This is a genomic window from Gordonia asplenii (assembly GCF_012933505.1).
In the GTDB taxonomy this organism is placed as follows: Bacteria; Actinomycetota; Actinomycetes; order Mycobacteriales; family Mycobacteriaceae; genus Gordonia; species Gordonia asplenii.
Window position 1 is genome coordinate 1 of sequence record NZ_JABBNB010000009.1, and the last position, 193,209, is coordinate 193,209.

General features: G+C 65.5%; 162 protein-coding genes, 1 tRNA gene and 2 pseudogenes. 81 read left to right on the forward strand and 84 right to left on the reverse strand.

The features are described from left to right. Window positions 1–82: 82 nt before the first annotated feature. The 3 genes from HH308_RS10365 to HH308_RS10375 all read right to left on the reverse strand — a co-directional run bounded on the left by HH308_RS10365 (window position 83) and on the right by HH308_RS10375 (window position 4,148). Window positions 83–409, reverse strand: a complete 327-nt coding sequence (locus HH308_RS10365; RefSeq protein ID WP_170194130.1) for a GIY-YIG nuclease family protein — start codon at window positions 407–409, stop codon at window positions 83–85. A gap of 417 nt (window positions 410–826) precedes the next feature. Continuing rightward, complete coding sequence (locus HH308_RS10370; protein ID WP_170194131.1) at window positions 827–3,205, reverse strand: heavy metal translocating P-type ATPase; 2,379 nt, start codon at window positions 3,203–3,205, stop codon at window positions 827–829. Between the two features lies 1 nt (window position 3,206). Continuing rightward, window positions 3,207–4,148: a DUF8832 domain-containing protein gene (locus tag HH308_RS10375; RefSeq protein WP_170194132.1), complete on the reverse strand. Its 942-nt coding sequence runs from the start codon at window positions 4,146–4,148 to the stop codon at window positions 3,207–3,209. A gap of 151 nt (window positions 4,149–4,299) precedes the next feature. Here HH308_RS10375 and HH308_RS10380 point away from each other — a divergent pair, with 151 nt between their 5' ends. The 3 genes from HH308_RS10380 to HH308_RS10390 all read left to right on the forward strand — a co-directional run bounded on the left by HH308_RS10380 (window position 4,300) and on the right by HH308_RS10390 (window position 10,617). Further along, on the forward strand, window positions 4,300–5,073 hold the full coding sequence (locus HH308_RS10380) for a thioesterase family protein (RefSeq protein ID WP_170194133.1): 774 nt from the start codon (window positions 4,300–4,302) through the stop codon (window positions 5,071–5,073). 96 nt (window positions 5,074–5,169) lie between these two features. After that, on the forward strand, window positions 5,170–7,179 hold the full coding sequence (locus HH308_RS10385; RefSeq protein WP_170194134.1) for an OPT family oligopeptide transporter: 2,010 nt from the start codon (window positions 5,170–5,172) through the stop codon (window positions 7,177–7,179). Between the two features lie 42 nt (window positions 7,180–7,221). Continuing rightward, a complete protein-coding gene (locus tag HH308_RS10390) occupies window positions 7,222–10,617 on the forward strand; it encodes a serine/threonine-protein kinase (protein ID WP_170194135.1) in 3,396 nt (1,131 codons plus the stop codon). Window positions 10,618–10,667: 50 nt separating this feature from the next. On the opposite strand, the gene HH308_RS10395 is transcribed toward HH308_RS10390, so the two are convergent. The 6 genes from HH308_RS10395 to HH308_RS10420 all read right to left on the reverse strand — a co-directional run bounded on the left by HH308_RS10395 (window position 10,668) and on the right by HH308_RS10420 (window position 16,931). Next, window positions 10,668–11,123: a MaoC family dehydratase gene (locus tag HH308_RS10395; protein ID WP_170194136.1), complete on the reverse strand. Its 456-nt coding sequence runs from the start codon at window positions 11,121–11,123 to the stop codon at window positions 10,668–10,670. A gap of 528 nt (window positions 11,124–11,651) precedes the next feature. Further along, window positions 11,652–12,365 carry an alpha/beta fold hydrolase gene (locus tag HH308_RS10400; protein WP_281362956.1) on the reverse strand — a complete coding sequence of 238 codons (714 nt, stop codon included), beginning with the start codon at window positions 12,363–12,365 and terminating at the stop codon, window positions 11,652–11,654. A gap of 122 nt (window positions 12,366–12,487) precedes the next feature. Beyond that, window positions 12,488–14,038 carry a class I adenylate-forming enzyme family protein gene (locus HH308_RS10405; protein ID WP_170194138.1) on the reverse strand — a complete coding sequence of 517 codons (1,551 nt, stop codon included), beginning with the start codon at window positions 14,036–14,038 and terminating at the stop codon, window positions 12,488–12,490. Between the two features lie 52 nt (window positions 14,039–14,090). Then, window positions 14,091–14,435, reverse strand: a complete 345-nt coding sequence (locus tag HH308_RS10410; RefSeq protein WP_170194139.1) for a DUF4286 family protein — start codon at window positions 14,433–14,435, stop codon at window positions 14,091–14,093. A gap of 84 nt (window positions 14,436–14,519) precedes the next feature. Then, window positions 14,520–15,290: an SDR family NAD(P)-dependent oxidoreductase gene (locus HH308_RS10415; RefSeq protein WP_170194140.1), complete on the reverse strand. Its 771-nt coding sequence runs from the start codon at window positions 15,288–15,290 to the stop codon at window positions 14,520–14,522. Window positions 15,291–15,374: 84 nt separating this feature from the next. Continuing rightward, entirely contained in the window at window positions 15,375–16,931 is a 1,557-nt protein-coding gene (locus tag HH308_RS10420) for an aldehyde dehydrogenase family protein (RefSeq protein WP_211188383.1), read from the reverse strand. Between the two features lie 133 nt (window positions 16,932–17,064). Between HH308_RS10420 and HH308_RS10425 the strand changes: the two genes are divergently transcribed. Together HH308_RS10425 and HH308_RS10430 are read left to right on the forward strand one after the other, a co-directional pair. After that, entirely contained in the window at window positions 17,065–20,052 is a 2,988-nt protein-coding gene (locus HH308_RS10425; RefSeq protein WP_170194141.1) for an AMP-binding protein, read from the forward strand. Next, window positions 20,039–20,947, forward strand: coding sequence for a helix-turn-helix transcriptional regulator (locus HH308_RS10430; protein ID WP_170194142.1), 909 nt, complete (start codon window positions 20,039–20,041; stop codon window positions 20,945–20,947). The genes HH308_RS10425 and HH308_RS10430 overlap by 14 nt, the downstream gene beginning before the upstream one ends. Window positions 20,948–22,155: 1,208 nt before the next feature. On the opposite strand, the gene HH308_RS10435 is transcribed toward HH308_RS10430, so the two are convergent. From HH308_RS10435 to HH308_RS10450, 4 genes are all read right to left on the reverse strand, one after another. Next, entirely contained in the window at window positions 22,156–23,250 is a 1,095-nt protein-coding gene (locus HH308_RS10435; protein ID WP_170194143.1) for a Zn-dependent alcohol dehydrogenase, read from the reverse strand. A gap of 61 nt (window positions 23,251–23,311) precedes the next feature. Next, window positions 23,312–24,502, reverse strand: a complete 1,191-nt coding sequence (locus HH308_RS10440; protein WP_170194144.1) for a CaiB/BaiF CoA transferase family protein — start codon at window positions 24,500–24,502, stop codon at window positions 23,312–23,314. Then, window positions 24,492–25,337, reverse strand: a complete 846-nt coding sequence (locus tag HH308_RS10445) for an alpha/beta fold hydrolase (protein ID WP_170194145.1) — start codon at window positions 25,335–25,337, stop codon at window positions 24,492–24,494. The genes HH308_RS10440 and HH308_RS10445 overlap by 11 nt, the downstream gene beginning before the upstream one ends. Beyond that, window positions 25,334–26,782 carry an aldehyde dehydrogenase family protein gene (locus HH308_RS10450; protein ID WP_170194146.1) on the reverse strand — a complete coding sequence of 483 codons (1,449 nt, stop codon included), beginning with the start codon at window positions 26,780–26,782 and terminating at the stop codon, window positions 25,334–25,336. The genes HH308_RS10445 and HH308_RS10450 overlap by 4 nt, the downstream gene beginning before the upstream one ends. Before the next feature lie 211 nt (window positions 26,783–26,993). On the opposite strand from HH308_RS10450, the gene HH308_RS10455 reads away from it, so the two are divergent. Next, a complete protein-coding gene (locus tag HH308_RS10455) occupies window positions 26,994–27,779 on the forward strand; it encodes an N-acyl homoserine lactonase family protein (RefSeq protein WP_170194147.1) in 786 nt (261 codons plus the stop codon). 16 nt (window positions 27,780–27,795) lie between these two features. Here the strand turns inward: HH308_RS10455 and HH308_RS10460 are convergent, their stop codons facing one another. After that, window positions 27,796–28,653 (reverse strand): helix-turn-helix transcriptional regulator, encoded by an 858-nt coding sequence (locus HH308_RS10460; protein WP_170194148.1) that lies wholly within the window; start codon window positions 28,651–28,653, stop codon window positions 27,796–27,798. A gap of 646 nt (window positions 28,654–29,299) precedes the next feature. Then, entirely contained in the window at window positions 29,300–30,514 is a 1,215-nt protein-coding gene (locus HH308_RS10465) for a PucR family transcriptional regulator (protein WP_211188384.1), read from the reverse strand. Between the two features lie 145 nt (window positions 30,515–30,659). Here HH308_RS10465 and HH308_RS10470 point away from each other — a divergent pair, with 145 nt between their 5' ends. Both HH308_RS10470 and HH308_RS10475 read left to right on the forward strand, forming a co-directional pair. Beyond that, window positions 30,660–32,144, forward strand: coding sequence for a flavin-containing monooxygenase (locus HH308_RS10470; protein WP_170194149.1), 1,485 nt, complete (start codon window positions 30,660–30,662; stop codon window positions 32,142–32,144). A gap of 7 nt (window positions 32,145–32,151) precedes the next feature. Further along, window positions 32,152–33,057: an alpha/beta hydrolase gene (locus tag HH308_RS10475; RefSeq protein ID WP_246284510.1), complete on the forward strand. Its 906-nt coding sequence runs from the start codon at window positions 32,152–32,154 to the stop codon at window positions 33,055–33,057. 4 nt (window positions 33,058–33,061) lie between these two features. Here HH308_RS10475 and HH308_RS10480 read toward each other — a convergent pair whose 3' ends face one another. Together HH308_RS10480 and ald are read right to left on the reverse strand one after the other, a co-directional pair. Continuing rightward, window positions 33,062–34,444 carry an FAD-binding oxidoreductase gene (locus HH308_RS10480; RefSeq protein WP_170194151.1) on the reverse strand — a complete coding sequence of 461 codons (1,383 nt, stop codon included), beginning with the start codon at window positions 34,442–34,444 and terminating at the stop codon, window positions 33,062–33,064. Window positions 34,445–34,467: 23 nt separating this feature from the next. Next, window positions 34,468–35,607 (reverse strand): alanine dehydrogenase, encoded by a 1,140-nt coding sequence (gene ald, locus HH308_RS10485; protein ID WP_170194152.1) that lies wholly within the window; start codon window positions 35,605–35,607, stop codon window positions 34,468–34,470. 160 nt (window positions 35,608–35,767) lie between these two features. Here ald and HH308_RS10490 point away from each other — a divergent pair, with 160 nt between their 5' ends. Both HH308_RS10490 and HH308_RS10495 read left to right on the forward strand, forming a co-directional pair. After that, window positions 35,768–36,247, forward strand: coding sequence for an Lrp/AsnC family transcriptional regulator (locus HH308_RS10490; RefSeq protein ID WP_170194153.1), 480 nt, complete (start codon window positions 35,768–35,770; stop codon window positions 36,245–36,247). Window positions 36,248–36,273: 26 nt separating this feature from the next. Continuing rightward, on the forward strand, window positions 36,274–36,618 hold the full coding sequence (locus tag HH308_RS10495; protein ID WP_170194154.1) for a UBP-type zinc finger domain-containing protein: 345 nt from the start codon (window positions 36,274–36,276) through the stop codon (window positions 36,616–36,618). Window positions 36,619–37,329: 711 nt separating this feature from the next. Here HH308_RS10495 and HH308_RS10500 read toward each other — a convergent pair. From HH308_RS10500 to HH308_RS10515, 4 genes are all read right to left on the reverse strand, one after another. Then, window positions 37,330–38,109, reverse strand: a complete 780-nt coding sequence (locus tag HH308_RS10500) for an SDR family oxidoreductase (protein WP_170194155.1) — start codon at window positions 38,107–38,109, stop codon at window positions 37,330–37,332. 47 nt (window positions 38,110–38,156) lie between these two features. Next, entirely contained in the window at window positions 38,157–39,053 is an 897-nt protein-coding gene (locus HH308_RS10505) for a hypothetical protein (RefSeq protein ID WP_170194156.1), read from the reverse strand. Between the two features lie 61 nt (window positions 39,054–39,114). After that, complete coding sequence (locus tag HH308_RS10510; RefSeq protein ID WP_170194157.1) at window positions 39,115–40,896, reverse strand: alpha/beta hydrolase; 1,782 nt, start codon at window positions 40,894–40,896, stop codon at window positions 39,115–39,117. Between the two features lie 10 nt (window positions 40,897–40,906). After that, window positions 40,907–41,203 (reverse strand): hypothetical protein, encoded by a 297-nt coding sequence (locus HH308_RS10515; protein WP_170194158.1) that lies wholly within the window; start codon window positions 41,201–41,203, stop codon window positions 40,907–40,909. A 152-nt stretch (window positions 41,204–41,355) separates the two neighbouring features. On the opposite strand from HH308_RS10515, the gene HH308_RS10520 reads away from it, so the two are divergent. Both HH308_RS10520 and HH308_RS10525 read left to right on the forward strand, forming a co-directional pair. Continuing rightward, complete coding sequence (locus HH308_RS10520) at window positions 41,356–41,784, forward strand: CoA-binding protein (RefSeq protein WP_211188385.1); 429 nt, start codon at window positions 41,356–41,358, stop codon at window positions 41,782–41,784. Then, window positions 41,781–42,368, forward strand: coding sequence for a hypothetical protein (locus HH308_RS10525; RefSeq protein ID WP_170194159.1), 588 nt, complete (start codon window positions 41,781–41,783; stop codon window positions 42,366–42,368). The genes HH308_RS10520 and HH308_RS10525 overlap by 4 nt, the downstream gene beginning before the upstream one ends. Window positions 42,369–42,457: 89 nt before the next feature. On the opposite strand, the gene HH308_RS10530 is transcribed toward HH308_RS10525, so the two are convergent. The 4 genes from HH308_RS10530 to HH308_RS10545 form a co-directional block, all read right to left on the reverse strand. Beyond that, on the reverse strand, window positions 42,458–42,985 hold the full coding sequence (locus tag HH308_RS10530; protein ID WP_170194160.1) for a DUF1697 domain-containing protein: 528 nt from the start codon (window positions 42,983–42,985) through the stop codon (window positions 42,458–42,460). 751 nt (window positions 42,986–43,736) lie between these two features. Further along, the gene (locus HH308_RS10535; RefSeq protein WP_170194161.1) at window positions 43,737–44,225 is read right to left on the reverse strand and encodes a nuclear transport factor 2 family protein; all 489 of its coding nucleotides are present in this window, start codon (window positions 44,223–44,225) and stop codon (window positions 43,737–43,739) included. A 7-nt stretch (window positions 44,226–44,232) separates the two neighbouring features. Next, complete coding sequence (locus tag HH308_RS10540) at window positions 44,233–44,829, reverse strand: dihydrofolate reductase family protein (protein WP_170194162.1); 597 nt, start codon at window positions 44,827–44,829, stop codon at window positions 44,233–44,235. Between the two features lie 49 nt (window positions 44,830–44,878). Then, window positions 44,879–46,150 carry a glycoside hydrolase family 183 protein gene (locus tag HH308_RS10545; RefSeq protein ID WP_170194163.1) on the reverse strand — a complete coding sequence of 424 codons (1,272 nt, stop codon included), beginning with the start codon at window positions 46,148–46,150 and terminating at the stop codon, window positions 44,879–44,881. A gap of 241 nt (window positions 46,151–46,391) precedes the next feature. Between HH308_RS10545 and HH308_RS10550 the strand changes: the two genes are divergently transcribed. Then, entirely contained in the window at window positions 46,392–46,970 is a 579-nt protein-coding gene (locus HH308_RS10550) for a PadR family transcriptional regulator (protein WP_170194275.1), read from the forward strand. Window positions 46,971–47,460: 490 nt separating this feature from the next. Here the strand turns inward: HH308_RS10550 and HH308_RS10555 are convergent, their stop codons facing one another. Next, entirely contained in the window at window positions 47,461–48,261 is an 801-nt protein-coding gene (locus HH308_RS10555; RefSeq protein WP_170194164.1) for an IclR family transcriptional regulator, read from the reverse strand. A gap of 134 nt (window positions 48,262–48,395) precedes the next feature. On the opposite strand from HH308_RS10555, the gene rnhA reads away from it, so the two are divergent. After that, window positions 48,396–48,890: a ribonuclease HI gene (gene rnhA / locus HH308_RS10560; protein ID WP_170194276.1), complete on the forward strand. Its 495-nt coding sequence runs from the start codon at window positions 48,396–48,398 to the stop codon at window positions 48,888–48,890. A 5-nt stretch (window positions 48,891–48,895) separates the two neighbouring features. Continuing rightward, a complete protein-coding gene (locus HH308_RS10565) occupies window positions 48,896–49,801 on the forward strand; it encodes an NAD(P)-dependent oxidoreductase (protein ID WP_211188386.1) in 906 nt (301 codons plus the stop codon). Window positions 49,802–49,808: 7 nt separating this feature from the next. On the opposite strand, the gene HH308_RS10570 is transcribed toward HH308_RS10565, so the two are convergent. From HH308_RS10570 to HH308_RS30140, 3 genes are all read right to left on the reverse strand, one after another. Further along, entirely contained in the window at window positions 49,809–50,087 is a 279-nt protein-coding gene (locus HH308_RS10570) for a WhiB family transcriptional regulator (protein ID WP_170194166.1), read from the reverse strand. A gap of 111 nt (window positions 50,088–50,198) precedes the next feature. After that, window positions 50,199–50,678: an HNH endonuclease gene (locus HH308_RS10575; RefSeq protein WP_170194167.1), complete on the reverse strand. Its 480-nt coding sequence runs from the start codon at window positions 50,676–50,678 to the stop codon at window positions 50,199–50,201. Between the two features lie 55 nt (window positions 50,679–50,733). Further along, the gene (locus tag HH308_RS30140; RefSeq protein WP_281362955.1) at window positions 50,734–50,865 is read right to left on the reverse strand and encodes a hypothetical protein; all 132 of its coding nucleotides are present in this window, start codon (window positions 50,863–50,865) and stop codon (window positions 50,734–50,736) included. 200 nt (window positions 50,866–51,065) lie between these two features. Here HH308_RS30140 and HH308_RS10580 point away from each other — a divergent pair, with 200 nt between their 5' ends. The 3 genes and pseudogenes from HH308_RS10580 (at window position 51,066) to HH308_RS30415 (ending at window position 52,092) form a co-directional block, all read left to right on the forward strand. Further along, a complete protein-coding gene (locus HH308_RS10580; protein WP_170194168.1) occupies window positions 51,066–51,428 on the forward strand; it encodes a nuclear transport factor 2 family protein in 363 nt (120 codons plus the stop codon). A gap of 220 nt (window positions 51,429–51,648) precedes the next feature. After that, a pseudogene (locus HH308_RS30410) lies at window positions 51,649–51,729 on the forward strand (DUF3887 domain-containing protein); the annotation flags it as partial. A 30-nt stretch (window positions 51,730–51,759) separates the two neighbouring features. Then, window positions 51,760–52,092, forward strand: a complete 333-nt coding sequence (locus HH308_RS30415; protein WP_312870537.1) for a DUF3887 domain-containing protein — start codon at window positions 51,760–51,762, stop codon at window positions 52,090–52,092. Window positions 52,093–52,096: 4 nt separating this feature from the next. Here the strand turns inward: HH308_RS30415 and HH308_RS10590 are convergent, their stop codons facing one another. Next, a complete protein-coding gene (locus HH308_RS10590; protein WP_170194170.1) occupies window positions 52,097–52,663 on the reverse strand; it encodes a YdeI/OmpD-associated family protein in 567 nt (188 codons plus the stop codon). Window positions 52,664–52,709: 46 nt separating this feature from the next. On the opposite strand from HH308_RS10590, the gene HH308_RS10595 reads away from it, so the two are divergent. Then, entirely contained in the window at window positions 52,710–53,378 is a 669-nt protein-coding gene (locus tag HH308_RS10595; protein ID WP_312870525.1) for a hypothetical protein, read from the forward strand. A gap of 23 nt (window positions 53,379–53,401) precedes the next feature. Here HH308_RS10595 and HH308_RS10600 read toward each other — a convergent pair whose 3' ends face one another. Further along, window positions 53,402–55,336 (reverse strand): ABC transporter ATP-binding protein, encoded by a 1,935-nt coding sequence (locus HH308_RS10600; RefSeq protein WP_170194172.1) that lies wholly within the window; start codon window positions 55,334–55,336, stop codon window positions 53,402–53,404. After that, complete coding sequence (locus HH308_RS10605) at window positions 55,333–57,060, reverse strand: ABC transporter ATP-binding protein (RefSeq protein ID WP_170194173.1); 1,728 nt, start codon at window positions 57,058–57,060, stop codon at window positions 55,333–55,335. The genes HH308_RS10600 and HH308_RS10605 overlap by 4 nt, the downstream gene beginning before the upstream one ends. A 136-nt stretch (window positions 57,061–57,196) precedes the next feature. On the opposite strand from HH308_RS10605, the gene HH308_RS10610 reads away from it, so the two are divergent. Next, a complete protein-coding gene (locus tag HH308_RS10610) occupies window positions 57,197–57,988 on the forward strand; it encodes an SDR family oxidoreductase (RefSeq protein WP_170194174.1) in 792 nt (263 codons plus the stop codon). 385 nt (window positions 57,989–58,373) lie between these two features. On the opposite strand, the gene HH308_RS10615 is transcribed toward HH308_RS10610, so the two are convergent. The 4 genes from HH308_RS10615 to HH308_RS10630 are packed head-to-tail and all read right to left on the reverse strand — an operon-like array spanning window position 58,374 to window position 63,363. Then, complete coding sequence (locus HH308_RS10615; RefSeq protein ID WP_170194175.1) at window positions 58,374–59,168, reverse strand: family 1 encapsulin nanocompartment shell protein; 795 nt, start codon at window positions 59,166–59,168, stop codon at window positions 58,374–58,376. Between the two features lie 28 nt (window positions 59,169–59,196). Then, window positions 59,197–60,213 carry a Dyp-type peroxidase gene (locus HH308_RS10620; protein WP_170194176.1) on the reverse strand — a complete coding sequence of 339 codons (1,017 nt, stop codon included), beginning with the start codon at window positions 60,211–60,213 and terminating at the stop codon, window positions 59,197–59,199. A 9-nt stretch (window positions 60,214–60,222) separates the two neighbouring features. Further along, window positions 60,223–61,875: an FAD-binding dehydrogenase gene (locus HH308_RS10625; protein ID WP_170194177.1), complete on the reverse strand. Its 1,653-nt coding sequence runs from the start codon at window positions 61,873–61,875 to the stop codon at window positions 60,223–60,225. Between the two features lie 3 nt (window positions 61,876–61,878). Continuing rightward, the gene (locus HH308_RS10630) at window positions 61,879–63,363 is read right to left on the reverse strand and encodes an amidase (protein WP_170194178.1); all 1,485 of its coding nucleotides are present in this window, start codon (window positions 63,361–63,363) and stop codon (window positions 61,879–61,881) included. Window positions 63,364–63,890: 527 nt separating this feature from the next. On the opposite strand from HH308_RS10630, the gene HH308_RS10635 reads away from it, so the two are divergent. The 3 genes from HH308_RS10635 to HH308_RS10645 all read left to right on the forward strand — a co-directional run bounded on the left by HH308_RS10635 (window position 63,891) and on the right by HH308_RS10645 (window position 66,463). After that, entirely contained in the window at window positions 63,891–64,853 is a 963-nt protein-coding gene (locus HH308_RS10635) for an alpha/beta hydrolase (protein WP_170194179.1), read from the forward strand. 96 nt (window positions 64,854–64,949) lie between these two features. Beyond that, a complete protein-coding gene (locus HH308_RS10640) occupies window positions 64,950–65,342 on the forward strand; it encodes an ArsR/SmtB family transcription factor (RefSeq protein WP_170194180.1) in 393 nt (130 codons plus the stop codon). A 68-nt stretch (window positions 65,343–65,410) separates the two neighbouring features. Further along, window positions 65,411–66,463: a cation diffusion facilitator family transporter gene (locus tag HH308_RS10645; RefSeq protein WP_211188394.1), complete on the forward strand. Its 1,053-nt coding sequence runs from the start codon at window positions 65,411–65,413 to the stop codon at window positions 66,461–66,463. A gap of 926 nt (window positions 66,464–67,389) precedes the next feature. Here the strand turns inward: HH308_RS10645 and pgfA are convergent. Beyond that, window positions 67,390–69,216 carry a cell envelope lipid trafficking protein PgfA gene (gene pgfA, locus HH308_RS10650; RefSeq protein WP_170194181.1) on the reverse strand — a complete coding sequence of 609 codons (1,827 nt, stop codon included), beginning with the start codon at window positions 69,214–69,216 and terminating at the stop codon, window positions 67,390–67,392. Window positions 69,217–69,338: 122 nt separating this feature from the next. Then, complete coding sequence (locus HH308_RS10655) at window positions 69,339–70,700, reverse strand: ABC1 kinase family protein (RefSeq protein ID WP_170194182.1); 1,362 nt, start codon at window positions 70,698–70,700, stop codon at window positions 69,339–69,341. Window positions 70,701–70,849: 149 nt separating this feature from the next. Here HH308_RS10655 and HH308_RS10660 point away from each other — a divergent pair, with 149 nt between their 5' ends. From HH308_RS10660 to HH308_RS10720, 13 genes are all read left to right on the forward strand, one after another. Further along, entirely contained in the window at window positions 70,850–71,941 is a 1,092-nt protein-coding gene (locus tag HH308_RS10660) for an NAD(P)-dependent alcohol dehydrogenase (RefSeq protein WP_170194183.1), read from the forward strand. A gap of 189 nt (window positions 71,942–72,130) precedes the next feature. Further along, window positions 72,131–74,176 carry a heavy metal translocating P-type ATPase gene (locus tag HH308_RS10665; RefSeq protein ID WP_376767212.1) on the forward strand — a complete coding sequence of 682 codons (2,046 nt, stop codon included), beginning with the start codon at window positions 72,131–72,133 and terminating at the stop codon, window positions 74,174–74,176. Between the two features lie 83 nt (window positions 74,177–74,259). Then, window positions 74,260–75,882: an L-aspartate oxidase gene (gene nadB, locus HH308_RS10670; RefSeq protein WP_170194185.1), complete on the forward strand. Its 1,623-nt coding sequence runs from the start codon at window positions 74,260–74,262 to the stop codon at window positions 75,880–75,882. Window positions 75,883–75,998: 116 nt separating this feature from the next. Further along, the gene (locus tag HH308_RS10675; protein ID WP_170194278.1) at window positions 75,999–76,268 is read left to right on the forward strand and encodes a metal-sensitive transcriptional regulator; all 270 of its coding nucleotides are present in this window, start codon (window positions 75,999–76,001) and stop codon (window positions 76,266–76,268) included. 27 nt (window positions 76,269–76,295) lie between these two features. After that, window positions 76,296–76,502: a heavy-metal-associated domain-containing protein gene (locus HH308_RS10680; protein ID WP_170194186.1), complete on the forward strand. Its 207-nt coding sequence runs from the start codon at window positions 76,296–76,298 to the stop codon at window positions 76,500–76,502. Window positions 76,503–76,762: 260 nt separating this feature from the next. Beyond that, the gene (locus tag HH308_RS10685; protein WP_170194187.1) at window positions 76,763–76,975 is read left to right on the forward strand and encodes a hypothetical protein; all 213 of its coding nucleotides are present in this window, start codon (window positions 76,763–76,765) and stop codon (window positions 76,973–76,975) included. A gap of 52 nt (window positions 76,976–77,027) precedes the next feature. Beyond that, window positions 77,028–78,527, forward strand: coding sequence for an FAD-binding protein (locus tag HH308_RS10690; protein WP_170194188.1), 1,500 nt, complete (start codon window positions 77,028–77,030; stop codon window positions 78,525–78,527). Between the two features lie 140 nt (window positions 78,528–78,667). Then, window positions 78,668–79,771 (forward strand): PE-PPE domain-containing protein, encoded by a 1,104-nt coding sequence (locus HH308_RS10695; protein ID WP_170194189.1) that lies wholly within the window; start codon window positions 78,668–78,670, stop codon window positions 79,769–79,771. Between the two features lie 214 nt (window positions 79,772–79,985). Beyond that, entirely contained in the window at window positions 79,986–81,068 is a 1,083-nt protein-coding gene (locus HH308_RS10700; protein WP_170194190.1) for a Re/Si-specific NAD(P)(+) transhydrogenase subunit alpha, read from the forward strand. Continuing rightward, window positions 81,068–81,373: an NAD(P) transhydrogenase subunit alpha part 2 gene (locus tag HH308_RS10705; protein WP_170194191.1), complete on the forward strand. Its 306-nt coding sequence runs from the start codon at window positions 81,068–81,070 to the stop codon at window positions 81,371–81,373. Before HH308_RS10700 ends, HH308_RS10705 begins: the two co-directional genes overlap by 1 nt. Further along, complete coding sequence (locus tag HH308_RS10710; protein ID WP_170194192.1) at window positions 81,370–82,872, forward strand: NAD(P)(+) transhydrogenase (Re/Si-specific) subunit beta; 1,503 nt, start codon at window positions 81,370–81,372, stop codon at window positions 82,870–82,872. Before HH308_RS10705 ends, HH308_RS10710 begins: the two co-directional genes overlap by 4 nt. A 762-nt stretch (window positions 82,873–83,634) precedes the next feature. Next, the gene (locus HH308_RS10715; protein ID WP_170194193.1) at window positions 83,635–84,072 is read left to right on the forward strand and encodes a DoxX family protein; all 438 of its coding nucleotides are present in this window, start codon (window positions 83,635–83,637) and stop codon (window positions 84,070–84,072) included. 818 nt (window positions 84,073–84,890) lie between these two features. Then, the gene (locus tag HH308_RS10720; RefSeq protein ID WP_312870527.1) at window positions 84,891–85,907 is read left to right on the forward strand and encodes a YdcF family protein; all 1,017 of its coding nucleotides are present in this window, start codon (window positions 84,891–84,893) and stop codon (window positions 85,905–85,907) included. On the opposite strand, the gene HH308_RS10725 is transcribed toward HH308_RS10720, so the two are convergent. From HH308_RS10725 to HH308_RS10735, 3 genes are all read right to left on the reverse strand, one after another. Then, entirely contained in the window at window positions 85,888–86,286 is a 399-nt protein-coding gene (locus tag HH308_RS10725) for a hypothetical protein (RefSeq protein WP_170194194.1), read from the reverse strand. The genes HH308_RS10720 and HH308_RS10725 overlap by 20 nt on opposite strands. A gap of 37 nt (window positions 86,287–86,323) precedes the next feature. After that, window positions 86,324–87,070 (reverse strand): metallophosphoesterase family protein, encoded by a 747-nt coding sequence (locus tag HH308_RS10730; protein ID WP_170194195.1) that lies wholly within the window; start codon window positions 87,068–87,070, stop codon window positions 86,324–86,326. Window positions 87,071–87,143: 73 nt separating this feature from the next. After that, window positions 87,144–89,501, reverse strand: coding sequence for an ATP-dependent DNA ligase (locus HH308_RS10735; RefSeq protein WP_170194196.1), 2,358 nt, complete (start codon window positions 89,499–89,501; stop codon window positions 87,144–87,146). Window positions 89,502–89,596: 95 nt separating this feature from the next. Between HH308_RS10735 and ku the strand changes: the two genes are divergently transcribed. The 4 genes from ku (at window position 89,597) to HH308_RS10755 (ending at window position 96,818) form a co-directional block, all read left to right on the forward strand. Next, entirely contained in the window at window positions 89,597–90,523 is a 927-nt protein-coding gene (ku, locus tag HH308_RS10740) for a non-homologous end joining protein Ku (RefSeq protein ID WP_446684914.1), read from the forward strand. A gap of 115 nt (window positions 90,524–90,638) precedes the next feature. After that, a complete protein-coding gene (locus HH308_RS10745; protein WP_170194197.1) occupies window positions 90,639–92,132 on the forward strand; it encodes a flavin-containing monooxygenase in 1,494 nt (497 codons plus the stop codon). Between the two features lie 903 nt (window positions 92,133–93,035). Next, window positions 93,036–94,295, forward strand: coding sequence for an MFS transporter (locus HH308_RS10750; RefSeq protein WP_170194281.1), 1,260 nt, complete (start codon window positions 93,036–93,038; stop codon window positions 94,293–94,295). 804 nt (window positions 94,296–95,099) lie between these two features. Further along, a complete protein-coding gene (locus HH308_RS10755; RefSeq protein WP_170194198.1) occupies window positions 95,100–96,818 on the forward strand; it encodes a DUF3556 domain-containing protein in 1,719 nt (572 codons plus the stop codon). A gap of 95 nt (window positions 96,819–96,913) precedes the next feature. On the opposite strand, the gene HH308_RS10760 is transcribed toward HH308_RS10755, so the two are convergent. Then, window positions 96,914–99,157 (reverse strand): MMPL family transporter, encoded by a 2,244-nt coding sequence (locus HH308_RS10760; RefSeq protein ID WP_170194199.1) that lies wholly within the window; start codon window positions 99,155–99,157, stop codon window positions 96,914–96,916. A gap of 239 nt (window positions 99,158–99,396) precedes the next feature. Here HH308_RS10760 and HH308_RS10765 point away from each other — a divergent pair, with 239 nt between their 5' ends. Further along, window positions 99,397–100,695, forward strand: a complete 1,299-nt coding sequence (locus HH308_RS10765; RefSeq protein ID WP_170194200.1) for an alpha-hydroxy-acid oxidizing protein — start codon at window positions 99,397–99,399, stop codon at window positions 100,693–100,695. Window positions 100,696–100,833: 138 nt separating this feature from the next. On the opposite strand, the gene HH308_RS10770 is transcribed toward HH308_RS10765, so the two are convergent. Then, window positions 100,834–101,721, reverse strand: a complete 888-nt coding sequence (locus HH308_RS10770) for an oxygenase MpaB family protein (RefSeq protein WP_170194201.1) — start codon at window positions 101,719–101,721, stop codon at window positions 100,834–100,836. A gap of 74 nt (window positions 101,722–101,795) precedes the next feature. Here HH308_RS10770 and HH308_RS10775 point away from each other — a divergent pair, with 74 nt between their 5' ends. Together HH308_RS10775 and HH308_RS10780 are read left to right on the forward strand one after the other, a co-directional pair. Further along, the gene (locus tag HH308_RS10775) at window positions 101,796–102,458 is read left to right on the forward strand and encodes a TetR/AcrR family transcriptional regulator (RefSeq protein WP_170194202.1); all 663 of its coding nucleotides are present in this window, start codon (window positions 101,796–101,798) and stop codon (window positions 102,456–102,458) included. Between the two features lie 30 nt (window positions 102,459–102,488). Then, window positions 102,489–103,127 carry a TetR/AcrR family transcriptional regulator gene (locus HH308_RS10780; RefSeq protein ID WP_170194203.1) on the forward strand — a complete coding sequence of 213 codons (639 nt, stop codon included), beginning with the start codon at window positions 102,489–102,491 and terminating at the stop codon, window positions 103,125–103,127. Between the two features lie 22 nt (window positions 103,128–103,149). On the opposite strand, the gene HH308_RS10785 is transcribed toward HH308_RS10780, so the two are convergent. Next, a complete protein-coding gene (locus tag HH308_RS10785) occupies window positions 103,150–103,746 on the reverse strand; it encodes a TetR/AcrR family transcriptional regulator (protein ID WP_170194204.1) in 597 nt (198 codons plus the stop codon). Between the two features lie 176 nt (window positions 103,747–103,922). Next, complete coding sequence (locus HH308_RS10790; protein WP_170194205.1) at window positions 103,923–104,456, reverse strand: cupin domain-containing protein; 534 nt, start codon at window positions 104,454–104,456, stop codon at window positions 103,923–103,925. A 238-nt stretch (window positions 104,457–104,694) separates the two neighbouring features. Here HH308_RS10790 and HH308_RS10795 point away from each other — a divergent pair, with 238 nt between their 5' ends. From HH308_RS10795 to HH308_RS10820, 6 genes are read left to right on the forward strand one after another with little or no spacing between them, the layout of a single operon-like run. Then, window positions 104,695–105,705, forward strand: coding sequence for a fumarylacetoacetate hydrolase family protein (locus HH308_RS10795; RefSeq protein WP_170194206.1), 1,011 nt, complete (start codon window positions 104,695–104,697; stop codon window positions 105,703–105,705). Between the two features lie 28 nt (window positions 105,706–105,733). Further along, a complete protein-coding gene (locus HH308_RS10800) occupies window positions 105,734–107,299 on the forward strand; it encodes a class I adenylate-forming enzyme family protein (RefSeq protein ID WP_211188388.1) in 1,566 nt (521 codons plus the stop codon). Continuing rightward, window positions 107,296–108,681, forward strand: coding sequence for a styrene monooxygenase/indole monooxygenase family protein (locus tag HH308_RS10805; RefSeq protein WP_170194208.1), 1,386 nt, complete (start codon window positions 107,296–107,298; stop codon window positions 108,679–108,681). Before HH308_RS10800 ends, HH308_RS10805 begins: the two co-directional genes overlap by 4 nt. Continuing rightward, window positions 108,678–110,099: an amidohydrolase family protein gene (locus HH308_RS10810; protein ID WP_170194209.1), complete on the forward strand. Its 1,422-nt coding sequence runs from the start codon at window positions 108,678–108,680 to the stop codon at window positions 110,097–110,099. Before HH308_RS10805 ends, HH308_RS10810 begins: the two co-directional genes overlap by 4 nt. Window positions 110,100–110,104: 5 nt before the next feature. Further along, window positions 110,105–110,650 (forward strand): flavin reductase family protein, encoded by a 546-nt coding sequence (locus HH308_RS10815; protein WP_170194210.1) that lies wholly within the window; start codon window positions 110,105–110,107, stop codon window positions 110,648–110,650. 58 nt (window positions 110,651–110,708) lie between these two features. Beyond that, window positions 110,709–111,278 carry an OsmC family protein gene (locus HH308_RS10820; protein ID WP_246284512.1) on the forward strand — a complete coding sequence of 190 codons (570 nt, stop codon included), beginning with the start codon at window positions 110,709–110,711 and terminating at the stop codon, window positions 111,276–111,278. 11 nt (window positions 111,279–111,289) lie between these two features. On the opposite strand, the gene HH308_RS10825 is transcribed toward HH308_RS10820, so the two are convergent. Beyond that, window positions 111,290–111,880: a TetR/AcrR family transcriptional regulator gene (locus HH308_RS10825; RefSeq protein WP_170194212.1), complete on the reverse strand. Its 591-nt coding sequence runs from the start codon at window positions 111,878–111,880 to the stop codon at window positions 111,290–111,292. A gap of 744 nt (window positions 111,881–112,624) precedes the next feature. Here HH308_RS10825 and HH308_RS10830 point away from each other — a divergent pair. From HH308_RS10830 to HH308_RS10840, 3 genes are all read left to right on the forward strand, one after another. Beyond that, entirely contained in the window at window positions 112,625–113,380 is a 756-nt protein-coding gene (locus HH308_RS10830; RefSeq protein WP_170194213.1) for an SDR family oxidoreductase, read from the forward strand. A 123-nt stretch (window positions 113,381–113,503) separates the two neighbouring features. Further along, a complete protein-coding gene (locus tag HH308_RS10835; RefSeq protein ID WP_170194214.1) occupies window positions 113,504–114,736 on the forward strand; it encodes an acyl-CoA dehydrogenase family protein in 1,233 nt (410 codons plus the stop codon). Further along, window positions 114,733–115,743, forward strand: a complete 1,011-nt coding sequence (locus tag HH308_RS10840) for a phosphotransferase family protein (protein WP_170194215.1) — start codon at window positions 114,733–114,735, stop codon at window positions 115,741–115,743. The genes HH308_RS10835 and HH308_RS10840 overlap by 4 nt, the downstream gene beginning before the upstream one ends. A gap of 1,171 nt (window positions 115,744–116,914) precedes the next feature. Here the strand turns inward: HH308_RS10840 and HH308_RS10845 are convergent. Beyond that, a complete protein-coding gene (locus HH308_RS10845) occupies window positions 116,915–117,604 on the reverse strand; it encodes a histidine phosphatase family protein (RefSeq protein WP_170194216.1) in 690 nt (229 codons plus the stop codon). A gap of 79 nt (window positions 117,605–117,683) precedes the next feature. On the opposite strand from HH308_RS10845, the gene HH308_RS10850 reads away from it, so the two are divergent. Then, window positions 117,684–118,076: a VOC family protein gene (locus HH308_RS10850; RefSeq protein WP_170194217.1), complete on the forward strand. Its 393-nt coding sequence runs from the start codon at window positions 117,684–117,686 to the stop codon at window positions 118,074–118,076. Window positions 118,077–118,103: 27 nt separating this feature from the next. Here HH308_RS10850 and HH308_RS10855 read toward each other — a convergent pair whose 3' ends face one another. The 11 genes from HH308_RS10855 to HH308_RS10905 form a co-directional block, all read right to left on the reverse strand. Next, window positions 118,104–118,592: a hypothetical protein gene (locus HH308_RS10855; RefSeq protein WP_170194218.1), complete on the reverse strand. Its 489-nt coding sequence runs from the start codon at window positions 118,590–118,592 to the stop codon at window positions 118,104–118,106. A gap of 121 nt (window positions 118,593–118,713) precedes the next feature. Continuing rightward, the gene (locus HH308_RS10860) at window positions 118,714–119,751 is read right to left on the reverse strand and encodes a sigma-70 family RNA polymerase sigma factor (protein WP_170194219.1); all 1,038 of its coding nucleotides are present in this window, start codon (window positions 119,749–119,751) and stop codon (window positions 118,714–118,716) included. Window positions 119,752–120,173: 422 nt separating this feature from the next. Continuing rightward, entirely contained in the window at window positions 120,174–121,577 is a 1,404-nt protein-coding gene (locus tag HH308_RS10865; RefSeq protein WP_170194220.1) for an L-serine ammonia-lyase, read from the reverse strand. 7 nt (window positions 121,578–121,584) lie between these two features. Further along, window positions 121,585–122,175 carry a sarcosine oxidase subunit gamma gene (locus tag HH308_RS10870; protein ID WP_170194221.1) on the reverse strand — a complete coding sequence of 197 codons (591 nt, stop codon included), beginning with the start codon at window positions 122,173–122,175 and terminating at the stop codon, window positions 121,585–121,587. After that, window positions 122,168–125,011, reverse strand: a complete 2,844-nt coding sequence (locus HH308_RS10875; RefSeq protein WP_170194222.1) for a 2Fe-2S iron-sulfur cluster-binding protein — start codon at window positions 125,009–125,011, stop codon at window positions 122,168–122,170. Before HH308_RS10875 ends, HH308_RS10870 begins: the two co-directional genes overlap by 8 nt. Next, window positions 125,008–125,265: a sarcosine oxidase subunit delta gene (locus HH308_RS10880; RefSeq protein WP_170194223.1), complete on the reverse strand. Its 258-nt coding sequence runs from the start codon at window positions 125,263–125,265 to the stop codon at window positions 125,008–125,010. The genes HH308_RS10875 and HH308_RS10880 overlap by 4 nt, the downstream gene beginning before the upstream one ends. A 20-nt stretch (window positions 125,266–125,285) precedes the next feature. Next, window positions 125,286–126,515 carry a sarcosine oxidase subunit beta family protein gene (locus HH308_RS10885; protein WP_170194224.1) on the reverse strand — a complete coding sequence of 410 codons (1,230 nt, stop codon included), beginning with the start codon at window positions 126,513–126,515 and terminating at the stop codon, window positions 125,286–125,288. Then, entirely contained in the window at window positions 126,512–127,831 is a 1,320-nt protein-coding gene (gene glyA, locus HH308_RS10890) for a serine hydroxymethyltransferase (RefSeq protein ID WP_170194225.1), read from the reverse strand. The genes HH308_RS10885 and glyA overlap by 4 nt, the downstream gene beginning before the upstream one ends. Window positions 127,832–127,953: 122 nt before the next feature. Next, a complete protein-coding gene (locus HH308_RS10895; RefSeq protein WP_170194226.1) occupies window positions 127,954–129,450 on the reverse strand; it encodes an aminobutyraldehyde dehydrogenase in 1,497 nt (498 codons plus the stop codon). A gap of 26 nt (window positions 129,451–129,476) precedes the next feature. Continuing rightward, window positions 129,477–130,358: a 4-hydroxy-tetrahydrodipicolinate synthase gene (gene dapA, locus HH308_RS10900; RefSeq protein WP_170194227.1), complete on the reverse strand. Its 882-nt coding sequence runs from the start codon at window positions 130,356–130,358 to the stop codon at window positions 129,477–129,479. A gap of 38 nt (window positions 130,359–130,396) precedes the next feature. Further along, window positions 130,397–131,782, reverse strand: coding sequence for a flavin monoamine oxidase family protein (locus HH308_RS10905; RefSeq protein WP_170194228.1), 1,386 nt, complete (start codon window positions 131,780–131,782; stop codon window positions 130,397–130,399). A gap of 127 nt (window positions 131,783–131,909) precedes the next feature. Here HH308_RS10905 and HH308_RS10910 point away from each other — a divergent pair, with 127 nt between their 5' ends. From HH308_RS10910 to HH308_RS10935, 6 genes are all read left to right on the forward strand, one after another. Next, window positions 131,910–132,599 carry a GntR family transcriptional regulator gene (locus HH308_RS10910; protein ID WP_376767211.1) on the forward strand — a complete coding sequence of 230 codons (690 nt, stop codon included), beginning with the start codon at window positions 131,910–131,912 and terminating at the stop codon, window positions 132,597–132,599. A 237-nt stretch (window positions 132,600–132,836) separates the two neighbouring features. Next, complete coding sequence (locus HH308_RS10915) at window positions 132,837–134,192, forward strand: MFS transporter (RefSeq protein WP_170194229.1); 1,356 nt, start codon at window positions 132,837–132,839, stop codon at window positions 134,190–134,192. 99 nt (window positions 134,193–134,291) lie between these two features. Then, entirely contained in the window at window positions 134,292–135,092 is an 801-nt protein-coding gene (locus HH308_RS10920; protein WP_170194230.1) for a metallophosphoesterase, read from the forward strand. 53 nt (window positions 135,093–135,145) lie between these two features. Then, window positions 135,146–137,137 carry a putative nucleotidyltransferase substrate binding domain-containing protein gene (locus tag HH308_RS10925; RefSeq protein WP_312870531.1) on the forward strand — a complete coding sequence of 664 codons (1,992 nt, stop codon included), beginning with the start codon at window positions 135,146–135,148 and terminating at the stop codon, window positions 137,135–137,137. Window positions 137,138–137,338: 201 nt separating this feature from the next. Beyond that, entirely contained in the window at window positions 137,339–138,604 is a 1,266-nt protein-coding gene (locus tag HH308_RS10930; RefSeq protein ID WP_170194231.1) for an aromatic ring-hydroxylating oxygenase subunit alpha, read from the forward strand. Next, complete coding sequence (locus HH308_RS10935) at window positions 138,604–139,710, forward strand: FAD-binding oxidoreductase (RefSeq protein WP_211188389.1); 1,107 nt, start codon at window positions 138,604–138,606, stop codon at window positions 139,708–139,710. The genes HH308_RS10930 and HH308_RS10935 overlap by 1 nt, the downstream gene beginning before the upstream one ends. 45 nt (window positions 139,711–139,755) lie before the next feature. On the opposite strand, the gene HH308_RS30420 is transcribed toward HH308_RS10935, so the two are convergent. Then, on the reverse strand, window positions 139,756–140,526 hold the full coding sequence (locus tag HH308_RS30420; protein WP_170194232.1) for an IclR family transcriptional regulator: 771 nt from the start codon (window positions 140,524–140,526) through the stop codon (window positions 139,756–139,758). Window positions 140,527–141,653: 1,127 nt separating this feature from the next. Further along, a complete protein-coding gene (locus HH308_RS10945; protein ID WP_312870532.1) occupies window positions 141,654–143,228 on the reverse strand; it encodes a helix-turn-helix domain-containing protein in 1,575 nt (524 codons plus the stop codon). Window positions 143,229–143,371: 143 nt separating this feature from the next. Here HH308_RS10945 and HH308_RS10950 point away from each other — a divergent pair, with 143 nt between their 5' ends. From HH308_RS10950 to HH308_RS10970, 5 genes are all read left to right on the forward strand, one after another. Next, window positions 143,372–144,457 carry an S-(hydroxymethyl)mycothiol dehydrogenase gene (locus HH308_RS10950; RefSeq protein ID WP_170194233.1) on the forward strand — a complete coding sequence of 362 codons (1,086 nt, stop codon included), beginning with the start codon at window positions 143,372–143,374 and terminating at the stop codon, window positions 144,455–144,457. A 19-nt stretch (window positions 144,458–144,476) separates the two neighbouring features. Beyond that, the gene (locus HH308_RS10955) at window positions 144,477–146,510 is read left to right on the forward strand and encodes an NADH:flavin oxidoreductase (RefSeq protein ID WP_170194234.1); all 2,034 of its coding nucleotides are present in this window, start codon (window positions 144,477–144,479) and stop codon (window positions 146,508–146,510) included. Between the two features lie 62 nt (window positions 146,511–146,572). Beyond that, a complete protein-coding gene (locus tag HH308_RS10960; RefSeq protein ID WP_170194235.1) occupies window positions 146,573–147,628 on the forward strand; it encodes a proline racemase family protein in 1,056 nt (351 codons plus the stop codon). Further along, the gene (locus tag HH308_RS10965; RefSeq protein ID WP_170194236.1) at window positions 147,625–148,611 is read left to right on the forward strand and encodes an Ldh family oxidoreductase; all 987 of its coding nucleotides are present in this window, start codon (window positions 147,625–147,627) and stop codon (window positions 148,609–148,611) included. Before HH308_RS10960 ends, HH308_RS10965 begins: the two co-directional genes overlap by 4 nt. A gap of 134 nt (window positions 148,612–148,745) precedes the next feature. After that, window positions 148,746–149,396 carry a GntR family transcriptional regulator gene (locus HH308_RS10970; protein ID WP_170194286.1) on the forward strand — a complete coding sequence of 217 codons (651 nt, stop codon included), beginning with the start codon at window positions 148,746–148,748 and terminating at the stop codon, window positions 149,394–149,396. Between the two features lie 847 nt (window positions 149,397–150,243). On the opposite strand, the gene purU is transcribed toward HH308_RS10970, so the two are convergent. From purU to HH308_RS11015, 9 genes are all read right to left on the reverse strand, one after another. Further along, window positions 150,244–151,095 carry a formyltetrahydrofolate deformylase gene (gene purU, locus HH308_RS10975; RefSeq protein ID WP_170194237.1) on the reverse strand — a complete coding sequence of 284 codons (852 nt, stop codon included), beginning with the start codon at window positions 151,093–151,095 and terminating at the stop codon, window positions 150,244–150,246. Window positions 151,096–151,128: 33 nt separating this feature from the next. After that, the gene (locus HH308_RS10980) at window positions 151,129–153,588 is read right to left on the reverse strand and encodes a GcvT family protein (protein WP_170194238.1); all 2,460 of its coding nucleotides are present in this window, start codon (window positions 153,586–153,588) and stop codon (window positions 151,129–151,131) included. A gap of 223 nt (window positions 153,589–153,811) precedes the next feature. After that, the gene (locus tag HH308_RS10985) at window positions 153,812–154,600 is read right to left on the reverse strand and encodes an IclR family transcriptional regulator (RefSeq protein WP_170194239.1); all 789 of its coding nucleotides are present in this window, start codon (window positions 154,598–154,600) and stop codon (window positions 153,812–153,814) included. Window positions 154,601–154,604: 4 nt separating this feature from the next. Then, window positions 154,605–156,473, reverse strand: coding sequence for a putative nucleotidyltransferase substrate binding domain-containing protein (locus HH308_RS10990; protein WP_170194287.1), 1,869 nt, complete (start codon window positions 156,471–156,473; stop codon window positions 154,605–154,607). Beyond that, on the reverse strand, window positions 156,470–158,035 hold the full coding sequence (locus HH308_RS10995) for a GMC family oxidoreductase (RefSeq protein ID WP_170194240.1): 1,566 nt from the start codon (window positions 158,033–158,035) through the stop codon (window positions 156,470–156,472). Before HH308_RS10995 ends, HH308_RS10990 begins: the two co-directional genes overlap by 4 nt. 6 nt (window positions 158,036–158,041) lie before the next feature. After that, window positions 158,042–159,604 carry an APC family permease gene (locus tag HH308_RS11000; RefSeq protein WP_170194241.1) on the reverse strand — a complete coding sequence of 521 codons (1,563 nt, stop codon included), beginning with the start codon at window positions 159,602–159,604 and terminating at the stop codon, window positions 158,042–158,044. A 100-nt stretch (window positions 159,605–159,704) separates the two neighbouring features. Beyond that, entirely contained in the window at window positions 159,705–161,192 is a 1,488-nt protein-coding gene (locus tag HH308_RS11005) for an aldehyde dehydrogenase family protein (RefSeq protein WP_170194242.1), read from the reverse strand. A gap of 15 nt (window positions 161,193–161,207) precedes the next feature. Continuing rightward, window positions 161,208–162,374, reverse strand: a complete 1,167-nt coding sequence (locus HH308_RS11010) for an aromatic ring-hydroxylating oxygenase subunit alpha (protein WP_170194243.1) — start codon at window positions 162,372–162,374, stop codon at window positions 161,208–161,210. A 197-nt stretch (window positions 162,375–162,571) separates the two neighbouring features. After that, a complete protein-coding gene (locus HH308_RS11015) occupies window positions 162,572–163,027 on the reverse strand; it encodes a GNAT family N-acetyltransferase (protein ID WP_170194244.1) in 456 nt (151 codons plus the stop codon). Between the two features lie 104 nt (window positions 163,028–163,131). Between HH308_RS11015 and HH308_RS29760 the strand changes: the two genes are divergently transcribed. The 4 genes from HH308_RS29760 to HH308_RS11030 all read left to right on the forward strand — a co-directional run bounded on the left by HH308_RS29760 (window position 163,132) and on the right by HH308_RS11030 (window position 167,477). Further along, window positions 163,132–164,046, forward strand: a complete 915-nt coding sequence (locus HH308_RS29760) for a hypothetical protein (RefSeq protein WP_246284515.1) — start codon at window positions 163,132–163,134, stop codon at window positions 164,044–164,046. Beyond that, window positions 164,043–164,447, forward strand: a complete 405-nt coding sequence (locus HH308_RS30155) for a GntR family transcriptional regulator (protein WP_312870533.1) — start codon at window positions 164,043–164,045, stop codon at window positions 164,445–164,447. The genes HH308_RS29760 and HH308_RS30155 overlap by 4 nt, the downstream gene beginning before the upstream one ends. A 113-nt stretch (window positions 164,448–164,560) precedes the next feature. Next, complete coding sequence (locus HH308_RS11025; RefSeq protein WP_170194246.1) at window positions 164,561–166,546, forward strand: SDR family oxidoreductase; 1,986 nt, start codon at window positions 164,561–164,563, stop codon at window positions 166,544–166,546. A gap of 100 nt (window positions 166,547–166,646) precedes the next feature. Then, window positions 166,647–167,477, forward strand: a complete 831-nt coding sequence (locus HH308_RS11030) for an aldo/keto reductase (RefSeq protein ID WP_170194247.1) — start codon at window positions 166,647–166,649, stop codon at window positions 167,475–167,477. Between the two features lie 62 nt (window positions 167,478–167,539). On the opposite strand, the gene HH308_RS11035 is transcribed toward HH308_RS11030, so the two are convergent. Then, window positions 167,540–167,956: a hypothetical protein gene (locus HH308_RS11035; protein WP_170194248.1), complete on the reverse strand. Its 417-nt coding sequence runs from the start codon at window positions 167,954–167,956 to the stop codon at window positions 167,540–167,542. A 113-nt stretch (window positions 167,957–168,069) separates the two neighbouring features. Here HH308_RS11035 and HH308_RS11040 point away from each other — a divergent pair, with 113 nt between their 5' ends. Beyond that, window positions 168,070–168,876 (forward strand): helix-turn-helix domain-containing protein, encoded by an 807-nt coding sequence (locus HH308_RS11040; RefSeq protein WP_170194249.1) that lies wholly within the window; start codon window positions 168,070–168,072, stop codon window positions 168,874–168,876. Window positions 168,877–168,953: 77 nt separating this feature from the next. Continuing rightward, a complete protein-coding gene (locus tag HH308_RS11045; RefSeq protein WP_312870534.1) occupies window positions 168,954–169,433 on the forward strand; it encodes a GtrA family protein in 480 nt (159 codons plus the stop codon). 208 nt (window positions 169,434–169,641) lie between these two features. Here the strand turns inward: HH308_RS11045 and HH308_RS11050 are convergent, their stop codons facing one another. Further along, complete coding sequence (locus HH308_RS11050) at window positions 169,642–170,520, reverse strand: TIGR03619 family F420-dependent LLM class oxidoreductase (RefSeq protein ID WP_170194250.1); 879 nt, start codon at window positions 170,518–170,520, stop codon at window positions 169,642–169,644. Window positions 170,521–170,618: 98 nt separating this feature from the next. Beyond that, on the reverse strand, window positions 170,619–171,023 hold the full coding sequence (locus tag HH308_RS11055) for a PaaI family thioesterase (RefSeq protein ID WP_170194251.1): 405 nt from the start codon (window positions 171,021–171,023) through the stop codon (window positions 170,619–170,621). Window positions 171,024–171,082: 59 nt separating this feature from the next. Here HH308_RS11055 and HH308_RS11060 point away from each other — a divergent pair, with 59 nt between their 5' ends. Next, window positions 171,083–171,670 (forward strand): TetR/AcrR family transcriptional regulator, encoded by a 588-nt coding sequence (locus tag HH308_RS11060; RefSeq protein ID WP_170194252.1) that lies wholly within the window; start codon window positions 171,083–171,085, stop codon window positions 171,668–171,670. 258 nt (window positions 171,671–171,928) lie between these two features. Here the strand turns inward: HH308_RS11060 and HH308_RS11065 are convergent, their stop codons facing one another. Further along, window positions 171,929–172,501, reverse strand: a complete 573-nt coding sequence (locus tag HH308_RS11065) for a TetR/AcrR family transcriptional regulator (RefSeq protein WP_170194253.1) — start codon at window positions 172,499–172,501, stop codon at window positions 171,929–171,931. Window positions 172,502–172,591: 90 nt separating this feature from the next. Here HH308_RS11065 and HH308_RS11070 point away from each other — a divergent pair, with 90 nt between their 5' ends. Genes HH308_RS11070 through HH308_RS11085 form a run of 4 tightly spaced genes read left to right on the forward strand, consistent with a single transcriptional unit; the run spans window position 172,592 to window position 175,930 of the window. Then, a complete protein-coding gene (locus tag HH308_RS11070) occupies window positions 172,592–173,659 on the forward strand; it encodes a beta-ketoacyl-ACP synthase 3 (RefSeq protein WP_170194254.1) in 1,068 nt (355 codons plus the stop codon). After that, on the forward strand, window positions 173,659–174,636 hold the full coding sequence (locus HH308_RS11075) for an AvrD family protein (RefSeq protein WP_170194255.1): 978 nt from the start codon (window positions 173,659–173,661) through the stop codon (window positions 174,634–174,636). Before HH308_RS11070 ends, HH308_RS11075 begins: the two co-directional genes overlap by 1 nt. Then, the gene (locus HH308_RS11080; protein WP_170194256.1) at window positions 174,633–175,169 is read left to right on the forward strand and encodes a hypothetical protein; all 537 of its coding nucleotides are present in this window, start codon (window positions 174,633–174,635) and stop codon (window positions 175,167–175,169) included. Before HH308_RS11075 ends, HH308_RS11080 begins: the two co-directional genes overlap by 4 nt. Continuing rightward, window positions 175,166–175,930 carry an AAA family ATPase gene (locus HH308_RS11085; RefSeq protein ID WP_170194257.1) on the forward strand — a complete coding sequence of 255 codons (765 nt, stop codon included), beginning with the start codon at window positions 175,166–175,168 and terminating at the stop codon, window positions 175,928–175,930. Before HH308_RS11080 ends, HH308_RS11085 begins: the two co-directional genes overlap by 4 nt. 1,016 nt (window positions 175,931–176,946) lie before the next feature. Here the strand turns inward: HH308_RS11085 and HH308_RS11090 are convergent. From HH308_RS11090 to HH308_RS11110, 5 genes and pseudogenes are all read right to left on the reverse strand, one after another. After that, window positions 176,947–177,585: a TetR/AcrR family transcriptional regulator gene (locus HH308_RS11090; protein ID WP_170194258.1), complete on the reverse strand. Its 639-nt coding sequence runs from the start codon at window positions 177,583–177,585 to the stop codon at window positions 176,947–176,949. A gap of 122 nt (window positions 177,586–177,707) precedes the next feature. Continuing rightward, a complete protein-coding gene (glfT1, locus tag HH308_RS11095) occupies window positions 177,708–178,652 on the reverse strand; it encodes a galactofuranosyltransferase GlfT1 (protein ID WP_170194259.1) in 945 nt (314 codons plus the stop codon). Window positions 178,653–179,067: 415 nt separating this feature from the next. Continuing rightward, a pseudogene (gene wzt, locus HH308_RS11100) lies at window positions 179,068–179,892 on the reverse strand (galactan export ABC transporter ATP-binding subunit Wzt/RfbE); the annotation flags it as partial. A gap of 7 nt (window positions 179,893–179,899) precedes the next feature. Further along, on the reverse strand, window positions 179,900–180,757 hold the full coding sequence (gene wzm, locus HH308_RS11105) for a galactan export ABC transporter permease subunit Wzm/RfbD (protein WP_170194260.1): 858 nt from the start codon (window positions 180,755–180,757) through the stop codon (window positions 179,900–179,902). 38 nt (window positions 180,758–180,795) lie between these two features. After that, window positions 180,796–181,332: a bacterial proteasome activator family protein gene (locus tag HH308_RS11110; RefSeq protein WP_170194289.1), complete on the reverse strand. Its 537-nt coding sequence runs from the start codon at window positions 181,330–181,332 to the stop codon at window positions 180,796–180,798. 109 nt (window positions 181,333–181,441) lie between these two features. On the opposite strand from HH308_RS11110, the gene HH308_RS11115 reads away from it, so the two are divergent. The 3 genes from HH308_RS11115 (at window position 181,442) to HH308_RS11125 (ending at window position 183,351) form a co-directional block, all read left to right on the forward strand. Further along, complete coding sequence (locus HH308_RS11115) at window positions 181,442–182,638, forward strand: cysteine desulfurase-like protein (protein WP_170194261.1); 1,197 nt, start codon at window positions 181,442–181,444, stop codon at window positions 182,636–182,638. Between the two features lie 38 nt (window positions 182,639–182,676). Further along, complete coding sequence (locus tag HH308_RS11120) at window positions 182,677–183,189, forward strand: MarR family winged helix-turn-helix transcriptional regulator (RefSeq protein ID WP_170194262.1); 513 nt, start codon at window positions 182,677–182,679, stop codon at window positions 183,187–183,189. A 77-nt stretch (window positions 183,190–183,266) separates the two neighbouring features. Next, window positions 183,267–183,351, forward strand: a tRNA-Ser gene (locus HH308_RS11125). Between the two features lie 864 nt (window positions 183,352–184,215). On the opposite strand, the gene HH308_RS11130 is transcribed toward HH308_RS11125, so the two are convergent. Continuing rightward, window positions 184,216–185,046: a hypothetical protein gene (locus tag HH308_RS11130; protein ID WP_170194263.1), complete on the reverse strand. Its 831-nt coding sequence runs from the start codon at window positions 185,044–185,046 to the stop codon at window positions 184,216–184,218. Between the two features lie 203 nt (window positions 185,047–185,249). Between HH308_RS11130 and HH308_RS11135 the strand changes: the two genes are divergently transcribed. Further along, window positions 185,250–186,065: a TIGR04255 family protein gene (locus HH308_RS11135; RefSeq protein WP_170194264.1), complete on the forward strand. Its 816-nt coding sequence runs from the start codon at window positions 185,250–185,252 to the stop codon at window positions 186,063–186,065. A gap of 761 nt (window positions 186,066–186,826) precedes the next feature. Then, complete coding sequence (locus HH308_RS11140) at window positions 186,827–187,633, forward strand: hypothetical protein (protein ID WP_170194265.1); 807 nt, start codon at window positions 186,827–186,829, stop codon at window positions 187,631–187,633. A 17-nt stretch (window positions 187,634–187,650) separates the two neighbouring features. On the opposite strand, the gene HH308_RS30685 is transcribed toward HH308_RS11140, so the two are convergent. The 5 genes from HH308_RS30685 to HH308_RS11165 all read right to left on the reverse strand — a co-directional run bounded on the left by HH308_RS30685 (window position 187,651) and on the right by HH308_RS11165 (window position 192,388). Beyond that, window positions 187,651–188,145 (reverse strand): TetR/AcrR family transcriptional regulator, encoded by a 495-nt coding sequence (locus tag HH308_RS30685; RefSeq protein ID WP_170194266.1) that lies wholly within the window; start codon window positions 188,143–188,145, stop codon window positions 187,651–187,653. After that, window positions 188,135–189,127: a CdaR family protein gene (locus HH308_RS11150; protein ID WP_170194267.1), complete on the reverse strand. Its 993-nt coding sequence runs from the start codon at window positions 189,125–189,127 to the stop codon at window positions 188,135–188,137. Before HH308_RS11150 ends, HH308_RS30685 begins: the two co-directional genes overlap by 11 nt. A 183-nt stretch (window positions 189,128–189,310) precedes the next feature. Beyond that, window positions 189,311–190,330, reverse strand: coding sequence for an alpha/beta hydrolase (locus HH308_RS11155; protein ID WP_246284517.1), 1,020 nt, complete (start codon window positions 190,328–190,330; stop codon window positions 189,311–189,313). A gap of 752 nt (window positions 190,331–191,082) precedes the next feature. After that, window positions 191,083–191,427, reverse strand: a complete 345-nt coding sequence (locus tag HH308_RS11160) for a hypothetical protein (protein WP_170194269.1) — start codon at window positions 191,425–191,427, stop codon at window positions 191,083–191,085. A 616-nt stretch (window positions 191,428–192,043) separates the two neighbouring features. Continuing rightward, entirely contained in the window at window positions 192,044–192,388 is a 345-nt protein-coding gene (locus HH308_RS11165) for a hypothetical protein (RefSeq protein ID WP_170194270.1), read from the reverse strand. A gap of 499 nt (window positions 192,389–192,887) precedes the next feature. On the opposite strand from HH308_RS11165, the gene HH308_RS11170 reads away from it, so the two are divergent. Continuing rightward, on the forward strand, window positions 192,888–193,196 hold the full coding sequence (locus tag HH308_RS11170; protein ID WP_170194271.1) for a hypothetical protein: 309 nt from the start codon (window positions 192,888–192,890) through the stop codon (window positions 193,194–193,196). The last annotated feature ends 13 nt before the right edge of the window (window positions 193,197–193,209 follow it).

The window sequence follows — 193,209 nt, forward strand, 5'->3', positions numbered from 1 at the left end:
CGCCGTGCTGAGTGACCGCGAGGAACGAGCGGTTGTATCGAAGTAGAGGGGCAGGCGACCCGAAAGACCAACCCGACCACCGTCAGATGTCGTCTCGACGGCCGTTCCTGTTCGTCGACTGGAACCTCTTCTTACGTGATCGCTCAGACAGAAGTTCGATGTTGCCGTCGATCAGTGCCTGCTTCTTTCCGCGAGACCAATTGTGGATACGACCTTCGAGCGCGTAGGCCTCGGCAATCGCCTCATGCTCGACGTACCACTCGAGCGTGACCGGTTTGCGTCGTCGGGTGTAGGCGGCACCGCCCGGAATGCTGTTGTGCTGTGCGACGCGCTGTTCCATGGTGTTTGCGGTGCTTCCCGTGTAGAACGAGTCATCGGAGCAGCGAAGGATATAGGTGTAGGCGGTCATGTGGGAGATTGTCGACGACGCCGATCGAGGTGTTCGCTATCGACGTGGCCGTATGGCTCTGGTCTGTGGAGAACTGATCAATAGGGTCTTGCTGTGGACGACTGGAAGTGACGTGCTTCTGTGAAAATCGTTGGGCGTAAGCCGGTTTCAAAGGGATGCGGTGGTCGGGTTGGTCCCTTTGTCTCGCCAGACCCCGCTACTTCGATACAACCGCTCGTTCCTCGCGGTCACTCAGCACGGCGGTTACACCGAAGCTCGTTCCTCGCTTCGGCACTCGGGGAGCGGGGCGTTGCGAATGTTCCTCGTTTCGGCACTCGGGGAGCGGGGGCGTTGCGAATGTTTCTCGCTTCGGCACTCGGGGAGCGGGGGATGGGTCGCGGAGCACCTCGCTTCGGCGCTCGGGGACGCGGCTTCGGTCTAGCGGCCAAACCTCTTCAGTCGCAGGCTGTTTCCCACCACGAACACACTCGAGAGTGCCATCGCCGCACCGGCTAGCATCGGGTTGAGCAGACCCAGCGCCGCCAGCGGGAGCGCCGCCACGTTGTAGGCGAAGGCCCAGAACAGATTGGTCTTGATAGTGCGTAAGGTTCGGCGCGACAGGGCGATTGCGTCGGCCGCACCGCGTAGATCGCCGCGGACCAGAGTGATGTCGGCTGCCTCGATCGCGACGTCGGTGCCGGTGCCCATCGCCAAGCCGAGATCGGCCTGGGCAAGTGCCGCAGCATCATTCACGCCGTCGCCGACCATCGCGACAACCTTGCCCTGGGCCTGCAGCCGCGTGATCACGTCGACCTTGCCGGCAGGCAACACTTCGGCGATCACCTCGTCGATACCCACCTCGCGACCGATCTGGACGGCCGTCGCGGTGTTGTCGCCGGTCAGCAGGATCGGAGTGAGCCCCTGCGCTTTGAACCGTGAAATCGCTTCCGCACTAGTGGGTTTCACGGTGTCGGCGACCACGAGCACCGCGCGCGCCGCACCGTCCCAGCCAACTGCAACCGCAGTCTTTCCTTCGCTCTCTGCGCGGGCCTTCTCAGCGACCAGCTCGGCGGAGAGCGGCTGCGACCAATCGGCCAGCAGCGCCTCGCGGCCGACGGTCACCGCATGTCCGTCGACGACGCCCTGCACACCTAATCCTTCGATATTCGCGAAATCCGAAGCGGCAGGCAATGTCCCGACCTCCACACGTGCGGCACGCGCGACGGCCGCGGCGATCGGGTGCTCCGAGGAATCCTCCAGCGCACCGGCCAATCGCAACGCGTCAGCGCGCGACACACCCGGAGCCGTCGTCACACCCACGAGTGACATAGCGCCGGTGGTTACCGTGCCGGTCTTGTCCAACACGATCGTGTCGACCGCGTGCGTCGACTCCAACACCTCGGGCCCTTTGATCAGCACGCCCATCTGCGCGCCCCGCCCGGTCCCCACCAAAAGTGCTGTGGGGGTGGCTAGTCCGAGGGCACATGGGCACGCGATGATCAGTACGGCCACCGCCGCGGTGAATGCGGCGGTCACACCGAGGCCAGCGCCCAGCCAAGCACCCAGAGTCGCGACCGCGATCGCGATGACGATCGGCACGAACACTCCCGACACACGATCAGCCAGACGCTGGACTTCGGCCTTGCCCGACTGCGCATCTTCGACGAGCTTGGCCATCTGCGCGAGCTGGGTGTCCGCGCCGACGCGAGTCGCCCGAACTACAAGGCGCCCACCGGCATTCACCGTGGCACCAGTCACCGAGTCGCCCGGCCCGACCTCGACCGGAGCGGATTCACCGGTCAGCAGCGCCAGATCGATCGCCGAGGTCCCCGTCACGACGACGCCGTCGGTTGCGATCTTCTCGCCGGGCCGCACCACGAATTCATCGCCGACCCGCAACTCGTCGATCGGGATCCGGATCTCGTTCACCTGTCCCGTCGCGTCGCTCGCCGCGGCGGTATTTCCCGTCGCTTCGCTCGCCCCGGTGTCGTCTCCCGTCACTGCGCTCGCCCCGGTGGCATTTCCCGTCGCTTCGCTCGCCGTGGCGCGAAGCACCGCAACATCTTTCGCACCGAGCTCCAGCAGGGCACGCAATGCGGACCCGGCATTTCGCTTGGCCCGCTTCTCGAAATAGCGTCCGGCGAGGATGAAGGTGGTGACGCCCGCCGCGACCTCGAGATAGATGTTCCCGGCACCGTCGGTCGGTGACACGGTGAAGCTGAATCCGTGCGTCATCCCGGGCTCGCCGGCCGTGCCGAAGAACAGCGCGTACAGCGACCACCCGAACGCCGACAGCGTGCCCAGCGAGATCAGTGTGTCCATCGTCGCAGCACCGTGCCGCAGATTGGTCCAGGCGGCACGATGGAACGACCACGCCGCCCACAGGACGACCGGCGCGGCTAATGTCAACGACGCCCACTGCCAATAGGTGAACTGCCATGCGGGCACCATCGCGAGCACGATGACCGGAATCGACAGCACCGCTGCGCCGATCAGCCGCTGCCGCAGCGAGATCAGCTCGCGTTCGGCCGCGTCGGGTCCGGCCTCCGCGTCGACGACGGGAGTGGGCACGCTGGCGGAGTACCCGGCCTTGCGCACCTCACTGACGAGCAGCGCGGCGTCGTAGCCGACGGGGGCGTCGACGTGCGCCTTCTCCGTCGCGTAGTTGACGGTCGCGGTCACGCCGTCGAGCTTGTTGAGCTTGCGTTCGATGCGGTTGGCGCACGAGGCGCAGGTCATGCCGCCGATCTCGAGTTCGATCGGGACTGTCGCGGCGTCGGTGGGAGCCATGGGTGTGTTCCTCGTCGATGTGGTCATTTCAGTGTCCGCCATGCGTGTCGTGATCGGGGGCGGTCGCGGTCGGCGGCGTGGACGTCGTGCCTGCGTCGAGCACGAACGTCGCGGTGCGGACCGCGCCGTCGACCTGGAAGTCGAGGTAGAGCAGGTAGCGTCCGACGCTGGGGACACTCGCCATGAAGTCGATCGTCGGACCCGACCTGTCGTCGGGCTTCGGCTCGCCGCCCATGGCATGTACGTGCAGGTAGGCGAGGTCGCCCTGGCGTAGTGCGACGAGGTGCCCGAAGGCGCCCAGGTACGGCTCCAGGGCGGTCACGGCTGCGCCGTCGTGAGTGATGGTCACGCGCAAATCACTCGACGTCCCCGCGTTCAGTGTCCCGGACAGCGTCGCCGTGTAGCCGTCGACGGTCGACGTGGTGATCGGGCCGGCGGGCGCTTGTGGGCGCAGCTCGCCCACGACGTCGACCGTGCGGCTCAGCGTGACCGACGTCGCGGCCGACGACGGGGTGAAGTCGGCGAACACCCGATAGGTTCCGGCGGCGGGCCAGGTCCACGGAATCGACCAGGTGCCGGTCGCGGCGTCGAGTCGCGGGTGAACGTGGCGATAGCCGCTGCCGTCGGAACGAACGACGATCAAATGCAACTGCTTGTCGTGTGCGGTCGCATAGCTGGTCAGTGGTTTGTGAGAGGCGTCGTCGATCCGGAACGAGAGGGTCCCCGCGGTTGCGATCGTCGTCGGTGCGCTCACCGGACTCAGGACGTATCCGCCGGCTGCCGTCGACAGTCCCATCAGGTCGGTCGCGGCAATCGGCGCGGGCGCGTCGTGGCCGGTGTGACGATCGTCGGACGCCGTCCACCGCGCGACGACGTCGGCAGGGACGAGTGGCTTGGCGAGCGCGAACGATATCCCGAAGATCGCGAGCAGTCCCGCACTGTACAGACCCAGTCGGCTTGCGGTATTCACCTGAACCTCATTCCTCTGACTTCATTCTTCAGCGGATACCCCTAGAGGGTATTCCTTCCGTGGATTCGTTTATACCCCTATGGGGTATTGATGGCAACCTGTCGGCCACGCCGTTCGACCCGCGCCGAACCCCGCGTGCTACCAAAGATCAATGACCACCGACGTCTATTTCCATCGCACCGGCCCGGCGTCGTATCGGCCCACCGAACACGTCAGCGGCGGATGGAACACCGCGGAACAGCACGTCGCACCCGGTTTCGGGCTGCTGACCCACCTGGTCGAGGTCGATCGCGACGCGCGCGGTTCCGACCTCGTGATCGGCCGGGTGTCCTTCGACATCCTGGGCACCATCACGATGGACGTCGTCGACTGCGCCGTCGAAGTGATCCGCCCGGGCCGGACCATCGAGTTGGTGGAAGCCACGATGTCGCAGGGCGGGCGCGACGTCGTACGGCTGCGTGCCTGGCTGATGAGCGCCTCGGACACCGCATCGATCGCCGGGTCCGCACTGCCGCTGATTCCCGGTCCCGACGACCTCGACGAATGGTCGGCGAGCAGTGTCTGGCCCGGCGGATTCATCGCGTCGGCGCAGGTTCGACGCCGTGAACTCGACCTCGGTCACGCGGTGTATTGGGTCCGCACCGACGTCGCGCTCCTCGACGAACCGGTCAGCTCCACCGCCCGCGCGGTCGGGCTGCTCGACATCGCCAACGGCATAGCCACCCGCATCCACCCCGATGAACTCGCCTATCCGAACCTCGACCTGACCGCGCACCTGTTCGAGGCGCCGAACGGCGGCTGGCTGGGATTCGACACGTCGGTCTCGTTCGGCCGCGCGGGGATCGGCCTGACGTCGTCGCGGATCTACGACGAGACCGGGCCGATCGGAACGGTCGCCCAAACGCTGACCCTGCGTCGAAAGTGACGGGCTGCTAACGCATCGGCGACTTTCCGCCAAACGGGGTGAGCGGCGGACTTAAGGTTGGAGCGTCTGTGCGACGTACCGACCAAGGGAGTCACCGTGTCTACAACTGCGCCGAGTGCGCCGACCCTGCGTGAACTGACCCTGCGGGGTGTTCTGCTCGGCGGTGCCATCACCCTGATCTTCACCGCCGCCAACGTCTATCTCGGCTTGAAGGTGGGCCTCACATTCGCCACCGCGATCCCGGCTGCGGTCATCTCGATGAGCATCCTGCGGTACTTCGCGAATCACTCGGTGATCGAGAACAACATCGTGCAGACCATCGCCTCGGCGGCGGGCACGCTCTCGGCGATCATCTTCGTGCTGCCCGGCCTGATCATGATCGGCTGGTGGGCGGGCTTCCCGTACTGGACGACGCTCGCGGTCTGTGCGGTCGGCGGCATTCTGGGCGTCATGTACTCGATCCCGCTGCGTCGAGCACTGGTCACCGGCTCCGACCTGCCCTACCCCGAAGGCGTCGCGGCCGCAGAGGTGCTCAGCGTCGGCGACACGTCGCACGGCGTCGAAGAGAACAAACTCGGGCTGCGCATCATCGTCGTGGGAAGTCTTGTGGCAGCGGGCTTTTCGCTCCTATCCGCGCTTAAGGTGGTGAGCAGCTCACTGGCCGCGACGTTCCGCGTCGGTGCGGGTGGCTCGATGTTCGGGGCGAGCCTGTCACTGGCGCTGATCGGTGTCGGACACCTCGTCGGCCTGGCCGTCGGTATCGCAATGCTCGTGGGACTCGTCATCTCGTTCCTCGTGATGCTGCCGATCCGGACGTCGCACAATCTTCCGCTCACCGGTGACATCGCCGACGCGGTCGGCAGTATCTTCTCCCACGAAGTCCGATTCATCGGCGCGGGCGCCATCGCGGTGGCCGCGGTGTGGACGCTGCTCAAGATCATCGGCCCCATCGCCCGCGGCATCAAAGCAGCGCTGGCGTCGTCACGTGCGCGGCGCCAGGGTGCGATCGTCGACATCACCGAGCAAGATCTCCCCATCCAGTACGTCGTGGGTGTGGTGCTGGTGTCGATGATTCCCATCGCACTTCTGTTGTGGGGCTTCGTATCCAGCGGCCCGCTCGCCGGCAACGCAGGCGGGATCATCGCCGTCAGTGTGGTGTTCGTGTTGCTGATCGGCTTGCTGGTCGCCTCGGTCTGCGGCTACATGGCCGGACTGATCGGGTCGTCGAACAGCCCGATCTCCGGGGTCGGCATCCTGGTGGTCCTCATCGCGGCGATTCTCATCAAATTCACCTACGGGACCTCGGAAGGCAAGGAGACGACGGCGCTCATCGCGTTCACATTGTTCACCGCCGCAATCGTTTTCGGCGTCGCGACGATCTCCAACGACAATCTGCAGGACCTCAAGACCGGCCAGCTGGTCGGTGCGACGCCGTGGAAACAGCAGGTCGCGCTGATCATCGGGGTGGTGTTCGGGTCGGCGATCATTCCGCCGATCCTGGGGTTGATGCAAACCGCGTTCGGCTTCGAAGGCGCCCCCGGTGCGGGCAGTGATGCACTGGCCGCACCGCAGGCGGCGCTGATCTCCTCGCTCGCCAAGGGCGTGTTCGGCGGTGATCTCGACTGGGGGCTCATCGGGCTCGGCGGCGCGATCGGCGTGGTGGTCATCATCGTCGACGAAGTGCTGGGGCACACCACCAAGAAGTTCCGGTTGCCGCCCCTGGCGGTGGGGATGGGCATGTATCTGCCGATGTCGTTGACGCTGATCATTCCGATCGGCGCCATCCTCGGCCGGTTCTACGACACCTGGGCCGAACGCACCGGCACGAGCGTCGAGCGCAAGAAGCGGTTCGGCGTGCTGTTGGCGACCGGTCTGATCGTCGGCGAGAGCCTGTTCGGTGTGGTGTTCGCCGGGATCGTCGCGGCGTCGGGCAAGGAAGACCCGCTGGCTCTACCGTTCATCGGCGACGGATTCACACACTGGGCCGAAGCGCTCGGCGTGGTGGTGTTCATCCTGTTCGTCGGCGGGCTGTACAAGATCACCCAGAAGTGGGCGGCGAAAGAGCCGAGCACTGATGAGCCCAGTACCGCGAATTTAGCGAAATAACGGTTTACGCTGGACTTATCCGGTGCTCGAAAAGGCGATGACATGGCCGAAGACGACCTCAATGCGACGCAGCAGGCCGCTGCCGTAGACGTCGTGGCCGAGTTGGCCGACGCCGGCTTCGCCGCTGCCGAAGCCATCGGCCATGGCGGGTTCGGCGTGGTCTACCGCTGCGAGCAGCCGTCGCTGGACCGGACCGTCGCGGTGAAGGTGATGACCGATCACCTCGAAGACACCAGCGTCGAACGATTCCTCCGCGAGCAGCGGGCGATGGGGCGCTTGTCCGGACATCCGAATATCGTCAACATCCTCGAGGTCGGGACCACGCCGTCGGGGATGCCGTTCATCGTGATGCCCTACCATCGCAACGACTCGCTCGACGCCGCGATCCGTACCCAGGGGCCGCTCGACGCCGCCGAGGTGCTGCGCATCGGAGTGAAGATCGCCGGCGCCATCGAGGCGGCGCATCGGTCGGGCACCCTGCACCGTGACCTGAAGCCGGCCAACATCCTGCTGTCCGAATACGGTGAGCCAGAGCTGTGCGACTTCGGAATCGCCCGCGTCACCGGAGGTTTCGAGACCGGGTCGGACATCGTGACCGGCTCGCCGGCGTTCCTGGCCCCGGAATTGATGACCGGAGCCGAGCCGTCGGTCGCCTCCGACGTCTACGGCCTCGGCGCGACACTGTTCTGCGCGTTGACCGGCCATGCCGCATTCGAACGGCGCAGCGGGGAAAAGGTGATCGCGCACTTCGTGCGAGTCGCGGGCCAAGCACTTCCGAACCTGCGAGACAAGGGAATCGCACCCGAAGTGTCGGCCGCCATCGAAGCGGCGATGGCCCGCGAACCAGAGGAGCGCCCGGCGTCGGCCTATGCCTTCGGCGAATTGTTGCAGCACGCGCAGCGAGCACTGGGACTACCGGTCGACGAAATGGCGGTGCCCAATACCGCGGAATCGACGATCGGGGGCACGTCGTCGGGCGCGACGGGCCGCGGCTCTGCGTCGAAATCGCTTGCCACACAGCCGAGTATGCTCACCCAGCCGGCGACGTCGTCGGGGCCGATCACCGCGCCACCGGTGCCCGCCACGAAGTTTCATCCGCCGGTGCGTCCGCGTGTGCAGGTACGGCGGGATCGATTGATGAACCTGCTGCGTGCGGGGGAACGGCGTCGGCTGGTAGTCATTCACGCACCGGCCGGGTACGGCAAGACGACGGTCGCGGCGCAGTGGGCCGAGGCGCTGATGGACGACGGCGTGACCGTCGCCTGGCTGACCGTCGACGACGACGACAACAACCAGGTGTGGTTTCTCGCGCACATCATTCAGTCGCTGACGCGCTCGGACCCCAGGTTGACCGATGGGCTGGCCGACCTGCTCGAGGAACACGGCGAGAACGCGCAGAAGTACGTGCTCACCTCGCTGATCAACACGATCCACACGCGCAAGCAGCAGGTGGCGGTGGTGATCGACGACTGGCACCGGGTGACCGACCCGGGCGCGCAGTCGGCGTTCGACTTCCTCCTCGAACACGGCTGCCATCACCTGCAGATCATCATCACCAGCCGCTGGGGGGTGGGACTGCCGCTGAGCAAGATGCGGGTCCGCGACGAGCTGGTAGAGATCGACATCTCCGGCCTGTGCTTCGACGCGACCGAGACCCACGACTTCCTGGTCGACGCCGCCGGATTGGATTTGGCCACAACGGATATACATGATCTGTGTACCGCGACCGACGGATGGGTGGCGGCTCTACAGCTCGCCAGCGTGTCGCTGCGCGGTAGCGGGTCGCCGTCGGATCTGATCGGCCACATCTCCGGCAGGCATCAGGCGATCGGAGACTTCCTCGCCGAGAACGTGCTGAGCTCCCTCGACGAGCAGATGCTGAAATTCCTGCTCGCGACGTCGGTCACCGAGCAGGTGTGCGCCTCTCTGGCGACGGCGCTGTCGGGGCGCTCGCGCGGGCAGGCGTTGTTGGAGGAGATCGAAGCGCGCGATCTGTTCCTGCGGCGGGTCGACCCGGGCGGCGAGTGGTTTGCCTACTATCCGCTGTTCGCCGAGTTTCTGCGCAGACGGCTGGAACGGGACTATGAAGAGCTCTTGATTCCGTTGCACCGCAAGGCATCCGCCTGGTTCGCCGAGCATGACATGCTCAGTCAGGCAGTGCAGCACGCGCTTGCGGCCGGTGACGCGGAGACCGCCGCCGACCTCATCGAGCGGCGCGGGCAGGATCTGATCGAGCAGTCGGCGATGCATGTCCTGCACGGGTTGATCGACAAGTTGCCTGCCGACGTCGTCGACACCCGCCCTCGGCTGCTGCTGCTCGTCGCGTGGTGTTACGGGCTGATCGGTCGTGCCGATGCCGCGCTGGCCGTGCTCGACCGGGTCGCCGCGGTCGCCGACCTCGCCGACGACATCCGCTGCTCCGCCGACGTGATTCGCGCGGTCGTCGATGCGCTCGCCGATCGCACCGATCGTATCGACGAACTGATCGACGAAATCATGTCTCGCCCAGAGGGATTCTCGCCGTTCTACGCGTCGGCGGCCGGCAACCTGGCCGCGATCAGCGCGCTCGCCCGATTCGACTTCGAGGAGTCGCATCGCTGGCTGGAATGGGCGGAGCCGTTTCACGAGCGCAACACCGGCTCCTACGCGTCGATGTACGGCCACGCGATGGATGGACTGGCGTGGTTCGAACAGCTCGATCTCGACGCCGCCGAAGAACAGTTCCGGGCAGCACTCACCGCGGCGTCGACGACGGGGCAAGCACATGCGCAGTCCGGCCGGCTCGCGAGTGCGATGCTGGCCCAAATCCTTTATGAGCGAGGCAAACTCGGCGAAGCGTCGCAGTTGCTCGACGAGAGTTTCCGGCTGACTCCCGAAGAAGGGGCAGTCGACACGATCATCGCCCGCTATGTGATCGGCGCGCGCCTGGCGACGCTGCGCGGTGACACCGAGGAGGCGGCGAGTTGCCTCGACGACGCGGTTGCCATCGGCGAACGCTCGGGTGCGCGACGCCTGGTGGCGGCGGTGGAATGCGAACAGGTGATTCAGGGGGTGCCGACACGACGTCGGGTGCGTCCACGGATCACCTTCGCCGAACGTCGCAAACCGGAGTCGGGGTTCGCCGAAGTCGCACGGCAGTACGAACACGAGACCGCGATTCGCTTGTTGCTCAACGACTCTGAGTCGTTCGACACCGCATGTCAGTGGGCCGCCGACTGGGTGGACTACCTCAGCGACACCGGACGCGAGCGGGCGCTGCTGCGTGCGCAGCGGCTGTTGGCGGTGTGCCTGTTGACGGCCGGTCGGGTCGACGAGGGGCGCGCAGTGGCGGCCGCCGTCGTCGTACGCTGTGCCGAGGTGGGCATGATGCGCTTCGCGGTAGACGGGGGAAAAGTGTTGCGGGAGAGTCTCAACACGTTTTCTCACGCTCAACACTGAAAAATCGGTGTTGAACGTGAGAAAACCGGGTGAGGTTTCTGCCGACCCGACTACGGGGTGACGACCACCAAGGTTTCGGCGACGCAGGCCGGCTTCGCCGCACCTTCGGCGGTGATCACGTACTTGACGGTGAGGACGGCACCCGCCGGGCTCTCGCTGACGTCGGCGACGGTCGCGGTCGCCGTCAGCACGCTGTTGACCGGGACCGGGGTGGGGAAGCGAACCTTGTTGGCGCCGTAGTTGATTCGAGCGCCACCGAAGTCCATGTTGATCAGGCCGCCGCCGAGCAGCGGGATCAGGGACAGCGTCAGATAGCCGTGGGCGATGGTGGCGCCGAACGGGCCGGCGGCGGCGCGCTCGGCGTCGATGTGGATCCACTGGTGGTCGCCGGTTGCGTCGGCGAACGCGTTGATGCGGTCCTGCGTGATGGTCAGCGGCGCGCCGGGGCCGATCTCTTCGCCGATGGCGGCGCGAACTTCGTCGAGCGAGGTGAATGTGCGGGTCATAGTCGGGCTCCTTAGTGATGGCGGTCGTTGCATCTATCTGTACCCGCGCCGAGCCCGAGACCGTGTCGCGGGGTCGGTTGCCCGGCGGTTGCCCTGCGCTGCGACGCGTTCGACTGTCGGGGAGCGGGGTGGCTTGGGTGCTTCGGGTCGCCGCCCCTCGATACACCGAAGCTCGTTCCTCGATTCGGCACTCGGGGAGCCGGGGGTTTGCGCCATTCGGGGGGGCTGGGCGTGGATGACCGAAGCTCGCCCTCTCCGCTCATCGAGTGCCGACGCGAGCGCAGCGAGCGTCGGTGTAACGAGATGCGGCGAGCCGACGTCAGAGACAGAACCGAAAGCTCGCTCTCGCACGATGTTCCATAGCGGCCTGAGTACGTCATCTCACCAAACCCCTCGTTACACCGAAGCTCGTTCCTCGCTTCGGCACTCGGGGAGCGGGGTGGGCTTCGAGGCTCGTTGCTTTGACTCGCTTCTTGCTCAGCCCGCGCCTCGATCCGACTCAACCCGCGTGGGACGACCGCCCGACCGTCAGTCGCCGAGGAATTCGGCGATCAGCGGGCCGACTCGGTCCGGTTCGTCGAAGAGCATCATGTGGCCGGCGCCGCCGACTATCTCCAAGCGTGCGTTGCGGATTCGCGCGGCCAGCAGCCGCCCGTTGGCGACGCGCACCACGGGGTCGTCGTCGCCCTGCAGCACGAGTGTTCGACACTGGATGCGGTGCAGCCACGGATGACTGCTCCACGGCATCACCGCGATCTGCAGGTACCGGTATCCGGTCTTGCTGGGCGGGTGGGCCTGACGGTCGGCCAGAATCGCGTCGAGCACCTCGGCGTCGCGTGCGGTGCGTCCGCCCGCCAGGATCGGAATATCCCGTGCCGCAACGGCTTTGCTGTGGTAGCGCCGGGTCGACAGCAGGGCTCGCTGCGCGGTGAACCGCGGCGGCAGCCAGGGCACGCCGGCGACCGTCGCCACTAGAACCATCCTGCGCAGTCGGCCGGGATGACGGTGTGCGAACTCCTGCGCGACCGTTCCGCCGTGCGAGTATCCCAGGACGTCGACTCGGTCGACGTCGAGTTCCGACAGTGCCGCGGCGAAGGTGTCTGCGATCGCACCGATCGACATCGGGCGGCGGGGCACCTCGGAGCGACCCATGCCCGGTGTGTCGATCATGATGACGTCCCGGTCGCCGATGGCGTCGAGCAGCGGACCCCACGAATCCATGGATCCGCCTAGCCCGTGCATGAGCACGAGTGGCACATCCCCCGCCCCTGGTCGCCGTCGGGAGAACAGGTGCAGTCCCCCTGCGACGATCTCCCGGTCGATGTAGCGGCTCGTAGTGTGTGTTTCCTCGTGATCCGTGTTCGTCACGACTGTGCCACCCGTTCTGCTCCGAGGTCACGGAGCTTTGTCTTGAGGACCTTGCCGCCGGCATTGCGCGGCAGTGCGTCGACTACGTGATAGTGCTTGGGCACCTTGTATTTCGCGAGTCGTTCGGTCAGCCAACCGCGTACCGACTCGACATCCACCGTTGCGCCTTCGGCGGCGACGATGAAGGCGGCACCGACTTCGACGAACCTGTCGTCGGGTACCCCGACGACCGCCGCGTCGGCGATGTCGTCGTGGCCGGTGATGACCATCTCGACCTCGGCCGGGTACACGTTCTCACCGCCGCTGCGGTACATGTCCTTGGCCCGTCCGGCGATCGAGAGATATCCGTCCTTGTCGATCCGGCCGAGATCGCCGGAGTGACACCAACCGTCCTGGAAAGTCTGTGCGTCGGCCTCCGGGCGATTCCAGTAGCCGATGGAGACACCGCCCGACCGGACGCAGATCTCGCCGACCTCGTCGACGTCGGTGAGGGTGCCGTCCGGCCTGATGACTTTGACCTCGGTCATGGCCTGAGGTCGGCCGATGCTGCTCTCGTGTCCGCGAGCGACGTCGAATTCCAGACTCGTCGAGACCGCTCCACCTTCGGTGAGGCTGTAGGACTGCACCAACTCGATGCTCGGCAGCTTCTGTTCCAGCACGTCGTACACCCAGGGCATCACGATGTCGCCGCCGGTCACGATGCGCTTTAACGATGTGGGCAGCTGGGCGATCAACGCGTCGTCGCGCAGCAGGTCGAACAGCATGAACGGATAGAGCAGCATTGTCGTCGTCGACCGATCCCGGCCGACGGACAGGAAGTTCTCCAACGTGAAGCCGCCCGACGGGAAGGTGACCGCCGTTCCGTGTGCGAGCAGTGTCGGCAGCAGCAGCACCTCGAATCCGCCGGCGTGAAACAGCGGCCCACTGGTCTGCGAAACCGAGGTGTGGTCGAGGTGCCAGCGCTGCGCCTGAATCGATCCGATCCACAGGGCGTTCCCGTGCGAGAACAGGGCGCCCTTCGGGCGGCCCGTTGTTCCCGACGAGTACATCAGCGAGGCCGGGTCGTCGAAGCTCATCTCAGGAAAGCCACTCGCGTCGGACTCGGCCGCGGCGAAAATGTCCAGCGGCGTGGCCCAGTCGATCGTTCCGCCGCGCGAGACGTAGACCGTGACGTCGATCTGGTCGCGGATGGGTTCGATGTTCGGCGCGAACTCGGCGTCGAACACCAAAACGGTTGCGCCGGAATCGCTTAGCGCGAATTGCAGCTCGGGTGCGGTCAGTCGCCAGTTGAGTCGGACCGAGATCCCACCCGCCCGAGCCACCGCCAGGTAGAACGCGACGTACTCGACCGAGTTCCGCAACAGAACTCCGACGCGGTCGCCCTTCTTCACGCCCGCATTCTGTAACGCCCGGGCGTACCGAAGTTCGAGGGCGCGCAGTGCTGCCCACGAAACCAACTGCTCGTCACCCAATGCGAGTGCGGGCCGTTCGGGATCAACGACTGGAATCTGGGCGGCGATCGAGTCGGTGACGAAATTGAGACTCATCCCCATGAGAATTGCTCCTTGTATCTATGTTGGGCCGGCCCGACGACCGGTATCAATCCTTGGACTCGACCCGGGGGCCACGCTTGGCGAAGATGAGCCCGATGCGCTCGGGGTGCAGCGCTTCGCTGATCACCATGTCCGGTGTGTTGTAGCGGCGCTGCAGCTGGGCTATCGTGCCGGCGAGATCGTCGGTCTCGATCTCGTACATCGCGCCGTACTTGTACGGGAAGGGGGCCTCGCCACGCTGGTGCTCGGCGAGCTCGAACCGCTGCGCGGACTGAAAGCCGGGTACGGCAGCCGCGTCATGGACGTGGACGTTGTCGTACCACTCGTTGTACTCATCTTCCTGTTCTGGAGTGGTCGGGTTGGTCAGGACCCAATACTGGTATTCAGCCATTTGGTTGCTCCTTCAGTGTGGTTTCGAACCATGTGGTTTGTTTTGTCGGACGTGATGTGATTTGTTTTGTCGGACGTGATGGGACTAACGGCAGACGACGCCGCCGTCGACCGGCAGTGGTACACCGGTGATGAATGACGCCTCGTCAGACAGCAAGAACAACACCGCATAGGCAACCTCGATCGGCTGCGCGACGCGGCCCATCGGTACCAGACCCATGACCCGCTTGAGGTTGTCCTCTGCCTTCGCTTCGTCGCCGGGACGGGAGAAGAACGAGGGCATCATCGGGGTCTCGATGGGGCCTGGGCAAACAGCGTTCACCCGAATCTTCTCAAGTGCGTAGCGCTGCGCGAGCGACATCGTGAGGCCGACGATGCCGAACTTCGTCACCGAGTACGTCGGGCTCATCGTCGATCCGACAAGGCCGCCCATCGACGAGGTGAACACTATCGAGCCGCCACCGCGCCGTCGCATATGCTGAATCGACTCGCTGGCGCATACCACCGACGACCGCACGTTGAGGTCCATTGCGAACTCGTAGTCCTTCATCGGCAGATCCTCGAATGCCGACGGACCGGTGGTCCCCGCGTGCGACCACAGCAGATCGAGTCCGCCGAGCCAGTCCGTCGACTCCGCGATGACGCGCTTGGTGTCATCAACGTCTGCGAGATTGGCCTTGAAGCCCTTGGCCTTGCCGCCGTCGGAAGTGATCGCATCGACCGTCGCCGCGATGTTCTCCTCGTTGATATCGACGACCGCGACGGTGGCACCTTCTTTCGCGAAGAGCTCGCAGCCTGCCCGGCCCATGCCTGACCCGCCGGCGGTCACGATCGCCAGCTTCTCGTTCAGTCTCATTGCTGTGTTCTTCTCCCGTTGTTGTCCTGCTTGACGCTTTTCCCGATTGGTGTGACGCGATGACTTGCCCGTGACTACAGCCGACTACTCCTGACCCAGCGGCGTACTGAGGACGAGGCCGTAGAACTTCTTGTTCAGATCGTTCGTCAGGTCGATCGTGATGGCCTTGTCCTGGGTGAACTCGTCGAGTGCATCCGGGCCGAGCTCACGGCCGAAGCCGCTCTGCTTGTAGCCGCCGAACGGGAGGTCGTTGTTGATGTTGTGCCAGTCGTTGATCCAGACCGACCCCGCCTTGAGCTGCTGTGCGATCTCCAGACCCTTGGTGGCGTCGGTGGTCCAGATGCCTGCCGACAGGCCGTACTCGGTGTCGTTCGCGATCTGGATCGCCTCGTCGACCGTGTCGTACTTGATGACGCTGACGACCGGGCCGAAGATCTCCTCGCAGCTGATCTTCATGTCGTTCGACGCGTTGGTGAACACTGTCGGGTTGACCCAGAAGCCCTTCTCGTATCCGGGGCCCTGCGGGCTGTCGCCGCCGAGTGCGACGGTGGCACCCTGAGCTTTGCCGGACTCGATATAGCCGAGGATCCGCTCGCGTTGCTGCGCGGACATGACCGGGCCGATGTCGGTGGCGGGGTCGAGTGGGTTGCCGACCTTGAGGGTCTTCATCCGCGCGACCAGCCGCTCGACGAATTCGTCGTGGATCGACGCCGGGAGCAGCAGTCGGGTACCGGATTCGCAGGCCTGGCCTGCATGCATGCAGAACGCCCAGATCGAGCCGTCGACGGCGATGTCGAGGTCCGCGTCTTCCAGAACGATGTTCGGGCCCTTGCCGCCGAGTTCCAGCAGCACGCGTTTGAGATGCTTCGCCGACGCCTCCATCACGTGCCGTCCGACCGCCGTCGAACCGGTGAAGGAGATCAGCGCGACGTCGGGGTGCTGCACGAGTGCCTCGCCGACGACCGGGCCATCGCCGACGATGACGTTGAGAACTCCGTCCGGCAGCCCCTCCTCCTTGAAGATGGCGGCGAGTTCGAGGGCGAAAGTCGGAGTCTTCTCGTCGACCTTGATCACGACGCTGTTGCCGACGGCCATGGACGGCAGGGTCTTCCACATGGCGAAGTTCGCCGGGAAGTTCCACGGACAGATGCCCGCGGTGACGCCCAGCGGCTCTTTGGCGATGTAGCCGGTCTGCAGTGCGGCACCGCCGATCGGCGCGGGGCGCACCCACTCGTGCTTGCGGATCAGCTCTGCGTAGTGGAAGACGTGTCCCACCGGGAAGCCGACGCCGAGCGCACCTGAGAGTCGCAGCGGCATCCCCGTGCCCTTGGTGCCCTCGACGGTGAATTCCTCGGCGCGGGCCATCACTCGCTGACCGACGCGGTCGAACAGGGCGGCCCGTTCGGCGGGCGGGGTATTGCGCCACTCGCCTGACTCGAAGGCCGCCTTGCCCGCGGCGACGGCGGCGTCGACGTGCGCGGGTGTCGCCTTGGCGCAGGTTACGTTGACTTCTTCGGTAGCGGGGTTGATGACGTCGTAGTGATCGTCGGTGTCGACCCACTCACCGCCGATGAACATCCGATAGTGCGGGGTTCCGTCACGGTCGACGGAGGGTGTTTCGGCGGGTGCTGCGGTTGTCATGGTGATGGTCTCCTCGTGCGGGGCTCTGATCAAGACGTGGTCCAGATCACACCAAGTTCAGCGAATCAACCAGGTGCCATCAGCCCCCCTCATCGCGATGGTTTCCGCCGCCGCACCTGCCCTAACGTTTGAAATGTCTTCCATCACTACCGTTCAATGCGAGAAGAGGTTGCCGGTGAACCCGCTGTCACTGGTGTCGGCCGTTGCCGACCGGGTCGGGTCAGGAGCCGCCGATGCGGTCGACATGGTTCGGCGTGCGGACACGACCGCCCGCAATGTCGGGGAGTACCTGCGCTACGGCGGCCTCCAGATCGACGCCGAGTCGTCGCCGTACGACGTCGTGGCAACCGAACCGATTTACAAACTGCGACACTATTTCGCTCAGGACGCTGCTACGGATCTGCCGGCTCTGGTGTTGGTGCCGCCGCTGATGATGGCCACCGAGGTCTACGACGTCGCGCCGCAGTCGAGTTCGGTGAAGGCCGTTCACGAATGCGGCATCGACGTGTGGGTGGTCGACTTCGGCAGGCCCGAAGACGAAGAGGGCGGCCTGGAACGGAACATGGGCGACCATGTGCTGGCGGTCAGTGACGCCGTCGAGAAGGTCCGAGCCGCGACTGGGCGCGACGTGATCCTCAGCGGCTACTCGCAGGGCGGCCTCTTCAGCTACCAGGCGGCGGCCTATCGGCGCTGCGAGGGAATCGACTCGCTCGTGACGTTCGGTTCGCCGGTTGACTTCCAGGCTGCGCCGCTACCCATCCCGCTCTCGATGGAATCGTATGCGCAGATCGCCGAGGGACTGCTGGAAAGTCGGGTACTCGACTACATCTCGCTGCCCAGCTGGTTCAACAAGGCGTGGACCCGGATGCTCGATCCGATGGCCACCGTCAAGTTCAAGTTCAACTACTACCGCGCGCTGAGTGATCGCGAACAACTGCTCCCGGGTGAGCAGCAGCGCAAATTCTTGGACGACGAGGGCTGGACGGCCTGGTCGGGGCCCGCGATTCGGGAATTCCTGCAGCAGACGATGGTGATGAATCGGATGCTGTCCGGCGGTTTGGTCGTCGGTGACCGGACGGTGACGCTCGCCGACATCGACTGCCCGATCATGATCGCCGTCGGTGAAGGCGACAAGGAAGGACACCCGGCGTCGGTCCGCGGCATCAAACGTGCCGCTCCGCGCGCCGACGTCTACGAATTGACTTTGCGCGCAGGACATTTCGGCATCGTCGCCGGGGCAGGAGCGCGCAAGCGCACGTGGCCGCGGGTCGCCGAGTGGATCCGCTGGCGAGCAGGGCAGGGCGACCTGCCCGAGACCATCGTGCCCTCCGATGAGGTGGTCTCCGACGTCGCGTGGACGCCCAGTGACCTGTCGAACCGCGTGCAGACGGTGCTCGACCTCGGGATCGGCGCATCGTCGTCGGCCGTCCGCGCGGCCAACGGTGCGCTCGGCGCCGTGCAGGCGGTGGTCCGCGAACGCGGTTCGCAAGTCCCGCTGGTCAACCGGCTGGACGGATTGCGTTCGGCGACCGAGATCTCGATCGGCCTGTTGATGGCCGAGTCGGCGAACCGGGATCCGGACGGGATCGCGTTGATGTTCGGGGATCGCGTCGTGCGCAATCGAGCGCTCGGCGACCGGATCGACGCCGTCGTCAAGGGCATGATCAGTCTCGGTATCCGGCAGGGCGATCCGGTCGGCGTCCTCATGCGGGCGCGGCCGTCGGAGCTGACCGTCATCGCAGCCATCAGCCGACTCGGTGCGACCGCGGTGCTGATCCGGCCCGATTGGGACTCCACACCGCAAGCGCGGGTGGGCGGTTGCCGCTGGATCATCTCCGACCCCGAGCGAGTAGCTGAAGCTTCGCTGCCCGGTGTCCAGTGGTGCGTGCTCGGCGGAGGTGCCGGTGAACGGACCCTTCCCAAGCATGTGATCGACATGGAACAGATCGATCCCGACCGGGTCACGGTGCCGAAGTGGTACCAGCCGAACCCCAACCGTGCCTCCGACGTCGCGTTCATCCTCTTCACCGGCGACGAGTCGACTCCGCGGACCCGGGTCATCACCAATCGGCGCTGGGCGCTGTCCGCGCTGGGCACCGCGAGCGCGGCGTCGCTGAAATCCAGCGACACCGTCTACTCGCGCACCCCGCTGCACCACCCGTCAGGGTTGATGATGGCGGTGGGTGCTGCGATCGCCGCGGGCTCGCGACTCGCATTTGCCAGCGCCCCCGACCGGGACACGTTCTGGGACGAGGTCCGGCGTTACGGCGCGACCCACGTCTCCTATACCTGGACATCCCTGCGTGAGATCGCCGATGGCCCGCGGCATCCGATGGAACAGGACAACCCCATCCGGCTCTTCGTCGGATCCGGGATGCCGCGCAATCTGTGGCGCCGGGTCAACGAACGCTTCGCGCCCGCCCGAGTTCTGGAGTTCTACGCCTCGCCGGACGGGGAGGCGATCCTGGCCAACGTCGCAACGACGAAGGTCGGGTCCGTCGGGCGACCGCTGCCGGGGACGGCCCGGGTGAAGGTCGCGGCATTCGACCCGGAGAAGAAACAGTTGGCTTACGGCGCCGACGGGCTGGGCCGGCAATGCGCACCCGGTGAGCCGGGTGTTCTGCTCGCTCGCGGTGACGACGCGGTGAATTCGCGGACACTGGTGCGCGGGGTCTTCACCAGCCACGACGTCTGGCAGTCGACCGGCGACATCGTCGTTGCCGACGCCGATGACGATGTGTGGCTGATCGACCCTATCGCCAACCTGATCGACACGCCCGGCGGGGTGGTGGCACCGTCACGGATACAGAATGCACTCGGCCGAATCACCGGCGTCGACCTCGCGGTCGCCTACGCCGCCGAGGCAGACGACGACACAGTCGTGGTGGCGGCGATCACGCTCTTCCCCGGCGTCGAGCTGACGAAATGGGATCTGCAGTCGGCGCTGGTACGGCTCGAGCGCAATCATCGCCCGCACACCGTGATGAGCGTCCCCGAGATTCCGGTGAGCACCTGGTCGAGGCCGCTGCGGACGGGGTTGCCCGACGTCGTGGGCGAGCAGGGCACGGCGACTCGCCGATGGCAGCTGGCCGAGGACGGGGAGTCCTATGAGCTCGCGTGATGCGAGGCAGGAAGCGAATGACCTCACCTCGCTCCCCCGGGAGATCAGGGAATTCCTGATCAGCCGTCGGGGTCGTATCACCCCGGACCAGGTTGGACTGCGGGCGGTCGGCAACCGACGCGTCCCCGGTCTGCGGCGAGAAGAGGTCGCTCAGTTGGCAGGCGTATCGACCGACTACTACACCCAGATCGAACGCGGCGCGGTCGGTGGCGTTTCGGACGAGATCGTCGGGGCCATCGCGCGGGCGTTGCGACTCGACGACACCGAATCGGCCCACCTGTTCACCCTGGTACGGGCGGCGAGAGCGCGGCCCGGGAGTCGGCGACCGTCGGGTCACGGACGCCGCAAAGTGCCTGCCATGGTGAGCGAACTGATGAATGCGATGTCGGGTGTGCCCGCAGTCGTGCAGACCGGCACACTCGACCTGGTCGGCGCGAATGCGCTCGGTCGCGCCCTCTACGACGACGTGTTCACCCGGACCCAGCAATCAGCGCCCAACCTGGCGCGGTTCATCTTCCTCGACCCGCACGCCGATGAGGTGTTTCCCGCCTGGGGTCGCACCGCCGACGACGCCGTCGCGATGCTGCACGTCGAAGCCGCACGATCACCGTATGCCTCGGCGGTGACCACGCTCATCGGCGAATTGGCAACGCGCAGTATCGAATTCCGCACTCGTTGGGCCACCCACAATGTGGTGGCGCACAAGCAGGGCGTCAAGCTGTTCGCGCATCCCGTCGTCGGGGAGCTGTCGCTGCACTACGAGGTGCTCGACGTCGCGAGTGCGCCCGGACTCTCGCTGGTCGCCTTCAGCGCCGAATCCGGATCGCCGTCGGCGGACGCTCTGCAGTTGCTGGCGAACTGGACCGGGTCGACCGTGGGTCTGCCAGCCGACTAGCTAGTGGATTGTCGCACTTAAAAAGTTGTATGATGTTGCGTTGCTCTGCCGGTTGAGCGAGCGGAGCGAGTCGAAACCCCCACCGGCCGGACAATGGCGAAAACCGCAGCGTCGCAGTGGTTTCGACTCGGCTTCGCCTCGCTCAACCCGCAGGATGCGGCGAAGCGGGGTGAGCGCAGGATATCAATACCATTAGGCGCGACAAACGACAAGTGGGTTGTCGCGGCGGGACGGCGTGATGTTGCGGCCCTCTGGGTCCGAGCGGCCGATTGCACTCTGTTCCGTCACCGACGCCGGGGGAACATTCACCCCGCCACCGCTGAACAGGCAATTTCCAATCACGGCCAGTGCACTCTGCCGACGGGTCACACTCTCCACTACCCCAACGTCAGGCGTGCGCAGCGCCCGAGGAGGATTTGGCATCGATTCGTTGTTACCGGTGGGGCAGGTGATGGTTGTGTCGGGTGCCCGGCCGCTGTGCCGCGGGAGAGTGGAGACGCTCGCAAACGGTTCACCTCGTTTACTCGCAGTCACCTCGCCGCTGACGGCGGGTGTGTGCGAGGAAACGAGGTGGACGTGACGGCCATAGACTCGCGTCGCTTGCCCAGCGTGGGTATCACCGAATCGCTCTACGCCCGGCTACCGGGGGCGTCGATTCGCGTCTGGACCGCGCCACGGCCACGTTCGCACTGCGGTAACGCGTTCACGCGACGGTAGTTGAACAGCTACTGCGGTACCCCGTTCCCGCGGACGTAGCCACCGCCGCGGGAAGAGGCTACGGTGGTGCGAATCCGGTTACCGCAGTGCAACATTGGCTACCGCAGCGCGATCGGCTCGGTCACGAAAAATTCTTCGCAGCCGCAGCAAGCATCGCGGCGGCAGTGCCCGACGCACGCCGAGCCATCCAGGCACCCATCACATCCCCGCGGTTCCAGGGTCTTTGCGACTGACGCCACGATCGACACCACGATCGACACCGAATACCCACCCGACAACCCCCGACCTCAACAACCACACAACCCTCACTCGCCCCAGCAGTGACAACGAACCGATCCACCCGCAATTGCCATTCGGCCCGGATGGTCAGCCGGGCGCGGATACCGCTTGCTGTCGTTGGAGGAACCTGGCGGCGCAGCTGATTGATCGAGTGCCGGCGGGCTCGCTACGCTCGCACGACGGCAACTCGATCACCCAAGGGCTTCGCCCACCTACGACAACACCACCGCGCGTGCGCCCTGTTCGTCCGCGCAATAGTCGACGGCGCGGCCGATGTCGGCGAAGTCGAATGTCTCGGTGACGAGTTGGTCGAGCAGTAGGGCGCCGCTGCGGTACAGATCGACCAGCCGCGGGATGTCGCGCTGCACATACGCCGACCCGTACAGACACCCTTTGACGGTCTTGCCCGCCATCACGACGTTGTTGAACACTTCTTCGACCGCGACACCGGGACCGGCCCCGACCAACACCGTCGTGCCGCCGCGCCGCGTCATCGCGACCGCCTGATTGACCGTCTCGGGGCGGCCGGCGACCTCGATCACGACATCGGCGCCCCGTCGGCCCGTGAGTCGCTGAACCGACCGCACGACGTCGTCGCCCGCGGTCAGCGTATGCGTGGCACCCAGTCGGGTTGCGAGTGCAAGACGTTCGGGGTGCACGTCGACGGCGATGATCGTGGTGGCGCCGGCGATTCGGGCGCCCTGCACGGCGTTGAGTCCGACGCCGCCGCAGCCGATGACCGCGACCGCATCGCCCACACGCACGCCGCCGGTATTGACTGCCGCGCCGAACCCGGTGAGCACGCCGCAACCCAGCAGTGCGGCCGAGGCGATCGGCACTTCGTCGCTGATCGCGATCGCCGCGCCGGACGGCACGACCGTGCGCTGCGAGAAGCTGCCCAGTCCGCAGAACTGCCGAATCGCGGTGCCGTCCAGGCTCATTCGGGTAGAGCCGTCCGGCATCGTGTGCGCGCCGAGCATCGTTCGCGGGCGTCCGCACAGGTGCTGCTCAGCACGTTGGCAGTAGTAGCAGGTGCCGCAGCTGGCGAGCCACGACAGCACGACGTGGTCGCCGACGGCGACGTTATCGACTCCCTCTCCGACTGCCGCGACGACGCCCGCGCCTTCGTGGCCGAGCACCAGTGGGAGCGGGGCGGGCAGTTTGCCGGAGAAGACGCCGACGTCGGAGTGACAGATTCCGGTCGCGGTGACGTCGACGACGACTTCGCCGGGCCCGGGGTCGGCGACGGTGATCTCGGCGATGCGCAGCGGCGCACCGGCTTCTTCGAACAATGCTGCGGTGGTCATGAATGTCCTAACTTCTCGGGGAGGTGCGATGCGAATTTCACGTGGGGCATTGATCAGCCTCCTAACGGATTGCTTCGGCCCGCTGCAGTGCGGCGATGGTGTCGGCGTCGAATCCCCAATCGCGCAGCGCGGCGCTGGTGTCGGTGCCGGGTGGAACCGACGCAGCGGGGATCGGGGCGGGCGTCCGGCTGAATCGCGGCGCGGGAGCGGGTTGCAGGACGTCGTCGACGGGCAGGAACGTCGAGCGTGCGGTGAGGTGGTCGTTCTTGAGGGCCTCGTCGAGGTCGAGTACCGGCGTCGTGCATGCCTCGCGGCCGTCGAAGCGACGTTCCCAATCGGCGCGTGTCGCACCGCGGAAGACCGTGCCGAATACCTCGCGCGTACTCGGCCAGTCATCTCTATTCCATTGCGTTGCAGCAAGATTCGCGGGAAGACCGAGGACGTCGAGCAGTTCGGTGTAGAACTTCGCCTCGATCGCGCCGACCGCCATGAATCCGCCGTCCGACGTTTCGTACACGTGGTAGAACGGTGCTCCGCCGTCGAGTGCGTTGGTGCCGCGGTCCAGACTGAACATGCCGGCCTGGCGCTGGCCGTAGAACACGCCGCCGAGCAGTGCGATGCCGTCGACCATGGCGGCGTCGACCACCTGGCCGCGCCCGCTGATCCGGGACTCGAATAGCGCAGACATCACACCCATGGCGAGCAGGAGTCCGCCGCCCGCGTAGTCACCCAGCAGATTCAACGGAATGACCGGTTCTCCGCCGGTGGTCCCGATCGCGGCCAGCAGACCCGTGAGGGCGAGATAGTTGAGGTCGTGGCCGGCGGTCTGCGCAAGTGGGCCCTCCTGCCCCCATCCGGTGGCCCGACCATAGACGAGTCGCGGATTGCGGCCGAGGCACTCGTCGGGTCCCACGCCGAGTCGTTCGACCACGCCCGGGCGATTGCCTTCGAGCAGAACGTCGGCGCGCTCCACCAGTGCGAGCACGGCGGCGACGCCGTCGGGATGTTTGAGATCGATTGCGGCGGAACGCTGCCCGCGGTTGTTGACGAATGCGGGTTCACGTCCGTTCGCCGCGCCGAGGTCGGTCCGCAGTCGCCCGACGTCGGCGGGGCGATCTATCCGCAGAACCTCCGCGCCCAGATCGGACAGCATCATGGCGCACCACGGCCCGGGTCCGAGGCCGGCCAGCTCGACGACTCGTAGTCCGGCCAGCGGTCCCGCCGCCGGGCGCAACGATTGCTCAACGGTCATGGGTGATCTCCTCGATCAACGACGATGTGGCCTCGTAGGGCACCAAGTGCCCGACGCCGGGCAGGGCGGTCAGTCGGGCCCCGGGGATGAGCCGGGCCAGCGTGCGCGCGTTCGACACCGGGACCACCGGGTCGTCAGTGCCGTGCAAAATCGTCGTCGGGGCCGTGATGCGCGAGAGGCGTCCCGGATCACGCCACGTCGTCGCAGCGGCCGATTGGAGCATCGGCCCCCACCACGAGAGTCCGGCGGCGGCGAGTTGGACCGCGAACTCTCGCATGGCCTCCGGGTGTTCATGTGCCGCACCCGGGCCGCCCAGGGCCCAGACCCCGCGTTGCCACCGCGCCGACGTCGACGGAATCGCCAACCGGGCCATCAACACCGGCGTGCGTGTCATCGGGAGTCGCATCTCGGGCACCGGCGGAACCGAGCCGACCAGAATCAGTTTCGACACGCCTTCGGGATATCGGAGGGCGAGTTCCTGCGCGACCATGCCACCGAGCGACCAGCCGACGACGACGGCCGACGAGATGCCGTGGTCGAGCATGGCCGACCGCGCGTCGTCGGCGAGGGTGGCGATCGTGTAGGCCGTCGAGAGATCTCGTGAACGCCCGGTGCCGCGGGCGTCGACGCGGAGCACTGTGTGACCGGCCAGTTCGATCACTTGGTGCGGCCACACCGTGCCGGCCGCGCCGAAACCGTTGAGCAGCAACACCGCCGGACCGCTCCCCGACACGGTTGCGGCGACCCGGGGACTTCCCAGGACGGGACTGTAGAGCGTGTGGTTGAGATGTACCGCGGCTGCCGTCGCCGCGGACAACACGGCCGGGATTCTCACGCGCCCACCAGGATCTGCTTGGTCTCGGTGAATCCCAGAATGCCGAGCGCCCCCGACTCACGGCCCCACCCCGATGCCTTCATACCGCCGAACGGTGCCGCCATCGACGGCCCCAGTGAGTTCACCGCCACTGCGCCGGAACGGATTCGAGTGGCGACGTCGACGCCCAGCGCGGTGTCGGCGGTGAACACCGCGCCGGACAGGCCGAAGCGTGTCGCATTGGCCAGGCGCACGGCGTCGTCGATGTCGCGGTAGGTCTGCACCGCGGTCACCGGACCGAAGACCTCGTCCTGAACCAGCGAGGATTGCTCCGCGACGTCGGTGAACAGCGTCGGCTCGTGGTACCAGCCGGCGTCGAAGCCAGCGGGACGTCCGCCGCCGGCGACCAGCCGTGCGCCGTCGGCCAGCGCTTTGGCCACGGCGTCTTCGGTGCGGGTGCGGGCGCGTTCGTTGATGAGCGGACCGATATGGGTTGCCGGATCGCGGGGATCGCCGATGACCAGCCGTCCCCACGCGGCTTTCAGTGCGTCGACGATCTCGTCATGTCGGTTGTGCGACACCAGGATCCGCGACAGGGCCGCACACACCTGGCCGGCGCCGTTCGTCGCACCGGGAACGACGATGCGCAGGACCGCGGACAGATCCGCGTCGTCGAGGACGATCGCGGGCGACTTGCCGCCGAGTTCCAACTGTGTGCGCGCGTAGCGGTCGCGCGTCGCGTCGAGAACGTCCTGAGCCGCCACATGGCCGCCGGTCAAGGAGACGAGATCGACACGGGCGTCGCGCGTGAGTGTCTTGGCGACCTCGACGTCGCCGGTGACGATGCTCAGCACTCCGTCGGGAAACCCGGCCTGACGTGCGCAGTCGGCGACGACGGCCATCGTCAGATGTGATTCGGGGGCTGCCTTGACCACGACCGGACAACCCGCCAGCAGGGCGGGAATCACCTTCGACGCCACGGTCAGGACCGGTCCGTTGTAGGGGAGTATGGCGACCACGGCGCCGACCGCCTCGAGTCGCACGGTCACCGTGCCGCCCGCGACGTCGGTGTGCCGATCGGCAAGGACATCTGCGGCGCCGTCGAGGGCCGCACGCCAGGCCGGCACCGTCGCATAGCGGTGTATCGCTTTGCTATGGCGCACCGGCATGCCTGCCTCGACCGCCCAGATGCCGTCGAGTTCGGCCGCGCGGGCGTCGACGAGTTCGAGCCAGCGGCCGCAGGCCGCGACACGGTCGGCCAGCGGCGTGCGGGCCCATGTGTCGCGTGCCGAATGGGCCGCGTCGATCGCCGACGTCGCATCCGCGATGGACGGTGTGGTGACCGACGCGAGCAACGAGCCGTCCGTTGGCGATCCGACGTCGCGGGTCGAGCCGGTCGCCGCACGCCACGCGCCGCCGATGAACACTGCGTCGAGATGATCGATCGACGGATGTACGCGCTGCATGATTGGGCGTCCTCGCTGTCAGATGTGGTCGCCGGCCTTCCGCGGCCGAGCGCATTCTCGTCGTCGAGCCTAAGCGGCGAAATCCGGTGCGGGCAGCGCTCAACCAGGTGCTGTCAACCCCTCTTAGGGGAAAATCGTGGACTGGTCGACGGCCCGCTGGTGAGACTTGGTCGCGAGCCGCTGGGATAGCGGTGAGACAAGGAGAAGCGTCATGACCACCATTTCCCGCCTCTGGGCGCTCGACGCCCCGACCGTCACGATGGACGACAGCATCATGATGTTCGGCAAGGGCGGCACCGAGATCACCATGCCGCTGCCGTCCTTCCTGATTGAACATCCGGTGCACGGCCTGCTCATCTTCGACACCGGCATCGGCGGAGCAGGCGATCCGGCGTCGGTGTACGGTCCCGCCGCGCAGGTCTACAAGATGAACTTCCCCGCCGAGTACGCACTGGACAGGCAATTGGAGAGCCTCGGGTTCACCACTTCCGACGTGAAGCGGGTCGTGATCTCGCATCTGCATTTCGATCACACCGGCGGACTACACCACTTCCCGGGCGCTACCGGGTACATCGGATCGGGTGAAATGCGCTACGCGAAGACACCGGATCATCATGTGGCAGTGCATTTCATGCCACCGGATCTGGAAGCGGCGGCGCAGATCGACTGGTTGGAGTTACCGGTCGGCTACGACCACGACGTATTCGGCGACGGCAGTGTCGTCATTCTGACGCTTCCCGGGCATACGCCCGGATCATTGGCGCTGCAGTTGCGCTTGCCCGACGCTTCGACGCTTATTCTGTCCGGCGACGTCGCGCACGATCACGATAACGTCAGCTGCTGTGCGGGCATGCAGGCCGACTCGGATACGGCTGCCGCCGTCGAATCACTCAAGCGACTGAAACTGCTGCGCAGCCGCCCCGACACCACCGTGTGGGTCAATCACGACATCGCCGATTGGGAGCGCATGCGTGCGAACGGCAGACAGGTGATCTGACGCCGCCCGGCTCCGCTCAGTCCGCGTTCGTTGTGCACCACGTCGACAACAACTGCAGCGGGTCGGTATCCGCGACGTCGGCCGGAGTCGAATATCCGACGAGGTAGATCCCTGGAGCACTGGCGATACGCAGGGTTTCGTAGTCGAGGTCGAACCTGCCGACCGCGGGATGGTCGAAGGCCATGGAACCGTGAATTCGCCCGACCACGTCGTGCCGCGACCAGCGGGCGCGGAACGCCTCGCTGTGCGCCGACAATCGATCGATCACCGCGGCCGTGCGCCTCGAGTGCGGAGCCCGGGCCGCTGCCAGCCGCAGCATGCCCACGGCATCGTCGGCCGACTCCTCCCAGTCGACGAAGAAGTGAGCTGCGCGTGGATCGAGGAAGATGAACTCGGCGAGATTCGACCGAGTCGACGAGTCCGACGCGAAGAGATCGGTGTAAAGGGCCCGCCCCAGGGCGTTGGCGTCGACGACGTCGAGGCACGTCGTCTGGATGAGGGCGGGCAGGCCGGACATCGCGGCGAGCATCGCCCGCACGGTGGGCGGCACCGTCGGGGGCGTGGCGGGACTGCGGCCCTTGGCCGTAGATCGTCGCTGCACCGATCGGACGAGGCTGAACAGGTGGCGCGTCTCGTCGTCGTCGAGCCGCAGGCCCCGACCGATCGCGCGCAAGATCTCGTCGGAGACGCCGGTGACCTGGCCGCGTTCGATCTGCGTGTAGTAGTCGGCGCTGACGCCGGCGAGCTGAGCGACCTCTTCACGGCGAAGTCCGGGAACTCGTCGGGCGCCACGCCAGGTGATCCCGGCGGAGTCCGGCGATATCCGTGCGCGGCGTGTGGTCAGGAAGTCTTTGATCTCCTGCCGGTTGTCCATGAGTCAACGGTAAGCCGTTCCGGTCAGAGACGACCACTCCGCTCCGCGAGTGCCGAAGCGAGGTGTCGAAGTAGAGGGTTGGCGAGAGCCCCACCTGTAGCCGGAAATCCGTCGATTGAGCGAGCTTGCGAGTCGAAATCATGGTGAATTCTCGACTATTGCAAGGTTTTTGGTGCGTTGTCATCGTCGACGTGCGTGGTTTCGACACGGGCCTTCGCTAGCGCTTCGGCCCGGCTCAACCGGCGGTTGGGGCGTGCCGTCATCGCTCCGACCCGGCTCGACCGGCGGCCGGGGCGTGTCGTCATCGCTTCGGCCCGGCTCAGCCTGGTTTCACCGGTCGGGGCACTGCATCTGCTGGTTGAGCCGCGAGGAGCGCAAGCGCGCCGTACTGAGCGAGGCGCTAGCCGAGTCGAAGTGACGAGCGTGTCGAAACCCCTGTACCACAATGTATTTGATGGTAGCGCACGTGTCGAACTGTGATGAAATCGAACATCGAGGCGTGTGCACCCGTCGGGTGCACACGCGACACTCGCCGGGTCACATCGCCGATATTGGAGCGGACCGTCGAAAGTCGTTGTGGCTGAGAGGTTTCGACACGGGCCTGCGCTAGCGCTTCGGCCCGGCTCAACCGGTGGTTGGACCGCGCTCAATCGTCGTCGGGATCGTCGGCGACGAGGACCGCTGGGCCCAGGTAGTGCGCCAGATCGAGGGCCAGGGTCACTGCCAGCCGTCGACTGCTCGGCGGGTAACCCAACAGATCTGTAGCGCGGGCTACGCGCTGGAGAACCGTGTTGCGATGTGTGTGCAGCCGCTGCGCTGTCCGCGGGGCGTTCTCGGCCTCGTCGAGGTACGCGCGCAATGTCGCGCGGAGGCGCTCCTCACGGTCGCCCCGCGAGGCGAGCGGCCCGAGTGTGCTCGCGACGAATCGTGCCGCTGCGCCGCCCCGGCTGGCCAGCAGCACCGGCTCGACGTCGCTTGCATAGACCACCTGCTCGCCGGCGGTATGTCCGCCGACCATCTCGCTGACCTCGAGCGCAGCCAGATGTGACGCGCGGAACCCGGCCAGACCTCGCAGTGTCGGCCCGACGGCGACGCGCACTTCGCCGAAGCTCCGCGAGAGGACGGAGCGAGCGAGGTTCGGGGCCGGAATCTGCTCGCCGGGAAGCCAGGCCCAGAGCGTGCGGGCGCCCGCCGCGATGGTGAGCGCGGGCCGTGAGCCGAACGCATGAGTCAGTCTGGTGACGGCGTCTTCGAGAACGCCGTCACCGCCGAGGCTGTCGAGCCACAGCACCATGGCCGCATGGCGGTTGGCCAGCTGGTATCCGAGTCGCGCCGACGCGATCTGTTCCTCGATCGGCGCACCGTCGATGATCAGCCGAACGGTCTCGGCCCGCCGTGCCGGAGCACCCCCGAGCATCTCTTCCCGGACGCGTTGGGCCTCGTCGAGCAACGCGGCGAGGACCGTGTCGACGTAATTGAACAGAATGTCGGCGAACTCATCGAACAGCACGATGAGATCCCCACCGTCGGGCGCGAGTTCATACGCGATCTTCATGAACCGCTGCCAGACGACGTTCTGTCCCCGACGGTAGGCGTGGAAGATGACATCGATCTCGATGCCGCGCCGTACCACCGTGCGGATGACGTCGAAAGCCTCCGGCGGCGGAGTCGACAGCGCCGATCGGTCCCCAGACAGCACGGCCGACAACACGCGTTCGACGTTGGCACGGTTGCTCGCCATCATTTCGCGCGCGATGGCGCGGTCCGCGCTGAGGCCCGGCGCGATCTGCACTTCTGAGGAGTTCATCGCTTCGACGAGACCCCCGGCGTCGGCGAGCATGCGTTCGGCAACTCGATCCATGAGACTCCTGCGCACGTCCACTCGACGAGTATGTGCCACTGCCCACTCGATTACTGAAGATTCGTGCGATCGACCATAGGACGGCGGCAATCACGAACCTATCGTGATTGGCATCACTTCAGTTCAGGCAGCGAAGGAGCCTCCCATGACCAGCACCGCCACCACCGACTTCGACGTCCTCGTCATCGGTGCCGGGATCTCCGGCATCGCTGCGGCGTACCACCTCAAGAAGCATCGTCCCTCGGCGACGTTCGCGATTCTCGACGGTCGTACCGAGATCGGCGGCACCTGGAGCCTGTTCAACTACCCGGGCATCCGCTCCGACTCCGACATGCCCTCATTCGGCTTCGGATTCAAACCGTGGACCGACAAGAAGTCCATCGCCGACGCACACATCATCCTCGACTACCTCAACGAGACGGTCGACGAGAACGGCATCGGCGCACACGTGCGATTCGGCCAGAAGGTCCTCGCCGCCGACTTCGACTCTGCTGCCGCCCGCTGGACCGTCACCGCACGCGACGTCGAAACCGGCGATCTCACCGAGTACACCGCGAACTTCGTCTACTCCGGCACCGGCTATTACAACTACGAGGCCGGATACACCCCGGAGTTCGACGGCATCGAGTCGTTCGGCGGTAGGGTCGTCCACCCGCAGCACTGGCCGGCCGATCTCGACTACACGGGCAAGCGAGTCGTCGTGATCGGCAGTGGCGCCACCGCGGTGACCGTCGTGCCGAACATGGCCAAGACCGCCGGACACGTCACCATGCTGCAGCGCTCGCCGAGCTACGTGTTCTCGTTGCCCGCTGAAGACGCCATCGCGAACACCCTCAACAAACTCGTCGGCCCCGACCGCGCGTACCCGATCATCCGGCGCAAGAACATCGCTCTCAACCGGGGAGTCTTCAAGGCCGCCATGCGATTTCCCGCTGCGGTCCGCAAACTGCTCATCGCCGACGTCAAACGGCGGCTGCCGAAGGGCTACGACGTCGACACCCATTTCAGCCCGGCCTACAACCCCTGGGAACAGCGACTGTGCATGGTGCCCAACGGTGATCTGTTCACAGCGATCTCGGCGGGCACGGCGTCGGTCGTGACCGACCACATCGACCACTTCACCGAGACCGGCATCGCATTGAAGTCGGGCCGGCACCTCGACGCCGACATCGTGGTCACCGCGACCGGGCTCGACCTGCTGCCGTTCGGCGGGATCACCCTGTCGGTCGACGGCACCGACGTCGATGTGGCCGACACCGTCGTCTACAAGGCGATGATGCTCAGCGGTGTGCCCAATTTCGTCTTCGCCATCGGCTACACCAACATCGCCTGGACTCTCAAGGTCGACCTCATCTGTGAGCACATGATCCGCATCCTCGACCACATGGACCAGCACGGGCATCACACGGTGACGCCGACGCCGGCCGACCCGATCATCGAACGCGGGCCGCTGCTCGACATGTCGTCGGGGTACGTCCAGCGCAAGATCGCGACGTTCCCGAAGGTGGGTACCAGCGGACCGTGGGGCCTGACCATGGCCTACGAGGATGACGTCGTCCGGCTTCGCCACGGCGCGGTCACCGACGACGCGCTCGTCTTCTCCGCCGACGTCCCCGCGTTGGCCGGGTGAGCACACGATGATGACTATCACCGACGTCGGTTTCTCCAGCGGCGGCGTGCGGTGCGCTGCCTGGCATTACCAATCCGATTCGAATGACCTGTCCCGCAACGGCTTACGGCCGTGCGTCGTGATGGCGCACGGCTTCGGCGGCACCCGCGACACCGGCCTGCGGGAGTTCGCCGACGGGTTTGCCGCTGTCGGTGTCGATGCCTTCGTATTCGACTACCGCACCTTCGGAGCGTCGGAGGGCAGCCCCCGACAGGTGGTGTCCTACCGGATGCAGCGCGCCGATTACCGCGCCGCGGTCGACGCCGCGCGTCGTCTCCGCGGGGTGGATCCCGAGCGAATCGCGTTGTGGGGTACGTCGTATTCGGGTGGACATGTCATCGACGTCGCGGCCCGGGACCCGCGGATCGCGGCCGTCATCGGATTGGTTCCGGCGCCCGACGGGTTGGCCGCGGTGGCGCAGATCGCCCGGTACGCCGGCCCGCTGGCGCTGCTGCGGCTGGTCGGACACGGGCTGCTCGACGCCGCGACGATCGCCACTCGCCGTGCGCCGCACCGCATTCCGCTCGCCGCGGCGCCGGGCGACACCGCGATCATCTCGACGCCGGGTGCGCTGGACGGCTACGTCGCCATCGCCGGCGATACGTGGCGCAACGAGGTGTGCGCGCGGACCGCGCTGGAGGTCGCGATGAACCGGCCGATCATGTCGGCTCGCCGGGTCCGATGCCCCATGCTCGTCCAGGTCGGCACCGTCGATCGCGTCGCCCCACCCGCCGCCGCGCGCGCGACGGCCCGCCGCGCCGGTGGGCCGGCGACCGTCGTCGAGTATCCGGTCGACCACTTCGACGTGTACTCCGGGGAATGGCAGGTCAAGGCGACCGACGACGCCGTACAGTTCCTCCGGCGGGTGCTGTGAGCGGCTACGGCCAGTCGATGACCTTGCCCGGATTGAGGATTCCCTGCGGATCGAGGGCCTGCTTGACCGCCCGCTGCATCGCGAGGACGACGTCGGACTGCTCTCGACGCAATCCGCCCTTCTTCAGCAGCCCGACGCCGTGCTCGCCGGTGACCGTTCCGCCGAACGAGATCGCGGCGTCGAGGATCTGTTCGAAGACAGCCTGGGCCCGACGTCGGGCGTCGTCGTCGCCGATGGGCGTGATGATCAGCGGATGCAGGTTCCCGTCACCGGCGTGGGCGATGTTGGCGATGGTGACGTCGTGCGCGACGGCGAGTTCTTCGATGCGGGCGAGCATGTCGGGGACGAATTGTCTTGGTACCACGACATCCTCGGTCAATACCGGCCCGAGACGCTCCAGCGCGGGATAGGCGAGCCGGCGCGCGGCGAATAGCGCGTCGGCCTCGGTTTCGTCGGTGGAGCGCTCGGCCCACGAGGCGCCGTTGTCGCGGAAGATCTGCGCGATCCGGCCGGCGACCTCGTCGGCCATCGGCTCGGGGTCGTCGACGCGGGCGAGCAGCAACACATTGCCGTTGACGGTCAGGTCCATGTGCTTCCAGTCGTCGACGGCGGCGAGGCAGTGCCGGTCGACGAGTTCGAGCGCCGACGGCGTGATCCCCGCGGCGCCGACGGCTCGCACCGCGGACCCGGCGTCGACGATGGAGTCGAAGAATCCGGCCGCGGTGATCGCGGGCGGCGGGAGTGGGCGCAGCCGGACGGTGATCTCGGTGACGATGCCCAGCGTCCCCTCGGAACCGACGATCAGTGCGGCAAGGTCGTAGCCGGCAACACCTTTCGCGGTCCGTCGACCGACCCGGACCACCTCCCCGTTCGAGGTCACGACTTCGAGTGCGAGAACGTAGTCGCCGGTGACGCCGTACTTGACGCAACACACGCCGCCCGCGTTGGTCGAGACATTGCCGCCGATCGTCGACCACGGAGAACTCGCTGGATCCGGCGGATACCAAAGTCCTTGTTGCGCAACGACTTCCCGTAGACGATCATTCACGACGCCGGGCTGCACCACCGCGTACCGCTCGACGTCGTTGATCTCGACGACGTCGGTCATCTGCTCAAGCGACAACAGGATGCACCCGTCGATCGCGTTGGCGCCGCCGGACAGCCCGGTGCCCGCGCCGCGAGCGACGACCGGAATACCATGCCGTGCAGCGGTTTTCACCACTGCGACGACATCGTCGGTGCTGTGGGCCCGAACTGCCGCCAGCGCGGCGCCCGCCGGTGCCCAGGCGGCCTGATCGGTACTGACACTCCGTACGATGTCGGGGTCGGTGACCAGGCGGCCGGCGGGCAGGGCGGCGGACAGCTCGTCGAGCGGCGTCGAACTCATGACCTCCAGTGTGCGCCGGGAGGTCAGACGAGCGGGGAGGAACCCAGCTCGATGTCCAGAGCCTCGGAGACGTGCGGGCACAGCAGCTCGCCGTCGTGCGTGCTCAGACCCTTGGCCAGCGAGGCGTCGGACTGCAGAGCGGACTTCCAGCCCTTGTCGGCGAGCTTGAGCACGAACGGCAGCGTGGCGTTGGTGAGCGCCATCGTCGACGTGCGGGCGACCGAGCCGGGCATGTTCGCGACGCAGTAGAAGACCGAGTCGTGGACGGTGAAGGTCGGATCGTCGTGCGTGGTGGGCCGCGAGTCCTCGAAGCAGCCGCCCTGGTCGATGGCGATGTCGACCAGCACCGATCCCGGCTTCATCTGTGCGACAAGCGAATTGGGGACCAGCATGGGAGCCTTTGCACCCGGGATCAGCACCGCGCCGATGACGAGGTCGGCGTTCTTGATGGCCTCGTGCAGGTCCAGGGTGGTGCTGTAGCGGGTCGCGACGCGGCCGCCGAAGCGAGCGTCGATGGCGCGCAGCTTGTTGATGTCGAGGTCGAAGACGGTGACGTGGGCGCCCATGCCGACGGCGATCGTCGCGGCGTTGACACCGCTGACACCGCCGCCGATGACGACGACCTCAGCCGGAGCGGTGCCGGGGACGCCGCCCATGAGCACTCCGCGTCCGCCCGCGCTCTTCATCAGCGCGACTGCGCCGACCTGCGGGGCGAGTCGTCCGGCGACCTCGCTCATCGGAGCGAGCAGCGGCAGCGAGCCGTCGGCGGCCTGGACGGTCTCGTAGGCGATGGAGGTGGTGCCTGCGCTGAGCAGGGCGTCGGTGCAGGCGCGGCTGGCTGCGAGGTGCAGGAAGGTGAACAGTACCTGGCCCTTCTTGTCGCCGTTGCTGCCCTTGGCGCCGAGCTTCATCAGCTCGTACTCCTGCTCGATCGGCTCCTTGACCTTGAGGATCATGTCGGCCTGGTCCCAGACCTCGGCGGCACTGCCGAAGATCTGAGCGCCAGCGGCCTTGAAGTCGTTGTCGTCGAAGGAGGAGCCGGCGCCGGCCTGATGCTCGATGATCACTTCGTGGCCACGGTGGACCAGCTCGGCGACGCCCGCCGGGGTGATGGCGACGCGGTATTCGTTGTTCTTCACTTCCTTGGGAACGCCGATGATCATGGAGATCTCCTTCTTGTTTTGCCCGGACCTTGCTGGCTCGGAACTTTGTTCTGGACTGATACGTAAATGGTGAAGTATCTTCGGAGTGACGGCAATAGCTGTGAAGATGATTCTGTCATGATGTTGAGATTGGATGGAATCTTCACCGGAGAGGGATGTAATGGCAGTCACACCGAAGGATGTTCGGCCGATGCTCGACGACACCGATCGCCGCATCCTGGAACTGCTTCAGAGCGACGCGCGCATCCCGAACAACGCGCTGGCGTCGGCGGTGGGAATCGCGCCGTCGACCTGCCATTCGCGAGTACGCAGACTGATTGATCTGGGCGTGATCCGCGGGTTCAAGACCGACATCGATCCCGCCGCCGTCGGCTATCCATTGCGGGCGTTGATAGCCGTGCGTCTGCAGTCCGAGGCGCGCGGCAAGATCCGGTCGTTCGTCGGTGAGATCAGGTCGGTGCTGGGAGTGTCGGACGTGTTCTTCCTCGCCGGCGACGACGACTTCCTGATGCACGTCGCATCGCAAGACACCGAGGGGCTGCGTCAACTGGTGGAGACGATCAACTCGCGGCCCGAAGTCGCAGGCACCACGACGTCGTTGGTGTTCGAACACCAGTGGGGCGCTTCGCCGATCTTCTAGGTTGCGATGGGCCTAGGGTGGCAAGCATGGCGAACCAGTTTCCCGGTCCTTCCGGCGACGGATGCGTTGAGTGCGAGGCGAGCGGGTCGTGGTGGTTTCATCTGCGACGCTGCGTCGAGTGCGGTCACGTCGGTTGCTGCGACGACTCACTGAACCGCCATGCCACGGCACATTTCGCGACGACGGGGCACCGTTACATCCGCAGCTACGAACCGGGCGAAGTGTGGTTCTGGGACTTCGAGAACGAGACCGGATTCGAGGGACCCGATCTGCCGCCGCCATTGCATCATCCGCTCGACCAAACCGTTCCGGGACCAGCAGACCGAGTACCTGCCGACTGGGATCGGCAGCTCACGGAGCGACGGCGGTAGTCGGCGCTTGCTGTCGTACCGGGCGGTGGGCCTTCTGCTCGTGGTGGCGGGACGGGTGGATGAGTCGCCCTTCCGCTCGTGGTGGCGGGGCGGGTGGATGAGTCGCCCTTCCGCTCGTCGAGTGCCGGAGCGAGGAACGAGCTTCGGTGTATCGAGACGTCTGTCGGCCGAAGTCGTCAACGTGACCACTGGGTTTGACGCCTGAAAGTCATACGAATTCACCAGGATTGGACTGTGTTGCGACGCCGTCTCGCCACCCTTCTGCTTCGATACAACCGCTTCTTGCTCCGCCTGGTTCCTCGCTCAGCACAGCGCCTCGAGGTCACTCAGATCGGTGTCGTCTCGTTGTAACGATTCGTTGTCACGGGTGGGGTTGGTGGGATTCGGGTCGCGGAATTGGATGCGTCAGTACCGAAGCTCGCGGGCTCGCTTCAGCACTCGGGGGGTGCGTCCCGAAATCCTGTTCCCCAGTTGGGTTTTCGGGTCACCGGCCCCTCGTTACACCGAAGCTCGTTCCTCGCTTCGGCACTCGGGGAGCGGGTGGGTTGCGTCCCGAAATCCTGTTCCCCAGTTGGGTTTTCGGGTCACCGGCCCCTCGTTACACCGAAGCTCGTTCCTCGCTTCGGCACTCGGGGAGCGGGTGGGTTGCGTTTCCCAGTCGGTCTTTCGGCTCACCGGCCTCGGGGAGCGGGTGTTCGCAGCTCAACGGGGCTACCCACTCGCCATTCCCAACGTCGCGCCGCCGTCGATCACGATGAGTTGACCGGTGATCCATGCGGCGTCGTCGGAGAGGAGGAACGCGACAGCGCTGCTGATGTCTTCGGGTACGCCCAGGCGCTTGAGCGGGTAGGCGGCTGCGACCTGTTCTTCGTTGTTCTCATACAGTGCGCGCGCGAATTTCGTCTTCACGACGGCAGGCGCGACTGCGTTCACCCGGATCGACGGCCCGAGTTCCAGCGCCAGTTCTTCGGTGAGATGAATGAGCATCGCTTTGCTGGCGCCGTACATCGCGATGCCGGGCGCCGGACGGATTCCGGCGAGCGACGACACGTTGACCACGGCTCCTCCGCCGTCGCCCAAGCCGTGTCGGTGCGCCTCCTGGGTCCAGGCCAGCGCGGCAAAGACGTTCACCTCCACTATCTTTCGGGCCGCATCTAGGTCGATGTCGATGAGCGGGCCGAAGACCGGATTGATGCCGGTGTTGTTGACCAGCAAGTCGACCGACCCGAACGTCTCGATCGCACGGCCGACGGTTTCGCGCTGATGGGCGGAGTCGTCGGCATGGCCGGCGACTCCCAGCGCGACGTCGGGTCCGCCCAGTTCGGCGACTGCGGCGTCGAGCGCGTCGGCCTTACGGCCGGTGATCACGACGCGCGCGCCGTCGTCGATGAGACGCTGGGCGACTGCCAGCCCGATGCCGCGGCTTGCGCCGGTGACGATCGCGGTCTTGCCCGAGAAGCGAGTGGACGATGGTTCGGTTTCGGTTGCCATTCGTCGTTCTTATCGCGCCGGCGCCCATCGACGCAGCGGTTTCGGTGTCAACTACTCGTGGGTACGTCGGTCGCACGACTCTCCGACGGTTGCGCCAGTTCGGATAGTTGCTGCAACAGAGTCGCTTTCGCCCGTTGGCGACGCTCGGACTCGGAGCCGGGTGTGATGGCGTGCGCGATCACCGCGACGGTCACCACGATGTAGAAGTACACGAACAACCAACTGATCGCGGCGAAGACGATACCGAGCGTGCCCAATTCGTCGGCGGCCGTTCGCAGGATCCGAGGCATGACGACGACGCTTCCAGTCAACAGCACGGTGACTCCGAAGCCGGTCAGTAATCCGGTCAGCACGAGCTGTCGCGCGGGGATCAACCGTTTGACGCTCAGTCTGGCGACAGTCCACCAGCAGCCGGCCCACAACGCGAATGTCGAGCAGACCGCAAGAAGCCGGCCGATGGTCGGCACGCCGCTGAGAATCACGGCGTAGCCTTGCACGACCACGGTCAACGCAATCAGCACAATGACGGCGAGCCACCGCCACCAGTCGCCGAGACCGAGTTTCGGAACCTGCCAGATGGCCGCATACATCCGATTGATCGCCCGCGAGAACGACGTCGCGCTGGCAAGCACCATCAGCGCGCCGACGACACCGAACACGGTGAACGACACGTCGGCGTCGGTGGCGACGGGCAGCCGGAGGTCGGCCGCGGTGAGATGCAGATGAGTGAGCCCGGCGTCGAAGTAGGTTGCGCCGGGTACCGTCGAGAGCAGGATGATCACCGGCAGCAGTGACGTGAACAGCTGCGCGGCGAGAGTCATCGAACGGTCGGCGATATCGGCGCGTGCCAGGTCGACGATGATCCGGATGAGTAACGCGCCCAACGGATTACCGGCCAGGCCGGAAAATCGCGGGAGGACGCGCTCGACGAGAGTGGACTTCACTCAGCGATCGTAGAAGATCGCGCGGGCGCGGCGATGGTCGTCGAGCTCCGTCGCCGCACATTCAGTCACTCGATAGCCAGCGTCGGAGCATCTCAAGCGGGATGGTGGCGGGAGATCCGGCGATCATGGCTCTCGCCGGTGCGCCGTCGAGCACGGCTTGCTGCGGCTCGGGCGTGTCGGGCAGACGTCGCACATATTCGGTCGGGGTGTCCCCGGTGATGACCGACACCATGTTCGTGAAGGCCGTCGAATCGGGGTCGTCCCAGTAGCCGCCGTGGCTGTGGATGCCGGCGACGAGTTGGCAATCCGCGGTCGACGATCCGTACGAGCCGGTGTCGAGCCGAGTCACTCCGGCCGCGGTGTCCGGATCGCCGCCGAATCGCCCGGACGCCTGCACGCTCTGAATCGGATCGCCGGGAGCCGTGATCGAGTACCGCTCGACATTCGGGTTCGCGTTGTGCCAGCCCGTCGACAGCGCGCCGGTCCCAGCCGACGATGCGTAGACGACGCGGTCGGCCCGCAGGCCCAACTGCTCCGCGGTACCGACGACGACGCCGCCATACGAGTGCCCGATGAAGGTCGTCTTCGCGGTGGGAGCGACGTGGGCGAGTTCGGTGTCGAGTTCACGTCCGAACGAAACCAGGCCCGGTGCAATGTCTTTGGCGGGGCCGGCGTCGGCGGCCGAGTCCTTCAAACCGAGCGCGAGGTGCATGACCGCGGCTCCGGTATTCACCGGGAGCAGGGCCTTGGCGCCGTCGATGTTCTTCTCGCCCAACGTCTGCGGCAGCCGTTCGTCGAGATACAAGAACACGGGTCCGCCGGTACGTTTCGAAAGATTGCGTGCCGCTTCGTAATTCGACTTGCTGCCGTTGAGGTTTGTGCCGGTGCCGGGAACGTACACCGTAGCGTTGGGCGTGGCGGTGTCGAGGTTGCCGACCATTTCGATGGTGTTCCCGACGTCGGTGTTGGAGAACGCGATGAACTTCCGCGGCACCGACGCCGGAGTGCCCGCGCGGCCGTTCGTGTCGGCGACGGGAGTCAGCATCTCGGCGAGCTTCGCGGCGCGCTGGCCGCCGCCCCGTCCGGCGGCGATTTCGGCGGCCAGCGCGGTCCGGATGTTCACGTCGTTCGCGGCGATCCGTGTCGCGAAGGGCACGCCGTCCAGATTGCCCATGACCTGGGGGTTCGCGATGACCAGCTGCCGTAGGTCGTCGGCGGACAGGGTAGCGAGGAACGCGCGCCGAGCGGCCGGGGACATTGCGGCCAGTCGGGTGACCACCGCGTCGGGATCTACCCGGGTGCCGTCGGGGAGTGTGATGGGTGCCTGCCCGTCTTCCATCGTCGCCAGATCCTTTGCGTGCACCGCGAACGCGCGGCCATAGGTGTCGTCGAGGGTCGCGACCGCGGTGAGCGCGAGGTCGATCCGGTTCTCCCAGATCTGTGCCGAACTGTTCCGATCGGCCATCTCGTCCTCGTCGGCGTCGGGATCGTCGGGGACGGTCACTTGGCCGGTGTCGGCGACGGTGAAGCCGTCGTCGGTGGCCCGCTGGACCTCGGCCAGCACCTGCGCACGAGCCGGTTGGAGCTCGCGGTGGGCGTTCGCGGCGGTCGACGCCAAGCTCAGCAACACCGCGCACACCTCGGCCGCGTGGTCGGAATCGGTGGTGATGGCACGTTTCGCCGCGCGCTGAGTGCTGCCTTTCCAACCACTCGTCGCCAGCAGACCGCGGTCGACCGCAGTCGTCGCCTCGGCGATGGTCTTCGCGTGAGCCGACGCCAGGGTCTGTGCGTTCGTCAGATCACTCAATTGCCAGGACTTCAGTTCCGAAATACTCGGCCGCATCGTCGGAGTCCTAGAAGGAAGCGCGCATCCGCGCGGCGCCATAGATGTCGGCATTGCGCAGCCCGACGGCGGTGATCGCGACAGCCCGTGCCGAGCGCCCCAAGCGCGACGACAACCTGTCGGTGGTCGTCGTGGCCGGAGTGACGCACGACGCCAACGCCGAGAACGTGTCACCGGTCTTCGTCGCCGGTTGCAACGCCCAGTACGCCAGCGCGCCGACCGTCTGAGCGCTCGACGACATCGTCGTGCCCAACTGCTCGACCCGCTCGACCGTGAGCACCACCGCTGCTTGCCTCGGTGTGGTCATGACTTCCCCTCTCCGACGCACCACGCGGTTCGTCGTCTAAATACAGACGCAGCGGACACCGACGCGGTTCCATCGAATTTTCGACGACGCCCCAGCGTCGCGACGTCGTGGAGAACGGGCCGGTCGATCGGGCGGGGCGACAAGTAGACTCGATGACTGTGAGCGCCGACGACGTCATCGAATCGATCTTGCGCGACTACGACACGATCACCGTGGTCGGGGCGAGCGCCAACCCAGCTAAGGCGGCCAATGAAGTGCCCGCCTACATGAAGCGGCGCGGTTGGCGCATCATCCCGGTGAACCCGCACGCCGACGAGATCGTCGGCGAGCGCGTCTACCGCCAACTCGCCGACATCCCCGAACAGGTTGGGCTCGTCGACGTGTTCCGACCGGCCGACGACGCTGTCGAGGTGGCGCGTCAAGCGGTCGCCGCCGGCGCGACAGCGCTATGGCTGCAGCTCGGAATCCGATCCGCAGAAGCCCGCGACATCGCCGAATCCGCCGGACTGCGCTACGTCGAAGATCGCTGCCTCATCATCGAGCAACGCCGAACCGGAATCGTCGCGGGGGGCACCCGATGAGCGCGGTCATCATCGCGGTTGTCGCGCTGGTCATCGCGGTCGTCGTGCTTGGCGGCGTCATCTGGTTCGTACTGGACTCGCGCAAACGCGTCCGCAGATTCGCCCTGTCCACCGACCTCATTCCCGGCCGCCCCGGCCGCGCGCCGCACGAGTGGACCACCTCGACGGCGGCGGAAGCTCAACTGCACCAACGGCTTCGCTATGCCATCGCCGACGTGCATCAAGCACCCGGAGCCAACTCCACCCCCGAGGTGATCGCCGCTCGCGACGACCTCGACGAAGCCGTCTTCGACTTCGACGACCGCCTCATCGCCGTCGGCGAACTGCCCGACGAAGGGGCGATCGGCTCCATCGATTCGCGCGTCGTCGAGAAGGACGATGATGACGACGAAGCCGAACCCGAGCGGGATGAATTGGCAGACAAGGCCGTTGAGGCCATCGACAGCGAAAAGGCAATCGCACTTCGTGCCCTCGAACAACGCTTGCTGGTGCTCGAGGGATTGCCGAAGAAGATCTGGGACGCCTCGCCCGACGACGCAGTCGCTGATCTAGCGGCGGTGGCAAAGGTGTTGCGGGCGAGCTGATTTCGTCCGGTCTGTCTGGCGTGGGTTGGTTGTTGTTGCGCTGCGGGTGGGGCCGGCGTCGACGTTTGGCAACCCCGGCGGCGGGGTGGCTATACTCGCGCGAGTTCGATCAGTTTGCGCACGGTGTTCAGGTTGCGGCCGGTGCCTTGGACGCCGAGTGCGCGAGCGATGAGAGGGGGTGTCAGCTTCGACGTCGCCACTCCGATGGTGTAGCGGATGTGTAAGTCGTCGCCGATCACTTTCACTGATTCGGTGGGGAAGTCGCGCGACTCGAAGTCGTTGACCGCCTTGGGAGTTGGAGTTCCCGTCAGAGCATAGACGTAGGAATACTTGGGGTTGATCACTTCGAAAGGGTGTACCCGCAGTGCGGCTTCCAGCTGATCTGCGGTGCGGCTGATGACCTCGCGGAAATAGCCGAAGCGTGATTCGATCGCCTGCTCCAGCGCGCGGTCGAAGTCGGCGAACGCATCCGGCGGCGTGTAGAGCAGATTGCCCGACGCGATGTAGGTCGACACGTCAGTGGCGCCGAGTTCTGTTGCGATTTCCCGTAACTGCGCCATCGGCAGTTTTGCTCCGCCGACGTTGACGGCGCGGATCAAAGCGATACGGTCGGACATGGCTGCCCCTTCGGATGCTCGGTCGGTGAGCGGGATCGTTTCACCCGTGCGACGCCGATCATAGCGTGACAGCTGAACCGGAGAGGATCGTCGACACGAGTGAGCCGCCCTGCTGAGCGAGGACCGAGTCGAAGTAGACGAGCTTCGGTGTAACGGGGGCCTTCGAGACGAAGAACCCAGGCCGACCCGAAAAACCCTGCAGGCGTGTGGCTTCCACACAATTGTGCCGTGGTCACAGCGTCGTATCTCGGAGTTTCGTCGACGGCTCGCCGGCGCTGCTCCAATTGCTACTGCCGTAGCTCCCAAACTGCGGTAGCCACTTGACCTGAAAGGTCGTCGTCTGCTGGGGAGCCGCGAGGAGCGCCAGCACGGCGCTCACCCGGCTCAACCTGGTTTCATCGGTCGGGGCACTGCATCTGCTGGTCGAGCGTGTCGAAACCTCTGTACCACAATGTATTTGATGGTAGCGCACGCGTCGAACTGTGATGGTATCGAACATCGAGGCGTGTGCACCCGTCGGGTGCGCACGCGACACTTGCCGGGTGTCATCGCCGATATTTGGCGTGGACCATCGAAAGTCGTTGTGGCTGAGAGGTTTCGACACGGACTCGGCTAGCGCTACTTCGACTCGGCTAGCGCCTCGCTCAGCACTGCGACTCGCGGTCATGCAGTACAGCGCCTCGCTTCGGCACGTGGCGTGGATCCAGGCTCGGGTATCGCGGTCGTTGCGTCGAGAAGTCGTTCGGCGGGCTCACTCCCCGAACATCGACTCGATCGTCGACGCTGGGTCGAGTGGCCTCGTCACCGACCAGATCTGGGTGTTCGTGCATGCCGACATCTTCCATTCACCGTCTTCGATCACGTACTCGTCGTCGTATTCGCTGGTGGAGAGCAACTCGGTGTTGGTCAGCAGGTTGATCTGGCGAAACTGCAGCGTCCAGCGGCCGGTCGCGGTGGTATCGCCGGTCAGGGTGATGTCCGGGTGCATCCCGTGATGCATGTCAAAGATCACGTGTCGGCCGTCGACCTTGTACAACGCAATCTTGGTGAAGATCGCGACCATCGGCTCGACGTCGTCGAAACTGCCGAGCTTGCCGTAGTCGATACGGGCGCCAGACCTGATGAACGAGGCACGAAATCCCTCGGGGTCCTTGGCGTCGCAGGCACGCCAGTACCGATACTTCAGCTTCTTGATCGCCTCGATCTTCTCGAGTGCGTCGATCCGTTGTCCGAGATCCATGTTTCTCCTAGGGCCGCCGGTAGACCGTGTGAGTGACCAGCGGCGTCGACCGGGACGATACGGGTACCAGGCCGAAATCGGGGACGTCGTCGAAAAGTCTTTCACCCGAACCAATTACGAACGGGGCGATATGCAGTCGCAGTTCGTCGACGACGACGCGGCGCAAGTAGCCGTTCAATGTGTGCGCTCCACCTGCGATGGCGATAGAGCGGCCGGCCGCGGCTTCGACGGCGCGGGTCAGTGCGGCGTCGGGTCCGTCGGTGACGAAGTGGAAGGTCGTCCCGCCGGCCATTTCGATGGGATCGCGGGCATGATGAGTCAGGACGAAGACCGGCGCGTGATAGGGCGGGTCGTCGCCCCACCAGCCGCGCCAGGCGTCGTCGGGCCACGGCCCGCGAATCGGCCCGAACATGTTGCGGCCCATGATGAATGCGCCATGCGAGGTGATCGCCGCGAGTTCGTCGGAATGGTCGTCGGGGGCGTCGAACATCCAGCGGTGCGCGGCGTCGAATCCGACGCCCAGCGGAGCCTCGATCGACTGGGCGGGTCCAGCGGCGAACCCGTCGACGGAGATGCTGATGTCTGCGGTGACGATGACGGTCATGAGGACTCCTCTGCAGCGGCAGTAGACAGACCGGATCGACCGACCGAAGTCATCGCACCTTCGACAAATCCGTCCGCAGCAGCATCACGTTGTAGTCCTCCCAGCGCGACGCGACGAAGTACAGCATCTGCCCGTGCGAACGCGGATGGATGTACGGCGCGTACAGGCCGCCGGTCTGTGCGCCAGAGACGATGACGCGAGGGTTGCTCCACGGGCCGGTGGGGGCAGGTGACGTCCGCAGGACGACATCGAGACCGATCGCGGAGAGCATCACGTACTTCTTCAGGTAGTCGTTGTAGGCGACCGACATCTCACTGACCGGTTCGCGCACCACCCGACCGGCCGTCGATGAATCCCGCGACCAACCGCCGTTGACGCCGCCGCTGTAGTACTCGTAGGCGTCGATGTCGGCGATCTGCGACGCCGGGACGCGCGACAGGAACGTCGCGCCGAAGCGTCCGTTCGGCGTTCCGTACTGGTAGACCCATCCGCCGACGCGAAGGAATGCGCTGACCTGGAACCGTCCCTGACCGGTGCGGAAATGCGAGTTGCCGGGGATGTTGAGTTCGTAGTTGGAGCGTGCGGTGTTCCAGTCGACCGCCCAGTGCTGTCCGTTGTCTCTCGACGCGGCGAGAACCGAGTAGTTGGTCACCCAACGGCCGGGGGGACCCCAGTTGTGGATCGACATGAAGCTCACGTACTGCACGCCGTTGACGGCGATGCCCGCGGTCGGAATCATGCCCACTTCGATGTTTCGCACGCCGACGGCGTTGACCATCGGCTGTGCGAAGGTCGGATGCGCCGGCGTCACCGACGCCCCGGAGAAGATGTTGCCCACCTGCGGATCGCGGAACGTGATCCCCTTCGACAGGTCGCTGTCACCGTTGGATCGCAGCATCGTGTTGTGCCGCCAGACCATCGCGCCCTGGCACCGTCCCCACGTGTCGCCGAACGCCATCAACACCTGTCCGCTGCCGTTGTCCCACGGCACTCCGACGTCGGTCGAGGTGATGGAGAACCGCGCGTCGGTCTTGGCCGGGCTACGCGGACCGGTGACCCAGGAAACCGTCTGCGACGGCCCAGACGTCAACTTGACCAGCGGCATCTGCGGCTTCTTGCCGCCGGCGTGGTAACTGCCGAAGTCGAGGCTGCCGAGTCCGATGTCGCTGGAACCGGAGCTGCCGGTGCTCCCGAAGTCGCCACCGACCAGTCCGGTCGCGTTGCACGGCGATGCCTGCGCCGATGGTGCGACGACGGTGACGGTGGTCAGCGCTAGGCCTATCGTGACTAGGCCTGCGACTGCGGTACGCGTGAGGCGCATAGGTGTCCCCTCAGATGGCTGCGCTTTTCTTCGTGTGAGACTGCCACGGACCAGGCGCGATGACAATCCGTCGTCGCAATTGTCGGCTACGGGAAGCGGCGCGGGCTCGGCGGCGACGAGTGTCCCGGTCAGTGGACGTCGGTCAGGGTCGTCGGAGCCTGTTGATTGCTACGCTGTGCCGGTGTCGTCGTCCGATCACTCCTTGCCTGATCTGCCGGCCACCAGCTGGGCGGTCTTGGGGATGCTCGCCTACAACGAGGAGCTCTCCGGCTACGACATCAAGAAATGGGCGGATTGGAGTATCGGGCGCTTCTATTGGAGCCCATCGTTCAGTCAGGTGTATTCCGAGCTCAAACGGTTGGAGAAGCTCGGATACGCGACGTCGCGGATGGACCGCGACGAGGGCACGCGCAGCAGACGGATGTATCAGATAACCGAGGACGGACAGGTGGCTGTGCGACGCTGGACGCGCGACGCCCCGGTCGATCGGCCGATCCTTAAACACGGTGTGATGTTGCGGGTGTGGCTGGGCCACCTGAACGAGCCGGCGCGGCTGAAGGAAATCCTCGCCGAGCATATGTCCTATATGGAGGCGATGCGTCTGGAGGCCGCTCGGGATGCTGATCTGGCCCGTGGCGAACCGTCCTGGGTGTATGCCCGGACGGCGATGTTGTGGTCGGAGCGCTATTACGCGGCCGAACGTGACCTCGCCGCACAACTGATCGCCGACCTCGACGACACCGCGGCCGAGTTCGCGACATCCATCGGCCGCGACGGCAAGCCCCATCAGGTGCACGGTCGGTGGAAGCGAAGGAACTAGGATTGCCGCGCAGTGAGCGCTGGACAGCGTTGCCGCTCGCACCCAGAGACGGGCGAGCGTCGAACTGCCCCGTTCCCCGTTGGCCTTTCGGGTCACCAGCCCCCTCGTTACACCGGAGCTCGTTCCTCGCTTCGGCACTCGGGGAGCGGGGTGCATACCGACCCGAGCTGCCCTGTTCCCCGTTGGCCTTTCGGCTCACCAGCCCCCTCGTTACACCGAAGCTCGTTCCTCGCTTCGGCACTCGGGGAGCGGGGGTGCATACCGACCCGAGCTGCCCTGTTCCCCGTTGGCCTTTCGGGTCACCAGCCCCCTCGTTACACCGGAGCTCGTTCCTCGCTTCGGCACTCGGGGAGCGGGGGTGCGATGGAACCGACGTCGAGCGGCACTCGGGGAGTGGGGGTGCGATGCGACCGACATCGACGGCACCTAATCAGCCGGACAAGCCGGCGGCACGACAGCTACTCGATCATTCAACTGAGTGGCCCTGCAATCACCGTCCGGAGCGGCGAGGGCGGGCGCGCTGCTGCAATGTCGGCGTGACGGCCGACCCGCCGGACAGTTCTCGCCAGATGCCCAACGCGGCCATCCGCACCGGAGCGGCCATCCGATGATCGAAAGACATCTTGTCGACCGGCCCGCAGATCGAGACAGCGGCGATGACGGATCCGGGGTCGCCGATGGGTGCCGCGACGCATCCGAAACGCGGCAGCGACTCCTCCCGCTCGAATGCGACGCCGGAGCCGCGGACCTTCGCCAGCTCGCTCGATAGCGCGGTGGCGGTGCCGATGGACCGGGTGGTCTTGCGACGCAACGGAGTGCGTGTGTCGGTCACATGTGAATCACTGTGTGCCAGAAGTGCTTTGCCGATCGCGGTGCAATGTGCGGGCTGACGGCCGCCGACGCGCGACGGTACCGCCTGACTGAGGCGGTCACCGATCTTCTCCAGATAGACGACATCGGCGTCGTCGAGGATCGCCAGATGCGCGACGAATCCCGTCATTCGGCTGAGCTCGTGCAGATACGGCGTGGCGACGGTGTGCAAGCTGTCTTGGTGGATGGCGAGTGAGCCGAGTTCCACCAACCTAATGCCCAGCGCGTAGTCGCGGCCGGTGCGGCGAAGCCACCGCAGCGCAACGAGTCGCTCGAGTATCCGGTGAGCCGAGGACCTGGGCAGTCCGGTGCGTCGCACGATCTCGGCGAGCGTGAGATGGGCGTGCCCGTCGAAGGCGTCGAGTACCAGCGACGCGCGGTCGAGGACGGCGCTCGGGGTGGAGTCGAGTGCGGCGGTCATGAGGACACTCCTGGCGGTGGTAGCGCGGCGTCGAAATACGTGATCTGTAGTCACAGGAAACTCTCTGACCTTTGTATTTCGTTTAGTAATATTCTCATTAGTAGCATCCGGGCGTGTGCCGTGTCACGTCGGCGATGTGGCCGTCTGCGTCGTCGTGTCGGCGAGTAGCGTTGTCTGCCGTGAGCGACGACATTGTGGAGATCTCGACCGACGGTGCCTGTCTGGGCAATCCCGGGCCCGGGGGATGGGGCGCGGTTCTGCGCTATCGCGGCCACGAGAAGCAGATCTCCGGGTCGGAGGCCGACAGCACCAACAACAAGATGGAGCTGACCGCGGCCATCGAAGGGCTCGCCGCGCTGACCAAGCCGTCGAAGGTCGTGCTGTACACCGACTCGACGTATGTCCGGAACGGAATCACCAAGTGGGTCTCGGGATGGCAGTCCAACGGCTGGAAGACCGCGGCAAAGCAGCCCGTCAAGAATGCCGACCTGTGGCGGCGTCTCGTCGAGGAGGAGAAGCGGCACGACGTCACGTGGCAATGGGTGAAAGGCCATGCGGGAGACCACTACAACGAGATCGCGGACACGCTGGCGACGTCGGCGGCCCGCGCGCTACGAGACGGAGAGTGACGATCATGGTGAAAGTGGCATTGGCACCCGTTCACGACGAACATCTGGTTTCGGCCATCAACGACGCTGGCGCGCAACTGGTTTCGATCGACGACGCTCAGGCGCTGGTGTGGATCGGCGGTGCGGACGGATTCCCCGAGCTGCCTGACGGCATCGAGTGGGTCGCGCTCAAGACCGCAGGCATCGAAGAATTCATGAATGCGGGCGTCATCGACGATCGGCGTCAGTGGACTAACGCCTCCGGCTTCTACGCGGCGGGCTGTGCCGAACACGCGTTGGCCTTGCTGCTCGCCGGACTGCGCCAGATCAACACCGCTGTCCGCAACGGCTGGGACAAGGACGGCATCGACACGAAAGTCCGCACCCTGCGTGGCGCGACCGTCGGGATCATCGGGGCAGGCGGCATCGGACGCGAACTCACACCGCGGCTGAAGGCCTGCGGCGCAAGGGTTCTCGCTGTAAACCATTCCGGACGGCCGGTGGACGGAGCCGATGAGACAGTCCCGACGTCGGAGCTCGACGCGGTGTGGGGCCGCGTCGACCACGTGGTGCTGTCAGCCCCGTCGACGGCGGCGACGCACCACATGATCAACGACGACTCGCTGGCCGCCCTGCCGGCGCATGCTTGGGTGGTAAACGTGGCGCGCGGGCCGCTCGTCGACGAAGCGGCCCTGCACCGTGCGCTGGTTGCCGGCGAAATCGCCGGTGCCGCATTGGATGTCACCGATCCCGAGCCGCCCGCCGCCGACAATCCGCTGTTTGCTCTGCCCAACGTGATCATCTCTCCGCACGTCGCCAACCCGGCGTCGGCGCTGACTCGGGAGATGGCGCCGTTCCTCGCCGAGAACATCCGCCGATTCGCCGCCGGCGACGAACTGATCTCGAAAGTGGTTGTGGGACGCGACTATTGAGTCGTAGCTAGGCGGTGTGTGCGACGGTACGACCGTACATCAGGTCGACGCCGCCCCACACGCCATCGAGGTGGTTGTCGATGCCGAACTCGTAACACGCCTGCCGCAAGGGGCACGCCGCGCACAGTCGGGCGGCGACGTCGAACGACTCGCTCGGAAACGGAAACCACAGCTCCGGCTCCGGATGCCCGCTGCATTGTGCGTCCGCCCAATCGATTTCAGACGACGGAACCAACAGCTGCGTGAGCGCACGGAGCAAGTGGGTGTCGCGAGGCGGGCGGCCCATGATCTGTCCTTTCTGGGTGGAGGTGATGTGGGTGAGAGGCGCAATCGCCACCCAGTGGGGGAGCGGTCTCTCGGCGCGCGGCCTGACCAGTGGCGCCTTCATCAGCACAGGTCACGTCACGAGCTCGTAGACCTGGCGCTGGTAGGTCAGCCATGGGTTGTAGACCAGCGGCGTCACCCTCAGCGTCATCCCGGCTTCACGAGGCGTCCGAGCGGCCTTGTGCGCGTTGCACTTTGCGCAACAGGCGACGAGGTTCTGCCACGTCGAGCCGCCGCCGCGGCTCGCGGGCTGGACGTGGTCGACCGTCGCAGCGGGTGAACCGCAGTAGGCGCAGAGGCGCGCGTCGCGGGCCAGGATCGCCGCATTGGGCGCGTACGAATCCGGCGCCGCGTCGTTCCACGGGCGAAACGCATTGCACTGCACCGCAATCACCTGCCGAATGGTGAGCGTGGTGCTGGGCGAGTGCACGACCTTCGCGACGGGCGCGCTCGGCAGGTTCACGGCGTCGCCGGTGACCAGGAGCGTCGCGGCGCGCTGCCACGTGGCGGTCGCGAGTATCTGCAATCCGGGGTTGGTGACGAAGATGAGCATGGTCGTGAGCTTTCTGTCTCGATCGGTGCGGGCGGATGCGCACCTCGAGTCAGGCTCAGACGGTGCGGCGGGGTGAATCCGAGTCGCCGAAGATGTTGTGGCGCAACGGATAGACCGACATCGAGTCGGTCGTGCTCTGTTCCTGCCGCATCATCAGCCATGGTCCGCACGGGCATTGGGCGGGCATGTCGGTCACCTCCTCAGATGTCTGAATATTGGTCGTAAGGGTCGGAACACATGGTCACACGACGAGACGCACTGTGTCACCTGATTTTTCGCCGGCGGATGATTACCTGGCAGGTAATCGACTGCGGCCCGCTGCTCGCACGAAGATGGATCCACGCACTTCGAACGACGAAGTGTCAAGTATCCGAAGGGATTTCAGTCATGAGCGCAACGACCGTCACCAATTACCTCGCCACCTGGAACGCCGTCGACGCCGCGGTCCGCGACGACCTGCTGGCGCAACACTGGACCGCCTCGGCCGGCTATACCGACCCGCTCTGCACGGCGTCGGGGCGCGAAGCGATCTCGACGACGATTGCCGGAGTCCACGGACAGTTTCCCGGATTCGTATTCACGCTCGTCGGCGAGCCCGACGCGCACCACAGCCAGACCCGGTTTCAGTGGGGCCTTGGACCCGAAGGGGCCGAACCGCTGGTGGTCGGCTTCGACGTGGTCGTCGAAGATGCCGACGGGCGGATTGCGACGGTACTCGGCTTCCTGGACAAGGTTCCGGCCGCTGCGTGATCGGCCCATGTAAAGAAGATCTTGACAGCGGTCGGGGTGTAAACCTAGCCTTTACGGCATGAATGAGATGCACTCCTTGGCACGTGAAGTATCGCGGTACGCGGATGGAATCGGATCAGGCGACGGTCACGACACACAGGACGCGGCACTGGCGCGGGTCCACGATGCATTGCAGTTGACTCGCGCCGCCGGTGACCTGCTCGGCGCTGTGGCGCGTAGCGCCCGAGGCGCGGGATGCACCTGGCAGGAGATCGGCGATGCCGCGGGCGTCACACGTCAGGCGGCGTTTCAACGGTTCGGCAAACCAGCCGATCCACGCACTGGCGAGCCGATGGTGCGCAGCGAGATACCGCACGCCGACGTGATCGCCGTCGACATTCTGGACAAGATCCGCGCGGGTCAGTGGGATGCGGTCGCCGGTCGTTTCACCGAGACCATGGCAGCCGCGTTCGACGCCACCGCGCTCGCGGACGGTTGGGCACACATCGTTGCGAGCGCGGGCGAGGTGGAGACGGTCGGCTCCGCGTTCAGCCGCATGCACGGGCTGTACACGGTCGTCGACCTTCCGATCCAGCAGGAGGCCGGAAGCCACGTCATGCGGGTGAGCCTCGACGAGACCGGGCGTATCGCGGGATTGCGATTCATGGGTCCGGCACGACTGTAGATCGTCAGCTCGGCCGGATGTTCGCAGCCGCCTGCTCGACGATCTTCGCGATGCGGCGTGTCTTGGTCTCCGGCCGCTTCGCGAACGCGATCTGGGTCAGCCCGAACTTCCGCGCCGACGGCGGGAACGTATCCCAATGACGTCGGGCATCGGGGACGGCGTCGAGGGCAGCTCGCAATTCGTCGGATTCGACGAGGGCTTCGGCGTCGTCGAGCAGGGTCCAGGCACCCGATGCCTTGGCGTCGTCGATGAGTTTCTGCCCCGCGGACCGCATCCGTCCAGCGGCGACGAGGTCGTCGACGCGGCGCTTGTTGGTTGCGGCCCAGGCGCTGTCGGGACGTCGCGGCGTGAAGCGCAGCATGGTCAGTTGATCGTCGAGCGGGTTCGCGAGTCCGTCGATCCATCCCCAACACAGCGCCTCGCAGACGAGGTCCTCATAGGACACCGGTTCAGTTCGATTGCGAGCCAACACAACCCACGCTCCGGTGGACGTGCTGTGGTGGGCTTCGAGCCAACCGTGCCACTCGTCGAGACTCTGCGGGGCGATTCGAGGCAATTCGGTCGAGGCCATCAAGTGATCATAAGTCGACGGTGCAGCGGTCGTTACGATGATTGATGTGGGTCCCGTATTGGAAGTCCTAGGCAACTACTGGTGGGTGATCTTTCCCGTCAGCGGCGTCCTCGGGGGCGGCCTCAAGAAAGTTGCCACGTACAACGAGCAGCGGCGGCGCGACAAGATCGAACTGGCGCGCATCAAGGCGACGGCCAAGACCGAGCAACTGCGCATCACCCATGCGACGCAGGGGCAGGTCGCGAAAGTGCTTGCGACACATGACGAATTGAACCGGCGCTGGTTCGACTACGAGATCGATCTGGCCACCATCATCAACTACCCGATGATGGTCGACATGCGCGAACCGCTGACCCTGGCCTTTCACCGAGCGAAGATACATGCCGATTCGTTGCGCCCCGACGACCCGATGGAACTGCGCGACTCGATGTGGTTCGCCGAGTACCGCGAGTCGGTCTCGGAGTACTCGGTGGCGTTCGACGCGGCCGAGCGAGAAGCGCGCCGCCGCAAGCAATCCGGCTTCTCGCCGATCGAGCGCGACGCCCTCGATCGCGCCCGCAAGCTGGTCATGGTCGCCGTCGACGAGGCCGCGACGCACGCCGAACGCCAGGCGGCCTACCGCAAGGCGCGCGCCGAGCTAGACGGGCTGATCGACGTGCCGCAGCCGGCGATGGAACGGATCGAGCGGGCGATCGCCGGAGAGCTCGAACGGTAGGAGAAACTTCCCACTGCAAGCTGTCAGTCGGTGGCCGCCGCGGCGAACTGGCTGTTGTACAGGCGGTAGTAGGCGCCGCGCTGTGCGAGCAGCTGTTCGTGATCACCCTGTTCGACGATGCGCCCGTCCTCCATCACCAGGATCGTGTCGGCATCGCGGATCGTCGACAGCCGGTGCGCGATGACGAAACTCGTCCGATTGAATTCCCCGTCGCTTCGCTCGCCCCGACGCAGGCTCGCCATCGCCTTCTGGATCAGGAGCTCGGTGCGGGTGTCGACCGAACTGGTGGCCTCATCGAGGATGAGGATCGTCGGCTTGGCCAGGAAGGCGCGGGCGATGGTGATGAGCTGCTTTTCGCCCGCGCTCACACCGCCACCCTCCTCGTCGATGATGGTGTCGTAACCGTCGGGCAGGATCCGTACGAAGTGGTCGACGTGACTGACCTTGGCTGCCTCGATGACTTCCTCATACGACGCCGATGGGTCGCCGTAGGCGATGTTGTCGAAGATGCTGCCGCCGAACAGCCAGGAGTCCTGTAACACCATGCCGGTGCGTTCGCGCAGGTCGTCGCGCGTCATCAGTCGCGACTCGGTGCCGTCGACGGTGATGGTGCCCGAGTCGACGTCATAGAACCGCATGATGAGGTTGACCAGCGTCGTCTTTCCGGCGCCGGTCGGGCCGACGATGGCGACCATGTGCCCTGGCTCTGCCACCAGGGACAACTCCTCGATCAGCGGTTTGTCGGGGATGTAGCGGAACGACACGTCGTCGAAGGCGATCAGTCCACGGTCGTGTTCGGGCGTCGACGGATGTGCGGGATCGGGGCTTTCCTCATCGGCGTCGAGAATGTCGAAGATCCGCTCGGCCGATGCGACGCCGCTCTGCATCAGGTTGAACATCGACCCGATCTGCGTGAGGGGCTGGGTGAATGAGCGTGAGTACTGGATGAACGCCTGCACGTCGCCCAGACTCAACGATCCCGATGCCACTCGCAGACCGCCCACGACCGCGACGACCACATAGTTGACGTTGCCGAGGAACATGATCGTCGGCATGATGATTCCGGAGATGAACTGCGCGCGCCAGCTGGACTGGTACAGCTTCTCATTGCGCTCGTCGAAGGTCGACTCCACTTCTGCCTGGCGCCCAAAGGCTTTCACCAACTCATGACCGCTGAACGCCTCTTCGACCTGCGCGTTGAGCTTGCCGGTCGACGCCCACTGCGCCATGAAATGCGGCTTGGAGCGCTTTGCGATCTGCGTGGTAGCGACGAAAGCCAACGGCACCGTCAGCACCGCGATCACCGACAGCAACGGTGAGATCCACAGCATCATCACCAGGATCGCGATCACGGTGAGTACCGAGTTGAGGAATTGGCTGATCGTCTGTTGCAGGGTCTGCGACAGGTTGTCGAGGTCGTTGGTGACCCGGGAGAGGAGGTCGCCGCGGGCCGAGGCGTCGTAGTAGCTCAGCGGAAGCCGGTGCACCTTGGTCTCGACGGCGGCGCGCAGCTCCTTGATCGAGTGTGCGACAACAATATTCAACAGATACGAGGCCAGCCACGACAGCAGCGCCGACGCCACGTAGAGCGCCAGCACCCAGGTGAGCACCCGGCCGACCGCGGCGAAGTCGACGCCGACGCCGGGGGTCAGGTTCATCGCCGAGATCATGTCGGCGAAGGTGCCCTGCCCACGCGCGCGGAGCCCTTCCACCGCTTGCTCTTTGGTGATTCCCGCGGGCAGTTGCTTGCCGATGACCCCGTTGAAGATCAGGTCGGTCGCGTGGCCGAGGACCTTGGGTGCGTACGACGCGAGGATCACCGAGGCGATGATCGCCGCCACCACCGTGCCGACGGCCGCGCGGCGTTTGCCGAGTAGCTTGAGGAGTCGTCGAATCGACGGCCCGAAGGAACGTGCCTTCTCGGTCGGCGGACCCATCATCGCGCCGGCCCGGGTCATGACGTCACCGCCAGTTGAGACTCGGCGATCTCCGCGTAGGTGGTGCAGCTGCTCAGGAGCTCCTCATGAGTGCCGATGCCGGTGATCCTGCCCTTGGTGAGGACGACGATCTGATCGGCGTCGACGATGGTGGAGATGCGTTGTGCGACGACGACGACCGCCGCCTCTCGAGTCACCGGCTTCAGCGCGGCGCGCAGGTTGGCGTCGGTGGTGAGGTCGAGCGCGGAGAACGAGTCGTCGAACAGATAGATCGACGGGTTGCGGACCACTGCCCGCGCGATGGCGAGCCGTTGGCGTTGCCCACCCGACACCGTCGTACCGCCCTGTGCCACAGGGGTATTCAGACCGTCGGGCATCGCGGACACGAAATCCTCGGCCTGCGCCACCCGCAGTGCCGCCCAGATCTCGTCGTCGGTGGCGTCGGGTTTGCCGTGCCGGATGTTCGAGGCGATGGTGCCGGAGAACAGATACGGCTTCTGCGGCACCAGCCCGATGGCCGCGCGCAGCGCAACCGGGTCGAGGAGGGTGACGTCGGTTCCGCCGACGCTGACCGAGCCCGACGTCGCGTCGATCAGGCGCGGAATCTGATTGAGCAGCGTCGTCTTTCCGGAGCCGGTGGACCCGACGACGGCAGTGGTCGTACCCGGGCGGACGGTGAACGAAATACCTTGCAGCACAGGTTCGTCGGCGCCGGGGTAGCGGAACTCGGCGTCGTCGAAGGTGATGGTGGAGGGCGCGGTGGCGAAGCCGACCGGGTTCTGCGGGGCCGCGACGGAGGTCTCGGTCGCCAAGACGTCGGTGATGCGTTCGGCGCAGACCGCCGCGCGCGGAGCCATCATCGCGAGGAACGATGCCATCATCACCGACATCATGATCTGCATGACGTAACTCATCATGGCGGTCAGTGCGCCGATCTCGACCGAGCCGTCGGAGACCTGATGGCCACCGATCCAGATGATGCCCACGATGGTCACGTTGGTGATCAACATGACCGCGGGGAACATGAGTGCCATCAGCCTGCCGACCCGCAGCGTTGCACTGGTCAACGCATCGTTGGCGACGCCGAAGCGGGCTTCCTCGTGGCGTTCGCGGACGAATGCGCGGACCACGCGGATGCCGGTGATCTGTTCGCGCAGAACACGATTGATGTTGTCGATGCGCTGTTGCATGGCGCGGAAGCCAGGAATCATCCGGGCGATGATGAACGCCATCGTCAGCGCGAGAACGGGTACCGCGACCGCCATGACCCAGGCCATTCCCGGGGCCACGTGAATACCCATGACGATTCCGCCGACGCACATGATGGGTGCCATCACCAGAATGGTCATCGACATGCTCGCCAGCATCTGGACCTGCTGAACGTCGTTGGTGGTACGGGTGATCAACGACGGTGCGCCGAAGCGACCGACTTCGCGCGCGGAGAAGTCGTTGATGCGGTGCAGGAGGTCGTGGCGGATGTCGCGGCCGGCGCCGAGGGCGGCGCGCGAGCCGAAGTAGAGCGACGTCACCGAGCAGGTCACCTGCACGAGCGTCACGACGAGCATCAGCGCGCCGGTGCGCAGGATGTAGTCGGTGTCGCCGCGGGCGACGCCGTTGTCGATGATGTCGGCGTTGAGGGTGGGTAGGTAGAGCATCGCCGCGGTGGCGACGAGCTGTAGCCCGACGACGACGGCGATCTCGCGCCGGTAGTTGTCGAGATAGGAGCGGAGTAGGCGGCTCAGCATGGGGCACTCACTTAATCGACGGTAGCAAGGACCACTGACATGTGCCTTCGGAATTTCTCCGGGTCACCGGCGGAGACTGGCTAGTCAGTGGGACAGTGTCTAGAACCTGTTCTATTTTCGTGGCACAGTGATCCTCATGCTTCTTGATAAGTTCCGCATTGATGACACCGTCGCGATCGTCACCGGCGCTGGTCGCGGCCTGGGCGCCGCGATCGCCGTCGGGTTCGCCGAGGCAGGCGCCGACGTCGTGATCGCCGCTCGCACGCAGTCCGACCTCGACGCCGTCGCCGCTCAGGTCAGCGCGTTGGGGCGCAAGGCCTACGTCGTCGCAGCAGATCTGGCTGATCCCGACGCTGTTGCCGCGTTGGCCGATGTCGCCGTCGAACAGTTCGGGCGGCTCGACACGGTGGTGAACAACGTCGGGGGCGCGCTGCCCCGCCCACTGATGGACACCAAACCCAAGCACTTGACCGATGCGTTCGACTTCAACGTCGCGACGGCGCACGCGCTCGTGCGGGCGGCGGTTCCGAAGATGATCGCGACTGCCGGGGGTGGGTCGATCATCAACATCACCTCGGCCGTCGGCCGGATGCCCGGTCGTGCCTACGCGGCGTACGGAACTGCGAAGGCTGCGCTCGCGCACTACACGCGGTTGGCCGCGGTGGATCTGAATCCGAAGGTCCGGGTCAACGCGATCGCGCCGGGCGCCATCCTGACGTCGTCGTTGCAGGTGGTCGCCGAGAACGACGAGATGCGCGGCGCCATCGAATCGGCGACACCGTTGCGCCGACTCGGCGACCCCGACGACATCGCGGCCGCCGCGCTGTATCTGGCGTCGCCCGCGGGGTCGTATCTGACCGGCAAGATCCTGGAAGTCGACGGCGGGTTGCTGACCCCGAACCTCGATCTGCCGATTCCCGATCTGTAGGTGTCTCGAGACGTCCGTGGGCCGAAGCCCCTTGAGCGGATGGGTTTCGGCACGGAACGCGAAAACTGATCTACACCAACATTTTTCGGGATGGTTGGGCTCTTCGTCTCACCAGACCCCTCTACTTCGATACAACCGCTCGTGCCTCGCGGTCACTCAGCACGGCGGTTACACCGAAGCTCGTTTACTTCGACTCGTTCCTCGCTCAGCACGGCGCCTCGCTTCGGCACTCGGGGAGCGGGGTGGCGTCGCGTCTCGGTGCTCGGCCTGGATCCACCGATGGCACCCGCTCCGCTGGTTTCGACACGCTCGTCGCTAACGCTCCTCACGGCTCAACCAGCGGATAGGGCCTGCCGTCGGTGGATCCGGGCTCGGGGAGCGGGGGCTACTTCGTCAGCTGGATTGCGGCGTTTCCGGTGTAGGTCAAGAACGTGAAGGACTCGCGGAAGTAGAGGTTCACCACGTCGCCGTCGTGGGAGTCGTAGCCGATCGAAACGTCTTCGCCGATGGCCAGCTCGAAGTCGCCGCCGCGCGTACTGATCGCGATCGCACCGGTTAGTGCCGGCGCCCACACCAGGTCACCCTCGATGAGCCGCCGCAGATGCTCGCGGATCGGGTACCCGTGGTTCGACGTTTCGCTGACCTGTGAGTAGACGTCGGCCGACAGGGCGAGCGAGTACGGTCCGTCGATGGACGCGAGACGCAGTTGTGCGAGTGCCCTGCTGAGTGCGTCGGGGTAGTCGAGTACGTTGTCCGGCAAGGGGATCGTTGGGGCGCCTGCGTTGGCGATGCCGGTGATTCCGGCGGCTTCGTATCCCGCGAAGATCGCGCGATCCTCGGCCAATGCGAGTTCCTGCGCGGCGTCGATGACCGGATCCCAGTTGCTGTCCTGAGCACCGCGGTCGACGTCGTCGATCGCTTCGCGAGTCACCGTGAAAGGCACCTTGAGCTCGACGAGCTGCTGTACCCCGCGCAGTGTGGCCTCGATGCCGTCGACGGGGGAATCGATCTTCGTGCGGTGACCGGTGGTGACGGCGGCCTTGTCGTCGCCGAACGGTCCGGTGACGTCGACGAGGCGCCGACCTGCGACGTTTCGTTTGAACGAGCGTGACGCCTCGGCTTCGATGCCGGCCCAGGCGGCCGCCGAGATCGGTGCGAGTTCACGATGCAGATTGTTCATGTGCTTGTCTCCTCCGGTTGGGTCGTGGTCAGCGCAGGGAGCCGATGCCGAGCGAGCCGTCGGCGGGCCTGTCGGGTGGTGCGGGAACTGCGGAATCCTCGACCGCCGCCACCGACGGTGCCGGCGGGTTGTCGAGGAAATCGGCGCTCGGCGCGAAGAAGCTCGTGCCGGTGACCGCGGTGGTGAAGTCGAGGAGCCGGTCATAGTTGCCGACCGGATCGCCGACGAACATCTTGACCAGCATCTGTTCGGTCACGTCGGGATCGCCGCAATAGGCGATGTAGTAGGTTCCACGCTCACCCGATGGCGAACCCCACGCCATGTTGTCGCGAAGGATCTGCAGCTGATTGCCGTCGGCGTCGTTGACCTGGTTCACCGCGATGTGCGCGTTCGGGGCTTTGTCTTCGTCGGGGAATTCGATGTTGTCGGCCTTGGTCCGACCGAACACGATTTCCTGCTCGGTGGTCGACAGCGAGTTCCACTTGCCGAAGTCGGTGACGTAGCGCTGGACGGTCACATAGCTGCCGCCGTCGAAGTCGGGATCGTCGTCGACGGTGATCGTGTCGAGCGCCTGGCTGCCGGCGGGATTCTCGGTGCCGTCGACGAACCCGGTGAGGTCGCGCATCTCGAAGTACCGAAAGCCGTGCACGTCGTCGGCGACGCTCACCGCATCGCCGAATTCACGGACCGCCTGCGCGGCCAACTCGAAACACACGGCGTCGTCGTCGGCCTTGATGTGCAACAGGATGTCGCCGGGCGTCGCCGGAGCGGTGTGCGACGACCCGACGAGTTCACGGAACGGCTTGAGGTCTTTCGGTCGCGGCCCACCGAAGAGTCGGTCCCAGGCGTCGGAGGCGATCGCGGCGACGCCGGTGAGCGACTCGTCGGGGGCGCGCGAGGACACCGACCGGACGAGTCCGGTGAATCCGCTCAACACGTCGCGCACCTTGGCTTCGCCGCCGTTGTTGACGGTGAGGACGAGGAACACGGCGTTTCTGGTCTTGCGGGTGATAATTGTCTGCCCGGTGGCTGATCCGGAGGTCACTGGTCCACCCTAGCGTGCCGCATGTCGTCCGGCGTTGCGGCCGGAGAAGATGCAGCCGCCGAGGAACGTTCCCTCCAGCGCGTTGTACCCGTGCACGCCGCCGCCGCCGAAACCGGCCACCTCGCCGGCCGCATAGAGTCCGGGGAATACCGAACCGTCCTCGCGCATGACCTGCGAATCGAGGTTGGTCTCCAGACCGCCGAGTGTCTTGCGCGTCAGGATGTTCAGACGTACGGCGATGAGCGGACCGTGCGTAGGATCGAGCAGTCGGTGTGGTTTGGCTACCCGAACAACCTTGTCGCCCAAGTACTGCCGCGCGTTGGTCATCGCCATCAACTGAGCGTCCTTGCTGAACTTGTTGTCCAACTGGGCGTCTCGCGCGTTGACGACCTGTTCGATGTGCGCGAGGTCGAGTTTGGGACCCCGCGCGATCGCGTTCATCTTGGGAACCAACTCGGCGAGCGTGTTGCCGACGACGAAGTCGACGCCGTTGTCGACGAAGGCCTGCACCGGGCCGGGAACCCCTTTGGCCAGACGGCTTTTCGCGGCGAACTTCAGGTCCTTGTTCGTGATGTCGGGATTTTGCTCCGACCCCGACAACGCGAACTCCTTCTCGATGATCGACTGGGTCAGGATGAACCAGGAATAGTCGTAGCCGGTCTTGAGGATCTCGCGCATCGTCGAGTTGGTGTCGAAGCCCGGAAAATTGGGCGGCGCAAGGCGATTTCCCTCGGCGTCGAGCCACAGCGACGACGGTCCGGGAATGATGCGGATGGCATGGTTGGGCCAGATGGGATCCCAGTTGTGGATGCCTTCGGTGTAGTGCCACATGCGATCCCGGTTGATCAGATGCGCTCCGGCGTCTTCGGCGATACCGAGCATCCGCCCGTCGACGTAGGCGGGGACGCCGGCGATCATCGTCTCGGGGATCGGGCCGAGCCGCTCCACCGGCCAGTTCTTGCGGACGAGTTCGTGGTTGTGGCCGATCCCGCCCGTTGTGACGATCACCTTGGGCGCGCGAAACTCGAAGTCGGATACGACATTTCGCGACGATGCGACGCCGCGCTCAGTCTCGGATTCCTCGAGAACCGAGCCCCGCACTCCGACGACGGCTCCGTCGTCGACGATCAACTCGTCGACCCGGTGCCGAAAAGCGAACTGTACGAGCCCTTTTCGTTCGGCTTCCAAGACTGGTTCTTCGAATACCCGGACCACCTCGGGGCCGGTACCCCAGGTCAGATGGAATCGCGGCACCGAATTGCCGTGGCCGTCGGCGAATCCGCCGCCGCGCTCGGCCCAGCCGACGACCGGCGTGATGCGCAGCCCGAGATCGTGTAGATATTGGCGCTTCTCGGTCGACGCGAACCTTACGTACGCGCGCGCCCATTGACGCGGCCAGTTGTCCTCGACGTCGCGGTCGAACCCGGCCGAGCCCATCCAGTCCTGCAGGGCCAATTCTTCGGAGTCGTGGATACCGAGTCGACGCTGCTCGGGAGTGTCCACCAGGAACAAGCCGCCGAGCGACCAAAATGCCTGCCCACCAAGGTTTTTCCGGTTCTCCTGATCGACGACGAGGACGCGGCGTCCGGCCTTGGTCAGCTCATAGGTGGCGACGAGGCCGGACAGGCCGGATCCGACGACGATGACTTCGGGGTTCTGCACGGGTCAGACCTTAACTTCCGAGTAGCGGTGGAACCAGGGTTGGGCTGCTTCGAGTTGGGCGGCCAGAGCGAGGAGATCACCGTCGGCGCCGAGCCGTCCGACGAATTGCACCCCCAACGGAAGCCCGGTGGCCGTCCAATGAAGGGGAACGCTGATAGCAGGTCGGCCGGTCAGGTTCGCGAGCTGGGTGTAGGGCACCCAACCCAGGCTCTGCGTGATGAGGTCGTCGAGAATGCCGCTGAGCGACAACAGCTTTCCCGCGTGAACTCGCGAGATGATCCGCGACGCGCGCTGCAGCAACGGGGACGAGGTGGTTTCGCCGACGCGCAGTGGTGGAGTCGCCAGAGTCGGGGTGAGCAGCAGGTCGTGCTGCGAGTGGAAGGAGTCCAGGGACAGCACGTACTCGTTGACGTTGTTCAGCGCGGTGAATGCCGCGACGACGCCGTTGGACCGCCCGATCTCGGCGATCGCCAGGGTGTCGGCTTCGAAGTCGGAATCCGTTGCGCCAGTGGCTTCGCGAGCTTCGGCCACCTGGGTCGCCAGAGCTGCGAACCAGATGGTGAGGAAGTCCCGGGCGAGCGCCTCGTCGTCGTAGGGCGGCTCGACCTCCTCGACGTGATGACCGAGGTCGGTGAGGAGTTTGGCGGCGTTCTCCACGGCGGCGATCGCCTCGGGATGTGGGTTCGCATTGATCGCCGACGTCGCGGAGAACCCGATGCGGAGTCCCTTCGGCGCGGTCGCGATCTGTTCGACGTAGCCGACGCTCGGTATTGCGGTGGGGTACACCGAACCGGCGGTCGGGCCGACCACGGCGTCGTAGATGGCCGCGGCGTCGCGGACGGTGCGAGTCACGGTGCCTTGGACCGCCATGCCGAACATCGCTTCGCCGGTGGCGGGTCCGAACGGTGCGATGCCGCGACTCGGTTTGAGCCCGACGAGTCCGTTGCATGCCGCCGGGATGCGGATCGATCCGCCGCCGTCGTTCGCGCCGGCCGCGGGCACGATCCCGGCCGCGACCGCCGCTCCCGACCCGCCGGACGATCCACCCGGCGTGTGGTCGGTGTTCCACGGGTTGCGCGCCGGGCCCCACAGTTCCGGTTCGGTGATGCCCTTGGCGCCGAACTCGGGGGTGTTGGTCTTGCCGAAGATGACGAACCCGGCGTCGAGGAAACGCTGGGTGATGTTCGCGTGTTCTGCGGCCGGGAGCTTCGACAGTGACTTCGACCCGCACGACGTCGGGTAACCGCGATACTCCTGGGCGAGGTCCTTGATGAGGAAGGGGACTCCGCCGAACGGACCGCCGAGGTCGGGGTTGCCCGCGCGAGCGTCGGCTTCGTCGATGCGCACCACGATCGCATTGATCTTCGGGTTCGCGGCATCGGCACGCCGGCGTGCCAGCTCCAGTAGTTCAGTGGCCGTCACTTCGCGTTTGGCGACGAGTTCGGCGAGTCCGGTGGCGTCGTACGACTGATATTCGGAGAGGTCCACGTCACAAAGACTAGGCGAACCGCGCAGCGTGCGGGCCGCAGTGCACGGGGTCGGGGCGACGCGGGCCGTTCCGTTCGTCGAGGCGTCGTCGACCGTCGGGATGCCGGCCGGAGTCAGTAGACTACCGACTCCGACGAACCCGACAATTTCGATGCGGGCCGCGGTTCGAATCGAGTGCGGTCTGAGGTCGCGCGGCACTGCATCAGAGCGTCGGATTCGTCCGGTAGGCGGTCGACGGAGCGTGCCCGGTCGCACTCAGACGCACAGATAACGCAAAGCTCACAAGTAGGGTGGACGTACTAACTTGTGACCAACCCGATCGAGAATTGTTCTTCGCCCATGTTTACGCTGCTAGTAGCGTTGCGGGCGTGACTGCTGTGGGCGTGGGTGCGTTCTTGCCTTTGCTCGTGTGTTATCGAGCCGTTACACTCCCATGCGATGGGGGAACCCCGACCGACGTTCGTCATCGGATCCCACAAATGCCCATATGGACGAAGCCCTCTGGTCGGATCGTAAGGACTAACTACATGTTGAAGAGCGCGCGCAAGCGCATTATGGCTGGCGCCCTGGCGTTGGCGTCAGCCGCAGGTGTTGCGGTTGCCGTCGCACCGCAGGCGCAGGCGGCCGGCACCACCGAGTACGTGTACTCGAACGCGATGCACCGGAACATTCCGGTCCGCATCGTCGACGGTGGCGGTGGCGGCCCCAAGCCCACGCTGTATGTCCTGGACGGTCTGCGTGCTCCGAACAACACCACCGGCTGGTTGCAGAACAACACCGGTATCGACCGCTTCATGGTCGGCAAGGGTGTCAACCTCGTCCTGCCGTTCGGTGGCGGCGGCACGTTCTACAGCGACTGGCTGCAGAGCGACCCGGTCCTCGGTCACCCGATGTGGGAGACCTTCCTGACCCGTGAGCTGCCCGCGTACATGGCGCGCAAGCACAACAGCGACAACCGTCGCAACGGCATCGCCGGTCTGTCGATGTCGGGCACCGCGGCGCTGAACCTGGCTTCGCGTCACCCGAACTTCTACCGCGCGGTCGCGTCGTACAGCGGCTACCCGACCGTCACCATGCCCGGCTTCACCCAGGGCATCCAGGTCTCGGTCGCGCAGATGGGCGGCAACGCCAACAACATGTGGGGCTTCTACCCCGCGGGTACCTGGTTCCAGAACGATCCGTTCTTGAGCGCGGGCAACCTGGTCGGCCATCGCGTGTACGTGTCCGCGGGCACCGGCATCACCAGCAAGTTCGACTCGTCGCTCACCCCGACGTCGGCGAACTTCAACCCCGTCAAGTTCGCTCAGATGGTTCCGCTGGAGACCGCGGCGTCGATCAGCAGCGACCTGTACATCGCTCGCCTGCGCACCCTGGGCGTCAACCTCACCACCAACATCACCCCGGACGGTGTGCACTGGTGGGACTACTGGAACGAGCGCTTCCGTCAGTCGTACTACACGACCTTCCGCCCGGCCTTCTTCGGCGGCTGATCGGATAGATCCGTAACGGCAGAGGCCGGTGACCTTTCGGGGTCACCGGCCTTTTCTGTGTCGCGACCCGACGTCGGACTACGCTATTATCTGCGTATGAATGCAGGTAATGATTCTTGCCGACGTCGGCTCGACGACGATCAGATCGGCCTCGTCGTCGAAGTGTTCCGTATGCTCGCCGACGGCACGCGTGTGCGCCTGCTGTGGGCGCTACGCGACCGCGAGCTGTCGGTGAGTGAGCTCGCCGACGAGGTGGGTAAGGCGGCGCCATCGGTGTCCCAGCACCTCGCGAAGCTGCGCATGGCACGACTGGTCCGCACCCGGCGTGAGGGAACCACGATCTACTACACCGTCGAGAACGAGCACGTCCGGCAGCTCGTCGTCGACGCCGTACACAACGCCGAACACGCAAGCCCCGGAGTGCCCGCGCATCACGCATCCGACGCCGGGCTGCGCGCGCTGCACGAGGGTCTTGCAGGAGGCGCGTGATGAGTGAGAACCTGCACGACGCCGGGCACGTTCACGATGACGGACACGCGCACTCGCACGATTCGCATATGCATTCAGGCCACGGGCACGACCACGACGAGCACGGCCGTGATCACTTGCACGGCGATGATCATTCACGCGGCCACTCGCACGGCCATGGGCATGACGACGGCCACGATCATCGGCACAGTGGTGTGATCGGCACTGTGCGGCATCTGCTGCTGCCGCACAGCCATGACTCGGCCGACCGTATCGACGACGCGATGACCAACGACCGGGTCGGCATCCGTGCGGTGCAGATCAGTCTGGTGGTCCTGGGTGTGACCGCCGTCTTGCAGCTGTTGATCGTTCTGGTGTCCGGCTCGATCGCGCTGGCCGCAGATACCGTCCACAATTTCTCCGACGCGCTCACCGCCATCCCGCTGTGGATCGCGTTCGCGCTCGGAAGTCGGAGTGCGACAAAACGATTCACCTACGGCTTCGGTCGCGTCGAAGACCTCGCCGGTCTGTTCGTGCTCGCGATGATCACGATCTCAGCGGTCGTCGCATTCGTCGAAGCCGTGCGGCGTCTCATCAACCCGGTGGAACTTCACCATCTCGGGTGGGTGGCGCTCGCGGGTGTCGTCGGCTTCATCGGTAACGAGGTGGTGGCGATCTACCGGATCCGAGTAGGGCGTCGGATCGGATCGGCGGCATTGATCGCCGACGGACTGCACGCGCGCACCGACGGTCTGACTTCGTTGGCCGTGGTCGTCGGTGCGCTCGGCGTGTGGATGGGCTTTCCGCTGGCGGATCCCATTGTCGGACTGGTGATTTCAGTTGCGATCTTCGGAGTGCTGTGGACCGCGGCGCGTGAGGTGTTCCGCCGACTGCTCGACGGCGTCGATCCGTCGATCGTCGACGACGCCGAGCGAGTGCTCGACGGAGCCGGTCTCGGGCGGGTGCATTCGCTCAAGATGCGATGGGTGGGGCATCGGCTGTACGCCGACGTCGAGCTCGACGTCGACGCGAAATTAACTCTCGCACAAGCGCATTCGATCGCCCATGACGCGCAGGCAGTGCTCGTGGAGAAGGTGCCGCACCTGACGTCGGCGTTGGTACACGCCTATCCGGCGCATTAGAAGCGGCCAGCGGTGAAAGCCGTACGCACGGTGGGTGTTTCGGGTCGGGTGCGGGTGGGTGCGTGCCCCTCGTTACACCGAAGCTCGTGCCTCGCTTCGGCACTCGGGGAGCGAGGTGGTCGACTCGCTTTCGGCACTCGGCGAGCGGGTGCGTGCGTGCCCCTCGTTACACCGAAGCTCGTGCCTCGCTTCGGCACTCGGGGAGCGAGGTGGTCGCCTCGTTTCGGCACTCGGGGAGCGAGGTGGTCGCGTCGCTTCGGCACTCGGCCTGGATCCACCGACAGTGGGTCCCGTCCGCTGGTTGAGCCGTGAGGAGCGTTAGCGACGAGCGTGTCGAAACCATGGTGAGGCAACGGATTTCGGTGAGTCTTGGCTTAACAGGACTGCAGCATCAGCGCAACCGTCGAATGCACCTGCTGGGTGCGCGCCTGGAGATCTTCACCACTGTCTGTCGGATTGCGTGCGTGCCCCTCGTTACACCGAAGCTCGTGCCTCGCTTCGGCACTCGGGGAGCGAGGTAGTTGCCTCGTTTCGGTACTCGGGGAGCGAGGTGGGTGCGTGCCCCTCGTTACACCGAAGCTCGTGCCTCGCTTCGGCACTCGGGGAGCGAGGTGGTCGTCTCGTTTCGGCCACTGGGGGAGCGAGGTGGGTGCGTGCCCCTGTAAGGAAGATGCCACGTCTGTAAGGAAGATGCCACGTCTCCGCAGTTCAGGGGTTTGACTGGACATGGCATCTTGCATTATCGCGTCCACCAGCGAAGCGGTGTCGAGGCTCGTTACACCGAAGCTCGTGCCTCGCTTCGGCACTCGGGGAGCGAGGTGGTCGCCTCATTTCGGTACTCGGGGAGCGAGGTGGTCGCCTCGTTTCGGCACTCGGGGAGCGAGGTGGTCGCCTCGCTTCGGCACTCGACCAGCGGATGCGAGCCGTCAGCGAGGTTCGCCGGGCTCCACGTGGCGTCGGACCGCCGGGCCCGCGTCGTCGCCGGGTGGCGAATAGTAGGCCGCGGCGGTGGTGTTGTAGGCGCCGGAGTGGCGGCCTTCGCGGCTTGCCTCTTCGGTCGGAATGATGGCGGTGTCGTCATCGGAGCGCTGGTCGCGGTTCGCCGTCGACCGAGCCACGTTGGACGTCTGCTCGGTGGGCTGGTCGTTCGAGTAGGCCGGTTGCGTGTAGTCGTAGGCGGCGCTCTGGGAGTCGTTCGAGCTGTAGGCCTCGGTGGTCCCGTAGTCGCCGGCGTATTCGTCGCCGAACGGGCGCTGAACTGGCGCCGGTTCACGAGCCCACGGCTCACTGCCGTAGCTCTGCGTTCCGGCGAAGCGATCGCCGCCGTAGGGATCGGTCCGATAGGGGCCGGATGCCGAGGGCTGCTGATCGGCGAAGGGTGCCCAGCCGGCGTCGTCGATGCGCTGGTGGCGACCGCTCTCGGTCAGCGACGACGTATACGGGGTGTTGGAGTAGTCGGTGGGCAGGACCGTCGTCGGCTGATCGTCGTGTTTGTCGAGGGAGACGACGCCGGGCGCGTAGCCGCCGGCTGGTCCGGGACCGTCCTGAGGATCGACTCCGGGGCCTCCGTCGCCACCGCTGGGGTCGTCGTTGTGGCCCGGGCCGACGGCGGAGTTGTCACGCTTGCGGCCGCGCAGGAACAGTGCGACCCACAGCCCGAGCAGAGCGACGCCGATCACAGCGAGCGCGATGGGCAGGTAGACGCCACCCCACTGGAGCTGCCGAACGTAGCCCGCCGCTTTGTCGGTCTGGCGGGTCACGGTTGCGGAGTCCCACTGGAAGGTGCCTTTGAGCGCGTCGAGGCGATAGTTGCGCACGGCTTCCGGGGTGTCTTCGCTCTGGTCGGGAGACATGAAGTACTGATGCTGGTCTTCGCGGCCGTCGACGATGGTGCCGGTCTTCGGCTCGACGAAGACGTGACGGGTCGCCTTGGCGTAGCGGTGCAGGGTGATCATGTCGGCGGGCTTGACGTCTTTGCCGGTGATGCCCCACCAACTCGCCGGCATGGTGAGCATGGTCCCCAGTGCCGCTTCGCCCTGAGCGTTGGGCAGATTCGACAGGTCCGTCTCGGGGACTTCACTGACGAACTCGTAGGTCGTCACGCCGTTGATGACCTTCTCGCCGGAGAACTTGGCCGCGTTGTCGGTGCGCGTGTTCAGGTCGTAGTAGAGATAATCGCGCTTCTTGACGTCGAACCCGAACTTGTACTGAAAGCCCTGCCGGGGTGCGTCGACCGAGACGTCTTTCACCGACGCGCCCTCGGGCACGGATTCGAGCTGGATGGAGGCGATGGTGCCGTTAGGCACCGACGTCTTTCGGTTCACCGAGACACGGTCGATGGTCGCGGTCAGCAGGCCGTCGCTGCAGGTGCGTTCGGCATTGGCGGCGCCGACAGTCGGGGTGGACTCCTTGCCGTCCGCGCCTCGGGTGCGGTCGATGATGACCGACTGGGCCGACTGGACGGTGGCCTGTCGGCTGTCGGAGGGATCGACGATGACGGATCGGCGCTGTTGGGTCAGCGCGGCGTCGAACTGGCGCACCTTCTTCTCGGTGAGCGAGCACCGGTCGAAGATCACGGCCGGAAAGCGGTCGTTCGTCGTGCCGTCAGCGGAGACGGTCTGCGCGTTGGACGTGATGTCGAGATCCAGGGGCACCACGCGCATCTGCGGGACCAGATAGAACGCGGTCGCGATTGCCGCCATGATGCACGCGACGCCGAAGAAGGCGGGCAGTGCGGACCACAGTCGTTTCATCGTTCTCCTTGTATTCGGGTGCGTGGTGCGCGTGCCGGAATCAACCCCGATGAGCACAACTCCGTCAAGCCTATAGGCACCTGGGTGACATTTGTGACTCCTGAGGCCACTGTTGCCAATTGTTAATTCGGGCCTCGACGACGATCTCGCTCGGCTTCCTTCATGATTCCAGCCATGTAACCGAAGATCTCCTTGTCGCCGACGGCCTTCCAGCGCGGTGCCAACAGCTTCATGTACTTCTCGACGTACAGCAACTGTTTGCCCACCAACACCAGCTCGCGGGGCAGGCGAGCGTCGTGCGCCTTGGCTACCGCGGCCATCTGGCGGCCCAGGTCGGTGTAGGACATGTCGTTGAGCGCCGTCGTCGACAGCGGCGCGGTGACCTTCTTCAAGTCGTCGCCGCCCTTCGCCGTCGATCCCGGTTTGTGCACGGCGCCGAGCAGGAAGATCGCCCGACCCGCGGAGTCGTAGTCCTTCTTGACGATCAGATCGACGACGAGCTGGCGCAGAATTCGCCTGGTCCGCGGAGTGAACCGTCCGACGATGCCGAAGTCGAGGAGCACGAGTTTGCCGTCGTCGTCGACCAGGACGTTGCCCGCATGCAGATCACCGTGGAACAGACCGCCGTGAAATGCGGAGTCCAACAGGGAAAGCAGCAGGTTGCGGCAGAGTTCGGTACCGTCGTGTCCCGCGGCACGCACCGCGTCGACGTCGTCGATCCGGGTAGCGTAGATCCGTTCCATGGTGAGCACGCGCGGCGTCGAATAGTCCCGGTAGACGGCGGGCACGCGGACGCGGTCACCGAAAGGGCCGGGTTGCAGGCAGTCGAACCACTCCTGCATCGTCGACGCCTCGTTGAGGAAATCGAGTTCGGCGTCGAGGCCGTCGGCGAAGTCTTCGACGACGTGGCGCGCGCTGAGCATCTTCCCGTAGTCGGACAGTTCGACGATGCCTGCGACGCGTTCGAGTAATGCGACGTCGGGGGCGAGGCGTTTGGCGATCCCCGGCCGCTGGATCTTGACGACCACCTCTTCGCCGGTCGGCAGCGTCGCGGTGTGCACCTGGGCGATCGACGCCGAGGCGATCGGAACGGGGTCGAATGTTGCGAACACCTCGTCGGGCGTTTTGCCGAACTCGCGGCGGAAGACCTCGGCGACGTCGTCGGAGTCGGCGGGAGTGACCTGGTCGAGTAGTGTTTCGAATTCACCGGCCAGGGTGTCGCTGAAGACGCCGGGGCTCGACGCGATCAGCTGACCGAGTTTCACGTAGGTCGGGCCGAGGTGCTCGAACGTCTCGACCACCTCGTGCGCGGCCCGCTGCGCCGATGGAAGTTTGCCGTGCAGCGCATCGTCTGCGGTGTGCAGGGCGAACCGCCCGACGCCGGCGGCCGTATGCGTCAACGCCGACGCGAGCCGTGCCACCTCGGATACCGGGGACACCGCGGGCAGCGTCGAACGCTCACGGGACTTAGACTGTGTACTCACCGTGGGAGATTCTAATGCCGCTGACCGGCCGCGATGTCAATCCGAGCAGGTTGAGCTGTGGAGTCTGCCACCTCGTCGGGTGGAAGTGAGCCAAGACATAGGCGCATTCGGTGACACGCGTCTCGATGGGGCGTGGGAGTGTGGAACGCATGTCGAATACCTCCTCCGATACCGCTGCCCGCACCGTCGCCGCCTACGCCGCCACCTCGGCCGATCGGCCCCTGGCCGCGACGACGATCGAACGTCGCGCGCTCGGTCCCCACGACGTCCGGATCGACATCGCCTACTGCGGTATCTGTCACTCCGACATCCACACCGCCCGCAGCGAATGGGGGCCGGCGCCCTATCCGGTGGTTCCCGGACACGAGATCGCCGGAATCGTCGCCGCAGTCGGAGCCGAGGTGACCAGGTTCAAGGTCGCCGAACGTGTCGGTGTCGGGTGCCTCGTCGACTCGTGCCGCGAGTGCGCCTCCTGCCTGGCCGGTGAGGAACAGTACTGCGAGCGTGGCTCGGTGGGTACCTATGCGGCGCGCGGCCGCGACGGTGAACTGACGCAGGGCGGGTACTCGACCGAGATCGTCGTCGATGAGAACTTCGTCTGCTCGATCCCCGAGGGCATCGGGCTCGACGTCGCGGCGCCGCTGCTGTGCGCGGGGATCACGCTGTTCTCCCCGCTGCGCCATTGGAACGCGGGCCCGGGTAAGCGCGTCGCGGTCATCGGGCTGGGCGGGCTGGGCCATATGGGAGTCAAGCTGGCGCACGCGATGGGCGCCGAGGTGACCGTGCTGTCACAGTCGCTGAAGAAGATGGAAGACGGTCTGCGGCTCGGAGCCGACCACTATTACGCCACCGGCGACCCGGAAACCATTCGCGCACTGCGCAATTCGTTCGATCTGATCCTCAATACGGTGTCGGCGAATATCGACATCTCCAAATACCTCGGGCTGCTTGCGATCGACGGCACGCTCGTCGAACTCGGACTTCCGGAGAATCCGATCGACGTGAAAGCCGGTGCGCTGCTCCGTAATCGGCGGAGTTTCGCCGGCTCGATGATCGGCGGGCTCGCGCAGACGCAGGAGATGCTCGACTTCTGCGCGGAGCACGGCGTCGGCTCCGAAGTCGAGGTGATCTCGGCCGAACAGATCAACGACGCCTATGACCGGGTGGTCGCGAGCGACGTGCGCTACCGATTCGTCATCGACATGGCGACTTTGGGCGGGGAGTCGGAGGGGCGGTCTTGATTTCTGGCTGACCGAGCGGCGGCGTGGGGGTGACCATGCCGCGGGCCTTTGTGGGTGATCGAGTGGCGGCGTGCGAGCACAGCGAGCCCGCCGGCACATCGAGATCTCGCAACTCGACCGCTCGAACAACAGCGGGGCGAACCACGCCTTGACCAATACCCCCTAGGGGTATACAACGGTGGCATGGACATGACGACCCATGATCACCCTCAGCACCAGATGCCCGGGCCACATACTGAGCACAACCACCACGCCGCGCACGCCGGTGCTCATACCGGACATGCGGGCGGTCACGCCGACCACGCCGCGCAGTTCGGCCGGCTCTTCGCGATCATGTCGGTGCTCGCCGTCCCGACTGTGTTCGCGAGCATGATGTTCGCGTCGATAGTCGGCTACGACCTTCCCGAATGGCCTTGGTTGCAATGGGTTTCGCCGATCTTGGGCACGGTCATGTTCGGCTGGGGCGGCAAACCGTTCCTCGTCGGCGCGGTCGGGGAGCTGCGCGGCCGCAAGCCCGGCATGATGACTCTGATCGCGTTGGCGATCAGTGTGGCGTTTGTCGCGTCGTGGCTCGCGGCGCTCGGCGTCGTCGCGCACGACCTCGACTTCTGGTGGGAGCTCGCCCTGCTGATCGTCATCATGCTCGCCGGGCACTGGATCGAGATGCGCTCACTCGCGATGACCACGTCGGCACTCGACTCGCTGGCGGCGCTACTGCCCGACGAAGCCGAGCGCCTCGACGGCGACGTCGTCGAGACGGTTGCGCCGACGGACTTGCGGATCGGCGACGTCGTGATCGTGCGGCCGGGCGGTCGAGTGCCCGCCGACGGTGAAATCATCGACGGTGCAGCAGATTTCGACGAATCGATGATCACCGGCGAGTCGACGCTGGTGCGTCGGGCGCCAGGTGACGTCGTGGTCGCGGGCACCGTCGCGGCAGACACCGCGGTCCGCGTCCGTATCGCCGCGGTCGGCGACGACACCGCGCTCTCCGGCATCGCACGCCTCGTCGAGCAGGCGCAGAATTCGACGTCGCGCGCACAACGTCTCGCCGATCGGGCGGCGGGCTGGCTGTTCTGGTTCGCGCTGGCGTCGGCGGCTATCACCGCCGTCGTGTGGACCGCGCTCGGGCAGCCCGACAATGCGATCATCCGGACGATCACCGTGCTCGTCATCGCCTGCCCGCACGCGCTCGGTTTGGCCATTCCACTCGTCGTCGCCATCGCGACCGAACGGGCGGCCAAGATGGGTGTGCTCGTGAAAGACCGTGTGGCCCTTGAGACTTTGCGGAACGCCACAGTCGTGCTGTTCGACAAGACCGGCACCCTGACGCGCGGCGAACCGGCCGTCGTCGACGTTCGCGCGGCGTCGGGGTGGAATGTCGACGACGTGATCGAATTGGCCGCCGCAGCGGAGCGCGACAGCGAGCATCCGCTGGCGCGGGCCGTCGTCGACGCTGCCGAGCTGCGAAAGCTGCGGCAGCACAAAGCCTCTGGCTTCGTTGCGAACGCGGCCGTCGGGGTGCAGGCCACTGTCGACGGCCGCGACGTCGCCGTCGGTGGACCGAATCTTCTTGCGCAGGAATCGCTTTCCGCACTCGATGAAGCCCAGGAGTGGATCGACGGAGGCACTACCGTGCTGCATGTCGTGGTCGACGGTGAGATCGCCGGTGCCCTGGCGTTGGCGGATGAGATCAGGCCGGAGTCCGCCGAAGCGATAACGGCGTTGCGTGCCAAGGGAATCGAGCCGGTCATGATCACCGGCGACGCGCCCTCGGTCGCTCATCGGGTCGCGGCGCAGCTGGGCATCGACCGCGTCTACGCCGGGGTCCGGCCGGAGGACAAGGAGTCGAAGGTCGCGCAACTCCAGTCGACGGGAGCGACGGTGGTGATGGTCGGCGACGGCGTGAACGATGCCCCGGCACTCGCCCGCGCCGACGTCGGGGTGGCCATCGGCGCCGGAACCGACGTCGCCATCGGATCGGCGGGCGTGATTCTGGCCGGCGACGATCCGCGTGCGGTGGTGTCGGCCATCAGCCTGTCCGCGGCGTCGTATCGGAAGATGAAGCAGAATCTCTGGTGGGCAGCGGGTTACAACCTGGTGGCGGTTCCGCTGGCGGCGGGCGTGCTCGCGCCGATCGGCTTCGTGATGCCGATGGCGGTCGGGGCGATCCTGATGTCGGCCTCGACGGTGATCGTCGCGCTGAACGCCCAGCTCCTGCGGCGTTCGCGGTAGTCGATCACCGCCAGGGGCTTGAACTGTCCGCACCCCTCGGATAAGTTTTCGATTGACAGTCGAAAACTCTGGAGGTGGTTGGCATGGGCAAGCGCGCAGACGCCGACCTGGTGGTCATCGGTGCGGGAATCGCCGGACTCACCGCGGCACTGTCCGCGGCGTCGGCGGGCCTGCGGGTCGTCGTGCTCAACAAGGGGCCGCACTGGAAACCAGACCGCCACGAGCAGTCGACGTCGACCTTCTACGCGCAGGGCGGCATCGCAGTCGTCGAGCCGGACAACCCGGAAGACTCTATTGACCTGCATGTTTCCGACACCCTCGCGGCCGGTGCCGGGCTGACCGACGCGGATGCGACACGACCGATCGTCGCCGACGCCTGGCCTGCCATCGTAGAGTTGGTTGCCCGCGGCGCGGACTTCGACCGTGATGCAGACGGCGCCTTCCGCCGCACCCGTGAGGGCGGGCACAGTGTGCGCCGCATCATTCACGCAGGCGGCGACGCCACCGGAGCGCAGGTGCAGCGTGCACTCGGGCAGGCGGTGAGCGCGGCGTCGAACATGGCGCTGACCTGTATCGACGATGCTGTGGTCACCGATCTACTGCTGGCGGACGGAACCGTTGTGGGGGCGACGTACCGCGTCGCCGACGCCCCTGACGTCCACGCCGTCTACGCCCCGACCGTCTTGCTCGCCACCGGTGGGGCGGGGCACCTCTACGCGGCCACCACCAATCCGGCGGGTGCCACCGCCGACGGCATCGCGCTGGCGCTGCGGGCGGGCGCGCTTGTCGCCGACCTCGAATTCATCCAGTTCCATCCGACGATGCTCTACGTCCCCGGAGCTCGCGGCCGGCGCACCCTCATCAGCGAGGCGGTGCGCGGCGAGGGCGGACGGCTCGTCGATGCGGGCGGCGAATCGGTCACGGCCGGTGTGCATCCGATGGGTGATCTCGCTCCGCGCGACGTCGTGTCGCGGGCCGTCGAGGCGTCGTTGGATCGCAGCGGCGACGACTGCGTCTTCCTCGACATCTCCGACGTCGACGACTTCGAGCGGCGCTTCCCGACGGTGACCGCCGGAATCCGAGCCGCGGGGCTCGCCGACGATGGTGACATCCGGTCCGCTCCCGGCGCCGGTGCTGTGCCGCAACGGATTCCGGTGGTCCCCGGCGCGCACTACCTGTGTGGCGGAGTGGTGGCGACGCCGTCGGGGCAGACGTCGGTGCCGGGTCTGCTGGTGGCAGGCGAGGTGGCCCGAACCGGATTGCACGGGGCCAATCGCCTGGCGTCGAACAGCCTGCTGGAGGGGCTGGTGATGGGGCGCAAGGCCGCAGCGCAAGCCGTCCGACGCCGGGGGATGCCGGTCGTCGAAGTGGCGGTACCCAGCGTCGGGCAGCGGGCGGCGCTGGACCGGAAGTCATTGCAGGACTTGATGTCTGGTTCGGTCGCTCTTCGACGCTGCGCGGACGGCCTGGCCGAGGTCGCGGCCGTCCTCGATGCTGCGCCGCGACGTGCGATGGGGTCGGTACACGACCTGGAAGACGCCGCGCTCACGCTGACCGCTCGGGCGGTGGTCGCGGCTGCGCTCGCGCGTCGAGAGTCGCGCGGGTGTCATTCGCGGACCGACTATCCCGATACCGATGCGACCGGGGTGTCGCGCACATTCGGGTATGACGGCTCGGTGGTCGCCGAGGCGTGCGCTGTCGTCTGACGTGATGGTTGCTGATACCCCCTAGGGGTAGCAATTCCGTCTTGTCGCGTGTATACCTGTAGGGGGTATATCGGAGGCAAGGAGGCGACGTGACCGAGCATTCACATCACGGCTACATGGGCGAGAAGGACGCATACCTGCGCAGGCTGCGCAGGATCGAAGGGCAAGCCCGTGGGCTGCAGCGCATGGTCGAAGAAGAGGCCTACTGCATCGATATCCTCACGCAGGTCAGCGCGATGACCAAGGCGTTGCAGGCGGTCAGCCTGGGCCTACTCGAAGACCACATGAATCACTGCGTCATCGACGCCGCACGAGAAGGCGGCGACGCCGGGCGCGACAAGATCGACGAAGCCATGGAAGCCATTGCGCGCCTGGTGAAGTCGTGATTTCCCACAGTCGGAAAGGAATCTGACATGACCATCTCCAATTACACCGTGACCGGCATGACCTGCGGGCACTGCGCTGCGTCGGTTCGCGAGGAGATCTCCGAGATCGACGGTGTCACCGACGTCCAGGTCGACGTGAAGACCGGCGCAGTCGCGGTGTCCAGCGAGTCCGAGCTCGACGCCGACGCCGTCGCCACCGCGGTCTCCGAAGCGGGCTATCAACTCGTGCGCTAACCTCATCGATTCGGATGCCGAGACGAGCGATTCCTGCGATGAGTGCCAGGCGGCGTTCGAGCTTATCGAGCGTGGCTACGGGTCGTGCTCCGTCGGGAAAATCGGGAAAATAGCTGGTCACCGGGGGCGAATTGCCCTCGGCGACCCGGTATTCGGACGGTTTTCTCCCAGCCCAGCGCAACCGCCCTGATCCCGAAGCGAACTGCGCCGTCGCGACTCGACCGGTGCGGCCATAGGTCGACAGTGTCAACGATCGCGGCTTGTCAGTCGCGCGGGCGTCGATATGCGACGGCCTGACCTCCTGGCAGGTGACGCGACGCATCGGCGGTGTCGCGGATATTGGAAAGTGCTCTCCTGCAACGGGTCTGGTCTTGCATCTGCCGACGGTGACCTATTGCGAGATCAACTATCCCGACCGGTCGAATCCGCTGATGAAATATGCGGGGCAGCTCCCGGCACCGCCGGCCGGCTGATCGCTTCACCGAAGAACTAGAACATGTTCTACTACTGAGCTAGGCTGTCGGCATGAGTGACGCGCAGCCCGTAGGCAGCACAAAGACCGAGCTACCGCCGTTGATCGGCGCCGCCGACGTCGACGAGTACACCGACGAGGTGGACGTGCTTGTTGTCGGGTCGGGTATCTCCGGCGGTTGTGCCGCCGTGGAGGCAGCGCGCGCTGGCGCGAGAGTGCTGCTGATCGAACGGGCTGCGGAGACCGGTGGAACCACCCGGCTCGCCGGTGGTCACTTCTATCTCGGCGGCGGTACCGCCGTCCAAGAGGCGACCGGCCAGCCGGACTCCGCCGAGGAGATGGAGAAATACCTCACCGCGGTATCGCTGGAGCCCGAGCCGGAGAAGATTCACGCCTACTGCGTCGACAGCGTCGAACATTTCAACTGGCTCGAAGCCCTCGGGCTGAAGTTCGAGCGCAGCTTCTATCCGGAGAAGGCGGTCATCCAGCCGGGCACACAGGGGCTGATGTTCACGGGCAACGAGAAGGTCTGGCCGTTCAAGAACATCGCGGTTCCCGCGCCGCGTGGCCACAAGGTGCCGGTTCCCGGTGACACCGGCGGTGCGTCGATGGTCATCGATCTGTTGATCGCCGAACTCGACCGCCTCGGAGTCGAGGTGCGCGTCGACACCGGTGCGCGCAATCTCATCGTCGACGCTTCTGGACGGGTCGTCGGGGTGAAGTGGCGTCGACCGGGAGCCGAGGGCTACATCAAAGCCGGGGCGGTGGTGATCGCCGCTGGCGGCTACGTCCTCAACGAAGACATGGTCAACGAGCACGTGCCGCAGCTGGCGAACCAGTCCTACACGCTCGGCACCACCTACGACGACGGATTGGGCATCCGGCTGGGGCAGTCGGCTGGTGCGGCCGTCAAACACATGGACCAGGCCTTCATCACCGCGCCGGTCTACCCGCCGTCGATCCTGCTCACCGGCATAATCGTGAACAAGAACGGAAAGCGGTTCGTCGCCGAAGACAGCTACCATTCGCGCACCGCGGGATTCGTGATGGACCAGCCCGACAAGAAGGCGTATCTCATCGTCGACGAAGAGCACCTCGAGCGGCCCGCGTTCCCGCTGGCGCCGTTCATCGACGGTTGGGAGACCGTCGAGGAGATGGAGACCGACCTCGGGATTCCGGCCGGCAACCTGGTCGCGACGCTCGACGCCTATAACACCGACGCTGCGCGGGGCGACGATCCGGACTTCCACAAGAGTGCGGAATTCCTTGCGCCGCAAGCGAATGGGCCGTGGGCGGCATTCGACATGAGCCTCGGAAAGGCCATGTACTCCGGATTCACCGTCGGCGGGCTGGCGACGACCGTCGACAGCGAGGTGCTCGACGCCGCCGGAGCGCCCATCGTCGGGTTGTACGCTGCCGGAGCGTGCGCGGCGAATCTCGCTCAGGACGGCAAGGGTTACTCGAGTGGAACGCAACTGGGCGAGGGGTCGTATTTCGGTCGTCGGGCGGGGCGGCACGCTGCGGCGCTGGCGGTCGCACCGGCGGTAGCCTGACTACTCGCGGGTAGCTTGACCAGCGGTTATTTCGTTTCGCAAACATTTGTACTTCATTTGGATGAACCTGGCCGGTCGACCTAAAACTGATGCTGTGAATGTGCTGACAACTCCTTAGTCTCAGAGGTGTGAAACGTCTGATGGTGGTTGTAGTCACGCTGGCGGTGTCCGTCTCGAGTGTTTTGGCGGGTACCGCGAACGCTGCGAGCGGGCGCCCGCCGGTGAAGGCGCCGCTTCCGGCGTTCGTCGCAGACATCGGATCCCCCGACGCCCAGGTACTTCTGATTCCCGGGACCGGTGATCCCACCGGCATCGACCAGGTTGCCCGAACCTACCGCTGGTGGGGCAATCGACCGGTGCAGATCATCGACTATCCGGCGTCGTTCGGAGTGATCGTCGGGACCAAGATCCTCAACATCATCGGCGTCGGAACCTACAACAGTTCGGAACTGACCGGTGAGCACAAGGCGGCGCTGGCGGCTCGCGCGGCGTTGCGAGCCGGGCGGCCGGTGATCATCAACGGGTTCTCGCAAGGGGCGAATGTTGCGATGAACGCCGCATACACGCTGACTCACGAGGGGGCGATCGCGCCCGGCAAACTCACCGTCGTGCTCGGCGCCGACCCGCGATTCCCCAATACCGGACTCGATACGGTCGCACCCAGCCTCCTCCCGGGCGTCGCCACCGACGGGCCGCGCGACCCCGCGGACCTCAAGGGCACCAAAGTGATCTCCTACTGCATCAGGGGCGATTCGGTGTGCGGACTCGCGAACCCGATTGCCGATCCGGCCGCGGCGGCGCTGTACTTCGTGCCGGGCTATTACGTCCACGCGTTCATCTATCCGCAGGTCGGGAAGTTCAAGCAGGTCAAGAATTGGCGCGACGGCGACACCCGCTACTACGTCTACGACGGCGGCAACCCACTCGGCATCATGCTCCGCGATCTGGGCGTACCGGTCGGGAAGAACTTCGACGACGCCGTATCCAAAGCGGTTCCGGTCCCCATGCCCGGCGACGTCGCGACGAACAACGGCAAACCGGTGCCGACGCCGCGGATGCTGCAGGAGCAGCTGTATCGACGACTCGGACTCCAGCTACCACTGACCGACCCCGACAGCATCGCCCGTTCGCGACGCCAAGTGCGCCCGGTGCGAATGGCTCCACCGACCAGAACTCCTGGCAAGCGCGCTGCCGTCGAACGTCTTCGGGTGACCACGCCGTCGATGCGTGTGGGGGTGCGATAGCCTACTCGCGGGTAGGTGTGTGACGGTCCCCACAGGAACCTTATTACTTGATAAGTCCCGTGCTATGTTCATGCCACATTTTCGATCAAGGTGGCAGCCAACTGGTTGCACTACCGCGTGTCGCAGTCGTTTGAGGGCTGCACCGCAGTACTGCGAGCCAGTACTTCGGCCGTAGCAAGATCTTCGCGACGCGCAGCCAATCAAAGGTGAGGTTATGAGCGTCGGTGTCGTGCGCGAGACTGCCTCGGGAGAACGCCGTGTGGCGTTGGTCCCGAAGGTCGTCGAAACGCTTGTTAAGAAGGGTGTCCCGGTCGTCGTCGAATCGGGTGCCGGGCTGGGGGCGCTGATCCCCGATGAGCTGTTTACCGCCGCCGGTGCGACGATCGGTGACCCGTATGGCGCCGACGTCGTGGTGCGGGTTGCGCCACCGGCCGACGACGAGATCGCCAAGCTGCGCGGCGGGCAGAAACTGATCGGCTTCTTGGCGCCCCGCAATGCGGACAACAAGATCGGTGCGCTGTCGGCTGCCGACGTGGAAGCCTATGCGGTAGAGGCGATTCCGCGTATTTCGCGCGCACAGGTGATGGACGCGCTGAGCTCGCAGGGCAACGTCTCCGGGTACAAGTCGGTCATCGTCGCCGCTGATCTGTCGACGCGATTCTTCCCGATGCTGACCACCGCAGCGGGCACCGTCAAACCGGCGACCGTGCTGGTTCTGGGCGTCGGCGTTGCCGGACTGCAGGCGTTGGCCACCGCCAAGCGCTTGGGAGCGCGGACCACCGGCTACGACGTTCGGCCCGAGGTGGCCGAGCAGGTGCGCTCGGTCGGCGCGCAGTGGCTCGATCTCGGCATCGACGCCGCCGGTGAGGGCGGGTACGCCCGTGAGCTGACCGCGGAAGAGCGGGAGAAGCAACAACAGGCGCTCGAAGATGCGATCAAGGGTTTCGACGTCGTGATCACCACCGCGTTGGTGCCTGGACGTCCCGCGCCGCGACTGGTGACGGCTGCGGCGGTCGAAGGCATGAAGCCGGGCAGCGTCGTCATCGACCTCGCCGGTGAGACCGGCGGCAACTGCGAGCTGACCGAGCCGGGCGAGGTCGTCGTCAAACACGACGTGACCATCGCATCGCCGCTGAATCTCCCCGCGACGATGCCCGAGCATTCCAGTGAGCTGTATTCGAAGAACCTGTTGGCGCTCATCGAGTTGATGCTCGACGACAACGGCGTGATCGCACCCGACTTCGATGACGAGGTCATCGCAGCGGCCTGTGTGACCCGCGAGGAGGCGAAGGCCTGATGTACACCGACCTGTTAGCGAATATCGCGATCCTGGTGCTTGCCGGGTTCGTGGGTTTCGCAGTCATCTCGAAAGTCCCCAACACCCTGCACACCCCGCTGATGTCGGGAACCAACGCCATCCACGGCATCGTCGTGCTGGGCGCATTGGTAGTGCTGGGCAAACTGCCGGCCGACGCCAACTGGGGCGTGCGCATCATCGCTTTCGTCGCGCTGGTCTTCGGAACGCTCAACGTCGTCGGTGGCTTCGCCGTGACCGACCGCATGCTGGGCATGTTCAAGGGTAAGAAGGAGGCCGCCAAGTGAGCGCGACCCTGCTGAGCGAGGGCGCTGTGGTTTCCGAAGCCCTCGGATATGGCGTGACGGTGCTGTACATCGTCGCTTTCTCCCTGTTCATCTACGGTCTGATGGGGCTGACCGGCCCGAAGACCGCGGTACGCGGCAACTGGATCGCAGCCGTCGGCATGGGGATCGCGATCGTCGCGACCCTGCTGGGCGTGTACAACTCGGCGGGCGACGCCGGGGTGCCTGCGATCAACTGGGTCCTGATCGTCATCGGTCTGGCCGTCGGCGTGGCGCTCGGTATCCCGCCCGCGCTCAAGACGAAGATGACCGCGATGCCGCAGCTGGTCGCGCTGTTCAACGGCGTGGGCGGCGGAACCGTCGCATTGATCGCCTGGGCCGAGTACATCGAATACCACGGATTCACCACCGTGCCCGACGTACCCAGCGTGCACGTCATCGTCGGATCGCTGTTCGCGGCGATCATCGGTTCGGTGTCGTTCTGGGGATCGCTGGTCGCCTTCGCCAAACTGCAGGAACTGCTGAATAAGAACCTCGAACGCAAGCTCGTCGCGGCCGCCAAGGGATTCCAGCTGGCCAACATCGTGCTGGCGATCGTCGCGATCGGCATCGCCGTCTACATCGGCGTCAAGGCAGGCGCCGGAGACGGGCCGACTCCGTGGTTCTGGATCGTCGGACTGCTCATCGCCGCAGGTGTGATGGGTCTGTTCGTGGTGTTCCCGATCGGTGGCGCCGACATGCCCGTCGTGATCTCGCTGCTCAACGCGATGACCGGTCTGTCGGCCGCGGCCGCGGGTCTTGCGCTGAACAACCAGGCGATGATCGTCGCCGGCATGATCGTCGGCGCATCGGGCTCCATCCTGACCAACCTGATGGCCAAGGCGATGAACCGGTCCATCCCGGCGATCATCTTCGGCTCCTTCGGCGGTGGCGACGACGCCGCGGCCGGCGGTCCGGGCGCAGCAGGTGGAACCGTCAAGGCCACCTCGGCCGCCGACGCCGCGATCCAGATGGCCTACGCCAACCAGGTCATCGTCGTGCCCGGCTACGGCCTGGCCGTCGCACAGGCTCAGCACGCCGTCAAGGAGATGGCGTCGCTGCTCGAATCCAAGGGCGTCGAAGTCAAGTACGCGATCCACCCCGTCGCCGGACGTATGCCCGGCCACATGAACGTGCTGCTCGCCGAGGCCGACGTGCCGTATGACTCGATGAAGGAAATGGACGACATCAACGGTGAATTCCAGCGCACCGACGTCGCCATCGTCATCGGCGCCAACGACGTCACCAACCCGGCCGCCCGCAACGATCCGTCGTCGCCCATCCACGGCATGCCGATCCTCAACGTCGACCAGGCACGCTCCACAATCGTGCTCAAGCGCTCGATGAGCTCCGGCTACGCGGGCATCGAGAACCCGCTGTTCTTCGCCGACGGAACGTCGATGCTGTTCGGCGACGCGAAGAAGTCGGTCGACTCGGTTATCGAGGAGTTGAAGGCCTTGTAGTTTCGGCTCTTCAGTGTTGTTCGACGACGGGTCCGGGCGTTTGTCCGGGCCCGTCGTTGTTTGTTTCCGCGGCAGTAATTCAGTTCGACGGCGGTGGTTGCCGCCATAGTTGTTCGACGAACGTGGCGCGGGGGATTGCTGCAGCCGAGAAGCGGTGACGTGGGGAGCAAATCCTCACGTAAACAATGCCTTTCACGGCAACGATCCACGGAAGTCGAGTTCCGAATGGGCGCAGATGAGCAGGTTGGGGGGCTCTGCCGAGGAAGACCAGGTCACGCATCCGACGATGCCCGCGTCGTCATCGCTCGTCCTCCCGACGACGGTGATGAGCTCCCGCCGCTGTCACTCCCACGGCGGTCCTTCCCACTGCTGTCACTCCTACTGCGGTAGCTGCGTGCCACTGCAGTAACCGAACTCCGACGGCAGCAGCTCACTCTCACGGCAGCAGTTCACTCCCACGGCGGTGGTTCGCTCCCACTGCGGTAGTCACCGCCGTATTTTCGGGTTACCGCCGTAGTTGTTCGACGAACGTAGCGCGAAGGGATTACCGCAGCGAGCAGCCGAGATGTGCGGAGCAAATCCTCACGTACCGGTTGCGTGGGGCGTTGTCGGCATCGCTGTGCGAATTCGTTGGTGTGCGTTTCGCTTGTCGCTGCGACTCGTTTGAGGATGTTGGGTTCCGGGGCGATGAGTTTTTCTCGCGTGCCTTGTCTATCCCTGTGAAGCCGCTTCCAAAGCCCGCTACTCATCCAGGAGCACATCATGACCACCTTCTCGCCCGCCGAAATCGCCGCCGCCGTTCCCGTTGACGAGGCACCTCGCCGAAGCCGGGCAAACATCGCCGGCATCGTGATCAGCGTCCTCGTCGGCGCGTTCCTCATCTTCGACGTCGTCGGGAAACTCACCCGACCGCAGGCCGTGATCGAGGGTATGGCCAAGCTCGGATTCCCCATCGAGCAGGCGACTGTCATGGGCGTTGTCCTGCTGACTTGTGTTGTCGTATATGCCATTCCGCGCACCGCGGTGCTTGGCGCGCTGGGCATCACCGCCTACCTCGGTGGCGCGGTCACGGCGAATATGCGCATCGACGCGCCGCTCGGCAGCACGATCCTCTTCGCCGTCTACCTCGGGGTGTTCATGTGGATCGGGCTGGTCCTGCGCCGCCCCGAACTGCTGAAGGTCGTCGGCCTTCGACGCTGATTGCCGATCTCGGCTTCGGCCAGAGCAAATGGGGTCGCCGTCGGCGACCCCATTGCTGTGTTGAGCGGGCTGGGAGTCGTCGGCGGCGGACCTGTGCTGCTGTCGCGTGAGTGTGAGACTCGATGCACAGGTTCGGCGCGGCGTGCACTGCGGTGCTCGAATTGCCGCTGCGGTAACTCTCAACGCTGCGGTAACCAGCGCAGTGGGAAGGGTTACCGCAGTTGCGAATTGACTGCCGCCGCTCGACGTGGATACCGCCGTCGGGGCGTCGGGTCGCCAGACCCGTCTACTTCGGATACAACCACTCGCTACTTCGACTCGTTTCTCGCTCAGCACGGCGTCTCGCTTCGGCACCCGGCCTGGATCCACCGGTGGTGAACTCATTTCGCTGGTTGAGTCGGTCCGAGCGCCGTGCTGAGCGAGGCGCTAGCCGAGTCGAAGCGACCAGCGTGTCGAAACCACGTTGGCACAACGACTTTCGATGATGCGCGCCAATATCGTCGATGTCACCCGGCAAGTGACGCGTGTGCACCCTACGGGTGCACACGCCTCGATGTTCGATTCCATCACAGTTCGACACTTGCGTCACCGTCAAATGCATTGTGGTACAGGGGTTTCGACACGCTCGTCGCTAGCGCTCCTCGCGGCTCAACCAGCGGATGGAGTGTCCGGACCGGTGAAACCAGGCTCAACCAGCGGAGGGAGTCAGGTCGCCTCCGGTAGTCGCGGCAATTCGCCGGCCGAACCGCGTTGCTGCGTTATCGAAGTGTCATACGGATGGTCTCTGGTCGTTGCCAACCACCCATAGTGTTACGCAAGTGACTCAAGTGAACCGCGGTAGGCGCTTCAAAGTGGTGGCCGTCGGCACGGTCGTCGCCGCAGCGGTCGGCGGTGCGGCCGTCGGAGCCCTCCCTGTCGCGCAGTCGACGTCGATCACGCACACCGCCGATTCCATCGATGCCGGGAAGCTCTACAACTCCGCGCAGAAGAAGTTCGAGGCAGGCGACGTCACAGGTGGTCTCACCGACCTGGCCTCGGCGGTCAAAGTAGCCGGCAACGACGCCGATATCCTTGCGCTGCAAGCCATCTGGTCAGACCAGGTCGACGATACGACAGCCCGCAACACGGCCCTGACCAAGCTGGCCTCGACCAATGCCACAGCGGCGGCCACGGCCCGCAACATCATCGACGGCGTCACCGCGGCGGCCGCGCTGGTGCCCGACGCCAGGCCCAAGAATGTAGTCGGGCAGACCGCGATCGTGATCCTCGGCGGCGGAGTCGCCGGCGGCCTGTCCGCTCCCGAACTCGTCAACCGACTCACCGTCGGCGCCGAACAGGCCAGGATTGCGGCGTCGGCACCGATCATCGTCAGCGGCGGTGCGCCGAAAGGGAGCGCCGCCGCAGCATCCGGGATGCGAAAGTGGTTGATAGGCAAGGGAATATCTGCCAGTAGGATCGCGACGGACGATGCATCGACGTCGACCGTCACCAGCGCCCAGAATACCGCGGCCATCCTCAAACTACGCGGCGTCTCCGACGCGGTCTTGGTAACCTCACCGAACCAACTCCGCAGTGCCGCCGCGGATTTCGCCGGTGCGGGACTGAAAGTCGCCGCAGCGGTTACCACTTCGACCGACCTGAGCAAATATGCCACCCCGCTGACAAAAGATCAGCAGAAGGGCATCCGGCTCGAATCGACAAGGGCCGCAAAGATTCCGGCCAGCAAGACCGAGGGTCTGCTGTTGCCGGGCTCGCTGCCCGACCCCGGCCCCGGCTTGATCACCGACATCGGCGGCAAGATGATCGAGGGACTGTTCACGGGAAGCAAGGGGTGAGCACCCCGTCCTGATTGTCTCGGCTGGCGCGGTACGTCACCGCCAGCGTCAACTGGGCGATGATCGTCGTCAGCCCCAGCCCCGCGGTCCGGGCACCGATATCGCCGCTGCGCCACAGCAATCCGATACCGACGAGGTCGGCGGTCGATGCGGCCGCCACGACGTCGATCTGACGATCGGCGTCGGCGCCTTCGGAGCGCAGCAGGATGGCGCCGAGGGTTGCTTCGCGGGTCGCGATCAGGCGCGACAGCATCGTCATGCCGGGACGCTCGTCGGGCGAGAGTCCGAAGATCTTCGCGGTGAGCCGGGGAGCCAGCCAGACGGCGAGAAACGAGAGACGGAGGAAGGCGAGGGAGCGGCGGGCGGTGTCTGCGGTCATGCTGCGCAGACTAACATCAATAGTTTTTAGGCAGCTGTCATTCGCCGGTGGCCACCCGGAAATGCGTTGCCAGCCGGTCGTCGTCGAGTAGGTGAAATGCGACCGACGGCGGCTGCGTCGGGTCGATCACGCCAGCACCTTCGAAGGGAAGCTTGAGCGTCGACGACACTCCCGGCGCCAAGCACAGCGGCTTACCGGCGAACGACGTCACCGCCGCGGTATGGGCGTGACCGCATACCAGCCCGACGATGTTGGGGTGCGACCGAACGAGATCTGCGAGGCGCTTCTCGCCCGTCTGCCGAATGACGTCCATCACAGGCATGTGCAAAATGACGGGAGGATGGTGGAAGGCGAGCAGAATCCGCGTCGACGACGACACCTCGCGAATACGCGTGTCGATGAAGTCGAGAGTGTCGTCGGTGATCAGGCCGCTCGACGAGTCGGGCAGGGAACTGTCGACGGCGACGATCCGCAGGTCACCGGAATCGCCCGCCCGCGCGGCGACGTCGAATACCGAGTTCTCCGGACGCCCGACGATGTCGAGGTATGTCGGCAGGTGGTCGTGATTGCCGATTGTGGCGATGGTCGGCAGCGGGGTTCGGATCGTCGCCAGGAACTCGCGGTATTGGTCGGGGGAGCCGGTGTCTGCGATGTCGCCGGTGATCAGCAGGACGTCGATGCCGTCGGCACATCGATTGAGGTAGTCGACGGTGATCTCATTGCGGCGCCGGTTGTACTCGGTGCCGTTGAAATGAAGGTCGCTGATGTGGGCGACGACGAACATGCAACCAGGCTATCGGAGACACGCCGCGCATCGCTCGCTCACCGCTGCCCACCCACCGCCGCGCATTCGCCGCTCACAGATCGCCCGGCAATTTGTCGCGCCGGATGCCGCGCCAGCTCGGATGGCGCAGATGGCCGGTGCTCGTCCAGTCCATGAACTGCACTTCACCGACGATTTTCGGCAGCACCCACACAGCGTCGGCCGCGACGGGGCGGTCGATTTCCAGGAACGGGCAGCGGCGGATCTGCAGCGGCTCGAGTTCCTCGGCCAACGATGCCAACGACGCGTCGGTGAATCCGGTGCCCACCCGGCCGACGTAGCGCAGTCCGGTGTCTTCGGGCAGGCCGAGCAGCAATGACCCGATGGTCTCCGATCGGGTTCCCCGCCCGCGTCGCCACCCGCCGATGACCACCTCGATGTCGCTCCAGTTCTTGTGCTTGAGCCACCGTGTGCTCCGACGTCCCTGCTGGTAGACGGAGTCGCGGCGTTTTGCGACGACGCCTTCGAGGTTGTGCTCGACGCTGTAGCGCACGGCGGCGATGCCGGGGCCGGGCAACAGTTCAGGCACCTGCGCGTACGGGGACTGCCGGAACAGCGGCGCGAGCTCCTCGAGGATCGCCCGACGGTCCTGCCACGGTGTCTTCAACAACGACGTTCCGTTCAGAAACAGGACGTCGAAGGTGTAGAAGTGCAGGTCGTAGTCGTCGCCGGTGCTGCGCCTCGACGCCAGTAGGGTGAAGTTGGTCCGCCCCGACGAATCGATCGCAACCACCTCGCCGTCGAGCACCACCTCCACCATGCCCAGTTCGTCGGCCAGGGTCTGCAGTTCGGGGAAGTCGGCGGTCATGTCCAGGCCGGATCGCGACGTCAGTCGAAGCTCGCCGTTGAGGTAACGAAGCAGGATGCGGTAGCCGTCCCACTTGCCCTCGAACGCCCACGCATCGTCGGAGAGTCCGTCGATGGCGTCGTCGGTGGCGAGCATCGGGCGTGGGTCGCGCAGGCTGTCGGGCAGGATGGGCCGCGGCTCGTCGGACATCAGGTGTGCGAGCCAATTCTTCTCCCCGGTCCGGATCAGCACGTAGCGTCCCTGAATCCGTTCGCCGTGCAGCCGCACGATGATTTCCTTGTCGCGCCACTTCTCGGTCTCATAGGTGCCGCGATCCCAGATCTCCACGTGCCCGCCGCCGTACTCACCGGCCGGGATGTCGCCCGCGAAGTCGGCGTAATCCATCGGGTGGTCCTCGGTCTGTACGGCCAGCCGATTCTGATCCGACGAGTCCGGCAGATTCTTCGGGACGGCCCAGCTGACGAGGACGCCGTCACGTTCGAGCCGAAAGTCGTAGTGCAGGCGCCGCGCGTGATGCTCCTGAATCACGAAGATGGGTGCTGTGTCATCGGCGTGAGCCTGATGAGCCTGGTCACCGAACGGTTCCGGGGTCACCGCGGGATCGCGCTTGTTTCGGTACTCGCGAAGATCGACGACGCTGGGTTGCGGTTCGGGCGGATCGTCGACGCCGCGTTCGGTCGAGTCGGGCAGCGGAGCGTCCAATCCGGCGAGCAGATCGCCGTCGCCCTCGACGCGTTCGAGGACTTCGGTGTAGAGCAGTTGACGCAGATCGGGGTCGGTCATCTCCGACCAGGTGCGCGGCGCCGCCGCCCACGGCTGTTCGCGGCCGCGCAGCGAGTACGGCGCGAGAGTGGTCTTCGACCCGCTGTTCTGACTCCAGTCGATGAACACGCGGTGATCGCGCACCGACTTCGACATCGATGCCGTCACCTCGTCGGGATGCGCGGCCGCGAGCGAGGTCGCGATCTGACGTGCGACGGTGCGCGCGGCGTCTGGTGAGACCGGGTCGTCGAACGGCGCATAGATGTGAATTCCCTTGCCGCCGCTGGTGATTGGAAACGCGGTCATCCCCGCCGAGGTGAGCAGTTCGTTGATCGCGATGGCGATCCGTGCGCATTGAGTGAGCGGGACGTCGGGGCCGGGGTCGAGGTCGAGGACCAGGCGCGTCGCCTTGAACGACGGATCCTTCTTGACCGCCTCGGTCCCGGCGTCGGCGCCGATACGCCATTGCGGCACATGCAATTCCAGCGCGGCCTGCTGTGCGAGCCAGACGAGGTCGGCGCGCTTGCTTACGACGGGATAGTGGATGATTCGTAGACTGTGTTCAATTCCGAAGCGGCGCAAGAAGTTCGGCGCCGACGCAGGGAGGTCCTTTTCGAAGAACGGTTGAGAGTCGACGCCGTTGGGCCATCGCTTGCGGGTGACGAGCCGGTCGACGATATGCGGCAGCATCACCTCGGCGATCCGCGTGTAGTAGTCGATGACGTCGAATTTGCGGGTCCCGGTGTCCGGATAGAGCACTTTGGTCAGATTCGTGACGGCGATCGGATAGCCGTCGACGTCGAGTGTGTTGCCCGCAGCCATGCGGACCATTGTCCATGTCCGCCGGGGCGTTGCAGGTTCTAACGACCGGATAACGTCTCTCGCCGATGCCGCTGGTCGATGGCACAATGGCCCACATGCGCTCGATCTGGAAAGGTGACTTGAGCTTTGGCCTGGTCAATGTGCCGGTCAAGGTCTACTCGGCCACCGAATCCCATGACCGGAAGGCCTACCAGGTCGATTCCAAGGACGGCACCCGGATCCGGTACCGCCGCGTACGCGAAGGCACCGACACCGAAGTGGAGTTCGGTGACATCGCCAACGCCTACGAGGCCACCAACGGTGAGACGGTGGTGCTGACCAAAGACGACCTCGGGTCGATGCCGGTGCAGAAGAGCCCGGAGATCGCGATCCTGGAATTCGTTCCGCGCGAGCAGGTCGATCCGATCTATTTCGACAAACCGTACTACCTGGAACCGTCGTCGAAGTCACCGAAAGCCTATGTGCTGCTTGCCCGCGCACTCGAAGAGACCGATCGGCTGGCGATCGCCAACTTCACGCTGCGCAACCGCACCCGGTTGGCCGCACTGCGCGTCGTCGACGGCGTGATGACGCTGCAGACGCTGCTCTGGCCCGACGAAGTGCGCGCCCCCGACTTCGCGTTCCTCAGTGAGGATGTTCAGATCCACGACCAGGAATTGGCGATGGCGTCGTCGCTGATCGACACAATGGCTCGCGACTTCGAGCCGTCGGAGTACTCGGACACCTATCAGCTCGAACTGAACAAACTGATCGACGCGAAATCCGAGGGTGCCGAGGCATTTCCGGAGACGGATGCGGCCGATGACGAGGACGACGACTCGGAGGTCGCCGACCTGCTCGCCGCGCTGCGCGCATCGGTGAAGGATCGCGATGGCGGCGCGTCGGCGTCTGCGCCCGCTCCCGCGAAGAAGGCCGCACCCCGCAAGGCAGCGGCGAAGGCGCCGGCGAAGACCGCGGCCAAGAAGGCGCCCGCCAAGAAGTCGCCTGCGAAGAAGGCTCCGGCCAAGAAGGCCGCAAGCTGAGACCGCGTTACTTAGCATCCCTTCCCATGACGCCCACTAATGTGACAATATAGATTGTCACAGTACGTGGGGGTTTTCGACGCAACCACATCGTCGAAGCCCAGGAAGGTAGTCCATGTCATCGAACTCGTCGTCATCGAATTCGCCGCAGCACTCCGACGTCCTGATCGTCGGGGCCGGGCTGTCCGGAATCGACGCAGCGTACCGCATCCACGAGCAGAATCCGCAGCTCACCTACACGATCGTCGAGCAGCGGGAACGCATCGGCGGTACCTGGGATCTGTTCCGTTACCCGGGCGTGCGTTCCGATTCCGACATCTTCACGCTCAGCTTCCCGTTCCGGCCGTGGCGTAAGACCCGCACCATCGCCGAGGGCGACGAGATCCGCGAATACCTCGAAGACACCGCCCGCGAATTCGGCATCGACGAGAACATCAGATACGGCATCCGCGTCGAAAGTGCGAACTTCGACTCGACGACGGACCTGTGGACCGTCGTCGGGAAGAGTGGCGATGACGATCGCGTGTTCACGGCACGGTTCCTCTACGTCTGCACCGGTTACTACCGCTATGACGAGGGCTACCTGCCCGAATTCCCCGGCATCGAGAATTTCGGCGGTCGGGTGGTGCATCCGCAGTTCTGGCCGGACGATCTCGACTACGCGGGCAAGAAGGTCGTCGTCATCGGGTCGGGCGCGACCGCGGTGACGCTCATCCCCTCGATGGCCGACGACGTCGAGAAGATCACCATGCTTCAGCGTTCGCCAACCTACATGCTGGCGCTGCCGGAGAGCGACATCATGACCAAGGCGATGCTCAAGGTGCTGCCGGCGTCGTGGGCGCATCGTGCGCTGCGCGTGCGCAATGCGATCGGTACGTTCGCGTTCTACATGTATTGCCGGTTGTTCCCGAAGTTGTCGCGTAGGACGATTCGGACGATCGCGAAGGCGATGCTGCCAGACGGATATCCGGTCGACGTGCACTTCAAGCCGAAGTATGAACCGTGGGATCAGCGACTGTGCGTCATCCCCGACGGTGACCTGTACACGGCGATCTCGAAGGGGAAGGCCGAGGTCGTCACCGACACCGTCGACCACATCACCGAATCGGGCATCGTCTTGACGTCGGGGCAGACGCTCGACGCCGACATCATCGTCACAGCCACGGGATTGCAGCTCGTGGCGTTCGGCGGGGCGTCGTTGAGCATCGACGGTGTCGAGTTCAAACCGGCCGACAAGTATGCCTACCGCGGGTACATGCTCAACGACGTGCCGAATATGGCGTGGTCGGTGGGCTACACCAATGCCTCGTGGACGCTGCGTGTCGACCTGACGTCGCAGGCCGTCGCCAAGCTCCTGAAATACATGGGCGAGCAGGGCTATACCCACGCGTATCCGACGGCCGGGGACGAGGTGATGCACGACCACGCGCTGCTCGAATTGAACTCCGGCTATGTGCAGCGCGCCGCCGGATCACTGCCGAAGGCGTCGGACCGCAATCCGTGGCAGGTCCGCCACAATCTGGTGCTCGACGCCTATGACGCCCGGCGCTACGACCTCACCGAAGCGATGGTGTTCGGCTCGGTCAAGGAAGCCGAACTCGCAGGCTAGTGGCGTGTATGACGTTGCTCTGCCGGTTGAGCCTGGTTTCACCGACGGTAGGCCCCATCTGCTGGTTGAGCCGGACGAGGCGCTAGCCGAGTCCGTGTCGAAACCTCTCAGCCACAACGACTTTCGACGGTCCGCGCCAATATCGGCGATGACACCCGGCAAGTGTCGCGTGTGCACCCTATGGGTGCACACGCCTCGATGTTCGATTCAATCAAAGTCCGACAAGTACGCTGCCATCAAATGCATTGTGGTACAGAGGTTTCGACACGCTCGTCGCTAGCGCTCCTCGCGGCTCAACCAGCAGATGGGGCCTACCGTCGGTGGATCCAGGTTGAGCGAGCGGAGCGAGTCGAAACCCAGCCGGCCGGGCAATGACGAAACCCGCAGCGTCGCAGTGGTTTCGACTCGGCTTCGCCTCGCTCAACCAGCAGGTCGCGGCGACCGCCGCGTCCACCTCGTTTCCTCGCACACACCCGCCGTCAAGGGTGAGGTGTCTGTGAGTAGACGAGGTGAACTGTTCGCGGGCGTCTCCACTCACCCGGGGCGCAGCGGCGGGCCACCCGACACAACCATCATCTGCCCCACTGGTAACAACGGATCGATGCTGCATCCGCCTCGGGCGCGGACGCACGCCTGACGTTGAGGTTGTGGAGAGTGTGATCGGCCGGGCAGCGTGCACTGGCCGTGATTGGAAACTGCCCGCTCAGCGGTGGCGGGGTGAATGTTCCCCCGGCACCGGTGACCGGGCAGAGTGCAATCGGCCGCTCGGGACCAGACTGCCGCAACACTGCACCGTTCAACTGCAACATCAGGAATACTGCGCACACCGAAAATTGGTGGCGTCGACGCCGCACCGTCGGCTGTAATTCTTGAGTGAGTGTTGCAACCGACGGTGTTTCTTCGATGCTGCGTCCGTTTGAGCGGCCGCAGTATCGACGGCTGGCACTGGGGTTGCTGTTCGCGCTGTTCGCCGATGGGATCTGGACGATGGCGGTCGTCTGGCAGGTGATCGATCTCGGCGGCGGAGCCGGCCAGGTGTCGATCGTCTCGGCGGTCTCCGCGTTGGGCATGATGGTCTCGACGCTCGGTGGGGGAGTACTCGCGGATCGGGTCTCGCAACGGTTGATCATCATTGCGCTCGAAGTGTTGAAAGTCGTGGCCGTCGGTACCGCTGGAGTCGCCGCTTTCACCGGGCATCTGACTTTCGTTCATCTCGTCGGCGTTGCCGCGATCAGCGGTGTCACGACCGGTGTCTACTATCCGGCCTATTCGGCGCTGCTGCCCAATGTCGTTGCCGCACAGGAATTACAGGCCGCCAACGGCGTCGAGGGTTTTCTGCGGCCGGTGGTCTTTCAGGCGCTGGGGCCGGTCGTTGCCGGCGCGGCGATCGCCATCGCATCGCCTGGGCTTGCGCTCATCGTTTCCGCGGGTTCGAGCGTCGGTGCCGCGCTGTGTTACCTGTCGATGAAGCCCATTGAATCGCGAGTGCATTCACGTGCGGCGGCATCGTCGATCATCGGCGACGTGGTCGACGGCTTCCGCTACATGTGGCGCACGCCGTGGCTGTGGGCGACGCTGTTCTTCGCGACCTTCCTGGTTCTGTTGACGATGGGGCCGATAGAAGTGTTGGTGCCCTTCGCGATTCGCGAACGGGTCCACGGCGATGCGGCTGACCATTCGCTGGTGCTGGCCGCGTTCGGCGCCGGCGCGGCCATCGGATCGCTGATCTTCGCCGCCATTCCGATACCGCGGCGCTACTTGACGATCATGTTCGGATTATGGGGACTCTGCGGCGTTCCGCTCGTGTTCTTCGGTGTGGCAGAACATCTTTGGGTGTTCATCGTCGCGGCATTGGTATTGGGTGTGGCCTTCGACGGCCCAATGGTGTTGTGGGGCACGCTGTTACAGCGTCGAGTACCTCCCGAATTGCTCGGTCGGGTGGCGAGCCTCGACTTCTTCGTGTCCGTCGCACTTATGCCGGTGTCGATGGCGCTGGCCGCGCCCGTCGCCGACGCCATCGGGCTGACGTCGACCTTCGTCCTCGGCGGCCTGCTGCCGCTCCCGTTCGCGATCGTGTTCTACATGCTCGCTCGACTCTGGCGGGATGAACTGGCGAATCCGTTGCGGGAAGCGGAGCCGGTGTCGGTCGGCGATGCGCAGTAGTGGCAGCGGAGATCGTGCCGTGAGGAACGTCATACTGAGCGAGGTGTTCGTTGAGTCGCGGTGGTGAACGTGTCGAAAGTGCAGCGGTGTCACGGGTTTCGTGCGCCGGGATGGTTCGGTAGGTTTCGACTCGGCTGCGCCTCGCTCAACCTGGATCCACCGATGGAGAACTCATCTCGCTGGTTGAGCCGGACGAGCGCCGTGCTGAGCGAGGCGCTAGCCGAGTCGAAGTAGCGCTAGCCGAGTCCGTGTCGAAACCTCTCAGCCACAACGACTTTCGACGGTCCGCGCCAATATCGGAGATGTCACCCGGCAAGTGTCGCGTGTGCACTCTACGGGTGCGCACGCCTCGATGTTCGATACCATCACAGTTCGACAAGTGCGCTACCATCAAATGCATTGTGGTACAGGGGTTTCGACACGCTCGTCGCTAGCGCTCCTCGCGGCTCAACCAGCAGATGCAGTGCCCGGACCGGTGAAACCAGGCTCAACCAGCGGGGGTAGCTCATCCCTCCGATAGGCCGGTGGATCCAGGTTGAGCCGGGCCAAGGTGGCAGCGTGGGCCGTGTCGAAGCCGAGCGAGTCGAAACCCACCGGCCGGGCGTGTGACGCAGCCCGCAGCGTCACAGTGGTTTCGACTCGGCTACGCCTCGCTCAACCAGCGGGGTGCGGCGAAGCAGGGTGCGCGCAAGATATCAATACCACTAGGCGCGACACACTACTAGCAGTTCACTGAGGCGGAGACGACGGCGCCGACCCCGGTTCCTAGAACAAGTTCTATTTTGTCGTGTTAACGTCCGACGTATGGGATTTCTCAAGCAGGACGCGCCCGTCGTCGACGATTTCGCGGCGTGGAGCGCGGGGACACGTGCCGAGAAGATCAAGCCCATGGCGCGGCACTGGGCCGAGGTGGGGTTCGGGACGCCGGTCGTACTTCACCTGTTCTACGTCGTCAAGATCCTGGCTTATGTCGGCATCGGCCTGGCAGTCGTGCTCTCGACGTCGGGGATCGACGGAGTAGGCAACGTCGGGGACTGGTTCACCGAGCCGATCGTGTTCGAAAAGGTCGTGTTGTTCACGATGTTGTTCGAGGTCGTCGGGCTCGGCTGCGGCTTCGGCCCGCTGAACAATCGATTCTTCCCGCCGCTGGGATCTGCGTTGTATTGGTTGCGGCCCAACACCATTCGTCTGCCTCCGTGGCCGCGGGTGATTCCGCTGACTCGGGGCACAACTCGCGGACCGGTCGACGTGGTGCTGTATGCGGCGCTCCTCGTCCTCCTGGTGATCGCCGTTGTCTCCGACGGCACCGGGCCGATTCCCGCGCTCGATTCCAGCGTCGGAATTCTGCCGACCTGGCAGGTCGCGTCGATCATCGGGCTGCTGGCCGCGTGCGGACTGCGTGACAAGTCGATCTTCCTGGGCGCACGCGGCGAGGTGTACGGGTCGTTGACGGTCGCGTTCCTGTTCGTCGGCGTCGACATCATCATCGCCGCCAAACTCGTGTTCTTGATGATCTGGATGGGTGCCGCTGTGTCGAAACTGAACCGACACTTCCCTTTTGTGATCTCCACGATGATGTCGAACAATCCGGTGCTACGGCCGAAGTGGATCAAGCGAAAGTTCTTCGCCGACTTCCCCGACGATCTGCGGCCGAGTGCGTTGTCGCGCTGGGTGGCGCACGCGGCGACCGCCGTCGAACTGTGTGTCCCGCTGGTGTTGTTCTTCAGCCACGGCGGCTGGCCGACGGCGATCGCGGCGACGGTGATGATCGGATTTCATTTCGGAATCCTGGCGTCGATCCCGATGGGCGTGCCGTTGGAATGGAATGTCTTCATGATGTTCGGCGTCGGGTTCTTGTTCGTCGGGTACGCCGACGTCGGGTTGGGCGACATGCGATCACCGTGGCCGGTGGTGCTGTTCGCAGTGCTGGCCGGTGTCGTCGTCGCGGGAAACCTGTTGCCCCGCAAGGTTTCCTTCCTGCCCGGCATGCGCTACTACGCCGGGAACTGGGACACGACACTGTGGTGCATGACACCGTCGGCGTCGGCGAAGGTGGCCCGACACGTCGTCGCAATCGCGAGTATGCCTGCCGCGCAGATGGAGCGGTACTACGGGAGCCCGGAGACCGCGCAGATGTATCTCTACATGGGATATGCGTTCCGCGCGTTCAATACTCACGGCCGGGCGATGTTCACCCTCGCTCACCGGGCGATGGCTGGATACGACGAGGCCGACTACATGCTGACCGACGGCGAGCGTATCTGCAGCACCGCCATCGGATGGAACTTCGGTGACGGGCACATGCACAGCGAACAGTTGATCGCCGCGTTGCAAGAGCGGTGCGGATTCGAGCCCGGTGAGGTGCGGGTGGTACTCATCGACGGCCAGCCCATTCAGTCGCAGACGCAGCGGTACCGACTCGTCGACGCCGCGACCGGTCAGTTCGAGAGCGGTTATGTGCGGGTCGCGGACATGGTGACCGCGCAGCCCTGGGACGACACGATCCCCGTCGTCGTCGACTGACCGGTCGGATCGGCAGAACTCTGCCGATAAGAAGCGCGCCAAGGGCGATATGCCCTTGGCGCGCAACCTATTTACCGATCTCCGCGGACGACGGCCTACACCGGTGCGGGCTCCGGAGCGGGCGCGTCCTCGATCGGGATCTCCCGGATCGCGCTGCCCTCGATGTCGACGTTGGGCAGGATCTTGTCCAGCCAGCTCGGCAACTTCCAGGCCCAGTCACCCATCAGTGCGGTCACCGCGGGCACGACGATCATCCGGATGATGAAGGCGTCGAAGAAGACGGCCGCCGCCATCGCGAAGCCCATCATCTTGGCGGTCGTATCCGGCACCAACATGAAGGCCACGAACACCAGGATCATGATCAACGCGGCTGACGACACCACGCGGGCACCGTGCTGGTAGCCGACGATCACCGCCTGCTTGGCCGGCACGCCGTGGACGTACTCCTCCCGCATTCGAGACACCAGGAACACCTGATAGTCCATCGCCAGACCGAAGACCACACCGATCAGGAAGATCGGCAGGAACGAGATGATCGGCTTGGGATGCTCGATGAGCCCGAGGTGGCCCTCCTGGAAGATCCACACCGTCGCACCGAACGTGGCGAGCACCGAGAACAGGAAGCCGACGGTGGCGGTCAGCGGCACCAGGATCGACCGGAACACGATCATCAGGATGATGAACGCGAAGCCGATGACGATGATCAGGAACGGAATCAGCGCGCTGGAGAGCTTCTGCGAGATGTCGGACATGATCGCAGTCTGGCCGCCGACATGGATCTCGGTGCCCGGCGGAGCGTTCTTCGCGTAGTCGCGGATCTGCTCCATCAAGGTGTGCGTCTCCGGGCCGCTCGGCGAGTGTTCGGGAACGACGACGATCATGGCCGCTTGTGCGGGACCGGTCGGCGGCTTGGTCGGGTCGGTCATGTTGTTCGGGATCGGGACCAGCGCCTTGGGATTGGCGACGTTGTCGAGTGTGGCGATATGCGCGGCGGCCTGCTTCGCCGCGGCCGCGACGTCACCGTTGTCGGCCGACTTGTTGACGACGACGAACAACTGTCCGCCGCTCGCGCCTTCACCGAAACCGCGCGACATCAACGCGATCGCGTTGGCCTCGTTGTCGGTGCTCGACGACATGCCGAGCTGCATATTCGACATCGGGATGGCGCATACCGCGAGCAGCGCGAGGCCGACGATGGCGATCGGCAGCGGGAACTTGGTGACGAACTTCGCGAAGCGCAGGCCGTTCGACTGCTGGCTGTCGGGCTCGTCGCCGTGGCGCAGACCCGGGATCCGTGGCGAGAACGCGAACCGGCCGAACGCACCGAGGATCGCCGGGATCAGAGTGATCGCGCCGAGCACGGCGATGACCACCGCGAGCGCCGCGGCGATACCCATCTGGGTGACGAACGGGATTCCGACGACAGCCAGAGCCGCCACGGCGATGACCACCGTCAGACCGGCGAACACCACCGCCGAGCCCGCCGTTCCGACGGCTCTGCCCACCGCGGCCTCGCGTGAACCGCCGAGATTCAGCTCCGACCGGTACCGCGACACGATGAACAGCGCGTAGTCGATCGAGACGGCGATGCCGAGCATCAAGATGATGGTCGTCGAACTCTGCTGGACGCTGAGGACCGTGGCGCTCAAGGTGACCAGCATCATCGTCAGAATGACGCCGACGAGGGCCGTGACGATCGGAATGAAGGCCGCGAGCAGCGCGCCGAAGGCCACGATCATCACGACGAATGCGACCGCGAAGCTGATCAATTCGGCCGAGCCGCCCTGGGCGAACACCTGCTGCAGTGCGCCGGTGCCCTCGACCTGCAGGCCACCCTGCCCGTTATGCCGTTTCAGCAGGTCCTGGAACTGCGTCATGTCGGCGGTCTTGAGATCCTCGCGAGGGATGTTCTGGCTGATCGCGATCAGCCCGACCCGACCGTTGTCGCCGAGTACCTGAGCCGCGATGGCGGGCTGTGCCTTAGCGGCCAGCACCGGGTCGACGATGGCGTTGGGGTCTTTGAGCTTGGGGAGCGTCTTCTTGACGTCGGTGATCAGCGCGTCGATCTGCGCGGTGTGGTTGGCCAGACCATCGTCGGCGGCGACGACGATCGTCGTGTTGGCTTTGAGCAGTTGGTCGTTGGTCGATTTGAAGTATTCGTTCATCACCGACATCGCGCGGTCGGAGTCGGTGCCCGGCAACTGGAAGTCGGTGGCGAACTTGGGTTTGGTGATGCCGACGGCGGAGCCGGCCAGCACCAACGCGATCAGCCAGGCCGCGATGAACCACCACTTTTTGCGGAACGCCAGGCGTCCCAGTCGATACAGTGCAATCGCCACGCGGGCAACCTCCCATTGACATGTCGACCCGACATTCGCGAGTGAATCGGGTTTCCGCTATAGCGTACGCAAAAAGTGTGAGTGAGTACCATGATGCGTGCCACAACGCCATCGTGCGGTGTCACTATGCTCAGGTCCATGACTGTTGACTCCGTGCCGGTGTTCGACGCGCCTCGCGCGCGTAGGCGCTCATCACCCCGCCCATCCGACTCCCCTCGGCCGTGCGCGAGGACGCGCTCATGACGACGCCGGGCGCCGGTCGGGTCCGGCAGAACGAGATCTACAGCGAGGGCGTCCATGACCGCGTGCCGTCGGTGCCCACGGACTTCGGTGAACTGGAACGCCGCGCGAAAAGTGCCATGTCCCAACGTGGTTGGGCCTATATCAACGGCGGTGCGGGCGAAGGTTCGACGATGACGGCCAATCGCCGCGCGTTGGACCGCTGGGCGATCGTGCCCCGGGTGCTCCGCGATGTGTCGCAGCGATCGCTGTCGATCGAACTCTTCGGGCAGCAACTCGCGGCGCCGGTGCTCTTCTCGCCGGTCGGTGCCGGTGGACTGGTGACTCGCGCGGCTGACGTTCACATCGGTCGCGCCGCAGCGCAATTGGGGGTTCCCTACATCTTTTCCAACCAGGGCAGCGCACCGATGGAAGACGTCGCCGCCGCCATGGACGATGTGAAACCCGGTGCGCCGCGGTGGTTCCAGCTGTACTGGTCCACCGACGACGATCTCGTCGGCAGTTTCCTGCAGCGGGCCGAGGCAATGGGCGCCGGCGCCGTCGCAGTCACCCTCGACACGACGATGTTGGGTTGGCGCCCGCAAGATCTCAACCTCGGATCGCTGCCGTTCGCCCGTGCCGAGGGCATCGCGCAGTACACCCACGACCCGCGGTTCGCGCAGATCGTCGCGCAACGTGTCGCCGACGCGGCGGCGTCGGGCGGCGCGGACTCGCCGAAGCCGTCGATCGGTGCGATCAAGACACTCTTCGAGATCGCGCGCAATGTGCCGGGATCGGTGTGGGCCAACCTGCGAGCCAAGGAGCCGCGGGCGTCGGTGCAGACCTTCCTCGACATCTACTCGCGCCCGTCGCTCAATTGGAATGACATTGCGGGACTGCGCGATCGGACCAAACTGCCGATCGTCCTCAAGGGCATCCTGCATCCCGACGACGCGCGGCGGGCCGTCGAGCTCGGCGTCGACGGAATCATCGTGTCCAACCACGGCGGGCGTCAGATCGACGGATCGATCGGGTCGGTCGACGCGCTCGTGGACGTCGTCGACGCCGTCGACGGTCGCGCGAAGGTTCTCGTCGACAGTGGAATCCATACCGGCGCAGATGTTTTCAAGGTGTTGGCGCTCGGCGCCGACGCAGCGTGCATCGGGCGCGCGCACATGTACGGACTGGCCTTGGCCGGCGTCGACGGTGCGCGCGACGTCGTCGCGAACATCATCGCCGAGTTGGACCTTACCCTCGGGTTGTCCGGCAACACCGACGTGACGACGTTGACCAGGGAGGCACTGAAGGAAATCCGGTAGGGCGTATCTCCGCTCATCGAGTGTCGAAGCGAGGAACGAGCTTCGGCGTATCGAGATGTGGTGGGACGAATTGCCCAGCGCAACAATTGAAGTGACGGCCCGCGTGCGCCAGAGAGGTGTGTGGCAGGACCAGCGCCGTTACACCAGCGCCCGACCAGTCCGCATCCGCCAGCGGACGTCGGCTAGCAGGAGGTTGAACGGGAACGTCCGCATCGGTTTCGGCAGACGACGGACGATGGCCTCGACAATCCTGTTGTGCGCGTGGAAGACTCGTTCCTGCGCGGGAGACAGCTCCATCCCCATCATGGTGCGGAACTCGGTCGGCAGGAATCCGATGGCGAAGATCTCGCTGAGCCAACCGAGCAATGGCACGCGGACCTTGCCGATGAATTCGACGCGCGCCATGCTGCGCAGGTAACGCTGAACCGTCGGATCGATCTGCAGCGTGGCGACCGTCGAATCCCAGTATTCGACGAAGTCCGCGTGCGTGGCCGGCCACATCTCGCGCGGAACCTGCAGCGTGGTGCCCATGACGGAGCCCTGCTGATAGGCCTCTTCGGTGATCGACGCCGGGTCGCCGAAGATCCGTTGCATGTCTTCCCAGCCGCGGTACAGGCAGGCGGCCACCCAGAGCTGGAGCTTCGGATCGAAAGCGTTGTACTTCACCGGGCTCGACTCGGTGGAGTACACCTGCGCGTGTGCCCTGCCGACGGCTTTCCGGTAGGCCTTGCGATCGGCGGGCGACCCCAGTCCGGCCACCGCGAGGTAACTCAGTGTCGTACGGGTCCGTTTGATCGGATGCTTGAGCAGGTTTCCGGTCTCCACGCGGCTCTCCACCACGCCGTAACCCACGGCGGGCATCGCCAGCTGCATGATGACGTTCGACGGCCCGGCAAGGAGCGCGACGCCGATCATCGGGAGTTTGTCGGAGGGCGCGGCGTCGAGTTCGGCGCGCGTGCTGCGTACCCGGCCGGATGTTGCATCGACCGGGGTGGACGGAGACTCGTCCAAGGCGTCGGCGGTCATTCGCTTCCCTTCTGACAACGCTCGTTTTCACTTTTATTGAACGGTTTGCGCAGTCCGGATGTCAAGATGGTTGCATGAGTCCACGCCGAAGTCCGGTGAATATCGACGGTACGGCGCTGCGCGCGTACGGCGGTGAGGGCGGCGACACCCGCGTGGCTCGACGCCGGGCGGCACTCATCGAGGCCGCGCTCGAGTCCCTCGGCGGAACGGGCGGTGGGGCGATCACCGTCCGCGGCGTATGCAAGATGGCCGGTCTCACCGCACGGTACTTCTACGAGAGTTTCGACTCGGTGGAGCAACTCGTTGCCGAAGCCTTCGACGGAGTCATCGCCGAGATCACCGACGCCGCACTCGCCGGATTCCACGACGGTGCGACGCCGGGAGACAAGGTTCGACGCGGCGTCGAAGCCATCGTCGACGTGATCGCCGACGATCCGCGCAAAGGTCGGTTGTTGTTCTCCCAGGAGTTGCTCAGTCCGACGCTGGCGCAGCGGCGACTGCAGTCGACGGACATGTTTGCGCTGCTCACCGTCGAATCGGCGTCGGATATCTTCTCCGCCGGATCGAGTCCACATGTCATCGCCGGTGCGCATTTCCGGGTCGGCGGATTCGCGCGAGTCCTCGCCGCGTGGCTCGACGGTCACGTCGAGCTGACGCGCGCGGAAATGATCGATGTGTGCGCGGACCTGCTGCTTGCGCGTGCCGCCGTCGCCCCCAACCGGACAGGGGGCGAGTGAGCGTTCTGTCGGTGCGGCTATCTTTGACACATGACTGTGACTCCCAGCTCTGCTGGCGCGGGACCGTCAGGCATCACCGGGTGGCGTGACTACGGAGAGCCGCGACTGCCCGCGCCCCTTGCCGCCGCCTTGGAGGCGTTCGCCGAACACGGTTACCACGGGACGTCGGTGCGTGACATCGCCGCCCGTGCCAACCTGTCGGTGCCCGGGCTCTACCACCACTACCCGTCCAAGCAGTCGCTGCTGCAGGGGCTGCTCGACCTGACGATGACCGACCTGCTTGCGCGCTCCGAGCAGGCGATCGCCGAGGCCGGACCCGAGCCGGTCGCCCAGTTCGACGGCGTCGTCGAATCGCTGCTGCGGTTTCACATGTACCGCAAGGAGCAGGCCTTCGTCGGGTCGACGGAGATCCGCAGCATCGACGATCGCTATCGAGACGAATACATCGGTTACCGCGACCGGCAGCAGTACATGGTCGACGACATCGTCTTGGCCGGTGCCGCCGCAGGCGACTTCACCACGCGCTACCCCAAAGACGCCAGCCGCGCCGTCACGACCATGTGTGTCGGAGTGTCTACCTGGTACAACGCCGACGGGGAACTCGGCGCCGACGAACTGATCTCGCGATATCTGCAGCTGGCCCGGGACACCGTCGGGTATCAGGGCTGAGCGCACGACGGCGAAGCGTCGATCAGGTACTCAGCCCACGCAGGATGATGTCGGCGCTGTCGTCGACGGCCGCCCGCAGGTCCAGCGCGGGTCCGTCGTTGAGACTGTGCAGCCACAGATACAGCGCTCCCAGGTAGGCGTTGCGGATCAGATGCCCGACGAGCACCGGGTCGCAGTCGGTCCGAATCTCTCCGCGTTGCTGACCGAGTCGCACGTACTCGGTCAGCGCGGCGGCCAGGTACGGTTCTTCCTCGACCGGTCCACCGGAGCGGACCCACGCGGGCAGCAAGACGCGTGTCAACGTCGCCTGCTCGATGTTGATCCGGACGAGGTCGCGCAGATACGCCCGGATCACCTCGTCGGTCGGCCGGTCTCGGTACTCGGCCAGGTCGATGCCCACCTGGTCGCGACGGCGTACCGTCCATTCCTCCAAGAACGCGCTCTTACGCGGAAAATAGTTGTACAGAGTCGCTCGCGCGGTGTCGGCCAACTCGGCGATCTCGTCCATCGAGGTGGGGTCGTATCCCTTCTCCTCGAACAACTGGATCGCTGCCTCGTACAGTCGACGACGGGTGTGAACCCGCTTGCGTTCTCGTCGGGTCGTGTCCGCGGCTGGCATCGACACGGACACTGCGTCGTTCGTCATCATCAACTTTCTCGGCCGTCTCGGTTAGGCGTCGAGCTGCCGTCGAACTGCCCCGTCATTCGCTCGCCCGGCGCTTCGCGCGCCCCGTCATTCGCTCGCTCCGTCGCCAACTATAGGTCCGCGGCGATCGGCAGTCGGCGACGACGACGTCACGACGCCTCGGCGTCGACCAGGATCGCGGCCATCACGCACGGCTCGGTTCCCTTGTTGACCCACGCATGGTTGGTGCCCTGCTGCACGATGCAGGTTCCCGGTCCCAGTTGCGCCTCGCCATCGTCCATCACCATCGTCATCGTGCCGGACAGAATCACCAGGTAGTCCACCGAGTCGGTGCGGTGCATCGAGAAGTGCCTGGTGCTCATCTCCGACGACGGGCGATTGTCGCTGCCGAGGGCGTCGAAGATCGCCGCCGCGTCGAACGATTCGCCCTCGGTCTCCGGCGGGAATTCGAGCCACCGGAAGATGGTGCCGCCCGCGACGGGATCGTGTTGCAGTGGCCGCGTGGCCCGGTCCTCGCGGAATCCGGCGTTGGCCGGTGCCTCATCGGTGACCCACAGTTCGGTGATCTTGAGACCGCCCGGCCACGAGTCGATCGTCACGTCGTTGGTGCCTGCGTCGTCGAAGAGAATGCGCGAGCGGCCGGCGTCGTCGTGCCCGGTGACCACGCGGTGCAGATTGATCATGAGGGTCCACCTTTCCTATGCGACGGAATCGACCCGATCGCTGATTTCAAACTCGAATCCAGTTTTGGACTCGCGTCTAGTAATGCACCGTCGAGCGGTGCTGTCAAGTGCTCGATCGAGGCGCGTGAAGGCTGGGTCGGCCAGCTGATTTTCGGGTATTGACAGATCAACGGCCCGTGTTCATAGTTGTGGCCAGACTCACATTCAATCTTGGACTCACATCCAGTTAGGGATTTCGATGAGACTCGTCACCTTCCAGAACTCCGATCGTTCGCCGCGTCTTGGCGCACTTCTCGACGACCGGATCGTCGATCTCGCCGATGCGGCCGACGCACTCAACGAACGGCAGGGCGCCGAGTTCGCCCGGCTGCCCGACGACATGGTCGACTTCTTCGCCGCGGGCGATGGCGCACTGCACGCGGCGCAGGACGTTCTCGGCGCGGTGGCCGATGCGATCGCGCGTGGCGACGAACTGCTCAGCGGCGAGCGTCCGATCAGGCACTCGGCATCCGATGTCCGGTTGTGCGCGCCGGTTCCGCGACCGCCCCGGATCCGCGACTACCTCACCTATGAAGCGCATGCCACCGGCTCCGGACTGCCCGTGCCGGAGGCTTTCCGCAGCGTCCCGATCTGCTACGAGTGCAACACCAGCACCATCCTCGGGCCCGACGATCCGATCGCCTGGCCGGCGTATTCGCGGCAACTCGACTTCGAGTTGGAGGTCGGCTTCTTCGTCGGGCGGGGTGGTCGCAACATCAGCGTCGACGACGCTCCCGCGCACATCGCCGGTGTCACGATCTTCAACGACGTCAGCGCCCGCGACATCCAGTTCTACGAGATGAGCCTGGGCATCGGGCCGTCGAAGGGTAAGAGTTTCGCCACCGTGATGGGCCCGTGCGTGGTGACGATGGACGAGGTCGACGAGTTCGCCATCGAGTGTTCGGTCCGCGTCAACGGCGAGACCTGGTCGAAGGCCGACACCGCGGGCAGGCGCTACTCCTTCGCGGAAGTGCTCGCCTGGGCGTCGTACTGCGAATCCGTTCAGCCCGGGGAATTCCTCGCGGTCGGGACCGTCGCCGGCGGCTGCGGCCTCGAGTTGGATCGGTGGATCGCCCCGGGCGACGTCGTGGAGTTGGAGGCGAGTGGAATCGGGGTCCTGCGCAACGTCGTCGACCAACCCGAACAGGTGCCGGACGGTGCCGGAATCCCCAGTTACACCGGGGCGCCGCGGGCCGCGGCCAAGCACTGAGGGGGACGTCGTGAATACCCTCCCGAGCTTGCTCCGACACCGTGCGGACACCGGCCCCGACGACGTCTTCCTGGTCTTCCAGGGATCCGATGCCCGCGTCGAGATCACCTACGCCGACATGGCGGACCGCGCACAATCGACGGCGGCTGCCCTGTCCGCGCTCGGTGTCACTGCGGGCGAACGGGTCGTCGCGGCCGTGACCAACAGCGTCGAGTTCTTCGAAATATGGTTCGGGACAGTCGAATTGGGTGCGGTCTTTGTTCCGGTCAACCCGCTCAACGCGGCTGACGAGATCTGCTGGATCCTTACCGACACACGTGCGATGCTGGCGATCGGCAACGACGACACCGTCGAGACGCTGCGCGCCGGAGCGCAGTCGGCGGGTGGCGACGTCTCGGTTGTCCGCGTGGATGACGTCGCCGCACATGCCAGAGCCATCGGAAACTCTGGTGCCGCAACATATCCCGCGGCGTCGTCGAAGATCGCGCCGACCGATGCCGCGGCGATCCTCTACACCTCGGGAACCACCAGCCGACCGAAGGGCGTCGTCGTGACGCACGCCAACTACCTACACGCCGGCACCGAGGTGGCCCGCCATCTCGACCTCGGCTCCGACGACCGCTGGCTCGTCGTGCTCCCGCTCTTCCACGCGAACGCGCAGTACTACTGCACCATGTCGGCGATGGTGGCGGGCGCCTCGATCGCCGTCGGGCACCGGTTCTCCGCGTCGAACTGGGCGCGCTGGGCCCATGAACTGCGACCGACCCTCGCGAGTCTGTTCGCCGCACCCGTCCGGATGATTCTGCGCGCACCCCGAACCGACGACGACGGCCGAAACGGTCTTCGTGCAACGCTTTTCGCGCAGCACCTCGACGCCGACGACGTCGCCGACTTCGAGTCGACCTTCGACTGCCCGTTGATCCAGCTCTACGGAATGACCGAGACCATCGCGCCGGCGACCTTCAATCAGCTCGGTCCGGACCGCCGGGCCGACCGCATCGGACCGGCGCTGGGCGGTCGTGTGCTGCGGGTCGTCGACGCCGCGGGCAACGACGTCGCCGACGGCGAGGTAGGGGAACTCCTCGTCGGCGGGCTACCGGGACAGTCGCTGATGGCCGGCTATCTCAACAATCCCGACGCCACGGCATCGGCTATGGCGGACGGATGGCTGCACACCGGCGATCTGGTCGCCGTCGACGCCGACGGGTCGTACCGGTTCGTCGACCGCGCCAAAGACATGATCAAACGCTCCGGCGAGAACATCGCGGCGTCGGAGATAGAACGGGTCGTCGACGCGCATCCGGCGGTCGCCGAGAGCGCGGCCGTCGGCGTCGCAGACCCGGTGTACGACGAGGCGATCGTCGTGCACGCCGTCCTCGCCCCCGGCGCACAGGCGTCACCGGACGACATCATCTCGTGGTGCGCGCAACGCCTCGCCCGATTCAAGGTGCCCGACGCGGTTGTTCTGTGCACGGAACTTCCCCGCACCAGCGTCGGCAAGGTGCGCAAGGCAGATCTCCGACAACCATCGCAATTCGATTCGACGACAACGACATTCACCGCTTCAACCCAATCGCAAGGAGTGCTCTCGTGACCAGGATCGCTGTCATCGGCGCCGGACAAACCGGCGCCACCGCCGCCCTCGGCCTGCTCAATCGAGGCCATGAAGTATCGCTGTACAGCGATCGAAGCCCGCAGAATCTCTTCGAGAACACCCCGGCGACCGGAACCGCCGTCATGTACGGCGAAGCCCTCGCCGTCGAAGCGCGGCTGGGGATGAACACCTACCGCGACGTCGCGCCACCGATCGACGGCATCACCGGCCTGCTGCTGAGCGAACCGGGGATGGAGTTGATGCGGATCAGCGGAGAGTTCGGCAGCGAGCTGCGCGGCGTCGGAGTCGACACCCGCATCCGATCGTTCGACCGGATGAACGAGTTCATCCGCATGGGCGGACGATTCGTCGTCGACGAGGTGACCACCGACAACATCGACGACATCGCCGCGGCCCACGACCTCACCCTGGTCTCCACCGGCAAGGGCGGACTCAGCGCGATGTTCGCGCGCGACGACGAGCGCAGCGACTACACCGAGCCGCAGCGGTACTTGGCGATGATCACCGTCACCGGGCTGCCGGTCGACGAAACCGCGTTCACCCATCGCAGCGATGCGGGCGGCCGGCACAACGCGTTGTCGATCGTCGGCGGGCTGGGCGAATCGATCTGGTGTCCGTATCTGCACAAGACGAACGGGCCGTCGTGGAGCTTCCTGGCCTTGGCCCGCCCGGGGACCGAGTGGGAGGCGCGCCTGTCGGCTCCGACGTCGGCCGACGAAATGCTCACCGCGATAACGGATCTACACCGCGAGTACCTGCCGTGGGACGCGGCCGACGTGGAGAGGATGGAGGTGCTCACCAGCGATCGCCACTCGTGGCTCAAGGGGCGGGTGCTGCCGATCGTGCGCGAAGCCGTCGGTCACACACCGGGCGGCCGAGCGGTGATGTCGCTGGGCGACACGTCCATCGCCTTCGACCCGATCGGTGCGCAGGGCGCACAGTCGGGAATCAAACAGGCCGGCTTCTACGTCGACGCCATCGCCGACCACGACGGTCCCTTCGACGCCGCGTGGATGGCCGCCACCTTCGACGGGTACTACGAGCGCTACGGCCGCGCCGCCAATCTCGTCACCAAACTGTTCCTCGAGCAGGCCGCGGGCGGTCCCGTCAACGAACTCCTGATCACCGCGGCCGCGGGCGACTCACGCGTCGCGTCGGCGCTGTACGGAATGCTGGCGACACCGCAGCGCTCACTGCCGATCGACAGCGTCGACGCGGCACTCGCGTGGATCTCGCGCGCCGTCGACGACGGCGACCCGCAGGCAGTACTCGACCGTGCCGCGGCCTCGATCGCCGACGCCCTGCGCGCCCACACCGAGGGCCGCGCGTTCTTCGCACGCCCGGAACTGAGCCTGCGATGAGCAATCTGCTGTTCCGCAACGGGTACATCGTCAGCATGGACGACGCGATCGGCACCATCCGGGGCGGCGACGTGCTGATCCGCGACGGCGAAATCACCCACGTCGGTGGGCCGATCAGCGACCTTCCGCCCGACACCGAGATCATCGACGCGCACGGCGGAATCCTGTCGCCGGGATTCGTCGACACTCACCGGCACTGCTGGATGACCTGCCTGCGCGGACTCAACGTCGACCACACGCTGATGGAGTATCTGACGTTCGTCCGCCAGAACGTCGTCAATCTGTACTCCGCCGACGACGTCGGCTTCGGCAACTACATCGGCGCTCTGGAAGCGCTCGACGCCGGGGTCACCACGGTGCTCGACCACAGTCACAACATCATCGGCCCCGACTACGCCGACGCCGCCGTCGACGGCCTGCGCCGCTCAGGCATCCGGGCGGTGTTCGGGTACGGATTCCACGACGCGCAGGCAGAACAGTCGGGCTTTGCGACCCCGGAAGATCGCTACGCCGACGCCGCGCGGATCGCCCGCGAACTGGCCGACGATCCGCTGATCGACTTCGGCGTGGCACTGTCGGAGACCGGCATGGTGCCGTTCACGCAGACCCGACGCGAGATCGAGGTCGGGCGCGAGCACGGCGGACTCATCACGACGCACATGGCGTGCGCGCCCGGGCTCAGCGTCTGTGCGGGGCTCGAACAGTTCAGGGCAGGCGATCTGCTGGGACCGGACATGGTCTTCTCGCACGGCGTGCTGCTCGACGACGACGACATCGCGAGCATCACTGCGGCCGGCGCATCCATTGCGTGCGTTCATGATTCGGAGCTCGGCATGGGTGAAGGGCCGGTCGTGCTGCACAAACTGCACGCCCACGGTGCCCGCGCCACCTTCGGCGCCGATTTCGCGCCGCTGATCAACGGCGATCTCTTCGGGATGATCCGGTTGTCGATGGCCGTCGCGCGCGGTGCACGGCACGCCGACACCGTCGCGCAGGGCCAACTCATCGGCTCGGTGGGTCTTCCGATGCGCTACTTCCTCGAAATGGCGACCCGCAACGGCGCGGCGGCGCTGCAGATGGATGATCGCGTCGGCAGCCTCACGCCGGGCAAACGCGGCGACGTCGTACTGCTCAAACCGCATGGAATGTCGATGATTCCGCTACCGGAGCCGATCGAAGCCTTCCCGCTCTACGCGTCGTCGGCGAATGTGCATACCGTCGCCGTCGACGGCCGGTTGGTCAAACGCGACGGACAACTGCTCGGCGTCGACCTCGCCGCGATCGGTCGAGAAGCCGAACGTCGACACGAAGCGGTCTACTCCGCGGGCGCCCGGGAACCGTTCGCGATGCCGGCCGACTGGCGTGAACAGACGGCGCAGGCCGAGCAGATCTGGTCGGCCAACCTCGCGGACGCGTGAGCGCGATGGTCACTTCTGCGTCGTCGGACTCCCCGGCCGAGGTTCTCGATCGCAAGACGGTCTGGGATTCGTTCGCCTGCTGGGCCACCGGGGTCTGCGTCGTCACCGCTCGGGCCCGCGACGGCCGGCCGATCGGTGTCACGGCCACGAGCTTCTGCCCGGTTTCGGTGACTCCGCCGATCGTCGCGTGGTCGCTCGACAATCGCTCGGGCAGCCTCGCGGTGTTCGGGGAGACCTCCGAATTCGCCGTGCACGTTCTCGGCGAGCATCAAGACGAGACGTCGGCCTGCTTCTCGACGCCGGGATCGGACAAGTTCGCCTTCCGGCCGCTGGAATCACCCGACGGATTGCCGTTGCTGCGCAACTATCTGGCGCGGTTCGTGTGCGACCGCGATCAGCAGATCACCGCGGGCGATCACACGCTCTTCTTGGGGCGCGTTCGCAGCCTCGACCGCACCGACGGCACCCCGCTGCTGTACTTCACCCAACGCTACGGCAGATACGCGCTGCACCCTCGACATGACCGGTCACGGCCGACCGACTGGCTGTGACGTACTCGAAACACATTGCTGCACAATCTAATTCACTGACCAATCGATGAGGAGCACCATGACCGCCGCCACCCAGACTCTCCGCAACGGCGTCGACACCGCCGCACTCGCCCAGACGATCGGGGCCGTGAAGGACAATCCCGACCTCGCGAAGGTGACGTTCGCCGTCGACTCACAGTGGCTCACCGGATGTCACCAACGCGCCCACACCGGTCGGCTCCGACAGAACGGGGTCGAAGTGCCGTCGGGGCACGCGGGCTACGTTCTGGACTCCGACGAGCCCGTCGCGTTGCTCGGGTCCGACCGCGCCGCGAGCCCGGGCGAATACGTCCTGCAGGCGCTCGCCGGTTGTTACGCCGTCAGCTTCGCCACCCACGCCGCCAAGCGCGGCATCGAACTCGACTCGCTGCGCCTCGAACTGGAGGTCGACTTCGACCTGCAGGGCTTCCTCGAAGTCGACGACACCGTACGCCCGGGCGCGCAGGAGATCCGGGTCGTCGTGCACGCGACGTCGTCGAACGCCGACGACGCACAGCTGCGTCACCTCACCGACGTGGTGCAGCGACGTTCACCGATCAGGGACACACTGGCGTCGCCGGTGCGAGTGGTGACGACGCTGGCGGGGTGAGTCAGGCCTGATCACGCGTCGACCACGCGAAGAGCCAGATCACCGTAGAACGTCCCGATCCGCTCTGGGGGGAGCGGGCCGTCGGGCTGATACCACCGCGCGATGTCGATACCCATCGATAGCAGTGCCATCGTCGTCGTTCGTGCGTCATCGGTGTGAAAGGTGCCCGACGCCACGCCCGCGTCGACGATCGCTCGCAGCCGCGTGGTGATCTCCCGACGTAGTCGACCGACCGCGTCGCGGTGTTCGGGAGTCAGGGCGCTCAGCTCGTAATTGACGACGCGCGTGCTCAATGGATTGCGTGCGTGGTACTCGGCGAATGCGGTCATGACCGAGCGCAATTGTCCGGCCGCGTCGGCGGAGGCATCGATCGCGGCGTCGATGATGCCCAGGGTCGAGCGATGTCCTTCCACGCTGAGCTGGTAGAGCAGATCCTCTTTGGTGGGGAAGTGTACGTACATCGCAGCGGGGCTCAGACCCGCGGCCGCGGCGATCTCGCGCGTCGAGGTGCCGTGGAACCCACGGTCGGCGAATGCGGCCACCGCGGACTCGAGCAATCGAGTCCGCGTCCGCTCGGCCTTGGTCTCCTCGCCGGGCGCCATCACAATTCTTCCCCCTGGCCAGTGAGCGGATTCATCACATCCTCAATTGTTTCAAACCCGATGTGAGTGCGGGTGTAGAGACGACAACGTCGCTGCCCGAGTGCCGAAGCGAGGTACGGGGTTCGGTGAACCAATCCCGCTCCCCGAGTGCCGAAGCGAGGTGACAGCTTCGGTGTACCAATCCCGCTCCCCGAGTGTCGAAGCGAGGTACGGGCTTCGTGTACCGCTCGCTCCCCGAGTGCCGAAGCGGGGTGACAGCTTCGGTGAACCGATCCCGATCCCCGAGTGTCGAAGCGAGGTGACAGCTTCGGTGTACCAATCCCGCTCCCCGAGTGCCGAAGCGAGGTACGAGCTTCGGTGTAACGAGGGGCTGGCGACACTAAGAACCCAACCCGACCCGGAGAATCTGCGGATTGAGCGAGCTTGCGAGTCGAAATCGCGGGGGCCGAATCATCCACTGTTTCAAGGTTCTTGGTGCGTTGGCATCGTCGGCTTACGTGGTTTCGACACGGGCCTTCGCTAGCGCTTCGGCTCGGCTCAACCGGCAGGAGAGACGCGGTGGGTGTTGCGCTTCGGCCCGGCTCAACCGGCGGGGAGACCCGGTGTCGCACTGCAGCCCGGCTCAAGGCGGGCGGCCGAGAACAGTGCCTTGCCGGTTGACAGTCGACCGCTCATCGGGCAGCCTTGTCGCAAATGCTAAGCGAGCGCTTACTCGGTCTCGCTGACGGGAAATGAGGCACTTCGATGGGCAAGAGATTTGACGGCAAGACGGCAATCGTCACCGGCGCCAGCCGCGGGATCGGATTGGCGATCGCACGCCGACTCGTCGACGACGGCGCACGCGTGGTGATCACCGCGCGCACGCGGGATGCGCTCGACGCCGCGGTGGCGGATTTGGGCGGCCCATCGGTCGCCTTGGCGGTCAGCGGGCGCGGCGACGATCCGGTACATCAGGATGAGGTGATCGCCGGCGCCATCGAAACATTCGGCGGCGCAGACTTTTTGGTCAACAACGCGGGTATCAACCCGGTGTACGGCCCGCTGATGGCGTTGGACCTCGACGCCGCCCGAAAGACTCACGAACTGAATGTGCTCGCCGCGCTGGCCTGGGCTCAGAAGGTTCATGCCGCCTGGCAGGGGGAGCATGGCGGAGCGATCGTGAACGTGGCGTCGGTGGCGGGCCTCCGACCGGCGCCGGGTATCGGCTTCTATGGCGTCACAAAGGCCGCCGTGATCCACCTGACCGAGGAATTGGCGGTGGAATTGGGCCCGAACATCCGGGTCAACGCGGTGGCGCCGGGTGTGGTCAAGACGAAATTCGCCACGGCACTCTACGAAGGCCGGGAAGAGGATGTGAGTGCGGCCTATCCGCTCAAGCGATTGGGAATCCCCACCGACATCGGGTCGGTGGTCGCCTTCCTGCTGTCCGACGACGCCGCGTGGATGACCGGTCAGACCCTGGTCGTCGACGGCGGCCTGCTGCTGGCCGGCGGCGCCTGACAACAAGCGCACGATCCCGACCGTCGACGGCGTTTTCCCTGACGGGGCTTGACGCGGCGGGGTGTTCGATGACAATGTGAACAAGCCGAGCGAGCGTTCGGTCTGACCCTGAGGAGAACGTCGATGCCGATCGACCTGACCTATTCCCCCGACATCGTCGACCTGGTGTCGCGCACCGAGAAATTCATCGCCGACGTCGTGCTGCCCGTCGAGAACGAATTCGCCGGTGACATCACCGCGGCGGGCGGCGACGAGCGGCGTCGCACCCTGAACGCCGCGGCCAAGGCCGCCGGTGTCTTCGCCCCGCACGCGCCGATCGAGTACGGCGGTGCTGGACTGAACATGTCCGACCGTCTGCCGGTGTTCGCGGCGGCAGGCTATTCGACGTTCGGTCCTGTCGCCCTGCATATCGGCGCCCCCGACGAGGGTAATGTGCACATGCTCGCCCACATCGCCACCGACGCTCAGCGCGATGAATTCCTCGCGCCGCTCGCCACCGGCGAGGTGCGGTCGGCATTCGCGATGACCGAACCGGCACCAGGTGCCGGGGCGGACCCCAACGCCCTGAACACCATCGCCACCCGCGTCGACGGCGGCTGGAAGATCAACGGCCGCAAGCGATTCATCACCGGCGCCGACGGCGCCGCATTCTTCATCATCATGGCCCGCACTCACGGCGCGCCCGGCGACCGCGGCGGCGCGACGATGTTCCTGGCCAACGCCGACACCCCCGGCATCTCGGTGGACCGCCACATCAAGACGCTCGATCATTCGATGATCGGCGGACACTGCGAGATGACCTTCACCGATGTCTTCGTGCCCGACGCGAACGTGCTGGGGGAGGTCAACGAGGGCTACCGCTACGCGCAGGTCCGCCTCGGCCCGGCCCGCATGACGCACGTGATGCGCTGGCTCGGCTCGGCCCGACGCTGCCACGACGTCGCACTGAACTACGTCGCCGAGCGAGACGGCTTCGGCGGCAAACTCGGTGATCTCGGGATGATTCAGCAAATGTTGGCCGACAACGAGATCGACCTCGCCGCGTCGAACGCACTGCTGGTGGCCGCCTGCCATGCCCTCGACCGCGGCGAGCACGCGTCGAATGAGACATCGATCGCGAAAACCTTTGCCGCCGAAGCATACTCGCGCGTCGCCGACCGTAGCATGCAGATGTGTGGTGGCCTCGGCGTCTCGGAAGACCTGCCGGTTGCGCGGCTGGCGAACGAGTTGCGTCCCTTCCGCATCTACGACGGTCCGTCGGAAGTGCACCGCTGGGCCATCGCCAAGCGCGCCGTCGGCCGCGTCCGCAAAGCCAACCGGAACCAGTCGGCGGCAATGAGCGGAGCCCAGGCATGAGCGACACATCAGTGCTGGATCCCGTTGTCCTGGAAGCGTTTCTGCGGGACAACGATGTCGAGGTTGCCGGCGATCTGCACATCGATCTGATCAGCGGCGGCAAGTCGAATCTCACCTTCGGTGTCACCGACGGTGTCACGAAGTGGGTGGTTCGACGCCCCCCGACCGGCGGCCTCACGCCGTCGGCGCACGACATGAACCGCGAATGGGCCGTCACCAAGGGGCTGCAGGGAACCGCCGTTCCAGTTGCGGCCACCGTCGCCATCGATCCCGACGGTTCGGTCTTCGACGCACCGTGCACGATCGTCGAATTCGTTGACGGACAAGTCATTCGGACCCGCGATGACATCGAGGCGCTCGACGCCGCCGCCGTCAACGCGAACGTGTCGGCCCTCATCGACACCCTCGCCGCCCTGCACGCCGTCGACTACAACGCCGTCGGACTCGGCGACTTCGGGCGGCCCGACGGTTTCGCCGCGCGCCAGGTGAAGCTGTGGGCGCGTCAATGGGGCATCGTCAAAACACGCGAACTCCCCGACATCGACCGGCTGATCGCAGCACTGAGCGATCGTGTCCCGACGTCGGCGCGCAACGGAATCGTTCACGGCGACTTCCGCATCGACAACACCATCGTCGCCGCCGACGACCCGGGAAAGGTTCTCGCGGTGGTGGATTGGGAGATGTCGACGCTCGGTGACACCCTCACCGACGCCGCGCTGATGTGCACCTACCGTCGGCCGGTCTTCGACAAGGTAGTGGGCTTCAGCGCCGCGTGGACCAGCGATCGTTACCCGAGTGCTGACGAGCTAGCGTCCCGCTACGCCGATGCGGCCGGCATCGACCTCGGCGACTGGGACTTTTACCTCGGTCTGGCCAACCTCAAACTGGGCGTCATCGCCGAAGGGATCGCGCACCGGGCGTTGGCCGGTGCGGGAGACAGCGAGAATGCGAAAGCGGCGGAGGTGACGGGGGAGTTCATCGCCGAAGGGTTGAGGCGAGTGTCTTAGTTTCGTTCTTTGTTGTGTTGTGGCGCGCTGCGGGCGGTGGTCGGGCCGAGTCGGGCTCTGCTCACATTCGGGGAGCGGGGAGACGACTGAAGCTACAGCCCAAATTCCGCCCTCTCCGCTCATCGAGTGCCGACGCGAGCGCAGCGAGCGTCGGTGTATCGAGATGCCGTGAGCCGAAGTCGGAAGGCGATCACCTCCAACAGCGCACGCCCCCAACACCTTTCGCCCCGGCTTGGGCGCTTCATCTCACCAGCCCCTCTACTTCGTTACAACCGCTCGTTCCTCGCGGTCACTCAGCACGGCGGCTACACCGAAGCTCGTTCACTTCGACTCGTTCCTCGCTCAGCGCGGCACCTCGCTTCGGCACTCGGCCTGGATCCACCGATGAGACCCTCCGCTGGTTGAGCCTGGTTTCACCGATGGAGAACTCATCTCGCTGGTTGAGCCGGTCCGAGCGCCGTGCTGAGCGAGGCGCTAGCCGAGTCGAAGTAGCGCTAGCCGAGTCCGTGTCGAAACCTCTCAGCCACAACGACTTTCGACGGTCCGCGCCAATATCGGCGATGACACCCGGCAAGTGTCGCGTGTGCACCCTACGGGTGCACACGCCTCGATATTCGATACCATCACAGTCCGACATGTGCGCTACCATCAAATACATTGTGGTACAGTGGTTTCGACACGCTCGTCGCTAGCGCTCCTCGCGGCTCAACCAGCAGATGCAGTGCCCGGACCGCTGAAACCAGGTTGAGCCGGTCCGAGCGCCGTGCTGAGCGAGGCGCTAGCCGAGTCGAAGTAGCGCTAGCCGGCGCTTGCCGAGGTCCGTGTCGAAACCACGGTGACACAACAGATTACGCGCGACGGTTCATCTCACGCTCCGACCGTGGTGATCATCTCCAATCGTGCACCCAACAGGTGCATCCGACGGATGGGCTGTCCTGGTCTTCATTGACTCACCGAAACCTGTTGTCTCACCTTGGTTTCGACACGCTCGTCGCTAACGCTCATCACGGCTCAACCAGCAGAGGGGCCCCACCGTCGGTGGATCAAGGCTCGGGGACCGGGGGGTGCGAACTTCGAAATCAACCAAGACTCAACCAGCGGATGGCGCCGCCGTCGCGGGCTTCGCCGCAACCTCGTGCGGCGAAAACCTTTGCCCCGCAGCGCCCTTCGCTTATCGGAACGTTGCTATTCCGCCGTCGATGTCCGACAGGTGCATGTGCTCGTTGAACGACACCAAGTTCACCCCGCTCGCACCGACGATCAGTTTGGTCACCGAGGCGTTCATCATTGTCCGGGCGAGCGCCGGCCACGTCTGGCCGGGGATCGAGTACAGCTGCGAAATCCATTGGGCGATGACGCCCGCCGACGACACCACCAGCAGTGTCTTGCCGGAACTCGCCTGGGCCATCGCGTCGCTCGCGGCGGCCGCGACTCGCTGTGCGAACTGGGCGTAGGTCTCGCTGCCGTCCGACGGCGTCGCACCGTCGACCCACGCCGACAGCGCGGCGTCGATGCCTTTCTGAAAGCTCTTGCCGTCGGCGTAATCTTCGGCCGAGCGTGACGTCATCACGCTTGTCAGCTCGTACTCGTTCCAGCGGGTGTCCACCTGAGGTTCCGGCGCGGCGTCGAACGCCCCCAACACCCCGGCGAGCGTCTGCGATTGGCGCGGCAAGTCCCCGCTGATCGCGCCGGTGAAACCGGGAATCTGGTTGGCGAGCAGCTTGCCGGTGACAGCGGCCTGCGCGAGGCCGGTCGCGGTGAGACTGCCGATCGGACCGTCGGCGATGACGTCATCGGCCAGGTTGACTCCGTATGCGTTCGCCTGCGCTTGACCGTGCCGAACGAGGTAGATAGTGCCCATCGACCAACCCTATTCCCCGCGTCCGCGATGACTTTCCACCGGATGTCGGGTCTACCCCGGTATGGCGCCGACTCTGCTAGTGAACCTCCCGACCGCCGACGTCGCGCGTGCACGAGAGTTCTTCTCCCGAATCGGATTCACCCTCGACGCGCTGACGTCCGACGACGGGACACTCGTCGTGCAAGTGGGGTCGAGTCGTGTTGTGCTGCTGCGCTGCGAACGCTTCGCCGGCTACGCCGCCGCACCCACCGGCGCGGGAACGCGGCGAGTGTCCTCGGCGATGCTCGCGGTCGCGGTCGATGAGCGCGCCGACGTCGACCGGATCGTCGGACGCGCCCTACGGTTGGGCGCCCGCCCGATCCGCACCGTCGACGACGCCGGGTTCATGTACTCGCGAAGCTTTCGAGACCTCGATGGTCATGGGTGGGATGTCGTGTGGATGGATCCGACGCAGCTGGTCGGCGACGACTGAATCGACCGCAGTCGTCCGCGGCTCGGGTCATCGGACGGTGAATACGTCAGAACACGTCGAAGCGCCGAGGGTGAGGAGCGCGCCGCGGTTGGTCGGCTGCAACTCGATGCGTACCTTTCCCGAACCCGTGTAGACGTTGAAGAAGTACTTGGTGGCTCCCCCGGTCGCGCCGTTCGCCCGCAGGGTGGCGCGCAGCGTGCCCGAGCGTCGGGTGTTGAGGTTGGTCCACCGAACGGTGGCCATGTTGTCGTAGCCCCAGATGCTTTGGGAAGCCGAGATACCGATATCGGCCCGTCCACGGCCATTGCGATAGAACTGCCACACCGAGATGCTGCCGGAATACGGGTTGTCCACGATGTTCGGGCTGAGGCCCTGGCAGCGGTTGCGGGAGATCTGCGAGTTTCCGTCCGGATACCCCGTGTAGTCGGACGCGTTCGCGGTGCCCGCGCCGACGAGCACCGATGCGAGAATGGCGAGAACGACGACAGACGATCTGATCAGCGATAACCGAGTCATAGGGTCATGTCTACGGTACGCGCGGGTTGCGCGTCTGTTCTCTGGCAAGATCGTTACCAATCCTCAGCAACTGCGTGGGGTGTCACTGTGCTCGGCGCCGGTCCGGTAGCTCTACGCCGAGTCAGTCGTGTCGTCGCGCTTTCTCGGGTGTGGGTGGCAGTCCGAATCGTGCGAACAGCCCTTCGGTGTCGTCGGAGAAGAAGGCCACGACGTGGGAGACCTGCCCGGCGTCGGACAGTTCCAGCACCTGCAGCTGGAACGGATGGTGCGCACCGTCGGGTCCGATCATGTACAGACCGAATGCGATCTGACCGTTGGCGACCGTCGGCACCAGGATCTGATCGCCTGCCTTCTCCGCGGGGCAGTTGCGGCTGATGAGCGTACCGATCGACGCCGGGCCCCGATACCAACCGGTGAACGGCGGCATCTCCCAGATGGCGTCGGCGGTGAACATCTCGGTGATCGCGGCGACGTCGTAGCGTTCGAACGCCGAGACGTAACGGTCGAGCAGCCGCTTCTTGTCGTCGTCCAGATCAGCTGGATCGGGTTGTGTTGAATCACGTTGCGGTGCGACCGAACTCAACTGTGCGCGAGCGCGCTGCAGGAGGCTGTTGACGGTGGCCACCGACACGTCGACGGCGTCGGCGACCTCGGCCGCCTTCCAGCCCATCACATCGCGAAGGATCAGCACCGCGCGCTGCCGCTCGGGCAGATGTTGCAGCGCCGCGATGAAGGCGAGCCGGACGGACTCGCGCGCGCCGATGACATAGGCGGGATCGGCGTCGTCGCCGGGAGTCACGTCGTCGACGTCGCCGGCGTACGGCTCGAGCCACGGCACTTCGTGGTCTTGCAGGAGCGTGTCGGTGGGATCGAAGGCGTCAGAGCCGAGCCCGGACGGCAGCGGCCGACGCTGGGTGGACTGCAACGCGGTCAAGCAGGTGTTGGTCGCGATCTTGTGCAGCCAGGTGCGCACCGACGCGCGGCCATCGAACTTGTCGTACGCGCGCCATGCACGGACATAGGTGTCCTGGGTGAGGTCCTCGGCGTCGGCGTGGGAACCCATCATCCGATAGCAGTGCGCGATGATCTCGCGTCGGTACGGCTCGGTGGCGTCGAGGAAGGCGGTGTCGGGAGCGGTGGCGGTGCTTGCTGCTGACATGTGAGGAAGGTTACCGCAAATGCCCGACATGTGTACAGCGTGAACATGTTGGCGAGGCTTTGGGCGATGCGAGGGGTGGTTGCGTTGGCGAGTTCGTCTCGCCGCGCCTCGATACACCGAAGCTCGCGAGCTCGCTTCGGCACTCGGCGAGCGGGGAGGGGCGCGCGGGGAGCAGGGATGGGCGAGCAGGGATGGGCGAGCGGGTGAGCCGGGATGGGCGAGCGGGGAGAGGGCGCGCGGCGAGCAGGGATGGGCGAGCGGTGAGGGGCGCGCGCCGAGCGGGGTTGGGCGAGTGGTGAAGCGCAGGGGCGCGGTGGCGGTTGGGCGTCGTAGCTTGCAGGTGGGAAAATCAGGAAGGTAGTGGGCTAGCAAGGTCAGACTGCCCTCGGCAGCCCACTATTCAGACGATTTTCGCACCGCCCTCAACACTCGACGTAGTTCACCGGAACGTTCACCGCCAGGCCGCCCGTCGAGGTCTCCTTGTACTTCGAACTCATGTCCAGGCCGGTGGCCTTCATCGTCTCGATCACCTGGTCGAGACTCACCCGGTGCGCGCCGTCGCCGCGCAGCGCCATCCGCGCGGCGTTGATCGCCTTGCCCGCGGAGATCGCATTGCGTTCGATGCAGGGGATCTGCACGAGCCCGCCGATGGGGTCGCAGGTGAGACCGAGGCTGTGTTCCATCGCGATCTCGGCGGCGTTCTCGACTTGTTCGGGTGTGCCGCCGAGGATCTCGGCCAGCCCGGCGGCGGCCATCGACGCCGCCGACCCGACCTCGCCCTGGCACCCGACTTCGGCTCCCGAGATGGAGGCGCGCTCCTTGTACAGCGACCCGATCGCACCCGCGGCCAGCAGGAATCGCACGGTCACACCGTCGGGATCGAGCCTGCCGGCAGGCGTGTAGTGCATCGCGTAGTGCAGCACCGCGGGAACGATGCCGGCGGCACCGTTCGTCGGTGCGGTCACCACCCGACCTCCCGACGCGTTCTCCTCGTTGACCGCCAGCGCGACCAGATTCACCCAGTCCTCGGCGAACTCCGGGCTGCGGTCGGGGTCCTCGGCGACGAGCCGCTCATACCAGGCCTTCGCCCGGCGTCGAACACCCAACGTGCCCGGCAGTGTCCCCGACTGTGTGATTCCCCGACGCTCGCACGCGACCATCACGTCGCGGATGTGCAGCAGCCGATCGCGCAGCTCGGGAAGCGTACGTGTCTCGCATTCGATCGCCATCATCACGTCGCTGAAATTGCAGTGGTCGCGATGGCAGAGATCGAGCAGCTCCTGCGCCGAGGAGAACACCCGCGTGCTCGACGACGCCGGCGCGTCGGCCGCATCCATCGCCTGATCCTGCGACAACACGAAGCCGCCCCCCACCGAGTAATACGTCTGTCGATGGAGTTCGGCGCCGTCGGCATCGAATGCGGTGAGCAGCAACGCATTCGGATGAAAAGGCAGCACGGTCAGGGGGTGTTCGACGATGTCCTCGATCCGCAACGCCACCGTCGGTGCGTCGAGCGAGAGAGTGTAACCGAGGACGACCTCACCCGACGCGTGCTGCCGAGCCACCCGCACGTCCATCTCATCGGGCTCGATCTCCTCGGGCCGGTAGCCCTCCAGACCCAGCAGAACGGCGGTATGAGTGCCGTGACCCGCACCGGTCGCGGCGAGCGAACCGTAGAGATCCACCCGGACGGCGGCGACGTCGGGCAGTTGCGACCGGCCGAGGAGATCGGCGACGAACGAATGCGCGGCACGCATCGGTCCGACGGTGTGCGAACTCGACGGCCCGATGCCGATCGAGAACAGGTCGAAAACGCTGATCGTCATGTCTGGCCTAGCTGTACTCGGCGGCGGCGTCGAGCAGCCACTCGGCGAGGTAGTCGGCGAACGTCGACCGCACGAGGATGCGGTAGTCGTCGACGTCGAGCGGCAGCAGGATGATCGCCGCCTGCGCGAGCATGGTCTGTGCGGCCTGGCCCGGTGCGAATGCCGACGGGTGCAGGTCGAGCGAGCATCCCTTGGCGAGGACGTCGCGTGCCCGCGGCCCGCTGAGCCGGACGGTGGTGCGTTGCGCGGAGACGTCGGCGACGGCTCCGTTGAACGCACCCTCGGACGCGTCGATGGTGAGGGCCTCGATCAGTTGCCGTTCGAGTTCGAGACCGGACCGCTGCGAACTGGTCGCCAGCCATTCGCCGGGGCCCAGCCAGATCACCGTCGTCGTGTCGCCCGAGACCGCGGTGTTCGGCATCGTCGGCAATGCCGTGACACCGAGCAGCGAACTGATCCGGGCGTCGCCGGGATTGTCGGTCCAGATGTCGACCATGGCGACGAACGGTTCTTCGACGATCGACACCGCGCCGCCGAGCGAGGCGAATGCGGGGGTCCAGTTGTGCAGTGGTGAACGTGCTTGCAGTGTGTCAGCCATCGCGGCGGGCTCCTTCCGGGTCTACGAGGACGCTTCCGGTAACTTCGACGGGCACCAGCTCGTCACCTATCGGGACCGCCAGGGTATCTCCGATCCGGGCATGTCCGCCCTTGACCAGAGCAAGCGCGAACGGACGGTCGAGCCAGGCGCTGCGATAGCTCGACGTCACATGTCCGAGCATCGGCACCGGTGGCGCCGGCAGCTCGCCGTTGTCGGGTCGCTCGATGATCTGCGAGCCCTCCGGCAGGACGGTCGAGCGGTCGACCGGGAGGAGCCCGACGAATTGCTTGCGCATCGGGTTGAGGTTCTCCGCGCGGGTGTGCGAGCGCTTGCCGATGAAGTCGGCCTTCTTCTTCGACACCACCCAGTTCATGCCGAGGTCCTGCGGGGTGACCGTGCCGTCGGTGTCCTGCCCGATGATGGGATAACCCTTCTCCGCACGCAGCACGTGCATCGTCTCGGTGCCGTACGGCGTGATGTCGTACTTGCGTCCGGCGTCGATCAGCCGTTCCCACACGGCGGCGCCGTGCCAGCCGGTCACATTGACCTCGTAGGCCAGTTCACCGGAGAAACTGACGCGCGCGATCCGAACGGGGACCCCGTCGAGCCAGGTATCTCTCCAGGCCATGAACGGGAACACCTCGCCTGCGACGTCGACGTCGCCGAACACCTCGCCGATCAGATCGCGCGAACGCGGCCCGACGACGGGGAACGTCTGCCAATGGTCGGTCACCGACGTCATCCGCACCCGCAGATGCGGCCACTCGGTCTGCAGCCATTCCTCCATCCAGTCGAGGATGTGCGCGGCGCCACCGGTCGTGGTGAACACCATGAACCGATCGTCGGCCAGCCGCATCACGGTGCCGTCGTCGATGACCATGCCGTCGACGCCGCACATCACGCCGTACCGCAGCATGCCGACCTTCAGCGAACTCATCAGATTCGTGTAAAGCATGTCGAGGAAGACTCCCGCGTCGGGACCCTGCACGTCGATCTTGCCCAGCGTCGAACCGTCGAGGATGCCGACACCGCCACGCACAGCGGCACATTCGCGCAGCACGGCCGCATCCATGTCTTCGTCGCCGCGCGGGTAGTAGCGGGGACGCTTCCACATGCCGACGTCTTCGAACACCGCGCCGGCGGCGACGTGCCAGTCGTGGCAGACGGTCCGGCGTACCGGATCGAAGAGGCTGCCGCCGGAGCGCCCGGCCAGGGCGGCGAAGGCGATTGGCGTATATGGCGGCCGGAAGGTCGTCACGCCGAGGCTCTCCACACTGCGGCCGATGATGTCGGCGGTGATGCCCGACGCCACGACGCCCGACGTCTTGCCCTGATCGTGGGCGGTGCCGATCGTGGTGTAGCGCTTGATGTGTTCCATCGACACCATGCCCGCGTCGACGGCCTGGCGCAGGTCGGCAACGGTGGCGTCGCGCTGGACGTCGACGAACTGTCGCGCTTCGGTGCCGGCGTCTGGAACGAACCAGACGATGGCCGGTGCCGTCGTGGGCGTCGGATCGGCCGGGGTGGGCGTCGCCGAACGAACCGGCGGCAGGCCGAAGGACTTGAGAACCGTTGCCGCGGCGGCGGTTCCGGCTTCAAGGCAGCCGCCGAGATCGAACTCGCCGGCGGCGGCGCCGGCGACGCTGCACAGCGCGAGCTCACCGGCCGGGACGAATGCGCCGAGCGCGTCGTCGTAGCGCAGCGCCCCGCGCACCTGGCTGAACAGATGCACTGCCGGGTTCCAGCCGCCGCTGACGAGCAGTGTGTCGCAGGCGATTTCATCGTCGCCGACGATGGCGTGCGTGACGCGGTCACCGCCCTTCGTGCCGGAAACCAGTGCACCGGAACGTAGTTCGATGCCGCGGTCGGCGCAGACTGCCTGTCGCGTCGCGCCGGGCTGCTCGCGTGCGTCGACGACGGCGGCGATGCGGACCCCGGCGTCGTGCAGGTCGGCGACGGCGAGGTAAGCGCTGTCGTTGGTGGTGAACACCACGACGTCGGAGCCGATGCGCACTCCGTACCGGTGCAGGAAGGTGCGTGCGCTGCCGGCCAGCATGATGCCGGGACGGTCGTTGTCGGCGAATACGACGGGACGCTCATGCGCTCCGGTCGCGACGATGACGTGCTTCACCCGGATGCGCCAAATCCGTTGGCGTGCAACAGCTTCGTTGCCCCGGTGGTTTGTCCCGTCGCTGCGCTCGCCCCGGCGTTCGGCGGCGAGGATGAACCCGTCGTCGTAGTGGCCGAATGCGGTGGTGCGCTGCAGATGCACGACGTCGGGGTCGGCCGCGAGCGTGGCGACGGTGTGGGCGACCCAGTCCATGCCGGGGAGGCCGTCGAGAGTCTCGGTGCCACCGAGCAGCGAGCCACCGGCTTCGGTCTGCTCGTCGAGCAGGACTACACGTGCGCCCGCGCGTGAACAGGCAAGTGCGGCAGCCAGACCCGTGGGTCCGGCGCCGACGACGGCGACGTCGGCGTGAAGGTGCATGGCGTCGTAGGTCGCCGGGTCGGCGTCGGCGGCCAGCTTGCCCTGTCCCGGAATGCCGTGCGCCACCAGTCCGTCGAACAGTTCGACGGTGGTGGCCAGCATCATCGGCTCGGGGAACGGGGCGTCGATCTGCACGAGTCCGCCGGTGTCCTCGGCCCACGCCGCGGTGATGCCGCGCGGGCGGCCGAGCTTGATGCTGGAGGTGACGTGGTGAATTCCGTTGGCCAGCAAGGCCGATGCGAGAGTGTCACCCCGGTGGCCGGTCAGCTGCCGGCCGTTGAAGGTGAAGCTCAGCTCGAAGGAACGGTCGATGCGTCCGCGCTCGGCGGTGCGAAAGGGTGCGCTCATGAGGCGGGCGTGCCTTTCTCGAATGCGTAGGTCGCGGTGTCGCGCACGGCGTTGAACCAGCGTCGGCACCCGGCGTTGTGGCTCCACCGTTCGGCGAAGCGGCCCTTCGGGTTGTCGCGGTAGAACACGTAGTGCGCCCACTGCTCGTCGGAAAGTGCTTGTGGGTCAGCGGGATAGACGACATGAGCCTGCCCGCCGTAGTGGAATTCGGTCTCTTCCCGCGGTCCGCACCACGGGCATTCGATGAGTTGCACGGTGTTGTCCTCCTCGGATGTCAGTGGGCGACGCCGGCGGCGCCGTGCTCGTCGACGAGCGCGCCGGTGATGAACCGGTCCAGGCTGAACGGCTCGATCAGTTCATGCAGACGGTCGTTGGCGATGGTGTCGGCCAGACACCAGCCGAGCCCCGGAGTGACCTTGAATCCGCCCGTGCCCCAACCGGCATTGAGATACACGTTCTGATACGGAGTACGCCCGACGATGGGCGACGCGTCTGGGCACACGTCGACGATGCCCGCCCAGGTGCGCAGCAGGTGCGCCCGCGCGAACACCGGGAACAGTTCGACGGCAGCGGCCATCTGTCGTTCGATGATGTGGAACGCGCCGCGCTGGCCGTATCCGTTGTACGAGTCGATGCCGGCGCCCATCACCAGTTCGCCCTTATGCGCTTGGGACACATAGACATGCACCGCGTTGGACATGACGATCGTCGGGTGGATCGGCTCGAGCAACTCGGAGACGAGTGCCTGCAGCGGGTGGCTCTGCAGGGGCGTGCGGATGCCCAGTCGATCGGTCAGCGTCGAGGTGTGCCCCGCCGCGCAAAGGGCGACCTGTCCCGTTGCGATCTCACCGCGGGTGGTCGCAACCGCGGTGACCTTGTCGCCGTCGGTGACGAATCCGGTGACTTCGCAGTTCTGGATGATGTCGATGCCCGCGGCGTCGGCCTGACGAGCGAAACCCCAAGCGACATAATCATGTTTGGCGATTCCGGCGCGCGGCTGATAGGTCGCGCCCAGTACCGGGTAGCGGATGTCGTCGGAGATGTTGACGATCGGGCAGATCTCCTTGACCTGCTCGGGTGACACCCACTCGGCGTCGATTCCGTTGAGCCGGTTGGCTTCTACGCGGCGCACGCTGTCGCGGACATCCTGCAGACTGTGCGCCAGGTTCAGCACGCCGCGCTGGCTGAAGAGGATGGGATAGTCGAGGTCGTCCTCGAGGCCCTCCCACAGCTTGAGCGCGTGCTCGTAGATGCCAGCGCTCTCGTCCCACAGATAGTTGGAGCGGATCAGCGTCGTATTGCGCGCCATGTTGCCGCCGGCGAGCCAACCACGTTCCAGCACAGCGACATTCGTGATGCCGTGATTGCGGGCGAGGTAGTGGGCGGTGGCCAGTCCGTGCCCGCCGCCGCCGACGATCACCACATCGTAGGACTTGCGGGGCTCGGGATTGCGCCACAGGAACGTCGGGTGGTCGGGCAGGTGGGCGCCGGGTGGGGTGGTCATCGGCCGAACTCCGTCAGGTTGGGGTACAGCGGGAAGCGCTGGGCGAGGGCATCGACGCGGTCGCGCAGGGCGTCGAGCGCGGCGTCGTCGTCGGGAGTGGTCTGCAGTGCGGTCGCGATGACGTCGGCGACTTCGGTGAAGGCCTCGGCGTCGAATCCGCGGGTCGCCAAAGCCGGTGTGCCGATACGTAATCCGGAGCTGACCATCGGCGGGCGCGGATCGAAGGGCACGGCGTTGCGGTTGACGGTGATGCCGACTCGGTGCAGCAGATCCTCGGCCTGCTGTCCGTCGAGCGGCGAATCGCGCAGATCGGCGAGGACCAGGTGGACGTCGGTGCCGCCGCTCACGACGTTGACTCCGGCGGCGCGCGAGTCGTCGCGCAGCAGGCGCTCGGCGAGGATCTGTGCGCCGAGCAGGGTGCGCTGTTGGCGTTCGGCGAACTCCGGGGCTGCCGCGAACTTGAATGCGACGGCCTTCGCGGCGATGACGTGTTCGAGCGGTCCGCCCTGCTGGCCGGGGAACACCGACGAGTTGAACTTCTTGGCCAGGTCGGCGTCGTTGGAGAGGATGATGCCGCCACGCGGCCCGCCGAGCGTCTTGTGCGTCGTCGAGGTGGTGACATGCGCGTGCGGCACCGGTGACGGGTGCAGTCCGGCGGCGACGAGACCGGCGAAGTGCGCCATGTCGACCATCAGGTACGCGCCGACCTCGTCGGCGATCTCGCGGAACCGGGCGAAGTCGAGCTGGCGTGGGTAGGCGGACCAACCGGCCAGGATCAGCTTCGGCTTACGCTCGCGGGCGACGCGGGCCACCTCGTCCATGTCGACGCGATGGTCGTCTTCGCGGACGTGGTAGGCCGCGACGTCGTAGAGCTTGCCGGAGAAATTGAGCTTCATGCCGTGCGTCAGGTGCCCGCCGTGCGCGAGCGCCAACCCGAGGATGGTGTCGCCCGGCTGCAGCAGCGCGGCCATCGCGGCGGCGTTGGCCTGCGCGCCCGAATGTGGTTGCACGTTGGCGTATTTCGCGCCGAATAGTGCCGTGATGCGGTCGATGGCGATCTGTTCGATGTGGTCGACGTGCTCGCAACCGCCGTAGTAGCGGCGGCCCGGGTATCCCTCGGCGTACTTATTGGTGAGCACCGACCCCTGCGCCTGCATGACCGAGGTCGGGGCGAAGTTCTCGCTCGCGATCATCTCCAGGGTGTTCTGTTGGCGGTGCAGTTCGGCGAGGATGTGCTGATGGACTTGCGCGTCGGCGTCGGCCAGCGTTTCGGTGAGGGCGGTGACCGATGTCGCGGAGGAGAGAGTGGAGCTCATCAATGGTCCTGTCTGAAACATTAGTTGGTCGCTAACTAATATATTAGAGAAATGGTAGGGGTGCCCGAGCCTTCGCGTCAAGAGTTGCCGCAGGAGCGAAGACCCGGGCGGACGACGTCGCGTCAGCGACCGTGGTTATGCATCACGTGCTTGGTACGCGAGTAGTCGTCGAGTGCGTAGATCGAGAGGTCGCGGCCATAGCCCGAACCCTTGAATCCACCCCATGGCACCTCGTTGGCCAGCACCAGGTGCGAGTTGACCCACACGGTGCCCGCGTCGACGCGTGCGGCGACGTCGAGGCTGCGTCGCGCGTTCTCGGTCCACACCGAGGCAGAGAGTCCGAACGGGGTGTCGTTGGCGCGTGCGATCGCCTCGGCCTCGTCGTCGAACGTTTCGACGGTGATCACCGGCCCGAATATCTCCTCGCGCACACAATCGGCGCCGGCGGGGATGTCGGCGAGTACGGTCGGCGCGACGAAGTAGCCGGTGCCCTCGACGACGGCGCCGCCGGTCACGGCGGTCGCACCCTGCTCAGCCGCACGTGCGAGATGGGCCCGCACCCGGTCGAAGTGCGCTCTGGACACCATCGGTCCCACTTCGACGTCGTCGGCGGACGGAGTGCCGACGACGAGGTCGCGGACCTGCTCGGCCAGCAACTCGGTGAACTCTCGGGCCACCGACGATTCGACGAGGACGCGGCACGCAGCACCACATTCCTGACCGGCGTTGTAGAAACTCGCGACGCGTAGGGCCTGTGCCGTCGCGGGAAGATCGGCGTCGGCGAAGACGACGACCGGTGCCTTCCCGCCGAGCTCGAGGTGGACGCGTTTGAGAGTCTCGGCCGCCGTACGGGCCACCGCGCGACCGCTTCCGACCGACCCGGTCAGTGCGATCATGTCGACGTCGGGATGTGCGGCGAGCCGCTCACCGACCGTCGGGCCCGTCCCGGGCATGACATTGAGAACGCCCGCGGGCAGCAGATCGCCGACGAGTTCGGCGAACTTCAGGGTGGTCAGCGGAGTCTGCTCGGATGGTTTGATCACCACGGTGTTACCGGCGGCGAGGATCGGGGCGAGTTTCCACGCGGCCATCAGCAGCGGATAATTCCACGGGGTGATCACGCCGACGACCCCGAGCGGTTCCCGCAGCAGCACCGACAGATGATCTTGCGCGTAGTCGCCCGCGGCGAGCGTGGTGCCCGCGCGCACCGCTCCGGCCATGAAGCGGAAGGTGTCGATCGTTCCGTCGACGTCGTCACGCGACGTCGACAGCGGCTTGCCGGTGTTCGCCGATTCGAGGCGTACCAGCAGGTCGGCGTTCTCTGCGACGCGGTCGGCGATGCGGTACAGCACCTCCGCCCGCTCGCGCGGGACCGTGCGGCCCCAATCGAAAGCCGCTGCGCGGGCCGCGGTGACCGCGCGATCGACCTCGTCGACGCAGGCGAACGGAATCGCGGTGATGACGTCCTCGGTGGACGGGTCGACGATGTCGACGAGTTCACCCGCGGATTCGACGAAGGCGCCGTCGATGAACAGCCGGGCGGGCGGAAGCTCGGCGGCGGAGATCGGCGCCGCGTCGACGCGTCGAACGTCGACATCGGGGTGGGTGGGAGCAGACATGGGTGGGCCTCCGGGACGGTCGGGGTTCAGAGAAGTTCGTGTACGAGTCGGGTGATGCGGGCCGCGGTGTCGGCGTCGACCTCGTGCAGCGGCAGCCGCGGTTTGCCGATCGGGAAACCGGTCGCATTGACCGCGCATTTGACCGCCGCGATGAACGGTGCCGACATGATGGCGTCGACGAGCGGATACAGGTGGTCCCATTCCTTGCGGGCGCGCTCGAGATCGCCCGACTTCAGCGCGCGGTGAATGGACGTGAGATGCGCGGGAAACACATTGGCGGTTCCGGCCATCACACCTGCCGCACCCTCGGACATCGCCATCAGCCCCAGACTGTCCCAGCCGACGAAGGTCGAGATCACGTCGCCGTGGCGGTGGATGAGCTTGCCCGCCTGAGCCATGTCGGCGCTGGTGTCCTTGATGAATTCGATGTTGTCGACGTCGCGGGCCAACGCGCCGACGGTGTCGGGGTCGAGGTTGACGCCGGTGGCGTCGGGCAGGTTGTAGAGCATGATCGGAAGGTCGACCGAGTCGGCGACGGTACGCAGGTAGGAGACCGTTTCGTCGAGGGTGAGCGCCTCGTAGTAGGGCGCCACCACCATCAGCGCCGAGGCCCCGGCGTCCTGCGCGTGCTGCGACAGAGCAATGGCCTCGCGCGTGCTCACCGCCCCGGTCTGGGCGACGACGGGAACTCGTCCGGCGGTCTGGTCGATCACCGTTTCGACGACGAGGCGTCGTTCGGCTCCGGTCATCGCGGCGAATTCGCCGGTCGATCCGCACGCGACGACGCCGTCGACGCCGCCGTCGATGTTGCGGTCGACCACCGCCCGAAGCATGGTCACATCGATGTCATCGTCGGCGGTGAAGGGGGTGGCGAGCGCCGAGAGGACGCCGCTGAGCTGCAGGGACATGCTGGATTCTCCTTTGCGGTACAAGTAGCTTCGGTGGGTCAGTCGCCTGCGGCGACGCTGAGTTTCGGTTGGCTGCGCTGACGTTCTGTTGCGAGCACGCTCTGGACTTCCTGGGCCGCGCTGAGTGCCGAGCCGATCGCCGACTCGGTGTAGAGGGTTCCGAGGTAGTCGCCGGCGAGGAAGATGCGTCCGCCTCGTCGGGTGAGCGTCGGCTGTAGCTTCGCCCGGCCCGGGAACGAATACGGCGAGCCGTCCGCCCACTTGGCCACCGACGCCTCGACGACCTTGCCGGAGAAGTCTCCGAAGATGTCGTCGAGGTCGTCGAGGTAGGTGGCGATGATGTCGGCGTCGTCGACGTCGAGCAGGCGCCGACCGAGGCCAGCGGGGGAGAAGGTCATGATGCTGCCGCCGGGCTGCCGGGCGCGGTCGAAACTGCGCACGACATTCGCCGGGTTGATCACGACGTTGAACGATCGTTTCGGCGTGGCGATGGCGTACGAGTCGTCCCACACTTGCCGGGTGGTTTCGTCGGTGAGGAATGCCGCCGACACGTGCGGACCGTACTTGACCTGGCCGAGGGCCTCGCGGACGTCGGAGTCGATGTCGACCGCGATCCGATGGCTCACCGTCGCGGGGGTGGCGAGGACAGCGGTGCGGGCCTCCACCTCGTGGTCGATTCCGTCGCGGCGGTAGCGGACGACAACCGAGTGCGGTCGCTGGACCACCTCGTGGACCCGTGCGCCGAGTTGTAATTTGTCGCCGAGCGACGCTGCGATGGCTTCGGTCAGCGTCGACGGCCCGCCGACGATGTTCTTCGTCAGCCCCGCTCCGATGCCCCAGACCAGACTGAAGTACCCGACACCGGCACCGGCGGAGAGTTCGTCCATGTCGCCCGCCGACCGGGTGACGGTCGGTTTGAAGAGGGCCTCGACGTCGTCCGGTAGGTCGCCGACGTAGTCGGCGAAGGTTCGGTCGTTCATGAAGTCGTAGACGCGCTGCTGCCGTGCGCCTTCGGTTTCACCGGCACGGAGCCCGACGATCCGCGCGTACTTCGCGACGGCGAGGCCGACCTTCGCGCCGGTCTTGATGATGCCGACCCGCGACGACATCGGCATCGGTACCCGGAACGGGAACGTCTCGACGCGCTTGTTCAGCAGCAACTTGCCGTTCATCGACAGACCGGTCAGTGAGCCGGGGACGTTCATCGCGTCGATTCCGACATTGTCGAGCAGCCAGGCCGTCGAGGAGTTTCCGCCCGCGTAGACGTGTCCGCCCCAGTTGAGCCAGTACTGTCCGCGACGCTCGGAACGGACGCGTCCGCCGACGCGGCTGTCGGATTCGAGGAGCAGGGCGTCCCAGTGGCGCAGTCGCCATCCCGCCGCGAGACCTGCTACTCCGCCACCGATGATCACTACGTCTTTCATCGCGACACCCTTCTCTTGCCTTAGCCGATGTGTGAGTGCCATCACCGTACGATGTGATCACAAATCACGCAAGGAGGAGGTCGAGTCGGCTCCTGGGCGGATCGATCTGCGGGCTACGATTCAATCTGTGATCACAGGACGGGTGGAACCGACGCTGATGGCCGACCAGGTCTATGGGGTTCTGCGCGATGCGATCATGTCGGGTGAGCTGCCGGGCGGCGCGCGGCTACGGGTGCGCGACGTCGCGGCGCAGGTCGGAACCAGCGTCATGCCGGTGCGCGAGGCGATTCGGCGCCTCGAGGAGGCGGGGCTGGCTGAGCGGGTGCCGCACAAGGGCGCCGTGGTGAAGTCGGTGAGTGTCGAAGAACTCGTCGACATCTACGACGTGCGGCGACTGTTGGAAGTCGAAGCCGCGCGACTGGGAGTAGCGAGTATCTCGGCGGACGACTGTGATCGCATGCAAGTCGAATTCGAGTCGATGCGCGCGGCGATCGATCAGCGCCACGTCGTCGGGCACATCGATCGGGACGAGGCGCTGCTGGCGATTCTCTACCGCGCCGCAGGCAATCGGGTTCTGGTGGACACCATCGCCGGCCTGTGGAGTCACTGTCGGCTGTACAAGATCATGGGTGCGCATGCCGCTTTGGAGCAGGCCGCCGACGGCGACGCGCTGTGGCGGTATCAGGCGGAGTTGATCGACGCCGCTCGACGCCGCGACGTCGAGACTGCGGCGTCGATCACGGCGATGTCGATCACGGCCGTAACAGACCGCCTCCGCGCGGCGTTGGAGGCGGAGTCGGGCGTGCACGCCGACTGACGAAGACTTTCTCCCATCCCCTGGTCAGCAGTTCTGACCAGGGGATTTCGTCGTTTTCGGGGCGGGTGGTCCCAGGGCTGTCGTCGGCGTCGGCCGACATCTCCACTTGTGTAATCTGTGATCACATCTTAGTCTACTGAGACGCGCGTCACATCCCACCCTCAGTCGCCAGTTCCTGGAACCTAGGAGAAGTGCCATGTCATCGAGGCCTGTACACCACTGCGAGAGGTGCCGATAATGTCATCGATAGGAGATACCACCGCTGATCCGAGCGAATTGCCCGGCGAAGTGACCACCGAGGCGTACCGCAAGCGGTTCCAGATCCGGCTGATCGTCGTTCTGGTGGCGGGAATGCTTCTCGACGGCTACATCCTCGGCATCATCGGGCCCATCACCAGCACCATCGAACACGAAGTCGCCGGCATGACGACGGCCTGGATCGGGCTCGAAGCGGCGTCGGCTCTGATCGGCATCATGATCGGGTCGCCGATCGGCGGGTGGCTGGCCGACAAGCTGGGGCGCAAGCCGCTGCTGTTCTGGGACGTCAGCCTGTTCACGATCGCCTCGGCCGCACAGTTCTTCGTGGAGACCCCGACGGAACTGTTCCTGGTCAGGCTTGCGATGGGGATCGCCGTCGGCGTCGAGTATGCAGTCGGGTGGCCGCTGTTGGCGGAATTCGCACCGGCCCATCTGCGTGGCCGACTGCTGGGTTGCACGATCATCGCGTGGTACCTGGGCTTCTGTGTCGCCTTCGTCGTCGGCTACTACCTCGATCAGGCCGGGGTGAGCTGGAACATCATTCTGGGCACCAGCACCCCGATCGCCATTCTCATCCTCCTCGGCCGAATCGGTCTGCCGGAATCTCCGCGTTGGCTGTGGAGCAAGGGAAGAACGGCCGACGCGAAGGGCATCGTCGGGCGCTATCTCGACACCGACTACATGACGGACATGGTCAAGGCGAAGAGCGGCGGACCCGCGGGTAGCTTCGCGATGTTGTTCTCGCCGTCGATCTGGCGTTCCACCGTGTTCATGGCGGGCTTCTGGGCGTGTGCGGTCACGCCGTACTTCGCGATCGCCACCTTCGCCAACGATCTACTGACCGGATTCGGGTTGACCGGGCTGCTGGGCGGAATCAGTCTGTCGGTGTTCGCCCTGATCGGTGTCATCGTCACGACACTCATCGTCGACAAGGTCAGGCGTCGCACTCTCACAGTGCCGACGCAATGGATCGCGGGCGCTCTACTGGTCATCATCGGTCTTTGGGCGGGTGCGCCGCCGGTCGTCATGCTGCTGCTGTTCCTCGCGTTCTCCTTCGTCAACGCCATGTACAACGTGATGACCACCGTGTATCCGAGTGAGGTGTTCCCGACCGAGGTTCGCGGAATCGGAACCGGATTCTCCGCCGCCGTCAGCCGATTGGGTGCTGCCGCGGGCCTGTTTCTCATCCCGATCTCCCTCGAACATCTGGGATTTTCGACCACGATGTTCATCGCCGCGGTCATCGCCTTCGCCGGCGCTGCGCTCTCGCAGGTCCTCGCACCGGAGACCGGCGGCAAGAGTCTCAGTGAGATGGCCGAGAACTTCAGCCATTGAGTTGAGCCAGATTCTCGAACGACTCGGGCCACTTCGGGCGACACTCGAAGGGGCCCGGGTCGGTTCGGCGCCGACGCTTTCGAGGTAGAAGGAGACGCGATGGCAGTGCGTGTCGCCGTGATCGGCGATGTCGGGGGACACCGCGATGAATTGCGACGAGAGTTGTATCGGTTGGGCGCGACCGGGCGCGGGCGATTGCCCGACGATCTGGTCGTGGTCCAGGTCGGAGACCTGGTGCACCGCGGTCCCGATTCCGACGGCGTGCTCGAGCTCGTCGACCGGTATCTGTGGGCGCAACCCGAGCAATGGATTCAACTGATCGGCAATCACGAGGTCTACTACCTGCGCGAGCCGGTTTTCGACTGGTCGGAGCAGTTGGGCCTCGGCGCCCGACGTACCCTGCGCAGATGGTGGCGTGATGATCTCGCGCGGGTGGCCGTCGCCGTGCGCACGCCGGACGAAGACTTTCTGATCACTCACGCCGGGATCACCGAGTCGTTCTGGCGGGAGTACCTCGACGCCACCCCCGACGTCGTCGACGCCGCCCGGCGGATCAATGCGATGGCACGCGAGGGTTCCGCGGTCCTCTACGGAGGCGGAAGCATGCTGGGCGGCGGTCCGCCGAATCCGACGGTCGGTCCGATCTGGGCCGAACGTGGGTCCGAACTGTTGCCCGGATGGCGTGACACGACGATGCCGTTCAGTCAGATTCACGGGCACTCGGGTTCGCACGGTCCGTGCGACACTCCAGCGACCAGCTTCGACGCGCAGCGACATCACGAAGAGACGCGGCTGCTCGGCGGACGCGTGATCGGCGTCGACCCCGGACACGGGACGCGGCCCGAACCGGACTGGCAGGCACTCGTGCTGACGACGTCGGAGCGGCCGAACTGCGATTGAGGCGCGACGTCGAATCTTTGCTCCGCTTCCGTTCGAAAGGAATTCCGTTGTCGGTGGATGGAACAGATCCCGCCTCGCCGGCCGGTCTGGCTGATTTCCTGATGGGCTGTCGTCCGTTCGACGCACTGAGTCCGCAGCATCTTGCGATCGCCGTCGCGGCGGCGAGAGTCGACGACGTACCGGTCGGCGCGCTGGTGATCGACGCGTTCGCGCAACCGCCGACCGACATCTTCGTCGTCCTCTCCGGCGAGGTCGACGTCTGGCTCGACGCCGACCGCATCGGGTCCGGTCCGGGCGAGAAACTCGGTCCCGGCGACGCATTCGGATTCTCCGCCGCGCTGGCCGGCCGCGCATCGGGTCCGCGGGTGACCGCGCGGACCGCGGCCGCCGTCGCCCGGTTTCCGCTCGACGTCGTGATGCCCGCATTCGCCTCGCGTGACGGTGCGCGCTTCCTCGCCGACCACATCGCGCACGCTCGCCGTCTCGCGTCGGGGCCGCCGATGTTCACCGTCGTCGCCGACCTCGTGCGTACCGAACCGCTGCTCGTCGACGCCGCCGATTCGGTCGCCGAGCTGGCCCGGAAAATGACCGAGCGGAGCCTCCCGTATGCGGCCGTCGACACCGGCGATGGGCGGTTCGGCCTGGTCACCGACGAAATCCTGCGTCGACGGGTCATCGCCGAAGGGGTGTCTGTCGACTCACCCGCGTGTGATGTGATGATCCATCCCGCTCCGACGACGTCGGCGGACACGACGTCGGCGGACGCGCTCATCGAGATGCTCGACCACGATGTCCAGTTCCTTCTGGTGACCAGCGCCGACGGCGACCTGCGCGGTGCCGTCGGCGAGCGCGACTTCGTGTTCGCCTCGACAACCGCCGGGGTCAGCATCAACGAGCAGATTCGCCGCGCACACACCACGGGTGACCTCATCCTCCGAGCCCGGACGGTCCCCGCGATGCTTGCCGACATCCTCGAGCGCGGACTCACCGCCGACCGAGTGATCGCGGTCAACTCGGCGATAGTCGACTCGATCGTGCGGCGCGCGCTCACCCTCGTCTTCGACGCACACAGCGACCTGACGACCGACGCGTTCACCTGGCTGTCGCTCGGCAGCAATGGTCGGCGTGAAGCCGTGCCGTCTTCCGACGTCGACGCGGCGGTGACTTTCGACGACGCCTACGCCGACGACATCCCCCGCTACCGCGAGGTGTTCGGGGAGGTCGGAGAGGTGCTGACGCAATGCGGCATCAGCGTCGACGCGCATCGGGCGTTTCCGATGCATGAAGGCTTCTCGCGTACCCACTCGCAGTGGCGGGAAGCGGCCACCGGCTGGTTGGCGCGGCCGCAGGAGAATCAGGGCACCGTCATGGCCCCGCTGCTCGTCGACGCGCGGCCCATCTTCGGAGATCCCGGCCTGCCCGAACCCGCGCGTGTGTTCGCCGACTTCAACCGGCATCCGGCGACGATGGAGATGTTGCTCTACGAATCTCTCGCCCGGCGGGCGAAGATCAGCACGATGCGGGACAAGCTGGCGGGCCGGGGTGAGAACTTCGATGTCAAGGCACGCGGGCTGGCGCCGATCATTAACATCGCGCGGTGGTCGGCTCTGGGCGTCGGGTCCACCGAACTGCAGACCACCGACCGACTACGTGCCGCGGCCGGTTCCAGACTGCTGCCCCAACGTGACGCGACGCGGCTGATCGAAGCCTTCGAGACGCTGCAATTCCTCCGCCTGGAGCACCAGCTTCGGCAGGTCGAGGCGGGCCGCACACCCGACGATATCCTCGACCTCGACGAGATGTCGACCATCGACCAGAGTGTCGTCGACGGCACCGTGCGGGAGATCGCGGCGATTCAGAAGCGGATGGATCGTGTGGCGCACATGCACCCGGCGCAACTGTTGGCCGCGCAGCGTCAGCCGGTCGATTCGGAGTCCGATTCGAGTCGTGCGAAGGGCACGAAGAGTCCGGCACGCGTGGCGAAGGATCTCGCGGCGAGCGCGGGAATTCGCAAACCGGCCAAACGCGGTCGACGCTCGCAATAACGACTGGTAGACGCCAGAAATCGACTATTGACAGCGCCTCGCCGTTGCCTTCACACTGTTCCGTACAGCGAAATTGTTTCAAAGAATGCGACGATCGGCGAAGCTGCTCAGCCGCCGGTGGCCGACGTCGTCGCGCCCGAAGCCCCCGAGTCGATGCCCCGACTCGAAGCACTCACCTCGAAGCCCCCCAAGGAGTGACCTGTGACCCGAACCCTCGTCCGTGACCTCGACGTCGCCACCCTCGTCGCTCGCCGGACACCGGGATACAGCCTGGAAGCGCCCTTCTACACCAGCAGCGAGATCTACGACGTCGACCTCGACCTGATCTTCGGGCGGCACTGGATCTTCGTCGCCGCGGAAGCCGAGATCCCGGAGGAAGGCGACTACCTCACCGTCGACGTCGGGGCACAGTCGGTCATCGTGCTGCGCGACGACGACTGCGAGGTCCGCGCGTTCCGAAACATCTGCCGGCATCGCGGTGCGCGCCTGCTCGACGCGGGGTGCGGGTCGGTCGGCAACATCGTCTGCCCGTATCACCAGTGGACCTACGGCACCGACGGCTCGCTGCGCTTCGCCGAGGAACAGGCCGAACCGTTCGACAAGTCGCAGTTCGGCCTGCGAGCGGTGCACGCCAAGACCGTCGCCGGGCTGGTGTACATCTGCCTCGCCGACGAACCGCCGGTCGACTTCGACGACGTCGTAGCCATGATCGAGCCGTTCCTGCTGCCGTTCGACGCCAAGAATGCCAAGGTCGCCCACCAGACCGAGACGATCGAGGACGGCAACTGGAAGCTGGTGATGGAGAACAATCGCGAGTGCCACCACTGCGAGGCCAACCATCCGGAGCTGACCAGCGCCTATTTCCCGTTCAACCGCTTCGCCGCGCACGAGGTCCCGGTTCGTCAGCGACCGCTGTTCGATCGTTTCCAGACGGCCGCCGCCGCACTCGACGCGACCTGCGAGCTGGCGTCCTTTCCACGCGGTGACCGGCGGGAACTCGACACGCGGGTGTCGGGTTTCCAGATTCAGCATCTCCCGCTCGACGGTGTCGGAGCGTCGTACGGCAGCAACGGTGAAAGCCTGTGCAGTGTCCTGGTCAGCGACCGAGTCGACGTCAAGTTCGGTGACTTCTCACTGCACACGCAGCCCAATGCGTGGTTCCACTTCCTCGGCGATCACGTCACCGTGTTCTCCGCCCTGCCCGTCGGCGTCGACAAGACACTGGTCCGGACGACGTGGCTGGTGCACCAAGACGCCGTCGAAGGCGTCGACTACAACGTCGACGATCTGACACTGGTCTGGCGGTCGACCAATGACGAGGACCGTTCCCTTGTCGAGCGCACTCAGCGCGGTGTCACCGACCCCGGCTATCTGCCGGGCCGCTACTCGACCGTCGAGAACGACGTCGAATCCTTCGTCAGCTGGTACATCGGCCGGCTGGCGGCACTACTGCCCGGAGCCAACTGATGACGATCGCAGAATTGGAACGAATGGAAGCCGAACTGCTCGCACCGACGATCGTCGAATGCTGGAGCGAGGACAGCCGGGTCGAACTGACCTGTATCGCGGTGCGCGACATCACCCACGACATCAAGTCGTTCGTTTTCGCGCCGCCGCCGGGTCAGGTGTTCCGGCATGAGCCGGGGCAGTTCCTGACCCTGTGTCTGCAGATCGACGGCGCACACATCGAACGCTGCTACACCATTTCGTCGCCGCCGACCCGACCGCACCGGATCTCGATCACGGTCAAGCGTGTCCCGGGCGGTCCGGTGTCGAACTGGCTGCACGACAACCTGCGAGCCGGTATGTCGGTGCTGGTCGCGGCGCCCGGCGGAGCGTTCACGCTCACCTCGCCGCTCGCGCCGAAGTACCTGTTTCTGTCCGCGGGTAGCGGCGTCACGCCGCTGATGTCGATGACCCGGACCCTGGTTGACCTCGGCGCCGACGCCGACGTCGCCTTCGTGCACAGCGCCCGCACCCCGGTCGACATCGTCTTTCGACAGGAGCTCGCGGGGATCGCCGCTGACCAGGCCGGGATTCATGTCACCAACGTGTGCGAGGACCACCACCCGTCGGAGATCTGGACGGGACCACGCGGGCGACTGTCGACGGGCCTGTTGTCGGCGCTGGTCCCCGACCTGCACGAACGAATCGTCTACACCTGTGGCCCCGCACCGTATATGGCGTCGGTGCGGCAGATCCTCACCGACGTCGGGTTCGACATGGACCGCTATCACGAGGAGAGCTTCTCGTTCGACGTCCCGGTCAGCACTCCCGCGCCACCCGACGCATCGAGCGGGCCGGCCACGGTCGGGTACTCGGTCGAGTTCGTCAAGCGGGGCCAGACGATCACCTGCGGTCCCGACCAGAGTGTCCTCGACGCCGCGCTCGCCGCGGGCGTCCGACTGGCCTCGGCGTGCGGGCAGGGAATGTGCGGCACGTGCAAGGTCGGATTGCTCGACGGCGCCGTCGACATGGAGCATCAGGGCGGCATCCGGCCGCGCGAGATCCGCGACGGCAAGATCCTGGTCTGTTGTTCGCGGCCGCTAGGCGACCTCAAGATCGACATCTGATTCGACGGTGGTTCGTCGGGTCGGGTCGATCTGGCCCGGGCTAGCCTAGCCCGGCGTCGGGAAGCCGTTTCGTTCGGAGATCGCGGCAGCGGCGGCTTTGACGCGATCGGAGAGATCCGGCAGGGTCGACGGGTTGACGCGGAACGTCGGGCCCGACAACGAGACCGCGGCCACGACGTCGCCGCGCAATGAGCGGATGGGTGCACCGATCGAGCCCAGCCCGATTTCGAGTTCGTCGAAGGTGTACCCATAGCCCTGTTCGCGCACCTGCTCCAGCTGCATCCGCAAGGTGCCGGGATCGGTGACGGTGTGGTCGGTGAACCGATGCAGGTCGCCGTCGAGAATCGCGGTCAGCTCATCGTCGGGCAGCGCCGCCAAGAACACCTTGCCCGCCGACGACGCATGCAGCGGCGTACGTTGCCCCACCCAGTTGACGGTGGTCACCGCCGACCCGCCGATGACCTGATCGATCGAAATCAGGTCGCTGCCGTCGCGCACGGAGGTGTTGACGGTCTCCCCGACCTCATCGGCGAGATCCTGGCAGATCGGCCGACTGAGTACATTCGGGTCGTGGCGGCGGACGGCACCCGCGGCGAGTTCGGCGATACCGGAACCGAGAAAGTACTCGCCCCGATTGACGCTCTGCTCGACGAGCCCACGCGCCTCGAGTGTCGCCAACAGTCGGAACACGGTCGATTTGTGAATGGCGAGCTCGTCGGCGATCTGGGTGACTCCGGCCGCGCCCCGCGCAAGTACCTGCAGAATCGACACCGCGCGGTTGACCGACCGAACCGTGCTATCGCCGTTGGTACTCACCACGTCACCCTAACGTGCGCGCCACATCGCCCTGCGGCCCGTGGTTGGTCGAGTGTCGTCGTGCGAGTGCAGCGAGCCCGCCAGCATATCTCCATCAGTGATACGCCCGGCCCGTTGTCGGGGTTGGGTGCCGTGGTTGTCCATGACCGTCGCGTCCACCTCGTTTCCTCGCGCACACCCGCCGTCAACGGCGAGGTGTCTGTGAGGAAACGAGGTGAACTGTTCGTCGGCGTCTCACTCGCCCGCGGTACAGTGGGCGGGCACCTGACTTACCCCCGTTGTGCATCACCTGCCCCACCGGTGACAACGAATGGATGGTGCATGCGTTTGGGCACTGACGCGTACCCGGTGTTGAGGTTGTGGTGAGTGTGATTCGCCCGGGCAGAGTGCGCTGGACCTGAAATCTGCCTGCTCAGCGGTGGCGGGGTGAATGTTCCCTCGGCGCCGGTGACGGGGCAGAGTGCAATCGGTCGGTCGGGGGCCAGAGGGCCGCAGTACCCGCACCGTTCAATTGCGACACTTGGCCAACGCCTCGCCGGGCACTCGACCATCCATCGGCCGCAACGTCAAAGTCCTTTCGGCACTTATGCTTTGAGCCCGCAAGCGGCGCCGAGATAAGAACTCGGCCGATTGACCGCGGACCTCGGCCGGCGACGTTGAGTCAGTGAAGAGTGTGCCGTAGTTACTTTGACCTGAAAGTCGGCCCCCGGCTCAGTCGCCTGCTGGTTGAGCCTTAGTTGAGCCTGGTTTCACCGAAGACACCCCCTCCGCTGGTTGAGCCTGAATTCACCGACGGTAGGCCCCATCTGCTGGTTGAGCCGCGAGGAGCGCTAGCGACGAGCGTGTCGAAACCTCTCAGCCACAATGCATTTGATGGCAGCGCACGTGTCGAACTGTGATGGAATCGAACATCGAGGCGTGTGCACCCTATGGGTGCACACGCGTCACTTGCCGGGTGACATCTCCGATATTGGCGCGGACCGTCGAAAGTCGTTGTGGCTGAGAGGTTTCGACACGGACTCGGCTAGCGCCTCGTCCGGCTCAACCAGCAGAGCGGCGCTTCGGCCGGTGGATCCAGGCTGAACCAAGGCTGAACCAGCATATGACGACTCTTTCAGTCGAAGTAGCTAGGACTTTACTGGCCGTTCCGTCGCGAAGTTCAACATGTATTGCGCGCAGTTGTCGATCTTTCTGCGCCAAGCCGCGACCGCCGCTTCGGGATCCCCGCGCCGGATCTCGGCGAGAATCAGTCCGTCGTCGGCGAGGATCTCCGCCGTCGGATACCGGTAGTGCAATCCGAAGATGGCGATGAACAACCGCAGTTGAAGAGTGAGTCGGATGAACATCGCGCCGATGCGCGGCATGCCGCAGGCGCGGGCGAGTTCGTCCTGCAGGTCGAGGTCGATGGCCGAGGCCTCCGACAGTCGACCGGACTCGTGACAGCGTGCGATACCCGCGAGTTGTTCTTCGACGACGGGTGGCAACTCGGACTCGTCGGACGCTAGCCGACGGGCGATCGCTGTGCCGAGAAGTCCACGCGCAGTGTATGTTTCGATGACATCTCGGGTCGTCAGGGCGGGGATCAGGTAGCGACCGGACTGTCGATCGATCAGCGCGTCCTCGGCCATCACGGCCAGGGCATCGGCCACCCGGCCCGGCGACACCCCCGACAACCGTGCAATCGACCGAGGCGACACCGCGTCTCCCGCGCTCAGATCGCCCGCCGACAACGCCATGCAGATGCCGCGCACGACGTACGACAGATCCCCACCCGGCGGTTCCTTCGCCGCGACCGACGCGGTGCGCAGAACCGACGCGGGATCGGTTGTGCGCCACCAGGAGAACTCCTCCACACCATCGCGGCGCGCAGCGCGAATCAGTTGCTGTACCTCCCGCAGTTGAGTCGCCTGGCTGAGATCTATTGTGTCCCAGATGGCTTGGCGCATGGTCAACCAGTCGGCGCCGGGTACATGGTGCACATCGACATCGACATCGGGATGCCGGGAGATCCATTGTCGCGCAGCGTCATCGATCTCGCAGTCGACGATCACGGTCATCGGCCCCGACACGTGGCGGGTGAGTCGATTCAGCAGAGTCGTCGCCCGGGCGTCGTATGTCGGCCGGAGCAACCGCGCACAGACGACGGTTTCCACGGCGTCGGCGAGTGCGGGCGGCGGATCCCGCTCGACGGCGGATTCGCCGTTCGACGCCGCGAATCCCACTGCGCAGCCCGACTCGCCGACGTCGACATAGGTGAGGATCGCGGTCGAAAGTTGTTGCAGGAGAGGTGATATCGGAGACTCCTTGGGGAAGCTCCGACGTCGGATCCGGCTCACCGACGCCTGGCTGACGCCGGTCGCGTCGGCTATCGTCCTCGTCGACCACCGGGCGGCTCCGGCGGGGGGATCCTCGAGTGCGCAGCCGAGCACCCGACGCACCACGTCGTCGGGTGCCGTCGGGCGGCCCCGGCGCGGAACGTCGTGGAGTGCCCCGATTCCGCCCTCGCGATATCGCCGCCACCATTTGGCGGCGGTGGTCTCGCTGACCGACGCGCGCTGTGCGGCGCCGCTGATGCCGAGGTCGGCGCAGTCGACGACGAGTTGGGCGCGGGTGGCCAGCCCGTGCGGGACTCGCCGCGAACGGGCGATCCGGCGCAGCGCCTCGCGGTCACCGGGCTGCAGACCCGGGACGTCGGCTTTCACTCTCCCGACCCTACTTACTTCTGACTCAGCGGTGCAGGGATCGGAGAGATCTAGCGCACTCGGCCTCGGGTCGAACATCCTTTTCGAAGTCACCGCAACAGCCATGCGGATGAGCACAGCACGACCGTGAAGAGGAGTACCCCATGTCGCAGCAGGTTCGAGGCGTGATCGCCCGCTCGAAGGGCGCGCCGGTAGAGATCGCGACGATTACCATCCCGGATCCGGGACCAGGCGAAGTGATCGTCAAGGTGCAGGCATGCGGGGTGTGCCATACCGACCTGCACTACCGCGAGGGCGGCATCAACGACGACTTTCCCTTTCTCCTCGGACATGAGGCGGCGGGTGTCGTCGACGAGGTCGGCCCGGGCGTCGAGTCCGTCGCCGTCGGCGACTTCGTCATTCTGAACTGGCGCGCGGTGTGCGGAGAGTGCCGTGCCTGCAAGCGCGGGCGTCCGCAGTACTGCTTCGACACCCACAACGCGACGCAGAAGATGACTCTCGACGACGGCACCGAGCTGACTCCCGCCCTGGGTATCGGCGCTTTCGCGGACAAGACGCTGGTGGCGGCCGGTCAGTGCACCAAGGTCGATCCGTCGGCCGATCCGGCTGTGGTCGGGCTGCTCGGGTGCGGCGTGATGGCGGGACTCGGCGCGGCCGTCAACACCGGAAACGTCTCCCGCGGCGACAGCGTCGCGGTCATCGGCTGCGGCGGCGTCGGAGGCGCCGCGATCATGGGTGCCCGCCTGGCCGGTGCGACGACGATCATCGCCATCGACCGGGACGAGCGGAAGCTGACCACAGCACTCGGGTTGGGCGCCACTCACACCGTCGACGCGACGGCCACCGACGTCGTCGAAGCCGTCCAGGAACTGACCGGCGGCTTCGGTGCCGACGTCGTCGTCGACGCGGTGGGCCGACCGGCGACGTGGGAGCAGGCGTTCTATGCGCGTGACCTGGCGGGCACCGTCGTCCTCGTCGGTGTTCCGACGCCGGAGATGCGGTTGGACATGCCGATGATCGACTTCTTCTCGCGCGGCGGCTCGCTGAAATCTTCGTGGTACGGCGACTGCCTGCCCGAGCGGGACTTTCCGATGCTCGTCGACCTGTACCAACAGGGCCGGCTCCCGCTCGACAAGTTCGTCACCGAACGGATCTCCCTCGACGCCGTGGAGAAGGCGTTCGACGCCATGCATCGTGGCGACGTGTTGCGCTCGGTCGTCGAGTTCTGAGCGACAGGACGCACGAGACATGACCGATCCGCTCTTCACTTCGTTCACCCTGAAGAATCTCACCCTGCGTAATCGCATTGTGAGCACCTCGCATGAGCCCGCCTACGGCGAAGACGGCCTTCCCAAGGAGCGCTACCGCACCTACCACCGCGAAAAGGCAAGGGGTGGTGTGGCTTTGACGATGATCGGCGGCAGCGCGCTGGTCAGCCCCGATTCGACGCCGTCCTTCGGCAATCTCGAGTTGTACCGCGACGAGGCCGTTGGATACCTGCGTGCGCTGTCCGACGACGTCCACGAGCAGGGGGCCGCGGTGATGACCCAGCTCACACACCTCGGGCAACGAACCTACAACTATGCGGGCAACTGGGTTCCGGCCATCTCGGCGAGCGGCACCCGGGAATCCGCGCACCGGGCCTTTTCGAAGGCGGCCGAGAAGGTCGACATCGAGCGCATCACCCGCGACTTCGCGCAGACCGCGCTGCGCTGCAAGGAAGGCGGCCTCGACGGCGTCGAAATCTCTTGCTGGGCAGGGCATCTGCTGGATGTCTTCCTGTCACCGGCGCGCAACTTCCGACAGGATGAGTACGGTGGGTCGCTGGAGAACCGCATGAGGTTCCCGCTCGAGGTGATCCGTGCGGTCCGCAGCGCGGTCGGCGGCGACTTCATCGTCGGCGTCCGGATGAGCTTCGACGAGCAGCGCGCCGACGGCAACGGCCCCGACGACGCGATCCGAATCGCAAAAGCGTTCACCGACAACGGAATCGACTTCTTCAGCATCATTCGCGGGTACGTCGACACCGACGCCGAACTCGCCAAGACCATTCCGCCGATGGCGACGCCGGCCAGCCCGCATCTGGAGTTCGCCGGCTGGGTGCGCAAGAACGTCGACGTCCCGGTGATGCACGCCGCGCGGATCGCTGATCCCGCGACTGCGCGGTATGCGATCAGCGAAGGGCTACTCGACCTCGTCGGGATGACGCGGGCGCTGATGGCCGATCCGAATCTGCCGCTGAAGGTCGCGCAGGGTCGGGCCGAACAGGTGCGCCCCTGCGTCGGTGCCAGCATGTGCCTGGACAGCATCTATTCGGCGGGCTCGGCGGTGTGCATCCACAACCCGGCGACCGGTAGAGAACGTGAACTCCCGCAGGTGGTTTCGCCGTCGACGACGGTCAAGCAGTGTGCGGTGGTCGGTGCGGGTCCGGGTGGACTCGAGGCGGCGCGCGTGCTGGCCGAACGCGGTCACGCGGTGACCCTGTTCGAGGCGAATGCGAGCGTCGGCGGGCAGATCGCGCTGGCCGCGCTCTCGGCCCGACGCCGCGACCTGATCGGCATCGTCGACTGGCGGCTCGACGAATGCAAGCGATTGGGCGTCGATCTTCTCCTCAACCACTACGTCGAGCCGGGCGATTTCGCCGGTGCGGGCTACGACGTGATCATCCTCGCGACCGGCGGGCTACCGGACATCGAGATCGGTGCCACTGGAACCGATTTGGCGATCGACACGTGGGATATCCTGTCCGGCGCGCGTAAGCCGCGCGGAGATGTGCTCGTATACGACGATCACGGTGGGCATCAGGCGCTCGACGCCGTCGAGGCGATGACCGCGTCGGCGTCGAACATCGAGTATGTGACCGAGGGCAAAACCGTCGCGCCCGATGTCGGATCATCGCCCGGCGTAGCGTATTTCGCGATGCTCGCCGAGAACAACGTGCGAATGACCCCGCTGCACCAGCTGGTCGGCGTCGAGCGGCGCGACGGTCGGCTCGCGGTCACTCTGCGTGTCGAGGACGCCGCGATCACGAGTACCCGGATCGTCGACACCGTCGTCATCGAGCACGGCACTCGTCCCGACTGCGATCTGTACGATTCGCTTGTGCCCCAGTCGATCAACCGCGGCGAGGTCGGGCTGGCAGATCTGCTGGCGCAACGCCCGCAGTCGGTTGAGCACAACCCGGACGGCCGCTTCCGGCTCTACCGGATCGGCGACGCCGTGGCGAGCCGCAACATTCACGCCGCGATTCTCGACGCCGCGAGGTTGTGCAACGCGATCTGATCTTTCCGCGGCCGACGACGCACCGACCCGGCCCGGCCACGTCTGACGAAAGGCCCCCAACCATGCGCTTTAGCAAAGTGTTCAACGTCGTCGGCTGCCATGTCGGCGGCGAAGTCGGCAACGTCGTCGTCGGCGGGATCGGCGACGTTCCCGGCCAGACCATGTTCGACAAACGTCTGTATCTGGAGAACGAGCGCGACGACATCCGCCAATTGCTGCTGAAAGAGCCACGCGGGTCGATGATTCGTTCGGTCAACGTGGTCCTGCCGCCGACGCGGCCGGAGGCGGCGATGGGTTACGTGATCATGGAATCCGAAGAGTACCCGGCGATGTCGGGCGGTAACACGATCTGCGTCGCGACCGTCTTGTTGGAGACGGGCATGGTCCCGATGTCCGAGCCGGTCACCCAGTTGACGCTGGAGTCGCCGGCCGGCTTGATCACCTTGCGGTGCGAATGCCGCGACGGCAAAGTTCTCAGCGTGCGGTTCGTCAACCAACCCGCGTTCGTCTACCACCTCGATGCGCCCGTCGAGGTGGAAGGACTGGGCACGGTGCTTGTCGACGTCGCCTGGGGCGGAATGACTTTCGCCATCGTCGACGCCGCGAGTGTGGGTTTCGAGTTGGTGCCCGACGAAGCGCGGGACATCTGTGTCATGGGGCAGCGCGTCAAAGCTGCGGCGGCCGAACAACTTTCCACGATCCACCCGGAGAACCCGCAGTTCGCCGGCGTCACCATCACCGAGTTCACCAACCCAGTTCGCCGGGAGAACGATTCGCTTGTGGCTCGCAACGCGGTCGTCGTGTCGCCGGGACGGATCGACCGGTGCCCGTGCGGTACGGGGACATCGGCGCGGCTCGCGGTGATGCACGCCCGCAACGAGATTGCGCCGGGAGAGAACTTCATCCACGAATCGCTCATCGGCAGCCGTTTCGACAGCACGATCGAATCACTCACCCGCGTAGGCGAATTCGACGCCGTTGTACCGAGCATCGCCGGGCAGGCGTGGATCACCGACATGTCTCAGGTCGGGCTCGATCCGACCGATCCGTTCCCGGTCGGCTACACACTGTCCGACAGTTGGATGCGCGAGAGCGCGTCGCAGCGGTGTGCCCGGTGACCACGGTCGGGGTGGCAGAGCTTACCGTGCTGTGCGTATCCGCGGTGCGGGCCGCAGGTGGCGGCGACGACGATGCGGAGGCTCTCGCGGCAGCGACGGTCGCCGCGGAGCTCGCGGGTAGCAGAGCCGTAGGAGTCGCGCACTTCTTCGACTACATCGATGCGTTTCGCGCCGGCCGGCTGGCGACCGGAGCGAAGCCGGTGCTGAGCTTCCCCACGACCGGAACGCTGATCGTCGACGCCGATGAGGGCCTGGCACAGAAGGCTTTCCATGCCGCGGTGGGCCCACTGCGACGCACCGTGGAGGAGCGTGGAATCGGTGCGCTCTGGTTGCGGAACTGCTATACCTGCGGCGAACTGGGCTACTACCCGCGCTACCTCGCCGAAACCGGGCTGCTCTCAATCGCTTTCGCCAACAGTTCGCCGTTGGTCGCATTGGGTGGGTCATCGCGGCGGCTACTCGGGACCAACCCGTTGGCCTACGCTGTGCCGCGTCCGGGGCGTGCGCCGTTCGTCGTCGACCAGGCGACGTCGGCGAGCGCGTATGTGAAGATCCGTTCCGCAGCCGAGACCGGCCAACAGATTCCGCCGGGTTGGGCGATCGACGCTGACGGCGAACCGACCGTCGAAGCCGGGCAGGCGATGGACGGTGCGCTGCTGCCCTTTGGTGGATACCGCGGAGGAAACATCGCGTTGCTCGTCGAACTGCTGGCGACGCTGGCCGGCGCGTCGTTCTCGGTGGACGCGCCGCCGTTCGACGACGGTGACGAGAGCCCGGGGATCGGTGTGTGCGTCATGGGTTTCGATCCGGGCGCGATCGTCGGTGATCCCAACCGGATGGCAGCCTACCTTGACCGGCTACACGACGACTTCGGCGTCGAACTGCCCGCGATGCGCGCAGAGTTGCCGGGTGACTCGGTTGAACTGGATGCTGCGCTGTATGAGCGGTTGGTGTCCGCCGCGTCCCACGGAATTACGAGTTGATGAGTTCCAGTCTGAATTGAAACTAATATATCAGTTACCGTATAGTGGTGAGCTGGCGACGAAAGCCATCTGACGAGGAGCATGCGATGACCGAAGCGGCACGTGTCAACGGTTTTGGAGGCGCAATCACCGCCATGGACACCGCCTCGTCCGATACCCGCACCAACGCCGACCGCGCCTACGACCTGATTCGTGAGCGGCTCGTCATGCTCGACATCCGCCCCGGCGACCCCATCAACGACGATCAGCTCGCGGGTGAACTGGGCTTCGGGCGGACGCCGGTGCGCGAGGCGCTCAAGCGTCTTGAACGTGAGCGACTGGTGATCGCGTATCCGCGGCGCGGAACGTTCGCGACCATCGTCGACATGACTGATCTCGCCGACATCTCCGAGATCCGCAAGCAACTGGAACCGACCGCGGCGGCACGCGCGGCGCGGGTGGCGACGTCGCAGGCGCGAGAACGGTTGTCGGAGTTGATCAGCGTGCTGTCGGAGATCACCGCCGACGACGATCCGCGCGAGGTCCTTCGCATCGACGTCGGTGTGCATTGTGAGATCTACCGTGCGGCGGGCAATCCACACCTCGAGGACATTCTGGTCAGCCTCGACGGGCACGCAACGCGCATCTGGTGTTTGTTCATCGATCGGCTGCCCGATATCGCAGACCATGTGCGCGAACATATTTCGCTGCTGCAGGCGATCGTCGACGGCGACGAGGAGAAGGCCGCGACATTGACGTTGGCCCATGTGACCGGATTCGAAGAGGCCATTCGCGCGCTGGTGTAGGGCGGGGTTTCGGCGCCGGGCATCCGCTGTTCTGATCATCAGACTCGCCGGTGGTGTTTGCTCGGGGGCGGCGTCCCATCAGTCTCAGTGGTTACAACGGATCATTGTGCCGCAAGGCTTTTCCCGGCTTGGTCCTTCGGCTCGCGAGCCCCTCGTTACACCGAAGCTCGCGAGCTCGCTTCGGCACTCGGGGAGCGGGGGGACTGTTGGCTGCGACAGGGTTCGGGTCAGGCTTGGTCTTTCGGCTCGCCATCCCCTCGTTACACCGAAGCTCGTTCCTCGCTTCGGCACTCGGGGAGCGGGGGGTGACTGTTGGCTGCGACAGGGCTCGGTTCAGGCTTGGTCTTTCGGCTCGCTGCCCCCTCGTTACACCGAAGCTCGCGAGCTCGCTTCGGCACTCGGGGAGCGGGGGACTGTTGGCTGCGACAGGGTTCGGGTCAGGCTTGGTCTTTCGGCTCGCCGACCCCTCGTTACACCGAAGCTCGCGAGCTCGCTTCGGCACTCGGGGAGCGGGGGTGACGTTTGGCGAGCTCGCTTCGGCACTCGGCCTGGATCCACCGATGGTAGGCCCCTCTGCTGGTTGAGCCGGTCCGAGGCGCTAGCCGAGGTCCGTGTCGAAACCTCTCAGCTACAACGACTTTCGACGGTCCGCGCCACTATCGTCGATGTCACCCGGCAAGTGACGTGTGTGCACCTTTGGGTGCACACGCCTCGATGTTCGATTCCATCACAGTTCGACAAGTGCGCTACCATCAAATGCATTGTGGTACAAGGGTTTCGACGCGCTCGTCGCTAGGGCTCCTCGCGGCTCAACCAGCAGATGGAGTGCCCCGACCTCGGAGCGTCGCTATGCGAACACCACGGTTCTGTTGTCGTGCAACAGGACTCGATTCTCGCAGTGCCAGCGCACCGCGCGGGACAAGGCCAGAGCCTCTGCGTCCTGGCCTACCGTCGCCAGGCGCGACGGATCGTAGGAGTGGTCGATGCGGATCACTTCCTGCTCGATGATCGGGCCCTCATCCAAGTCCGGGGTCACGTAATGGGCCGTTGCCCCAACGAGTTTCACTCCTCGGTCATACGCCTGGTGGTAGGGCTTGGCGCCCTTGAAGCCCGGCAGGAACGAGTGGTGGATGTTGATCGCGCGGCCACGCAGCAGCTGGCAGGTCTCGTCGGAGAGCACCTGCATGTAGCGGGCCAGGACTACGAGGTCGGCGTTGTACTCGTCGATCAACGACAGCAGACGTGCCTCGGCCTCCGGCTTGGTGCCCGGCGTCACCGGTACGTGGATGAAGGGAAGGTCGGCGGCCTCGGCCATGCGTCGCTGAGTCTCGTGGTTGGAGACCACCGCGACGATCTCGCCGCCGAGAGTCCCTGCGCGCCAACGGAAGATGAGGTCGTTGAGGCAGTGGCCCATCTTCGACACCATGACGATCACCCGCGGCGGCCGACCGTCGTCGAACCGGAAGGTCATGCCGAACTCGTCGGCGATCTCGGCGAACTCGTCGGTCAGTCCCGGTGTGCTCAGGTCTTCGGCCGAATGTGTGAACTTGGTGCGCAGGTAGAACGAGCTGCCCATCGTGTCGTCGAACTGCTGATGTTCGATGATGTCGCAACTGCGGGAGAAGATGAAAGAGCTTACCGCCCTGACGATTCCGGGCCGCTGCGGGCAATTCAGGGTGAGGGTGAAGGTTTGTGGCATGGCGAACTCTCTACAAACTCGGATGTAGGCCGCTCAGGAGCGGATCTTGATCATGTCGGGGTCGACCAGCGGCTCGGCGACGACGGTCGCCGGGATGCGCTTACCGAAGTATTCGATCTCGACCGACGTTCCCACCCCGGCGCTCGCGGGCAGCCAGGCGTAGGCGATCGGCGCTGCGACCGTGTGGCCGAATGCCGCGCTGGTCACGTACCCGACCACCGCGTCGTCGACGTACACCGGCTCAGAACCCAGCACGACGGAGGTCTTGTCGTCGATCATCACGCACGACAGTCGGCGGGTGACGGTCTCGTCGGTGATATCTGCGATGGCGGCCGATCCGACGAAATCTCCCTTGGCTTTTCGCACCGCAAAGCCGAGCCCGGCCTCGTAGGGATCGTGCTCGGTGGTCATGTCGGTGCCCCACGAGCGGTAACCCTTCTCCATGCGGAGACTGTTGAACGCGGCGCGCCCGCCGGCGATGATGCCGTGCTTCTCGCCCGCCTTCCACAACGTATCCCAGAGGCGTAAACCGTTGTCGGAGCTGGTGTACAGCTCCCAGCCCAGTTCGCCGACGTACGACAGCCGCATCGCCGTCACGGGCACACCGGCGATCCGGACCTGCTTGGCGCGGAAGTACTTGAATCCGTCCTTGCTGAAGTCGTCGCGACTCAGTTCTTCGACGACGTCGCGCGCCCGCGGACCCCACAGACCCAGGCCGCAGGTGCCGCCCGTGATATCGCGAACGGTGACGCTGCCGTCGGCCGGTGCCTCGCGGCGCAGGTAGTCGAGGTCGATGTTGCCGTTGGCGCCGACCTGAAAGACGTTGTCGGACAGTCGAGTAACGGTGAGGTCGCTGCGGACGCCGCCGGTGGAATCGAGCGCGAGGGTGTAGGTCACCGACCCGATCGACTTGTCCATCTTCCCGGTGGTCAACCGTTCGAGGAGGTCCAGCGCGCCCGGTCCGGACACCTCGATGCGCTTGAGCGGTGTCATGTCGTACAGGGCGACGGCGGTGCGGGTCTTCCACGCTTCCGCAGCGGCGATCGGGGAGTGGAACTTCGCCGCCCACTCGTCGCGTGCCGGTGGCTGCCATTGCGCCGGAAGTTCTTCCAGCAGTGCGGCATTCGCCTCATACCAGTGCGGACGCTCCCAGCCGCCGGACTCCAGGAAGAAGGCTCCGAGCTCGACCTGACGCTCGTGGAAGGCGCTCACCCGCAGATCGCGCGGCGACTTGCGCGGCTCCAGGGGATGCAGTACGTCGTACACCTCGACGAAGTTCTGCTGCGACGTCTCGCTGACGTAACCGGGATCGAGCTGCACTTCCTCGAACCGGTGCACGTCGCACCCGTGCAGATCGATCTCCGACCGACCGTCGACGAGCAGCTGGGCGACGGCCCGTCCGACACCCGCGGAGTGGGTGACCCACACGGCCTCGGCGATCCAGAAGCCCGCGACGTCGGGCGATTCGCCGATCAGCGGCCCGCCGTCGGGGGTGAACGAGAAGATACCGTTGAAGCCGCTGTCGATCTTGGCCCGCGACAGGCATGGCAGCATCTTCTGCGCGTCCGCCCACGACGGCGCGAAGTCCTCCGGCGTGAAGGTCAGCATCGACGGCATCGAGTCGGGGCCGATCTGGCCGCCCGGCAGTGCCGACATGTCCGCGGGCATCGGCCGGTGAGCGTAGGAACCGATGCCGATGCGGTCGACATGCTCACGGAAGTAGAGGTCACGATCTTGATGGCGCAGGATCGGCATTCCGGCCTCGGCCAGCGGCGTGTTCAGGCCGACGAGTTCGGGAATCTGATCGGTGAACACGTATTGGTGTGCGAGCGGCAGCAGCGGCACGTCCATGCCGACGAGCTCGCCCAGCATCGGACCCCAGAAGCCGCCGCAGGACACGACGATGTCGGCCGGCACGACGCCGCCGTCGGTGGTCACGCCGGTCACCTTGCCACCCGCGTGTTCGACGCCGATCACCTTGGTGTTGCCGCGCAGTTCGGCGCCGCGCGACTGTGCGCGCCGGGCGAGCGCCTGCACGATCCGGGCGGCCTTCGCCAGACCGTCGGTCGGGATGTAGAGGCCGCCGAGGACCTGCGATTCGTCGATCAACGGATGCAGTCGCTTGCATTCGGCCGCGTCGACCACTTCGACACCGACGCCCCACGACGCCGCCCAGCCGGCCTTGCGCTGCAGGTCGTTGAGTCGGACGTCGGTGGTGGCGACCTCCAGGCCGCCGACCTGGTTGAAGCACCACTCGCCGTCGACGTCGAGCGACAGGAACTTCTCCACCGAGTAGGAGGCGAACTCGGTCATGGTCTTCGACGCGTTGGTCTGGAACACCAGACCGGGTGCGTGCGACGACGATCCGCCGGTCAATGGCAGCGGTCCCTGATCGAGCACCGTGATCTGGTCCCACCCGCGCATGGTGAGTTCGTCGGCGAGGTTGGTGCCGACGATGCCGGCTCCGATGATCACGACACGCGGTGAAGTCATTGGGTGGATCTCCCTTGATCAAGGCGTTGCAAACGCGGCGTGTATATCAGTGTGCCGCGAACTGATATATTAACGATAGGGGTGCTGGAGGGTGGGGTCAAGAGATGTGGTTTCGATTGTTTCCCGGGGTGCGTTGCGGTCGTCGGCCTGCGTGGTTTCGACACGTTCGTCGCTAGCGCTCCTCACGGCTCAACCAGCGGAGAGGGCTCAACCAGCGGAGGGGCTACTCCAAATGCCCCAGCCGTCGACCGATCTGGGCGGCGACGTCGCGCACTTGCGCGGCCACGTCGGGGAATCTCTCCGGGGTGAGTCGGTAGGCGGGGCCGGAGACGCTGATCGCGGCCACCACGTCGCCGTCGCCGTCACGGATCGGGGCCGCGACCGCGTTGAGTCCGACCTCCAATTCCTCACGGACACTTGCCCATCCGTTGCGACGGGCGTCGGCGAGCTCGGCCAGCAGCGTCGCCACGTCGGTGATCGACGACGCCGTGTAGGTCCCGAATTTCGTGCCGACCAGCGACCGCACGGCAGCGTCGGATCGCCCGGCGAGCAGCACCTTGCCGCTCGACGTCGCGGTGGCCGGACAGCTCTGTCCCACCCAGCTGCGCAGGGTGATCTCGGCGGGGCCGATCGCTTCGACGATGTTGATGATCGAGGCGTCGTCGAGGATGGCGACGTTGACGGTCTCGCCGGTGGCGAGCGCCAGCTCGTCGCAGAGCGGTTGACTCTGTTTGGGGATGTCCATGCGGGCGCTCGTCGAACCGGCGAGCCGCACGATGGAGAAGCCGAGCCGGTACTTGCCGCGGTCGGAGAGCTGCTCGACGAAGCCGCGCGATTCCAGGACCGCGATCAGCCGCGATACCGTCGATTTGTGCACGCCGATCTCGGAGGCGATGTCGGTGACGCCCGCGGTGCCCCAGCGCCCGAGGATCTCCAGCACGGTGAGCGCCCGGTCGACGGATTGGACCGGGGCCACCGACTTGTCGGACTGACCTGCTGGATCATCGCTCATGTCCTCACAGTGTAGGTGATCCGGACATTGTGCCCATGACTGCTCCCGCCGCGGCGAGGTTGCGGACCCGACGCTGAACGGCGGCGACCTCCCGCACCCCGTCGGTCAGCAAGTTACGCCCGACCGGTGACAGCTCCGACATCGTCACGATGTCGGTCGGCGCATGCCCCGCCGACAGCTGGTCGATCTGATGCGACAACCGCAGTCGCTGAAGCATCTCGAAGACCTCGCGCAGGATGCGCGCGTCGCCGTCGGTGATGGCGTGGCCGGCGGCTGCCGACAGTCGGTCGGTGGTCGACGCCGAGCCGATTCCGACGGTCAGCCCGGCCCACCGAGCGAGGTTGACGATGGGCGTCAACGCATGACTCTTGAGGTCGAAGGTGCCGCCCCGACGTGCGACGATGTCGCGCAGTGAGCGGATGCGCACCTTCCCCGACAACGCGTCGAGCAATTGCAGTCGCAAGGCGTTGGGATGCTCGGCGGGCATCTTGGCGAAGGCGTCCGGGACGGTGTTGAGGGCGGGATTACCGCGCGCCGGGCGGGCGTCGAGCAGCAATGACGACATGATGATCCCGCGGTCGTGCATGGGGTCGTCGAGCCAGCCCGCGGCGGCGTTGGCCCACTGCGACGCCGAGCGGGAGAAACGCGGTTTGAATGCGACCGCGCCGTTGCGATCGGCGGGCAGTCCACACAGATCGAGGGTCGCGTGCACGCCGGCAGCCATGCGACGCAGCGCGGGTATGTCGATGTCGCCGTCGTCGGCCCACGACATCGCGCTGTCGACGTCCGACGACGGCATCGCCTCGCGCCGCGCGATGCTGCCCATCGTCAACCAGGTGAACTGGCGGGTCCACGGTTCGTTGTGCCCGGCGAGCTCGAGTTCGAGCGCGCGGCGCACGATGGCGTCGAACATCACCGACAGCACGGCGCTCGCGCCGGTGGCGTCGGTTCCACCGCGGAACAGGTTGACGGCGAGGTCGGTGACGCGGTCGGCGGCGCCCTTGAGTTCGGTGGGATCCGACGCCAACGCGATGGATCGTCGCACGACGAAACTCTGCCGCGTCGACGTCGCCACCAGATCTCGTTCTTCGACGACGCCGAGTACGCGTCCCCTCGGGTCGACGACGGGCATGTGCCGCAGCCCCGACTCCAGCATGTCCATCAGCACCGTCGAGGCGATCCGGTCGGATGGAACGGTCCGCGCCGGTGCGCTCATCACGCGCGAGATCGGTACGTCGACGCTGACGTCGGCGGCGACCACCCGGGTGCGCAGGTCGCGGTCGGTGAAGATGCCCAGGCCGCGGCCGGGCAGCCGGATCAGCACGTACGACGTGTGCTCGTCGGTCATCTTCTTCACCGCGTCGCGCACCGAGGTGTCGGCATCCAGGAAGAGCGGGTCGCGGGGGATGAGCGCCTCGACGGCGACCAGTGAGGCACGGTCGCGTGGTGACGAGCGCGCCGAGATGGTGTCCCACGCCGACGTCGCCAGATACGACAGTCCGGCCGGATCGGTGAACACCGTCCGCACCTGCGGGCCGGGAATCCGGATCGCGACGGTGGGTTCGGCCGCGCGCGCGGTGAACGACACCTTGCCTTCGCTGAGCAGGGGGAGGAATCCGAAGACGCCGCCCGGCTCGACGATGTCGAGCGCGTCGGCGCCCGACTCCGGACCGGGCAGCAGCACTACCCGGCCGGTCTGCACGATCCAGATCTCGTCGGGTGTCTCGGTGACATAGTCGACGATCAATTCGCCTGTGCGGAAACGCTTTCGCGACGATGTCGCCGCAACCGCAGCGAGCGATTCCGGCGACATCGAGTGAAACGGTGCGTGTTTGCCGAGGTAGGCGATCAACGCATCGGAGTGATCGGTCATGTAGTGCGGATCAAGTCGGCGCACTTCTCCGCCATGGTCATCACCGTGATATTCGGGTTGATAGCAGGCAGTTTCGGCATCGCCGACGCGTCGACGACCCGCAATCGCTGGACTCCCTTGACCCGCAGCTGCGGATCGAGAACGGCCATCGGATCATCCACCGCGCCCATCTTGGCGGTGCCCGCCGGGTGATAGACGGTGTTGTGCGTCTTGTGGATGTAGTCGAGGAGTTCCTCGTCGGTGGTGGCATCCGGCCCGGGCGCGAGTTCCCTTGCGACCCAAGACTTCAGCGGTTCCTGGGCGGCGATGTCCCGGGCGAGTTTGATGCCGGCGAGCATCACCCGCTCGTCGTGGCCCTCGGGATCGGTGAAGTACTTCGGATCAACCTTGGCGCGATCACGGAAGTCGCGCGAGCGCAGCCGCACGGTGCCCCGCGAAAGTCCCTGAGTCACATTGGGAGTCAGGCAGAAGCCGTTGTCCGTGGTCGGGTAACCCCAGCGCAGCGTGTTCATGTCGAAGGGCACGCTGCCGTAGTGCATCATGAGATCCGGCTGATCGAGACCGTCGACGGTGGTGGTGAACAGGCCGATCTCCCACCACTGCGTCGAGTCGGTCACCATCGGCTTGGACGCTTCCCAGAACACGAGCCCCTCGACGTGATCGTCGAGGTTGGAGCCGACGCCGGGGGAGTCGACGCGCACGTCGATGCCGAACTCCTTGAGATGATCGGCCGGTCCGATCCCCGACAGCATCAGCAGCTTCGGCGTATCGATCGCGCCCGCGGTCAGAACGATCTCACGACGGGCGTGCACGGTGTCGTAGCCGTCGAGATCGGGACGCTGGTAGCGCACGCCGGTGGCGTTGTCGTCGTCGTCGAAGAGGATCTCGGCGACCCACGAATTCGTTCGTACTTCAAGGTTTTCGCGCTTGCCGAGGATGGAATGCAGGTACGCGTGCGACGTCGACATGCGGGTGCCGTCCTCGCCCGCGTTGATCTGGAACCAGCCCGCACCGTTGGTGACGGTGGTGCCGCGGTTGAACTTCACCGTCGGCAGCCCGACCTTGGCCGCGGATTCGAGAACCGCTGCGCCACAAGGGTCTACCGGCGGAACGTCGCGCAGGCGGACCGGGCCGTCGTGGCCGTGATCCCCCTCGGCGTCGTTGTTCTCCAGCTTCTTGGTGAACGGCAGAACATCTTTCGCACCCCAACCGGTCGCGCCCGCGGCTTCCCACTCATTGAGTCCCTCGGCGGGCGGCCAGAAGGCGATACACGAATTGTGCGACGAACAGCCGCCGAGCACCTTGGCCCGTGCGTGACGCATGAAGCTGTTGCCGTTCTCCTGCGGCTCGATCGGGTAGTCCCAGTCGTAGCCGGAGTCGAGCAGGTGCATCCATTGGTTGAGTACCAGGATGTTGTCGTCGCCGACGTCGCTCGGTCCGGCTTCGATGAGCAGCACGCTCACCGACGGGTCCTCGGACAGGCGTGCGGCGACCACGCAGCCGGCGGTACCGCCGCCGGCGACGATATAGTCGAATGTTCCGGCATTGGGATTGTCTGACATGGTTCCTCAGTTCTCCGTCGACTTCTGCAGATTGGCAGTGCTTGGCGCACTGGGTGATTCGGCCGCATGGGAGGCCAGGGTGCCGATGTGGTTGCGACCCTTGACGCCGTACCAGAGCAGGCCCAGACCGAGGATCACGCCGATGTAGACGAACGCTCCCCAGGTGTTGTACCAAGGCGTGCCGTAGACCGCCGCGCGCGGCCACGCGAGGTTGATCGCCATGCCGATGCCCCACAGAACGGCGACGATGTTGACCAGCATTCCCCAGCGGCCCATCGTGAAATAGCCGCCCTCTTTGAGATCCTTCGGCGGCCACTCGCCTTTGAAGCGCTTCTTGAGCATCGGTCCGGTGACCATCAGGTACGCCAGGTAGATCATGATGATGGCGATCGAGGTGAGGACCGTGAAGATCGTCGGGTTGCCGACGTTGATGACGAGGATCGCGATCGCGATGATGCCGATCACGACCGCCGGAACGATCGGAGTCTGCGTCTTCGGATTCACGCGGGCGAGCTTCTCACCGAACGGCAGAGCGTTGTCGCGCGCCATCGCGAAGGTCAGGCGGATGGCCGCGGTATGCACGGCGAGCGAACAGACCGAGACCGCGACGACGATGCAGATCAGGAAGATCGTGCCCAGCGGGCCCCACATGACCTGTTCGACGATGTACTGCAGACCGCCGTCGGCCTGCCCGATCTTGGGATCTTTGAGGTTGGGGGCGGACATGACGGCGAACACCAGGATCGCGCCGCCGATGACGAACGAGGCGAGGATCGCGCGCAGAATGGCCTTCGGTGCGGTGCGCCGGGGCTCGACGGTCTCTTCACCCAGCGACGACGCGGTGTCGAAGCCGTACATGACGTAGCCCGACGCGAGGCTGGCGACCAGGAATGCGCCGAGGTAGCCGCCCGACTGACCCGCCCCGTAGCCGTCGGTGGAGAAGAAGATCTGCGGGCCGCGGTCGATGTTGATGCCCAGGATGATCGCGATCAGCACGGCGGCGATCAGTTCGATGAACACACCGGCGCTGTTGATCATCGCCATCAGCTTGACGCCCATGGCGTTGACGACGGTGGTGTAGACGATCCAGATGGTGCCGAGGATGACGGCGTTCACGGCGAAGTCGGTGGCGGAGGGATTGGCGGCGTCGCCGACCATCTGGAATCCGCTCCACAGTCGGGGCAGGTTCAGCTGCAGGGCGAGCACCACGGCGGACAGGGTGACGATCGACGCGGTCAGCATCAGCCATCCCGACGACCAGCCGACGATTCTGCTGCCGAGGATCTTCGACCAGTTGTACACCGAACCGGCCACCGGGTACTTGGCCGAGAGCTCCATGAAACAGAGCGCGACGGCCATCTGCCCGATGAAGACGATCACCCAGGACCACAGGTAGGCCGGGCCCGCGTTGCTGAAGCCGAACCAGAAGAGCTGGAATGTGCCGGTCAGGATCGAGATGTAACTGACGCCTGCGGCGAAACTTGCGAACTTGCCGATACTGCGGTCGAGGGATTCTTTGTAGCCGAATTCTTCCAATCCGCCGTCGTCGGCGGGTGTTGAAGCTGTCATTGCCGTGAATTCTCCTGAGGACTATTCAAGTGACGCCGGCGCCTGGTGCAACCGCGTCGGGAGGGGCGGGCACTCTCGCGGATCTGTGATCCGCGCGAGCTCACGCCGTGAACCAACCCACCTCCTTCGGAGCTGTATTCGTCCAGATGTGCTTTGTCTCTTGGTATTCCGCGAGTCCGGTGGGGCCGAGCTCGCGGCCGTTGCCGGATTTGCCGAAGCCGCCCCACTCGGCGGCGGCGGTGTATACGCCGAAGTCGTTGACCCACACCGTGCCGTGCCGCAGGGCGCGCGCAACCCGTTCCGCGCGTGCGGTATTCGCGGTGCGCACGCCGGCGGCCAGACCGAAGGAGGTGTCGTTGCCGAGCGCGATCGCCTCGGCTTCGGTGGTGAAGCGTTCGACGGTCAGGATCGGGCCGAAGGTCTCCTCTTGGACAAGGCGCATCTCGCGGTTGCAGTGGTCGAAGATGGTCGGCGGGAAGTAGCTGCCGTCGGCGAACTGTTCATCGGTCGGCCGCTCGCCGCCGGTGACCAGGGTTGCTCCCTCGGAAATGCCAAGGGCGACATAGCTTTCCACTTTGTCGCGATGTGACTGTGAGACGAGCGGGCCGGTCTCGCTGGCCGGGTCGAGGCCGTCACCGAACCGAATGCGTTGTGCCCGTCCCGAAACCGCCGCCACGAAGTCGTCGGCGATCGAGTCTTCGACGATCAGCCGGGTACCCGACGAGCACACCTGTCCCGAGTGCAGGAAGACGCCGGTCACCACGGCGTCGACCGCGGCGTCCCAGTCGGCGTCGGCGAAGACGATGTGCGGGTTCTTGCCGCCGAGCTCGAGTGCGACCCGGCTGACATGTGGCGCAGCCACTTTCGCGATGCGGGTGCCGGTGGGGGCGCCGCCGGTGAAGGAGATCATGTCGACGTCGGGGTTGTCGGTGAGAGCGTCGCCGACGGCCGCGCCGCTGCCCTGGATGAGGTTGACGACGCCGGCCGGGGCCCCGGCCTCCTCGATCAGCCGGACCAGTTTGATGGTCGACAGCGGGGTGACTTCGCTGGGTTTGCAGACCATCGTGCAGCCGGCGACGAGTGCCGGAGCGATCTTCCAGACGATCTGCAGCAGTGGGTAATTCCACGGTGCGATGAGCACGCAGACGCCGATCGGTTCGCGCACCACACGGCTGACGATGGTGGGATCGCCGACGTCGACGAGCCGATCGGCCTCCACCGCACCGAGATTCGCGTAGAACCGGAACACCGACACGACGTCGTCGATGTCGATGTGACTCTCCTTCAACGTCTTTCCGGTGTCGAGGGTCTCGATGCGGGCGATCTCGTCGCGGTCGCGTTCGAGGAAGTCGGCGATCCGATCGCAGATCGCGGCACGCTCGGCGATCGGCGTCGCGCGCCAGGCGGGGTCGTCGAAGGCCTTCTTCGCGGCGGCAACCGCGGCCAGCGCGTCGTCGGCGCCCGCCTCGTCGACCACCGCGACGACACTGCCGTCAGCGGGGTTGATGATGTCGCGGGTGCCGCCGCCGATCGCATTGCGCCACTGCCCGTCGATGAACAGAATCGGTTCGGGTCGGTCATTACTCATCGAGCACTCCTGTTGTCATTCGCCGATCGAGGCGATCAGCCATTCGTGAAACTCGCCGATGTGATGTTCTGACGGAACCAGTACACCGCCTGTTCGATATGCGCGTGAGGACATTGCCGGTTGTGTCCGTTCGCAGGCGTCGAAGTCTTGCTGGTTCACCCGATGGAACAACTCGACCGAGCGGTTCAGGTCGCGGCCGGACTCGACGACGTCGGGCAGATAGAGCCAGTCGCATTCGACCAGGGTGCGGTCGGGGGCGAGCGGGAACATGCGGTGGAAGATCACGTGGTCGGGGACCAGATTGAGGAACACCGACGGCCGCACCGTGATCGCGTAGTAGCGGCGGTCCTGGTCCTCGGTCACACCGGGGATGGCGCTGAGGCCTTCGGAACCGTCGATCGTGAAGCCCTGTACGTTCTCGCCGAAACTGGCGCCGTGCCCGACGAAGTACTGCGCGGCGAGTCCGTCGGCGAATTCGGGCAGCACCTCGGTCAGTTCCGGGTGGATCGTCGCGCAGTGATAGCACTCCATGAAGTTCTCGACGATGAGCTTCCAGTTCGCCTTGACGTCGTAGACGACGCGGCGGCCCAGGGTGAGGTGCTCGATGTCGTAGTGCTCGACGGCCTCGGCGTCGCCCAGACGCAGGGTGACCGAGCTGATCACGGTGTCGGAGAACGAGGGCGGTTCGGCGGCCAGGCAGACCCAGGCGTAACCGAGCCATTCCCGCAGCGCGACCGGGACCAGGCCGTATTCGGTGCGGTCGATGCCCTGCCCGGCGGCGTCGGTCAGCGAACCGAGGTTGGGTGCGGCCATGAGTTTGCCGTCGAAGCGATACGTCCAGGCGTGATACGGGCACTGGATGGTGCGCTTGAGCTGGCCGGACTCCTCGGTGCACAGCGTGGCGCCGCGGTGGCGGCAGATATTGAGGAAGGCGCGCAACTGGTTGTCGCGGCCGCGGACGATGAGGACGCTTTCGCGGCCGATCTGCACCTTCTTGAAAGCGCCGGGAGTGGCGAGATCCGCCGAGCGGACCGCGGCCATCCACGATGTTTCGAAGATCTTCTCCTGCTCGCGGCGGAAGATCGCGTCGTCGTAGTAGTACTCGCCGCCCAGAGTTGGCATCAGCGAGCCGCCGGGGGTGGGCGGAACGAATGCCGTGCGGGCATCGTCGAACGTTGTCATATGAGCACCAATCGAGGCTGGGGTGGTCATGGGGTGGGGGTGGGGGAGACGTCGAACGCGCGGGACTTGGGCACGCCCTGTCTAAGGTGTGAGCTGGATCATAGAAATATAAGACTCCGTTGCGTGTTAAGCAACAGGAGTCTTATTCGCAACACTGTACTGGGGATATGTTGTGTCCGCTAACTGAAATGGAATCGTCAGGCGCGGGGCTGAGCGTCGTAGGTGACCCACTGCGTCTTGACGGCGACATCGTCGTACAGGCGTTGCGCGGTGGCATTGTCGGCCGCGGTGATCCAGCGGACCACGGACAACCCGCGGGAGGCCGCGATCCGCTGTAGTTCGGTGATCAGCGTGCGGCCGATCCCGCGGCCCCGAACCGTCGGATCGGTGAACAGATCGTCGAGCCACAGGCCGACGGAACCCGTTGAGGGGCGGGCGAATTCGCGATAGTCGGCGATGCCGACCACGACGCCGCCGGTCTCCGCGAGCAAGGCATTCGTCTCCTGGTCGGCATCGACGATCCACGACCACACACGCTCGACGACGGCGTCGTCGGGGGTGAGTTTGTAGAACTCGCGATACGCGGTGAAGAGGCGTTTCCAATCGGATTCGTCGGCGGGGCTGACGGGGCGGACGACTACCGGTGCGGTCATGGCGTCGAGCGTAATTCGACGCCGCTTGTTGTAGCGGTCGATTGACACAATTGGTCGCGGTCGGCCATTATGTACCAGTCAACTGATACAACGGAGGGTGGGAAATGAACATCGTCGCGATGGCATGGGTGGTCGTGCTGATCGGATCGGTCCTCGTTCGCGGGTCGTCGAAGCCGGGGCGGGCACCGGACTCAGCGGCCTACACCGAGTACCGCGGCAGGCTACGTCGCAACCTGCTGATCGCCGCCGCGTTCCCTGTGGTCGGCTACGTCGGAATGTTCGTCGGCGGCGCCGCAGAGATAGCCGTCGACGGATTCGCGACCCCGGCGGCTCTCGACCGGGTGCTGACGTGGTTCATCGTTCCGGGCGTATATCTGTTGCCGCTGCTCGCGCTGTGCATCACCGAGTACACCAATCGGTCGGCCCGCACCGGCGTTGCGTCGCTGGTGCCGAGAACGGTCGGGAACTATTCTCCTGCTTGGCTTCTCGCGATTGCGGGAGCGATCACGATAGTCGGTCTGGCAGTGCCGCTGATGACGCTGTCGGATGGCTTCGGCCGGCGGCATACCTTCACCGCGCCGCGGATCGAGGTGTCCGTCGGTGCCGTCGACGGCCTGATTCTGGAAGCCGGCTACCTGCTCATCGCGCTGATGCTGACGGTGCTCACCATCCGGCAGGCCGTTCAGCGCCCCGATCTCGACGCCACGACGTCGAGCGATACGTGGTCGCGCAGCGGGGTCGTCGCACGCGCGCTGGCGTTGCTGATTCTCGCGGCGCTGCTGCCGGTGACGGAGGCGATCTACGCGGTCGACACGCTGGCCGGTGCGTACCGGAGCTACCTCGATGGCGGCGGCGACCCGATGTCGCAGTTCGAATGGCTGCAGCGGCTGAATGTGAAGGCGTACTCCGGCTGGCTGGGAGCACTGTGCGGTCTTGCGGCGCTGCTCGCACTGGGGCTGTTCGCCTTCCCGCCACGCTTGGCCGAGTCCGCCCCGGCGTCGAATGTAGCCACCGCGTGACGAGTCCCGAGCCGCGGATCGCCGTCGACGCACACGATCCGACGCCGGCCTTCGAACAGATTCGACGACAGATCGTCGGGCACGTGGCCGCCGGCCGGCTGCCGATCGGCTCGAAGCTGCCGCCGCTGCGGCAACTCGCCCGCGATCTCGGCGTCGCCGTCGGAACGGCGGCACACGCCTATCGACTGCTCGAACAATCGGGAGTCATCACCACCCGCCGCGGTGCGGGGACCCGAGTCAGCGCGGTGCCCGACGCCGAAGGGCCGTCGAGCGAGCTGGAGCAGCGGGTCCGCGCCCTGGCCGCGGAGTACCTGGCAGCAGTGACACGACTCGGGGCGTCGCCGACGATGGCCCTCGACGCGGTGATCCGCGCCTCTCAGGACGTACCGGCCGGGCCGTGATGTGACGTAACCCGGTGGCGAAGATCTCCGGGTGGTAATTATCACCCTGGTTGACGTGGTCAATCGTGCCGAATCGCTGAGGACACGACGACTGCCGATCTACCGTTTTGGGCATGTCCAACTACCTCGTCACCGGCGGTACCGGCTTCCTCGGCCGCCGCGTGCTGCCTCTGCTGCTGACCACCGCTCCCGACGCCGACATCCACGTTCTCGTGCGCGCCTCCTCGGCCGACCGTCTTCGCCGGCTCGCCGAGAACTGGGAGGGCGGTGACCGTATCCACCCGCTGGTCGGCGACCTCACGGCACCCCGCCTCGGCGTTGCGAACCCGCCGTCGGACGTCACCGACATCATCCACCTCGGCGCCGTGTACGACATGACCGCCACGGCCGAGGAATCCGAACGCGCCAACGTCGCGGGCACCACCGCGGTCATCGAACTCGCCCAGCAACTCGACGCCACGCTGCATCACATCTCGTCGGTTGCCGTGGCCGGTGACCATCACGGCCGCTACACCGAAGACGATTTCGACCTCGGCCAGAATCTGCCCTCCCCGTACCACGCAACCAAGTTCATGGCGGAGAAACTCGTCCGCGACACCGACGGCCTGCGCTGGCGCGTCTACCGCCCGGCCATCGTCGTCGGCGATTCGACGACCGGCGAGATGGACAAGATCGACGGCCCCTACTACTTCTTCAGCGTGCTCGAGATGGCGTCGCACCTGCCGTCGCTGCTGCCGACGGTGATTCCCGACTTCGGCGCCACCAACGTCGTACCGGTCGACTATGTGGCCGCGGCGCTGGTGCAGTTGGTCACCACCGACGGACTCGACGGCCGCGCCTTCCATCTCGTCAACCCCAAACCGCAGTCGACCGAAGAGGTCTTCGGTGCCCTGTTCGCGGCGGCCGGTGCGCCGAAGGTCGTCGGAGCGATTCCGGAACCGATTGTCGCGCAAGCACTTCGGTTCTCCGAGTTGCCGGGTGTGAAGGTCGGTCGCGATCTGGTTCTCGATCAGCTCGGCGTACCGCCGGAGGTGATCGACCACATGAGCTTCGAGTCGGTCTTCTCGTCGGAGAAGACGCAGGAGGCGCTCGGCGCCGACGGCCCGCGCGTGCCGCGATTCGGGACGTACGCGAAGGTCCTGTGGCAGTACTGGTACGACAACCTCGACCCCAATATGGCGCGCCGCTCCAATCCGGCCGGCGCACTGGCCGGGCGTCGGGTCGTCATCACGGGCGGGTCGTCCGGAATCGGTTTGGCCACAGCGCATCTCGCGGCCAAGCGTGGTGCTCGGGTCATCTTGATCGCCCGTAAGCAAGCCGAGCTCGACGCCGCGGTCGCCGAGGTGAATGCGAAGAGCGGCATCGCCTTCGGCTACTCGTGCGACATCACCGACCCCGAATCGGTGTCGGCGACGGTCAAGGCGATCCTCGCCGACCATGACCACGTCGACTACCTGGTGAACAACGCGGGCCGGTCGATCCGGCGCAGCGTCGTCGCGTCGGTGGACCGCATGCACGACTACGAGCGCACGATGAACGTCAACTACTTCGGCGCGGTGCGCCTGATCCTGGAACTGCTGCCGTCGATGCGGGAACGTCGATTCGGCCACATCGTCAACATCTCGTCGATCGGCGTGCAGACCAAGGTGCCGCGCTTCTCCGCGTACGTCGCCAGCAAGGCAGCCCTGGACGCCTTCTCCGATGTGATCTCCTCGGAGCTGGTCGACGACGGGATCGGGTTCACCTCGATCCGGATGCCGCTGGTCCGCACACCGATGATCGCGCCGACGACCATGTACAAGTCGATGCCCGCCTACACGCCGGAGGAAGCCGCCGAAGTCGTGGTGCGCGCACTGGAGCGTCGCCCCACCAAGATCGACACCCCGGTCGGCACGATGGCAGAAGCGCTCGGGGTCGTCGCACCGCACCTGAAGAATCTGTTGCTGCATCAGGCCTACCGGCTGTTCCCGGACTCGTCGGCGGCGCGCGGTGAGGAGTCGTCGGGCGGGTCGTCGAAGGGCGGGCTGAAGCTGCCCGAGGTGTCGTTGCCGTCGGGAGCCAAGCGGATCGTCGGGCTGCTGCCGGGGATTCACTGGTAGGAGGCTGAACCGGACCCTTGTGTTCGCTGGGGCCGATCGTCGGTCCGATGAGTTCACAAGGGTCTTCAAACGCACGAAGACGACCACTAGGGTGAGATCTGTGGAGATCCCAACGGTCGGACTGCGCAATGGTGTTTCCCTGCCGCTCGTGGGGCTGGGCACGTTCGGAATGCTCGGTCCGCCGTGTGTGGGGGCCGTCGAGAGCGCGGTCCGCAACGGGTATCGACTGCTCGACACTGCGTCGAACTACGGCAACGAACGCAGCGTCGGGATGGGTATAGAGGAATCGGGCGTCGATCGCCACCGAGTGATGGTGCAGACGAAGATCGCCGGCGGCGACCAGGGCTACGACGAAGCGATCAACGCCGCCAAGGAGAGCGCTCGACGCCTCGGCGTCGACCACATCGACGTCTACCTCATTCATTGGCCGTGCCCCAGCCTGGGTAAATCGGTGCAGACGTGGGAAGCGCTGGTCACGCTGTCCGCCGAGGGGTTCGTCCGGGTGCCCGGAGTGTCGAACTTCAAGGAGCCTCATCTGCAGGCACTGTTCGACGCCACCGGCGTGTGGCCGGCGATCAACCAGATCCAGTGTTCACCGGCGTTGGCGCGCACCGAGTTACGGGAGTTCATGGCGCAGCGGCAGATCTTCGCGCAGGCCTGGCATCCGACCGGGCGCAAGGAAGGCCTCCTCCACGATCCGTCGGTGCTGGCGATGGCGCGCAAGCACGGCAAGTCGCCGACGCAGATCGCCCTGCGGTGGGCGGTGCAGCAGGGCATCGGTGTGGTGCCGAAATCGTCGCATCGAGGCAGGCAGTCGGAGAATGCCGACATCTTCGACTTCTCCCTCGACGAGGCCGACCTGCGGGCGCTGGCTGAACTCGATCGAGGCGAGGCGGCCGCGCGAGACTCGGATGTGGTGGAGGAGTATTAGACGAGTGATTCCGTGACCGGCGTCATTTGGATCACCGCCGAATCAATCATCTGGCGCGTGTCTTATTCATCGTCGGCCAGGCGCGGAAACCACGCCGCTCCCCGCAGCGGCCCGTAGTCAGCGGCTGCGAAGGCGGCCGCGGCCGCGGACGCCAGCGCCAAGACGAGGGCGGGCTGTCGACTGGCCTGGGCCGGAAAGTCGTAGCACAGCAGCCACGCGAGCGTCACAGTGGTGATGACCCCGAGGCCGTCGGTTGCGCCGATTATCGACACATCCGGCCTGTTCAGGCCGATCCGGCCGCCGGTGATCGCGGTGGTCAACGCACATACCGCCAGCGCCGCACAGAGTGGGAGAGTGAGTCTCCACAACCCCCACGCGGTGCGATCCGCGTCGTGAACTTCGGTCCACGGCATGAACAACGCGATGACCAGCAACGTACCGCTGGTGCCGCAGACCAGCCGTCGGAGCTTAGTGTTCATTTCGTCCTCCTAGCGGTGAGTGTTCCGCCAGTGATCCTCGCGTTTTGGAGGTCATACTGTCGATTACCTTGAGGTAATGGAGCGGCATCCGGGCTGCGGCTACAGTCGGTGCGATGGCGACTATCGGCGCAGCCCCGCAGGTCGGGGCGCTGGTGCGGGAATGGCGGCAACGACGTCGGCTCACGCAGTTGGAGCTGGCGCTCGACGCGGGCGTGTCGGCCAGGCATCTGAGCTTCGTCGAAACCGGCCGGTCCAAGCCGGGGCGGGATATGTTGTTGCGCCTCGGCGAGCGCCTTGAACTGCCTCTGCGAGAACGCAACCGGCTGCTGCTCACCGCTGGGCACGCCCCGGCATTTCCCGAGCACCTGTTCGACGCACCAGAACTCGCGCCGATCCGCACCGCACTTGATCGGATTCTGACAAGTCACGAGCCCTATCCCGCGGTCGTGTTCGACCGGCATTGGAATGTGGTTTCGGCGAATTCGGCAATCCAGCCGCTCGTCGCAACCATCGACCCTGCGGTCTTGGAACCGCCCGTCAGTGTCCTGCGTGTCGGGCTGGCTCTGATGCCGTCGCTGGTCAACGCGTACGACGTCCTGGACTACTTTCGGGAGCGTATCGCGCGTCAGTTTTCCGCTACCGCCGACGCCTACCTCGGGCAATTGCTCGAAGGGTTTGACAGCATCCTGCCTCGCCACGGTGGTGGCGTCACGAGCGAACCTGACTTCGCGCAGAATCTCGGTCCGGTCAGGCTCCGGGCGCCCGACGGCGGCGAGTGGTCGTTCTTCGGCATCTTCGCGACCTTCGACATGCCGTTCGAGGTCACGGTTTCCGAACTCGCCGTCGAACTGCTCTACCCCGCCGATCGCTCCACGGCGGAGGCGTTCGAATCATTTGCCCGGGAGCGCGCGCAAGGCTGAGGCGGCCGGCCGCCCGACGCGCGATCGGAGCGAGTCAGAATACTATCGGAGCGAGTCAGAATACTAGAGTGTCTTGCGTGTCGTCCGATCATGACCCGCAGGGTCCCCACGCCCATCCACATATTCCGACGCCGGTGGAGCTGCCACTCGAAGTCGAGGAGATGCGCGACGACGTCGACCTGACGACGGCGATCATCCGGTTCATCGTCACCGGAGCCGGATCGGCGGTGTTGGACTTCGGTTTGACGATGATCCTGCAGTACGGATTCGACCTGCCGGAGTGGATCGCGAAGGCGTGCGGCTTCGTGCTCGGCACCACTGTCGCCTACCTGATCAACCGTCGCTGGACGTTCAAGGCAGAACCGAGTGCGGCACGTTTCGTCGCGGTGGTGGTGCTGTACCTCGTCACCTTCGCGGTGCAGGTCGGGATCTACTCGTGGCTCTCGCATATCTGGCCGGAGACGGCCGTCTACAGTCTGTTCGCCTTCGTCATCGCGCAGGGCACGGCCACGGTGATCAACTTCGTCGTGCAGCGCGCAGTGATCTTCAAGTTGTAGGTTCATGAGTGCGTGGTTTCGACACGGGTCTTCGCTAGCGCTCCGACCCGGCTCAACCAGCGGGGAGGGTCTTCGCTAGCTGTAGCGCTCCGACCCGGCTCGACCTGCGGGGAGGGTCTTCGCTAGCGCTCCGACCCGGCTCAACCGGCGGGGGTACGCGTGCGGTCCTCTCTGTTGGTTGAGCGAGGCGCAGCCGAGTCGAAACCTCCTAGCCGTTCACCTTCGCTATGACGTTGTCGGCGTACCAGTTGAGGTGGTCGATCTTCTTCTGCAGTGGCTCGGTGTCTGCACCCATGATGTACGGCACCCGGAAGCCGACGATGACGTCGGTAATCCCCTTGTCCGCCAGGCGTTTACACCCGTCGACCGTGTAGGCGTCGAGGGAGATGACGTGGATCTCGAACGGGTCGTCGAGCTTGCCTTCGGCCTTGCGGATGTCGTTGAGGCGACCGAGCAGCATGTCGAGTTCCTCGCCGTCGCCGCCGCCGTGCATCCAGCCGTCGCCGCGGATGACGGCTCGACGCAGTGCGGCGTCGGCGTGGCCGCCGACGAGCAGCGGGATGGGTTCGGTGGGGGCGGGGGACATCTTGATCTTGGGGATGTCGTAGAACTCGCCGTGGAATTCGAAGTACTCGCCGGTGGACAGGCCCCGGATGATGTCCATGCATTCGTCCATGCGCTTGCCGCGCCGTTTGAAGTCGACGCCCATGAACTCGTAGTCCTCGGGCCAGGGGCTGGTGCCGACGCCCATGGCGAAGCGGTTGTTCGTCAGCGTCGCGATCGACATCGCCTGTTTGGCGACCAGGGCGGGCGGCCGCACCGGCAGTTTCACCACGAACGGCGTGAAGCGGATGGTCTCGGTCACCGCACCCAGGGCCGCCGCGGAGATGAAGGTCTCGATGAAGTCCTTCCCGTCCAGGAATTCTCGATTGCCGTCGGGCGTGTACGGATAGGTCGCGTCCGACTTCTCCGGGTAGGCGAGCGAGTCGGGGATGGTGAAGCCCGCGAATCCGGCCTTCTCGGCCGCCTGCGCCAGGGGCGCGTAGAACGATGTGTCGGTCATGGCTTCGGCGAAGGTGAAACGCATCGGGGGAGTCCTGTCTGACGGTATGGCTGCTCTCCCTATTAGAACACGTTCTACTTCGGTGGCCGACTGCTTTCCCGGTCGGTGGGAGGTTCTGCGCGCTATCCGATGGCCGCGGCGGTGAAGAGTCCGGTCAGGCACAGCGGACCGGACTCGTCGTCGGCATAGACGTCGGCCGCGGCGACCATGCGTCGACCGGGCTTGCTGATCAGGCGGCCGACGGCGACGAGCCGTTCGCCCCGCGCCGGTGCGAGGTTGTGGGTCTCGCAACCGATCGTCGCCACGAACTGGCCGGGCCGGGCCACCATCGACGCGCACGCAACAGCTGCGAAATCGGCGAGAGTCGCGACGATGGCGCCCTGCACCGTCGTGCCGTCGAAGGTGAGGTGCGGGGCGATCGGCATGGTGATGGTCGTGCGATCGACTGCCGCATCGTGCAGTCGAAGGCCGAGGGTGTCGGCGATGGGTGCGTTGGTGAGGAAATTCTGGAGGTCGTCGATGGTCATACGGGAAACATATCAATGATACAAAACTGTCGCCAGTGGTCATGGCATAGTCTTTGGCGATGCCCCGTCCTCGCACGCGTGACGCCGACCTGGCCCGACGATTCGTCGACGCGGCGGTGACGATCGTGTGCGACGACGGCGTCGGGGCCTTGACCACGAGACGCGCGTCCGAGGTGGCGGGAAGTAACGTTGCAGCCCTGAATCAGCTGTTCGGCGGTCGTGAGGGACTGGTCGACGCCGTGATGGCCGACGGCTTCGCGCTCCTTGTCACGGATGCGCGAGAACGGACGGTCGGGCTCGACGCCGAGGGGCGGCTGCGTGAATTCGCCCGTGTCTACCGCGAATTCGCGCGGCGACACCCCGCGCTGATCGATGTCATGTTCGCGCGCCCGCTGAGTGCGGGACGTTCGGTGGATCTCGCCGGGGCGCTCGAAGTCCGCGCGATGTTGACCGGCGCGGTACGGGAGATGTTGGCGGGTGTCGACAGCGACCACGTCGATGCCGCGGCCCTTGGTTTCGGCGTCTTGATCGAAGGACTCGCGATGAATGAACGACACGGAATCCTGGGCGGGCCCCAAGCCGCGCAACGTGTGTGGGATGTGGCGGTCGACGGTGCATTGGCCGGTCTTCGGGCGGGTCCGCGCTAACGGGCGCGGTGGTCGGTCGTGTTGTCAGGCGTGTCCGGCGGTGTGTGTCGGCTCCGTCGTACGGTCGGCAGTGGAACGTTCATGCCACCCCTCGGCACAGTGTTGTGACCGGCATGAACGCTCCACTGTCGAACCTTCCGCATCTGAGATCGGAAACGCTGTCGCTAGTGACATTTCCTAATCTGTTGATTGTACGAGCGTATGTTACATGTCTGGGCTTCGCGCACAATACAGCGGCCGCGGCGGTTCGGGCCGCGGTCATCGAGACAGTCCGTCCACGAGCCACGCGATGACGTCCGCGTCCGCTCCGACCTCGGGGGCGCTGCGCAAGGCGTCGTGGATGAGGTCGGCCACCAGGTCCATCGCGACTTCGACGAACTGAGAGTCGCGGCATCCGGGCCGGTCGCCGCTTAGCGCCCGGCGCAGGAGTGTGGCGCAGAAGTCGCGCTCGATGTAGCGACGTCGCGTTGCTCCCAGTGCTTGATCTGCGACCGCGGAGAGCGCACGCAGGGGTGCGCTGTTCGTTGCCGCGGCACCGAGGATCGCCTCGACGCCCGCGGCGAGTGTGGCGGGCGCGTGCGCTTCATCCAGCGCCCGGCCGGCCTGCGCCCACGCACATGCGTAGACCTCGCCGAAGAGTTCCTGCTTGTCTGAAAAGTAGTGGTACACAGTCCCTTTGCTGACCGCCGAGGCGTCGGCGATGTCGTCGATCGCGGTACCCGCGAACCCTCGCTTCGCGAACAGGTCCGCCGCGACGCGCACGATTCGCGACCGCGTAGCTGCCCCCTGCCCAGGCCGCCCCACTACCGCGTAGTCCTCTCGTGGGCTCATCGCACCTGCCTTCACGCCCCAGTCGTTGGCCCAACCGTACTCGGCGAAAGTGCTTGCGCCTATTCATTGTATGCGCGTATGTTACCGACCATGAGTCAGCAGAGCCGCGGGGCACTAGACGATCCGGGGGCTCCGGCGCGACTTCAGGGCGCAGCTCTCAAGGCCGTGGGGGTGTATCGGCCCGCCACCGTGATCCCGAACTCTGCGTTCGGGAATCTGATCGACGGTGATCCCGATGCATGGCTGCGCCGTCGGACCGGCATCGTCGAACGCCGTTACGCGGGCGACGACGAGACCGTGGTGACGATGGCGGTCGCAGCGTCGCGGGACGCGCTGGATGCGGCGAATATCGTTGCTGCGCAACTAGATTGCGTGATCGTTGCCACTTCGACGCATATGCAGGCGACGCCGTCGGCAGCGGTGGGTGTGGCTCATCGACTGGGGACGGCGCATGCCGCCGCGTTCGATGTCTCTGCCGGATGCGCAGGATTCAGCTACGCGTTGAGTTCAGCCTCGGATCAGATCGCCGCGGGAACGAGCCGCCACGTTCTTGTCGTAGGCAGCGAGAAACTCAGCGCCAACATCGATCGGCGAGATCGGGCTACGGCGCCGCTGTTCGGGGACGGGGCGGGCGCGGTGATCGTCGGCGTGTCACCGACGCACGAGATCGGGCCGGTGGTGTGGGGATCGGACGGAAGCAAATACGACGTCATCACCCAGAGTCCCACCTGGGGTGACCTGGCGGCCGATCCCACCGTTGCCACCCCGGCCGTCGCCATGGACGGCCCGGCGGTATTCCGGTGGGCGACGTCGATGCTCCCGAAGATCACCGCCGAGCTCCTCGGGCAACAGCGCGGACGCGACATCCGCGCCTTCATCCCCCATCAGGCCAACGCGCGCATCATCGACCACACGGTACGGGCCCTGCCGCTCGAATCAGTCGCTGTCGCAACCGATCTCGTCACCAGCGGCAATACGTCTGCAGCGTCGATACCGCTGGCCATGCATGCCCTGCTCACCTCGGGCGATGCGAAGCCGGGCGACCTCGCGGCCCTCGTCGGATTCGGCGCGGGCATGTGCTGGGCCGGTCAGCTCGTCAACCTGCCGGTACCGGCGGCATCACGCCCACAACACCTGACCAACCAGGAAGCAGGATAATGACTCTCACTCACTCGGCCGCACGGACGTTCTCCGGAATCCTCGGAAACGCAGCCGGCCGCTATTTCGGCGGCGGATACCGCGACGTCGTACGCCACCTGACTCCCGTGATCCCCACCGACGACCCCGTAACATTCACCGCCACAAGCCAATTGATCTATCCACAGACGTGGTCGGTGAAATCCGGCGGCACCCTGGTTCCGCACCTCAGCAGCATCGACACGTTGGTGCTCGCTGCCGCGGCAACGTGCGACGCCGCCCAAGCCGCCTACGAACTCACCGACGCCGATCTCGCCGCCAGTTGGCTGACCGATGTCGCCATCACGGCCGGCTCCCGTCCCGACGAAGACCTGACGTCGATTCCCGTCACCATCGGCCTGCACTCACTCTCCGGCACCGGACACTCCCGGATATCCGCTGAGTTCAGCGTCGGGTCGCTTCGCGGTCGCCTCGTCATCGCGCTGCCCGCGCCGGCGGTGCCGCGGTTCACGAGTCGCCCTCGGCCGCAACACAATCCGATCGACTTCTATCAGGGCACGTTCGGCACTCACGCCGTCGACGCCGACGACGTGCGGGTAGCCGCTGACTGCACGTCGGTCCGGGCTCGCGCCGTCGTGTACGCCGGTGCGACCAGCTACGGGACATCGTTCCTGGAAAGCGCGTACGCGCCGACCGTGTCGTTCGTCGACGCCTTGGTCGGTGCCGCGCAACTCGCGCAGATCCTTCTCTACGACCTCGACGACGTCGACCGAGCAGCATCCAACACCTTGTGGATGCGCAAACTTCGGCTCACCGCCCACACTCCGGTCCGGCCGATCGACCGCGCGTTCACCGCGCGAATGGATGTACGCCGCGCCTCAACCCTGACGATGGGCGGCCGCCACTGGCGCAGCGCCGACTTGACACTCGTCGACTTCGGCGGCATCAGTGGAGGCTGTCTCCTCGCCCACGCACTGCCTCAGGCGGGCACCTCGTGACGCCCGCGACGGGGCAGCGAATCGTGATATCGGCGGACGCCGCGACGACGGAATCGCTCATCGCGGCGCTGGGATCGTCCCACCGCGATGTCATCCGGATGCCGCGGCACCCGCACGCATTCCGACCTGGTCCGTGGCCGGCGATCGAAGAGTCACTGCGCCGTTTCGAGTACCGAGTCAGCCAGGAATCACGGCGGACGTCGTTCCTGTCGTGCGGTTCGGTACTCGACGACTGGGCCGAACTACACACATCGCTGCACCGGCACAGCCCTCGCAGCCATCGCGACGCGGCGTTCGCGCGCCGCTACGCTGCCATGTTCGCGACCACCGCTGCCCGCCACGCACGCTGCACCTATACCCTCTGCATCCACATACCTACCCCCGAACAACGCCCCGACGACGACCTGACGCTGCTCGCCGCGATCAAAGACGCCGGACTCCCACTGATCGCGACCGCCGATGCGACCAGCGCGCTGGCGATTCTCGCCGGTGACCAGACCACGGGTCTGGGCCGCGTCGGGGCGATCGCATGACTGCGTTGCGTCTGGCCGTCTCCGGAACCTACTCAACCGGAAAGTCCACCCTCACCGAAGCGCTCTCACTCGCCACCGGCATCCCCCGAACACACGCCATGACCTCACGCGAGATACTCGCCGACCTGATCCCCGGGAAGACGGTCATGGAACTCAACTCCGTCGAGCTTCTCGCGCTGGGGCTGCGGCGCTTCGAGGAGCGCGTCCAGAACGAATCAGGGCTGGACGGCTTCATCTCCGACGGATCGATCATTCACGAATGGGTCTACGGCCAGGCGCGCGCGGAAACCGGCATCAACCCGGGCGCTCCGGCGATTCTGCGGACCGTCAAACGCGTCGCGGGCTGGCGACATAACCACGCATACCGCACCTACCTCGACATCTACGGACAGATCAGCCGTGAACGCGCCGCGACGCTCTACGACGCCTTCGTGCATCTGCCTGTCGAGTTTCCGCTGCACGACGACGGGCACCGCCCGGTCTCCGAGCCGTTCCGGCACTTGTCGGACACCATGCTCTATGACACCGTCACCAGCCTCGGTCTTCCGGTGTTGACCGTGCGCGGCACCACCGAAGAACGCCTGTCGACCGTCCTCGACCACTACCAGCTCCCCACCGTCCTCGACGTCGGCGACGCCATCGCACAGGCGTCTGACCGCGTCACCCGGGCTCAGCGTCGACTGCAGGACAACGCACGCGTTCTCGCAGCACAGCGCAACACCTCACTGGCGCGCAGAATCCGATACGCCGCGCGCTACTGACACCGGCTGGGCCGCATCGACACCGGCTAGCGGCAACGCTGCTCACTGAAGGTCGCTGATGGGGTGATTGCTACCGCTGGTTGGTCGAGTGCCGTCGTGCGAGGCGCCGTACTGAGCGAGGAACGAGTCGAAGTGAATGAGCCCGTCGGGTTTGTCTGGTTGATCGAATGGCCGTCGCGCGAGGTGCCGTACCGAGCGAGGAACGAGTCGCAGTGAATGAGCCCGGCGGGTTATCGAGATCGGGTGAGACACCGTGCTCGACGCACCCACAACGGGCGATCGTGTTTGCGATCGTGTGAGTTCTGCTCTGCCGCTGCGCTTTTGGGTGCTGATTAGAGTTCGCGTTGCTGGGGGTCTCGATATGCCGGCGGGCTCGCTTAGTAGCCGACATGCGAGCGCCGGCACCGCTGATTCACCGCCCGAATCAATCAGCTGGTGGCGTGTCGCGCCTAATAGAATTGATATCTTGCGCTCCCCGCTTCGCCACATCCTGCTGGTTGAGCGAGGCGAAGCCGAGTCGAAACCACAGTGACGCTGGGGTTTCATCCTTGCCCGGCCGGTGGGGTTTCGACTCGCTCCGCTCGCTCAACCTGGTTTCACCGGTCGGGGCACTGCATCCGCTGGTTGAGCCGCGAGGCGCGCAAGCGCGCCGTACTGAGCGAGGCGCTAGCCGAGTCGAAGTGACGAGCGTGTCGAAACCCCTGTACCACAATGCATTTGATGGTGGCGCACGTGTCGAACTGTGATGGTGTCGAACATCGAGGGATGTGCACCCGTAGGGTGCACATGCGTCACTTGCCGGGTGACGTCGCCGATATTGGCGCGCATCGTCGAAAGTCGTTGTGGCTGAGAGGTTTCGACACGGACTCGGCTAGCGCTGCTTCGACTCGGCTAGCGCCTCGCTCAGCACGGCGCTCGGTCCGGCTCAACCAGCAGAGGGACGCTTCGGCCGGTGGAACCAGGCTCAACCGGCAGAGGAACGCAACGGTCGTACAACTCTTACGTCCGGCACTCTACTAGGGCGCCCCGCCCGACGAATCGCCCTCGGCGGGCACCAACAAGCCGGTCACCATCGCTACCAGCACGCGCTCGATCGTCGACCGGTACCCACGTTTCGTCGGGGACTCGGCAAACGCGACCGCGCCGTCGAAGACCAACTCCAAGACCATCCGTGCCGCGACGTCGACATCGACGCCCACCCGAAGCTCATCCTCCTGCGCCGCCGTCTCGAAGATCTGGCGGACGAACGGCAGCGACTTATTCTGCTGAATCTGGCGCCGGCGATCCTCTCCGATCGCGAAGCCCGCCTGCCGGGACAGCTCCCGAAGCTGTGGATCCTTCGCGTACGCCGACAGCATCGACGAGATCGCGGTCACGATCACCTCCCGAGTCGACATCGATGGCCGCATCGACTGCTCGATCACGCCCAGCGCCGAGGTGCAGTGCGTCTCGAAGACCTCCGCGAACAGACCGGGCTTGTCCGTAAAGTGGTGGTACACAGCACCTTTGCTCACCCTCGCGAGGCGGCCCACCTCGTCGAGCCCCGTCGCGGCGTACCCCTGCTCGACGAACAGACGCGTCGCCGCGTCCAGGATCGCGGCTCGCGTCAACAGCGCGTACTCGGCGCGCCGTGACGTCACACCCTCTTCAGCCATGTACGAAACACTACAGAACGAGGTTTCGGGTCCGAACCAACGAAGTTCGGGTCGCCCGGCGGCGGTCGGTCGGTGCGCAGAAATCTGACGAGGATTGGCCGACCAGCGGCGCACCCCACTCGTCACTGCGGTCGTGAAAACCGTTCTGCCCGGCCCAGTTTCCGCAGCCGCATCCATTCGCGGAAGCCCGCGACGTCGCGTTGTTGGACCAAGAAGTACCAGCCGAAGCGGGCGTACTCCTGGGGGATCAGCTTGCGCATGCCCGGCTGGCTCATCAGGTAGCCGCGGTTGCGGTAGGTGAAGAACCGCTTGTTCGCGTTGTCGGGGTACTGGGTGTGCATACGGCCGCCGAGGATCGGGCGGAATTCGTCGCTGCCGTCGGGATGCAGATAAGCGGTGGTCAGGCAGGTGCCGAAGCGCAAGCCCGAGCGGGTGAGGCGGCGGTGCATCTCCACCTCGTCGCCGCGGAAGAACAATCGCAGGTCGGGCACGCCGATCTGCTCCAGCGTCGACGCCGAGAACAGCGCCCCGTTCATCAGCGAGGCGATGCCTTCGAGGAAGTCGTCTGACGGGTCGTCGGCGGTCGCATTCGGTCCGCTTTCGGTGCTCGCGAACAACTCCGACCGTTTGCGGCGCCACACCAGGCCGCGTCGAAGAGGGAAGGCGAGCGTGTCGGGGTCGTCGATGTTGCACACCACCGGCGACACTTCAGCCAGTCGATGTCGCCGCGCGCAGTCGAGCAGCGTCGAAAGTACTTGTGGCCCTTCGGGTCTGCCGTCGTCGTCGGCGCACCACACCCAGTCGGCGCCCAGCGCCAGCGCGTGCAGCATGCCGAGCGCGAAGCCGCCCGCACCACCGAGGTTGTGCTGCGACCCCAGGTAGGTGGTCTCGACGTCGGTGGCCGCGACCAGTTCGGCGACCCGAGCCTCGGCGGCATTGTCGACGACGACGAGATGATCGACCGGACGATCCTGTGCGGCAATGACTTTCAGCGATTCGGCGAGCAACTCGGCGCGACGATGCGTCACCACCACCGCGATGACGCGCTCGGTGCTACTCACCGGCATCGACCTTGTTCGCGGAACTCGTCGAGTCTTCCCCGGAGCGGGCGGCAGCAGAGCGCGCCGAGTCGGAGCCTTCTTCGGCCGCGTCGGATTCCGAGGCAGTCTCGCCGGTCGAGTCCGCATCGGTCGTCGCGTCTTCGGTCGTGTCTTTGAGCGTCGCGCCCTCTGGCGTCGCGCCCTCTGGCGTCGCGTCTTCGGGCGTTGCATCCCTCGGCGCCGCGTCTTCGGGCGTCGCAACTTTGGGCGTCGCATCGGACGACTCGGTATCGGACGACTCGACGTCGGACACCTCCGCATCGGACGACTCGGCCTCGGACACCTCCGCGTCGGACGACTCGGCCTCGGACACCTCCGCGTCGGACGATTCCGGAGCGTCCGACACCGACCCGACGAAACTCGGCCGTGCCTTGTCGTCGGCTTCGAGGTCGGCGAGGACCTTGCGTACGCGCGCCGCGGCGTCGGGTCCCTCGTAGGCGTTGACGACCTCTTCGATGCCGCCCTCCATGCGGATCTGCCCGTGGTCGATCCACAGGGCGCGATCGCACAGTTGGGCGAGGAATTCGTTGGAGTGGCTTGCGAAGACGAGGATGCCGGAGCGTTCGACCAAGGCCTGCAGGCGAACTCGGGCCTTGCGCATGAAGTCGGCGTCGACGGCGCCGATCCCCTCGTCGAGGATGAGGATCTCCGGGTCGATGCTGGTGACCACGCCGAGCGCGACACGTACGCGCATGCCCGTCGAATAGGTCCGCAACGGCATTTCGAGGTAGTCGCCCAGCTCGGTGAACTCGGCGATCTCGTCGGTCTTGCGCATCATCTCCTTGCGGCTCATGCCCAGGAACATGCCGCGGATGATGATGTTCTCGTAACCGGAGATCTCCGGGTCCATGCCGACGCCGAGGTCGAAGACGGGAGCCACCCGGCCCTGCACGCGGCAGGCGCCGCGAGTGGGCTCGTAGATCCCCGACAGCAGGCGCAGCAGCGTCGACTTGCCTGCGCCGTTGTGCCCGACGAGCCCGACGCGGTCGCCGTGTTCGAGGTGCAGGTTGATGTTGCGAAGTGCTTCGACCACAACGACATTCGAGTCGGTGGATCCGATCACGCCGCCGGCCTTGCCGAGTACGGCCTTTTTGAAGGAGCGGGTCTTGGCGTCGAAGATGGGGAAGTCGACGCAGGCGTCCCAGGTGTCGACGCGAACCTTGTCCGGATCGACGAGCGCCGCAGATTTGAGTATCGAGTTCTTCACGGTTGTCCTAAACCCAGTAGGCCACGCGGGCGCGGTAGTTACGCATCACGAACATCGCCATCGCCCAGCCGACGGCGGTGCAGCCCAACACGATTCCCCAGTGGTAGAACTCGACGTGCTGTCCCAGCAGCGGGCCGCGAGTGATCTCCAGGTAGTGATACATCGGGTTCAGTTCGACGAGGCGCATCCGGCTCGACATCTTGTTGGCGGCGTCCATATGAATGGTCCAGATGATGGGCGTCATGAAGAACACCAACTGCACGGCGGTCGCGAGCAACTGTTTGATGTCGCGGAAGCGGGTGGAGATGATGCCGAACACGATGGTGACCCACACCGAGTTGAGCACGAACAACGCCATCGCCGGAATGATCAGCAGCGCGGTCCACCCGGTCGGCGGCCGGAAGATGACCCACACCACGGCGAAGATGACGATGTTGTGCGCGAAGATGATCAGCTGTCGCCACACGATCCGGTAGACGTGCACGCTGACCGGCGCGGGCAACTGTTTGATCAGGCCCTCATTGGTGGTGAACACCTCGGAACCGTCGGTGATCGAGTTCTGAATGAAGTTCCAGAACACCAGGCCCAGCGTCACGTACGGAAGGAACGTCTTGACGTCGATGCCGAACAGCTGCCCGTACAGCAAACCCATCGCGAATGCCGTGATCGCGGTGGCGACGGTGATCCACAGCGGCCCGAGCACCGAGCGCCGGTAGCGCTGCCGGATGTCCTGCCAGCCCAGGTGCAACCACAGTTCACGGGTGCGCAGACCTTCGGAGAGGTCGGCGACCGCGCGCCGCAGGGTTCGCGAATCAGACGTCTCCGGGGCAGGGGGGATTACTCGATCGTTGACTGCCGTTGACACGGGAGGTCACTCTACCCGCCGGTAGAAGGTGCACGTCGTCACAGATATTGCCCGGGGCCGTGACCGCCCGCGGCGCCACCGGGCCCGACGCCGGGCGGTAGCGCGCCCTGACGCATCTGTTCGAGCTGTGCACGCGCGGCCATCTGCTGGGCGAACAGGGCCGTCTGAATCCCGTGGAACAGGCCTTCGAGCCAGCCGACCAGCTGGGCCTGAGCGATGCGCAGCTCGGCGTCGGACGGAGTGGCGTCGTCGGTGAACGGCAGTGCCAGCCGCTCGAGCTCCTCACGCAGTTCGGGGGCCAGGCCGTCCTCGAGTTCGCGGATCGACGACTGATGGATGTCGCGCAGCCGGTTGCGGCTGGCGTCGTCGAGCGGTGCGGCGCGCACCTCCTCGAGAAGCTGCTTGATCATCGTCCCGATGCGCATGACCTTGGCCGGCTGCTCGACCATGTCCGCGACGCTCGGTTTGTCGGCGTCGTCGGAGGTGTCGGTCACGACGATGACATTGTCGGGCAGGTCGTTGGTGCCGCCGCCACTGAGCTGACCTGGACCGCCGGATCCGAAAGGTTGGTTCATCATGGGTCCAGTCTGGCATTGAACGACGGACCCGGGTCGGGGACGTCGAATGCGGCCGACAGACCGACAGCTGACCCATGCTCACGAGTCAGCGTCTATCGTGTGACCCATGACGTTCGATGTCGCCCACGCTCGAGGGCTGTTCCCCTCTTTGGGCGACGGTTGGATTCATCTCGATCCGCAAGCCGGCATGCAGATTCCCGACGCCGTGGCGTCCGCGGTGTCAACGGGCTTTCGGTCGCTGGTGTCGGCGCCGGGCGGGGTGTATCCGGGCAGCACCGCGACGCGCGACGTCGTAATCGCTGCTCGACGGGCCGTCGCAGATCTCGTTGCCGCAGACCCGGCCGGCGTGGTTCTCGGGCCGTCGGTGGCGTCGCTGATCGGCAATCTCGCCGACTCGTACGGAACGCAGCGATGGTGGGGCACCGAGGTGCTGTTGAGCAAGCTCGACGACGAAGCGAACATCGTCCCGTGGCTGCGGCACGCGGCGGCGCTCGGTGCGCGGGTGCGGTGGGCCGAGATGGACATCGAGACCGGACAACTCGCGACCGAACAGTTCGGCGACCTGATCACCGACGCGACCAAGGTCGTGGCGGTCACACTGGCATCGTCGACGACGGGTGCACTGACCGACATCAGTGAGATCGCCGGGCTGGCTCATAAGGCGGGCGCGAAGCTGATCGTCGACGCGAGTTCCGCCGCGCCGTATCTGCCGATGGACATCCGGGAACTCGGCGCCGACGTGATGGTGGTGTCCGCCGACCGCTGGGGCGGCCCCCGAGTGGCGTCGATGGTGTTCGCCGACCCGTCGGAGATCGACACATTGGAGTCGCTGTCGATCGATCCGACGGCGTCGGGACCCGCACGCCTGGAAGTCGGTCAGCATCAGGGCGCGCTGCTCGCGGGTCTCGTCGCATCGGTGGAGCACCTGGCGTCGCTCGACGAGGACGCGATCGGCAAACGTCGACGCCGGCTGGTCACCTCACTCGACGGGCTCTACGAGTACCTGCAGCGGCTGATGTTCTACTTGATCAACTCGCTGGAGAATCTCACCCCGATCCGCGTGCTGGGAAAGTCGGAGAGCCGCATTCCGGTCGTCAGTTTCACCGTCGACGGTGTAAGCGGAGACAAGGTAGTACACCGTTTGACCGACAACGGAGTCTGCGCACTCACCGCGGTGCCGTCTAGGGCCCTTGACCAGGCAGGAGTCGGTGAAGCGGACGGTGCGGTGACCATCGGATTGGCCCCGTACTCGACGCCTTACGAGGTTGATCATCTAGTCCGTACGCTCGCATCGCTCGCATAAGACTAGGCTGGAAATACTTAGCGAGCGATAGGTATCCGGTGGCCGATTCTGATTCGAAGATGGTGCACCTTGTCGACGGCACGTCGTCGACAGGGTCGTCGAACATTCTGTCGGGATCGCAGCGGTCCTCGTGGGACAACATCGTCGCGGGCGGTTGGCATCTGTATGCGGCGATCAATCAGGGGCTCTCCGACGCCGGCATCCCGCAGACACAGGACTGGCGGGTCCTCGAAGCGCTCTCGCGGCACGAACGCCTCCGCATCTCCGACCTCGCGTCGATCACTCAGATCTCGCTCAGCACGGTGTCGAGGCAGATCACCCGGCTCGTCGAAGCCGGCCGCGTCGAGCGGATCGACGTCGACTGCGACGCCCGGCAGCGTTGGGTGCGGGTCACCGCCGAGGGGAGCTGCTACCTGTCGCGGGTCGCGAAGGAACGCGACCAGATGGTCAAGCGGCACCTGATCGATGTGCTCACGCCGGAAGAGTTCGCGGCACTGGGCGCGATCTTCGGCAAAGTCCATGTGTCGCTCCTGAAGGAGTATCCGGAGTAGGTTCGACGCCCCGACCGGGGTTCGATTGGGGTAACGGACCGTCGGTGTCGTAGCCTGTTACCGCAGTCGTATTGCAGGGAAGCGTGGCAGAGCGGCCGAATGCACTCGCCTTGAAAGCGAGCGTGGGTAAAACCACCGGGGGTTCAAATCCCTCCGCTTCCGCAGTGGGTGAGGGGGAGTTTCGGAAACGGCCCCGACGTCAGATCATCCGATTGACGAAGACAAAGTTGCGAGCCTGGCGACGACACACTCCGACGCTGTGAGCTCCCGGGCTCCGTTGTAGCGCAATTGATTTGGATGTCGGTTATTGCGGGCGGCCGCGAACCCGGCGTGTCACTGGCTAAACCATAGATCACAACAATGGCAAATGGTTCGCGCGCGGCGATCACTTAGACTAATCGCCCCCGTACCGACCGTTTTGCGGGCGCTGACTCTGGACGAATGGTGGAAGGATCCCGCGGCATGCTTCATAGCGCGACACACGGGCGTCTCGTCTGATCACGGCGGGAACGGCGTCGCCGGCGGTAGAGGTGTGCTCGGCTATGCGACGACGGAAAGCTTGTCCTGCGGATCTACCACACACATGCGTCGGAAGTGGCTGCACTGCTCGGGTAACTGGCCTCCTTCGGCAGTCACTCCGGTCGACACGTGGGCCAGAATCCCATTAGCGGAAGTGTGGTTCTTCGACCAGAAACCAGAGCGTGAAACCTGTTCTCGCCAAGACTTGGCTTGTGGCAGGCCCGATTGTGACTAATGGTGCGGACAAGAGTGGCGAGACTGACTCGCTGGCGCGCAACGGGGCTCGGTCGAACCGTCGTGGTTCTTGAATGACACCATATCCGGGTTGCGGGGCTGATCAGTAGCTGAACGGGTGGGTTCCGGCACAACCAAAGACCTCGCGATCGTAGGGTCTCGGTCCAGTGATCTTTCCTAGTGTCCCAGCTCACAACCAATCGTTCGCGAGGAGAAGGTAAATCGCTGTGAGTGGCGTGGAGGCCAGGAACGGCGTACGTGCAGATGACAGGACTAGTCCCACTCTGGTGATTGTCTCCAACTCCGTCTATCCATTGGACTGCCCACGACGTTGCGCCGGCCGAAAGACTGCGAGTAGTACTTGATCGTGCGGTAGGCGACCCCACGTTGATCGTCGGTCGAGAGGAGCAGGACACGGGACAGGAAGGCGAGGACTTCACGGGCCGGGGTGTCGGCGAGGGAGTCGTTTGGCATGTTGCTTAGTTCGACGCCTAGTTCGTCGCCGGTCCGCTCGGTAGGCTGGGAGCGCTCGCGATAGGGCTCGATCATGGCGGCGGCGAGAAAGAAGGGGGCGGCAACCACGAATACGACAGTCAGTCCTGGTCCTGAAGTCCAGCGCCACAAGTACCAACCGAGATCGAGTTCGCTTCCACCACCGAGATCCACGAGTTGTGCAACTGTTGCAAGTAGCAGGCTCGCCGCGAGGAAGACTGTGATAGTCGCTATCGGTGACTTGATGCAGGCAGCGGTCATGATTGCTGTCCAGGTGATCGTGGACGTCGATGATCTTGTGGCAAGCTCCCGCCCCGCCGCATAAATCGCAATTGCTAGTGCGAGCCAGAACAGACTTAGTCTGTCGGTCAGCCACGCCTGTGCTGACGCTGGCCAAGTAGCAGTCACCCCGAGGTCTTCAAGGATTGAACTAGCCCAAGCGAGCGGCGATGGTAGATGGTCCGGCGCGTGACCGGTGAAGATCGATACCCAGATCCAGGCAGCTGCGAAGACTGGCCCCAACCAGGCACCGACATCGACGACGTTGACTCCCAGCGCGTGCTGGACGCTGTCCATCAGGTTGCGTGATGCTTCTGTGGGCTTCGATGCCATGAAGTGCTCCTTGATCGATGTACAAGCCACTGAATCAGACGGGTGAGACATTGCCGTTGCTTGCTCGGCGCACCGATCGGGGCGCGGTGGCTCGTGCTCGCTGGTCATGCACGATCAAAGGGTCGCACGCGGGTCGTTGAACGAGTCCCAAGCACTGCGGGCATCTGCATCCGTTGTCATCGGTGTGAAGTAGAATGTGAACTATGGCGACCATCCCTAACCCTTTCGCCGCGAAAGAACCAGGAAACATTCCGCTACCAAAGGCCCCACTGCTGCGGACTATTGCTCAGGTCCGGTTCCCGCAGATGGCCAAGTTCGCCTCCAACGAAGACGGTGTCGCTACCGCGATCGCTGGAGCACTCGCCGACGACTACCCACTGATCGAAGCGGGGCGCGAAGTCGCGGTGACTCTCACCCCAGATGGGATGAGTCAGAGCAACCCATCCTCTCGACTGTGGAGGCTGACCAGTGCTGACGGTTCCCGTCAGGTCAGCTTCGGCGCAACGTTCCTCAGCGTAGACAGCACCACCTACACGCACAGAAGTGAGTTCGCGCAGTGGGTCGACGGCGCTTGGGAAGCGCTGGCGGCGGAGATTCCCATCCCTTACATAACCCGTCTGGGGGTCCGTTACATCAACCAGTTGACTGATCAGAAGCACCTCGATCGCCTGTCTGAACTGTTCCGTCCAGCAGTGTTGGGTGTCGCGATGGCGGAGAAAGACGACGCCGCACAACTCGCTTCTTCCATCACCGAGACGCAGTACCAGCTCGCTGATGGAGCCCGGTTCACCGCAAGGTACGGCCTGCTGCCGAAGGGAACGGTGATCGACACCGCCAGTAGCCCGTACGACTATCCGACTTGCGTGTTCGATACCGACTCCTACCGCGAGTTCGATGCCGGAGCTAAGCAGCCAGACAACCTCGTGGATGAGGTGAAGGATCTGGCGCTCAACGGTTACCGATTCTTCCGTTGGTCCGTGACTGATGATTTCCTGTCGGCGTTCGGAGGCGAACTATGACGACAACGACGTCAGCACAGCAGAGCTGTGACCATGACGAGCGAGATCGCGGTTATGCGCGGCCGGTGACAGCTGCGGTCGTGCTCCTACCGGTTGTAATGGCGATTTCCAGCTGGACGAGCACATCTACCGGAGGAAGTGAGACCCTCCTTCCGTCGTTGGCGGTGGAGTACACCTACCGAGGGGAGTTCGCTGCGGTAGCCAATGCGTCGCAACTCACCTCGAGGTGTGAAGCATTGGCGCCTTCGATGCGGGCGGCATCCCGTACCGATCGCGAAGAGGTCCTCTGGCTCAAGGAGCGCTCCGGTCTGACCTGGGCTCAGTTGGGTAAGGCGTTCGGTGTTTCCCGCCGCGCGGTGCACATGTGGTCGAGTGGCGGGCGGCTCAACGAGTCGAATGCTCGCCGGTTGCGGGAGTTCGGTGCCATCGTCCGACAGATCGAAGCTTCGACCCCAAACGCGACTCCGGAGGCTGTGCGAGCGTGCCTGCTCGCTGTTGAACCTGATGGGATCAGTATTCTTGACCGACTCCGCCGTGAACGGTCGGGCGGTCCGACGTGGGGCATGCCGGTCGGGCCTGAGCACCTGATCGACGCGATCCACGAACCGGTTGGACAAGCTGGCCACTAGCCGATGTGTGATGAAGCGGATGAGATCGGTGACAGGTGCAGCGACTGGCGCCAAGGGGACGTCTTCGTAGGCGCTCCCGCTTACATGTTTGGAACGGACTGGGGACAGTTGACTGCCACTACTCCACATGGGGTGGCGGTTGTCAGCCAGACGTGTGACGCGTCCCAGGGCAGTCGCCCGAATATTCAGGTCGCCCCAATCGTCGAACTCCAAGGCCGCGACCAACAGGAAGCATCCACCGGGAAGCGCCCCCGATTTGTTCCGCTGCCCCAGCTGGGTGAGAGCTTCTTCGCTGACCTCGACGTGATCACGACTGTGGTTAAGACCGCTTTAGTCGGCTACCTACGACGCGCCGGAGTTGTTTCGGATGATGAAGTCCGCAAGTTCGCCTTCGCGGTGTCACGCAAGTTCGGGCGATTCGCTTATCCCGATGAGGTCGTCCGAGCACTGGCCCCTGTGAGGGACGTACTGCAGACGAAGGCCCGCAAGCTCAACACCCCCGTCGGCAAACTCCTGACTGCGGTCCACTCGTTTCGGGTGTCGTGCGAGGACTGGGAGAAGACACCTTATGAGTTGACGCTCATCGTCATCACCGGACCAGGTGTCGTTCCTTCCGAGGTGGACGACATTGGAGCACCTCCGGTTGGCCTCGCTGAACCTGATCCTCGCACGCCCTTGAAGCCACAGGTGAACGCGTATGTGGACTACCTGACGGAAGGTTCCCGCACTCCAACTGAAACGTTCTTCGGGTGGGAGTATCTCATCACGGCCTGGGCCTTGCAGTGCGAGGAGGCGGCCCGAGGCCTCGCTGACCCTGCGGTGATCGAAACCGTGATGTCTGACCTGGCCTCGGTTGATGACTTCCCGTTGGCTAGGGTCCTCGACTCCGAGAGTCTCGACCTCGATTACCTGTCGGAGTCGCGAAAAGCATCCGACTAGCGGTTACGCTTGGGATATTAACGCGCTGGCGACGGGCATGGCTGTCCGCAGGCACCCATGCCGACAAGGGGGCTACCGGAGCGTCTCCGATTCATCTCTTGTTGGCAGATGCATTCTTCAGCGTTGCCGGTTGAGGTGAAGCTATCGACCTGCCCCTCGAGGAGCAGATCGATGTAGGCCATCGCTCCGACGTCCTCGACGTTTCCGCGGGCAGACAGGGCAGACTCGGTGATTCTCAGCCTGCGGCGCAGTGATTCGGCAGCGGTGGACACGATTAAGGCCACAACATCCTCGCGGCTGCCGAAGCAGTCGTAAACGATCGGCCGAATGTACCCGGCGGCTATGGCTACTGACTGAATCGTCACCGCGGCGAGTCCGTTAGTCGAAGCAAGAGTCGCCGCCACATCTGCGCACGCGCGATCCCCGCCGGGGTGGCCCGACGACCCACCGAACACGCTTGCGCGGCGTCCCCCGAAACCATGCGGTGCTACTGAGCGCCGGTCAGCGGTCATTGGACGAGTCGGACGCTGTGGGCAGCAGCCGACGTAGTGCTTCCGCAGCGATGTACCGCATGCGTCCCGGCACTGAACGTGGGTCGTATCCGAGCTCGCGGATCAGTTGGTCGTGTTTGACCTGCAATGTGGAGTGATGAATTCTCAGCTCGGCCGCGGCGGCGCGCACGCTGCCGGACGCGGCGAGGACTCCTAGTATCTGAGCTGACTTGTCGTCGAGTCGCGCTAAGGCGACGACGTCGGGATGGGGTGCGTCCGGGTCGAAGTTCTTGACCAAGGTGAGCATCGCGCCGAAGTCGGTCGCGTCGACGATCGGCGCGTACGAGTTCGTCAGGCGGTACGCGATGACTGCCTCTTCCCAGGACTCCGGCGCATGATCGGCGCGCATCCACCGGCCGATCCCCGCCGGCTGCACGGTTGGAACCTGTCGGCGGGTGTCCAGGTTCGCTCGCAGGATTCCGTACCGGGTCGGGACCAGCGTCGATCTGGCCTCAGGTGACGTTGTGCCGGCATCGGTTGCGATCAGTCGTATGCGGACGCTCGGATCGACGCCGAGTCGGATCAGGGCGGTCGATCGCACGCTGCTCGACTGCGCGGAGTCGATCGCCGTGGACAGCGCGTGCGGAGAGCTGAATCTGGTGTCGAGCAGTCCGACCGCGACCGCGAGCCGATCGATGATCATATCGTCGGTCGCGGGCGGATCTCCTCGTCGCTCCAGCCAGACGCTGCCGTCGCCGACCTCAGCGGCGGCGGAACGCGGGCCCTCGTCGTCCCCGACGACGTGGTGCCCGTCCGGATCGATGCGAACCGTCGTGCTTCTGCGTTCGGCGCCGACGACGGTACCGGACAAGATCGCCGCACCTCGTAGCAGCACATCGAGTCCAGCGCCGTCGGCCATCAGGGCGTCGAAGTAGGACACGATTCTGAGGTACTCACTCATGAGGGGGTCGCGCCTGGACAGTTCGAGGGCGAATTCCTTCATGTGTGCTCCATCGTCGCCGACATGATTCTCTGGGGTCGTCGCGCAGGCCGCGGCGGAGTCCTCGAGGGGTGGTCGTCAGACGATATCGCTGTCGTGGTGCGGATAGAAGGGAGATCAGGTGCTCGGCTTCACTCGCCCGGTATCGGCCCCGGCAGCCGCGATCCGCGCGCCGAGGCGCGGTCGTCACCCTTCGAGGAGACGTCGTATCCAGCGGTCGTGTGCGTCGCGCATGTCGGCTGCGGTGCGGGTGTCGTAGGCCATCAGGTCCACGCCGTGGAACGCGCCCGGCCACACGTGCAGGGCGACGTCGCCGCCAGCTGCCCAGATGGCGCTTGCGTACGCGACGACCTCGTCCCGGAAGACCTCGGCCGCACCCACTCCGAGGAAGGTTGGCGGCAGGCCGGACAGGTCGGTCGCGCGGGTGGGCGCTGCGTAGATCGACACGGCGTCGGTACCTCGCCGGTCGCCGAGGTAGGCGTTCCAGGTGGTCTCCATGCTGGTGCGGTCCCAGAATCCGTATCCGTCGATCTGCCGGGCTGACACAGTGTCGTTGCGTTCGTCGAGCATCGGATAGATCACCAGCGAACCCGCCACCGCGGGGCCTTTGCGGTCACGGGCGAGCAACGTCAGCCCCGCTGCTAGGCCGCCCCCGGCACTAGCGCCGCCGATGATGAGGCGATCGGGGTCGATGCCCAGTTCATCCGCATTGTCCGCGGTCCATTTGAGACCGGAGTAGCAGTCCTCGATGGGGTACGGATCGGGGAATTCGGGTGCCAGTCGGTAGTCGACGGTGACCAGCACTCCGTTGTAGCGCACCGCCCACTCGACGAACTGATCGATGCCGGCGAAGCGATCACCTGCGAACATGCCGCCGCCGTGGGTGTGGTAGAAGCCGGGCCCGGTCCCCGTGCGGCCCTTCGCGCCGATGATCGAGACGACGATCGGGTGCCCGTCATGCCCATCTATGACGACGTCTCGGCTCTCTGCGTCGAATTGTTCGAGTAGGGCCTCGGTCTTCTCCGGGGGCGTAGTGACTTTCAGGGCGGGGATCATGTCCGGCGTGATGGTGGTGGGAAACATCTCCGGATTCGCGGCGAGTAGCGCCGCGAGTTCGGGCTCGATCGGCGGCCGGGGAATCGAATCGATCATCGGGATCTCCTTGAATTCTGCGTGGGCGAACGTGGGATTGTTCGGTGCGGCCATACGCTATTGCGTTCAGTGCTTGGATCGATACCGCCGCGACGGCGCAGATTCGCTGCTCACGGACCGCCGAATGCGCGGATGCGGCGGGGCCCATCGGGCGCGCATGTCGACCGCGCTCTCGTCGACCCGGTGCGACACGATCTGTTACGCAGCCTCGGCGTAGGGCGTGCGCTATCGACGACGTCGCCGCCGGAACTATGGGGTTGTCCGATAGTCGCTTTCGCGGTCTGTTCCATGCGGCGACCACGACCAGGCCAGGTTTATGAATGACGGTTGTCGACGCGCTGGAGAACGGCTCACGGATACGGCAGAATCAGCGCCGTGAGGGCTTCGGTCAACGCGAACTGAACGCGGATAATCGTCTCCGGCGCTGTGAACGAGCTATTCGTCCCATTCGCGACGATACTGAATATGCCCATATGTATACGGTGGGCGAGTCGACGTCGTAGAAATGTCGATAGCGTGGCACGGCTGAATCCGGTTGCCCTCGACACCAGCGGAGTTGATGAAACAGACTCGGTTGGTGCTGTCGGCTGCTGACGGAGTCGGCGATCGATTAGTTCGCCGTCGTTGTAGAAACGTTGGCGGACATGGAAACCGCCAGCACAACTAGCGACCAAGAACGCTAGATGCGCACTGGTCGCCGCAACCGCTGGCAGCTCAATTGGGCCACCAGTATGCATAGGTGGCACGGATCTGGCTCAATGAAAATCCAATCGCACCCATCGTTGATTGGGAGGGAACGGTGCGGATCACATCCAGGCGAGTTTGACTCCGGTCGTGTCACTCCAGACGCGGTATATCCGGTCGGGGCCTCCCGGACCGGAGTCCCACACGTTCCATTGCGTACCGTTGTAGTCGAATACCTGGCCGCCGCTCGCGCCGGTAGTTCTCGTTGGCCCGGTGATTCCGCGCTGAATCGTGGCACGTGCCTGGGCACACGTGGCGTCGCCTGCGTTGATATACACGGTGCCCGTGCGGTTCGCCACTGTCAGGATCCCGCACCCGACGACGTCTGCGTTCGCAATGCCGCCCATCGCCACGCCGAAAGAGATGATCCCGCTCGCAAACATGACCCCGCCGACAAGCCTCTTCATCTGATTCCGTTCATAGTCGTAACGCACACTTGGTACACGATCAGATAGAACGTATACCGAGCTGGGTGGGATCGAATATCCTTCGTCCGGGCGACACCATCGGCGATCGGTGTTGTCCGGATTACTGTGCCCGCGCTTCGGCGCACAGTTTCTGGGCGTGTGATCGCGGTCGAAATGCTGCGGCGTAAGAGTGAACGCTGGCTGCTGTTGGACCACAGGCACCTACCGCGATCCCGGCGATGATGCGCGAATGATCGTCAGCTGTCCCCGGACCCGGCATGACCGGACTATTGACGGGTACACCGTGATATCCGTTGCCTTGGCGCGGTTTAGCAGAGGTGTTCCTCTGGTGAAGCATCCGCGGTCGCACAAGGATTACGTGGTGCAAGCGTGGGATCACCCACCCGTAATGTGAAGCTGCTTAGATCAACGTCGCGCTCGAGGGCGACACAGCAGAGGTCGTGGGGCTGGTCGACTTACTTGTCGCGAGAGGCGGCAAATGAGGCGACCTCGTTCACTGACAGCATCGTTAACGTGAGCCATCTTTCGCCGGAGGCTATCGCTCGGACGTGTATTCGTTGGGCTGCACCGCGTTCCAGCGACCGACCGGGACCCGCTAAGGAGCCCGCAGTTCGAAGCGTGTGCCGTTACCGACGCAGAAGAGGTCGACACCAGTCGTCATCGACGCGCCGGCGTCGTTGCCCGTGCATCGGTAGCTCCCAACCTGCAGTTCCTGCCTGTTCAGACGGGTACCCTTGCCCGCGAACATGTCATCGAGGATATTGCGCGCGTGCCCGCAGCTGACTGCGCCGATCGTGATCACCAGCGGACGTGCCTGCGAGTCGTTCGGCGCTGTGTATGTGCCGCAATCGACGGCTGCGGCAGCGGTCGGCGCGGTCACGGCTGCGGTCCCAGCGGTGAGGACAGCGGCGAAGGCGAGACTGACGATGTGGTGAGTCATAGGGCTCAGCTTTCCATCACACATCGTCGGTTGTGAGGTGATCGACAACGGGTTAGCCCGTTCGGATCACAGTTGCGCCCGGGGAAGCCAGCCCGCTGCAGGCCACGGTGCACTCGACCGTGTCGCGAAAGGCGGGTGCACCGTCGTCGGGGTGGGCAACCACCCAGGCATTGCGCTGTCACGGGGTTACGTGCATAACCTCGGGCTTGCACTCCGCATCTGCGCCCTGAGTCGCTCCCGCGGCATAGGCGGCGGGCAAGCGTTCCGGTGCGTATCGGTCACTCCAGCCGGGCGGCACGGGCGGCACACGTGCGCGGTCAACTTCACTGTCGGGTAGATGACGCTGGCCCGCGCCGCACCTCCCCTGCCTTGTGGCGGACCTGGGCAATCTGGGTGCAACATGCGACCTCCGCGCACAGGTTTGACCCAATCGGAGGACATACACCCCCACCGTGCGCGGATACGCTCGTGGCTCCGCGCACGTCAGAGAGGGGACAACATGAAGAAGCTCATCAAGATTGCGTCAACGGTCGCCGCGGCCGCTGCGATCGCCGTCGCCGGCGAAGGGGTGTCGAACGCAGCCCAAGGCGGGGTAACCGGAGTTCCTCCGCACGCCTGGTTCAAAGTTGCTAGGTCCGAACTCGTCAACTGGAACACGCAGGCCGCGTGTACCAGCACCGGAGTAAGTCGATGGAACTGCGCTCCGCTGGCTGCCGCGGTCGACCGGGAACGCGCTCGCAATCCGCGGGCGAACGGCTACTGGTCTGAGTTCTTCGTCAATGGGTCGACGCGGTCGGGTACCTGGTAGTCGTCGCTTCTAA

What these genes read in the sequence shown, in the direction of transcription:
- HH308_RS10770 (WP_170194201.1), bottom strand. Translation starts at nt 101,721, where the DNA reads ATGACCGCCGACGCCTTGGACGAGTCTCCGTCCACCCCGGTCGATGCA.
- HH308_RS11150 (WP_170194267.1), bottom strand. Translation starts at nt 189,127, where the DNA reads ATGAAGGAATTCGCCCTCGAACTGTCCAGGCGCGACCCCCTCATGAGT.
- HH308_RS10920 (WP_170194230.1), top strand. Translation starts at nt 134,292, where the DNA reads ATGGCAGTGCGTGTCGCCGTGATCGGCGATGTCGGGGGACACCGCGAT.
- HH308_RS10815 (WP_170194210.1), top strand. Translation starts at nt 110,105, where the DNA reads ATGGTCACTTCTGCGTCGTCGGACTCCCCGGCCGAGGTTCTCGATCGC.
- HH308_RS10730 (WP_170194195.1), bottom strand. Translation starts at nt 87,070, where the DNA reads ATGTTCGTCGTCGCCCACATCAGCGACCTTCATTTCAACGGCACCGAG.
- HH308_RS10955 (WP_170194234.1), top strand. Translation starts at nt 144,477, where the DNA reads ATGACCGATCCGCTCTTCACTTCGTTCACCCTGAAGAATCTCACCCTG.
- HH308_RS10460 (WP_170194148.1), bottom strand. Translation starts at nt 28,653, where the DNA reads ATGGACAACCGGCAGGAGATCAAAGACTTCCTGACCACACGCCGCGCA.
- HH308_RS10755 (WP_170194198.1), top strand. Translation starts at nt 95,100, where the DNA reads ATGGGATTTCTCAAGCAGGACGCGCCCGTCGTCGACGATTTCGCGGCG.
- rnhA (WP_170194276.1), top strand. Translation starts at nt 48,396, where the DNA reads ATGTGGCCGTCTGCGTCGTCGTGTCGGCGAGTAGCGTTGTCTGCCGTG.
- HH308_RS11165 (WP_170194270.1), bottom strand. Translation starts at nt 192,388, where the DNA reads ATGACTCACCACATCGTCAGTCTCGCCTTCGCCGCTGTCCTCACCGCT.
- HH308_RS10665 (WP_376767212.1), top strand. Translation starts at nt 72,131, where the DNA reads ATGACGACCCATGATCACCCTCAGCACCAGATGCCCGGGCCACATACT.
- HH308_RS10590 (WP_170194170.1), bottom strand. Translation starts at nt 52,663, where the DNA reads ATGGCCTCGACCGAATTGCCTCGAATCGCCCCGCAGAGTCTCGACGAG.
- HH308_RS10875 (WP_170194222.1), bottom strand. Translation starts at nt 125,011, where the DNA reads ATGAGCGCACCCTTTCGCACCGCCGAGCGCGGACGCATCGACCGTTCC.
- HH308_RS10400 (WP_281362956.1), bottom strand. Translation starts at nt 12,365, where the DNA reads ATGCACGGGCTAGGCGGATCCATGGATTCGTGGGGTCCGCTGCTCGAC.
- dapA (WP_170194227.1), bottom strand. Translation starts at nt 130,358, where the DNA reads ATGTCCCTGCAGCTCAGCGGCGTCCTCTCGGCGCTCGCCACCCCCTTC.
- HH308_RS11000 (WP_170194241.1), bottom strand. Translation starts at nt 159,604, where the DNA reads ATGACAGCTTCAACACCCGCCGACGACGGCGGATTGGAAGAATTCGGC.
- HH308_RS10695 (WP_170194189.1), top strand. Translation starts at nt 78,668, where the DNA reads ATGGTGGTTGTAGTCACGCTGGCGGTGTCCGTCTCGAGTGTTTTGGCG.
- HH308_RS10610 (WP_170194174.1), top strand. Translation starts at nt 57,197, where the DNA reads ATGCTTCTTGATAAGTTCCGCATTGATGACACCGTCGCGATCGTCACC.
- HH308_RS10615 (WP_170194175.1), bottom strand. Translation starts at nt 59,168, where the DNA reads ATGAACAATCTGCATCGTGAACTCGCACCGATCTCGGCGGCCGCCTGG.
- HH308_RS10835 (WP_170194214.1), top strand. Translation starts at nt 113,504, where the DNA reads ATGCCGATCGACCTGACCTATTCCCCCGACATCGTCGACCTGGTGTCG.
- HH308_RS10550 (WP_170194275.1), top strand. Translation starts at nt 46,392, where the DNA reads ATGCTCGCCTACAACGAGGAGCTCTCCGGCTACGACATCAAGAAATGG.
- HH308_RS10990 (WP_170194287.1), bottom strand. Translation starts at nt 156,473, where the DNA reads ATGACCGATCACTCCGATGCGTTGATCGCCTACCTCGGCAAACACGCA.
- HH308_RS10840 (WP_170194215.1), top strand. Translation starts at nt 114,733, where the DNA reads ATGAGCGACACATCAGTGCTGGATCCCGTTGTCCTGGAAGCGTTTCTG.
- HH308_RS10635 (WP_170194179.1), top strand. Translation starts at nt 63,891, where the DNA reads ATGTTGAAGAGCGCGCGCAAGCGCATTATGGCTGGCGCCCTGGCGTTG.
- HH308_RS10700 (WP_170194190.1), top strand. Translation starts at nt 79,986, where the DNA reads ATGAGCGTCGGTGTCGTGCGCGAGACTGCCTCGGGAGAACGCCGTGTG.
- HH308_RS10410 (WP_170194139.1), bottom strand. Translation starts at nt 14,435, where the DNA reads ATGGCTGAATACCAGTATTGGGTCCTGACCAACCCGACCACTCCAGAA.
- HH308_RS11060 (WP_170194252.1), top strand. Translation starts at nt 171,083, where the DNA reads ATGCCCCGTCCTCGCACGCGTGACGCCGACCTGGCCCGACGATTCGTC.
- HH308_RS10855 (WP_170194218.1), bottom strand. Translation starts at nt 118,592, where the DNA reads ATGACTCGGTTATCGCTGATCAGATCGTCTGTCGTCGTTCTCGCCATT.
- nadB (WP_170194185.1), top strand. Translation starts at nt 74,260, where the DNA reads ATGGGCAAGCGCGCAGACGCCGACCTGGTGGTCATCGGTGCGGGAATC.
- HH308_RS11160 (WP_170194269.1), bottom strand. Translation starts at nt 191,427, where the DNA reads ATGAAGAGGCTTGTCGGCGGGGTCATGTTTGCGAGCGGGATCATCTCT.
- HH308_RS11155 (WP_246284517.1), bottom strand. Translation starts at nt 190,330, where the DNA reads ATGGCCGCACCGAACAATCCCACGTTCGCCCACGCAGAATTCAAGGAG.
- HH308_RS10395 (WP_170194136.1), bottom strand. Translation starts at nt 11,123, where the DNA reads ATGACCCGCACATTCACCTCGCTCGACGAAGTTCGCGCCGCCATCGGC.
- HH308_RS10440 (WP_170194144.1), bottom strand. Translation starts at nt 24,502, where the DNA reads ATGACCGTTGAGCAATCGTTGCGCCCGGCGGCGGGACCGCTGGCCGGA.
- HH308_RS10600 (WP_170194172.1), bottom strand. Translation starts at nt 55,336, where the DNA reads ATGACCCGGGCCGGCGCGATGATGGGTCCGCCGACCGAGAAGGCACGT.
- purU (WP_170194237.1), bottom strand. Translation starts at nt 151,095, where the DNA reads ATGCCACAAACCTTCACCCTCACCCTGAATTGCCCGCAGCGGCCCGGA.
- HH308_RS11010 (WP_170194243.1), bottom strand. Translation starts at nt 162,374, where the DNA reads ATGACAACGTTCGACGATGCCCGCACGGCATTCGTTCCGCCCACCCCC.
- HH308_RS11170 (WP_170194271.1), top strand. Translation starts at nt 192,888, where the DNA reads ATGAAGAAGCTCATCAAGATTGCGTCAACGGTCGCCGCGGCCGCTGCG.
- HH308_RS10510 (WP_170194157.1), bottom strand. Translation starts at nt 40,896, where the DNA reads ATGCGGCCGAGTATTTCGGAACTGAAGTCCTGGCAATTGAGTGATCTG.
- HH308_RS10470 (WP_170194149.1), top strand. Translation starts at nt 30,660, where the DNA reads ATGACCAGCACCGCCACCACCGACTTCGACGTCCTCGTCATCGGTGCC.
- HH308_RS30415 (WP_312870537.1), top strand. Translation starts at nt 51,760, where the DNA reads ATGGTGCGCAGCGAGATACCGCACGCCGACGTGATCGCCGTCGACATT.
- HH308_RS11110 (WP_170194289.1), bottom strand. Translation starts at nt 181,332, where the DNA reads ATGAACCAACCTTTCGGATCCGGCGGTCCAGGTCAGCTCAGTGGCGGC.
- HH308_RS10775 (WP_170194202.1), top strand. Translation starts at nt 101,796, where the DNA reads ATGAGTCCACGCCGAAGTCCGGTGAATATCGACGGTACGGCGCTGCGC.
- HH308_RS10520 (WP_211188385.1), top strand. Translation starts at nt 41,356, where the DNA reads ATGACTGTGAGCGCCGACGACGTCATCGAATCGATCTTGCGCGACTAC.
- HH308_RS11115 (WP_170194261.1), top strand. Translation starts at nt 181,442, where the DNA reads ATGACGTTCGATGTCGCCCACGCTCGAGGGCTGTTCCCCTCTTTGGGC.
- ald (WP_170194152.1), bottom strand. Translation starts at nt 35,607, where the DNA reads ATGATCATCGGCGTTCCCAAGGAAGTGAAGAACAACGAATACCGCGTC.
- HH308_RS11130 (WP_170194263.1), bottom strand. Translation starts at nt 185,046, where the DNA reads ATGGCATCGAAGCCCACAGAAGCATCACGCAACCTGATGGACAGCGTC.
- HH308_RS10725 (WP_170194194.1), bottom strand. Translation starts at nt 86,286, where the DNA reads ATGACCGCAGACACCGCCCGCCGCTCCCTCGCCTTCCTCCGTCTCTCG.
- HH308_RS10830 (WP_170194213.1), top strand. Translation starts at nt 112,625, where the DNA reads ATGGGCAAGAGATTTGACGGCAAGACGGCAATCGTCACCGGCGCCAGC.
- HH308_RS10540 (WP_170194162.1), bottom strand. Translation starts at nt 44,829, where the DNA reads ATGACCGTCATCGTCACCGCAGACATCAGCATCTCCGTCGACGGGTTC.
- HH308_RS10745 (WP_170194197.1), top strand. Translation starts at nt 90,639, where the DNA reads ATGTCATCGAACTCGTCGTCATCGAATTCGCCGCAGCACTCCGACGTC.
- HH308_RS10970 (WP_170194286.1), top strand. Translation starts at nt 148,746, where the DNA reads ATGGACACCGCCTCGTCCGATACCCGCACCAACGCCGACCGCGCCTAC.
- HH308_RS10465 (WP_211188384.1), bottom strand. Translation starts at nt 30,514, where the DNA reads ATGGATCGAGTTGCCGAACGCATGCTCGCCGACGCCGGGGGTCTCGTC.
- HH308_RS10415 (WP_170194140.1), bottom strand. Translation starts at nt 15,290, where the DNA reads ATGAGACTGAACGAGAAGCTGGCGATCGTGACCGCCGGCGGGTCAGGC.
- HH308_RS10555 (WP_170194164.1), bottom strand. Translation starts at nt 48,261, where the DNA reads ATGACCGCCGCACTCGACTCCACCCCGAGCGCCGTCCTCGACCGCGCG.
- HH308_RS11050 (WP_170194250.1), bottom strand. Translation starts at nt 170,520, where the DNA reads ATGCGTTTCACCTTCGCCGAAGCCATGACCGACACATCGTTCTACGCG.
- HH308_RS10750 (WP_170194281.1), top strand. Translation starts at nt 93,036, where the DNA reads ATGCTGCGTCCGTTTGAGCGGCCGCAGTATCGACGGCTGGCACTGGGG.
- HH308_RS10860 (WP_170194219.1), bottom strand. Translation starts at nt 119,751, where the DNA reads ATGTCAGCAGCAAGCACCGCCACCGCTCCCGACACCGCCTTCCTCGAC.
- HH308_RS10660 (WP_170194183.1), top strand. Translation starts at nt 70,850, where the DNA reads ATGTCGAATACCTCCTCCGATACCGCTGCCCGCACCGTCGCCGCCTAC.
- HH308_RS10735 (WP_170194196.1), bottom strand. Translation starts at nt 89,501, where the DNA reads ATGGCTGCGGGCAACACACTCGACGTCGACGGCTATCCGATCGCCGTC.
- HH308_RS11025 (WP_170194246.1), top strand. Translation starts at nt 164,561, where the DNA reads ATGTCCAACTACCTCGTCACCGGCGGTACCGGCTTCCTCGGCCGCCGC.
- HH308_RS10370 (WP_170194131.1), bottom strand. Translation starts at nt 3,205, where the DNA reads ATGACCACATCGACGAGGAACACACCCATGGCTCCCACCGACGCCGCG.
- HH308_RS11055 (WP_170194251.1), bottom strand. Translation starts at nt 171,023, where the DNA reads ATGACCATCGACGACCTCCAGAATTTCCTCACCAACGCACCCATCGCC.
- HH308_RS10425 (WP_170194141.1), top strand. Translation starts at nt 17,065, where the DNA reads ATGTCTTCCATCACTACCGTTCAATGCGAGAAGAGGTTGCCGGTGAAC.
- HH308_RS10765 (WP_170194200.1), top strand. Translation starts at nt 99,397, where the DNA reads ATGACGACGCCGGGCGCCGGTCGGGTCCGGCAGAACGAGATCTACAGC.
- HH308_RS10430 (WP_170194142.1), top strand. Translation starts at nt 20,039, where the DNA reads ATGAGCTCGCGTGATGCGAGGCAGGAAGCGAATGACCTCACCTCGCTC.
- ku (WP_446684914.1), top strand. Translation starts at nt 89,597, where the DNA reads ATGCGCTCGATCTGGAAAGGTGACTTGAGCTTTGGCCTGGTCAATGTG.
- HH308_RS10810 (WP_170194209.1), top strand. Translation starts at nt 108,678, where the DNA reads ATGAGCAATCTGCTGTTCCGCAACGGGTACATCGTCAGCATGGACGAC.
- HH308_RS10605 (WP_170194173.1), bottom strand. Translation starts at nt 57,060, where the DNA reads ATGCTGAGCCGCCTACTCCGCTCCTATCTCGACAACTACCGGCGCGAG.
- HH308_RS10480 (WP_170194151.1), bottom strand. Translation starts at nt 34,444, where the DNA reads ATGAGTTCGACGCCGCTCGACGAGCTGTCCGCCGCCCTGCCCGCCGGC.
- HH308_RS10885 (WP_170194224.1), bottom strand. Translation starts at nt 126,515, where the DNA reads ATGACCACCCCACCCGGCGCCCACCTGCCCGACCACCCGACGTTCCTG.
- HH308_RS10820 (WP_246284512.1), top strand. Translation starts at nt 110,709, where the DNA reads ATGACCGCCGCCACCCAGACTCTCCGCAACGGCGTCGACACCGCCGCA.
- HH308_RS10715 (WP_170194193.1), top strand. Translation starts at nt 83,635, where the DNA reads ATGACCACCTTCTCGCCCGCCGAAATCGCCGCCGCCGTTCCCGTTGAC.
- HH308_RS11065 (WP_170194253.1), bottom strand. Translation starts at nt 172,501, where the DNA reads ATGAGCCCACGAGAGGACTACGCGGTAGTGGGGCGGCCTGGGCAGGGG.
- HH308_RS11040 (WP_170194249.1), top strand. Translation starts at nt 168,070, where the DNA reads ATGGCGACTATCGGCGCAGCCCCGCAGGTCGGGGCGCTGGTGCGGGAA.
- HH308_RS10570 (WP_170194166.1), bottom strand. Translation starts at nt 50,087, where the DNA reads ATGGGCCGCCCGCCTCGCGACACCCACTTGCTCCGTGCGCTCACGCAG.
- HH308_RS10705 (WP_170194191.1), top strand. Translation starts at nt 81,068, where the DNA reads ATGTACACCGACCTGTTAGCGAATATCGCGATCCTGGTGCTTGCCGGG.
- HH308_RS10790 (WP_170194205.1), bottom strand. Translation starts at nt 104,456, where the DNA reads ATGATCAATCTGCACCGCGTGGTCACCGGGCACGACGACGCCGGCCGC.
- HH308_RS10825 (WP_170194212.1), bottom strand. Translation starts at nt 111,880, where the DNA reads ATGGCGCCCGGCGAGGAGACCAAGGCCGAGCGGACGCGGACTCGATTG.
- pgfA (WP_170194181.1), bottom strand. Translation starts at nt 69,216, where the DNA reads ATGAAACGACTGTGGTCCGCACTGCCCGCCTTCTTCGGCGTCGCGTGC.
- HH308_RS10845 (WP_170194216.1), bottom strand. Translation starts at nt 117,604, where the DNA reads ATGGGCACTATCTACCTCGTTCGGCACGGTCAAGCGCAGGCGAACGCA.
- HH308_RS10450 (WP_170194146.1), bottom strand. Translation starts at nt 26,782, where the DNA reads ATGCAGCGCGTACATCCGTCGATCGATCATCTCGACGCAGTGTTCATC.
- HH308_RS10865 (WP_170194220.1), bottom strand. Translation starts at nt 121,577, where the DNA reads ATGACGATCAGCGTTTTCGACCTGTTCTCGATCGGCATCGGGCCGTCG.
- HH308_RS10960 (WP_170194235.1), top strand. Translation starts at nt 146,573, where the DNA reads ATGCGCTTTAGCAAAGTGTTCAACGTCGTCGGCTGCCATGTCGGCGGC.
- HH308_RS10405 (WP_170194138.1), bottom strand. Translation starts at nt 14,038, where the DNA reads ATGAGTCTCAATTTCGTCACCGACTCGATCGCCGCCCAGATTCCAGTC.
- HH308_RS10980 (WP_170194238.1), bottom strand. Translation starts at nt 153,588, where the DNA reads ATGACTTCACCGCGTGTCGTGATCATCGGAGCCGGCATCGTCGGCACC.
- HH308_RS29760 (WP_246284515.1), top strand. Translation starts at nt 163,132, where the DNA reads ATGAACATCGTCGCGATGGCATGGGTGGTCGTGCTGATCGGATCGGTC.
- HH308_RS10675 (WP_170194278.1), top strand. Translation starts at nt 75,999, where the DNA reads ATGGGCGAGAAGGACGCATACCTGCGCAGGCTGCGCAGGATCGAAGGG.
- HH308_RS10565 (WP_211188386.1), top strand. Translation starts at nt 48,896, where the DNA reads ATGGTGAAAGTGGCATTGGCACCCGTTCACGACGAACATCTGGTTTCG.
- HH308_RS10780 (WP_170194203.1), top strand. Translation starts at nt 102,489, where the DNA reads ATGACTGTGACTCCCAGCTCTGCTGGCGCGGGACCGTCAGGCATCACC.
- HH308_RS10455 (WP_170194147.1), top strand. Translation starts at nt 26,994, where the DNA reads ATGACCACCATTTCCCGCCTCTGGGCGCTCGACGCCCCGACCGTCACG.
- HH308_RS10680 (WP_170194186.1), top strand. Translation starts at nt 76,296, where the DNA reads ATGACCATCTCCAATTACACCGTGACCGGCATGACCTGCGGGCACTGC.
- HH308_RS10905 (WP_170194228.1), bottom strand. Translation starts at nt 131,782, where the DNA reads ATGAAAGACGTAGTGATCATCGGTGGCGGAGTAGCAGGTCTCGCGGCG.
- HH308_RS11035 (WP_170194248.1), bottom strand. Translation starts at nt 167,956, where the DNA reads ATGAACACTAAGCTCCGACGGCTGGTCTGCGGCACCAGCGGTACGTTG.
- HH308_RS10390 (WP_170194135.1), top strand. Translation starts at nt 7,222, where the DNA reads ATGGCCGAAGACGACCTCAATGCGACGCAGCAGGCCGCTGCCGTAGAC.
- HH308_RS11090 (WP_170194258.1), bottom strand. Translation starts at nt 177,585, where the DNA reads ATGGCTGAAGAGGGTGTGACGTCACGGCGCGCCGAGTACGCGCTGTTG.
- HH308_RS10535 (WP_170194161.1), bottom strand. Translation starts at nt 44,225, where the DNA reads ATGGATCTCGGACAACGGATCGACGCACTCGAGAAGATCGAGGCGATC.
- glyA (WP_170194225.1), bottom strand. Translation starts at nt 127,831, where the DNA reads ATGAGCTCCACTCTCTCCTCCGCGACATCGGTCACCGCCCTCACCGAA.
- HH308_RS11005 (WP_170194242.1), bottom strand. Translation starts at nt 161,192, where the DNA reads ATGAGTAATGACCGACCCGAACCGATTCTGTTCATCGACGGGCAGTGG.
- HH308_RS10420 (WP_211188383.1), bottom strand. Translation starts at nt 16,931, where the DNA reads ATGACAACCGCAGCACCCGCCGAAACACCCTCCGTCGACCGTGACGGA.
- glfT1 (WP_170194259.1), bottom strand. Translation starts at nt 178,652, where the DNA reads ATGCCGGTGAGTAGCACCGAGCGCGTCATCGCGGTGGTGGTGACGCAT.
- HH308_RS10545 (WP_170194163.1), bottom strand. Translation starts at nt 46,150, where the DNA reads ATGCGCCTCACGCGTACCGCAGTCGCAGGCCTAGTCACGATAGGCCTA.
- HH308_RS10435 (WP_170194143.1), bottom strand. Translation starts at nt 23,250, where the DNA reads ATGACCACCGCAGCATTGTTCGAAGAAGCCGGTGCGCCGCTGCGCATC.
- HH308_RS10515 (WP_170194158.1), bottom strand. Translation starts at nt 41,203, where the DNA reads ATGACCACACCGAGGCAAGCAGCGGTGGTGCTCACGGTCGAGCGGGTC.
- HH308_RS10365 (WP_170194130.1), bottom strand. Translation starts at nt 409, where the DNA reads ATGACCGCCTACACCTATATCCTTCGCTGCTCCGATGACTCGTTCTAC.
- HH308_RS10935 (WP_211188389.1), top strand. Translation starts at nt 138,604, where the DNA reads ATGACGATCGCAGAATTGGAACGAATGGAAGCCGAACTGCTCGCACCG.
- HH308_RS10785 (WP_170194204.1), bottom strand. Translation starts at nt 103,746, where the DNA reads ATGCCAGCCGCGGACACGACCCGACGAGAACGCAAGCGGGTTCACACC.
- HH308_RS10500 (WP_170194155.1), bottom strand. Translation starts at nt 38,109, where the DNA reads ATGGCAACCGAAACCGAACCATCGTCCACTCGCTTCTCGGGCAAGACC.
- HH308_RS30140 (WP_281362955.1), bottom strand. Translation starts at nt 50,865, where the DNA reads ATGCCCGCCCAATGCCCGTGCGGACCATGGCTGATGATGCGGCAGGAA.
- HH308_RS10490 (WP_170194153.1), top strand. Translation starts at nt 35,768, where the DNA reads ATGGCAGTCACACCGAAGGATGTTCGGCCGATGCTCGACGACACCGAT.
- HH308_RS10995 (WP_170194240.1), bottom strand. Translation starts at nt 158,035, where the DNA reads ATGTCAGACAATCCCAATGCCGGAACATTCGACTATATCGTCGCCGGC.
- HH308_RS10645 (WP_211188394.1), top strand. Translation starts at nt 65,411, where the DNA reads ATGCATTCAGGCCACGGGCACGACCACGACGAGCACGGCCGTGATCAC.
- HH308_RS10495 (WP_170194154.1), top strand. Translation starts at nt 36,274, where the DNA reads ATGGCGAACCAGTTTCCCGGTCCTTCCGGCGACGGATGCGTTGAGTGC.
- HH308_RS11085 (WP_170194257.1), top strand. Translation starts at nt 175,166, where the DNA reads ATGACTGCGTTGCGTCTGGCCGTCTCCGGAACCTACTCAACCGGAAAG.
- HH308_RS11135 (WP_170194264.1), top strand. Translation starts at nt 185,250, where the DNA reads ATGGCGACCATCCCTAACCCTTTCGCCGCGAAAGAACCAGGAAACATT.
- HH308_RS11075 (WP_170194255.1), top strand. Translation starts at nt 173,659, where the DNA reads ATGACTCTCACTCACTCGGCCGCACGGACGTTCTCCGGAATCCTCGGA.
- HH308_RS10950 (WP_170194233.1), top strand. Translation starts at nt 143,372, where the DNA reads ATGTCGCAGCAGGTTCGAGGCGTGATCGCCCGCTCGAAGGGCGCGCCG.
- HH308_RS10380 (WP_170194133.1), top strand. Translation starts at nt 4,300, where the DNA reads ATGACCACCGACGTCTATTTCCATCGCACCGGCCCGGCGTCGTATCGG.
- HH308_RS10640 (WP_170194180.1), top strand. Translation starts at nt 64,950, where the DNA reads ATGAATGCAGGTAATGATTCTTGCCGACGTCGGCTCGACGACGATCAG.
- HH308_RS10575 (WP_170194167.1), bottom strand. Translation starts at nt 50,678, where the DNA reads ATGCTCATCTTCGTCACCAACCCCGGATTGCAGATACTCGCGACCGCC.
- HH308_RS10580 (WP_170194168.1), top strand. Translation starts at nt 51,066, where the DNA reads ATGAGCGCAACGACCGTCACCAATTACCTCGCCACCTGGAACGCCGTC.
- HH308_RS10530 (WP_170194160.1), bottom strand. Translation starts at nt 42,985, where the DNA reads ATGTCCGACCGTATCGCTTTGATCCGCGCCGTCAACGTCGGCGGAGCA.
- HH308_RS10985 (WP_170194239.1), bottom strand. Translation starts at nt 154,600, where the DNA reads ATGAGCGATGATCCAGCAGGTCAGTCCGACAAGTCGGTGGCCCCGGTC.
- HH308_RS10525 (WP_170194159.1), top strand. Translation starts at nt 41,781, where the DNA reads ATGAGCGCGGTCATCATCGCGGTTGTCGCGCTGGTCATCGCGGTCGTC.
- HH308_RS11070 (WP_170194254.1), top strand. Translation starts at nt 172,592, where the DNA reads ATGAGTCAGCAGAGCCGCGGGGCACTAGACGATCCGGGGGCTCCGGCG.
- HH308_RS10915 (WP_170194229.1), top strand. Translation starts at nt 132,837, where the DNA reads ATGTCATCGATAGGAGATACCACCGCTGATCCGAGCGAATTGCCCGGC.
- HH308_RS10690 (WP_170194188.1), top strand. Translation starts at nt 77,028, where the DNA reads ATGAGTGACGCGCAGCCCGTAGGCAGCACAAAGACCGAGCTACCGCCG.
- HH308_RS10795 (WP_170194206.1), top strand. Translation starts at nt 104,695, where the DNA reads ATGAGACTCGTCACCTTCCAGAACTCCGATCGTTCGCCGCGTCTTGGC.
- HH308_RS10475 (WP_246284510.1), top strand. Translation starts at nt 32,152, where the DNA reads ATGATGACTATCACCGACGTCGGTTTCTCCAGCGGCGGCGTGCGGTGC.
- HH308_RS10895 (WP_170194226.1), bottom strand. Translation starts at nt 129,450, where the DNA reads ATGTCTGCTCCCACCCACCCCGATGTCGACGTTCGACGCGTCGACGCG.
- HH308_RS10870 (WP_170194221.1), bottom strand. Translation starts at nt 122,175, where the DNA reads ATGGCTGACACACTGCAAGCACGTTCACCACTGCACAACTGGACCCCC.
- HH308_RS11015 (WP_170194244.1), bottom strand. Translation starts at nt 163,027, where the DNA reads ATGACCGCACCGGTAGTCGTCCGCCCCGTCAGCCCCGCCGACGAATCC.
- HH308_RS30685 (WP_170194266.1), bottom strand. Translation starts at nt 188,145, where the DNA reads ATGACCGCTGACCGGCGCTCAGTAGCACCGCATGGTTTCGGGGGACGC.